The following is a 205,061-nucleotide window of genomic DNA, read 5'->3' as shown; positions in this document are numbered from 1 at the left end:
CGGCATCGGCGCAGCCGCACTCTGCGGCGGCGGCGGACAAGGCGACGCACTCATCATCCGCGTCCCCAAGGCCTGATTACTTCCTGCTGACCAGACAGGTCGCCGAGCCCTCATCATGCTCGGCGACCTGTCTGTTTCGTGCCGGAGGTTATTGGTGATCGAGCGTCGTCGAGCGGTTACGCAGCAACGTCTCGATCTCCGATCGCCGGTACCTCCGATGCCCGCCAAGCGTTCTCAGAGTGCCGACTTTGCCCTCCCTCGCCCATCTGGACACCGTGGTCCTGTCGACGTGGAACAGTGCTGCAACCTGTTTGGTCGTCAGCCACTCGTCGACAGGTGCTGTGTGCTCTTCTTCTCGGCTCATTGACAGTCATTCGTAGCTGCCGACTGAAGGGATGGGTCCGACGATGAATTGGCAACCCCTGGCGTGCTGTGAAAGACTCGCTGCAAAACTTTACTATTCCTTGGGGAAATAATGTCGAAGTCGGTAACTCTGATCCGTTCCACGTCACTCTCTTCGGTGGCTGAATATGCCTATGCAGCAACGGCTCCCGCCGAGGCCCGACTGATCTTCCTGGCCGGATCCTGCCCGTTGAACGAGGACGGCTCTACTGCCGCCATCGGTGACTACGCAGGACAGGCAGCCAAGGCCGTCGACAACCTGAGAACAGCTCTCTCGGACGCGGGCGCGTCCATCACCGACGTGATCAACACCCGCGTCCTGGTGGCGTCGAGCAATCAAGCCGACCTCGTTGCGGCGTGGGAGGTAGTCCGCGACGCGTTCGGTGATCACGACGCCCCGAGCACTCTGATGGGTGTGACCGTTCTCGGTTACGACGATCAACTGGTCGAGATCGAGGCAATCGCGGCCGTCGTCGACTGAACTCGAACCGAACCGGGCGTTCCTACCGAGGATCTTCGTGAGCAAGGGCCCGGTAGCCCTTTGCCCCCGCACGATCCACTGCGGCTCGCACAACAGCGAAGATGGCTCCCTGCAGGGCTGCGGCGATCAGGACTTCCTTGCTCGACCTGCTCAAGTCTTTGGGCTCGGGCGCATTCTTGTCGTCACCGATGCGCTTCCACACCTGCTGGAAGACAGCGCCGGCCAAGATGCCGCCCAGGACGCTGGTCGCCAGTGAGAGTGGCTTGTACATCGCTTTCGATACTGCGCTCATTGCGCGGATCCTCCGTGGTTCGATACGTACCGCCTGAGCGGCTGACCGACTCTCACTACCCAGCAGGCGAGGTGTCGAAACATTGCTCCGGCAAGGCACGAAGACGACTGTCGCACGTTGTGTTCCACGGGTTTGCCACTTCTCGAGCCGGGTAGGATCGTCTTAGCGAAAGAAGGTTGTGTAAGTCATGGAAAACTACAGAATCGAACTACCGGACGGTACAACGGTGATGGAAGATTTCGTCTCGGATCGCGCCGCAATCGCATACGCGGTCGATCTGAATCACGGTTGTAGCGAGAAAGTCTCGGTATTCCGTATCACCGCCGAGGGAGAAACCATCCCGACTCGGATGTGCCCCAAGCCGAATCCTGGTTCTCGGCGTCGCGCGCGAAGCGTCCGATAGAAGCCGGTCAAGAAGCGTCGAGGCGCGGAAAGAGCGTCTCCCTTGCAAGCAGCAGCAAGGCCGCAGCGACCGGAATCGCCAGCAACGCACCGACAATACCGAGCAACGCTCCACCCAACAGAACCGCGACAACGGTCACCAACGCCGGGACCGCTACCGTCTTCCCGATGATCTTCGGAACGAGCAGGTAGTCCTCGAGCAGACGTAACGCGATGAAGAATGCAACTGTCGCCAATGCCGTTGGGACAGAGACTGTCAAGGAGACCAGGGCGACGACAACCCCTGCGATCGTGGAACCGACTATCGGGATCAGATCGAGCAGAGCGACCAGCAGCGCCAGGATCAACGGATACGGCACGTCGAAGATCAACAACCACGCGAAGGTGCACACTGCGGTGATCACGGAGATCAGAACATTGCCGAGGACGTATCCACCCACACCTGCCAGTATCTGATCACCGATGGCGATTGCTCGTGGCCGCCGCGAATGTGGCACCAGCCGATACAGATTCGTGCGGATTCGTGGGTAGTCGATCAAGAAGTACGTCGTCAGTACAGCAACGATTCCAGCGTCGGCGACTGCGCTGAACACCGCCCGCCCCGCTCCGAGCAAACCCGTCGCGAGCGCAGACCCCGAACCGTCCAGTTGGGTGGTGAGGTGCTCCTCGAGGTGATACTTCTCGTCGAGGTCGCTGACGATCGGATACCGGTCACGAATGTGTGTCAGAAGTTCGGGAGCGTGTGATGCGAACTGACGTCCCTGCTCGACCAGCGGAGTGATCGCAGCAACGAGAAACAGCGCGAGCATCACCGCAATTCCGAGGAGTACCACGGTGACCGCGATCCAGCGCCGGAAATGTCTCCGCTCCAGCCAGACGATCATCGGTTCGATGCCCACCGCGAGAAACAATGCGACCACGATCAGGATCAACATGCCCCGCGCCGCAAGCAGCACCTCGATCACCGCGTACGTCACGGCAACTCCGGCCGCGGCGCTCAGTCCGATGAAGAACGGTGAACGACGATCGAATCTCGGTCCGGGTTCGCCCAGCGGCCGGACGGGCGTCGCCAATGCTGCGGCTTCACGTTCGGCTTCCGCCATCGGATCTATCGGTTGAACTTCGCTTTCGGAATCCGGTGATGTGTCCGCGGAACTGGGATCCATCCAAGCCACCTCACGATCCGCGCGACTTCCCGGCTCGAGGGTGAGTACCCGTGCCGCAGTCGGATCAACCTCGAGGCTTCTCCGCTCCGCTCCGTGTCAGCGCGAGCCCGGTTCCCACAACACCGATGATCGACACGGCGATGGCGATGCTCGGCCAACCGTCGCTCTGCCAGTAGACGTCGTCGAGAGTGATCAGTAGTGCGGCTTCGTCGACAATGAGTCCGAGCGCAATACCCAAGGCGATGCCCATCCAGGTTCTTGCGCGAGGACTTCGGTCGACGAGTCCGAAGATCGCTACTCCCGCCAACAGGAGAATTCCCCACAGGTAGTGATGCAGATGAGTGCCACCGGCGCTGATGTCGCCGACATCCCTGGTATCGATCTGGATCAACCAGGTCACCAGACGTGCTCCGCCGAACGTCAACGTGAAGGCCACCCACGCCAACACCAAACCGCGGCGCGATTCGTCAACCTGATTCCATCTGCGAGGGAATCTGAATCGCTCGGCAGATTTCTCTTCGTCATGGTCTCGAGAAAGCATCCTTCATGTTTACCCGATGCCGCTCAGATCGATAATTTGGGGTAGAGAGACCGAAAACCAGTTGGAGCACAAAAAGCGGTACCCGATCTCCGAAGAGATCGGGTACCGCCTTCTCAGCTACTCGCGCAGTATTGATCAATACCAGACTTTTCGTCCGCCCACTGCGCGCCCGGTAGCACCGAGGATGGACAAAACTGCACCTACGACGACCAAGATGATGCCGACGGTGGTCAGAATGCTCAACCCCGTGAAAAAGCCGATCAACGCCAGAATAATGCCGAGAACAATCATGTGAGAACCTCATCCGGTATGCGTATCAAAATGATCTACTCAACTGACGCTACTACAGAAACTTCACAATCGATAAATCCGATAAATACATTCATAAATGCGAAACTCGTATTACTACCCAATAGTGTCACCGTTAAAACATCAGCCTTTCTCTTATCTCTACGTCATAGTTCCACGTCCTCGATCTTCGCCTCGACCGCCGGCGTGATGTGGCTCAACACGCAGCACCAACGACCGTCTCGCCGCGCGAACACGTCGGTGGTCCACTCGTCGGCGTCGTATTGTCTGCCGCCGTAGTGCGCGGTATTGACGATCCGCGTGGTGAACAGTGCGACGTCACCGAAGAAACGCACGCGAGCGCTCCCGACGCGGTCCATCGTCGAATGAGTCAGGTCGCCCGAGGCCACGAAACCCAGGAACTCCGCTTTGGTCGACACTCCGGATTCCGAGACGATCACCCAGTCGTCTGCCATGAAATCGCCGATCCGTTCGGCGTCGTTCGAGCACATCGCGACGTTCCACTCGTCTGCGACAGCGACCAATGCCGCACTCTCCTGATCCGACATGTCTTCTCCCTCTACCGTCGTCACCCTCGGCGGGTGATGCCCCGACGGCAGGGTTCCCGCAGGGTGGACTTCGAACCGACGTGCACGACGAGAGGGCAGAGATGACAGACACCAGTCGCACCGAGCTTGCAGCTCAGGCGTATATCTACGGATTTCCCCTCGTTTTCAATCTCGACCAGGTCCATCGGTATGTTCACAACGGTGTCGGAGCGAACCCCGCCGCACCTTTCAACACCTTCAGCCACGCCCGAACACTGGCCGGGCCGGCAGACACTTTCGTCACGATCAACAACGACACCGTGTATTCCATGGCGCAGATCGATCTCTCTGTCGGCCCCGTTGCGCTGCACGTCCCCGATACCGATGGCCGTTACTACGTCCTCCAGTTCGTGGACGCCTGGACAAACAATTTCGCTTACGTCGGGCATCGGGCCACCGGCACGAAGAGCGGAGACTTCCTTCTCGTCCCACCCACCTGGACGGGAACCCCGGCGGACCAGACCACGGTGATCAGATTTCCCACGAACATTGCGTCGATCGTGGGCCGGTGGGCATGCGGTGGCGACGACGACCTCCCTGCGGTGCACGCCTTGCAGGACGCCACCACGCTGACCGTCGTCGACTCCACCGGAAACTCGGCGGGTCTCCCAGTGCCCGAACCCGGGGTAAGCCAGGACCTCCTGTTCCTCGAGAAACTCCGCATCTGGTCACAGGCGTTTCCGCCGGCCCCGCGCGATCGAGAACTCCAGGATTCCTTCTCCCTGATCGGAATCACCGAGCACGGGGCCTCTCCCTACGTATCGCTGTCTGCCGACGAGGCAGCCGCGTTGGCTGACGGATTGACGATCGGTGAGAAGAACCTGCTCGAGGCCCTCACGAAAGGCTCCAGCCCCGAAGTCAACGGATGGAAGCTCACATTCCACGCCTTCGACTACAACCTCGACTACTTCGAGGTCGGCACAATCGACGATTCACAATTCAAGATCGCCGATCCCAAGTTGCGCATCGTCGAACGCGCCGCGGCTGCCAAGGGCGGGCTGTGGGGCAACCACCCTTACGAAGCGGCGTACATCATGACCTACGTCGACGATCAGGGCGAGCAGTTGAACGGAACCCACACCTACACAATAAGACTCGACCCCACTCCGCCGGTGAGCGCCTTCTGGTCGCTGACGATGTACTCGGTGCCGGACTTCTTCCTCGTGGCGAACCCCGTCGACCGATACTCGATCGGCGACCGCACTCCAGGAATCGTCCACGACGCCGACGGTGCGTTGACGATCACGATCAGCCACGAGGAGCCGAAAGATCCCACGGCGAAGGCAAACTGGCTGCCCGCACCGCGCGGGGATTTCCGACCGGTACTGAGAATGTACGAACCTTCGCCCGCCGTGCTCGATAAGTCCTACGTCGTCCCCGCCATCACTCGCTCGCGAGAATGACGGCTCGCGTCTGACGGCCTGCCTGTGCGGGCCGTCAGACGGACGCAGAATCAGGCGTGCGTGCCGCCGTCGATCCGGATCTCCGTACCCGTGATGAAGGCACCATCGTCGGATGCCAACATCGCGATAACTCCCGCAACACTTTCCGGCCCGGCCATGGGGGCACCACCGGACTCCAGATCAGTGCTCAGAATCGGTGACAACTTGCCGAAGAGCGACCAGTCGGTGTCTTCCGGCAAGTACGACGCCGTAGTGTCGGTGATCCCGCTCTTCACACTGCCTGGAGCCACCGCGACGGCACGCAGACCCTGCTTGCCGTATTCGAGAGCCAGTGCGTGAGTGAAGGACTGGATTCCTCCCTTACTTGCGGCATACGCGGCCATGTACGGGTGCGCGAAGGCCGCGGAGGTGGAACTGAAATTCACCACGACTGCGTTGGCGGTGGCGAGGAGAGCCGGCAGTGCCTGGCGGGTGACGAGGAAAGTGCCCGTCAAATTCACGGAGAGCACCTGATTCCACAGGTCCAGCGAGGTCTCGTGGGTGTGCCCACCACGCAGTATCCCGGCGGCGTTGACCAGTACGTCCAATCCCCCGAGAGTCGAAATCGCCTGACCCACAACCTTGATGACGGAACTCTCGTCACCGATATCGACGACGAGGGTGTCGAGGCGATCCTCCGTCGAAGCATGTTCTGCCGATTTCCGGGTGTTCTCCAAACCCTGCTCGGAGATGTCGGCAGCGACCACGCGGCCACCTTCGGCGAGCAACCGCAGCGCGGTGGCCTGCCCGATTCCAGATCCTGCGCCGGTGACGAGAATACGACGACCTTCGAAACGATTCATTGCTGTGTACCTTTCACGAAAACGAGTTGGCTGGCATTCCAGGCTCGGTGGCGCCGACACTCACAACTCACCCGCGAGAAACTTCAGGTACGGGAAATGCGCAGCACTGCAACAGGTGTGGCACTGCGAAATCTCGGCGAGGCAATGCTCGCCGAAGTGGCGAATGTCAGACGGATCCGGCCGGTGCGGCCAAGGCTCTTTCGATCCAGACAAGACCGGACGGGCGGCGGTCGATCGCCTTACGCCCACGTCGGAAAGTCGCTACGCCGAATCGGGCCGTGCGCAGTGCACGGCCGGAAGCGAGAGAACAGCGGCGCATGGACATCACAGGCACGGTAGCAGCGCCGGCACCACTCACTCAACCGCGTCGTTTCGAGACCCGAATCATTCAGGTAATCAAATGTCACTTCTGGACAACTCGCTCGACTTAGGTAGCACTAACCTGGCGGCATCCCGAAAACCCGATCCAGGAGCACAGTCGATGACACATGCAGACGCCTCGCGCACAACAACTCCCCCGACGACCGTCCTACGGACCGCTGACCACAATCGCGGACTCAACGACGTTCTCGCGATCGTCGAAGCACTGGAGCGACCGAGCGATCACCTGCTGCGGATCACGGCTCGTTTGACGGAGTCGACCGACGATCCGACCTGGTCACGCCCGAATGTGACCGTACGCATGAATCTCGGGCCGGCCTTCGACGACGCTTCGCGCGTGTACACGGTGCGTTCCTACGATTCAGCGAGCGGATCGATCGTCGTCGATGTGGTCCTGCACGGACAGACCAGTCCGATGATGAGGTGGGCAGCAGCGTTGGCCGTCGGTGACACCTTCGGCCTCACCGGTCCGCGGCCACACTTCTTGATCCCTGATGTTCCTGGTCGACGTATCGCACTTTTTCTGGACGGCACCGCAATACCCGCATTGCACTCGATCATCGAGCAGTTACCTAACGACGTCGTCGGAATCGGCTGGGTCACAACAGATGACGAGGTCGCCTTCGCCGAACTGCCCGCCCTCCCCGGCCTGGAGCTTCACCGCGTGAGCGCAGATCCGGCCGAGCCCGACGGCCCACTTGTGGTACGAGCACGCGAGCTTGCCAATCCCGCGAGCTACGTCGTGTGGGGCGCCGGTGAACGCAACGAGATGCGCGCAATCCGGAAGCACTTTCGATCGACCGTCGGACTCGACAAAAACGACGTCGCGATATTCGGATACTGGAAGGAGGGCGTCAGCAACACCGAAATCGACCTCCGTCGACGCGAGAACTACGAGCGCATCCTCGCCGACGGCGGAACCCTCACCGACATCGACGACCTGGCCATCGAGATCTGATTGCCTCACACCAGCCGACCTGACCGGCGGTGCACTGCGGTGATAAGTTCCTCTGTGCCAGCGGACCTCCACACAGGGGGTCAGGGAATCCGGTGTGAATCCGGAACTGACGCGCAGCGGTGAGGGTGACCGCCCGGGCTTACGCCACTGGATGAGAATCTGGGAAGGCGCTCGGGTGGGGCGATCTCGAGTCCGAATACCGGCTGGCAGCAGGGGTCAACAGGCGCCTGTTCACACGGTAACGGGCTCCGCGAACGAGCCCCTGCGAGAACGAGATTCCATGCGTCTGTCCAGACTTCACCTACCCGCCGCCGCCGTCGCTGCCCTGTTGTGCGCGTCGTTGGTTGCCTGCTCCTCCGACGACAGTGCTGCCCGACAATCCAACTCTTCCGAACAATCGCGCGTGACAGTCCAGAACTGTGGCCGAGACGTCACGGTGGAGCGACCGATCGAACGGGCAATCGCGGTAAATCAACCTGCAGCAGAGATGCTGTTCGCGCTGGGAGTGCAGGACCGGATGGCCGGGTACGCCATGAGCGATGACGATGTCCTCCCCGAACTGCGCGAGGCGCGTGGTCAGGTCCAGGCGTTCGACACCGAGTTCCCGTCATTCGAAAGTGTCCTCGAACGCGAACCGGACATGGTTTACACGACGTTCAACTACACGTTCACCTCGGAGGGCATCGCCGACCGGATCAAGTTCACCGACCTCGGTGTCGCGACATATCAGTCACCCAGCGAGTGCACCGGTCAGGATGCCGAGCAGAGCAAGGCCCTCACGCTCGACGACTTGTACGACGAAATCGACGACGTGGCAACACTGTTCGATGCCAAGGACAAAGGTGTCGAGCTCACCGAGAGTTTGAAGGATCGCGCGGCCACCGCCACGGCGGCACTGGGAGCTGAGAACGTGACGCTGGCGTGGTGGTACGCAGCCACGAAGACTCCGTACTTCGCCGGGTGCTGCGGTGCACCGGGAATCATGACCGACGCGGTGGGTGCGAAGAACGCCTTCGACGACAACAAGCAGTATTGGCCCGAAATCGGTTGGGAGAGTGTGCTCGATCGAGACCCGACCGTGCTGGTGCTCGCAGATCTCGACCGCGGTGGAGACGGCGACAGTGCCGCAGACAAGATCGCGTTCCTCGAATCGGACCCGGTCGCCAGCAAGCTCACCGCAGTGAAGAACAAGCGTTACATCATCCTCGAAGGAACGACGATGGATCCCTCGATCCGCAATGTCGGTGGCATCGAACAGCTCTCCGACGGGCTGCGCCAGTTGGGTGTGGTCTAGATGTCCGCGCAGATCAGTGAACTGGTGCGTCGGTGGGACGACCAGCAGGCGGCATACATCGCCGACCGTGAGAAGCGCTTCGACGTGATTCTCGACGTTCTCGAATTGCAGCACGCGCACGCCCCGTTCACGGTTGTCGACCTGGCCTGCGGGCCGGGTTCACTGAGCGCCCGGATTCTCGAGAAGTTCGAGCATGCGAGCGTTGTGGGGATCGATTACGACCCGATGCTGCTGGAGCTCGCCCGCCAGTCGTCGACGCGTTTCGGTGACCGACTGCAGCTGATCGACGCAGATCTGGCGGGAGCCGATTGGCCGAATTCGGTGGCTGCGCCGGTTCAGGCGATAGTGTCGACAACCGCGCTGCACTGGTTGCAACCGCAGCAGCTCGTCGAGGTGTACCGGCAGTGCCGCGAACTGCTGAGTCCGGACGGAGTCCTGCTCAATGGTGATCACTTTCGTTTCGACAGCCGCTTCCCTGTCATCGGGCGATGGGCGAAGGCTCACGACGAGCAGACGCAACACTCCGCCTTTGCTGCGGGCGCTCCCGAGTGGGAGAGCTGGTGGGACGAGTTGCGGGCCACTCACGGCATCGGGGCACTGACCGACGAGCGTGAGCGCAGATTCGCCGGACGTGACGCCACCGCGCCCACAGCCGTCGACTTCCAGTTGGCGGCGCTCGCGCAAGCAGGTTTTCGGGAGTCGGGGACGGTCTGGCAACTGTTCGACGACTACGTGGTCTACGGCGTGAGATGACGACAAGAGTTCGGCTGCGTGACAACCCGACGACCGTCACCCTGCTGTGGATGATCGGTGTTGTCACGCTGGCCGGATCAGCCGCCGTGGCGATCACGTTGGGGCCCGCCGGTCTGTCGGTCGGTGAGGTGGCTTCGATTGTCGTCGGCCATCTCGGCGGTACCGCGGCGGACGTCACCCCTATCCGTGACGGCATCGTGTGGGACCTCCGTCTGCCGCGCACCCTGCTCGCCGCGCTCTGCGGTGCCGGTCTCGGGCTGTGCGGTGCGATCATGCAATCGCTGCTTCGCAATCCGCTGGCCGATCCGTTTGTCCTCGGTATCTCGTCCGGCGCCTCGACCGGTGCCGTACTGATCGTGATCCTCGGAGTCGGGTCGGGACTGATCGGCCTGTCGAGCGGCGCCTTCATCGGCGCGGTGATCTCCTTCGCCCTTGTGCTGCTGCTCGCCCATGCGGCCGGCGGCACGCCGGACCGGGTGATCCTGGCCGGTGTCGCCGCGACCCAACTGTTCTCCGCGCTCACCTCGTTCATCGTCATCACCTCGGCCGATCCCGAGCAGACCCGCGGCGTGATGTTCTGGCTCCTGGGCTCACTCGGCGGCGCCGACTGGCTCGACGTCGCACTCTGCGCTGCGGTGGTCGCAGTCGGCCTCGTGGTCTGTCTGACTCACTCCCGCGCACTCGACGCCTTTGCCTTCGGCGAGGACGCGGCGTCGTCGCTGGGGGTGAACGTGTGGCGGGTGCGTGTGACCCTGTTGTTGGCAACAGCCTTGATGACCGCGGTGATCGTGAGCGTCGCAGGTGCCATCGGCTTCGTGGGCCTGGTCCTCCCGCACGCGGCGCGGGCTCTCGTCGGTTCGAACCACCGCCGACTCCTGCCCGCGTCCGCACTGATCGGCTCCATCTTCCTTGTCTGGGTCGACGCTGTGGCACGCACAGCCATTGCGCCGCAGGAACTCCCGGCCGGTGTGGTGACCGCGCTGGTCGGTGTGCCTGCGTTTGCCGTCATCCTCTGGAGACGGAAGGCCAGGCCATGACACTCGAAGCTACCGGCGTCAGTTGGCGGGTCGGCGGGGCGCTCATAGTCGACGACCTCGACGTCTCGCCTACAACCGGAAGTACGGTGGGGCTTCTCGGCCCCAACGGTTCGGGGAAATCGACGCTGCTGAAACTGCTTGCCGGGCACAATCGTCCGACATCCGGTGTCGTGACCCTGGACCGAACCCCGTTGTCCGACTGGAAACGCCGCGACATCGCGCGTCGGATCGCGACCGTTGATCAGCACAGCAACACCGAGATCGATCTGACGGTCGCGGAGGTAGTCGAACTCGGACGCACACCGCACCGCGGACTGTGGGGTGGGCAGTCGGATTCCGATCGCGACGCCGTCCGGGCAGCGATCGAACACACCGATCTCGCCGGCATGCTGGACCGGTCGTGGCACACCCTGTCCGGCGGGGAGCGCCAACGCGTCCAGATCGCGCGCGCCCTCGCTCAGGAACCTCACGAGTTGCTACTCGACGAGCCGACCAATCACCTGGACATCAACCATCAACTCGAATTGCTCGCGCTCGTGCGACGCCTCCCCACCACCACGATCATGGCATTGCACGATCTGAATCTGGCCGCCATGTTCTGCGATTCGATAGTGATGCTGAACCGGGGATCCATCGTTGCCCACGGAAGCCCGACCGAGGTCCTCACCGCTGACCTGATAGCCGAGGTCTACCAGGTCGACGCCGAGGTTCGCCTGGACGGTCCCGGCGGAGTACCCACCGTGCGATACCTTCCGCCTTGCCACATGTAACCGTTCCGAGTGCCAATATGGATACGTGACCCTCGATGATGTCGCCAACGAACTGTACGGGCTCGACCCCGGCGAGTTCGTCGAGGCGCGTACACATCATGTGAAGGCCGCCCGGGAGGACAACGACCGCACATTGGCCGCGGAAATCGGCAAACTTCGGAAGCCGACCACCGTGGGGTGGTTGGTCAATCTCATCTCGCGCGATGCACCAGAGGATCTGGATGCACTTCTCGCGCTTGGCGAATCGCTACGCGACGCTCAACGCCATCTCTCGGGCCCGGACTTGCGACGGCTGACGACACAGAGGCAGCAGGTGGTGCGGAGTCTCGCCCACAAATCCGGTGAGATCGCCGCTTCACGGGGAAAAAGCGTCGGCGAGGATTCGTTGCGCGATGTCGCCCAGACTCTCAATGCCGCCCTGGCCGATGAGGAGACTGCCGCGCAGGTTCGACTCGGACGGGTCGTGACCGCTGCGACTTACAGCGGTTTCGGACCCGCCGGGCTCGCCGCGGTGAATGAGAAATCACCGCAGCACGCCGCGATTGAAGAGCCGACGACTCCGAAGTCGAAAACTCCGGAACTGAAGGCCGAACAAGCCAGAGCAAAAGCAGAATTGAAGGAAGCCACGGCGCAGGCCGACGAGATCCGCCGCCGGGTGAAGTCCGAGACCGCCGAACTCCAGGAAGCCAGAACGACGCTCTCCGACGTCGAACGGCGCGTTGAAGAACTGCGCACCGAACTCGAGCACGCTGAGCAGCAACGGCAGTTCGCACGGAACGCCGAGAAGACCAGTGACGCTGCGGTTCGAGAATCCGAGAAGGAACTCCGTGTTGCTGAGCGTCGCGTCGACAAAGCAGAACAAAACCTCGCCGCAATCAATTCGTAGACATCCTGTTCATTAATCGATAGTCTGCCAATTATCGATCAGGTTGATCATCCTGGGATCCAGCAGTTACGAACAATGCCGTGCCGGTGAGGGTTTGGCGTTATCGGCTACTGCCTCGACAGTCTTCGGAGTGTGAACATGGACAGTGACAACACGTCGGAATGGAGTTTCTTACACGGCAAGCGCGTTCTCGATCTCTCTCGACTTCTGCCCGGCCCGTTTGCGACGACGCTGCTCGCAGATCTGGGCGCCGACGTGGTCAAGGTCGAGAACCCGAAGCGACCTGATCCCACGCGGGCAGCTGGTGAACGGATGGCTTCGTTGAACAGGAACAAGCGATCAATCGCGCTCGATCTCCGTCTCGAATCCGATCGCGAGACGTTCCTTCGACTGGTCGAGACTGCAGATGCAGTGGTCGAGGGGTTCCGGCCACAGGTACTGGCAGGCATGGGACTCGGCTACGACGTACTTCGAAAAGCCAACCCACGCATCGTATTATGTTCGATCACCGGTTACGGGCAGTCCGGACCCTATGCCGACAAGCCGGGGCACGAATTGAACTTCCTCGGTCTTTCCGGCTTTTTCGCAGTTCCCGGGTGCACCGACGGAGTCGTCACCCGCCCTGGTATCCGGGCCGGTGATCTGGTGGGTTCGATGTACGCAGCACTGTCCATCTCGGTTGCTCTCGCCAGCGTGGACAAGCACGGACGCGGACAACACATAGACATTTCCCTCGCCGAGGCTGCAACCGCCTGGTGCGCGCCTTTCGCGCTCATGATCCGCGATATCGAGAACCCTACCGATTCACCGACCGTCCAGGGAGACAACGACATTTTCGAGACTTCCGACGGTTGCTTGCTTTCACTTGCCACTTTCGAAGACAAGTTCTGGATCGAGTTCCGAACAGCATTCAGCGCTGAGTTTCCGACACTGAACACACTGCGCTACGACGATCGATGGACCCGAACACAGCACAAGGCAGAGTTGCGGGAACTCCTGGTCACGACCTTCGGTACGCACACATACGAGTGGTGGGAAAAATCGTTGACTGCGATCAATGCGCCGTGGGCGCCGGTGTTCACCGACGCCGGACAACTGATGAGCGATCCCCATGTCATCGCTCGAAACCTGTTCAGCGAGGTCGCGACCGAAAACGGAGAAAGCTGGCCCCAGATGAGATTCCCGGCGCAATTCAGCTTGGGACTGAACAGTTTTCGACTTCCGACTCCGTACGTGGGCGAGCACACCGAGTCGGTTCTCGACGAAGCCGCCGCGGCAACGGCGAGACGTGACAGCGGCTATTCGGACTTCAATTCGCCGTCGAAACCCGAAGACCAGTAGCGTCCCCGCAACGAAAGTTCGAGCAGCATCTCGGTGACTTCTTCCGGCGTCAGCGGTGGCGGGTCGGACTCGAGCCACCACTGCATGACCGCGATCTGTTCACCCACCCATGCCCGCGAGAGTACTTCGATGTCGATTCGCGGAGTAACCCCGAGCGCTTCTGCCCGTGCGGAAAATATCCGCACAGCGGCGACGCTGCGGTCTTCGACGAACTTTCGCAGCGCCTTGCCATCCCCCTCACCACGCAGGATCACACGGTAGACGTCACGTTCCTCAGCGGCATGCCTGAACATCTCGAGCACAGGCTTGCCGGTGAATCCGATCGAAGAGGCGGGAATGAGTGGACCGAGCCGCTCTTGCAGGTCATCGGCCAGATCGGACACGACTTGACCGAGCAAATCGTCTTTGTCGGTGTAGTGACTGTAGAACGTCGCCCGACCCAAATCTGCACGGTCCGTGATGTCTTCGACGGTGATCCCGGCATATCCCCGTTCCAGAACGAGCGAGACCAAGGCATCCCGCAGCAATCGTCGGGTACGCCGGACACGTCTGTCTTCTGGAGGCATTGGGTTCCCTTCCTTCGCACTGTTGTACGAAGCATAGTTCAACGTTGACAGGACGATCGAATATAGACAGACTGTCCATTAACATTCGTGATGTCGATTTTCTCTGGAGATGTCCATGAACCTCGGTACTTATCTCGCCCGAAGCGCCAGCTACTACCCCGATCTCGAAGCCCTTGTCTGCGGCGAAGGCCGGTGGACCTACAGCGAGCTCGATACGGCCGCAAACCGTCTCGCGTCGGCTCTCGCAGTGATCGGGACACGGCCCGGACACATGATCGGAACCTTTGCCGGAAACTGCGGGGAACTCGTAGTGACCGAAATGGCCTTGTACAAGGGAGGATTCGTCAGGGTACCGATCAACGCACGACTGGGCGCCGACGAACTCGGGCATATCCTCGCCGACGCCGATGTGCGTGTTCTCTTCGTCGACGCCGCACACGCCGGCGTGGCGCTGAAGGTCGTCGCCGACGCAGGGCTGAACTGCAGGGTGATCGACTACAGCACTTCGACTCCCGGCGCGGACAGTTATCACGAACTGACGGCAAGGGGCAGCGAAGACAACGTCGAGGTGGACGTCGACATTGACGCCCCGGCTGTCCTCAACTACACATCCGGGTCCACCGGCAAGCTCAAGGCTGCGGTCCAGAGTCACGGCAACCGCTTGGCGAACATGCGCAAGCGACTGATGAGCCCCGAAGGCGCGCCGACTGTTGGTGATCGCTACCTCGCCCCCGGCCCGATCACACACGCTTCCGGCATGGTGATGCTCGGAATGTTCGCCAGGGGCGCCGCAGTGGTGATCCTGCCGGCATGGGACACGAGGACGTTCCTGCAGACCATCGAACGTGAGCGGATCACCACCACCATGGTGGTCCCGACGATGCTCAACTTGCTGATGGACCATCCGTCGGTTACCGACGTCGACCTGAGCTCTCTGCGCTGCATCGGCGTAGGCGCAGCGCCGGTTTCTCCACAACGGATGCGCGACGCGGTAAAGGTGTTCGGTCCCATCGTCATTCAGGGATACGGGCTCGGCGAAACGACCAGCGTCGTCACTGTCTTGACCGCTGAAGACGTGGTGCGCGGTATCGAATCCGACCCTGAGCTTCTTCTCTCGTGCGGCCGGCCGGCATACGACACCGATGTTCGCGTGGTCGACGACAACGGCGTACAGGTCCCGGCCGGCACGATCGGCGAGATCGTAGCCAGTGGTCCGGACTGTGTCCGCGAATACTTCCACGAACCCGAGCTGTCGGCTGAGACGTTCAGGAACGGCTGGGTCCACACGGGTGATGTCGGCTATTTCCGCGAAGACGGCTACCTGTTCATCGTCGACCGCAAGAAGGACATGATCATCTCGGGCGGATTCAACATCTACTGCAGCGAGGTGGAGGCCGCTTTGTACGAACATCCCGCCGTTTCCGAAGTCTGCGTAGTGGGAGTTCCCGATCCGAAGTGGGGCGAAGCAGTCAAGGCTGTCGTGGTGACCAGAGATGGAACTGACACCACCGCAATGGAATTGATCGCGCACTGCTCGACGCGTCTGGCAAGCATGAAGAAGCCACGTTCGGTCGACTTCGCAGATTCGTTGCCTGTCAACCGAAACGGCAAGATCGATCGCCGCGCGATTCGCGCGACCTACTGGACCACCGCTGACCGTCACGTCAACTGACAGGAAATAGACATGTCATTCGCTCTCACCCCTACCTACGAAGACAATCCAAGACTTCAATCGCTCGTCGAGCGTCTACGCGACTATCTCGACGGCGAACTAGCCGAGTACGAAGCCGAATTGGGTCTCACTCAAGAATCCCACTACATCCGTGAGACGCTCGAGCCAGTGTGGAGACGCAGCCGCGAACTCGGCTTCTACGGAATACACCTCCCCACTGAACTCGGCGGCCAGAACCTCACCTTTACCGAACTCGCCGCACTCAAAGAAGAGGTCGGTGCATCGCCGCGGGTCCTCGCGACGTCCGTGCTCGGAGACATGGGTGGCCCACTCCGCGCGGGATCGATCTTTCAATACGCCACCGAGCACCAGTTGGAAAAGTACTTGATTCCGGTGCTGCGAGGAGAGAAGGCGTGCTGCTTTTCTCTCACCGAGAACGACGCAGGTTCCGATGTTCGCGGCATGCTCACCACAGCTACCCCGGACGGTGCTGGATGGCGCCTCAACGGCCACAAGGTGTTCTCGTCCGCGGGCCCCTTCGCCGACTTTTCGGTACTGATCGCAAAGATGGCATCCGACGGCGACGGACCGGATTCGTACTCGGCCTTCCTGGTCGACTTGGATTCTCCTGGCTGCACAGTGGCGGACGGTGACGTCCCGATGTCCGGTCAGCACATCGAAGCGGACATCATCCTCGACGGCTGCTACGTGGGGCCGGAACAGCTTCTCGGAAATGTGGGCGAAGGCTTGAGAATCGGACTCGGTCGAGTCACAGTCAACCGGTTGTTGCACTGCCCCACCGTCCTCGGGGGAGCCCGCCGAGCACTGGAATTGTCGTTGGAGTACAGCAAGACTCGCCAGGTGCAGGGCGCTCCTCTTGCGATGTTGCAGTCCATCCAACACAAACTCGCCGACATGGCGACCGACTACTACGCTGCGCGCTCGATGACCTACGACGCACTCGCCACACTCGATGCTGGTGGGAGTCCGCGTACCGAAGCATTCATGTGCAAGCTGTTCGTTGCCGAGAAGGCCTTCACCATCGCCGACCACGCAGTTCAGATTCACGGAAAAGCCGGGGTCATCCGTGGTTCGGAGGTCGAATCACTGTTCCAGCGGTTGAGGATGTTCCGAATCCTCACCGGCTCCTCCGAGATTCAGAAGAACGGAATCGCGCGTCAATTACTCACCACCTGAAGATCATTCAAAGACAGTCGTATCCAATTTCGCGCCCGCCAGGTCGTCATACGCTCGACGTGACGGCCTGGCGGGCACTCGACATTTCAGAGGCAATCACCGTGATCGATCACGAACCGGACTACAGATTCAGTCTTGCGAACGAACGAACATTTCTGGCTTGGATACGAACTGCGTTGGGGTTGTTGGCAGGCGGCGTCGCAGTCGGTCAGTTCTACGTATCCGAAAACGACGACAATATGTACAAAATGCTCGGAGTCGTGTGCACCGTCGTGGCGTCGGCTGTAGCGCTCGGCGCGCTCAGACACTGGAAGGCCGTCCAAACCGCGATGAGGCGTGATCTTCCCTTACCCACGTCACCGATGATCGCGCTTCTCGTCGGCGGGGTGTGTGTCGTTGCGGGTCTCGGCGTAGGGATGACCGTGTTGTGACGAAAAACGAGCCGCCCGGACTGCAACCCGAGCGAACCGTGCTCGCCTGGCGACGAACTGCCCTCTCCTCTGTGACTGTGTCAGTGGTCACCGGTCGCGAAATCGCTTTGCATCCGTCCGTTCTACGAATCGCAGTGTTCGCCACGCTCATCATTACGACTGCCGGAGTCATCGTGGGCACGACAATCCGTCATCGTCGACTCAGTCTGGACGACAAGGATTCTCGAGAAATACCGTTCATTGTCATGGCGACTTTGGCCGTAGGCGTCACGGTTGCGGGACTCGGCACCTGCACTGTCATCCAACTTTGAACAAAGAGATAGACAGTATGTCTATTTATGTATATTGTCTCCATTAATGCTCACTGTGACTCAGTGCACAGTCGACCGCCGAGCGCTGCCCACCGCGCCCAAGCAATCATCGGCATTTTTCGAGAGGGAACAATGACCACAGAACTTGCGGCACCTACTCAGTTTCCACGCAGTCGGCGAGGTAAGAACCTCGCACTCCTGACCGGCTCCACGGCAATGGACAACGCCGAAAGCAGCGTGACGTCCGTGCTCTTCCCTCTCATGCGTGAGGCCATGGGATTGTCATCGGCGGCGCTCGGCACGATCGTTGCAGTGGCCAAGGCCGTCGGGGTCTTCACGGCAATCCCCTGGGCGTTCCTTGCCCGACGATATTCTCGCAAGTCGGTACTTGCCATCTGTTCAGGGTTCTGGGGTGCCTGGGTAATCCTGGCCGGATTGTCCGGCAGTTTCACTCAGTTTCTCGTCCTCTATGCGATCGGCGCCGCAGGTTTCGCCGGCGCCGGCTCGATTGCATTGTCCATCCTCGGAGATCTGTACGAGGACGCCCGGAGGGGCCGCGCAACGGGATTGGTATACGGCGGCGTCGCCGTCATCACCGGCGCGACCGCCCCGATATTCGGGCTTTTGTCTCGCTTCGAAGATGGATGGCGCTACGGATACATCATCACCGGTGCAATCTGCATCGCCATCGGTGTGCTTATCATGCTTTTCCTCGACGATCCTGAATCCGGCGATGCGCCTGCACAGACGACCACCGACGATCTCGGCTCCAAAGCAAGATTCTGGCGCGAAGGGATACGAGAGCTACTCGCTATCAAGACATTCCGATACCTACTCGTACAACGCGCATTCTCGGGCCAGAACGTCATCATGAGCTTCAGCATCGTATTTCTCGTCGAGGAGCACGGATTCACGACCGCAACTGCTTCGATCATCGCACCGCCCTTCGCAATCGGGTACCTGCTCGGCACGTTCGTCGGCGGACGAGTCAACGACGCCGTACACGTCAAACGACCCCGAAACGGCCGCATCATCATGCTTCAGGCCAGCCAACTCGGATTCGCGGCCGCAGCACTGATCGCTACGCAGATTTCCTGGAACAGCATCGGCGTCTACGCGGTCTTGTTCGGGATCGTCGGCGTCCTTCAAGGTCAGGTCCCAGTGGTAAATCGGCCGATTATCATGGCCATAGTTCGTCCGGAACTGCGAGCCCTGGCCTTTGCCGTCTCCGTCTCGACAGTCGAAGCGCTGGCCTACGCCGGATACGCTGTCTTGGTCGGAACCCTCGGCGACAGAATCGGATTACAAGGCGCGCTCTTCATCGTCACCGTAGTGCTGACCACCGTCAACGGAGTCGCTTCAGGCGCACTGTATCGCCCCTACGCCCGCGACAGTGCGGCCCTACTCTCCGGGCCATCCGCCAACCCCCTACATGAACAGAATGCGCTTCGGCACTAGGCAATTCAGTTCATCAACTACGAACGCGGCAATCAACACTCCAACTCGGCAATCAAGACGGAAGTAGACCTCAGATGGCACAAAACATCGCAACGGATGACATCCCCTGGGCGCGCGGATTCACCGACCCGGCCGACGTGCGCCAACAAGCCACAACCATACGAGAGATGGTAGCGACTCGCCGTGTGTGGCGCGGCGACGGACCCAAATGGACCCTACCGACCGACTACACGGATCTGTCCGGTGTCACGTTGAACCTTCCGGATCAGCCGAAGCAGACGGTGTCCGAGTTCCTCGCGGGTGCGCACAGTGACGGTATCGCAGTGCTACATCGGGGACGCATCGTGTACGAGAGTTACTTGCACGGTTGCAAACCGCACGAACCGCACCTCAATGCATCGATGGCGAAATCCTACGTCGGTTTGATGGCTGCACTGGTCGAAGCACAAGGATTGTTCGACCGCGACGATCGGGCGTCGAAATTCATTCCCGAGTTGGCAGGAACTGCGTTCGGAGACAATCGGATTCAGGACCTTCTTCACATGGGCACTGATGTAACGTACGGCGGTCGGCCGTTCCATCGCACCATCGAAGCCAGCCGTTTCTGGGCCGTAGTCGCCCCGAAGCTGCGCCCCATGAATTACCGCGGCCCGGAGACCATTCTCGAGCACCTCGCCACGGCACGTACTGCGGGCCCGACCGGCATCGAATTCCGCTACGAGAACGGCAATGTCGAGACTGTCGGAGAAATACTGCGCCGCGTGACCGGAACTTCACTCGCCGAACTACTCAGTGAGCTGGTCTGGTCAAGAATCGGAGCCGAAGAAGATGCGTTCTACATAGTCGACTCCGCTGGAACGGAAATGGCGGCGGGCGGATTCAGTGCGACCCTTCGAGACGTGGCCAGAGTGGGTGAGATGATTCGTTGTGACGGTGCCGTCGAGGATCGTCAGGTGATCCCACCGCACATCGCGCGATCGATGACCGCGGGAGTGCCCGCAGGCTATCCGTCGGAGGTCAGAAGCCCCCGTGCCCCTGTCGATGCCCCCGCGACGATGAGCTACCACGACTACTGGTGGATCCTCAATGATCCGTTCGGATCGTTCATGGCAAGCGGAATCCATGGCCAGAGGCTCTTGATCTCACGCGACCTGGAGTTTGTGGTCGCGCATTTCGGAGCCCACATCCTTTCGCCTGCAATCGACACCCCGAACTTCGTACCCGCGTTCCTTCAGATCGGCACTCACTTGGTATCGAACGCTCGCGGAGCGGTCCCCGTCAGCTGAGGTTTCCTCACGCATTCAACCTGCGGCGGCTTCGAGCTCACTCAAGGATTCCTCGAGATGGCCGAGGAGCCGCTGCAAGTGCGGAACATTGCGGCGGCAGCCGACGAGCCCGAACTGCATGGTGTCCGCGTAGCCGATGACGGTGATGTTCATCGCCTGCCCGTCCAACGGAATCGATGCCGGGTAACAGCTCTCGAGTTTCGCGCCATTCCAATAGCGCGTCGTTGTCGGGCCGGGGACGTTGGAAATCACTAGATTGAAGACTGGACGCCCAGTGATCAGTCGGGATGAACCAGGGATCAGCGGCAGCCCGAGACCCGCGACGTTCAATGCACTGAGCGCCGTGATCTGCAGGGGCGTCAGGCCCGACATCAGGGACTTGGCGCTACTCATCGAGTCGTGAACTCTCTGAAGTCGGGCCGCCGGATCTGCCAATTCGGTTGCCAGATCACACAACACCGCACCTACGGCATTGCCGGAAGCCTCACCCTCTTCGCCTTTGCGAAGGGATACCGGCACCATCGCGATCAACGGTTTGTCCGGCAACTCGTCCAGTTCGATCAGGTATCGCCGTAGCGCACCCGCGCACATTGCCAACACCGCATCGTTGAGCGTCACGTCTGCAACGCAGCTGACCTTGCGCAGGCGCTCGATCGGCCACGACTGCGCGGCGACACGCCTCGCTCCGGTGATCGGGACGTTGAAGATCGATTTCGGAGCAGCAAACGGCAACGGTGCGACGTGGTCCTTCACTGCCGAGGCAGCAGCGTTCACTATCGCAGGGCCGACCCCGACCACATCTTGCACAGTCTCGATCACGGAGCCCACCCGCCTCTGCAGGTCCAGCCCGCGACCGGCACGAACCCGCCCCGAAGAAGGTCGTTGCGCCCATGGAGGCATCGAATGTCGATCGTGCGGATCCGACGAGAGGCTGCGGTACCACGCCTGAACAGCAGACACACCATCCATGAGCGCGTGGTGCGTCTTCATGTACACGGCAACTCGGCCGTCGGCGAGACCTTCGATCACGTACGCCTCCCACAGCGGCCGATGCCGATCGAGCAGCGTGCCGTGGAGCATGGAGGTCAGCTCGAGCAACTCGCGGACTCGACCCGGCTTGGGCAGCGCGAGCAACCGGACGTGATACTCGAGATCGACGTCTGCGTCCTCCGTCCAACGCACCGGCGCGAAGTTCGACAAGAACTGCACCGGCTTGCGACGGAAGAGGGGCCGAATCGAGTCGACGTCGGTGAGCGAACGGTAGAGCGACCTGGCGAATTCGCCGTCGTCCCCTTCCGGCGGAACGAAAAGCGACAGGCCACCGACGTGCATGGGATGCTCCCGTGACTCCATCAGAAGGAACATCGAGTCGAGCGGCAGCATCAGCGTCATGGCGATCCGTTCTCTCGGGCAGCTGCCCGGAGTACCGATCAGCCGCTGTTCGACAAAGTTACTCGCCCTGACTTCCCTCATTGGCGACTCCGACAAAACATTGCCCCCTCGATTTCGACAGGAGTCCGATATTCCCGTCGACGAACGCCTTTTCGGGTCGAAGCACCTCACAGCGATTCGCGGGTGAATGACGAGACACAGAGCACTGCAACAAATTTCAATCCTCACAGCCGCAAGTAGTAGCGGAGGCGATCGCAGTAATACTTTTGTCGGAATTGTTTCAAATTGTCTGTACATCCAAGTCACACGTGACTACCGTCACTCATCATCACAATCCCGACTGGTCGGTTGTACCCAAAGGAGAAATACATGTCCCGACGTTCGACGTCGCGTGGGCTTTTCGGCGCACTCGCCACCGCAACTGTGTTCGCCACCGCCGCTGCGGTGGGAAGCTTGTCAGCAAGCATTGCAGGAGCCGCCCCGGCAGCGGAGATCCCCTTCGGCGGTTGGGATTCATGTCCGATCGACAATCCCGAGACCAGCACCTGTATGGACGTCACGGTCACCGGCGGAAACATGAAGATCGGCAAGCTTTCCGTCAGCATTCCCGCCGGGGCGATGCGCATCGCAGGCGGAGTTGCATACCGGGAGAATCCAGAGGCTGAATTCGGATTCGACCAAGTATTCATCCCACCCAACGACAACAGTCGGGGGATCTACGCCAAACCCATCGACATCCCCGGGGGCGCACTCGGAATCGACCTGCCATTCAACAATCTCTTCGGACTGAACAAGGCTTCGGCCACCGTAGAGTCGACGTCTGCACTCCCCACCGTGGACGCATTTCAGCTTGGTGTGAAGCTACCCGTCAAATTGAAGATCGCGAACCCTCTCCTCGGCGGCAAATGCTACCTGGGCTCGGACAACAACCCCGTCCAACTCAACTTGGATGTGACCGAATACGGTGTCCTCGAAGAGGTTCCAGGTTTCCCGGATACTGCCGTCGTTCGAAACACCGGGCACACCGGACAGCCCTTCGCGGTCCCGACAGCTTCCGGATGTGGCCCGTTCGGCGTTCTGAATCCAATCGTCAACTGGCGCGCCGGGCTTCCCTCGTCCACCACGTCCAACTCCCTCGCCACGACGAGTGACGTCTACAACATCGGTGCCGACAGCCTCAGGCCCCAGCCGGCAGGCTCACCCGAACCCGCTGCCGTCGTTGCCGAACGTAGTGCCAACTAGCAATCCAACCCACTACCACAGAACCGTCATCGACGACAGATTGCCACCTCGAAACGGAGTTCACTTGTCCATGCGCACAATACGATTCAGAGCCGCGCTCGCCGTCGTCGCAGCGGGAGTCCTCACTCTCGGGGCGGTGTCAACCGCGACGGCGGCCCCGCTGCCCAATGCGCCGTTCGGGGGCTGGGGAAAATGCCCGATAGCCAATCCGGAGACAAGCACCTGTGTCGATGTCGTCGTCAAAGGCGGCGAAATGAACATCAACGGGCTCAAAGTACCGATTCCTTCCGGCTCGTTGAATATCGCCGGCGGTGTCGCCTATCGCGAGAACCCCGACGCTGAATTCGGGTTCGACCAGATCTTCATTCCTCCCACTGACGGCACCAAAGGCGTCTATTCCACCCCCATCGAGGTACCAGGAGGAATCTTCGGGCTCGGTATACCGTTCCCCGGCGGCTTGACCACCATCAAGGCAACAGTCGAACCGGTCGCGTTGCCAACAGTCGACGCATTCCAACTCGGTGTCACACTTCCGGCAAGATTGAAGATCTCCAACCCCTTGCTGGGCGGCAACTGCTATCTGGGTTCTGCGAGCAACCCGATCATGTTCAAACTCGGAGTGTCCGAAAATGGTGTCCTGGAGGAAGTTCCAGGATTTCCGGATACCGCCGCCGTCAGAAACGTGACGCACGCCGACCAGACGTTCGCGGTACCGGGCGCATCTGGATGTGGACTGTTCGGCGCATTGAATTGGGCAGTCAATCTTCGCGCCAACGTTCCGTCTTCGAGTGGTCACAACTCGTTGACCACCACAAGCGATGTGTTCAACATCGGCGCCGACAGCCTGCGGACGCAGTAGAGCAAGCACCGGCGACTCACGAAGTATCACCGACAACAAGGAGATATCGATGACCCATGCAGTTCGCCGCACCACCATCGTCACAGCTGCCGCCGCAGCCGCGATTGCGGTCGCAGCCGGCACCGCTCTGGCTTCGACCGTCGTCACTCCAGCGGGTCAAGCCGTGACTGCTTCGAGCAGCAATCTCAGTATCAAGACAGGAACGATCACACTTACCTGCTCCAGTACGACGGGCTCCGGGACCATCCCATCCGCGCCGGGTAATTCCAACACCGGCACCGGCGGAGTCAACGTCAATATCGGCACCCCCAGCCTGACCGGGTGCAAGGCTAACGGCCTACCCGCTGTGGTCACGACCTCCGGCTCCTGGCTATTGAACGTCTCGGCAGACACCGGATCGGCTCAGGGATCCCTGGTCATTCCTGCAGGAGGCGCAGTCGTCACGATGCCCGGATCAACATGCACAGTCACCGTCGGGGCCAGCACTGTCGGACCGCTGCCATTCGATATTCCCAACCAGCGCGTCGTGGCAAGCAACACCGGCACCGTGAACTACACACGCACCGGCACCGGACCCGTCTGCCCCGCCGCAGCCACTGGCACGGCAACAATGTCGGGCACACTGCAGTTCGCATCGGCCACACCGATCAACGTGACACCGTGACGATCGACAGCTAGACAATAGGGCTCGTTGGGGGATCGACGCTTCCGTCGGTCCTCCAACGAACGTCCTGTGGACCGGGTCCGCACACGATCGCCTTCGGTTTCGCCACGAAGCGGACCGGCGCATTATCCATCTGCTGCTTCGGTGGCGTCGAGTAACGCGTCAAGGGCGCGGTGGAGCTCGGCGAGTTCCCGCCCTCCGGTTTTCGTCAGCACTTCCGTATTCTTTGCATCCAATTGGCGGACAATGTCTTTAGCGAGCTCTATGACTCGTTTGCCCTCGTCACTGAGATCGAGGCGAACGGCTCGCGCATCGCGTCTATCGCGTTCACTGACAACAAACCCGCTCTTCTCCAACGCTCGCACGAGCTTGGATATGTAGATTCGCTGCAATCCTGTGTGCGCTGAGAGTTCTCGCTGACTCGGCCTCTCCCCCGCACTCACCAGACCATGCAGAGACGCGAGCACTGAATACTGGGCGTGAGTCAACCCCAGGTGCGCGATCGCTCGGTCAACCCCCGCCCGCCAGCGCAAGCCAAGGTGCCACACCAGCGACCCTGTCGTCCATGTTTCTCGATCTTGCATACAAATAGAATACATGGCTACTATCTCAATTAGAGTATATGGAAACTATTTGAGGAGTCGCAATGTCCACAATTCCCGTGCTCGACTCGACCATGGCCTACCGCTCGCGCGGTGAAGGAACACCCTTCGTACTCATCCACGGAAACCCCACATCCTCGCACTTGTGGCGAAACATCCTGCCGCAGATAGGAAATCTAGGCCGCGCACTTGCCCCTGACCTCATCGGAATGGGGCAGTCAGGCAAACCGCCAATCAACTACGGCTTCCTCGACACCGCCCGCTACCTCGACGCCTGGTTCGACCAGATGGAACTCGACGACGTCGTACTCGTCGGACACGACTGGGGCGGGGCACTTGCACTGGACTGGGCTGCCCGCCACCCCGATCGCGTCCGAGGTGTGGCCTTCTTCGAAACGATCCTTCGTCCGATGACCTGGGACGAACACTTCCCGGGAGAGGCACGGGCACGGGTGGAAGCTCTGAGGGACTCCGACACAGGAGAGACGAAGGTACTCGACGAGAACTTCTTTCTCGAAATAGCGCTTCACAGAACGGTTCTCGGTGAAATGACCGAAACCGATGCCGAGGCCTATCGCTCCCCTTATCCGTCACGAGAGAGTCGCCGACCCCTTCTCGAGTGGCCACGATCCTTCCCCATCGAAGGAACTCCCGGTGACGTGTATGCACGTGTGGCGGCGTACAGCGATTGGCTCGCAAAAAGCACTGACGTACCCAAACTTCTTCTCACCTTCAGCGGCCCCGCAGAACTTCTCATGATCGGACCTGACGAAGTCACGTGGAGCCGATCGAATATCGCAAATCTCGAGGTGGAACAGTGCGGTCCCGCAGGACATCTCGCCCCCGAGGATCAGCCTGCGGCCATCGCGGCGGCGATCACCGAATGGACAGAGCGGCAACACTGTTTCAACCGCGAGTGACGTGGGACCGTCGCCAAGTACTCTGAGCGCCGGTTTCCCCGACCCATGCGGTAGCGATCCAGACGATGCTCCGAAATATGGGACCGACACCACCTCCGCCGGATTTGTCCGATATAACTAACTGGCGAGTACGCCGGTTGGGACAAGGTCGAGAACGAGGGGGCGTGTGTGGTGAACGAGGACGGGTTGGGGCGAACGTCAGGATCGGGGGCTCCACACCGGGTGGGCGGCTTTCTCTATCACCGCAACGGCGACCGGTGGGAGTGGTCGGACGAAGTTGCACGGATTCACGGATACGAACCCGACCAAGTAGCTCCGACGACAGAATTGATGCTCTCGCACAAGCATCCCGACGACCGAAGACACGTTGCCCAGACACTGCACGCCATCCGCACTTCAGGCGGACCGTTCAGCAGCCGCCACCGCATCATCGACACTGCAGGGGATACTCACTCGGTAATCGTCGTCGGCGACAGCGTCGTGGACGAGTCGGGTGCCGTGGTCGGCAGCTCAGGCTTCTACATCGACGTCACCGAAACCCTCGACAGCACGGTGAAAGCGTCTGTCGACGTGCTGGTCAACGAAATCACCGCTTCTCGCGGAGTAATCGAGCAAGCCAAAGGCATGCTCATGGTGATCTACGGCATTTCGGCCGATCGCGCCTTCGACATACTCGTGTGGCGTTCTCAAGAGACCAACGTGAAACTCCGGGATGTTGCCGAGCAGTTGATAGTTCGAACGCTTGACGACTTCCGGGTCCCGACACTACTGCGGACCCGATTCGATCACGTGCTGTTACAGGGTTGAATGACAACAGGGTTGAGGGATCTGCTCAAGGCGGTTCCCGTGGCTGGCTGCTCAACCTCGAGGAACCTCGCCCGCATTGATTCCGGGACGGTCCGATGCGGCCTATCCCCGTTGTTACCCAACGCGGAGTAAAAGGAAACTACTCGTCGTCAGACTTCTCGCCGGAGGTCTCCTCGACCAGTTCAGGCGCCTGTTCTCGCGTTGCCATTCCCCCGTCGCCGCCCTTGTCCACGGGTCCTGGGTGCCCACCCTTGGGCGACTGGTCGTTGTCGTCTTTGTCGGTCATGCGATCGTCCTCATCATCTCGTCGTCTCAGTCCTGGAGCCGGTGCAAAGAGACCGGGACCCAGCTCCATCTCAATCTAACGCGCTCAGGACTTCTCGCAACCCTCACCGATTTTGTTTGCATTTCAGTGCTTTCGGGCAGGTGACTGCGAACAGCATTTCCACGATGAGAGGTCGATCCCAGTGCGCGCAGTGACTTGGCAAGGCAAACGGAAAGTAAGCGTCGATACGGTTCCGGACCCGAAGATCGTCGAACCCACCGACGCGATCATCAAGGTCACCACGACGAATATCTGCGGATCCGATCTGCACCTGTACGAGACTCTGGGTGCGTTCATGAATGCCGGCGACATTCTCGGCCATGAACCGATGGGAATCGTCGAAGAAGTCGGTTCGGAAGTCACGAATCTCGGGATAGGTGACCGCGTCGTGATTCCGTTCCAGATCTCGTGTGGCAACTGTTTCATGTGCGATTCGAGCCTCTACACACAGTGCGAGACGACGCAGGTCCGCGATCAGGGAACGGGCGCAGCATTGTTCGGCTTCTCCGAGCTCTACGGCTCGGTGCCCGGCGGGCAGGCTGAGTACCTCCGAGTACCGCAAGCACATTTCACACACATCAAAGTTCCCGAAGGTCCCGCGGATTCGCGATTCGTCTACCTCTCCGACGTGCTCCCCACCGCTTGGCAGTCGGTCGAATACGCCGACATTCCGCCGGGTGGGTCCGTGACAATCCTCGGCCTCGGACCGATCGGTGACATGGCGGCTCGTATCGCCCACCACAAGGGGTTTCGAGTAATCGGTGTGGACCGTGTACCCGAACGCCTTGCGCGCCTTGCCGAACGCGGCATCGAGACCCTCAACCTGGACGACTACGGCAGCAAGATCGGCGATGCCATCAGAGACGCGACAAACGGCCGCGGAACCGATTCGGTGATCGACGCTGTCGGTATGGAAGCGCACGGGTCTCCGATCGGAAAGCTCGCGCAGCAGTTCGTCGGACTCCTTCCCGATGCTCTTGCCGCGCCTGCGATGCGTAACGCAGGAATCGATCGCCTTGGCGCTGTCTATTCGGCCATCGACATCGTTCGGCGCGGCGGAACCATTTCTTTGATCGGTGTCTACGGCGGAATGGTTGATCCGCTGCCGCTGATGACCATGTTCGACAAGCAGATTCAGCTCAGGATGGGCCAGGCGAACGTCAAGAAGTGGGTAGAGGACATCATGCCCCTGCTCACTGACGACGACCCACTCGGCGTCGACACCTTTTCCACCCATCAGCTGCCGCTCGATCAGGCGCCACACGCCTACGAGATCTTCCAGAAGAAGCAGGAAGGCGCGGTCAAGATCCAACTGAAACCGCACCTGTAGTTCAACGCCGATCAGGTCGACGGTTCATCCGCCACGTCCGCATCTTGTTCGCGAAACCACCGATCGTCATACTCACCTCACACACGCTCGACAGAAAGAACCTGAAACCGAAATGGCTCGCGAACTTACCGTCTCCGACAGCATCGTCGTCAGCTCCGACGCGCTTTCCCTCTACGAGGTCATCAGCGATCCCACTCGTATGGGTGCCTGGAGTCCCGAAAACACAGGCGCAACCTTGCGGGGAGACCGCGAAAGCGCTTTCCTGGGCATGGAGTTCGACGGGCACAACAAGCGTGGGCGCGCGCAGTGGACCACGCGATGCACCGTCACCGCTGCCGAGGCCGGGAAGCTCTTCGAATTCCGTGTTCACAAGATCGGCCTCAGTACTCCCCGGATCCCCGCCTCTATCGCAACCTGGCAGTACCGATTCTCGCCGGTGCCCGACGGAACCCGAGTTACCGAAACGTGGACCGACGACAGGCGCGGCTGGCCGGACTTCGCCGCCGACATGTTCGACAAAATTGCCACCGGAGGAAAAACCTTCGCCGATTTTCAGCGCGGCAACATCCGCAAGACGCTCCTGAACCTCAAGAACGCAGTTGAGCAGGAGGTTTCCGGAATCGAAGATAACGTCGGCTGACCGGCCGACACCATTTGTGGCAGTTTCTGCCACTTTTGGTACAGTGCGGATATGGCAACAGCCCGCCGCACTGCACTACTTCTCCGCGTCTCGCAGAGTTGTGCTGCCGCTTTCGTCGAACGCGGCGACACTTCGACGACCATCGCGGAGCTCGCCGAGCGGGCAGAAATCTCCGAGCGAACGTTCTACCGTTGCTTCGCCACCAAAGAGGAGAGCATCTGGCCGATGCTCGACGAGGGAAACCGCAGTCTGGCCACCGCACTCAGCGCGCAAGCCCGCGAATTCGGGCTCGCAGCGGCTGTGAAGAATGCCTTTATCGCATCGGTCGGCGAGTCCTTCGAGCCGATGACCCGGTCACTGATGCCCATCATCTTCGGTGATGCGGCACTCCGGAGAGTTTGGGAATCAGCAACTTTCGAGACGATGGAACTGATTCGCCCAGAAGTCGCACGCCTGATCGACCGTCCGGAAACCTCGCTCGACACCACAGCGGCTTCGGGCCAGGCAACACTTGCGGTAGTCGCCGCACTGCGTGAGATGGCAGACCTCCGGACGCCCGCACCCGAGGCCATCACCCGCGCGCTCGGGGCGTTCTCGAAGCCATATCTCGCAACACCTACAGGTAAGGAACAATCATGACTCAGGATCTCTCCGGAAAAATCGTTCTCGTCACCGGCGGCGCACGCGGCCTGGGCGAGGCGTTTGCCCGCGGCATCGTCGCGGGCAACGGCCGCGTCGTCATCGGCGACCTACTCGACGACGACGGTCGAGCAGTGGCCGAATCTCTCGGCGACGCAGCGCGTTACGTTCACCTCGACGTCACCGATCCAGCGTCTTGGAAGTCCGCCGCCGAGTACGCAGTATCCGAGTTCGGCGCGATCAACGGTTTGGTCAACAACGCCGGAATCTCGGCGTCCGGCCAGACAGTCGCCGAGGAACCACTCGAGACGTTCCAGCGCATCATCCAGATCAACCTGGTGTCCGTGCACACCGGTATCCACACGGTGGTGCCGTTCATGAAGGCAGCCGGCGGCGGATCCATCGTGAACATCTCCTCGGCCGCCGGCCTGATGGGCATGGCTCTGACCAGCGGTTACGGCGCAGCCAAGTGGGGCGTGCGTGGGCTGAGCAAGATCGCCGCCGTCGAACTCGGCCGCGACAAGATCCGGGTCAACTCGGTTCACCCCGGCATGGTCCTGACGCCCATGACTGCACCGACGGGCATCAGCCTCGAAGAGGGCGCATTCCCCAACAATCCGTATCGCCGTGTCGGTCGCCCGGAGGAGTTGGTCGGAGCGGTCACCTACCTGCTTTCCGACGATGCCTCGTACACAACGGGTTCCGAGATCGCCGTCGACGGCGGTTGGACTGCCGGCCCGTCGATCGAATACATGGCCGGCCAGTAAGGGAGGGATCCGTTCCCGCCCGAATCTGCGCATTCCGAACGCCCTCAGGTGAATACCAAGCTCTCCCTGATTGCATTCGAAGAAGACAACTTTCGCAGTCGCCGCAGCGCCCGATGCAGGTCGAGCGACACCTCGTCTGTCGTACGGGCAAGCGACGTTGCGGTCGCCTTTGTATCGAGCCCGACGATCAGCCGCAACACCAGGACATCGCGTTCGACAATCGGGAGCGTTGTCGGAGGCGGGAGCGATCCACCGCTGAACCCGTCGGATGCCGCCCGAGCAATCGCGATGCTTGTACTCGCGTACAGCACGCGTAGAAAAGGCTGATATGTCTCCGATCCGTCGCACACTGCCGTGAGAACGGCGACGCACGCGGCATCCGCGGCGGAATCGGAAACGGCCTGATCAAGCTCGGCGCGGCACCGCAGCACAACCATCGGACGAAACGCCGCATACAAACTGGCCATGGACTCACGGCTACCGCTCCGCGCCGCGGCGGCCAATACATTCAGCGAGCCTTCCTGCAACATGGGCTCACATCTCTCTTTCTCGACGGGACATTCGTTGTGCGGTCCGAGAGATCAACTGGAACCGAACGGTCCCACGAAGTGGTTCCGGCGGATGGTCATGCCACGATCAATCCCCTGCCCGAAGGATTCTCGAGGCTCTCTCTCAGCCCTGAGGCACACCCCAGTGAAGTCCTGCATCCTTGCCGCTCACTGGCACTGACCTGGCAAATTCCTGGCAGAATGCTGATTCAAACCGAACGCCTTGCACTGCAGAATTTTTCGATCCGGTCAGCGTGTATTTGCTGCTCCAAGTCCGACCGTTCCGTTCCAGGCGACGAGGGGTCACACGGGCGTAGGGTCGAGAGAGTTCGGCTCAGTCGTCAAGAGCGGAAGGACACCCAGACAATGCGGAGCGATGGAGATACGTGGGACATCGTCAGTAGCGTCGGACTTACCGCGCTGGCAGTGGCAACGTTCCGAGCACTGGAGAGCACCCGTCCGGACGCGATCATCGAAGACAAGTTCGCATCGTGGTTCGTAGAAGCTGCAGCCGAGCCGCATTTCACAGCTCTTCTGAAAGATCCCACGCTCCTCGAGGACACCCCCTTCGGCGGTTTCATGGGGTTGCGAACCAGGTACTTCGACGAATTCTTCTCGTCGTCAACCGAATCCGGAGTAAGGCAGGCGGTAATCGTTGCAGCAGGGTTGGATTCGCGTGCGTACCGGCTGGATTGGAGCTCAGGATCGACGGTATTCGAAGTGGATCAGCCAAAGGTGCTGGAGTTCAAAGCCGAAGTGCTCGCTGCGCACGACGCCCAGCCGAAGACCGATAGACGCACTGTGCCTACTGATCTGCGAAACGACTGGCCGGCCGCACTCGAGGAGGCTGGTTTCGACCCGAACGAACCCACAGCCTGGTCGGCGGAAGGCCTGCTCGCCTATCTCCCCGGCCCGGCCCACGACGCCCTGTTCGAGCGGATCGACGAACTCTCGGCCACCGGTAGTCGCTTGGCGGTGAACGACTTTCCGGCCGGAACCGACCCGAGCAAGCTTGCGGCCATCAGATCCAAGTACTTCGCCAAGGACCCGTTCGGCGACCTGGACATTTCGCAACTGTTCTACAGCGACAAGCGATCCGATCCGGGCCAGTGGTTGGCTGAACACAATTGGACTGTCCGACGCTTCAGCTCGGTCGAGTTGGCAGAACTGTACGATCGTCGGATCCCCGAACTCCCCGAAGAAATCGCAGCGCTGTCAACGCAACCGTCCTTTTTGGCCGCGACCAAGAACTAGCTCTCGCAGTCATCACGAAAGTTCTTCGAGTGCAGCCTTTCTCCCCATTTGTCCAGCGGCAAGGCGCGTGTCACCACTACAAGTGGTTGACGGTACTCCAGGATGAAGCGATTCAGTACCTCAGGCTGAGTATGTCTACACCTCAGACGGACGCGCGCCGAAGAAGATGCTGATGAAATAAGTCCATGAATCTCGAACACACACGCAGGAAAGGCCGCCCGCTCGCGCTGGTAGCACTTGCCTCCGCAGCGGTATTCGCCCTCGCCGCATGTACTTCCGGGACTGATTCCGCACAAACCTCTGAAAACAGCACAAAGACCTCCCCCACCGCGGCACCCGCTACGGTCACGATCCCTGACAGCTCCGTCGGCAAGCAGATCACCTGGCTTCTCAGTGCGTTCAACACGAGCACGCCGTTGACCCAGGAAGAAATCGCCGAACACTTCGGGCCCACTGCACCCGTAATCCTGACACCTCCGGACTTCGACTCCATCCGAGCCGGACAGCCTTGGACAACAGTGAATTACAAGGGAGGCGACTCCGACGGCACAGTTTCCATCACCAGCACCACCGGCGGTGCGTTCGACGTCAACGTCGTCGTCGACGTCGACGTCGACGGCAACGGGCTGATCCTCGGAATGGCGATCACACCGACCAAGGACGTTCATGTGCCGGCCGCATCTTGGCAAGAACTCGAGGCAGCTGTCAAAGCGCTTCCCGCGCCGACCAATCTGACCGTCACCGAGGTCACCGAAGGAAAGAACGCCGAAGTCTTCAATGTCGGCGACACCTCACCACAGCCCACAGGGTCAACGATCAAGCTGTACGTTCTCGGCGCGGTCGCGACGGCCGTCCAGAACGGGACACTCTCCTGGGATCAGAAGCTCACCATCACCGACGACCTCAAATCGATGCCCGGCGGGACCATGCAGGACCTGCCATCGGGAACTGGAGTCACGGTCCGAGATACCGCCGGCAAGATGATCTCGATCAGCGACAACACCGCCACCGACATGCTGATCGCTGCTGTCGGGCGCGAGCAGGTAGAAGCCGAATTCGCCCCGATGGGCATGGCAAATCCTTCGCTCAACATCCCGCTCAAGCCGACCCGCGCACTGTTCCAACTCGGCTGGGGTGACCAAGGCGCACAACGTATCGCTTGGCGCGACGGAACTCCGGACGAGCGTCGAGCGATACTCGCGGCACTACCTGGCGGCCTGGTGGACATCCCGGCGTCAGCATTCACCACCCCCGCATGGCCTTTCGACATCGATTGGTTCGCCTCGCCCGCCGACCTGCGTGCCGCGTTGGTCACGTTGCAAGAGAAGGCGAAGACCGAGAGCGGCGCACCGGTTCGAGACATTCTCGCCGAGGATCCGGCGCTCAGCGACGAGTCCGCGAAATGGTTCACTTACGGCGGATTCAAGGGCGGCAGTTCCATCGGGGTCCTCGCGGGTGCCTATTACGTGGAACACGACGATCGTGCCTGGGTTGTCACCATGCAAACTCATGGTGACGACGCTGCACTGGTTGCCGACCCGGCTCTGTACTTCGATCCGGTCGACGACGCGATGCTCTTGATCCAGACGGATGCAACCAGTTAGTGCCCAGTGGCGGGCCGAAACCACGCACGCCGATTCATTGCCTTCGCCGATGAAGGCGCCGGATACAGAGAAGCCGCTGCACATCCAGTGTCATCCGGATGCACAGCGGCTTCGCTAAGTCTTAGCCCGTGGGGGTCTCGGTCTCGTCCGACGAGAATCCGTCGAAGAATGCGATGACCTTCTGAAGAAGTGCCGCGATGTCGAAATCTTCCAAGCTACCCATTGCGTTCGTCCTTTCGTTTAACACTGAGGATGAAACGTGCATCTTGCAATTTCCAATGTAAAGCATGAAAAGCATTATTTCTCGACCGCGCGACACTTCGGTCGCAAATACGCCACTCAGCAAGATATGGGCAAATCACCGGAAATAACAGCTCCCACCCGCAATATTTCGGTCTTCCGCAACCCGCTTATTTCCCCAATTAGCAAGTGGGTAAATCTTGAGAAAAATTTCCCGGCGCGTCGATCACGAAAGATATTCCTGGTGAAACTCTCAATCCAAGAACACAAAGACAGAGGAAGCTCCGACACAGCTGACACGCAGTTTTGCCCGCCTTCAAGAGTCGTCATCCACGCACATAGTGGACATTCGTCTGCGATAACGAACCGGTAGCAACACAATCCCAGGCACTTTCTCCCATCTTCTGACTTTTACCCATGACCACTGAAGATTTGCGCTGGTGAAACGCAATACCAGTTCGAAAGTTCCACAACTTCTCCGGATGCTGTGCACGCGATTAACTGATCAAATATCTGTTGACTCACCGAACCCACACACTCCGCCAGAACGCCACATCCGAATGCTGGACGTTAGTTTAGATGGGTTCGCATTCTCGGAATCTGCTCGATAACGGCGGCCCCACGGATAAAGCCGAGACTGCACCACCGCAGGCCGCCAGGTCATGATCCGCGACTCGGCGAAGGGCGTGCGGACAAGTCCACACGAGGGTGAAATAGGGGGTGAGACATGCCTTGGGGTCTCGTTTTACCGAGTCCGACACAGTACGTTTTCCCAGGCACGCCAGTCCCCAGATTCATACGGTGTGCAAGGACTCGTTGACGCTTCCGAGATGTTGGCAAGGCCGACCACAGGCCCCGTTCTCCCGACGAGAACGGGGCTTCCTCGGGTCGGTTTCCGCCTTCGACCGACCGGGTAGACGCGAGCATGGGCGCCACCTGCTCGACCGAATCCACCGCTGGCCGCCACGAATCGACGACCCCGACTGTCGGCGTCGAAGAAGAATTCATCCTCGTCGACCCGACCTCCTGGTTGCCGTCCACCGACAATGTTGCGGTTGCGGAAACCGCGTCGACACTGGGGTTGGATCTTCAGCTCGAGTTGTCCCGCTGCCAAGTCGAGACCAACTCTCCCGTGTGCCATGGCATCGACGAACTCCGAACCCACTTGATCGACATGCGTCGGCTCGCGGCAAAAGCTGCAGAGTTGAACGGCTGCAGGCTGTTGGCCGTCGGCGCACCGCTTTCGGGGCCTTCGCGTTTCGAGATCAGCGACTCGCCTCGCTACCGCCGGATGGGCGAACGCTTCGGCGCCCTCGCTGCCGAACAAAGCATCTGCGGTTGCCACATACATGTGGGCGTCGCTGATCAAGTACAGGCCGTGCAGGTCTGCAATCACGTGCGCATCTGGTTGCCCGCCTTGTTGGCACTGAGCGCCAATTCCCGTGTCCACCAAGGAGTCGACACCGACTTCGCGAGTTGGCGGGCGATCCAATGGTCCAGGTGGCCAGTCGCCGGGCCGCCGCCGTACTTCGAGACCACCGGGGACTTCGACACCGCGGTTGCGAAGATGGTGGATTGCGGCGTGATGCTCGACAAGCGGATGGCCTACTGGGATATCCGACCTTCCTGCCACCTACCGACCGTCGAGATCCGAGTCTGCGACGTTCAGCCGACAGCAGAGGATGCAGCGCTACTTGCAACCCTTGGACGAGCTCTGGTGGCAACTGCGTTACGCGCGATAGACCGGGGCATCGAGGCTCCGAACATTTCCCTCGAGAGCCTCCGCCTCGCAACCTGGGTGTCCGCGAAGGAAGGCGTCCTGGGAGCGTCGATCGATCCGATTACCTCACAAAGAATTTCAGCCACGGAACTGTTGCACCGGCTCCTGATCCATGTCCGTGACTCCCTCGACGAGGGAGGCGAGTACTCAAGCGTGGAGTCGGCGCTGCAGCTCAAGTCAGTCACAGGCAACGGCAGCGACTGGCAACAGCGAACGCTGCGCCAGGTCTGCCTTCGGGAACTGATTGCGCGTGCCGTTCAGCGCACCGTACCGACCGCGCCGACTGGCACGGATACGCACGACGAGCCGACAACGGATCAGTAGTAATGCCGCCGACCACCGATGGCGTGCCCGGCCGCGCCCAGCGCGTACAGGATGATTCCGATCACCAGCAAGACGACACCAATCGTCCACAGGATCGGAATGTTCACCACGAAACCGATTATCAGCAGGATCACGCCGAGGATGATCATCACAAGCTCCTTCAGTGCGTTCACTCGGGCGGATACGCCCGCCTCGAGCCGCATACACCGCGGATACCCGTCGGCAGAGCGTTTCATACCCACTCTGACCGGGTATTTCGCTGGGCACCATAATATTTGAAGAATCGAGCCCGCCATGATGAGAATTGTGACTCTGATCGTTCTGATCTGGCTGATAGTCGGGGCCGTCGCGGCCGGCCAACGCGGCTACTACAGCAGTTCGCCGACCAACTGCGCCGGCGTCGGGACCATCGCGCTCACGGTCATCGCGGGTCCGCTGAACTACTTCGGCGTCAACCCCAAAGTCACCGACTGCACGCTCCCCCAGCCCACCGAGTGAGCTGCCGGAAATCCACGCTAAACCGACTAGTCGTTACCCTGGAGGTGAGTCGACACACATCGAAGTGAGGGGCCACCATGACCACTGCACCAGATCGCACCCGAATCGAGTTCCCGGACATCAGCTCGCGTGCGTGGGAACATCCAGCCGATCGGGCTGCATTGGTGACGCTCCGGACGCTTCGGGGGTTCGACACTGTCCTGCGGACGCTGTCCGGACTGCTCCAAGAACGTCAGCACCGCCTCATGTACCTGGCCACGTCGGTGCGAGTCGACGAACGCCAGTTCAGCGACCTGAACGACCTGCGCCGTGACTGCGTCGACATCCTGCAGGCCGACGAGACACCCGAGCTGTTCGTACTCCAGACCCCGATGGTCAACGCCTTCACCATCGGCATGGACAAGCCGTTCATGGTGGTCACTACCGGCCTATTGGACGTGATGAACTACGAGGAACAGCGGTTCATCATCGGCCACGAACTTGGCCACGCGCTGTCCGGTCATGCTGTGTATCGGACCATCCTGATGCATTTGATGCGACTGGCCGGAACCATCGGATGGCTGCCCGTCGGCGGGTGGGCATTGCGCGCGATCATCGCCGCCCTCATGGAATGGCAGCGCAAGTCAGAACTGTCCGGTGATCGTGCCGGACTGTTGTGCGGGCAGGACGTACACACCGCGATTCGCGTCCAGATGAAATTGGCGGGCGGATCCCGAGTCAGTGAAATCGACATCGACGCGTTTCTTGCCCAGGCCGCCGAGTACGACGCCAGCGGCGACCTCCGCGACGGTGTACTCAAGCTCCTCAACATCGAACTGCTCTCTCACCCGTTCTCGGTGCTTCGCGCCGCCGAGCTCAAGAAGTGGGTGGACAGCGGAGACTACGCCGCGATTCTGCGCGGAAACTACCCCCGTCGCGGCGATGACGACGGAGCGAAGATCAGCGACGAGTTCAAGAATGCAGCCAAGACCTACAAGCAGAACTTCGACGAGTCGGAGGACCCTTTGATCCGCATGGTGCGCGACATCGGTAGCGGATTGGGCGGTGCGGTGGGCGCCGTGGGGAATGGCGTCGGCGATGTAGCGTCGGACATCAAGGAACGATTCACCCACTGGCGCAAGAGTTCCGACAGGTCGAAGGGCACTGACGACGCCGAGTAAGCAGAATCGGGACCTGCCGCCGAAGGCAGTCGGCGGCAGGTCCCGGGCTCTTGGCGTGAAGGTGATGCAGGCTTCCCTCTGCACCACCCTCACGTTCACAGACAGTACCAGCAGTCGAACAAACGTGCGAACTGAAAGCGGTCGTGTCGAATCACCGGTTGTCGGGTACGCGGCATAGGACCACTACAGAAGGGAGCCGACATGCATGCTGGGCGACTGAAGAAGGTCGGTTCGAGTGACGGCCCGTTTGCCTCCGTGTACTTCGAAGACGTCCGTAACCGGGAAGATGCGCGCGAGCGCTTCGAACTCGAATGGCGCTCGATGCGCAATCAACTCACGAAACAGGGAGCATCGGAATCGCTGATCGCACGACTGGACGAGGTGAAGGACAACCATCACGGCATCTCAGGTCGCGCCGGACGCGCGATCGTCGCCACTTCCGAGGCAGTGCTGATCGACGATATTCTGCTCGAACCTGCCGGCTCCACTATCGCGACCTTGGGCGAACTGCCCTACCTGATTCCACTGATCGCACACGGATACGACACCGAACCGTTCCTCATCGCCAAGGTCGACCACACTGGCGCGGACCTGTGCGTGCGCGATGCTCGCGGGCGTGACGTGTACGGCGAAACGGTAGACGGAGACGGCTTCCCGGTCCACAAGGCACACGTGGGCGGTCAGGAGCGATACACCGACAGCCAAAGCCTCGTGGAGGAGAATATCCGGAAGAACCTGACTCAGGCTGTGGAGCGCGCGGCGGCGCTCGCCCGTGAACACAAGGTCGCGCTGGTGGTTGTCATCGGAGAAGTACAATCCCGCAAAGCTTTTGCACAGCTTTTGCCGTCGACGCTACGGGTGGTGGACGTCGAAAAGGGTTCGCGTTCAGTCGGTTCGACACCCGCCGAGGTGTCCAAGTCGATTCGTGAACTGATCGACACGCAGCGACTGCGCAGAATGGATGTGGAAACCGAACGCTACGTCGCAGAGCAGGGCCGGGACTCCGGCCTCTCCATCGACGGGACCGCACGCGTCCTCGACGCCCTCGAACAGGGCAAGGTCGAGACGCTGCTGCTCACCGATCCTGACGACAAGGAAGTCACCAGTGGAGAGTTGATCGGGCCCGCCGATCGCGTACTCCCCTACATCGCAATCGGGACCGGCACCGAGTTGGTACAGATCGACGAACGCCTCGTTCTCGCCGACGGATACGGCGCGATACTTCGGCACCCTTGAACGCTGGAGCCTGCTGATCAGATTCGGTGGCGAGCACGTTCTATCGAGAAGCGTGCTTGCCCACCGAGTCCGGGAACCCATCGGCAATTGCTGCGACGAGTTCCAGATATGCCCGTGCCGTGCGCTTGTTCAACAACTTCAAGTCGATCGGACCGCCTTCGCCCAGGTGATCGTCGTAGGGCAACGTCTTGACCGCTCGCACTCCACGCTGAGCGAAAACGTCCTCGAGTTGATCGAGGTCGAGCGAAGACGAACCCGGCCGCGTCGAATTGATCGCCACGACCGACCTGCTCACCAGTTCTGCGTATCCGTGCTTGGTCAGCCAACTGAGCGTTGCTGCAGCACTACGGGCACCATCCTGAGCTGTCGGGCTGACGACAACCAAGGCATCTGCTTCGTCGAGAATTCCGTACATGGCCGAGTGCATGATTCCGGTGCCACAGTCGGTGATGACGATGTTGTAGTGCACCTCGAGAATTCGGAGAGTATCGAGGTAGTCCTGCTCGTTGAACGACTCCGAAGTTTCCGGATCTGCCTCACTCGCAAGGATTTCGAGTCGGCTGTCGCCTTGCGAGGTGTAGTAGCGAACATCGCTGTACGTACGAATGTCACCGTCGGCCAACAGATCACGAACGGTCAGGTGATGTTCACGTCGTTCGCGATCAGCCAGAGTCCCCAGGTCGGGATTGGCGTCGATGGCTACGATTCGATCCCCACGGATCGATGCGAACGTCGATCCGACAGTTTTGGCCGCCGTGGTTTTCCCCACTCCACCCTTGAGTGAGATGAAAGCAATCTTGTACACGCCGCGCACCGTTCGGTTGGCACGGCGCACGAGAGCCTGGTGTTCGAGTTCGGCAGCCGACTGCCCAGTGTTGATCCGGCCCCCGGTGAGTTTGAACAACACACTGCCCAAACCGCGTTCGGGTGGACGCTTCGCCCGCTTGATGATGTCCAGGTCGTCGACGGAGGTCATAGGCCTGGGCGTCGAGGTCCGGAAATCGGTCGGCTCTTCACGACGTTGCTGGCGCATCCGCTGACTGGGCAACGGTTTTGCTGCAGGCTCGTCGAATTGTGGTGTGAAGGTGACGGTTCGAATCGACGTTGCATAGCCGTCGTCGGACGCGTCGAAATGGCCGTCGCCCTGAGTCGTTCCGGAGTTGTTCCCCAGGACTCCGTTATTCGAACCGTTGTTATCGCTGCGCACCGTTTTCCTAGGTCGAGTTCGGAATCATTTCGGACATAGCCTCTCGGACGCTATCACTCTGGCGGGCTTGCCGTTCTCTGCTCAATACCGTCGTGGCACAACAGACCGTTACACCCGCACTTCGATGACTTTGGTCCCCAAGCTTGTGCCGATCTCAGCAAATACGAACGTCGTAACGATATGCGGCACATATATCTTCATCTGCCGCTAGAAACAGCCTTCCGCAATGTCAGGGCAAATCCCTTGGTAACAAACGAGAAAAGGGAGGGCGATCGCCTCGGCGATCGCCCTCCCTTCATGGACAAGTGTTCAGCTGCTGCAGAATTCCGAACTACCGAGACTTCCGAAAATCGTCGACAGATCCACACTTCCGAACGAACTGCCCGTATCGCAGCCGTCGGCAGTGAGCGCGAAGTCGACACCGGTGACGTCATTCGTGCTCAGATTCACCGGAATTACTGCTGGATCGGCACCGCATCCGCTGCCGGGAACCACTTCTACGGAATAGCCGTCCTTGGCCGGCTTGTACTGAAAGAAGTAGTCACCGGAATCATCCGTCGTTGTCGTCGCGATTTGCGTGCCGGCATCGAGGAGATTCAACGTCACGTCAGACGCCCCGACCCCGTCGGCACCCGGACACCCAGTGACAGTTCCGACGATGCTGAACACCTTCACCAACTCGAAGTCGATCCCGGTCGCGTCGGACGTCGTCAGATCTACCGCCGTCCTGTCGGGTACGGATCCGCATCCAGCCGGCGAGTATGGACTGACCGTGTAATTGCCCGGAGGAACGTTCGTGATCGTGTATGCGCCACCCACCCCGACAGTGGCCGAGGATATCTGCGTCGAGCCATCCCATACGACCATCCATATCCCGACCGGATCGCCAGTATCGCTACACGAGTTGACAAGGGTGCCCGACACGGAGCGTGTGACCGGGTCCGCCGAGGCCACCGAAGACAGGAAGAGACCGAACGCACCCATCAGGGCGAATATCGCAAAGAATCGACGCCTCATGAAACTCTCCTATGTGTTTGCCCTGCCGTCGACCCGTTGCCGGCGACCAGAGCCAAGTCTGGCACCGGAAAATGACCGTCACGTTTGTTTCACCCGGTCCTCGGCAAAGTTTGGCGAATCGGACAAATCCCCCACCTAACGCGTTCGTCGGTCGGCCACCGAAACGATCCCGACCGATCACCTACTAAGCCCGGTAGTAGGCGCCTGTATCCTTTCGCGTATGACGCCGGGTCCGAAAGATGTCGCGCAGCTGCGCGGTGCTTTCGTGGGCGGCACCTCCGGCGCGGTTTCCGTCGCAGCCCACGCGCTCGGTGGTGGCGGCATGGCCCCGTCCGAAAGCGCTGTCGTGTTGCTGATCCTCGCCTGCGCGAGCGTCGGCGCGGTGGTCACGTCCATCGACACCCGTCGCTCCCCCGCGCTCTTGCTCGCCCTCATGCTCGTTGCGGGTCAGGCCATCGGTCACGCGACGTTGACCATCGCTTCGGATCATCAACACGGCCTGCTCCTGTCCCTTCCGATGCTCGCAGCACACATCGCTGCCGTCGGAGTGTGCGCAGTGCTGATCCGCGGCGCAGAACGCGGATACGTCGTGGCCGCATCGACGGTAGCGGCAATCGTCGCCGTTCTATTGCGCCCGTGGGCAGCTGAACCGTCACCGTTCGCTGCACGTACTCGATACCGCGCCAAAGTTGTTCTGCGTCAACTTCTCACCTCTGGCCTGGGCACTCGCGGCCCACCGGCATTCGTGTAACTCACCTCCCCTTTCCTTTCACGCACGTGATTACGTGCGCCACTTTGCTGTGCGCCTTTATTAACCGCCCGCGGTTAATAAAGGCGCACAGCGGGATCGAGTACACGCATGTCCGCACCCGAATTGGAGCGCGCACAGACGCGCGCGTCCAACGACAGTTCTCCCCCGAAGAAGCAGGTTGGCGGCGCCAGACCACTGATCCTGCGTCTGCACTTCTACGCCGGCGTCCTGATCGGACCGTTCATCCTCATCGCCGCTTTGAGCGGTGGCCTCTACGCGATGGCACCCACCATCGAGAAGTTCGTTTACAGCGACTACCTCCAGACCGACACCACCGGACAGATCGCGTCACTGAACGACCAGATCCGTTCCGCTCAGCAGTACCGCCCCGACTTGACCGTCTCGGCAGTACGTCCGTCCCCTGCTGCCGGCGAAACCACCCGAGTCCTGTTCACCGATCCGTCACTGGGCGAATCGGAGAGGCTCGCCGTCTTCGTCGATCCGGTACTCGCACAGCCGGTCGGCGAGTTGGCGGTCTACGGAAGCAGTGGTTCGCTGCCGCTGCGAACCTGGATCTCCCAACTGCATCGCCACCTTCATCTGGGCGAACCCGGCCGCCTCTACAGCGAATTGGCCGCGTCGTGGATGTGGGTGGTCGCACTCGGCGGTGTCTACCTCTGGTTCCGTCGTTACCGCACCGCCCGGAACGCTCGACTGCTCACGATCGACCGAGCATCCACCGGACGAAGCCGGACCCTGAACTGGCACGGTGTCGTCGGCATCTGGATAGCAGTTGCATTGGTCTTCCTCTCGGCGACCGGCCTCACGTGGTCGACCTACGCCGGAGAGAACGTCAGCAATCTGAGAACCGCGTTGAGTTGGACGACGCCCTCAGTTGTGAAAACTCTCGGCGACGCTCCCCCTCCGGCGACAGGCGGGCACGAGGGTCACGACATGGCCCCCGCCGCCACCGGCACGCTGACGGACACCAACGTCGGACGCGTCGACACCGTCCTCGGTATCGCCAGGTACAACGGGATCACCGGTCCTGTCGAAGTATCGATACCCGCGAACGCCGAGACGGCGTTCACCGTCGCCCAGACACGTCAGCCCTGGGTGTACAGCAACAACACCATCGCAATCGACGGAGCGACGCAAAAGGTCACCGACGAGTTGTGGTTCTCGGATTGGCCACTCGCAGCCAAACTTTCGGCCTGGGGAATCCAACTCCACATGGGCCTGCTGTTCGGTCTTGCCAACCAGATCGCACTCGCCGCACTGGCACTCGCACTGGTCAGCGTGGTCATTCGGGGCTACATCATGTGGTGGCGCCGACGCCCCACTCGTGGCCCCGACTGGGCAGTCGGCCGGGTTCCTGCCCGCGGCGGAATCCGCAACCTCTCCCCGGTCGGCCTCGTTGCTCTCGTCGCGATCACGGCGTTGGTCGGCTGGTTCGTTCCGCTACTCGGCATCAGCCTTCTCGCATCCCTGCTGATCGACCTGTGCATTGCGGCGTTCAAACGCCGTGCCACCACCTGACACTTCACGAATTACGGAGACACACATGACTGTTCGCACAAAGATATTCGCAGCTGTTGCACTGTCCGCAGCTCTCGCCCTGACCGGCTGTTCTTCCAACTCCGACAAGGAAACCGAAGCTGCACAATCCATCACAGTTCAGGATCAATGGGTCAAGGCCGCGCCGGAAGGAATGAGCGCGGCGTTCGCCGAACTCGTCAACTCCAGTGACAAGGACGTACGCGTGGTCTCGGCCACCAGCCCCGCGTCGTCTCGACTCGAACTGCACGAAGTCGTGACCGGCGACGGCGGAACGATGACGATGCGTCCCAAGGACGGCGGTTTCCTGGTCCCTGCCAACGGGTCCGCCTCCCTCACCCCGGGCGGTGACCACCTCATGTTCATGGACCTGTCCGCGCCGCTGCTCCCAGGCGCAGAAACCGACCTCACCTTGATCTACGACGACGGTTCCAGCACCACGTTCACAGCCCAGATTCGCGACTTCTCCGGTAATCAGGAGAACTACGACCCGAATCACGGTGGCTGAGAACACGAACCCGCCCAGCCGAGCACTCAGCCGGCGGCGCCTTCTCGGAGGAGGCGCCGCCGCGCTCGGCGTCGCGGGAATAACTTGGGGCGCAACCACAGTGGTGGAGCGCAGCGAACACGAGCAGCAAGCAGGCAAGCTGGTGGAACCGTTCTACGGCGTCCACCAAGCTGGGATCGCCACCACTCCGCAAGCGCACGGCACGTTCATCGGGTTCGACCTCTTGCCTGGAACCGATCGAGCAGTCGTCGTCGGAATCATGAAGATGTGGTCCGAGGATGCGTCACGGCTCACCGCGGGCAACCCGGCGTTGGCGGACACCGAACGGGAACTGGCTGTGGATCCGGCACGCTTGACAGTGACCGTCGGCTACGGCCCTGGCCTGTTCACCAAGCTGGGATTGCACGCACGTCAACCGGACTGGTTCGAGCCGTTGCCGAGCTACGCGATCGACCGACTTGACGATCGATGGGGCGGATCGGACCTGTTGCTGCAGATTTGTGGCGACGATCCGGTGACCATTGCTCATGCTGTGCGAGTTCTGACCAAGAACGTCCGATCACTGACAACCATCCGGTGGACGCAAAAGGGATTCCGCAACGCTCGCGGCACCACGCCTGAGGGAACCACGATGCGCAATCTCATGGGCCAAGTGGACGGGACCGTCAATCCTGCTCCGGGAACAGTGGATTTCGATTCACTGATCTGGCACGACGGCGCGGGTCAGTCGTGGCTGGCGGGCGGAACCTCGTTGGTACTGCGACGCATTCGCATGGAAATGGATACCTGGGACGAACTCGACCGTTCGGGGCGCGAACTCACGATGGGGCGCACGTTGTCCAATGGCGCTCCGCTCAACGGAACCAACGAATTCGACGAAGCGGATTTCACACTCACGGACAAGTTCGGCATTCCGGTGATCCCGCCAGGATCGCACATCGCGCGAGCGCACCAGACGCATGAGAAGGAGCAGTTCTTCCGTCGGGCATACAACTACGACGACGCACCCGAGAGCGGGCAGACCTCGAATTCGGGATTGATCTTCGCAGCATTCCAACGGGACATCGCCGAGCAATATCTACCGGTCCAACAGCGATTGAGTGACTTCGACGCACTCAACGAGTGGACGACGCCGATCGGTTCTGCGGTGTATCTCATTCCGCCGGGATGCACCGAGAACGACTATCTGGGAAGCGGATTGCTCGGCTGACAACCCCGGGCAACGATATTGTGGGGGCTGGATCCGAACGGATCCCGCCCCCACAATTCCTTCTACCTGAAGTTGTTGCGTTACTTGGACTTACGAGGTCCCGGCATGACCGCACCTGGACGGGCGGTAGTCAACCTCGTGACCCAACCACTGACGGGCCACTTCTTCAGGCCGACGTTGTGCGGGGTGACCTCGGTTCCGACGTACTTGGCAGCAAGCTCGTCGTCGACGGTTCCGTTGAACCGCCACAGTTGGCTTCCGTCGGCGTTGCGCGTGGCCACCTCCCACGACTGAGCACGGAAGGCACCACGAATGATGCTGTCGGCAAACACCAGAACGGGGATTCCGATCTCGGCACGAACGGCCGCACCGGCAGACCACTCGGCGCGCGCGAGTTCGTAGATCTCTTCCGGCGTTGCTCCCGGACGGGCGGAGGCCGGTACGTGGAGGACGATGCTCGGCGTCGGGAGTTCCGGCGCGGGATCAGCCGAGTAGCGCAATGCGAGTTCCTCGACGCGGGTCGCTCGGGCGTCCTTGTCCGAGGTATCGCCTGCGAGATTGGTCAGACCCTCTCCCGCGTCGGTGATCCGCAAGGCTTCCACGATGCCGCGGACGACCTCGTCGGTAGTGGCGGCCGAATCCGTGGCGGCAGAGACCGAGCGGAGGAGTACGAAGTGCTCCACCGCCGAACCTGCGTCGTAGATCTCGCGGATCCGAGCGATCTTGGCTGCCGTCACAGCAGCATTCGACTCGGCCGGAGCGTCCGCTCCTTCGAGGTTCGCGAGTTCACCGAGCGCTTCGAATACCGGCGCGAATACTTGATTTCCCGTGCCGTGCCCGACATGGAACACCTGGTCGTTACGCGGGTCACGCAAAGCAAAGACGTACTGCCCCAGCCTCTTCCCGACCTTCTCGGAGAACGGCTGCGGAGCCGGCTTCCTGACGACGACCTCGGTGGACAGAGTGCGCATCACGGCCAGACGCAGTGTGTCTGGCACGCTGGTGGAACCGGCAGCACCGGAAAAGATTGCCGCCGAAGCAGCGCTGATCGAGGTGAACGTGCGGCCGACTTGCTTCTCGAGAGATGCAGAGACCGTACCGACCGCAGTCAGTTTTGCATCGAGGGTGCCGTCACCCTCGACAAGGAACTCCTTGATCAACGGAGCAACGAGCAAGGTGGAGCCGATAGCGCGAGGAACTGTCCAGACAATAGCCATGCCACGAGCCTAGGCGATCACCTCGAGACGCGAGGCGAACGCGACTCAGCCCGCCGCTGCCGGCCCGGCCAGTCCCTGCACAAGTAGGTTCCAGGCCGAGTGCGCGACTTCTTTTCGCGAGCTCTCGGCGGTCCGTTCCATGATCGCGGCGAACATGGCGATCGCCAGGATCACGTCCTCAGCGGTCACGGACTCGCGTATCTTCCCAGCTCGACGCGCCTCCTCGAGGCGTCCTTCGAGGAGATCGGTCAGGCGGGTGCCTGCCGAATTCAGTCGTGAGTCGCCGAAGGAGACGGGCTTGATGACCTCCACGAACACGATGGAGGTGGTGATCTGGTCTACCAACAATCGAAAAAGATCGTCGAGAGTCGAATCCGGATCGGCAGCCATATCTTGCAGCTCGACGATGTTCTCGTCGAACACCGCGAGTGCGAGGCTTTCGCGAGTGGGAAAGTGCCGGTAGAGGCTGCCCTGACCGACGCCGGCCGTGCGGGCGATCAGGCTGAGCGGAGCAGCAAAACCCTGAGTGGCGAACACCTCACGAGCTGCTGAGACGAGTGCCGCACGATTGCGCGCCGCATCTCTCGGCCCTCTGTTGAGAGATCCGCTATTGACGCGGCCAGACGATGTCACGCACACTACGATACCAACCGGACAGCATTGTCCGGTTGGTTGCGGCCCGACACCGGTTCACACCCCGACCCGATCGTCGTGAGCGCTCGAACACGCGCCTGCCCTCCGTGCTGCCTGTCCGTGAGATACGTCTGCCCGTGAGATACGAAAGGCAATCCCGCACCGGGAGTTGGACTCGATGAAATCGTTCACGACCATCAGAACCAGATCTGCCATCGCACTCGTCGCCTTGATCACCGTCCTTCCCGTGTGCGTCGCGTCGGCTGAGCCCGCCACTGCCCCGGGCTCGATCCACGAGAACCCGGGTGTCGCTTCCACCGCCGCAAGCCGCGCCGAATGCGGCCCGGGATCGATGCCCGAGACCGGGTTGCAGGGTGATGTTCCGGCCGAGGACCGAAACAGCGGACGCAGCCGAGACGGCTACAGCTGCAACATGTCTCAGATCGGCGGCTACTCGGGTCGCGGCGGCGGGATCACGTCCACCAACTTCGAACACTGCTCGTACGTCGGCAGTTTCTTCCCCGGGAACCTCCTGGGCCCCGCCCAGGGCGTCCAAGTTCTCGACGTATCGGATCCTGCCAATCCTGCTCTCACCGCCACGCTGACCGAACCCGCGATGCTGGCCGGAACGTGGGAGAGCCTCAAGGTCAACACCGCGCGAAAGCTGCTGGTGGGCACGGGCGTTCCGCTCTTGACCGGCGTCGGCCTGATGTCGGTCTACGACATCTCCGATTGCGCGCACCCGAAACTACTCAACCCCGGACCAGGAACCGATCTGGGGATGCTGCTGCCCATCACCAATCACGAGGGAGGATTTTCACCGGACGGGAACACCTACTGGTCTTCCGGCACCGCTCCCGGCGTGGTGAGCGCCGTCGATCTCACCGATCCCGCCAACCCACGCGTCGTCTGGCAGGACCTCATCGGGTTGTCGACGCACGGCTTCGGAATCAGTCCCGACGGAAATCGCATGTACTTGTCGAACAATCTCGGCGGAATACATGTCCTCGACATCAGTGAGGTTCAGCGCCGCGTCCCGAATCCTCGGGTGCGCCAACTGTCCCAGCTCTCGTGGACCGACGGGTGGGCCACCCAACACAGCATTCCGGTCACCTACGACGGTTCGCCGTACCTGTTCACCGTCGACGAAGGTGGTTCCGGCGGAGTCAAATTGATCGACGTCTCCGATGACGACGAACCGTCGGTCGTCAATTCAGTGAAGCTCGAAATCAATCTGCCGGAGAATCAAGACGCTGCGCTGGCGTCTGCTGCCGGCGGATCGCTGTTCGCGTACGAATCTCACTACTGTTCGGCAGATCGCCCGGTCGACCCGACGGCGCTGGCATGTGGATGGATCTCGAGCGGGATTCGGGTCTTCGATGTTCGAGATCCCTTCGACGTCCACGAAATTGCGTACTTCAACCCACCTGCTCGGACCGGCGGCAATCTCGAACTCGCCAACTCGCCACACGCTCTCGCGTCGCTCATCGGGGTACCCGTTCTCAGCACCCCGGCAATCGCGCAGTCGATCGCGCAGGGCCAGTTCGACCCCGGCCAAGCACTGAGTTCGCGGTCGGGCATGGTCGCTCTCGGCGACATCTCGACCGATTGGTGCTTCTCCCCGCCCGAATGGCGCGGGACCACGTTGTGGGCGACGTGCGCCGACAACGGCTTTGTTGCCATGCAACTCGAAAACGGTGTCTACACACCACCGGCTGACCAGAAGACGACCGTGGGATCATGACGGCGCCGCGAGCGGTCAAAGCCGTCGCACTCGTGGCTGCAGCACTGATGCTGCTCGTACTCGGCGCAGCACTACGTCCGCTGTTCGCACCCGAGAACCACACGCAGAGAGCTGTTCTGAGCGAAACCGAAATCGGATTCGTGCACGACATGGCGGCCCACCATCAACAGGCCCTCTTCATTCTCGCGCGTCTGAGTCCCGATGTGGACCCGGCGGTGACGAGACTGGCCCAGCAGATCGACGATGTTCAACGAACGGAAATCGGTGTCATGCTCGGTTGGCTGAGGTTGGCCGGTGTCCCGCCGAACAGTAGAACGCCGATGGCGTGGATGGAGGCGTCGCCGAGCGGCGCGGGCGACTCTCGTCATCACCCGGCAACGCTGGACACCGAGACCGACTCCATGCCTGGTATGGCTACGACCGAAGAACTCGAGAAACTGAGCAGCGCTCGCGGGCTCGACGCCGAGGTCCTTTTCCTTCAACTGATGGAACGCCACCACCGTGGCGGGATCGCCATGGCGCAGGCCGCCGACGCCCTACTCGAGAGCGGGCCGGTGAAACAGTCCGCCCGCGACATGATCAACACCCAGAGTCAGGAATCCGGGCTGATGACGCTGATGCTCGAACAACGTGGGGCACAACCACTGCACTGACCCGCATGTGCAGTGACTACCATAGGTGTCGACCTGCGAAGTACAGAAGGAATCGACACTTCATCATGACCCTGCTTGTTCGCGGAATCGATTGGTCGAACCCGACAGCACCGCGGATCCGATGCGTCGACGACACCACTTCCGCTACGACCTTCTTCACTCACGACTCGGTGCTGCGATTCTCCGTCGACGAGACGAAGGGCCGCCGCTGCCTCGGCTGGCGAGATCTCACCGCCGAAGGTCCAGGACACTCGCCGTGCGACCGCGGGGCGACGGTCACCGCAGGACGCCAATGCGACCGATGCCGAAATCGTGAGGGGTTCACCACGGTTCATCAGGCACACGTCAGCGGCGCGCACATTCATCCGAATGTGCGTACCTACCTCGCACAACCACAATGGCTCTACGTCGACGTATTCGCCGGCGGCCAGATGAAGGTGGGGACGGCGTCCGAGTTCCGCAAGCATCCGCGAGTCGCCGAACAAGGGGCAGTCTGCGCATTGTTCGTAGCGCGGTCGACGGACGGTTACAGCATTCGCGCCCTCGAAGCCCGAGTTTCGGAGCACTTCCACTTGAGCCAGGCAATACGTACGTCTCGGAAAATCGAAGCGTTGACAGGGCCCTTGGATCGAGAGAAACTACGAAAGTCGTTGCACCACTTCGTATCGTCGATCAAAGACGAGCTGAATGACATCGGATCGGACATCGACGGAATCGAGATCCTGGAGGCTCCCGAAGAATGGACGGCGCCGGCGTGCGCTGACATGGTCTTCGATGCGGCACCGTTGATCGCGTACCCGCACACTTTCGAGTCCGGCGAACATTCCTTGTATTTGGAGGGCCTTGCCGGTTCGATCGCCTCGCTGCGGATCGACCCCGATCCTGAATCGCCACGCTTTGTCGCGGACGTGTCCGGACTGGTCGGTCGAACCATCACCGTCGGCGAGTTCGAGTCCCCTGGCGTGGCGATTCAGGAATCGTTGTTCTGAAAGTACGTCAGCAACTTCCCGCGGTCGCTGCGGCGAATCCGCGAGTGACCTCGGCCTGCTCGTCGGCAGACAGGCTCGACCATTCGGGATAAGCCTGGATGGAGGTCAGCATGTCGTTTGCCAATGATTCACGCGTCATGCCCATTTCCTCTCCGGACTCGTCGATGGCCGGCTGGTAGGCGTCGAGGTACCGGAGAACGTCGGAGCACGCCTGCGCGTAGGTCCGTGGCAGTGCCGAACTCACATTCGGGTCGGACGGGACCTCAGCCGGAGCACTCGAGTCGACCGAAGGGGTCTCGGTAGGTATTTCCGACGACGTCGCCGGAGCCTCGGATGACGTCGTCGACGTCGCCGTGGTGGTCGCCGAAGCAGAGGAAGTGAGTGTTCCGACCTCGGTCGGCTTGTCTCCGTCAGAACCGCAGGCAACCAGCGCCACCAGCGAGCAGGCACCGATGAACCCGGTGATCGTTTTCTTCATCCCTCAAGGATGCCAGAGGGCCACTGGCGTTCGAACGGACCGGCATCGCCCGTCAGCGCCAATTGCCCGAGCATCCGGCCGAATCCGAGCGCCTCGCCCTCCCGACTGCGGGATTGGACTGTATGCCCCGTTCGCGAACCCATGCTACGGTGACTTAACTGCAAAATAACTACGGTGGGATTGTCCGGTCTGCCGCGTTCATCCGGAACGCTCCGATCGGAAATAGTTCGTCTATAAGGGGCTGGAACGAGTGGGACTTTTTCGTCGACGAGGTTCCCGCGAGGAAGACGACGATCGCGGGCAAAACCTCGATCGCAGCGACCCCGGGTACGCCGCCTGGTTCGCGAACGTCGCCGACGCGGGTGGTCAGCCGATTCCGTACAAGCGACCGCTGACCGCACCGGTGTATCCGCAACTCCAGCCGCCGGCCCCGGACTACGAGACGGATACGAGACGGCCACTCAACGCACCCGCCGGAGACGGCTGGCTACCCGCAGACCGCATCGACGAATTCGAGTCGTCGAATGGCCGCCCATCTGCACCGAACGGAACGAGCCCACAAATCTCACAAACTGAAAAGTTGCCGCCCGACCCACTCCCGACGCCGCAACCAACAATTCCACCTCGAAATGTACCGATGACTTCACCACCGAAGCATCACCTGGAGTCGCCCCGCGCGACTCGGCCCTACCAAGGAGAAGCAATGAGCAACATCGACAAGATCCTCGGCGAATTGATGCGCATCGACGGTGCCAGCGGTGCAGCCGTCGTCGACGCCGACAGCGGAATGGTTCTCGGCATGAGCGGCAACCCGTCATTCAGCCTCGAGTACGCCGGCGCCGGCAACTCCGAGGTTGTGCGAGCAAAGCTCCGCACGATGAGTAACTTGGGGATTACCGACACCCTGGAAGACATCCTGATCACCCTGAGCAACCAGTACCACCTCATTCGCGTCCTCGAGACGCCCGGACTGTCGACGCTGTTCGTGTACCTCGTTTTGGACCGTGCGCGTGCGAACCTGGCGCTGGCCCGCCACAAGCTGGGCGAACAGACCCCCAAGATCGAGATCTGACGCTTCCACTTCCTTCCCGACAATGCCCGGTCCTCGCCAACGGCGAGGGCCGGGCATTGTTCGTTCCGAACACTCGATTGGTGAACCTCGCGCCGGCGCCGATACTGGGACCGTGACTATCGCGGATGCTCCTTGCGTGTGGTTGACCACCCTCCGAAGCGACGGCTCGCCGCACACGACTCCGGTCTGGTTCTTACTGCATCAGAACACATTCTGGATACCGAGCGCTGAGCAGAATCGTAAGGTTCGGAACCTGCTGGATGATCCTCGGGTCTCGTTGGCAGTCGACGGATCCGCTGGCGACCCGTGGGTCGCACAGGGCCTCGCGACAATTCATCACGATGTCGGCGAATTCGTCGACCTCCTGAGACTTTTCGGCGAGAAGTACGACGGCTGGGATGCCGCAGACGAAACTCGTGACGGTCCGCGGGTCCTCGTCTCGGTCCCGGTGACTCGATGGTTCCTTCGACCAGACTGACAGACAGTGCCGGTTAGGCCCGAATTGTCGTGAATGACATACTTGTAGTTCATCTCTCGCAGAAATGGACTCTCACACATGGCACGCACGGCACATCACAGGCGCGGCATCACCGGCGTCACCATCGGCATTGCTGCCGTGATCGTGCTGGGAGGTTGCGCCAATTCCAACGCCGACGCGCCCGAAACATCTTCTCTCGGTTCGGGAATCGGATCCGGTGTCACCACGACGGTCGTGACCGAAGCCTCGGCTCCTTCGTCCGCCGCAATTGAACTGCTGGCACAGATCCCCGTCAAGGGACGCGCACCCAAGACCGGATACGACCGCGCGCTGTTCGGTACCGCCTGGACCGACGACGTCATTGTCGAATTCGGCCACAACGGCTGCGATACTCGCAACGACATCCTGCGGCGTGACCTCACCGACCTGACATTCAAGGACGGCTCCAAAAGCTGCTCGGTCCAAACCGGTACGCTCCGTGACCCGTACACGAACAAGACCATCGCGTTCACCCGCGGCCAGGACACGTCTTCTGCAGTCCAGATCGATCATGTCGTCGCACTCTCGGACGCCTGGCAGAAGGGCGCACAACAGCTCGATACACAGACGCGAACCAATCTGGCCAACGACCCTCGAAACCTGCGCGCTGTCGACGGGCCCACGAACCAGAAGAAGTCGGATTCCGACGCGGCGACCTGGCTGCCACCCAACAAGGCCTACCGCTGCCAGTACGTGACTGCTCAAGTGGAAGTCAAAGCGGCATACGGTTTGTGGGTCACCCAAGCCGAACACGACACCATCGCAGACATTCTCGCGACCTGCTGAACTCTTGCGGTGATCAGCGGCCCTTGATCAGATACCGCACAATCGCCATTCCGAGCGCGAGGCCCACTACGGTGGCGAGCGCTGCAACCAGACCGTGACCGGTCAGTGCGACGAACACACCGGTGATGACTGCGACGACGGCAATGATCCCCGCGTCCACTCTGCTTTGACCACGTTCAGGCATGGCACTCTCTCGTGCCGTCTGGTCCGTCCGCTCCCCTCGTAGCGGACGGACCCAGCGGCAATCTGTCGAAATGCGCGAACTCCGGTGGCCTCACCGGGCTGACTTTGCGGGCGGTCCTGCGAGGCCGGCACGTCCCCCGGAGCCAACTCACATCGGTTCACGAAGTCCGTACCTTCGCAGAATATACCGATTGGTAGGTAATTACCGAGGGCTAAAGTCCCTGGTCATGGACTCATGCGACGAGTGGTCGGAAACTCGAGACGAACGAGCACATCCGCGAGGCGAGCGTTAGCCGAAATAGCAGAGGTCCGTGGCCACGGCCAGAGGCCCATCTGGAATCAGAGCGGAGACGTCTATGACCCGAAAAGTGATCCGAGATCCAACGATCCGACTGACGACACTCGCTTCCAATCAGCGCAATATGCGGTGGTGAAGCGAGAATCCGTCAAGAGAATCGTGACTGTCGCCGGTTCGAGGGTGCTTTCGAACTCGAGTACATTCAATTCACCATCGCCGTCGACTTTTGCTCGGCCGTATATGCACGGCATGTCAGCTGATATGGGCCCAGACGTCGTGTAGGTTCCCGGCAACACCTCCCACGGCACGTCGAACAGTCCGTGACCAGGAATCGTTCCCGGCGCTGCTGAGGCCGCAGACGTCCCGATCATTGCCACACCGACAGCTACTGCTGCAGCGGACGCGAGCAAACTAACCTTGCGCATTTTCCCTACCTTGTTCATACCTGAACCGCAGCGGCGAGTTCGAAGGCTTGTTGATGTAAGAACCCGCGGTTCGCGCAGTTCTTCAACTAACGGTAGTAAAAGGGCACGAGTTTTGGTGAGCTACCTTTTTGTGGTTCTGGCCCGATTTCCGTGACGGAGACTCCCATTGAGAAGATCAGAGAACGCCGGCGTTGCGGCTCTCGGCATGATTCGAACCTGTCATTCCAGTATTCGATCACACACCCGCATTCGAGCCGAAACGTCGACGCTCCCCTGCCGTTTGGGTGACTCAGCCTCCGAGTGAGCCCGTCGGCAGCTTCGAGAAGATGTCCCCGAGGCTTCCGGTTCCACCAGGAGTTTCCGGTTCCGTCGGATCCACCGGCTCGACGACGATGACGCCAGGCACGGTGACGGTCACGGTCTTGTCCGCAGACTCCGAAGAACTGAACTTCTTGGTACCCAGGAACTTTGCGGTGATGCGATGCTCGCCCTGGTCGCGGAACGGCCAGACCAGTTCTGCATGGCCATTGGAATCGACTGTGGCGCTGCCGATCTTCGTATCGCCGTCGAAGAACTCGACCGTTCCCTCACCCGGGTTCGGGTCGATACTCGCCGCAATCTTGACGTCTTCGCCCGTCAGTGCCTCCAGCGCGACAGCGACCGTCGTCTCGGTCTGGTTGGTCGTGAATACCTCGGTAGTCGAGAGGGCGCTGCGTCCCTCGCCCGAAGCAACACAATACCCAGCGGCATTGACCCACCGGGACTCACCGAAACTCATGCTCGTGTCTTTGATCTTGATACTCGGGCTCGTCGCCCCGGCGCGCAGGTGCGTCGTCGCGTTTCCCTCGTCGAACCGAGCTTCAAGTTTCAATTCGACTGCCGGCAAACGAAAGTCCGTGTTGGCCTTGACTTGCAGCCCTTCCTTGGGCTTGTTGTCGCTGGCGCTCGGACCGTCGTTGACTGTCTTGTTGCCGGTACCGGTAATTCGCAGGTACTCACCCGCCGGGTTCGCGTTTCCGTCTGCGCCCACCCGGAGCAGCACCGCAGTCTCGCCGGTCAAGTTCGACGACGAATCACCGACGAGGGAGTACGAAACCAGGGTTGCCCCTTGCGGTAGTGCGATGTCGTACTTGATACGACCGGTGTCCGAATCCGAACTACGCATGGTGCCTGGATGCAATTTCACTGTGAACTGTTCGCCGGGACGCACGGACGTGGGCGCGGTTACCTCCATGTTGTCGGAGAACGACGAATCCCAATCGGTGGCGCCGTCGACCCGGCACTTGTGTTCGAAGGAAACTGTCCGCGTCACGGTATCGGAAGCCGCTGCCACCGGCGCGAACACAGCGAGGAGTCCGGCCGCGAGTGCTGGTACGACAGCGCAAACTGCCAGAGTGCGGGGGTTCATGTGTTGCCTTTCAGAAGAACTCGGCCATTGAAAGTTCAGTGAGGTAGGACCGTGATCACTTGCCACCGAGCGAACCCGTCGGCAGCTGCGGCAGAACGGACTCGAGGCTGCCGAGACCGCCCGGAGTGCCCGGATCGGTCGGGTCGGGATCGACCGGACCTGTGGTGTCACCGGTCACCGTGAGTACGTGTGCCGCCGACGTGTACTTCGCCTCGTCTCCGGTAGCGGTGAATACTGCAGTCACGGACTTGGTACCCGCCTTACCGAAGGTGAGATCCAGGCGCGCAATACCGCGAACCACCGGCCGCGGGTCACCGACGGGTTTGCCGTCGACCATGAACTGTACTGTTCCCGTTGTGTTTTCCGGATCGACGTGAGAAGCAAAAGACACCTTGGTACCGGTCGCGGCGGTAGCCGGTCCTTCGAGCTTAGTCACGATGTCCGCGCTTGGCTCAGGATCAACGGGCCCCAGGTCCCCGTCGATCTTCGTGGATGCCAGGGCGCCGGCACCGGCATTGAGGGGGCCGGCCTCAGCGTCGCGCGGCGAGCAGAATGTGGGCGCCCAGATGGTTCCCGCGAGCCAGTGACTGACCTGAGGGAGGAAGGTCAAAAATGACTCGGGCCCGCCGAAAGTACCTGCAGCACCCGAAGTCCGGACATTGGTTTCGACTGCGCCGGACGGCCCGGCCTTTACGGTGATTCTGATCTTCGGAAAGACGATGTTGGTCTCGACTCCGGACTGAGCATTGATCGCCAGCCCACCGTGCGCACCCGACGACGATGACGGGCTGTTGCCGATCGCTTCGTTTGCGCCGGACAACCGGAGTATCGGACCGTCCGCTGCGGGAGTGCCGTCTTCGTTGACACGAATCACCGAAGCAGGTTTCCCGGCAATAACATTGCCCGGATCGGTGACCGTCGCCGAAACGAACTCCGCGTTGGTCGGAATCGGCAGATCAATCTTCAGACGCGAGATCTTCTTGACGCTTGCGCCGCTCACATCGTTCGGGATCTGGACGCTACCCGGATCCACGTCGATGTCGAAGACCTGACCTGGCGCGACTACCGTCGGAGCCGAAACCCGCACCGTGGCAGGCTTTCCGTCTGACGAAGGACCGGAGAACGCACTCGGAACTGCGCGGCACGTGACCTGGAACGTTGTCGACGTGGTTTCTGCAACGGGCGCCGCGGTTGCCGGAATCACGGCCACAGCGGTTCCACCGGCAAGGAGGCCGGTAAGGAGCGCAGCATTCAGTAGGCGTTTTGACATGATGTCCTCTCGGAACAACCTGATTGACGTTTGCCGCCGAACTGTAACGGAGCCAGCGCCCGAGTTGACCCTTTTTCAATAAACAAAAACCACACAGTAGGTAAATACTTGGTAAGGGTTACTGGTCGTCACATCTGACCGCCACCGCGAGCGTTACCCCTCTCGATCAATCTCGCGATTCGAGATCCATTGCGGGGAAACACAATTCGACAGAAATCCGCGCCGTAGTGAGAACTCCGTTCATACTCTACCCTTACAGGAGGGTAGAGTATGAGAACCTCGTCAGGACGGAATCTCATGGCAGTAACCATCGCTTCATCCACCAACGACAATTCGGTTCGGGCCGCGCTCCGGTCACCTCACCGTCTCAAAACGGAGGTTTTGGCCGGACTGGTCGTGGCGTTGGCACTGATTCCCGAGGCGATCTCGTTCTCGATCATCGCCGGCGTCGATCCGCGGGTAGGACTGTTCGCGTCGTTCACGATGGCAGTGACCATCGCCGTCGTCGGCGGACGACCCGCAATGATCTCCGCAGCTACCGGCGCCGTCGCACTGGTCGTCGCTCCACTGACGCGCGAGTACGGAATCGACTACCTGATTGCGACAGTCCTTCTGGCCGGCCTTCTCCAGATCGTGCTGAGCCTCCTGGGCGTCGCAAGGTTGATGCGCTTCATTCCGCGCAGCGTCATGGTGGGATTCGTCAACGCACTCGCCATCTTGATCTTCATCGCCCAACTCCCCCACCTGATCGATGTTCCGTGGCTCGTCTACCCACTCCTTGCAGTCGCACTTCTGCTACTCGTATTCCTGCCGAAACTGACGAACGCCGTCCCGGCTCCACTGGTGGCAATCGTGCTACTGACAACCGCCACAGTCGTTTTCGCGTTCGATGTCCCCAACGTCGGCGACGAGGGCGAGCTTCCGTCGAGCCTACCGACGCTACTGTTCCCCGATGTCCCCCTGGACATGCACACACTGTCGATCATTGCGCCGTACGCATTGGCCATGGCGCTCGTCGGACTCCTCGAATCGTTGATGACGGCCAAGCTCGTCGACGACGTCACGGATACTCACTCGAACAAGACCCGAGAAGGGTGGGGCCAAGGCGTCGCGAACATCGTCACCGGCTTCTTCGGGGGCATGGGAGGGTGCGCGATGATCGGCCAGACCATGATCAACGTCAAGGTCTCCGGCGCTCGCACTCGAATCTCGACTTTCCTGGCGGGCGTGTTCTTGCTGATACTCGTCGTCGGCCTCGGCGATGTGGTGGCGTTGATTCCCATGGCCGCATTGGTGGCCGTCATGATCATGGTCTCGGTCGGCACTTTCGATTGGCACAGCATCAATCCGAAGACCCTGCGCCGCATGCCGATCGGCGAGACCGTGGTCATGTTGGTCACCGTGGTAGTCACCGTCGCGACCCACAATCTTGCCTACGGCGTGATCGTCGGAGTGATCACCGCGATGGTCATCTTCGCCCGCCGCGTCGCGCATCTCACCGAAGTGATCGACGTCGCGCATCCGGACGAGGACACCCGTGTCTATGCGGTTCGAGGCGAACTGTTCTTCGCATCCAGCAACGATCTGATCTACCAGTTCGACTACGCCGGCGACCCGAAGAACATTGTCATCGATCTGTCCGAGTCGCATGTCTGGGACGCGTCGACCGTCGCGACACTGGACGCCATCACCACCAAGTACGCGGCCAGAGGCAAGAATGTCGAGATCGTGGGGCTCGACGACGCATCGGCCGAGCGCCACCTGCGCCTGTCCGGTCGCCTGGGTGACGGTCACTGAGAGTATGGAGGCCCAGCGCGAGGAAAGTGGGAGTGATGTCTGAGCCGGAACATGCGGGCCAAGGGCCGAACATGCAGATCGGACAGGTTGCCGAACGCACCGAACTGTCGATCAAGACGATTCGTCATTACGACGAGGTCGGTCTGGTTACTCCGTCCGAGCGGAGCGCCGGAGGATTCCGCCTCTATACCGAGGCCGATGTCCAACGGCTACTGGTAATCCGACGAATGAAGCCGCTCGGATTCAGTCTCGAAGAAATGAAACAACTTCTCGATTCTCTGGCAGTGCTCGGCGACGAAGCTTCGGACGCGTCAACGCGCACCGCTGCAACCGAATTCGTCACCGACTGCCACACCCGGGCGGAAGAAAGCTGCACACACTTACGTAAGCAACTCGCCTACGCCGAAGAGCTGACGGGTTTGCTCGCCGACCACAGTCTCAACGGTGAACGGCATTCGTGATCTGCAAGCTGAACTAAGCTGAGTTGATGGCCCGATACTTCGACGTTCACCCGGAAAACCCGCAGCCGCGCGCGATCAGCCAGATCGTCGAAATGCTGCGCAACGACGCGGTCATCGCCTACCCCACCGACTCCTGCTACGCCCTGGGCGCCCGAATGGACAATCACTCGGGCACCGATCGGATCCGCGAGATCCGTCATCTGCGTTCGGACCATCACTTCACGCTGGTCTGTGCCGATTTCGCGCAGCTCGGGCACTTCGTCCACGTCACCAACTCGGCGTTCCGCGCGGTGAAAGCGGCTACGCCTGGGCAGTACACGTTCATCCTTCCCGCCACGAAGGAAGTTCCGCGTCGGCTGGCACACGCCAAGAAGAAGACCGTCGGAGTGCGTATCCCCAGCCACCCGGTAGTGCGGGCACTCTTGCAAGAGTTGGGTGAACCCATCCTCTCCAGCACCCTTCTCCTGCCCGGCGCCGAGGAGCCGATGACGGACGGCTGGCAGATCAAGGAAGAACTCGACCACCAACTCGACGCCGTCATCGACTCGGGTGACTGCGGAACCGAACCCACCACAGTCGTCGACTATTCGTCCGGTGTTCCCGAAATCGTGCGGGTCGGCGCGGGAGATCCTTCTCGTTTCGAATGATCCCCCGCCCGGGCCACATCATGGAGTCGACCAGTCACGGCGTGACGATATCGAACCACAGATCGAAGTCCTCCAGCAGCGAGATGAACGTCTCCAGTTCGGACTGATCTCCCACAGCTTTTGCCGTTCCGGCCTTGATGGATTCGGTGAGCGAGGTCGTTCCCAGATACACCTCGTTGAACACGGCACGGGTCAAGGTCAGAGTCAGGGCGGCCGAAGCATCTGCCTTGTCCATGTCGTAGTTCAGCACGCCGTTGCGCACTGTGACCAGGACGTTGTCCGCGGTGTCCGACAACACGAATCGCAACGACAGGTCTACATCGGCTGCTTTGGGACCGTCGAGGCGAACTGCCCAGAAGTCCAGCATCTGCTCGAGCGGCATCACTGCGACCACGGCCGGGCCAGTGGGGTTGTTGGACGGCATCGGCGCCAGCGGATGCCGCAATTCCATCGCTCCGACCAGGTAGAAGTTGCGCCACGTACCGTTCTCGGCTTGGTAGCCGAGTTGTTCGTACGTGTTCGCCAACAACTCTCGCGCTTTCTGATTGCTCGGATCGGCGAACACCAGATGGTTCACCAGCTCGGCCGCCCAGCGGTAGTCGCCGTCGTCGAACGCCTGCTTGCCCTTGGTCAAAAGTGCGTCCGGTCCGCCGACGGCTTCGACGTAGCGCTTGCCGTTCTCCACCGGCGGATGGGGATTGAGGTGAGCGGGAACGCCGTCGAACCAACCGAGATAGAAGGTGTAGATCGCTTTGACGTTGTGACTGAGCGAGCCGTAGTACCCACGGTTGTACCACTGCTTTCCGATCGCGTCGGGTACCTCGATCTGGTCGGCAATCTCTACCGGTGTCAGTCCCTTGTTGGCAAGGCGCAACGTCTGATCGTGCAGATACTTGTACAGATCTGCCTGATCCGACATCAGCTTCAAGATCTTGTCGTTGCCCCACGTGGGCCAATGATGCTGCGCAAAGATGATTTCGACGTCGGGGAACAGTTCCATTGCCAGACGCACGTAGTGCGACCACGCTTTGGCGTCGCGAGTCTTGGCGCCGCGCAACGTGTATAGATTGTGCATCGTGTGCGTGACGTCCTCAGCTGACCCGAGCGCCTTGAAATCTGGTAAATAGAAGAGCATTTCGGACGGCGCTTCGGTTCCCGGCGCGAGCATGAACGTCACGCGCACACCGTCGATGACCTCTTCGCGCACCGGTTCGGTGATGACGTCGGTAGGCACGGCGAACGTCGAAGTGCCGTGCGAAGTGGACAGGCCGAGACCACCGGATACCTGCCCTTGTGGCCCCGGACGCAGGAACGATCCGTACATGTACATTCCGCGACGTGTCATCGCCGTGCCGGCAAGTACGTTCTCGGAAATCGCTTCCTCCGTGAAACTGTCTGGTGCGTAGACCTTTACGGCACCGGACTCGATCTCTTCGTCGGTGACAAATCCTTTGACACCGCCGAAGTGATCGCCGTGGGAGTGCGTGAAGATGATTGCCTTGACCGGAACCTTCGGGCGGTGCTGGTAGTACAACTCCAGCGCGAGAGCGGCTGTTTCCGCGGACATCAGAGTGTCACCGATGATCAACCCGGTGTCGCCCTCGATGATCGTCGTGTTGGACAAGTCCTGGCCGATCACCTGGTACAGACGATCAGCCAGCTTGAACAGTCCACCGCCCTTTCCCATCAAAGTGGCTTGGCGCCACAGACTCGGGTTGACGGTATCCGGTGCATCGCCGTCGGCGAACCCGTAGGCGTCGTACGAGAAGATGAACTGCCCTTTGTCACCTTTGACCAGTCCGCCATCGATGAGCGGTGCCACGAGACCTCGAGAAATCAGTTCGAAGTCGAAGGTGTCGTCGAAAGGAAGGTCACGGAGAACCTGGGCATTTGCCAGGCGAGTCGCTTCGGTGGCGGGCTTGGGGTCGAGTTCGGACGGTGTAGTCATCTTCTCTTACGCTCCTCGGGAACTCGCGGTGACCTGTGTCGGGATATCGGTTCATCCTCGATTCCCACGCAGCCCTCGCGCATCACCCGGAAGGGATGATCAGGTGGCCCGTCCAGCAATCAACAGCGCAACGACGAACTCACGCACCAACGTCCGCTCGTCGTTCTCGTCCGCCCCCGGCACCATGAGCAGCGAGAGGATCACCCGCACGATCCAGCGTGCCCGCGACGCTGTGCCTGCTCCGAGTTCACCGAACATCGCGACACCAAGTCCGTTGATGACGTCGGACGAATTGGCGAGTTCACCGGCAAGACTCGCATCGCCCGGGGCGAACCATGCAGCCAACGTCGGAGTGCTACGCACCGCGGAGACTGCGGTGAGTATGGCCGTCTCCAGACGCTCACTCGGATCGTCGATGGTCGCTACCGATTCCGCGATCGCAGTTCCCAGCCTGCGAGCTTCGCGGTGAACGAACGCAATGTGAAGAGCCTGCCGATTCTCGAAGTACCGATACAAGGTGGCTCGGGAACATCCTGCAGCAGAGGCTATCTCCGCCATACCGACCGCGTTGACGCCTTTCTCGACGAACAATTGTGCCGCACTGTCGAGGATCTTCTCGGCTGCCGCCAAGGCGCGCCCCTCGCCGAGCCAGTCGTTGCTCATGGCCGAGTCACCGACATCGGAGCCGAGAGCGGACGGCGCACGTAGTTGCCCGGCGCGTATTGCATCGCGTCGATGTCGACATGGAAGTCGGGAATCCGGGAAAGCAACTCTTCCAAAGCAACTCGCGCCTGCATTCGAGCTGCCGACGCGCCCAGACAATGGTGGGCGCCATGGCTGAAGGTGAGGATCTTCTGCGGTCGACGCAAGACGTCCAACTCCGCCGCGTCGGGTCCGTACTTCTCGGGATCACGATTGGCCGCACCGTACATCAGCAGAACCTTACGTCCTGCCGGAATCACTTTGCCACCCAAGGCCACATCTCGCGTCGTGGTGCGTGCCAGTCCTTGGACCGGCGAGGTGAGTCGAAGCAACTCGTCGACCGCGTCGGTGATCAATGCGGGATCGTCCAGCAGGATCTGACGCTGGTCGAGGCGTTCGGTCAGCATCGCCACCGAACCACCCAGCATTCCTGTCGTGGTGTCGTTTCCCCCGGCCACCATGGTGAAGGCGAAGCCCAGAATCGACAGCAGGCCGGACATGTCGCCGTCTTCACCGAGTCCAGCGGCGAGTAGGTGCGAAATCGTGTCGTCATCCGGTTCGACCTTGCGGCGTTCGATCAGCGAAGCGAAGTACATCATCAGCTCACCGGTGGCGGCCTGCGCCGTCGTCGCTGACGCGGCCACACCACCTGCCGAATTGGCAGCGACAATGGCTTCGGTCCAGCCGTCGAACTGGTCACGGTCCGATTCCGGCACACCCAGATAGTGTGCGACAACCATAGACGGCAACGGTTTGAAGAGCTCGACGACGATATCGCCGCTGCCACGCGCTTTCAGCGCCTCGATACGTTCGACGACAAATTCGCGAACCATCGGCTCGACCGCCGATACCTGACGCGGAGTGAAACCCTTCGACACCATGCGCCGGAACTCCGACTGCACTGGCGGATCCTGCATCACGAACGGCGGATTGTCCTGCATCCCGATCTGTTCGAGTTCACCGTAGACAGTGGTCAATCCCTTTGCCGACGAATACGTCTCGTAGTCGCGAGCGGCGTTGTAGACGTCTTCGTGACGGGTGAGCACCCAGTAGTCGTCCTGCGGCGCAGCTTCCGGCACAACGTTGTGCACCGGGTCGTTCTCGCGCAATGCGTCGTACATGGCCCAGGGCGAACGCCAGGACTCCCCGGTGGAAGGTACAAACCGTGGCGAATGTGACACAGAAGTTGTCATGACTCGACTATGAGACAAATTGCCAAATGTGTCAACGTTCTACGATCAACCGTTCCCACGAGCAGCATTGAGTAACTCGCATCCACGCAGAGCACTATCGTGTGTCGGGTGATCACGGATCCGAAGAATCATCCGAACAGCTCTGACGCCGGGCGCCGCGCCGTGGTTGCGGTCCTGCTCCCCCGCGAACATCTCCCCTTCATCAGGGACTGGTGCCTGCACCACATCGAGCAAGGCTGGGAGGTTGTTCTCTACGACAACACCGGTTCCGTCGGGTCCACCCGCAAGACAAGCGCATTCAGTCTAAACCGTTGGCACGGCCGCAGCGAGGACAAGAGAGGCAACTCTTACGGCGCCTTCACCCGATCGATGTCGGACAGTGAAGTTCAGGTCGCATTCCGCAAAGAACTGCACGACCTTCCGGTGACGATCGTCGACTGGCAACCGCGCGACGCGGACGGTCGGATCGTGCACGGACAGGTAGAGGCGTACGTCGATTACGTGAGCCGGTACCGCGACACCGTCGCATGGGCAGCATTCATCGACGCCGACGAATACCTCCAACACGCACCAGGATTGGACTGGGAGGTTCTACTTGCCGGCGTTACTCAAGCGGGTTCGCACCGCGTCGTTCTCGATGCTCTGGTCTACGAATCCAGGTGGACGCGCGACGGGCAATTGCGAGACGTCGAGGAATTGAAATGCCTTGGGCTACAGAGCCATGGTTGCAAGAACATACTGAGGCTGTCGGAGATTTTGCGAGCAGACGTCCACTGGGGATGGAAGACAAGCGAACCGGACAGCCTGGTGCGGCCCGACCGATCCCTCTTCTACTTCCGCCATTACCGCGGTTCGGAGGCGGCACTCGACTTCACTCCGCTGCCGAACTTCGGGCCCCAGGTCCACGAAGAAGGTGTGGATGTGCCGGCAGCAATGGACGTATCACAGAATTGAATGTTCCTGCAAGACACAGATATTCAGGTGCAGATAAACCTCCGGCTCGCATCCACGAAGGCAATATCTTCAGAATGCGAGCCGGAGGAAATCTGACTGCAGAAGCAGATCAGGAAGCGCTGTTGCCACCGAAGAGTGCAGCAATCGTGGCGACGGCTGCGATGCCGCTAACGATGCCGGCGATCGGGCCGAGAACCTTGGCCAGGTCCGTGAGCGGTCCGGTGGTTGCGTTGGCTGCAATGCTGCTGGTGTATGCCATGTCTAGCTCCTCATCATGGAATGTGTACGCGGTCCGCGCGCCCGGTATGTAACGGCGCTCACAATATACGTAAGACGACCGAAATTTGAAGCGGTGCCGCTGAGTGGGACGTAACTCACATCTCATCCAGCGGGAACCCACGAGTAACAATGCGCGATTCGGACAACGCTTCGGGAACCGTTGAATGACGAGCAGGAGAACAGCAGTGGGCAAGTTGGATGGAAAAGTGGCCCTGATCACTGGCGCAGGGCAAGGCGTCGGCCAGGGAGTTGCGTTTGCGCTCGCCAAGGAGGGCGCTTCCGTCGCGGTCGCGGGCCGCACTGAGTCGAAACTCGTCGTCACATGTAACGAGATCGCCGAACGCGGAGGCCGTGCCGAACCGGTGCTCATGGATATCGCCGACGCGGATTCCATCACCGGAGCCGTGGCGCGAACGGTGGAACTGTTCGGCGGCGTCGACATTCTGATCAACAACGCCAGCCTCAACCCGCTCGGCAACGTCCTCGACCTCACTCCGGAGCGCCTTGCCGACGGATTGACGTCCGGCCCCGTCGCGACTCTGCGAACCATGCAAGCCTGTTACCCGTTCATGAAGGAGCGCGGCGGCGGGGCAATCATCAACATGGTCAGCTCCGTGGCCGTCCGCTGGGACGCTGCCGGCTACGGCGGCTACGCGGCCGTGAAGGAATCCGTCCGAGCCCTCAGTCGCGCGGCAGCATGCGAATGGGGCGTCGACGGGATCCGGGTCAACGCGGTTGCTCCCCACGCGTCGTCGCCGGGGCTGCAGCGGTGGGCAGATGCACGCCCGGAAGAGGCTGCCGCCTTTGTTGCCGGGATTCCGCTACGGAGGATCGGCGACTGCGAAACGGACATCGGAACCGCGGTGGCTTTCCTGGTCGGCCCGGATGCCGCGTATCTGACTGGAGCAACAATTCCGCTCGACGGTGGTCAGTCGCGCTGGGGCTGAGAGCTGGCGTCGTCGAAGGCAAGCACCGCCGACTTGGCTTCGGCGATCGGGCGGCGGAAAACGAAACCGACCAGAACGGATGCCAAAACCAGCGCGGCCAGAACAATGAGCCCGACCATCCACCACATGGTTTTCAGTATGCCCGAACCGACCTCCGCCGGACGCGCGCCACGGCCGTCGGAAAGCGGCGACAGCCTCGAAAAGTGCTGAACACCAGTCAAATTCCGTTTTGCCCGTTTCCTGAGCTTCTTGAGAATCCGTGATCGATGACACATATTCGGATCCCGAACCGGAACGCGTGCGTGACTACGACGACACCTCGGTGCATCCTGGCAGGTATGGAATCCGCTGTTTCGGCCCAACTCACCGACGGAAGCACCCTCACAGACCCGTGGGGCGGGACAAGCAACATCACCGATCTCGGCGGTGACGTTCACTGGATCGACTTCGGCGGTCCCAGCGGAGCGCCGCCCATCGTGCTCGTTCACGGTCTGGGCGGCTCGCACCTGAACTGGGTGCGGGTCGCACCGGCGCTGGCGGCGCGCACGCGCGTGTACGCACTTGACCTCGCCGGATTCGGACTCACCTCTGCCCGTGGGCGACACACCGGCGTCGACGCCAACGCAGTACTTCTGAATCGCTTTCTCGACACAGTGGTGGGTGAGCCCGCCGTCCTGTTCGGCAATTCCATGGGCGGAATGGTCTCGGCAATGTCGACCCATGCCAGTCCCGAATCAGTCGCCGGCCTGGTGCTGGTGGATCCGGCGCTCCCCCTGCCCGTCCAACTTCCCGATCTGACCGTCGCCGCCCAATTCGCGCTCTACTCGATGCCGTACGTCGGTGAGCAGGTTCTCGGCTTCGGACGCCGAAAGATGTCAGACCGGCAGTTGGCCGCTCAGATGACCAGATTGTGTTTTGCCGATCCGACGCGAGCCGACCCCGCGGTCCTCGACGCGGGCGCTGCCTTGACGGCGATTCGCCGCAACGAACCTACCCAGGATGCCGAATTCCTTCAGGCAGCACGGTCACTGCTGATGACCCTCGCCCGTCCTGCCTCCTATCGAAAGACATTGCGAGAGATCACGACTCCGACGCTCCTGATGCACGGCGATCGCGATCGGCTTGTCCCGGTCGAGGCCGCACGGGCAGCCGCTGCTGCACATCCACACTGGACCACCATCATTCTCGGCGACACCGGCCACACCCCACAATTGGAGATTCCGGACGAGTTCACCCGTCATGCGCTCGCGTGGCTCGATCGCACGGGGCTGATCAGGAGCTGACACGTACCAACACTCCCCGGTGGAACGCCCTTGCCGATCGAGCAAGTGCCCCATCAACTTCGGAGTATCAAGAACGATTCGGCGGTCGTCTACGTTGGCAGGTCCGGCCCACCGGGGAACGCGAAACGGACACATACCCCAAAGCTCTCGAACCCTGGGAATGTGTCGGGGTACGCGCGTAGCGTGAGATTCAGGCCTTCCTCGGCCAAGCATTTCCGCGTCCCCTGCTTGTGTATCCGTTTCGGTTAAGGAGAGTTTTCAGATGCCCGCACGCACAGCGCTCGACGGAACACCCTGTTGGATCGACCTCACCAGCTCCGACACCGAGGTTGCCAAATCCTTCTACACCAACGTGTTCGGCTGGCAGGCTGACACAAACGACGACCCGCAGTACGGCGGCTACGCGATCTTCAGCAAAGACGGGCAGCCCATCGCCGGGCTCGGACCCCAGCAGGAGGGAAACCCCTACGGCAACGTGTGGACCACCTACATCTCCTCGACTGATGCGGCAGCGTCGGCGTCCAAGGCCCAAGCCTCGGGCGGAACGATCATGATGCCGTCGATGCAGGTCGGTCCTCAGGGCAGCATGGCGATCGTGGGCGATCCGGCCGGTGCCGTCGTCGGCATCTGGCAGGCAGATCAGCACCACGGCTTCGGTTTGGTCGGCGAGGCCGGAGCGCCGGTCTGGCACGAGACCTTGTCCAAGAACTACGCCGTGGTCCTGCCGTTCTACACCGACGTGTTCGGCTGGACTTACGAGTCGATCGGTGACAGCGACGAGTTCCGGTACTCACAGGCCAAGCAGGGCGACACCGTCGTCGCCGGTTTGATGGATGCCAGCTCGTTCCTCCCGGCAGAGGCGCCGTCGTTCTGGCAGGTGTACTTCGGGGCGGACGACACCGATGCGGCCGTCGCCAAGGTCGTCGAATTCGGCGGCAGCGTCTTGCGCGATCCCGAGGACACGCCCTTCGGTCGTCTCGCGTCGGTGGCCGATCCACTAGGTGCCAAGTTCCAGATCTCCACGATCATGGAATGAATCTCCGCGCGGAGGCCGCACCGGTCCGCGGTCTCTGCGCGCTGATCATCTGGAAAGTCCGGATTTGACCGCACAGATTTGAACACTCGCCCAGAAGGTATGCAGTTTTCTGCGTCCAACGCCTAATCTCATGGGATGCCCGCCCCCGCCCCTCTCCTCGATGTGTACTCGCAGCCGACTCTGTCGACGCTTGCGCCGTCGGTACTCGCTTCTCTCGGAGTGAGCGGCGAAGCGAACCGTCTCGATCTACAGCCCAGCAAGAAGACCGTAATTCTGCTGGTAGACGGGATGGGCGCGAACTTGCTCGCCCGCAACGCCGAACACGCACCATTCCTGAATTCACTCGTCGGAACGCCCATACGGGCAGGCTTCCCCACGACGACGGCCACCAGCATCGTCTCACTGGGGACCGGTCTGCCTTCGGGAGCGCACGGCATCACCGGCTACCAGTCCTACGTCGAAGAAGCCGATTCGGTGTTCAACTGGCTGGGTTGGCACAGCGCGGGCAAGAAGGAATCTCAGACCGACTCCATCGTCCCGGAAACCCTGCAGCCGCAGGCCACGACGTTCGATCGCGCCGCCGCAGCCGGCATCACCGTTACAACCGTCGTACCGTCGAAGTTCGACGGCAGCGGCCTCACCCGTGCCGGGATGCGCGGTGCCCAGTTCGCCGGAATCCAGGCATACGGAGACCTCCTCGCTCGCACCGTGGCGGCGTCGAAATCTGCCGACCGCACGTTCACGTACTGCTACATCAGCGAGATCGATGCACTCGGCCACGTCTACGGACCCGAGTCCGAGCCGTGGATCTTCCAACTGATGCTGGTCGATCGACTGGTCGAGCAACTCGCCGCGGCTCTCGGTCCGGACGTGAGATTGCTGGTGACGGCAGACCACGGAATGGTCGACGTGTCGGACGAGAACAAGATCGACTTCGACAACACTCCGATTCTGTCCAAAGATGTACTCGCTCTTGCCGGTGAACCTAGATGTCGTCACATCCACACCCGAGAAGGCGCTGCACAAGATGTTGCGGACCGCTGGCGCGCCGAACTGGGTGACCGCATGTGGATCGGGACGAGGTCCGAGGGCATAGTCGCAGGATTGTTCGGGCCTGCAGTGCATTCCGAGTATCACGGCCGGATCGGTGACGTCATCGCCATTGCGTCCGGGGACGTGGCCGTCGTACGTCGATCTGTCGAATCGGGACTGTCCGGCCTCCGTGGACAGCACGGCGCCCTCACTCCGGACGAACTGCTGGTACCGCTCTTGTCCTCAGGACAGCAGTAGGGTTCGCGCCCGGCGAATCTCGGGAACACCGACGACCTTGCATGCACCCAACAGGACGACGGCACCGACGGCCGCACCCGCCGACAATGAAATAACAGCAGCAAGCCTGGGCTCGGGAACTCGGTTCTGAACCGCCACCACCAAAGCGAGCGCACAACCACCTGCCAGAATTGCCGCCGCCGAAATCCTTCCGACGGTGGCCTGCACGCGACGGAATCCCAACAGCCCGTATCGCTTTCGAAGAAGGATGTGGCCGAGTACCGCTCCACACACGTAGGAGAACGAGCCGGCGGCACAGACGGCCAGGACCAGCCTTTCGTCACTCGCCGACAGTGACGCAAGAAGGACGAGCGCAGTCTTGGCGACCACCATCACCAGGGCGATCACCGCGGGAGTTCGGGTGTTGTTGTCGGCGTAGAACACTCGCAGCTGAAGCATGACCATCGCAAAGGGCACCAGCCCGAATGCACTGACCGCAACGGCCGTCCCGATCAACCGGGCACTGCTGCCGTCGACCCGGCCGAAGAAGATCAAGGTGGTCAACGAGGGACCGAACACCATGAGCGCCACAGTCACCGGGATCAGCGCCACCACAGAATACCGGGCGCCCCGGCCGAGATCGGATACGACGCCGACGTCGTCACCCGCAGCAACCGACCTGGCGATCCGCGGCATCAGCACCGTCAACAACGACACACCGAGAATGCCGTACGCCACTTGAAACAGCAGATCCGCGTGCGTGTACATCGAGTAGACGTGACGGGAGAGAGTGACCTTCATCGTCACCCACACACCGATCTGGCCGGCAACGACGTACACAAGTACCCAGCCGAGCAACGGCGCCCCGACGCGCACCGGGCGCCAGGTGTGCGGTACGACCCGCACGCGAAGGCGCCACCGAAACCCGTTGCGGTGCAGCGCTCGCGCAACGACGGCGGTTTGCGCCACGATCCCGAGCAGAGTGCCGATACCGATCACCAGAACCTGCGCGGTGGTCATCGACTCGGGAGTCAGAGCCACCGGTCCCGGGATACACAGGAAGACCGCGACCGTCACCAGAAGGACGACGTTGTTGATCACCGGTGCCCAGGCCGGCGCGCCGAATACCGATCGAACGCTGAGCACAGCCGTCATCATCGCCGTGACGCCGTAGAAGAAGATCTCCGGAAGAAGCAAGTACGCGAAGAGCGTCGTCAGCTCTCGTTGAGCCGGATCATCGATCACGGCCGAGACCAGAGGCGGCGCGCACACCACGGCCACTACCGTCACGAGCGCAAGAGCCAGCGCTCCGACGGTGAGAACGCGCTGCGTCTGCTCTCGTTCGAGCGTCCGCCCACGGCTCCGTTGCCGCGTCAGATACGGAAGCAGGACGCTGGCGAGAATCCCGCCGAGGAGGAGCTGATAGACCATGTTCGGGAAGCTGTTGGCCGCGTTGTACGCATCACTGACCAGGGCGATGCCCAGGACCGCGGCAAGGGCAAGGGTGCGGACGAAGCCGGTGATCCGACTGACCGTGCTGGCGAGCGCCACTTGCCCGCCCATCTTCGCCAAGCTGCCGCCCGTCACACCATTACGTTCGGACTCCCGTTCGGACTCCCCCACGTTCTCGACCATCTCGCCAGAGTGCCACATCGCAGACGTTCGACGATCCGGACGGAAACGGAAGGGCGCCCCGAACCGTGGGTTCGAGGCGCCCTTCCGTAAGGAACAATCAGGCGGATTCCGCTCCAGCCAACGGCGGCATGACGACAACCTGACCGGCGAAGGACAGACCCGCACCGAAGGCGAGAAGCAATGCCTTGTCGCCCGGCTTGCACTGGCCGTCGCGCAGCATCTGCTCCATGGCGAGCGGGATCGAGGCCGCGGACGTGTTGCCCGTCTCGGCGATGTCGTTGGAGACGGGGAAGCCCTCGGGCAGCTTCATGCTGCGAGCGATGACCTCGTTGATGCGCTGGTTTGCCTGGTGCGGCACAAAAGCGTCGATGTCCTCGATACCCAGCCCCGACTTCTCCAGGGTGCGAGTGGCGACCTTGCCCATCTCGAAGGCAGCCCAGCGGAACACCGCGGTACCGGCCATCTTGATCCACGGACGAGGTCCGGTCGGGTTCTTGGTGTAGTCGAGCCAGCTGGGCTCCTGAACGATGGCGTCGGACTGGCTGCCGTCCGAACCCCACTCGACCGGGCCGATTCCGACGGTGTCGCTCGGGCCGACGACAACTGCGCCTGCGCCGTCACCGAAGATGAAGCGCACGCTGCGATCGGTGGGCTCGGTGGCCTCGCTCATCAACTCGACGCCGACGACGAGTACGTGATCAACCGTGCCACCGCGAACGAGGTCGCTGGCCACTGCAAGAGCGGTACAGAAACCGGCGCAGCCTGCCGCGACGTCGAAAGCAGCCGGACCCTTGATGCCGAGCTCGTGGGCGACGATGGACGCAGCCTGGGGAGTCTGCAGGTCCCACGTCGACGTCGCGATGATCACGGCACCGATCTGCTCGGGAGCAATGCCGCTGACGTCCAGTGCTTTACGGGCCGCGCTGATCGACATCGCGAGGATGCCTTCACCTTCGCCGGAGAACCGGCGCGACTTGATACCCGATCGCGTCTGGATCCACTCGTCGGTGGAATCGATCAGCTCGCAGATCTCGTCGTTGGTCACGACTCGCTCCGGGCGGTGAACGCCGAGCCCGAGAAGGACGGACTGCCGACCTCCGGCCACACTGGCAATCGGCTTACCCATTGATCGATCTCCTCGTTGGTTTCTGGTGATGACGCGCATTCGACATCACACGTTACGTACAGGACATAAGCCCCTGCCTCTCAGGTCACCGTTCGATCACGGCAACAACATGAGGCTGGCTCACATTACGCTTCGGTCAGGTATGTAGTCCAGATCCATGATCAGGCGCGCAAATGAGCTAGAACTGCCAAAACACGACGATGCCCGCTTTCGGAAGCCGACAGGCCGAGTTTTGCGAAGATATTTCCTATGTGCTTGCTCACAGCGGTGTCGCTGACGACCAGTTTCCTGGCGATTTCCTGATTTCCCAACCCCTCCGCCATCAGTCCGAGAACTTCGGACTCGCGTGGAGTCAGCGATCTGATCGGATCGTCGGCGCGTCGACGGCTCATCAGTTGGGATACGACCTCGGGATCCATCACGGTTCCACCGTCGACGACCCGGTTCAATGCGTCGACGAACTCGGCTACCTTCCCGACTCGTTCCTTGAGCAGGTACCCGACCCCGCCGGCGCCTCCTGCCAACAATTCACCGGCGTAGCGATCCTCGACGTAAGCGGAAAGGACCAGGACGGGAAAGCCCGGGCGAAGCTTGCGCACCTCGATCGCCGCTCGAAGTCCCTCGTTGGTGAAAGTAGGAGGCATCCGGACGTCGAGCACCGCGGCGTCGGGGGTTGTCTCCTCGAACACCGTGAGGAACTGTGCGGCGTCGGAGACGGCAGACACCTCGAAGCCCTCTCCACGGAGCAGCAGGGCCAGCCCCTCTCGCAGGAGAGCGTCGTCCTCGGCAATCAGAATCCGCACGGTAGTTCCACCCTCATCGTTGTCGGTCCACCCTCCGGGCTCTCCAATACTGCGGTTCCTTCGAAAGCCTCGACCCGGCGTCGAATACCCGCCACGCCGCCGCCCGGGCGTTCGTTCGCGCCGCCGTGACCGTCGTCGATCACGTCGATGAGCATCGTCTCACCCGACGAGTCGTCCGACGTCTCCGTCCGTGCCGTGACGGTGACCCTGCGGGCTCCGCTGTGTTTTGCGACGTTGGTCAAGGCCTCGGCGACGACGAAGTACGCAGCAGCCTCGACGGCAGCCGGGGCACGGCGGAGCTCGTCGATCTCGAGTACGCAGGGCACGGCGGAGCGCCCGGCGAGCGCCGAGATCGCGCCCTCCAGACCCAACTCGTCGAGGATCGGCGGGTAGATGTCGTGCACCAACGTCCGGAGTTCGCTCAACGCCTCGGTGGCCGCATCCTGGGCCCGATGCAGTTGTGGCAGAGCCTGGTCCGGATTGTTCTGCAACGACCGCTCGGCCATCCCCAACATCATCACCACCGCGACCAGACGGTTCTGCGCTCCGTCGTGCAGATCCCGCTCGATGCGCTTGAGTTCGGCCGAATGCGCGTCGAGCGCCGCAGCGCGGCTGGCCGTCAGGGCGGTGACGCGCTTCGAGAGGTCCGAACGCGTATCCGGCGCAAGCAAAGTCGTGGTCGACCAGCTGATCCATTTCGCCATCGCGGGGATCAACCACCACGCGATCAGGAAGTACAGGATGCCGATCAACGGCATTCCGGCAGCGCCCAGCCACGACGTCACGGGGTACGGGTTGTTGACGGGTTCGCCCGCGGGCATCTGCTGCCAGTACAGCGGGACGGCAATCGCATTGAGCGCACCGAGTGGCAGAGCAATGGTCAGCATCGCCGCGACGAAAGCACCCAGACCATGAATCGACAACCAGGCCGCGTCGCGCCTCGTCGACTGATCGGTGAGGAACCGGCTCCAGTCCCCGAATGTCGGATTGCTGGGCATCGGTGGGTATCGCTGCAGAACAGGGCGTCCGGTGTACGCAGCGGTGCGTTTGCGAGCCAGGCCGGCCCACCACCGGAGCACTCGCACGTACGACGGCAACAGCAACCAGCCGACGATCAGAATCGAGAGCGACAACAGAATGAGACCGACCATCAGCAAGAACAGGGAAACAACAGCTGCCGCACCCTCGACGAGCACGTACACCGCAGCCCTGGTTCTCTTCTTCACTGCCCCAGCATGCCGCACCACACCGCACGATCCACTACAGCTGGCTACACCATTGATTCGGGACTCTGCTGGATGTCGACGAATGCCGAATCTCCATAGCGTTCTTCCCATGAAGAATCGACACTCGGTCCTCGCCTCGCCGGCCCCTGGTGCCACGGGAGCTCGAACATCTGCCGTGCGACTAGAAGGGGTCAGCAAGGTCTACGGCAACGGCCGCGGCGCCGTGACCGCCCTCGACAACGTCAGCCTCACTCTGCCGCGCAGCACCTTCACCGCAGTGATGGGCCCGTCCGGATCAGGTAAGAGCACTTTCCTGCACTGCGCCGCGGGCCTCGACCGACCGAGCAGCGGATCGGTGTGGCTGGGCGACACCGAAATTTCACAACTGAAGCCGAAGGCCCGCAGCATCTTCCGTCGCGATCACATCGGTTTCGTCTTCCAGGCCTACAACCTGCTCGGCGCTCTCGACGTCGAGCAGAACGTCACGCTCCCCCTACTCCTCGCCGGGCGACGAGCCGACAAGCAGTACCTGACCTTCGTCCTGGAATCCGTCGGACTCGGATCACACCGAAAGCGCAAACCCTCCGAACTGTCCGGCGGTCAGCAGCAACGCGTCGCAATCGCGCGCGCCCTCGTCACTCACCCCGACGCACTCTTTGCCGACGAACCGACCGGCGCCCTCGACTCCCGTAGCGCCAAGCAGGTTCTGGAGTTGTTGCGCCGGACAGCCGCCGAGTTCGATCAGACCATCGTCATGGTCACGCACGACCCGGTGGCCGCGTCGTACGCCGATCGTGTGCTGTTCCTCGCCGACGGGAAACTTGTCGGGCACATCGACCGCCCGACCCCGCAGCAGATCGCCGAGCGCATGACGCACCTCGGGGACTGGTGATGATGAAAGCGCACACCTTTGCGCACCTGAAAGCGCATCGCTCCGGTTTCGTCGCCGTGTTCGTCTCCGTATTCTGTGCAGCGCTCCTCACCTGCGGTCTGGGTGTGCTGCTGGAATCGGGAGTGCGGGGCGGTGTCTCACCACATCTCTACGCCGGTGCCGACGCCGTCGTGAGTGCACCACAGGCGCTCGAGGTCAAGGAAGACGCCGATCAGCCTTTTGCCGAGCGAGTTCTCCTCGACGACGATACGGTCCGCAAGCTCGACACACTCGATGTCACGGTGGTTCCCGACATCTCCGTCCCGGTCAGCACGGCCGAGGGCGTCGTACTCGATGCACATCCTTGGAACACAGCACAATTGGCGCCGTACTCGCTCACCGAGGGGCGCGCTCCGCAGAGCCGCGACGAGGTGGTCTCGACCACGGGCGCCGCGCTCGGCGAGCGAATCACGCTGGCTCACGGCGCGGTAACGGACGAGTACACCGTCGTCGGCACAGCTGATTCGGCTTCGGTGCCGTCACCCGACCGTCCGGCACTCGTCTTCCTCGACGACGCAGAGGCCGAACGGTTGTGGCCGCACCAGAACGCTGTCACCGCAGTCGGATTGATCGCTCCCGAAGGCGTGGATGCTGCCGCTCTCGCCCGCGATGCACTCGCCGGAACCGGTGCGGAGGTCTCGACCGGCACTGCACGCGGAGGCATCGAATTCCTCGACGCCGGTGCTGCGCGGACGCAGTTGATCGTGCTCTGCGCGTCGTTTGCCGGTCTCGCGTTGATGGTCAGTATGTTCGTCGTTTCCAGCACGCTGTCGCTCTCGATCAACGCCAGGCGCCGAGAGTTCGCTCTGTTGCGGGCAATCGGGGCCACCACGCGGCAAGTGCACGTCATGATCGGACGTGAAGTGCTGCTCGTTGCTGCTGCGGCGGCAGCTCTCGGCGCGGTGCCCGGATACCTGCTCGCCCGAGTGCTGGGCGCACAGTTCGCCGACGCCGGGGTCATGCCCACCGATTTCGCGCTGGCCTACAGCCCGCTTCCGGCGATCGCAGCTTTCCTGATCTGCGTACTCACTGCCCGCGCGGCAGCGGCGATCGCGGCACGACGACCGGCGAAGCTCGACCCCGTCGAAGCGCTTCGCGAATCCGAAAGCGGCCCGGCGAAACTGAGCCGCGGACGCATCGTCACCGGGCTGATCTTCGGCGCCGCCGGCCTCAGCGCCTGCGTCCTCCCTGCTTTCCTGCCCGGCAGCGTGGCGGCCGCTGGAGCCGGTTCGAGCGCACTGTTGTTGATCTTCTCGGTCGCGCTGCTCGGCCCCTTGTTGGTGCGCGGCATCATCAAGGTGATCGGCGGTCCGCTGCGCCGCAGTGGGTCGGCGTCCAAAGTTCTCGCTGCCGCCAACGCCGAATCCAATTCGAGACGGCTCTCGTCGGCGGTTGTTCCGTTGGCTCTCGCAATCGCGCTCGGCTCGGTGCAGTTCTTCAGCCAGAGCACCGTCGCCGCCGAGGCGACCAACCAGTCGATCAAGGGCGTCACCGCCGACCTGATCGTCGGCGCACCAGCCGGTATCGCTCCCTCGCTCCTCGAGTCGATCGCATCGGTGCCCGGAGTGAGTGCGGCAAACCCGGTGGTCCGCAGTCAAGTCCTCCCGGTACCCAGCGGTGAGGAAGGCGGCTCAGCCGACAGCGCGATCGCGGCCCAGGGCATCGACGCCGCCAGCGCCGACGCGACCCTCGATCTCGCGGTGACCGAGGGCGACCTCAGCGCTCTGACCGGCGATACCGTTGCCGTGAGCGAAGACGGCGCCTTCACCCTCGGAGCCAAGGTAGGCCAGCGCGTCGACCTCTATCTGGGTGACGGAACACTGGTACATCCCATGGTCGTCGCAAAATATGGTCGCGGCCTCGGATTCGGGGACGTGACCATGCCGATCGAGACTTTGCGTCAGCACTCCACCGACGCTCTGATCGACACCGTTCTGGTTGCTGCCGAACCCGGACGGTCGGCCGAAGTCCAGCAGTCGTTGCGCTCGTTCCCCTCGATCGCCGCGATGAACCAGGACCAGTTCGGGGCCGCGGGCGAAGATCAGCGTCGTATGCAGTCGTGGGTCAGCATCCTCGCCGTCCTCGTCCTGCTCGGCTATCTCGCAGTCGCAGTCGTGAACACCCTGGTCGCCGCCACTGCCGAGCGTTCCCGCGAGTTCGCGCTCCTTCAACTGGTGGGCTCGCGGACGAGGCAGGTCCGAGCAATGATGCGCATCGAGTCGTTGATGGTGGTGGGAATCGCCATCGTGGTCGGATCACTGATCGCCCTGCCGCCTCTGATGGGCATTGCCGTAGCGGTGTCCGGGCAGCCGATCCCGGCGATTTCACCGGCGATCTACGGTTCCATCGTCGCGGTGACCGCTGTTCTGGGATTTGTCTCCATCGCGATCCCGACGCGCGCCGCTCTACGCAAGAACCCGATGGACGGAGTGCGTAACCACTGAGTGGCACTACCGTCGTCATCTATGGATGCGGCGGCCTGGGACAAGAAGTACGAAGAAACCGAGCTCGTCTGGGGCGCTCCTCCCAACGAACTGCTGGTGGAATACGCGACGGCCCTCCCCCACGGCCAGGCACTGGACCTGGCGTGCGGCGAGGGCCGTAACGCGTTGTGGCTCGCGACCCGCGGTTGGGAGGTCACCGGGATCGACTACTCGGCCGTCGCGATCGAGAAAGCCCGCACGATCGCGGCCCGCTCGCCCCGATCGGTTCTCGACCGGCTCGACTACCGATGCGGCGACGTCACCGTCGCGGATTACGCCTCGAGGAACGGGCAGGGATACGACTTGGCCCTGCTTCTTTACCTTCATCTGCCCGCACCACAACGCACCCTGGTTGTGAACCGTGCCATAAATTCTCTGAAACCTGACGGAATCCTCATGATTTTGGGTCACGACCGAAGCAACATCGACTACGGCGTCGGCGGGCCGCAAGATCCCGAAATCCTTTACACACCAGAAGAATTGATGCAGGAGTTCCGCGGAAAGCTCGAGTTCGAGATCGCCGGAAATCCCCACAGGCACACCGAAACGGGAATCGCGGTCGACGCGCTTGTCATCGGACGCAAATCCGGTGTTGGCAATGCAAAGAACGGCTAGTAACATGTATTAAGTTACCGACGAGTAATAAACTTCGGGCGGTACTAGGAGTGCTGGACCGCACCACCTCACTGGGAGAAGCAGAAGACATGGGCCATTACAAGAGCAACGTTCGGGACCTGGAGTTCAACCTCTTCGAGGTTCTCGGACTGGAGAAGCCACTGAGCGAAGGCGCTTGGGGCGACCTGGATGCCGACACTGTCCGCAACATGCTGGCAGAGGTCGCACGCCTGGCCGAGGGACCGCTTGGCGAATCTTTCGCCGATGCGGACCGCAACCCCCCTGTCTTCGATCCCGAGACGCACACCGTTGCACTTCCGGAATCCTTCAAGAAGTCGTTCAAGGCTCTGTGGGATGCCGAGTGGTACCGCATGGGATTGAGCGAAGAGGTCGGCGGTGTGCCGGTTCCCCGCTCCGTCGTGTGGGCCATCGGTGAGCTGATCCTGGGCGCACAGCCTGCAGCGCACATGTACCAGGCCGGACCCGCCTTCGCGGACGTGCTGTTCAACAACGGCACCGAAGAGCAGAAGAAGTGGGCCGCCACCATCGTCGAACGAGGATGGGGCGCCACGATGGTCCTCACCGAGCCCGACGCCGGCTCCGACGTCGGTGCCGGACGCACCAAGGCGATCAAGCAGGACGACGGCTCCTGGCACATCGAGGGCGTCAAGCGCTTCATCACCTCGGCCGACTCGGACGACCTGTTCGAGAACATCTTCCACCTCGTTCTCGCTCGCCCCGAAGGCGCCGGACCGGGCACCAAGGGCCTGAGCCTGTTCTTCGTCCCGAAGACGCACTTCAACTTCGAGACCGAAGAGTTCGGCGAGCGTAACGGTGTCTTCGTCACCAACGTCGAGCACAAGATGGGCCTGAAGGTCTCCGCCACGTGTGAGGTCACCTTCGGCGGCCACGGCATCCCCGCACAGGGCTGGCTGGTCGGCGAGGTCCACAACGGCATCGCCCAGATGTTCGACGTCATCGAGCACGCTCGAATGATGGTCGGCACCAAGGCAATCGCCACCCTCTCCACCGGTTACCTCAACGCTCTCGATTACGCCAAGCAGCGCGTGCAGGGCGCAGACCTGACCCAGATGACCAACAAGGCAGCACCGCGCGTGACCATCACGCACCACCCCGACGTGCGTCGTAGCCTGGCAATGCAGAAGGCATACGCCGAAGGCCTGCGCGCGGTGTACCTCTACACCGCAGCTCACCAGGACGAGGTTGTCGCCCAGCTCGTCTCGGGCGCAGACAAGGACACCGCGTTCCGCGTCAACGACCTGCTGCTCCCGATCGTCAAGGGCGTCGGCTCCGAGCGTGCGTACCAGTACCTGACGGACAGCCTGCAGACCCTCGGTGGCTCCGGCTTCCTGCAGGACTACCCGATCGAGCAGTACATCCGCGACTCCAAGATCGACTCGCTGTACGAAGGCACGACGGCCATCCAGGCTCAGGACTTCTTCTTCCGCAAGATCGCTCGTGACCGCGGCGTCGCGCTCGCTCACGTTGCCGGACAGATCAAGACCTTCATCGACAGCGAAGCCGGCAACGGTCGTCTGAAGGCGGAGCGCGCACTGCTCGCCACCGCACTCGAAGACGTCCAGGCCATGGCCGCCACGCTCACCGGCTTCCTCATGGGAGCTCAGGAGCAGCCCACCGAGCTGTACAAGGTCGGCCTCGGCTCCGTCCGCTTCCTGATGTCCGTCGGCGACCTGCTCATCGGCTGGCAGCTGCTCCGCCAGTCCGAGATCGCTCTCGCAGCACTCGACAACGGCGCTTCCGACAAGGACAAGGGCTTCTACGAGGGCAAGGTCGCCATCGCTTCCTTCTTCGCCAAGAACGTCCTGCCCGAGCTCACCGCTTCACGCGAGATCATCGCGAACACCGAGAACGACATCATGGAGATCGACGAAGCAGCATTCTGATTCGTTCCTGATTCATGAAAAGTGCCGGTCCCGAGAACGTTTCGGGGCCGGCATTTTCATGCTCAGCAGTCCATGGAATCCGAGGTCATCTGCGCTCGACGGTCGGGCAACTGATCTGTGCGGACAGTACGGACGTCGTCGGTTGTTCGCCGGGCCGTGCCGCCCTTCCCACCAGGGAAAGCGCCACGCGCCTGCGGTCCGGAGAACTGACGATTTCGATGGACTTGTCGTCACCGCCCCCGAAGGACACGAACTGTCCGCTCTGATCCGAGAACTTCATGATCGCCGACCCGTGCTGACCTGGTTCCGGTTTTTCGTTCACGTAGACCTGCAACTGGAAATCACGTCCCGGATACTCGCCGCCGCCGTCGTACTCGTAAAAGGAACTGGTGTGCACCTCGTAGGCCCACTGGCGGTGACCGGCGGGCAGCGAATCCGCCCAGTTGTGCTCGAAACACGTGACGGATCCGGGGAGCGAGACATTGGCTGCGCCGCTCCACCCACCGGACAGGGTGATGGCTCCGTACGGCGCTGCTTCGGACTCGTGCCGATCGGAAGGCAAGGGCGGAACGGTCACGGGTCCGACATTGCGACCGGTGAACTCGAAAAGCCTCTCGCTCGACACGAACGGGGGCGACTCGCGCTCACCGGCACAGGAGACAACCGACAGGGTGGCCATGACCAGCACCGCGCACATACCGCGCCTACGAACCGGCACCTCGACTCCCCCGTTCCGTTTCCAACAGAATACATACCGTTCGGTCTTCAAGTTGTCGAACGTGTCCGACACATCCCATTCATGGGACCGCTCGCCCGCTACCGATGTGATTGGGTGAGCACGAACGTCCACTGAACCAGCACTCGGTTCTTTCGCAGGCCGAGTAGATCAACAGACAGGTGATCATCGTGGTCGCACCAGAGCACGCACAACCCGATTACGCCCCCGACCTGGCATTGACCGCCACGGACTTGGCGCTCGACGGCCCATGGGGGCCGGTGTTCGGACCCGTCAATCTCGAGATTCGTGCGGGCGGTGTGACCATCCTCGAAGGCTCGGCCGGTTCAGGACGTACGTCCTTACTTCTGACACTCAGCGGACGAATGAAAGCCAGTTCCGGCTCACTGTCCGTCTTCGGTCGAACGCGTCCCCGCGAGATCTTCGAGATCGCCGGGGTCGCCGGGTTCGAGGACATCGACGAGCTTGCCGAATCCGTCACCGTCCGCGATCTGATCACCGAACAAATTCGCTGGGATGCGCCCTGGTACAAGCTCATCGGACGCGCCGGAGACCGCGAACTCGAAGCGGTGTGCGCTCCCGTCTTCGGCGATCATCCGTTACCTGCGCTCGGCCGGTACGTCAGCGATCTCGGGGAACTCGAGGCGATCCTGCTGCGTATCGCCGTCGCGAACACGAAAAAGCCGGCCCTGCTTGTCGTCGACGATCTCGAACAAGTGCGGCGCGACTCCGAACGTGCGTACCTCGTCGAGCGACTCGTCGAGATGGGGAGCTACCAGACCATCATCGCGTCGACCGTCAACCCGCTGCCAGACGGATCACCCATCGATGCCGTCACCCTGCTCCAAGAAGTCACCAATCCCGACCAAGAAGGGGCGAGGTAACCGCGATGCTCGCTGGAATGTCTCTCGGAACCGAACTCAAGCGGTTCTCCCGCGGCGCGATGCCCAGGATCGCACTCGTCACCATCATCTTGATGCCACTGCTGTACGGCGCGATGTACCTGTGGGCGTTCTGGAATCCGTTCGGTGAGGTCAACAAGGTCCCCGTCGCGCTGGTCAACACCGACCGCGGCGCGATGGTGCAGGGTCAGGAGCTCAACGCGGGCGACGAGGTAAGCCAAGCGCTGCTCGATTCCGGTGAGCTCGATCTCCACCTGGTCTCGCAGCAGGAAGCCGCTCAGGGAGTCTCGGACGGCACGTACTACTTCTCTCTCACATTGCCTGAGAATTTCAGCGAGGCCGTCGCCTCCCCGACGACCAAGGACCCCCACAAAGCTCAGTTGCAGTTCACCTTCAACGACGTCAACAACTACCTCGGCACCATCATCGGCCAAAACGCCGCCCAGCAGGTCCTCAGTCAGGTCAGCGACAAGATCGGCGCGCAGTCCGTCGAAACAGTTCTGGTCGGATTGACCGATGCGGGTGCTGGTTTGAAGCAGGCCGCCGACGGAGCGCTCCAGCTCTCGGCCGGAGTGAACACTGCCAACGCCGGAGCCGGCGAATTGGCGTCGGGCTCGAAAACTCTGGCCGACAACATGGTTACCGCACGTGACGGTGCAGCCACTCTTGCCGGCGGTACAGCGCAACTCTCGACCGGTATCAACACCGCCACGGACGGCGTCCTCGCACTGACCGACGGTCTGGGGCAGCTCGATCTCGGAGCCGTCCAACTTGGCGACGGCGCAAGCCAACTCAGTGGTGGCGTCACCCAGGTCGTCGACCAACTGAGTGTCCTCGGGAACACACAAGCAGACGTCGCACAGCTGGTCGGGCAGGCAGTGGCCAGCCTTCGACTGAACCCGGATCCCGTCAGCCAACAGATCGCCAATGCCCTCGCGCCTGCCCAGGACATGCTGCGCACTCAGGGTTTCGGTGAAGCGACCATGGGCCAACTGGGCGAACTCAAGAGCGGTGCACAACAACTCGCCTACCAACTCGACGATCCGTCGAGCACCTTCCGAGCCGGGCTCAGCGCCGCGGCCAACGGCGGTGGTGAACTCCGCAACGGCCTGGTACAGCTGCGTGACGGCGGTCAACAAGTCAACGACGGCGCTCAAACCCTCAGCAGTGGACTGGTTCAACTCACCGACGGAAGCGTTCAACTCTCCGATGGTGCAGCCAAACTCGCAGACGGCACCGAGCAACTCCGTGCCGGGTCTGCCGAACTCGCGACCAAACTCACCGAGGGCGCCGGTCAGGTCCCCAGTTGGAGCGATCAGCAGCGAACCGCAACCGCTCAAACCCTCTCCAGCCCGGTCGAACTACAGGAGACGTACGAGAACCGGGCAAGCACGTTCGGTACCGGTTTTGCACCGTTCTTCCTGCCCCTCGCGCTGTTCGTGGGCGGCATCATCACCTGGATGCTGCTCAAGCCGCTCCAGAACCGGCCCATCGCAAACGGACTCGGCGCGCTGCGAGTGGTCCTCGCCTCGTACTGGCCGGCATTGCTCATCGGCATCTGCCAGGTGATCGTGATGTACCTGGTCGTGCACTTCGCCGTCGGCCTGCACCCCACACACGCCCTCGGCACCGTCGGATTCCTGATGCTCATCACTGCCACGTACATGGCGTTGATCCAGGCATTCAACGCCATCTTCGGAGTCTCCGTCGGACGCGTCATCACCCTGGCGTTCCTGATGCTGCAACTGGTTTCGGCCGGCGGCATCTATCCCGTCGAAACCACCGCGAAACCGTTCCAGATCATCCACCCCTTCGACCCGATGACCTACGCGGTGAACGGGCTACGACAACTCACCGTCGGCGGTATCGACTCGAGACTGTGGGTCTCGATCGCCGTCCTCGGCGGCCTTCTCGTCGCCTCACTCGGCGCCAGTTCACTTGCTGCACGCCGAAATCGGCAATGGACCATGGACAGGCTGCATCCGCCGATCGAAGTCTAGGTCAGGGTCTCCGGCCAAGGCTCCACGGTCAGCGCAGGCCATTCCCTGCGCCACCGTGCTGCCTTGGCCTCGTAAACCTCTCTCGGCGCCAGCACCGGGTTGGGGCGGACGATCATGTCGAAAAGATCGTCGTATCCATGCGGGGCATACACGTCCAAGGTCCCATCCGATCCCTTGGTGATCCCGAAACAGCAAGTTGTGGAAGCGAAGTGGTCGACAGCGTCGCGGCAACTGGTGAACGGAACGCCGGGAATCCCGAAATGCTGCTCGTACCACAGGTGCACGCGGGCTTCGTTGCGTACTTCGACATCGGCATCCACATCGGCGAACAGTTCTGCCGCCGAACGAATCACACGGTCCTCCGCGTCGTAGCTCAGATCGCCGGCGTCGAAGTAGAACAGGTCGTAGTCCTTGATTCCGGCGCCGAGATCACGGCCGTCGATGTGATTCCAGACGGTTTGGAAGAGCCCACCCGCCGTCAGGTACCACTCCGGCAATCCCAGCTTCGGCGCACGATCCACGATCGTTGCGACCACCGGATTGGCCAGGGCGATCTCGAGAAATCGTTCACGCATGCTCTTCAGCCTCTCATATGACAAGCAAACTTGACATCTAGTGACAAGTATTCTTTACTTTTTGCATGACTGGAAAGGCCGGCGACAACAACGTGCGGGAGCACCGACGCCTCGCCGGCCTCACCCAGGCGCAACTGGCCACGGCAGGTCAGGTGAGCAGACAGAGCATCGTCTCCGTCGAACGCGGTGACTATGCACCGAGTGTGTACCTGGCACTTCGTCTGGCCCTGGCGCTGGGGACCACCGTCGAAGCGCTCTTCCCCTTACCCGAATCGGAACTCACCACAGAAATTCCAGAGGAGACGGCATGAGCACCATGATGAAGGCAATGCGGTTCGTCGGAGATCTGGACGACGACTTCTACAAGGACGAGCGTCAGCGCGACGTCTGGAACGAAGCCTCGGCCGTGGGGTTCCAATTCGCCTACTGGATCACGTTGATCGCAGCGGCAATTCTGCCGTGGGTTGCCGGACGCACCGGCGCATGGATTTCATTGGGTCTGGTCATCGGATGGTTTGTCTGTTCGATGGTGGTGCTCCGCTACGCGCAGGCCCATGACGTCGACGTCTACGCAAGCATGAAGGGTCTCCAACCCCGATCTCTCGTGGCTGGGTCCGTCTATCTGATCGCATTGATCGGCGTCGTCGCCCAACTCGTAGCTCATCCGGGCGACGGAATCGCGACTTGGGCCGGCGCTGGAGTCGGCGCACTCCTCGGCGCCACGGCAGCCGCACTAGGCGTAAAGCTTCACCAGCAGCGCGCCAAGCGACGCGACGCGGCCGAAGAACTTCTCTGACTTCCGGAAGTCTGCCCAGCACAACGGAATCCATAGAGTTGGTAAAATCGTGCCAGGTCAACCGATCGCGAGTAACGTCGAAACGGTGAGCACTCGCCTCGGATACCAGATGCCCAACTTCAGCTACGGCGGTCCGGTCAAGGACCTCTTCCCCACCGTCATAGCGCAGGCCCGCGAAGCCGAAGCCGCAGGCTTCGACACTGCATTCGTGATGGATCACTTCTACCAACTCCCCGGAATCGGAGCGCCGGACGCCCCGATGCTCGAGGCCTACTCGGCGCTCTCCGCGCTGGCGACGGCCACCGAGACCATCCAGTTGTCTGCACTGGTCACGGGAAACACCTACCGCAATCCGCCCATGCTCGCCAAGACCGTCACCACCCTCGACGTGGTGAGCGGCGGTCGGGCCATCCTGGGCATCGGCGCCGGTTGGTTCGAACTCGAACACAATTCGTTCGGATACGAGTTCGGAACGTTCACCGAGCGCTTCCAGAAACTCGACGAAGCACTGCAGATCATCGCGCCGATGCTCCGCGGTGATCGCCCCACCTTCGACGGCAAGTGGTACCACGTCAAGGACGCCATCAACGAGCCTCGCGTCCGCGACGACCTGCCGATCCTGCTGGGCGGTGGCGGTGAGAAAAAGACGTTCGGCCTCGCCGCTCGCTTCGCGGATCACCTCAACATCATCTGCGACCCGTCGGAACTGCCGCGCAAGATGGAAGCACTTGCGGCACGCTGCGACGAAGCCGGTCGCGATCCCGCAACCCTCGAGACCAGCTTCCTCACGTTCATGATGATCGACGAGGACGGCGACAAGGCTCGCGCCCATCAGCGAACGTTTCTCGCGGAGCGTGGCCTCGACATCACCACGGCGCCGGAAGACGTGGTCGCCAAGGCCACCGAACGCCATTTCGTCGGCAGCCCGGACGACGTCGCCGAGCAGGTTCAGACGCGCATCCTCGACCACGGCATCGACGGCGTCGTGATCAACCTGATCACCAACGGCGAAGAGCCAGGCATCGTCGACCTCGCGGGCCGCACCCTCGGCCCACTCGTCGGCAAGTAGTTCCCTACTCGCACTTCACGATCGGCACCGGGTCGTACTTGACGGTTCGGGTGTTCGAGGAAATCTCGGCGCCACTCGCGTGGTCGGTGATCACGCGAGTGTCGCTGACCGTGAACCCGGGCGCACCGCTCGAAGCCACACAGCCAGGCCCCTCCGGCAAGGTCACGGTGTTCGGCGACGTCGGCGACGTCCGCGGGCCGGTCGTCGACGTGACATCGACAGTTTTGGTTCCCCAGATCCGAACGGTGATGTTCGACGACGTCGCAATCGTCTCGATCATCACGCCGGTCTTCGCCGGATTACGGAACTGCAGGTCGATCGCACCATCGAAGATGGTCGCCTCACGAGCCTCGGGGTACCGCGAGATGTAGTAACTGTGCTCGGTGTGCGCGACGTCCTCCATACCTGCGAAATACGTCGCGTTGTAGAGCGTCGTCGCGAGCTGGCTGATACCGCCGCCGACAGCCTTGTCCGGGCGACCGTTGTTGATGATCCCCGACTCGATGTATCCCTGCGCCGCACCGCGCGGGCCCGTGTACTCGTTGAGCGAGAACGTGTCACCGGGCTTGATCACGGCCCCGTCGATCTCCGACGCGGCCAGGCCGATGTTCACACCAGACGCGTATTCGAAACCACCGGTAGTGAATTCGCCGATCACCTCGTTGATGCCGAGGGCCTCCGCGGCTTCGGTGGTCAACGCCGGCGGGACCGGTCCGTACACGGCGGGCGTTGCCCGAGAAGCCGTGCTGCCCAACAGAACCGGAAGTTCCTTGACCGTGTCCGGCCAGTTGATCAGATCACCGACGACACCGGGCACAACCGACGGTTTGCCACCGGCGAAGGTGAACGACGCGTCCTTGGGTTGTACTTCCGTCGACGCCAACTGCGGAGTCAGAATCTTGATCGCAGCATCCGTGTTGTACTGCGGAGTCAGCCTACCCGAGCCGTCGGGTGTGAAGGTCAGAACCTCGCCGATCTGATCGACGCCGAGTGTCGCGACCTTGCCGTCACGGCCGTTGACCACTACGTCACCCGAGACAGCTGGAATAGCGATCTCCTGCAGCGCACGATCGACACCGGCCTGAGTGACCGTCACCGGAACCTCGTCGACCGGAAGATCGACGACGCCACCATCGGACCATTCAGCGGCGAAGGTCGAACCCGCCTGCTGCGTTTCGAGCGCCTGACCGGCAGCGGGCGAAACACCAGTCGCCTTCCCGTTCTCGAACACGACTGCACCTTCGACGGGCGCACGATCGCTGTTCGCCGCGAGCTGCGCCATCGACGCATCCAACGCACCCTGGTCGATTGCCGACACCACGGGCACCTCGCGGGAGCCGAAGAACGACGTGATGCGGGTGATCGGGTTGATGGGCTGAGCGTTCACGCCCGACAGCGTCGCCGACCAGTCGACGTCCACACCCGCAGACGCGGGAACGATCTCGGAGTCGACGCCGCCTGCATGTACCGCTACCGGTTCGACGAGCCTCGGGCCGAGTTGGGCGCGCAGCGTGGCTTCCGCGTCGGCGGGCGTGAGATCACCGATGTCCACCCCGGCGACCTGAGTGCCGCGTGGTGTCTTCCCGAACGAGGTGAAGATGTCCACTCCGTAGGCAATCGCTGCGACGGCAAAGATGGCGCCGACTGCTATCGCCGGTTTGACCCACTTGCGGGAAGACTGCGAAGCGGGCGCCACCGGTTGTTGCGGCGCCGGGGGTGCAACTACCTCTGGTTCTCGGACAACAGGCTCGTACTGCTGCTGGATGGGTTCGAGTTGCTGGGTGTCGTACTGCTGCACGAACTCGGGACGCGGCGGCTTCGGGGGAACCACCACTGCCGGGGGCTCGAACTGCTCTGTCTGCTCGTCGATGGCTTCTGTCGCCGGAGCCGAGTCGACTACTTCCGTCGGCGGTGCGTCCTCCGCTGGGACGACAGGGATGACGGTGGTGACCTCGTTTGCCGATTCGTCGACTGTCGCTTCCGTGGAATCGCTTGCTTCTTCGTCGACAGGCCTTGGTGCTTCGGCTGGTTCAGGTTCTACTGATTCAGCCTCGACAACGGCCTCAGTGTCCTCAGGGGCCTCGGGTTCCTCGACCGACTGGGGTTCCTCGACCGACTCGGTCTCTTCGACCGCCTGAGGTTCCTCGACCGACTCGAGTTCCTGTTCCGGGAGGGACGAGTCCTCGCTGTTCGTCTTCTCGACGGACGGACCCTCTTCGTCACTCACCTGTTGGCTCCTCGCTGCATCAACCGTCGCTGCGGCGCTCACCGACAACTCAATACAGGATATCCGGACATACGAGAGCCCCGCGCTGCTGCCAGGTCGGGGGTCAGGCAGCAACACGGGGCTGTCATGAATATCGGTAGCTATTCTGCAGCGTTACACGCCTGCGCGAAAAAGTTTGCAAAGAGTTCGGGGATCCGGCCACCCCTCGTGGCCGGATCCCCGATTACGCATCCCCTCGCGACGATCACTGCAGGTGAGCGCAGTTTTCAGTCGCATGGGGAGATTGTGGAGCGGTTACCGCTCGATGATCGCCGTGACACCCTGGCCACCGGCCGCACAGATCGAGATCAGGCCGCGGCCCGAACCCTTCTCCGCGAGCATCTTTGCGAGGGAAGCCACAATACGTCCGCCGGTCGCCGCGAACGGGTGACCTGCAGCCAAGGACGATCCGTTGACATTGAGCTTGCTTCGGTCGATCGATCCCAATGCGCCGTCGAGGCCGAGGCGTTCCTTGCAGTACTCGTCGGACTCGAAGGCCTGCAGGGTTGCCAGAACCACCGAAGCGAAGGCTTCGTGGATCTCGTAGTAATCGAAGTCCTGCAAGGTCAGACCGTTGCGGGCCAGCAAACGCGGGATCGCGTACGTGGGAGCCATGAGCAACCCGTCTTTGCCGTGGACGTAGTCGACGGCAGCGGTTTCGGAATCGACGAGGTGCGCCAGAACCGGAAGATTGCGCTCGGCTGCCCACTCGTCGGTGGAGAGGAGCACTGCAGAAGCACCGTCGGTGAGCGGCGTCGAGTTGCCTGCCGTCATCGTCGCGTCGCCGAGCTTGGTACCGAAGACGGGCTTGAGCGTCGACAGCTTCTCGACGGTCGAACCGGGACGGAGGTTGTCGTCGCGGGTCAGGCCGAGGAACGGGGTGACGAGGTCGTCGAAGAAGCCGCGGTCGTAGGCAGCTGCCATGTTCTTGTGGCTGGCAGCGGCAAGTTCGTCCTGGTCCTCGCGCTTGATGCCGAATTCCTTGGCAGTGATCGCAGCGTGGTCACCCATCGACTTGCCGGTGCGAGGCTCGCCGTTGCGCGGAATCTCCAGGCCGAGCATGCCCGCACGGACGTTGCCGAGCAGCTTGATGCGGTCGCCCGTGGACTTCGCGCGATTGAGGGAGAGCAGGAACTCGCGTGCCTGATCGTTGACGCCGATCGGAGCGTCGGACGTGGTGTCCGTGCCGCCGCCGATGCCCGAATCGATGCGGCCGGCCGAAATGGCGTCGCCGACGGCGATGATCGACTGCAGTCCCGTGCCGCACGCCTGCTGAAGGTCGTACGCCGACGTGTACGGGCTCAGCGCGCTGCCGAGAACGGACTCGCGAATGAGATTGAAATCACGGCTGTGCTTGAGCACCGCACCACCGACGACCATGCCGAGCTTCTCGCCCTGCAGATTGAATCGGCTCACCAGACCGTCGAGCGTCGCAGTGAACATGTCCTGGTTGGACGCCTGTGCGTACGCCTTGTCCGAGCGTGCGAACGGAATGCGATTTCCGCCGACGATCGCAACCGGACGGCGCTGACCTGCAGAATTTGCAGCGGCTGCGGCCGGTGCAGTGCGCGGTGCGGCGGGCTTTGCATTTGAACGGGCTTTGCTTGTCACTTGCGTCTCCAAGGATGGTGCGATTACCTGTTGAAGACTATTCTTACTCAGTAGTAAGTTACTTGTCTATCGCCGCATTCTTTCGATTGCCCGGTGAGAGACAACCCGAAACACAACAGAAGGTAGGACCGTGGCAGCCAGCAAGGGAGCTCCCGACCTCTATTCACAGTTCCTCTCGTCCGCCCCCGGCGCATTCATCGCGTCGAAGGCCGGCCTGCCCAGGCCCGAGAACCTGCGTCGCTACAAAGCAGGGGAACCCGCACTCGCCGGACCTGTCCTCATCGGCGGCAAGGGTCGACTCGCAGAACCACTTCGCGTACTGCTCTCCGACTACCCGGCGGCTCAGGCACACGACAGCAGCTTCGGTGGACTCGTGTTCGACGCCACCGGAATCACTCAGGTCAGCGAGCTCGAGCAGCTGTTCGAGTTCTTCCAGCCCGTAATCCGCAACCTCGCACCGTCGGCTCGCGTCGTCGTTCTCGGCACGACGCCGGAAGAAACGTCGAGCGTCGACGAGCATGTCGCGCAGCGCGCTCTGGAAGGCTTCACCCGCAGCGTCGGCAAGGAGATCAAGCGCGGCTCCACCGCTCAGCTGGTCTACGTCTCCCCCAAGGCATCCACCGGACTCTCCGGCGTGGAATCGACTCTGCGCTTTCTCCTTTCGGCAAAGTCCGCCTTCGTCGACGGCCAGGTCATCGTCGTCGGCGCTGAAGATTCCGTCGCGCCCGCAAGCTGGGACAAGCCGCTCGAAGGCAAGGTTGCCGTCGTCACCGGCGCAGCCCGCGGTATCGGCGCCACCATCGCCGAGGTCCTGGCCCGCGACGGTGCGCACGTCGTCTGCGCTGACATCCCGGCCGCCGGCGAAGCGCTGTCCGAGACCGCGAACAAGGTCGGCGGCACGTCCCTCGCCCTCGACGTCACGGCAGCCGACGCAGCCGAGGTCCTCGCAGCTCACCTCCTCGAGCGTCACGGCGGAGCGGACATCATCGTCCACAACGCCGGCATCACCCGCGACAAGACCCTCGCCAACATGGACGAGGGCCGTTGGAACATGGTCATGAACGTCAATCTTCTTGCACCGCAGAAGATCACCGAGCACCTCGTCGAGAAGGGCGCCCTCAAGGAAGGCGGCCGCGTCGTCGACGTCTCCTCCATCGCCGGCATCGCGGGCAACCGCGGCCAGACCAACTACGGCACCTCCAAGGCCGGCGTCATCGGTCTCGTACACGCCGAAGCTCCCGTCCTGGCGAAGAAGAACATCACCATCAACGCCGTCGCACCGGGCTTCATCGAGACCGCCATGACCGCAGCCATCCCCTTCGCCACCCGCGAAGCCGGCCGCCGCATGAGCTCGCTCCTGCAGGGCGGCGAGACCGTCGACGTCGCCGAGACCGTCGCATACTTCGCCAGCCCGGCCTCCAATGCCGTTACGGGACAGGTCGTTCGCGTCTGCGGCCAGAGCCTCCTGGGCGCATGATGGCAACAAAGACCGTCGCGCTCACCGAGCAGCCGAAGACCCTCGACATCTACTCCCGCGCGGTACTGGGATTGTTGCCGTGGAACAAGTCCAACTCGCGCTCGGTGCCACAGCAGACCTTCACCCTCACCGGACTGAAGGTCGACACCGACAATCTGGCGGCGTACTGCCGCGTGACCGGACTGCGGTTCGGCGACACTCTGCCGATCACGTACCCCTTCACCTTGGCCTTCCCGACCGTGATGAAGCTGATGGTGTCGAAGGACTTCCCCTTCGCCGCCGTCGGCTCCGTTCACGCCGAGAACGTCATCGAATCACTGCGGCCCATCTCCGTCAGCGAACCGCTTGACCTCTCGGTGCATGCCGAGAACCTGCGTGAGCACCGCAAGGGCCTGCTGATCGACGTGATCACCGAAATTCGGGTGGGACGGGAACTGGTCTGGCGACAGACCTCGAGCTTCCTGAACCAGCAGAAGACCTCCCTGTCCGGCCAGCCCGGTCCGGAGCCCAAGGCCGACGAGGTCCCGCCGATGCCGATGAGCACCATCCGCGTCGACCAGACCACGATCAGCAAGTACGCCGCTGTCTCCGGCGACCGTAATCCGATTCACGTCTCGTCTCTGGGCGCGAAGGCTTTCGGTTTCCCGAAGACCATTGCTCACGGAATGTGGAGTGCCGCGGCAGTTCTGCGGACCGTCGAGGGGTCCGTCGCGGACAAGGTCACCTACAGCGTGCGTTTCGGGAAGCCGATTCTGCTACCGGCGACGCTGAATGCCTACGCTGATCGCACCGACGACGGCTGGGATCTGTCACTGCGCCACCCGAAGAAGGGTTACCCGCACGTCACTGCGACGCTGCGCTGACCTAGGACTGAACTGGGTTGGGCTGGTGCGTTTCCGACCCCGCCCCGACAGTGTGAACGTATCGCTCCCCCTGTTCAACAAGGGGAGCGATACGTTCACGCGATGTGACTGGGTGGCTATTCGGACTTCTTCTTGCCCGACAGACCGCGCCACGCGAGGGATTCGAGTAGATCCGCTGCAGCATCCACTTCGATTTCCCCACCCGCGACCCGGTCCGCTACCGCCTCACCGGCGCCGACGAGCGCGATGGCAATGATCCCGTAATCGTGCGCGGCATCAGGATCCTTGGTGCTGGACTCGAGCAGATGCGCGGTCAACTCGATCAACCGATCGCGACTGGACTGCACGGTGCCCGCAAAAGCCTGCTGCCCGACGGCCTGACGGTAGAGCACCATCCACGACTTGCGGTTTGCGCCCACGAACCCGAGGAAACCCTCAAGAGCGGCGCGCAATTGTTCACGCGGAGTCAGGTTCGGCGCGCCGGCCGGGGCGAGTGCTTCGAGGAAGCGGAGCCCTTCGCGATGGATGCACGCGGCAAACAACTCTTCCTTCGAGCCGTAGTACAGATACAGCATCGGCTTCGAGATCTCGGCCTTGGCCGCGATGGTGTCCATCGAAGTTTCGTGAAATCCCCTGTCGGAGAACACGTCCACAGCCGCGTCGAGCATCTGCTGCTCACGCACTGCGCGTGGCAGTCGCTTGGTACCGCCGGCCATGCTTCCTCCAACCACAGGGTAAATGTCGATCTTACTCTACGGTAAGATTGCGCGTCGAATCCTGACTTCGACTCAGCAGGTCACGGCACCTTTGGCAGCGGCAACTGTGACCACAGCCTGATCGACCCGCGTCTGCGGAAGCTCACCCGACGCGACGGCCTGCTCGAGATGATCGAGAACCCGCGGAACGTCGTCGGTGGTCAGCCACAATGCCTGATCGACTCCAGCCACCAGCGCAGCCTGAACCGCGTCGGCAATATCGTATCGGTCGGTGATCGCCTGCATGCCGCTGAGGTCGTCGGTGAACACCGGGCCGGTGAACGGCGCTGCGCCGTAACCCACTCCGTCGCGAAGCAACGCAACGGCTGCGGGGCTGATGCTGGCAGGGATACCGGGCTCGGTCAGACCGGGAACCTCGAGGTGACCCATCATGACGCCGACTCCGGTTCCCGACAGCTCACGGAAGGGAATCAGGTCCGACGCGATCAGATCCTGTAGCGGCGGCGTTGTCACCTCACCCCGGTGCGAGTCACCCGACGCGCTGCCATGCCCGGGAAAGTGCTTGATCACCGGGAAGATTCCGGCATCGCGCATGCCCTGCGCGTACGCACCGGCGTAGGCAACCACGGTCTGGGGGTCGTCGGAGTACGAGCGGTCCCCGATCACGGAGTCGTCGGGTTGGCTGCTGACGTCGACGTCGGGTGCGTAGTTGACGGTGATCCCGAGATCCTTCAAACCGCGTCCACGCTCGAGTGCCATCTGGTACGTCTGTTCCACTGTCATGGTCTGCGCCGTTTCCCTGGCCGACGGATCGGGCCCGAGGATGTCCGCGACGCGCGAAACCCGTCCACCTTCTTCGTCGATCGTCACCATCAACGGCAACTTCGACGCCGAAGCAACCTGCGGCACTTCGCGATTGGTGAGCATCGACTGATCGGTCCAACTTCCGACGAATATGCCGCCGATCTCCTCGTTCTGCACTATCGACAACGCGTCGTCGGTCCCGGTGACGCCGACGTTGAGCAGCTGGGCAAGTTTCTGACGCAAGGACAGCGAGGCTAGAAGGTCACTACCGCACGACGCGGCGACGGGTGCGGAGCTCGATGCCGCAGGCGTCGACGTGATCTCGGAGGTGGTGCTGGTCGGGGCGCTCGAAACCGGATCGGCGGTCCCGTTTTCGCCCGAGCATCCCGCAACCAACCCTCCGCACAATGCAATGGTCGTTGCAGCCTTCAGAAACTTGATCCGCATACCTCGACCGTAACGGACCCGGTACCCATACACTCCCTCACGGGCACATCGGGACGGTAGCCTGGAAGAGAACCGATTCCCCCGCTGACGAGGAGGTCGTGATGCCACAAGGTCTGATGCTCATCGCGTACGACGGTTCCGACAACGCCAAGCGTGCAGTCGACTATGCGGGGCGTTTCCTCTCCGCCAATCGTGCTGTTCTCGTCACTGCCTGGGAGCCCATGGTTCGCCAGGCCGCTCGCATGTCCGGCTTGTCCGGGGTGATGCAACCGGAGTGGGTTCCCGACGACGACGTCGAGGACATCGCGTACACCGACGCCAAAGTCACCCTCGCCGAGGGCGTCGCACTGGCCGAGGCCGCAGGCCTGACCGTCGAAGGTAGAAGCGCCGAGTGCCGATCCGCGATCTGGTCTGCAATCTGCGAAACCGCAGACGAATTGGACGTCGACATCATCGTGACCGGCACCCGTGGCACCACGGGTTTGCGGTCGCTACTGCAGAGCAGCGTCGCGGATCATGTTCTGCGTCACAGTCATCGGCCGGTGTTGATCGTCCCTCCGGGGAAGTGACCTTCGCGCATTCCTGATCCGTGGCCGACTAGTGTCGAAAGCACCATGGACGGTTTTGTTCTCTCGCGCCCCGATCACAGCGTGGTCACCCGCGGCGTACGACGCAGCTTCGACAGCTCCGACGCGGCCACCCACACTCTGTCGGCAGGTACGACAAAGCTGATCGTCGGAGCGCTCCCCTTCGACCCGGCTGCCGCAACGGCGTTGTACGAACCTGCCGAGGCGACGATCACGTCGCGGCCGTGGCAACCGCGCGATCCCCAGGCCCTGCCCACGACCCGGGTTGACCGGGAGATCCCGTCGTCGTCGGAGCATCTTCGTCGAGTGGAAAAGTTGATCGGACGCCTCCGCAGTGGAGAGATCGACAAGGTTGTCGCGGCTCGCACTGTGGAACTTCGCACGCAGACCCCGATCTCCCCAACCGCGCTCGCCGCACGCATGGCGGCGCTCAATCCCGTCGCCAACACCTTTGCCGTCGACCTCTCTGCTGCGGGAGCCGAATTCGAGGGCCACAGCCTGGTCGGCGCGACGCCCGAAGTATTGGTCAGTCGACGCGGGCGCGTCGTGACGTGTCGCCCGTTGGCCGGGACCACCAAGCGATCCGCCGACGCCGATCAAGACCGCGAGGCAGGCGAAAGCCTTCTGCATTCGACGAAGAATCTGGCCGAGCACGCCTTCGTGACGTCGTGGATCCGCCAGGTCCTGCAACCGATGTGCAGTGATCTGTCGGTGCCGGCAACTCCCGAACTGACCAATACTCACGAGGTCTGGCACTTGGCCAGCCCGATCCGCGGCACGCTGCGAAACGACACTACTGCGCTCGACCTCGCCATCGCGCTGCATCCGACGCCCGCGCTGTGCGGAACACCCACCGACGCGGCACTGAAGGTCATCCGCGAGACCGAGGAGCCTCGGCGTTTCTACGGCGGCGCCGTGGGATGGTGCGACGAGGCCGGTGACGGCGATTGGGTGGTTGCCATCCGCTGCGCCGAGATCAGTGCCGACGGCCGCAACGCCTGGGCCAGCGCGGGTGGTGGAATTGTCGCCGAATCGGATCCGCAGGACGAACTCGACGAGACATCTACGAAACTGCGCACTCTGTTGACCGCGCTTGGCGCCGAAACCCTCGACTGACCAGCACGTCACGAGGGTAATCGTCCGGATTCTCGAGTGCGGGTGATACCTTGACCCGAGCAGTTCGTACGGGCCGGTAAGTCCGTCCGACCGCGAACGACCGACTAACGACCAATTGGGAGATCCGCGATGACGAAGTTCCTTGTCCCCGGTGTGGCCAGCGCTGTCATCGGTGCCGTTCTGGGTGCCGGCGTCATCTTCGGTGTCACGGCCGCCGCGTCGGACAACACTCGTCCCGAGATCGACCGCAGCGGAAACGCAGATTCTTCCGTGCTGAACCAGGTTGAGTACGGCAGCCGCTGAGAGCGCAGGCCTCGCGAGTTCCCGTTCTTCCGCCGACGCAGCGGTGTCTTCGGTAGACACCGCCCCGTCGGCAGAGCCCCTGTCGAAGCGGTGGCTGTTCGGCGCCTCCGTCGTAGCGTTTCTTCTCACTTTTCTGCAATCGCCGGGTCTGATCACCGCTGACACCAAGTACGACCTGACGCAGAATCCGTTCGGTTTTCTCGAACGCGCCTCGCATCAGTGGAGTAGTCAGGCCCCGCTCGGCCAGGTTCAGAACCAGGCCTACGGATATTTCTTTCCGCACGGGCCGTTCTTCGCGCTCGGCGAGTTGGCGAACGTTCCGCCGTGGGTCACCCAGCGCATCTGGTGGGCGCTGCTTCTGATCGCGGGTTTCTGGGGCATCATCCGCGTTGGCGAGGCTCTCGGAATCGGCAGCCGTAGTTCGCGCGTCATCGCAGCGGTTGCCTTTGTTCTTTCTCCCCGCGTGCTGACCACTCTCGGTTCGATTTCCTCGGAAACCCTGCCGATGATGTTGGCGCCGTGGGTGTTGTTGCCGGTGGTTTTAGCCTTCGGCCCTGTGCGTGGAAAAGGAGTCCCTGGACTCCCTGACCACTCACGGGGGTTGAGGCGGTTGGCCGCACAATCCGCACTTGCCGTCGCACTCATGGGTTCGATCAACGCCGTCGCCACCGCCGCGGCCTGCCTGGTCGCGATCATCTGGTGGCTCTCGCACAAACCCAACCGAACATGGCTGACGTTCACCGCGTGGTGGGCGCTGTTCGTCGCTCTCGGCACCCTCTGGTGGATCGTGCCGCTACTTCTGCTCGGCAAGATCAGCCCACCGTTTCTCGACTACATCGAGTCCGCCGGTGTCACCACTCAGTGGGCATCGCTCGCCGAGATACTTCGCGGCACGGACAGTTGGACCCCGTTCGTCTCCCCCGAACGCATTGCCGGCGCCGTCCTGGTCACCCAACCCGCAGCAGTCGTCGCCACCGGCCTGGTTGCCGCCGCCGGCCTCGCCGGGCTCTGCATGCGGTCCATGCCTGCTCGCGGCCGGCTGACGCTCATCCTGTTCGTCGGTATCACCGGCCTGGCCGCGGGTTACGTGGGTGAACTCAGCTCGCCGGTGTCGGAGTCGGTGCGCCTGTTCCTCGACTCGGCAGGCGCGCCGCTGCGCAACGTCCACAAGCTCGAGCCGTTGGTCCGTCTGCCGCTGGTGCTCGGACTCGCACACCTGCTGGCCAAAGTGCCGCTGCCGGGATCGGTTCCACTCGCCCGATGGCGGCGTGCGTTCGCCCATCCCGAGCGCGAACCGATGGTCGCACTGACCAGCCTGATCCTCGTTGCCCTCACCCTCTCGACCGCCTTGGCCTGGACGGGAAAGCTCGCTCCCCGCGGTGCGTATCCGGACGTCCCCTCGTACTGGAACGAAGCAGCGCAGTGGCTCGAGGACAACACCTCCCCCGGATCGGAAGCCGAACGTGCCCTGGTCGTCCCGGGAGCGCCCTTCGGCAGCCAAGTCTGGGGTCTGACGCGCGACGAACCGCTTCAGGCGTTGGCGAGTACGCCGTGGGCAGTACGTGACTCGGTCCCGCTGACCCCTCCCGGCGCCATCCGAGCGCTCGATTCGGTGCAACGTCTCATCGCCGACGGACGTCCGTCGGACGGCCTCGCACAGACCTTGCTGGGGCAGGGCATCCACTACCTGGTGATGCGCAACGACCTCGACGGCGAAACGTCGCGCTCGGCCAGACCGATACTCGTGCACCAGGCGGTCGAAGGCTCGCCGGGGATCAAGCGAGTCGCCCACTTCGGTGAAGACGACAGCCCCGAACCGATCGAAGGGCTGGTCGCGGACAGCGATCTGCGGCCCGGTTACCCAGCCATCGAGATCTTCGAGGTCACCCCGCCCGACGGCACCACGGCGGTCAGCGGCCCGTACTCCGTCGACCTGAACCAGGTTCCGCGTGTACAAGGTGGGCCGGAATCGTCTGTGCGACTTCATGAAAGCGGGCTGGTTCCGGGGACCGGGCCGATGATTCTTGCCGCCGACGCCGAAGCTGCGGGACTGCCCGTCGATTCGGTCACCGTCACCGACACACCGCGCGATCGAGAAACCGATTTCGGTCAGGTCGACAACCACAGTTCCGCCCTGCGCACCCCCGACGACGCTCGTCGTACCTACAATCTGGTGCCCGACTACCCGGTTGCGAACACGCCTCTCGTGGAAGGCCGTTGGAGCGGAGCTTCGATCACCGTCTCCAGCGCCGCCTCGGATGCCACCCAGCTGGGCGGCACTTCACCGTCGAGCAGTCCCGCGTCGACGGTCGACGGCGATCCCGCCACCGGCTGGTTCAGCAACGGCATCGAGCGCGCACTGGGCCAGTGGTTGCAGATCGACTTCGACACACCGATTTCCAGTGGGTTGCTTCATCTGACCACCAGTGCCGCGGCAATCGGAGCTCCCGTCAAATGGCTCGAGGTCTCGACACCGAACGGCAGCACAGCGGTGAAGGTGGAGCGTCCCGGTGAGCCCATCACCGTCTCGATCCCGGGCGGCACCACTCCGTGGGTACGCATCACAGCGACTCACACCGAAAACGGATCGCCTGGAACACAGTTCGGCATCAGCGAACTCTCCGTCGAAGACTTCTCCGATCGCAGCGCACCGAAGACCGTACCGATCCGTTTCGACACGGTCCTGCCGAATACGCCGACGGGCGCATCCGTGAACGCCTGGAATCTGAGCCAGGAGTTCCCCGGTCGCAACGCGTGCGCGGACTCGACCGACCGCGTGCGGTGCAGCAATGCATTCATGGCGATACCCGAAGAGCCGAGCCGTTTCCAGCGCACACTCACGGTGCCCGAAAACACAGTCGTTACACCGACACTGACTGTCCGAGCGCGTCAGGGCAACGCCCTCGAAGATCTGCTTTCCGTCCCAGGCCGAATCACGGCTTCGGGTTCGAGCGACATCGGCGACACACGCGGATCTGCCTTCGCTGCCACCGACGGCGACGCACGCACCACGTGGTCGGCGCCGCAGAGCACCACCGAACCTGGCGGCCCGAAACCGACGCTGACTCTCAATCTTCCCGAGCCCACCCTGGTCACCGGCCTGGACATCACCCGGGGACTTGGCACTCTGCCGTCGCTGCCCACCAGCGTCGCGGTGAATCTCGGCAACGGGCCGCAGGTGCGAGAGCTGCCCGAACCCTCGGACGACACGCCTCGAACCAGTCGAATTACCCTCTCCCCCTTCGTCACCGACAAGATCGTCCTGAGCATCACCGATTGGGAACCGGTCCTCGATCAGACGGCGCTCGGCTTCGCCCAGGCGCAGCCCACCGGCCTCGCCGAGGTCGGCGTCATCGGTGCCGACGGAACCCCGATCGCCGGTTCGGGAGTGCAGGGCTCGGACTCATTCGACAACCGCACCGTCACCGTCACCTGTGGCGACGGTCCGACCATTTCGGTTGCCGGACAGCAATTCCCCACCTCGATCACGGCGACGGCGACGCAACTCCGGACCGGCGCACCCGTCGAGGCACGTGTGTGCGGTCTGGACGCGTCGGCGACGTTGCCGGCGGGCCAGCCCGAAGTGGTCGTCGAACCAGGCCCGGCATTCTCGGTCGACAACCTCGATCTGACGGCGGTCGGTCCTTCAGCCGCGCAACGGAATACACCGCTCGAATCGACCTCGTGGACGGCGAATCACCGGGAACTCACCGTCACGAACTCGTCCACCGATCAGCTGATCGTCAATCCCGAGAGCACCAGCATCGGTTGGATCGCCACGGCGCCGGACGGTTCCGAGCTGACGCCGGTGGTCGTGAACGGTTGGCAGCAGGGCTGGATCGTGCCGGCAGGCACCGCGGGAACCGTCACCATCGACTTCCCCAGCGACCGTTGGTACCGCCTCGGCATATTCGGCGGGCTCGTGTTGCTGATCCCGCTGCTGTTCGCGGCACTTGTCCCTACGCGCCGAGAGCCCAAGTCCCTCACACCACCCCGTCCGTGGCGCAGCGTCGCGGCAGGATGGGTGGGCGTGCTCGCGGCGGCCACCGTCATCGGCGGCGGAGTGGGAGCGGCGATCGCAGTTGTGTGCTCGATCCTCGGACTTGCCGCGCTGCGAATCTTCGGCCCGGCTCGGACCGCACGCATTCTCGTCGGCACCGCCGGCGTGGCCGCGATGATCGGCATCACGCTGCTCTCGACCGGACCGTGGCGAGCACCGGGCGGCTATGTGGGCGACTCGTTCGCGATTCAGTTCTCGATGTTGGTGGCCTTGGTCGTGACCGGGTTGGCCGCGTTGCCCTTTGCCGGTTCACCGATATGGCGGCGCTTCTCCCAGCGCGTCACCGCGACGCGCGCCGGTTCCTCCACCAAGGCGTAACTGGCCGAGGCCACAGCGACGCTCAGGACGACCGTCAGCGCCAGGACGTAGAAGAAGCTGCCCGAGAACGGAACTATGCCGAACACGGGGAACACAGCGTTCAGTACGGCCAGGTGCCAGATGAACAGGCCGTAGGACCAGCGTCCGATTGCCAGCGCCAGCGGGCTCGCCAGGAATCGATGCTGCGATTGATCGCGCAACACCAATGGCGCGATCAACGAAAAACTGATGATCGCGCCGAGTGCAATCTTGATCGCGTACTGCCACGGCTCCGGCCGCACCAGACCTTCGGGCCCGGCCAGATCGGTGCACGAGAGAACGAAGGCCACAAACGCAACAAAAGTCAGGAGCACCCGCCGGTGCGCGAGGCGATGCATCCACGTCGACGGGCCCACGGCCAACTCGGCCAGCACCATGCCTGCGCCGAACCACGGCAGGTAGCCCGGCAGCCAGTTGTCGTGGTGAATGGCGTCCGGAGTCGGGATCGGAATGAAAGCCCACGTCAGCGCCAACACCGACACCCCGAGCAGAAGCGGTAGCCGGAACCGGGCCGAGTTTCCGCGTAGTCGCACCATCAGATACGCGAACAGCGGCAGCAGAACATAGAACGCCACCTCGACCGACAGGCTCCACATCTGCGTGAGGCCCTCGGTGAGTGTCAACGGCACGAAGACCTGCGCCAACCCGAGATTCGCCAACCACACTTGGTAGCCCCCGCCGGCACCGGGCAGGAACAGCAGGATCAGGACCACTGCCACCCAGTACGCCGGCAGAATGCGCGTCGCGCGGGAGATCCAGTACCGGACGGTCGACTGCGGCTGCCCGATTCCGCGAGCCTTTGCCGCGTGGGGGCGCCACAGGAGAAATCCGGACAAGGCAAAGAACACCGCTACGGCGAGATCGAGTCGACCGAACGCGCGCCCGATCGCGCCGGACTGCGCTTCACCGGTTTGGAACGCGACATGGGTGACGAGGACACCGAGCGCCGCCAATCCACGCATACCGTCCAAAGCCGGAACGAAGCCCCGAGCCTGTGGCGGGACCGTCTGAGGGGAATTCGTGGAACTGATCATCACGGATAAGTGTGCACCCCAGGCCGATTGAGGGAAACCACCAGGGACTCACAACAAAATGCCTGGCCAATTCATGCCCTCATGCGACAAACCGGGCCGGTGGACTGTTAGTGTTCTGCCACACATGGTGTCCATCGGGGGCCCCATGCGATCTGCGCAGCTCATATTGTGCCGGTTGGGGAACCTCGAAAGACTTAACGGGTTAGGAGTCACAGCATGGCGGAACGCTCAGGGCCGAGCCGGATACTTCCTTGCATTCTGGTGGGCCTCGGTGCCTTCCTTTTGGCCATCGCCATCCTCATTCCTACCTACACGGTAGGCAAGCTGGAGAAGACGCCACTCGACCTCGAGGTGACCACTGTCGCCACAGGCACCGGTAGCGTCCTCAACTCGGCGGCCCTCCTCGGCGGAAAGGCACAGGTCGACACCAACGTGCCGATCGTCGCTCAGCGCTACGTCACCACGCAGGACCCGTCCGACGCCGACATCATCACCGTCGAAGCCGGCCAGACCGTCCGTCGTACCGACAAGCAGGGTGACACCGGACTGCTGACCGCAACCCTGGACCGCGTCACGCTCGATCGCGTCAGCTCGATGCCGACCAACGATCCGGTCGGAACCGTCCAGACGTCCAGCGACCAGCCCGCCGAAGAAGTTTCCCGCGACGGTCTGCAGTACAAGTTCCCGTTCAACACGGAACAGAAGAGCTACCCCTACTTCGACCTGAACGCTCGCGCCACGAAGGACATCGACTTCGTCGAAGAGACCGAGATCAACGGTCTGAAGGTGTACCACTTCCAGCAGACGATCGATCCCGTCGACCTGTCGAAGGTCGTCAACTCCCCCACCAACAAGCTGAGCCTGCCCGCCGACACCTGGGGCGTTCCCGGTGGCGCTACTCCGATCACGATGACGCGTTGGTACACCAACGTCCGTGACCTGTGGGTCGAGCCCAAGACCGGCGTCGTCGTCAAGGGCCAGGAGCAGTTGCACCAGTACTACGGACGCAACAAGGACTCGGTCGACGTCGAGGTTCTCAAGGTCACGCTGCCCTTCGACGAAGCAACCATCGAGTACCAGGTCCAGCAGGCACGTGACGGCATGGACAAGCTCTCGCTGTTCGGCCGCACAGTCCCGATCGTGGCAGGTGTGCTCGGCGTCATCGCGCTGATCGCCGGTATCTTCCTCGGCATTCGCGGCGGCAAGGGCGGAACTCCGGCCCGCGCTGCACACGGCGGAACGAACCAGAATCCCAGCGGCCAGGGCTCGCCCGAGCCGGCTCCGGGTGAGCACGACTGGACCTCGGACGACACTCAGGTGATTCCGCGTCCGGATCTGCGCAAGGACTGATTCAGACAGTAAGCAGAGCGCCCCTTCCACACGGAAGGGGCGCTCTGCTGCGTTTCGGGGCTTTGTTGCCGGATCGGCGTACGGATTGGCGCAACGGGTCGTTCCCTCCGCGTGGTTGCGGGCTTAGCGTTTTCTGGAAGTCCAGACCACCCCGAACACGAGGAGCCACATGCCCGCATCAACAGTTCTGGGTTCGCACATCTGTGTCAGCGATCTGACGCGACGGAGATTTGTTGTCGGCACGGCTGCATTCTCCGGGCTGTTCGCCGCCGGTTGCGCGAGGTCCGCCGGTACCGAGGGCGATTCGGCCGGGATGCGCACGGTCACGACCTCGCTCGGAACCTATGACATTCCGGTCACCCCGAAGCGCGTCGTCGCCATCGACTCCAGACTCGACCTCGAACCAGCCGTTGCGATGGGCCTGCCGGTCATCGCGTACAGCTTCGACGCCGCCGAGCCGTGGGTTCCGGCCGATCCCACGGCACAGGTGTTCGAGGCACCGGTCAACGTCGAGGCAATTCTCGCGCTGGAACCGGACCTGATCATCTGCACCGACATCGGTGAGGCCTCCGACATGTGGCCGCTACAGCAGTTGAGCCAGACAGCGCCTGTGCTTCCGATGGACTTCACGCGCCCGTGGCGCGAGAACATCGATCAGCTGGCGAGTTGGCTGAATCGCACCGAGAACCCCGACGTCCGTCAGGTCATCGGAGCGTACGAGGACAAGGCAGCCGGATTGAAGGAACGTCACGCCCCGAGCTTGGCGAGCAAGCAGATCGTGCTGCTGAACTACGTGAATCAGAAGGTCAACGGCGTCAACCGCAAGGGCATCTCCACGCAGGTGGCCGAAGACCTCGGCGTCCAGCTCCAGTGGCCGGTCGAGGGACAGAAGGAGATCTCTACCGAAAACCTCGTGACTGCTCTCGACTCGGCCGACGGAATGATCGTCACCACCGCGCCCGGCGTGGATCCCGTCAGCGACGACCGCGCGATGTGGAACCGTATCCGCGCAGTACAAGGCGACAACGTCGTCTACACGGGTGGGAACATCAACTACGGATCCGTCTACACCGCGATGCGTACGCTCGACTACTTCGACGATCTGTTCACGCGTCTGGAGAACTGACGCCGGTGTGAGGTGCCGGCCGGGCGCGGTCGGCACTTCGCACTGCGGCGACGGACACCGCCAACGCCGTCGTCGACGCAACCACCACGGCGACGCCGATCAACTCTCCCGGCGTCTTCGCCCACACCAGCATCACCGTCGCCTCCACGGCCAGTCCTGCCCACGCCAGAAGGGCCACTCGCGTGCGTTCTGACGCGATTGCGGACAGCAAGGCACCCTGGAGTACCGCTAGCGCTGCACCGTGCAGTGCGAAGGCCCACAGCATCGGAGCCACGGCGGCGTACGCGTCGCCCACGAGCATCGGCACCAGCGGGCCGGCAACCGCCGCCCCCAGAACCAACACGGCGCCGATGCCGACGAGCACAGCCAACGCCGAGCGAACCGCTTGCGCCGAGTGCGCCGGATTCGCCATCTTCGGGTACAGCACGACGCCCACTGCCTGTGGCAGCCAGAACGCCACCTTCGTCGCGACGGCGCCGAGTGCGTAGACACCGGCGTCGTATTCGCTGAGAACGACACGGACGATCAGCAGGTCCAGCGAAGACAACGCGATCAGCGCGAGCTGGACTTGTGACGCCGCGAGCACGGAGACGACGCCGATACGCACCGGACGGTCCTCGCTCACCGAGACGGTTCGGTCGACCACTCGAACTATCGCCACCAGCAACGCAGTTCCGGCCGCGCCCGCGACCAATGCCGCGCCTGCCCCGCCACCGAAAGCCAGAACGATCACTGCCGGAAGGACTTTCATCACCCCGGCCCCGGCCAGTACGGCGCTGAGAGTGCCGAATCGACCGTGTCCTTGCAACAACCCCTGCTCCGTGGCCAGCAGAACCAACATGGGCGCAGTCACCAATGCCGAGAACGACGCCACGATTCCGGTGTCGAGCAGCCACGCCATCGCCGGAGTGAGCGCCACCGCGAGGACGGCGACGATCGCGGTGCATCGATACCCCAACGACCGCAACGCATCTGTGCTCTTGCCACGCACCGCCTCGCGGGCGACCACCGTCTGCAACGCCAAAGCCGGAACCGCAAGTACCAACTGGGCGGCAAGCAGACTCGCGAACTCTCCGTAGCCGACCGGACCCAACCATCGGCTGGCCAACCATGCCAACAGGTACGACGCGACATTGGCCGTCATCGATCCCACCAAAACCATGCCGACCCCGGCCGCGGCGGCGCGATCGAGTGGTTGGCGAGGCATGGCAGTAATGATGCACCACGTATCGTGCGCGTCATGACAGTGCAAGCCGGATACCGCCGTTACCTGCCTGCGGCGTACAGCCTGGCGCTGGCACTGTTGATCCTCGGACCGCTGCTCGGCCCCGGCTACCTCCTGCTGCGCGACGCCGTCAGCACGCCGCGCTCGTACTTGACCGACTCCGCCCTCGGACTCACCGACGCCGCAGCCCGCGCCGTTCCCCAGGACGCGCTGATCGCAGCGTTGAGCACCGTGATCGACGGCGGACTGGTGGTCAAGTTCATCCTGCTCGTGGCGCTCTGGCTCGCCGGTTGGGGTGCGGCGCGCATGGTCGCCGTCCTGCTGCCGACGGCCGGTCTCGGTCCACAACTGGTCGCGTCGACGGTGATGCTCTGGAACCCCTACGTGGCCGAGCGCCTGTTGCAAGGACATTGGAGCCTGCTGACCGGTTATGCCGCACTGCCGTGGATCGTGTGTGCCGGAATCGGAGTTCGCCGAGCCACGCCCGGGTCCTGGTGGGCGTTGGCCGCGTCACTGGCATTCGCGGGCCTGACACCTACCGGCGCTCTACTCGCTCTGACGGCCGCACTGGTGGTAGTTGCCACCCCCGGAGGCCGAACCTCGGCCATGCGGCGTGTCTGCGGCGCTATCGGGCTGTTCCTCGTCGCCGCCTCGCCGTGGTTGGTCGCCACCTTCGTATCCGGAGCAGCAGGCGACGGTTCCGATCCGGCGGGAGTCGCCGCCTTTGCCGCCCGAGCAGAACCGGGACTCGCGACGCTCGGCAGCCTCGCCGGTCTCGGCGGTATCTGGAACTCGGCAGCGGTACCGTCCACGCGCACAACACTCTTCGCATTGGTGGGAACAGTTCTTCTGCTTGTCGTGGTGTTCGCCGGTATGCCCGCTCTGTGGCGCCGACGCCGGAATCCTGTTGTCAGTGGACTCGGACTGCTGGCCCTGTTCGCGGTGCTGGGTCCGACCATGGGCGCTACCCCGTGGGGTCTCGACGCCGGCCGATGGTCGGTCGAGGTGTTCACCGGCGCCGGTCTACTGCGTGACGCGCAGAAGTGGGTCGCGCTGGCCGTCCCGTTCTACGCACTTGCTGCGGCCGCCGCGGTGATGTGGGCAGGCAATCGGTTCTCCCTCCCCCGCCCGGCATTCTCGGTCGCCGCCGTCGTGGTGACGATCGTGGCACTGCCGGATCTGGTGTGGGGTGTCGGCGGCGCGTTGAAGCCCGTGCACTACCCCGGGTCCTGGACCGTGGTGACCGAGCAACTGCGAGACGAAACCGGTGACGTTGCAGTGCTTCCCGCCGGAATGTTCCGCGCGTTCCCCTACAGCGGTGATGCGCCGGTACTCGACCCTGCACCACGCTTCCTGCCCCTCGACGTTCTGCAGACCGGCCAACTGGTGGTTGCCGGTGGCGCTGTCGGCGGCGAGGGGACTCGGGCAACTCGGGTCGAGGACCTACTGCTGGCCGGCGGAAGTCCTACGCAGTTGGCCGATCTCGGAGTCGGATGGGTACTGATCGAGCGCGGGACACCAGGTCAACTCGGCAACTCGGCAACCACGCTCGACGGCTTGGAACAGGTCTTCGCCGACAACGATCTCGCGCTATTCCGAGTACCGGGAGACATTGCCACGCAGGAAGCCTCGACCAGTGCCCGAACTGCCGTCGTAGTTGCGCATCTCGCGTGGGTCCTGATGGGTGCGATCGCGCTGATCTCAGTCGGACTGAACCAGAACCGAATTCGACTCGCGCGGCGCGGCCAGTCCTGAGACCCACCGACCGTCCTTGTGCGCGGTCAGCACCTCGAGCACTCCGGTGCCGGTCTGTTCCCAGGAGAACTCACCGGACCACACGCGAGCTTTCTCACCGAGCACCATGCGAAGTTCGTGGTCGCGGAGCAGAGTGCCGGCAGCCTGCGTCAGATCGGCGATGTCGCCCTCGCCGGCGTTCTCGCCCCCGACCAGAAGGCCCGTCACTCCGTCGACGATCGAGTCGGTCAGACCCTTCGAACTGCGGTAACCGATCGTCGGAACACCGTGCTGCGCAGCCTCGATGACCGCCAGGCCCCACCCTTCCTTCCGCGAAGGCATGAGGTGGATCCACGATTGCGCCAGCAGTTCGTGTTTGCGAGCCTCGTCCACGTGGCCGTAGAACGAGACGGCGTCACCGATCCCCAACTCGGCGGCACGATCGCGCAGGTTCTGCTCCCACCAACCACCACCGATGACGTCGAGATGGATGTCCGGAAGCGTAGGCCGCAGGGCTGCGACCGCTTCGAGTGCGTCCTCGATCTGCTTGTGCGGCACCAGCCGTGAGAGAACCGAGATGGTGGGACGCTCGGCCCTGGTGATCGATCCGCCCGCGTCGACGCCGACGGGGAGCCGATCGGCACCGTTACGCACCACGGCAATTCGTTCGCGCTCGACACCGAGGTCCACCAATTCTTCCGCTGAGGGAAGCGACACCGTCAGATACTGACTACGTCGATGGGTGCGCGGTGACAATCGCGATTCGACCCACCAGCCGATCCGGCCGACGAGCTTGCCTGCCACCGGCCACTGTTCGCGATGGCAGTGATGGACCAGAAGCGTGACCGGTGCACCCGCCACGGCCTTCGAGAAGAAGGGGATGCCGTTCTGGGTGTCGATCACCGCGTCGGGGCGGATGCCCTTGAGCGATCCGAAACCCAGACGTCCGGCGGCAATGGCGGCCAGAGCGCGGGGGTACACGCTGAAACGTCCACCGGCCCGGCTGATCGTGATGCCGTCTCGAACCTCCGACGCGGGCGCCCCGGGATACGACGCCGTCCGCAGCGTCACCTTGATACCGCGCTCGGCCAACTGGGATCCGACCTGCTCGAGGTAACGCTCGCTTCCACCGCCCTGGGGATGCCCGGTATCGCGCCAGCAGAGCAACAGAACCTCGCGCACGTGCGTTACTCCCTGAGTTGGTCGGTGGCCACCCCGGTTCGGGCGATCCTGCGGGATGCCCCGCCTGACCGGCCGGTAACCCTGCCGAACACCCTAACTGTTCGAGCGTCCGTATTGCCGCGCTCCTGACGGTGTTCGTGGACCGGGCGACCCAGTGGCTAAAGTTGCTACCCGTGACCAAGCCCGCAGTGACCCGCATTTTCGGCCGACGGGCAACCCTGAAACGCTCGTTCGGCCTGCTCAGCGACTTCCGCCACGAGCAGTCCGCGCCCGACATCTTCTACGGCGCGCTTGCGCGCGACTCCGTCGAATTGATCTCGGACCTGCACGAAGGTCACACCGGACGATCCCTCGACGGTCTCACCGTCCTCGACGTCGGCGGTGGTCCGGGCTATTTCGCGGAGGTCTTTCAAGCCGCAGGTGCCCGCTACATTCCCGTCGAACCCGATCCGTCGGAGATGCATGCTGCGGGTCTGACCGTGGGCGGCGCGGTGCGTGGATCCGGTTTGGCACTGCCGTTCCTGGACTCGTCCGTGGACATCTGCTTCTCCTCCAACGTGGCCGAACACGTCAGCGAGCCCTGGCTGATGGCCGAGGAAATGCTGCGCGTGACCAAGCCCGGCGGCTTGATGGTTCTCTCGTACACCCTGTGGTGGGGTCCGTTCGGCGGCCACGAAACCGGACCGTGGCACGCGCTGGGCGGCGAGTACGCAGCCAAGCGGTACCTACGCAAGACCGGGCGCGAACCGAAGAACAGATTCGGGGTGTCGTTGTTCAAAGTCGGCGCCACAGACGGCTTACGCTGGGCCCGTGGAACCAGCCAGGGCACGTTGCTCGCCGCGATCCCGCGCTACCACCCGTCGTGGGCGTGGTGGATGGTCCGAGTCCCCGGTCTGCGGGAGTTCCTGGTGAGCAACCTCGTCGTGGTTCTCGAAAAGCGATAGCGACATGCGCCTCGCAGTCGACATCGGTGGTACCAAGATGGCTGCCGGGGTCGTGTCCGAGGACGGCCGCGTTCCCGTGTTCGACAGCGTGCCGACGCCGCAGACCGACCCGTGGAGAGCGTGTGCGGCGCTGCTCGAACGAGTCGCAGACGGCCGAGAGGTCGACGGTGTCGGCATCGCGTGCGCCGGGCCGGTGGACACCGTCGCCGGCGTCGTCGCTCCCATCAACATCACCGAGTGGGCACAGGGATTCGAGCTCGTAGCGGGCGTCCGCAGCGTCTTTCCCGATGCCGGAACCGCCCTCGCCATGGACGGAGCCGCAGCGGCATTGGCGGAGTTCCACCACGGCGCCGGACGCGGAACCCCGAACCTCCTGAGCCTGGTCGTCTCGACGGGAATCGGCGGAGGAATCGTTCTCGGCGGTGAGATTGCTCGGGGTCGCACGGGGAACGCCGGTCACATCGGCCACATCGTCGTTCCAGGATCTGCCGAACCGTGCAGCTGCGGGGGCGTCGGCTGCCTCGAGACGGTGGCAAGTGGACCGTCCGCGGTGCGATGGGCTCGTAGCCAGGGCTGGTCGGGGAACACCGGCCGTGAACTAGCCGAGGGTGCACGCAGCGGCGACGCGATCGCCGTGGACGCGCTTCACCGTGCAGGCACGGCGCTCGGTGGTGCCATCGCCTCGGCGGCTGCCCTCCTGGACGTGGACCTCGCGGTGATCGGCGGCGGTTTCGCCCAGTCGGGTACACCGCTGTGGGAACCGATGCTCGACGCGGCTGCCCGACATGCCCGTTTGTCGTTCGTCGCCGGGCTCCGGATCGTTCCCGCCGAGCTGGGTGGCGCCGGAACTCTGACTGGTGCGGGCTTGCTCGCGCTCACCGCCGTTATCTGACACGCGTTCTTCCCCGATAAATCCGCAGGGAGTCCCACTAAACGGGTGCCACCTGTTCCCAATTTCTGTAACGTGTTTTAGTGTTCTGACTCACACCGTTACGGGCATTGCACGTGACGCCTACGGGAAGGAGGTGACCGTGAGCCCAGACGCTTCCTCATCTGACGTTGCCTCGACTGCTTCTTCGACCGATGAAACCGAGCATCACGCCCAGGTCGCCCGACCAAGCGATTCCCTCCGCGACACCGAAGACCTCCGTGAGCGCCTGGAACGGTGGATGGCCGGCAAGGTGCCGAGCGGATCCACTGTGACCGTCGCCGACGTCACCTTGCCCGCAGCCAACGGCATGTCCAGCGAAACCATCCTCTTCGACGCCACCTGGGACGGCGAACATCATCCCTTGGTCGCTCGGGTGGCGCCGACGGAATCGACCATGCCGGTCTTTCCTGCCTACGACCTCGAATCCCAGTTCCGCACCATGGCTCAGGTGCGCGAGCACTCGGCAGTGCCCGTACCCGCGGTGTACTGGTCGGAATCCGACCCGGACGCGTTGGGTGCGCCGTTCTTCGTGATGGAACGCATCTCCGGCGACGTGCCACCGGACGTCATGCCGTACAACTTCGGATCGTGGGTCACCGAAGCGTCTCCCGAGCAGCGAAAGACCCTGCAGCGCAGCTCGGTCGACGTCCTGGCTCAGTTGCATGCCATCGACAAACCTGGTGAGCGTTTCGACTTCCTCCGACTCCCGAATTCGGGAACGACTGCACGAGAAGCATTCACGGCGCACATCGCCGAGCAGCGCGCGTACTACGAGTGGGTGGTCTCCGACGGGATCAGATCACCGCTCATCGAACGTGCCCTCGACTGGATCGAGGAGAACAATCCCGCGGACGATTCGCCGGCAGTGCTCTGTTGGGGCGACTCGCGCATCGGCAACGTCATGTACCAGGACTTCGCGCCGGTAGCCGTACTGGACTGGGAAATGGCAACTCTCGGCCCGCGGGAGATGGATCTGGGCTGGATGGCATTCCTGCACAGGTTCTTCGAGGACATCGCCGGACTGGCGAACCTACCCGGTCTTCCCGACTTCCTTCGACTGCCGGATCTCGCGCAGACCTACGCCGAGATCACCGGCCACACCCCACACGATCTGGAGTTCTACGTTACCTATGCCGCACTGCGTCAGGCGGTCATCATGTGGCGAATCCAGGCTCGCGCCATAGCTTTCGGCCAGTCACAGCGACCCGAAGACCCCGACGACATGATCATGCACCGCGCTTCGCTCGCCGCGATGCTCGACGGTACCTACTGGGAGAGGTTGGCCTGACATGCTCTCACCGATGGACGACTATCCCGTTCACCAGATCGCCGAACCGATCCGTCACGTAGCCACCTCGGATCGAAACTTCTACGACCGCTACTACTTCAACTGCTACCCCACCGAATCCCCCGACGTGTTCCTCATCGTCGGACTCGGCCAGTACCCCAACCTCGGCGTCATGGACGCCTTCGCGGTACTGCGCCGCGGTGACGACCACATCGTTGCTCGTATGTCGAAGGCTCTGGGCGCCGACCGCACCGACACCACCGTCGGACCTTTGCGCATCGAAGTGCTGGAAGGACTGCAGAAGCTCCGCGTCGTCCTCGAACCAGGCAGCGAATACGATCTCTCCTTCGACATCACCTTCGACGCCACCATCCCGGCGGCGCTCGAGCCCAAGCACTTTCGCCGTCAACTCGAACGAGTCACGTTCGACACCTCACGCTTCCTGCAGACCGGAACCTGGACCGGATCGCTCACCGTCGACGGGGAGGACTTCGCGATCGACCCGAAGACGTGGCGAGGTAACCGCGACCGCTCGTGGGGTGTGCGTCCGGTCGGTGAAGCCGAACCGCAAGGCAGACGCGCCGTCGACGGAATCCAGAACTTCTTCTGGATCTACGCGGTCATGCAGTTCGACGAGTTCACGATCTCGGTGATCATGCAGGAAGACGAGCAGGGCAGGCGCATCGTCGAAGAAGCCATGCGAGTGTGGCCGGACGAAGCCAGGGACAACGAATGGCTCGGCCGGCCCGAACACGAGCTGACGTTCTGCCCCGACACCCGCGACGTCACCGGAGCGACCATCACCTTCCACCGGCCAGGCGGTGAAGTCCTCACCGTCGCCTGCGAACTGCTGCTGGCCAACTACATCGGAATCGGCACCGGCTACGGGCTCGAACAGGACTGGCGTCACGGAATGTGGCAGGGCGAACTCGTCGTACAAGGGCTCCGCCACAAGGTCCACGAGATCGAACCGTTCCAACGCATGTTCTCCCCCGTCGACAACCTCGCGTCCTTCACGCTCACCGAAGGCACGAACACCAACACCGGCACCGGTCTTTTCGAGGTAGCCGCCATCGGACCGCACGAGAAATACGGATTCACCAGTTTCACCGACACCGCACAGGCAGACGACGCGTATGCCCTCGCGGCGACCGACAACACCGAGGAATGAATTGATGACTGACTACGACAAGCTCTACATCGGTGGAGCATGGGTGGCCCCGGCCACCGACCAGGTACTCGAAGTGTTCTCTCCCGCAACGGAGGAGCGCGTCGGCAGCTGTCCCATCGCAGCACCGGCAAACATCGACGCGGCCGTGTCCGCAGCCCGCGCGGCGTTCGAGGGACCGTGGTCACGCACCACCCCCGCCGAGCGCGGCGCGATCCTCGCCAAGGCCGCCAAGCTGATCGAAGAGCGCAGCGCGGAGATCAACCAGCTCATCTCCAACGAGATGGGCCAGCCGCCCGCCATGGTCGGCATGATGCAGCAGACCCCGTCGATGGCGACGCTGGGCTACTACGCCGAGCTGGCCGACAAGTTCGCGTGGGAAGAGAAGCGCACCGGCGCTTTCGGGCAGACCAAGGTGACCCGTGAGCCCGTCGGCGTCGTCGCCGCCGTGCTGGCCTGGAACGTCCCGCTGTTCCTGGCGATCAACAAGCTGGCCCCCGCACTGCTCGCCGGCTGCACCGTACTGCTCAAGCCCGCACCCGAATCCCCTCTCTCCGTCCACGTGATCGCCGAGATCTTCACCGAGGCAGGCGTTCCCGAAGGCGTCATCTCCGTGCTCCCCGGCGGAGCCGAGACCGGCGAATACCTGGTCTCTCATGCGGGCATCGACAAGATCACGTTCACCGGATCCAGTGCCGTCGGCCGCAAGATCGGTGCCATCGCCGCACAGAACCTCAAGCGCTGCTCCCTCGAACTGGGTGGCAAGTCCGCCGCGATCATCCTCGAGGACGCCGACATCGCCGCCGGAATGCCGATGCTCGTCATGTCCGGCCTGATGAACACCGGTCAGGCCTGTGTCGCTCAGACCCGAATCCTCGCTCCCCGTTCGCGTTACGACGAGGTCATCGAGGGAATGAAGACCGCCGCAGGCTTCATGACCGTCGGCGATCCGTCCGATCCCGCAGCACAACTCGGCCCGCTGATCTCCGAGAAGCAGCGCGAGCGCGTCGAGGGTTACATCGCCAAGGGTAAGGAAGAAGGCGCGCGCGTCGTACTCGGTGGTGGACGCCCCGCCGGCCTGGACAAGGGCTGGTACGTCGAGCCGACCATCTTCGCCGACGTGGACAACTCGATGACCATCGCACGCGAGGAGATCTTCGGACCCGTTCTCTCGGTGATTCCGTACGACTCCGAGGACGAGGCCATCAAGATCGCCAACGATTCGGATTACGGCCTCGCCGGATCGGTGTGGACCACCGACATCGATCACGGACTCGAAGTTGCTGCGCAGATCCGCACGGGTACCTACGCGATCAACTGGTACGCCTTCGATCCCGGATCGCCGTTCGGTGGTTACAAGAACTCCGGTATCGGGCGCGAGAACGGACCTGAGGGCCTCGAAGCCTTCTGCGAGACCAAGTCCGTACTCATGCCGCCCGGCTACGTGGGCTGACCCACCCGGGAGTTGGCACCCTTTGCTGACAGTTGGCACCCGTTCCGACCTGCCGGAACGGGTGCCAGCCCCATGAAATGGGTGCCAACTCCCAGCGAATCCACAGATCCACCCGGTACCGTCGAAAACGAATCAGTCATCTCACAAAGGACATTCATATGCTCACCAACGCCATCAACGCTTTCCTCGCACTCTGGGGCAGCGCCTCCGTCGGCAGCAGTGGATACCAGATCCCGCCGGGAACCCTTCCCTTCGGTTCCTGAGACAGGACAACAGAACCCGCTGAGCGCACTTCGCGCTCAGCGGGTTCTCTGTTTCGCCGACCTGTATCTACCGGTCCAGAACGTGATCCTCCAATTGATTCTCCTGACCTGCGACCAATGCTTCAGCGTCACCGGCGTCCACGTGCCCGAACCAGGTACCGCCGGGGTTCGCGATCACCAACGGCCCCAGGTTGCACGGGCTCAGACAACCGGTTCCGGTCACCTTCGACGAGGTACCTTTGGCCGCCGCGCTCATCGCCCGGTGCAACGGTCCTGCTCCGTACGCCATACAGCGAGGGCCCTTGCACACCAACAGATGCCTATCGTGCTGCTCGATCACGGACCACGCCGGACTGCGATACGACGCCGGACTCGCGGTGATCGGCTTTCCCGCCGAGTCGAGTTCGTCGATCACCTGCCCGGCCACCGCACCTTCGAGCGTTTCCGTTTCATGGAGCGTCACTTCCAGTTCGGCGTCGATCCGGGTTTCGCGCCAGTTCGCAACCGCCTTGCTGGTCCACGTGAGCAGGTACCGATCCCTCGGCACCGCAACTGGAATCAACACGACCTTGTCGACGTCATCGACATGGGCTCGATCGAGTTCCTCGTGAAGGCTCGGCGAGGAGACATCGAGGTACGCAACGCGAACGTCGGCGTCGGTGCCGGCCCGAACAGCGTCGAGCATCCGTCGCGCAGCCGACTCGTCCAGGCCGCTGACAGTCGGCCGTAAGACGACAATCACCCGACGCGAGCACCGGTTGTTGCTCATGCCGACGGCGCGGTTGTCCAGTCGATGCTGCTCGACGGAGCCAGCCCGAACTCTTCGATCTTCGCGCGCAACTGTTCCGCGCCGTAGATATTGGGGAACCCACTGGTGAACATGGCGAGCGGGAGTACGACGAAACGGTTCTGCTTGACTGCGTCGAGGTCACGCAGGCCTTCTCGGCTCTTGATCGCGTCGATCTTGCCCTGTACTTCGTCGGCACTCTTCTTGTAGTCCATGATCACGATGATGTCGGGTTCTGACTTCGCGACGGTCTCCCAGCTCGCTTTGAACCAGGTGTTGTCGACGTCGGCGAACACATTGGTTCCCCCGGCGACGTCGATGATTCCGTTGGGGGCTCCGTTGCCTCCGCTGGTGTACAGATCTTCTTCACCGCTGTCGTAGATCAGCACCTTCGGCTTGTCGGCGGCATCTGGCGCGGACTCCAGACGTGCCAAACGTGAATCCAATTCGGTCAATGCCTCGGCGGCGGTGTCCTCGGTTCCGAACAGCTTTCCGTAATTGGTCACGTCCGCACGAAGGGCATCCCACGGACCCATCGTGCCGAGCGCGGAATCCGCTGCGGCACTCTGCCGACAACTATCGGAGATCACATATGCATCGATGTTGTTGCTCTGCAGCGATTCCGGCGTCACACCGGAGGCGCCCTTGAACAAGCCACTGTAGGAGCCGACCACCAGGTCCGCCTGCTTACCCAGAATCGTCTCCATCGTGATCGTTCCGTCCAGGTGTGGGACGTCCGCAATTCCAGGGCCGAACATCGACTCCATGACCGCGTCGTTGTTCGTGTTCAACACGACGGCCGCGAGACGATCCAAACCACCGACTCGGAGAATGGTGCCGATATTGGCCGCATTGCTTGTCGCAACGACGTTCTCGATCGGAAGCTGGAAAGTGCTTTCGGTCCCGCAGTTCTCCAATGTCACCGAAGTCTTGTCTGCAGCTTCGTCCACCGGTGCAGTTGCCGAGCAGCCGGCAACTGTCAACAACGCTGTCGCGGCTACAACCGCACCGAACGACGCTCGAGTCTTGACCTGTATCAAAGTGCACTCTCCGAAAATGATTGTTGTAGTTGAGAATTTCGTGATTCGAATACGAGGTGTGAACGGCCTGTCGCGGGGTTCACGAGCTCGAAAGTCTCGACGCCGAAGACAGTTGCCACCACCGAGGTGGTGAGTACGTCGGATGGATGTCCGAACGCCCTGGCCACTCCATCCGCGAGCACGAGCACCCGATCGCACACTGCCGCAGCCAAATCGAGGTCGTGCAGTGCCATGATCACCGTCCGGTCCAACGACCGGACCAGATCGAGCAGTTCGAGTTGATGCCGGATGTCGAGATGATTGGTCGGCTCGTCGAGGATGAGCACACCGGCGTCCTGCGCGAGACCTCGGGCGAGAAACACCCGCCGGCGCTCACCGCCGGAAAGCGTGTCCATCGAAGAGAACCGGTGCTCGATCATTCCGACCTCGCCCAGAGCACGATCGACGACGGCATTCTCGTGCTTTCCACCGACGCTCCAGGGCTTTGCATGTGGCGTGCGGCCCAGACTCACGTACTCGTGAACCAACAAATCGGCGGGACTCTGCTCTTCCTGCGCCACAAAGGAAATGGCTTTGGCCCTCGACCGCGCGGACATCGCGTGCACGGAGTCGCCGCCGACACGAATGTCACCGCCGGCGATCGGCCCGAGACCGGCGAGAGCACGCAAGAACGTCGACTTGCCCGATCCGTTCGGACCGACGACGCCGACTACTGCACCGGCGTCGGCCGCGATGTCGACGCCTTTGACGATGGTTCGACGGTCGATGCGGACAACGACTCCGGACGCGGTCAGCGCCAGGGCTCGGGCGCTCACGAACTGCCACCGAATCGGTAGCGCCGACGGCCGAGAAGCAGGAGAAACAGCGGTGCACCGATCACCCCGGTCACCACGCTCAGCGGGATCTCGGTCGGCCGCAACGAGGTCCGCGCCACGACGTCGACCCACACCAGGAACGACGCGCCGATCAGTGCTGCCGCCGGCAACACCACTCGATGTCTGGCTCCGACAAGCATGCGTGTGACGTGCGGTATGACCAGGCCTACGAAGGCGATCGCGCCGGACACCGCAACCATCGTGCCGACCAACGCTGCCAGCACGCCGAACAGCACGTTTCGCAGGGTTCGGATGGGAATACCGAGCGAAGCCGCGACGTCCGGCCCGGCCGCCAGCGCGTCCAGCCAACCGTGCAGGGCGAACACCGCTGCCGTCAGCAGGAACACAACGATGACCGGCGCCCACAACTTGTCCCAGGATGCCCCGGCCAAACTTCCCAGGAGCCAGAACAATACGGACTGCGCGGCCTGGGAATCATTGGTACGCAGCACCAGAAAACTCGCGATCGCCGACAGGGCGGATGCGGTAACGGTGCCGGTCAGAACCAATCGCAGTGGAGTGATACCGCCTTGCAGCGTCGCGATGGTGAAGACGAGAATCGCAGCTCCCAACGCCCCGATCATCGCGCCGAAACTGAGCGCCCACACTCCCGCGCCGGCGAACAGTCCGGTGGTGATGACGGCGGTGGCACCGACACTCGCGCCGGACGACACTCCCAGCAGGTGGGGATCGGCAAGAGCGTTACGGACGAGGGTTTGCACCACCGCGCCGGCGACGGCAAGACCAGCGCCGACGGCCAGACCGAGCAGTACCCGAGGTGCTCTGATCCCCCACACGATCGCAAGTTCGGAACGCGTGACGGGTGGGCCTCCAAAGCGCGAGTGCACCACGTCCACCACAGTGGACACGGGGAGCATCTCGGATCCGAATGCCAACGCGCACACAGCAGAGAGCACGGCGACGACCAGCAGAGCGGGCAGCACGATACCCGGACTGAGCCGTCCTCGAGGCGCACCAGCCTTCGGCGAAGGCAGGTGGGTAGGTGGAGACAGAGCTCCGCCAACAGCATTCATGGTGTGACCGATCCATCCTCGTGGCATGACACAACGTCAACGAGGGTGGTATCTGGCTACGGTCGACGCATGGACGACCTCACAGTGGCGGGACCGCGCCGGAATTGCACCGACTTCCCATTACCTCGATGATGACGTCAGAACCATAACGGACTGTGGTCACCATTCTCGACACCGGATCAAGGTTGCGACCCGATCATCGATCTCGCGTGCCGTACGACGGCTTCCGTTCGCACTCGAAGTTCTTCGGGTGAATCCGATTCCAGCACAACCCGATGCACCTGACTGTCCACGGCAGTCACGGTCAGCCGCGACGTCAACAACGCATCCTCCGCACTGAAACCGTAGCTCTGCAAGTAATCCGAAAAACCCAGTACCAGTTGACGATTCATTCCTTCGACCTGCTCGATGAGCTCACGCGTACGCGGAACCTGATCGTAGAGCAGGTGAAAGAACTCTCGCGGCTTACTGTTCACTTCGACCGCGCACTCCACCAACATCCGGACGGCCTCCTCCGGGGTGAGCTCACGCTCGACGATGTCGGCAAGGCAGAGCGCAAAACTCTCCCGCGCAGCACTCACGTGACGGTTCGCCAACTCCGAGAGGATCTCGTACTTGTCGCCGAAATACTGGTAGAGCGAGCCCACCGACACCCCTGCTTCGTCAGCGATCCGGTTGGTGGTCGCTGCCATGGCTTCCGAAGCGAAAACGCGAGTAGCTGCCTCCAGGATCGCGTCGTAGGTAGCCCTCGAGCGCTGCTGGGAGGGCCTTTTCCGCCGAGTCGACACGGTCCTCCGATGCGAGTTGTCAGCCGCGACGCCGATACCGAGAATTGTGTAGGTGACCAGCGCCGATTACTCGAAGTTTATGCCCGACCGGTACACCGACCACATGCCGGCGCCGACCCCGACGTGGTGGGAGTGGAACGGCAACACCGTCCACGTCGCACGGGCCGTGGTTCCAGACGCGCCGGTTCGTGTTCTCGGCATCCACGGCGCCGGCGGCTACTCGGGCGCGTTGTGGCCGTTCGCCGGGATCGGCGTGAAACTCGGAGCCGAAGTCCTCTTCCCTGACCTTCCGCTGTACGGCGACACCGTCGTAGCCGATCCCGCCGGCGTCCGGTACGAGCAGTGGGTCGATCTCCTCTGCGATCTCGTCCGGGCCGAGAAGGCAGCCGACGATCGGCCGCTGGTGTTGTTGGGAGCCAGCATCGGCGGTCTGCTGGCCTACGAGGTAGCCGCGCGGACCGGTCTGGCCGACGCCGTCGTCGCTACCTGCCTGCTCGATCCCTCGGATCCATCGGCCAGAGCTGCCGCGGCGCGGTTCGGCCCGATGGGTGTCTACGGCGCTCCCCTGATGCGGCGCACCGAACGACTGGTGGGCCGTATCCGCGTGCCCATCCGTTGGGTCGCCGACGTGGCGAACATGAGCAGCAATCGGGAGCTCGCAACGCTGTGCGCAACCGATCCGCGCGGTGGCGGTGTTCGGGTGCCACTCGGATTCCTCAGCAGCTACTTCTCGTTCGAGCACACCGCACCCGAAGCATTTCGGACGACGCCCGTTCTGCTCACCCACCCGGCCGACGACCGATGGACGCCACCCGAACTGAGCCTGCAGTTCCTCCGCCGCATCAACGCACCCACCGAATTCGTGATGCTGGACGGGTGCGGGCACTTTCCCGTCGAAGAGCCGGGCCTGACGCAGTTCCACGACGCCGTCGCCACACTGCTGCACTCCGTCGCCGAGCGTCACCGCACGAAACCGTCGTCACCCGCCTAGCCTGAGAATCGTGAGCACCGAAACGGAAGCATCGGCCGACGAGAGCACCACGACGGTCGTACTGGCGTTTGCGGCGAACGCGCTGATCGCCGGTGCCAAGACGGCGGCCGCCATCGTCACCGGATCTGCATCGATGGTCGCAGAGGCCACCCACTCCTGGGCCGATACCGGCAACGAAGTGCTGCTGCTGATCGCGAACCGTCGCTCGAAAAGGGTTCCCGACCGAGACCAGCCACTCGGCTACGGCCGGGAGGCATACATCTGGTCGATGTTCGCCGCTCTCGGACTGTTTGCACTCGGCGCGGGTGTCTCGATCACTCATGGCATCCAGGAACTGTTCCATTCCGAACCGGCGTCCGACTTCGGTGTCGCCTACGCCGTCCTCGGCGTCTCGTTCATCCTCGAAGGCATCTCGTTCCGGCAGGCGTACAAACAACTCCGAAACGAAGCGTCCGCCGTGAACCGCGACGTCATGACCCAGGCACTCAACACATCCGACCCGACGACTCGGGCCGTGTTCGCCGAAGATGCTGCGGCACTTATCGGTCTGGTCATCGCGTTCGTCGGTGTTCTGTTGCACCAGGTCACCGGTTCACCCATCCCCGACGCCCTCGGCTCCATCTTCGTCGGCATCCTCCTCGGGGTCATCGCAATCATCCTGATCGATCGGAACCGCCGATTCCTGGTCGGCGAAGAGGCCTCGCCGACGCTGCGGGCAGCAGCCGTCGAAGCTCTCACCCAACTGCCCGAAATCAACCGAATCACGTTCCTACGCATGGAATACCTCGGGCCACGGCAGGTGTACCTGGTGGCCAGCGTCGACCTGGTCGGTGACTACGCGGAATCCCGAGTTGCCCACACGTTGCGCGAACTCGAGCGCTCACTCGAGCAGAGCCCACGTGTCGTGCGGGCGATCCTGACCCTCTCGACGCCCGAAGAACCGTCGATCGCAGTCTGAATTTCCGGCCGGGCGATAGGCTCGTCCGATGCGCGCACTGATCGTGATTCTGGCGGTTCTGGGATTTGCAGTCGGGGGAATTCCCCTGGTGGGCAGTCTGATCGACGTGATGACCAGTCCTGACGAGACCATCGTCTATCAGGGTTCCTACGTACCGTTCCGGGACGTGCAGATGGCTCGGGACTACGAGTCGACGATAGCCACCGCCTACGAACCCCTGGACGGACCGCGCTGGTTCGTCCTGGCCTGCTATCCCTTGATCGGAGCAGCATTGGGCGCTGCGACGGCCGTCGTACTGGGACGTCGCGGGTGGCACTTGACGCGAGCCTGAACAGACGCCGATGGCCACCCGCCGTCTACACGAGGGTGGCCATCGAAGAAGGAGCGCTTCAGATGTACATCGCAGGATCGATGTAGCTGTTCGGGTCCACCAGTTTTTCCTTGGTGGTCCGTGGCCGCGCCACCGCCGGGATACCCGTCGCGATGGATTCGGCCGGAACATCTCTGGTGACAACGGCATTAGCGCCGATAGCGCTACCTTCACCGATGACGACAGGTCCGAGGATCTTGGCACCAGCGCCGACGGTGACCCGGTCTCCCAGCGTCGGGTGACGCTTGACCTGCTCGAGCGAGCGACCACCGAGAGTGACGCCGTGATAGAGCATCACGTCGTTACCGACCTCGGCCGTCTCCCCGATCACGACGCCCATGCCGTGATCGATGAAAAACCGCCGGCCGATGGTGGCACCGGGATGAATCTCGATGCCGGTGACGAAGCGTGTCAGCTGCGAGAGCACTCGCGCCGGGCCGCGTAGCGCAGGGACGGCCCACATGCGATGCGCAACCCGATGTGCCCAAATGGCATGCAGCCCTGAATAAACGAGCGCGTTCTCCACATTGCTGCGCGCGGCAGGATCCTGACCGCGCGCAGCCTGCAGGTCCTCGCGAATTGTCCCGAGGATACTCACAAGTCTCAGTCCCGGATGTGTTCGAACAGCGGGGTGGAGATGTAACGCTCGCCGAAGTCGCACACGACAGCCACGATCAGCTTGCCGGCGTTTTCCGGACGCTTCGCCAACTCGAGTGCTGCCCAGACGATGGCGCCGGACGAGATGCCGCCCAGGATGCCTTCCTTGGTACCGAGTGCGCGAGCGACCTCGATGGAATCGGGGAACGAGACGTCGATGATCTCGTCGTAGATCTCGCGATCGAGGACGTCGGGCACGAAGTTCGCGCCGATTCCCTGGATCTTGTGGGGGCCGGGCTGGCCACCGTTGAGGATCGGCGAGTCGATGGGCTCGACGCCCACGATCTTGACCTCGGGCTTGTACTTGCGAAGGGTGCGTCCGACGCCGGTGATAGTGCCGCCGGTGCCGATGCCGGACACGAAGATGTCGACGGCGCCGTCGGTGTCGGCCCAGACCTCTTCGCCCGTCGTGGCCTCGTGGATGGCCGGGTTGGCCGGGTTCGCGAACTGGCTGGCCGAGACAGCGTTCTCGGTCTGCTCGACGATTTCCTTGGCCTTGGCGACCGCACCGGCCATGCCCTCGGATCCCGGGGTCAGCACGATCTCGGCGCCGTAAGCACGCAGCATCACGCGACGCTCGGTGGACATGGTCTCGGGCATGGTCAGGATGACCTTGTAGCCGCGAGCAGCACCGACCATGGCGAGTGCGATACCCGTGTTACCGCTGGTTCCCTCGACGATGGTGCCACCGGGCTTGAGTGCACCGGACTTCTCGGCGGCGTCGATAATCGCCACGCCGATCCGGTCCTTGACGCTGTTGGCCGGGTTGTAGAACTCGAGCTTGACGGCAACCTGTGCGTCCAGGCCCTCGGTCAGACGGTTGAGCCGCACGATCGGGGTGCGCCCGACCAATTCGGTCACGTTGTTGTAGATCCCGCTCATATCTGGTCCTCCTGAGGATCGAGTGTGTCGACCCGCTCGCTGATCACTGCTTTACGGCTGAACTGCATAACGGCTGAACTGCTTAACGGCTACAGGCAAGGGCATACAGACGACCGATGCCGCATCGGTTCATCAAATTGAACCAATGCGGCATCAGGCCACTACATACGGGGGCGGTTTATCAGGCCAACCGCTGCTTCAGAGCTTCGAACTCGTCGCGAATGCCGGTCGGCAGCTTCTCGCCGACGAAGTCGAACCACTCTTCGATGAGCGGGATCTCGGCCTTCCACTCGTCGATGTTGACCGCGAGAGCCTCGGTGATGTCGGCGTCCGACACGTCCAGGCCTTCGATGTCGAGTGCCGATCCGGTGGGAACGACGCCGATCGGGGTGTCGATACCGGCAGCCTTGTGCTCGATACGCTCGACGATCCACTTCAGGACGCGGGAGTTCTCGCCGAAGCCTGGCCACAGGAAGCGTCCGTCGTCGCCGCGGCGGAACCAGTTGACGTAGAAGACCTTGGGGAGCTTGGACGCGTCCGCGGACTTGCCGAGGTCGATCCAGTGCTGGAAGTAGTCACCGACGTTGTAGCCGAGGAACGGCAGCATTGCCATCGGATCGCGGCGAACCGTACCGACCTGGCCTTCGGCTGCTGCGGTCTGCTCGGAGCCGACCGTTGCACCCATGAAGACGCCGTGCTGCCAGTCGCGAGCCTCGGTGACCAGCGGAACCGTCGTCTTGCGGCGTCCGCCGAACAGGATTGCCGAGATCGGCACGCCCTTCGGGTCGTCCCACTCGGGAGCCATGATCGGGCACTGCGACATCGGGGTGCAGTAACGCGAGTTGGGATGAGCCGCATGGGTGCCCGACTCGGGCGTCCACTCGTTGCCCTTCCAGTCGATCAGGTGCTGCGGGTCGCCTTCGAGGCCTTCCCACCAGACGTCACCGTCGTCAGTCAGAGCGACGTTGGTGAAGACCGTGTTGCCCTGGTCGATGGTGCGCATGGCGTTGGGGTTCGAGGACCAGTTGGTGCCGGGAGCCACGCCGAAGAAACCGAATTCCGGGTTGACGGCGTACAGCTGTCCGTCCTCACCGAAACGCATCCAGGCGATGTCGTCACCGAGGGTCTCGGCGCGCCACCCGGGGATGGTCGGCTGGATCATCGCGAGGTTGGTCTTGCCACAAGCGGAGGGGAATGCCGCCGCGATGTAGTAGGCCTTGTCCTCGGGCGAGATGAGCTTGAGGATGAGCATGTGCTCGGCCAGCCAGCCCTCGTCGTGCGCCATTGCCGAGGCGATACGCAGCGAGTAGCACTTCTTGCCCAGGAGAGCGTTTCCGCCGTAGCCGGAACCGAAGCTCCAGATCTCACGATCCTCGGGGAAGTGGGTGATGTACTTGGTGTCGTTGCACGGCCACGCGACGTCTTCCTGGCCTTCGGCCAGCGGAGCGCCCAGCGAGTGCAGCGCCTTGACGAAGAATCCGTCGGTGCCGAGCTTGTCGAGAACCTTGCTGCCCATGCGGGTCATGACGCGCATGGATACGACGACGTACTCGGAATCGGTGAGCTCGACGCCCAGCTTCGGGTCCTCGGCGTCGAGGGGGCCCATGCAGAACGGCACGACGTACATGGTGCGTCCACGCATGCAACCGCGGTACAGGTCACCCATGAGGGTGCGCATCTCCGCCGGGTCCATCCAGTTGTTGGTGGGACCTGCGTCGATTTCTTCCTTCGAGCAGATGTACGTACGCGATTCGACTCGCGCGACATCGGACGGATCGGAGTTGCCGAGGAAAGAGTTCGGCTTCTTCTCGTCGTTGAGGCGGGTGAAGGTTCCTGCCTCGACCAACTTCGTTGTCAGTCGGTCCCATTCTTCGTCCGAGCCGTCTGCGAAGACGACGCGATCAGGCTGGGTGAGTTCGGCAACCTCTTGCACCCATGCAAGCAGTTCCTTGTGCTGCGTGGGGGGCGTGCCGTCAGTTCCATTGAGACCGGGAATGGTCGCTGAGGTCATCAAACTCTCCTGGGGTGAGCCGGAACCGGGTTCTCGTGACACCGGATGCGAACTGCAGCGCCCCGATACCAGTCGATCCCGGTGTCCCCCTCTCGACGGGGTCCAGCCGCGTCATCCACTCACGTGGATTTCACGGACGCCGGGTGTCCTATGTATTGAGGTTAACGCTGGCTGTTCACCTGCAGGTAATCGGGTGCGGTCAGAAATGTCACAGAAACGATTCAGTTGGTGTGTTCAGGTGCCTACCCGGCGCTCAGAGCACATAAACGGAAGCTTTTCAGAGCGCTCCGGCATCGATTTTCTGCCACACGAGGGCGCCTTCGTCGTCTCGACTGCATTCCCAGGCCGAGTAGTCGCCGTCCGACTCGATCATCGTGAGGCGATCGGCGCTACCGTCGCGATCGAAATCGGACACGATCACGACAGCGTCGTCGGAGTGGACGACACGGCTGTCGACCGTTCCGTCACCGTCCAAGTCGAAGGCGTCGAAGTTCAGGTCGCCGGCATCGACCGGTCCCGACGCGGGCCCGAAGGTCTCGGGCTCGATACGCCCAGGATCGAGCGCTTCGGCTTCGTGCCCGTCGATGTGTCCGGCCGTGATCAGAAATGCGTCCATTACTCCCCCTACTGGATGGTGACCTACTGCTTCGGCAACCCCTACCGAAACCGTCCGCTCAGTATTACCAGACCCCGACGATCAGTCGTGGCCGAAATTGCCGCACTGTGGAGAACTCTGCACTCGCGAAATGATCAGTAGGCGGTGTTCAAAACGGCGAGGTCGCGCTCGCACGACGCGAGCTGACCCGATCTGGCCGCGGCGAGCTCACGAAGTTCACCGTCGATCTCCACGATTCGAGCCTGCGCCGACGCCAACTGCTCGCGACTCTCCGCCATGATCGCCGCTCCCAGATCCGCCTCGGCCTCGAGCAGCACGCTCTGCACTCGCTGCTCCCACTGAGCGCGAACCGCCGACATCGATTCGACGATCCACGACCTGGAGTGGGCACGATCGGCCGTCAGCCCGCGATTTCGCGCCAACCACCACGCCGCGGCGCCACCCAGAATCAACGTCACGGGGATACTTGCGAACTCCAAGGCCGGAATCATTTCCAGCGGAGTCACTGCGATACGGCCGAGGCCGAGACCCGCGGACGCGCCGACAAGAATTGTCACCCGGTCCTCGTTTCCGCGCTGACGGCCCGGCAGGCCCTCCGGAATCTGCGGGGAAGGCATGTATCCGTTCGTCCCCGCAGATTCCACCGCTGCCGCCATCGCGGCGTCGAACACCCGGGTGTGATGGTCGACCTCGTGCTGCAGTCGCGTCGGCACGCTGCCCAATTCGGCTCGCGAGGCCGTGCCGACCCAGGCACGTGCCCCGGCGACCGTCGCCCGGGTTGCCTCGGCGATTTGTTGTGACAGATCCCCGCGCGCTCGTTGCAGTCGGCTTCGCACCTGCACCAGGCGTTCGCCTCGCCGGCCGTCACGGTCTGCGAGCAGCTGCGATCGCTCGGCCCGCAATTCGGCACCAGGAACACTGTCACGTAGATTCCGGATCTCCATCTCGATCATCCGGCGCGTCTGTGCGATGACTCCGGAATCCGAACCACCTGCTTCCCTCTCCCGTGCCGCCCGGCTCACGACCGCAACGAGTGACTGCTCTTGACCGGGCGCAATCGGGACCACCGGGGCCTGAGCAAAAGCGGTGCAGTGCGAAGCGAGAATCTGGGCATCACGCCGGCGCACCGCCTGCCAGTCTCGATAGACGTCGATGCGGGTCAGCGCGACCACCACCGGGGTTCCGCTCGCCGCAGCGTCGCCGAGGAGAAGGAGATCCTCGCGTCCGATCACACTGGCGGCGTCGACGACCAGAAGTACGACGTCGGCGTCCACCTCGCGTGTCACTGTCGAACAGTCATCAGAAGCATTGAACATCCGGGCGACGTCTTCCCGTCCACACCTCGGTGGGCCGACAACGTAAATGCGAGTGCCACTGGATGTTTCGGCGGCGACCCGGCGACCCGGATCGGATGCCGGATTCCATCGCTGCACCACGCGCAGCACCGAATCCGGAAGTACCGAAACGCTATTCATCGGTCACCGCCGGGGCAGAGCGATCGCCTCCGAGCTGCGCCCACCGACGCACATACCCGCGTCGAATCAGTGAGACCCGTTGTTGCGGACACTGTTCCGACTCGTTCACGAGCTCGCTCCACCACCGGCTGCACGTGCCCGCGTCGTCAGCAGTCCGAGGATCGGGAGGTTCGCCTTGACGCAGGGCTCGAATTTCGGGGCTCATCATCGCCGCCGCGGCGCCGAACAACACCGCGGAGTCCGAACTCAGATACAACTCGATCTCGTCCCTGCCCGCAATGCTGCGCGAGGCAGATCGCCTCAGCGCCGGGCCGATCTGCTCGACCCGGCCCCACCACTGCGCCTCCAGAACAGGTCCGAGAGCCGCGAACAACTCTTCGACGCCGCGCCCGGTCAGTGTCTCCACCGGAACCGTGGGCACGCCGACGTTCTCGGAGATATCCGCGGCCCGTCCCAGCGCCTCGTCCCAGCGCGGACCGAACAAGTCAGCCTTGTTCGCAGCGACGACCACACGATCGGAAACTCGAGCAATGGCTCGGCCGTCGACGTCGCGGACCGCGTCGACCACCACGTAGACAACGCAACGACGACCCAGATCGGGGTTCGACGTTCCAGGGACATCGAATGCCCTCGACTCGGTCACCACAACCGGTGCGCCGACAACTCTGCGCGAGAACCGGTCGTCGCGCCCCAGGATCCGCGCCAAAGACGACCGCCCCACCCCGGCTCGCCCGGCGACCACCAATTCGAGCGGCGCTGTCAGCGATCCGAGCACCGAGTGAACCGCCTCGGCGGCTCCCGAATCGATCGATGTCAGCCGATATGCCAGAGCGCGCAACTGATCGATCGGCTCCACGCAGGCGTCGTCGATCGATTCTGCGGGCAACATTCGTGACCAATTACTGCATGCAAATCCTGTGTTCATCCCCACCCCACGTCCCCATCGTGTCGGTGAGATTCTGTCAGGTTCTCGGCAAGGACGGCAGGTGACACCACCCTTTCGCCGACAGTCCGAAGTCGACGGTTTCAGGACTTTCCGTGGAAAGTCTCAACTCAAACTTCAGACCCGTCTGCGCTAAACGGGGGTCATGCGTGACAATGGGTTCGTGAACGAAGCCGATCAGCATGCACCGCAGACCCCTGACACGGGGCAGACGGACCACACCAAGGGGTCCCGTCTCCATCCGAGAGTGACCAGCTTTCGCTCTCGCCGGGGTGCGCTGACCGACGCACAGCAGCAGGCTTGGGACCGTCAGTGGCCGCTCATCGGCGCCGACGTCTCGGACACACCGCTCGACGCGAACGCCTGGTTCGGACGCGAAGCACCCCTGATCATCGAGATCGGTTCGGGTACCGGCACCGCGACGGCCGCCATGGCCAAGGCGGAACCGCACGTGAACCTGATCGCGATCGAGGTGTACCGCCCCGGGCTCGCGCAGCTTCTCCAGCAGGTCGAACGCGAAGAAATTCCCAACGTCCGCGTACTGCGCGGTGACGCGATGGACGTACTCGAGAACATGGTCGCCCCCGAGTCCCTGACAGGCGTCCGGGTGTTCTTCCCGGATCCGTGGCCCAAGGCCCGCCATCACAAGCGTCGCCTCCTGCAGGGGCCGACGTTCTCGCTGATCGCCAACCGCCTCAAGCCCGGCGGAGTCCTGCACGTGGCAACCGATCACGCCGAGTACGCCGAATGGATCGAAGAAGCCGGCAATGCCGAGCCGCTGCTGACCGCACTCGACTGGGAGTCTCCGATGACCCACGAGCGTCCGGTCACCAAGTTCGAGGACAAAGCCCATAAGGTCGGAAGTGCAATCACCGAGCTTATATGGGGGAAGATCAGAGCATGAGCGTCAGCGAACAGCTATCCGACGACGTGACGTCGTCGGAATCTCCTCTCGACTTCGGTCGTGACTCCCGCCACCCCAAGCGGGTGCTTCTGGTCTGGGACGCCCCTAACCTCGACATGGGCCTCGGCGCCATCCTCGGTGGCCGGCCTACCGCCGCCTACCGGCCACGATTCGACGCTTTGGGTCGTTGGCTGCTCTCTCGCACCGCCGAACTGTCCGCACAGAACAGCGGCACGCTCGAGCCTGAAGCGACCGTCTTCACCAACATCGCGTCCGGCAGCGCCGACGTCGTTCGTCCTTGGGTCGAAGCCTTGCGTAACGTGGGTTTCGCGGTGTTCGCCAAGCCGAAGGTCGATGAAGACAGCGATGTCGATTCGGACATGCTCGAGCACATCGCGCTCCGGTACGGCGAGGGCCTCGCCGGAATCATGGTCGCGTCCGCCGACGGCCAAGCGTTCCGCGAACCTCTTGAGGACATCGCAGCAACCGGCATCCCGGTCCAGGTTCTCGGGTTCCGTGAACACGCCAGCTGGGCTGTGTCGTCCGATATCTTGGACTTCGTCGATCTCGAGGACATCCCAGGTGTCTTCCGTGAGCCTCTGCCACGGGTAAGCCTGGACACCCTGCCCGACGAGGGCGCCTGGTTGCAGCCGTTCCGACCGCTTTCTGCCCTGCTCATCGGGCGAAAAAGTGTTGCCGAGTAGGAGTTGATCAGTGTTCGCCAGCTGGGGAAGCATCGTCTATCGAGCCCGCTTCACCGTCATCGCTGTCATGGTGGCGGGGCTCCTCGGGCTCGCTGCGTACGGCCTGAGCCTGCAGGATCATCTCAGCCAGAGCGGCTGGGACGATCCGGGGTCGGAATCGGTAGAGGCTGCCAAACTCGCTGACGGCACGTTCGGACGCAGCACGACGGGTGACGTTCTGGCGCTGTACACGGCGCCGGAGGGCAAGACCGTCGACGACCCCGAGTTCCAAGCGAAGGTCATCGACAATCTGCAGCGACTCGTCGCCGACAACCCCGACCAGATCATGAAGATCAACGGCTCGTACTTCAAGGTCGACAACGGTCTCTCGGTGGCGGCCCTGGCGGACAAGACCAAGCAACACGCGGTCACCAGCATCGCGATCGCCGGAGACAACGACACCGCGGTGTCCAACAACTTCCGCGACGTCGAGTCGCAGTTCTACATCGACGGCGTCGACGTGCAACTCGCCGGCCTGCAACCTGTCGCGAATTCGCTCAACGACACGATGGCCAACGACATCAAGCGCATGGAAATGCTCGCGATTCCTGCTGTCGGTGTCCTGCTGTTCTTCGTCTTCGGTGGCGTCGTCGCTGCTGCCCTCCCGTTGATCGTCGGCGGTCTGACCGTCATCGGCGCCAACGGCATCATTCGACTGATCACCAACTTCACCGAGGTCAACGCGTTTGTTGCGCCCGTGGTCTCTCTGGTCGGCCTGGGTCTCGCGATCGACTACGGACTGTTCATCGTCAGCCGTTTCCGAGAAGAGATAGCCGAGGGGTACGACACCCCGACCGCTGTACGCCGAACGGTCATGACGGCGGGTAGAACGGTCATGTTCTCGGCGACCATGGTTGCCGTCAGCCTCGGCGGTCTGCTGTTGTTCCCGCAGGGCTTCCTCAAATCGGTGGCTTACGGCGCCATTGCTGCCGTCATGCTTGCCGCGATCTCGTCCATCACGATTCTTCCCGCGATTCTCGGCATTCTCGGCAAGCGGATCGACGCGCTGACCTTCAAGAAGCTGCGCCAGACCAAGACCAACGAGGAAATCGAGAACGGTTTCTGGGGCAAGCTCACCCGCTGGGTCATGCAGCATCCGCTCAAGGTCGCGGTCCCGATCGTCGCGGCTCTACTGCTGATGATCATTCCGCTGACGGGCATCAAGTTCGGCGGTATCAACGAGACGTACCTGCCCCCGGACAGCCCCACGCGTGTCGCGCAGGCGCAGTTCGACGAACTCTTCCCCGGCAATCGCACCGAGCCCGTTCGACTCGTCATCGAGGGAGCCGACAACACCACCCTCGGTCAGATTTCCAAGACCGCAAATGCTGCGCCGGGTCTGGTCGAGAAGTTCACCCCGGAGGTTGCGACGAAGGACGGTGTCAACGTCCTCAAGGCCGGTCTGACGGAGCGGAACGAGGCACGTCCCACCATCGACTATCTGCGGTCCGCGGACTGGCCCGAGGGCACAACTGTGCTGGTCGGCGGTACTCCGGCCATCGAGCAGGACAGCGTCGACGCATTGCTCGATCGTCTGCCGCTGATGGTCGTATCCGTCATCCTGCTGACGACCTTGCTGATGTTCTTGACGTTCGGCTCGCTCGTCCTGCCCATCAAGGCCGCATTGATGAGCGCGCTCGGACTGGGTTCGACGCTCGGAATCCTGACCTGGATCTTCATCGACGGGCACGGTTCCGGTCTCTTGAACTTCACGCCGGGACCGATCATGTCTCCCGTCCTGGTGTTGATCATCGCGATCGTCTACGGCCTGTCGACCGACTACGAAGTGTTCCTGCTCTCCCGCATGGTCGAAGCGCGCGCGCAGGGCGCGAGTACTACCGAATCCATCCGTATCGGCACGGCACATACCGGCCGGATCATCACCGCTGCCGCACTGATTCTGATCGTGGTCACCGGCGCATTCGGCCTGTCCGATCTGGTGATGATGAAATACATCTCCTACGGCATGATCTCCGCGCTGATCATCGACGCGACTCTCATCCGAATGTTCCTGGTCCCCGCGACCATGAAACTGCTCGGCGACGACTGCTGGTGGGCTCCGGCCTGGATGAAGCGGATCCAGCAGAAGATCGGGCTGGGCGAGCCGATCCTCGACAACGAGCTGGTACTCGCGAACGTCCCGCAGATCGCGCCTGTCGGTGCGATCGCCGGACCGGGGCAGCCGCGCAAGATCGAAGCGGCCTCGCGGGTCATGCCGCCGCCTGCCCCGGCTGCACAGCCGGAAAGCGGACCTCGCGTTCCCGATCCTCTCACCGAGCCCATTCCGCTCAGCGAAATGGCGATCAAGGCACCCAACACGGAGGCTCCCGCCGCGGAGAAGCCGGCACCGCGACGTCGTCTCGATATCGGGAGTGCAGCCAGCGCCCCCCAGAACCTGATCGAGGCACCGGTACCCAATCCCTCGTACCGGCCGCAACCGAATGCCAGCGACAAGCGCAGAAACCCCACGCCCGCTGCGCCGGCCGAGCGTCCCATCGAGAGTTGGTTGTCGGACCTGCGGGCCCGGGAACAGACTCCCCCGGCCTCACGTCCACTGCCGGTGGTCCGGACGCCTTCGCGGACAAACGGTTCGGCGACCAACGGTGCTGCCAGCAGCAGTTCAGGCTCCAACGGCGCGAGCCGGAACGGCTCCGCAAACGGTGCTACCAACGGCTCTGCAACAAACGGTTCAGCCCCGACCTCGGTGGAGGCGACCCCCCAGTCGCCGCCTCCACCGACCGCTCCGGAGCGTCGTAACGGGGTTTTCACGGATTCGCCTTCGCCTACCAACGAGCCCCGAGTCTCGGACGCCACCCCTGACGGCGACGACAACGCCACCGGCAGGCACCGGCCTGACGACGCAGGCGCCATCAGCGTGAGCGAGCTCATCGCTCGCCAGAAGCGAAGCTGACCTGCTCCTGCTCCTGCTTGGCGAAGGCTCGTGCATAACGTGTCCCGACCAGCAGGAGCAGCAAGCCGACCACCAGGAAGGCAACGCTGCGCACCAGCCCACTGAGTGTGGCCAGGTCGAAGAGGAACAGCTTTGCCACGGCCGCACTGGTGAGAGCAAGCCCGGCTCCGAGCAAGACGCGAGCGTGCTGGCGGTTGTTCAATCCGAGCACCAGCGCTGACGTGGCGGCAAGCATCCACACGATGGTTGCAACGCTGTGCCCGGCAACGAAACCGGTTGCACTGTCGAAAATTTCGACGCCGGATGAGACGAGCGCGCACGTCACCGCGTAGAGGACACCGAACCCTGCGGCCGCCCATAGAACCGCTGCATTCGAATCGGCGATCAACTTCAGTCGGTGAATCGCCCAGACCAGCATCACCAGCGCGCCTATCGCCGTCAGGCTCGAGAGTGCCGTGATCGCACCGAGTTGCCTGGACGCGGCGCGAGCGGTCGTCAACGCTTCCGGCGGAACCGTCGTGAGGTATCCGATCGATCCGATTGCCGCAAAGGCGGTTCCGAGTGCGAAGACGAAGCGCGAACCCGCATACAGCGAGACTCCGAGGAAGATCATTCCGACCGTGAGGATCAGCGGTACGACCAGAGATTCAGTCGCCCCGGAGAAGCAGCAGAGCAACAATGCGAGGGCGCCGGTTGCGCCCAGTCCGAATCGCAGTTGCGTCGGCAAAGGCTTGGCCGCCGCTGCAGCCGAAAGAAGTAGTGCCGCAGCAATTCCGTACAGCACTGCGGATTCGGTGCGCCCGAGCACGGCTCCGACGCTCATCAGCGGAAGGGACGAGACAACAAAGGTAGCGGTGGACCACGCCCCTGCAATGCCGTCACGCGAGGGCGAACCCGTCCACTGCATAACCATCGCGCAGCCGGCCCCCACGATTGCAACCACGCCGGCACTGACCACCAATTGCACTGCACTGTTACCGGATTCGTCAAAGATGGACTCCGACGCTATCGCTGCGAGCAGTGCGAGAACCACCGGTACGGTGCGCGCCATGCCCAGGTACTTCCAGTCACGACCGAGCTGGGCGGAGAATGTCGCCGACTGGATCGCGAAGAGGAAACCGATGAGGGTCAACGATATTCCCGACGTCAACACGGGAGCCAGCAGCGCTGCTCCCAGAACGATCATGAGCGCCAGCGATTCGGAATGCCACTTCACGGCGAGGGCAACGCCGGCGGCGGCGATTCCGAAGGCAATCACCACCGCGAGCGGTGTCGTCACCCAACCGTAGAGAACGGAGGCTGCGACGACATCGAGATACATCCCTGCAAAACCTGTGGCAGCCAGGGCAATTGCCCCCACTTTGCCCCCTGGTCGTCCGTGGACCCGCACCCCGGCAAACACCAAGGCGCCGGAAAGGAGCGCACCGCCGAGCACCCGCAGCGGAGGTCCGAAGAATCCGGCCTGCGCTGCAAGTACCAGCAGCATCACGACGCCGATCAGTGTGACGGCAACACCGGCCGCGGCCAGGAGTCGACTGATGACACCGTCGCGTTGCCACCAGGGCTGGCGAGGTGCGGCAGCCGGATACGTCGGCGGCTGCCACGCGGGCACGCTCTGCTGAGGACGCATTGGCGGCATCTGCGGCACCTGTGGCACCGGAGCTGCGGGTGCCGGAACTACCGGCATGGGCGGGGTCGCAGTAGCCGAGGCCAGCTGAGTCTGCAGGATCGACAGGTTCTGGCCCATGTGACGCAACTGCCGGCCGATGCTGTCGCACTCGGCCGAGAGGGCGGTCACCAGTCGCGGATCGACGGCGGAAGAGCTCGGTGTGGTCATGGCTTCGAGCTTGCTGCGTGGCCGAACCGATCAGATGAGTAGTACTACTCGATCAGCCTGAGGACTTCTCGTACTCAACTGAGGACACCTTCGACTGACTGCATCATCGACTGACAGGGCACTAACGCCGAGGTGCCGCGTTCCGCAATCGTTCGGACAGAAGCCGACCCGAAGTGTGAAGCGGAGCGGGATCCTGACGCGCCCGAGCAAGGACCAGCGCGCCCTCGAGTGCGGACAGAGCGAGAATTGCCTCGGACTCGGCGTCTTCGCGGGACCAACCGTCTGCCTCGAGGCGCTGAGCCAGCAGTGCGAGCCACGAGTTGTACCCGTCCGCACAAGCACCGCGGATGACCTCGGATTCGGTTGCGGCATCCAGTGTTGCCGTAGCCAGGGCGCATCCACGTTCGTAGTCCGAATCCGACAAACGCGCAGCCAATGCGGCGGCGAATGCCGAGATCGCGGTGGCTGCATCGGGTGAGCTCTCCAGCAGGTGCCGGATGAAATCGGCCATTGCCTCGCCACGTCGTCTCAGAGCCTCGCCTGCGAGTTCTTCCTTGCCGCCGGGAAAGTGAAAGTACAAGGAACCTTTGGTAGTCGCACTAGCCGAGAGAACTTCCGACACACCCGTTCCGGCGTAGCCCTTCCGCTGCAACAGATCGGCAGCGGCATCGACCAACAAATCCCTCGTAGACATACGTTCAATATACCGATCAGTACACATATCGACAACAGTTGAAGTGCATAAATTGTCAAAACCTTGCATCACTAGACCGATTGGTACATGATTCGGGAATCAACAAACCGGAGCGCGGCCAACGACGCTCACGACGACGAAGGACTGAATCGATGTCACCGAATTCCCCGAACAACACCACCACGACCGTCCTCGGACCGGACGAAGACCTCGCCGGGACCCTCGCGGCCACCGGCGTCCGGATGATGGTTCGTAACAAACAAACCGAGGGAGGTTTCTCTCTTGTACAACACCGCATCGCTCCGCATTCGATGACCTCACCGGTCCATCGCCACAGCCGGGAAGACGAGTACACGGTGGTTCAAAGTGGCCGCGTCGCAGCGATGGTCGGAGACGAGGTCGTCTACGCGGAGACCGGCGCCATGATCTTCAAACCGCGTGGCCAGTGGCACGCCGTGTGGAATCCCGACGACGCTCCAGCGCGGATTCTCGAAATCATCACGCCCGGAGGAATGGAAGACCTGTTCGAACTGATGCCGAAACTACTGGCCGAAGCAGGTTCCGCCGCGGAATCGGTTGCAGCGCGGGTAGAAGCAGACTTCGGGATCGAATTCGATCTCGTTGCCACCGCCGAGATCGCACAGACACACGGTGTGGGATTCGGCATCGAAAGTCACTGACCGACTGTCAGCACCTACCGATCGAAGGAAGATTCATGCTTGTACTCACCGGAGCAGAAGACCTCAGCGCCAACCTGAACCAAGAGCTGGGCGTCAGCGACTGGCACGATGTCACCCAGGAGTCCATCGACGAGTTCGCCCGGGTCACCGGCGACGATCAGTGGATTCACGTCGATGTGGATCGCGCGAAGGAGTCACCGTTCGGCGGAACCATCGCGCACGGCAACTACACGCTCTCACTCGGCCCCAAGTTCTCGTACGCAATGTTCTCGCTCGAAGGTTTTGCGTTTGCTCTCAACTGCGGATTCGACAAGGTCAGGTTGCCTGCTCCGCTTCCGGTCGGCTCTCGTGTCCGCATGCGCGCGACGTTGAGCAAAGTCGAACCGATCAACGGCGGTGTCCAGATCACGGTGACGCAGACGTTCGAACGAGAACACGGTGACAAGCCCGTGTGCGTCGCCGAGATGTTGACCCGCGCGTATCACTGAAAGGTCAGGAGCCGAACATCTTTCGGATCGTGGTACCGAAGGGATGCTTCGCGGTGACACTGCCGAATCGCACCTTGCCGTGCACCACCAGATGCAGCGGGCCCATCTGTGGGCCGGACCGAACCTTGTTCGACGCGCTTCCCCCGACTGCCTCGACACCGTTCATGTCCACCGTCGCCTCTTCGGGAACGATCAGTGAAATCGAGCTGGCGTAGTCGTCGATCGAGATGTTCACGACCTGCGTCTGCATCACCGCACGCGTGAAATCGATAGTCACACTGGACATTCTGGTGTCGACCACGACAGCTGGTGGAACGATCCAGGCACCGTTCCGCGTCACCGTCGCCATTCGTCCACGGATCACGGCAGCATTTGCCGCTCCGTAAGTACCTACAACCGGAGCCCCGACGGGAGCGCGGTAAGGCGGGCTCGGGTGAACCGGCGGCGGTTGGGGGTGGTACGTCGGCGCCGGGTAGGGCTGGCCTTGGTACATCGGCTGACCCGCATTGGGATACGCGGGTGGGTCGTAGTCGGAGATCAGTGTGATGCCCGGAAGATCGGCGAGAACCGAGTTGAGCTCACCTCGTGTCTTTGCGGCCAAGGCAGTGTCCATGCGCTCGGTGAACTCACCGAGCGAGAGCATCCCTTGACCGACAGCTTTCTGCAGCAGCTCGCCGACATGCTCTCGTTCGGCATCGGATACGCGTAGATTCCTGGCCTCCATGATTTCCAGGATAAACGTTATTCGAGACCTTGTTCTATCGCGTATCGCGTGAGCTCGACGCGATTGGCCAACTGAAGCTTCCGAAGCGTTGCCTGCACATGGTTTTCGACGGTCCGGTGGCTGAGCGAGAGCCTCGTGGCGATCTGTTTTGCGCTCAGCCCCTTGGCGACAAGACGGAGCACTTCGGTCTCACGGTCGGTGAGCCGAGGCAGCTCGGGTGCGCGATCGTCGGCCGGTGCCGTCGACATCCGGCGGTACTCACCGAGCACCAATCCGGCGAGGCCGGGGGTGAAGACGGCTTGTCCGTCGAAAGTCGCTCGCACGGCCTCGAGCAGTTCCGCCACCGAAGCACTCTTGACCAGGTAACCCGACGCTCCGGCTTTGACCGCGTCGAGGACGTCGTCACGTTCGGCAGAGGCCGAAAGCACCAGTACCTTGCTCTTCGGCGAAACCTCGAGAACTGCGGTGGTGGCGTCGGCACCGTTTCCGTCCGGCAGGTTCATGTCCATCAGAACCACCGCCGGTTGCACGGCGGCGGCCCGGCGGCGCGCACTCTCGACACCCTCCGCCGTGGCGCTCACGGTGAAGCCGGCAGCTTCGAGGTCCCGGGAGACACCGTCGCGCCACATCGGGTGATCGTCGACGACCATCACCGTCACCGGATTCTCGCCATGTTCGTCAGCCACGCTCACTTTTCCCCTTCGGAACGTTGATCTCCCATTCGGTGCCCTCCCCCGGCCCGGTTTGCAGGACTGCAGTGCCGCCGAGCACCTGCACTCGGCCGAGAATGGACTTCGATACTCCCATGCGGCCTTCGGCTTCGGCCTGCGCCAAGCGACCCTCGGGGATTCCGACGCCGTCGTCGCGGATGCTGACGATCACCTCGTCCGGCAAATCTTCGAGCAATACGTATGCCTTCGCCGCGGGCCCGGCGTGCAGCCCGACATTGGACAGAGCATTGTCGACGATGGCTGCCAGTTCGATGGCTCGATCACGCTCGATCACGACGGGGTGCGCGGGCGTCGACACCGACACCGACGTGCTTGCCTGCGTGGTCAGCAGCGGACACAGATCCACTGTCTGTCCGCCGACGTCTGCCGCGGCGCCCGAAACCTGCTCGGAGATCAGCATTCTCAAGGCGACCTCCTGCTCACCGGCCAGAGCAGCCAGTTCAGCTGCCTCGCCGCCGAGTGCCGCACCTCGCCTGCGCACCATCGCCAGCACCTGCAGAACGCCGTCGTGTACTTCGCGTGCCAAACGCTCGCGCTCTTCGGTGGCCGCCGCCAGACGGACGGCTTGCTCGAGTTGTCGATGCGAGCGCCGAGCGGTGGTGGTGGCCAAGCCCAACGCCAGGCCGACCGATACGAGCACGGGAGCCGTCGCATCGCGCCAGAGGTCCAGGTTGACCTGGTCGCGGATGATCGCGCTGGCCGCCGAGATGACAACTCCGGACGCCATACCGAGCCACGGCCCGCCGAGAATTGCCGCGGAGATGACCGCGTTGGTGGCCCACAGCGTGGTGGGCAGCGTCTGGTGATTCTGATACCACTCGTGGTCGGAGACCAGCCTCGTCGACGCCATCAGCAAGATGACGACCACCTGATCGGCGATCACCACCTGATACCGCGGCAGCTTCTTCCCGAACAAAGCACCGGATGTCCCGAGCAACAGTGCCGACACCCCGGTCCACACGGCCATCAGAGCGACGAAGAACCAGCTGAGCCGAGAGTTGGTGTAGTCGGAGGCCGAGGCGAACTGGTAGCTGATCGCGTACACCAGCGTGACGAGCCGAAATGCCTGCGCCGCCCGCCACAGCGGGGCATCAGGGTCGGTGTCGACGCCCGACGCCTCGCGAACGGTCGGCTGATAGTGCAGCCGACGACGGCGGGTGGGCTCAGTCATCGGGAGGAGTGGGGTTCACGATGCGAGGCTCGGCGCGCGGCTCGTCGGGTTCGGCGGGGAACAGTGGGGTTTCCGGATCTTCGACGTGCAGTTCGGCGTACGCGATGTCCGGGTCGTCGGCGAGGAGGGAACGAATAGCGGTATTCAGGACCGCGACGATCGGAACAGCCAAGAGCCCGCCGACGATTCCAGCGAGAACGATGCCCGTTGTAATGGCGAGAACGACTGCCAGCGGATGCAGGCGAACAGCGCGACCCAACAACAGCGGTTGCATCACGTGCGCTTCGAGCTGCATGACGCCGATGATGATGCCGAGGACAATCAGCGCCGTCAGGAAACCCTTCGTGACCAGAGCGACAAGCACCGCGAGAAAACCGGTCAGAAATGCACCGACGATCGGAATGAACGCGCCGATGAACACCAACGACGCCAGCGGCAGGGCGAGCGGCACCCCGAGGATCGCCAGGCCGGCACCGATACCGATCGCGTCGGCGGCGGCAACCGCGACCGTGGCGCGCACGTAGCCGATCAGCGACCCGAAACCTGCAGAACCGGCGATCCGTACGCGACGACGCGCGTCGGTGGGAACTATCCGGGTGACGAACTGCCAGATCTGATCGCCGCCGTAGAGGAAGAAGATGAGAGTGAACAGCGTCAGCAATGCCCCGGTGAAGATCTCGCCGATGACTGTCGCCGTGGTCAAAGCGCCGCTGGTCAGGGACTCACGATTGGATTGCACCGACTTGACGACCGAATCACCTGCCTGGCGGATCTGATCCTCGCTGAAGTGCAGCGGACCGCTGGTGAGCCAGTTCTGAATTTGCGTGACGCTGGCCGTGAACTGGTCGGTGAGCTGGGGCAACCCGTCGATGAACTGCTCGACGACAAACGTCATGATTCCCGCGACCAGCCCGATCGAGGCAAGCAGAACGACGATGACGGCTGCCGAGCGGGGAACACCCCACACCTGTAGCCGATCGACAATCGGGATCAGCAGAGCTGATGCCAGCAGAGCCAGCCCCACCGGGATGAGCACGGTTTCGAGGCGGAGTACGACGTACCCGAGAACCAACAGTCCGGCGAAGATCACAATGAGGCGCCACGACCATTCCGCAGCGATGCGCACGCCGGGATGCACCGCCCGAGCGTCGGCGGAGATGGGTTTGTTCATCCTCGATGCTCGCTCCGCACGCCCCCTGTTTGCGTTCACATCGCGAGCCTAACCGGCCCGGCCGACACAGGTGAGCGGACGAATAATCGGACGCGCGTACCAACACTTCGACCTCTGCCAGCTAAATTGAACCCTGTGCGGGCCTCATACAGAGCAATAGCGGTGACCATCCGCAGCCGGTGGCCCCTCTATATGCTCTCCATGCTCGCAGCCAATCTGATCGGCGCGGTACTGGTCTTTGCCTTCGTCCGGTACGGCGTGCCGATCCAGGAGTCCGACGCGATAGTTGCCGACCGGGTCCGCAACTTCGCGATCTTCGGCGTGTACCTGGCATTCGCCGGCGCCGTCAGCCTCACGGCGGCGGCGATGATGTTGAAGTCGGTCATTCGCTGGCGGCTGCGCGGGGGTCCACCCACGAGGTCCGAGCAGATGGCGGCACTGCACGCGCCGCTTCGCCAGGCCATCGTCCACCTGGTGCTGTGGATTCTGGGCGGCATCATCTTCGTGTTCCTGACCATCACCGAGATGCCCGGACTCGCGATCGCCGTGATCGTGACGGTCTGCATGGCCGCGACCACGACCTTCGGGTTCACCTACATGCTCGGTGAGCGCATTTTGCGTCCGGTCGCCGCCCAGGCCTTGAGCGAGGGCGAATTCGATCGGACCATGGCGCCTGGCGTCGGAACCCGGCTGGCGATGACCTGGGGTCTCGGCACGCTGATGCCCGTCGCAGGCATCATCTTGCTGTGCTCGACGCAGCTCACGACCGATCTCGAGTTCTCCCCCGACTCTCTCGCGTGGGCGATCCTGCTCATCTCGATCATGGCGATCGTGCAGGCCTTTGCGCTGTCGATGCTGACGGCTACCCAGATCTCCGATCCGATCCGCCAACTGCGACGCGCCATCGAGCGGGTGCAGCGCGGCGCCACCGACGTACGCGTCGAGGTGTTCGACGGCAGTGAGATCGGCCGGCTGCAGGTCGGCTTCAACCGCATGATGAAAGAGTCCGACGAGCGTCGTCTGCTGCGTGAGCTGTTCGGTCAGCACGTCGGCGAGGATGTGGCCCGGCGCGCGTTGAAGTTCGGTACCGAGCTGGGCGGCGAAACTCGATTCGTGGCAGTTCTGTTCGTCGACATGGTCGGATCCACCGGTGCCGCGGCCGAGCGCCCGCCGGGTGAAGTGGTCGAACTGCTCAACGAGTTCTTCCGTGTGGTCGTCGACGTCATCGATCGTCACCATGGTTTTGTCAACAAGTTCATGGGTGATGCAGCGCTCGCCATCTTCGGTGCACCACTCGATCGACCCGACGCTCCGACGGCAGCCCTCGCTGCGGCTCGCGAGCTGCGGTTCAAGCTCAACGACATCACCGGCCTCGACGTCGGAATCGGTGTGAGCGCGGGGCTCGCGGTCGCCGGCAACATCGGTGCTGCCGAACGTTTCGAGTACACCGTGATCGGTGATCCGGTCAACGAGGCGTCACGGCTCACCGAGCTCGCGAAACTTCGGCCCAGCCGGGTGCTGGCGTCGACGAGCGCGTTGTACTTCGCCGACGAAGAGGAACAGGCCGAGTGGGAACTCGGAGAGCAAGTCCAACTGCGTGGGCGCCGACGACTGACGCATCTGGCGTGGCCGGAAAAGTATCCAGAGGTCGATCCGGATCAAATTGGTTAGGGTGAGTCGATGGCTCAGCCTGGAAACACCCCACGGCGACTGAGACGACCACGCTCGCCCGTGGCCGAGACCAGTCGGGTCAGAGGGCGCTTCTGGTGGCTGAAGTGGCTGCTCGGGGTGGCTCTGATCGCTCTTCTGATCGTCGAAGGTGCAATTCTGTGGTCCAAGCTCAGTGAGTCCTGGCAAGCCTTGACCGAAATCCATTGGGGTTGGGTGGCCGCGTGCGTCGCGGCGCAACTCATTTCGCTCAGCGGATACGCGTCCGTTCAGCAACGTCTTCTCAATGCCGCCGGTGTGATTGCCGGTCACCTCAAGAACCTCTCGGTCATCTACGCCAGCACCGCGATGGCGCTGACGTTGCCAGCCGGCCAGGTCTTCTCGACCGCATTCACCTACAAGCAGACTCGGAAGTGGGGCGCTACACCAGTTGTCGCGTCTTGGCAGTTGGCGGTGTGTGGAGTGATCGCTGCGGCGACTTTGGCGCTGTTGGGTGCCGCGGGCGCGTTTGCCTTCGGCACCAAGGTCAGCCCTATAACGCTCACGATCTCGATCATCGGCATGGCGGCACTGTTCCTGGCGTTGCGATACATAGCCCAGAATCCCGGCAGTATCGAGCGAATCGGGCATCGAGTCCTAGCCCGCTACAACCGAATTCGCAAGAATCCGCTCGGCCACGGGATGCGACGCTGGTCCGAGATCCTGAAGCAACTGGATACGGTCGAGCTCAGCCGCACCGACTCGGTCATCGCATTCGGGTGGTCGGCCATCCATCGTGTCGCCGATGTCGCTTGTTTGGGTTTCGCATGTTGGGCTGTTGGCGCGGAGCCCTCTTTTGCTGGGCTCCTGATCGCTTTCGCCGCCGCAAAAGCAGTCGGCAGCATTCCGCTGGTTCCCGGCGGGCTGGGTTACGTCGACGCTGCTCTGGTCACCGCGCTGACGATCGCAGGGGCCGGCGGAGCGCAGGCAATCGCGTCGGTGTTCGTGTATCGGATGGTCAGCCTCGTCATGGTCGCTGTCGTCGGTTGGATCGTCTTCTTGATCACTTTCCGTGCAACCCACCACGAAGACCTCGAGATGGACCTCGAGTTCGAACGCCGCGAACAGCCGGGCGTCTAGCGTCGCAACGCTGCCGCCATGTCGTCGAGGTGTGCCCGGCTGATCCGAACGGCTGCCTCCGCGTCGCCGGCTTCGATGGCGTCCACCAACATTCGATGTTCGTCCGCGTCGGGCTGGCTGTGGGGATGCAGGTCCAGAACCGCGATCAACTCGATCAACGCAGCCCGCAGACGCGGTACAAAGGTCTCGAAGAGTTCCGACAGCACGGGATTGTGTGCCGCGTCCACCACTGCTCGGTGGACGGCGATGTCGGCGTCGACGAACGCTGCGTCGCCAGAGTGCGCTGCGGCAGTTCTACCGTCGAGCGCTTGCCGCAGAGCCGCGACGTCAACGGCATCGCGCCGCTGCGCAGCGAGGCGAGCTGCTTCGATCTCGACCGCGTTGCGCACCTCGACGACGTGAAGGATCGCCTCGGCTTCGAGCACTCGGGGCCACTGATCCGGAGGCGTCGTACTCCGTAGGAAGACCCCGGCGCCCTGCCGCGATTCGAGCATGCCGAGGCCCGCGAGAGTCCGCACTGCTTCCCTGATAGTGGACCGCCCGATACCCAACTGCGCAGCAAGAGTGGTTTCACCTGGAAGTTTGGCGCCGACTTCCCATTCACCGCTCACGATCCGCGCGCGTAGCAACTCCGCGGCCTGGTCGGTGAGCAGCCGACGCTCGACGATCGGGGACACGTGAACTCCTCAGGTTGTCTGATAAGTAATTTCGTTCTAGTGTAGCCCGCATGGCTACAGGAGCACTCCTTCTCGACTGCCGCGGCGGGGCCTGAAAGACCGGCACCCCTCCGCGGGGTTTCGCCATGCCGGTCTCTCGACTCGACCGCAGGAGAAACCAAAGATGAGTACTACCCGCGCCAACCGCTGGAACAACCAGAAGCCGTCACCCATGCCGTCCGAGCGCTATCGCGCCGCGTGGGATCGCGTCGACATTCCGACTTTCGAGCGGACGTGGCCGTCCAATCGCACGACCGCGGCGCCCCTGTGGGTGCCCGTCGATCTGCGTGACGGCAACCAAGCCCTCGCAGAACCGATGGACCCCGAACGCAAGCGTCGAATGTTCGAACTGATGGTGGCAATCGGCTACAAGGAAATCGAGGTCGGCTACCCCTCCGCGAGTCAGACCGATTTCGATTTCGTTCGCGACCTGGTGCGCTTCGATCTCGTTCCCGACGACGTCACTATCGTCGTATTCACTGCCGCGCGTACGGATTTGATCGAACGGACGTATCAATCGATCGAGGGGCTGCCTGACGCGGTCGTCCACATGTACACGGCGACTGCGCCGACGTGGAGAAACGTCGTTCTCGGCAAGGAGCGAGAAGAGTTGCACGACATGATTTTCCGCGCCGCGCAAGACGTTGCTCGTGGCGGCGAAGGCCACGACGGCTGGCGATTCGAGTTCTCACCCGAGGTCTTCAACCTCACCGAACCCGACTACATCCTGCAGGTCTGCAACAGTCTCACCGAACTCTGGGACGCCAGTCCCGATCGCCCGGTCATCCACAACCTCCCTGCCACAGTCGAAATCGCCACCCCCAACATCTATGCCGATCAGATCGAATACATGCACCAGAATCTGGCCCGACGCGATTCGGTGATCCTCTCGGTCCACCCGCACAACGACCGCGGCACCGGCGTTGCGTGCGCCGAACTGGCAGTGCTGGCCGGCGCACAGCGCGTCGAGGGATGCCTGTTCGGCAACGGCGAGCGGACGGGCAACGTCGACCTGGTCACACTGGGGCTGAATCTGCATGCACAGGGCGTCGATCCGGAAATCAACTTCTCCGACATCGACAAGATCCGTCGAACGGTGGAGTACTGCAACCGAATTCCCGTCCACGAGCGCCACCCGTACGGCGGCGATCTCGTGTACACGGCATTTTCCGGAACCCACCAGGACGCGATCAAGAAGGGCTTCGCGCATCACTACGAGAGCGCGGAGGCTGCCGGCGTCGATCCGGGATCGGCGCCGTGGGCGGTCCCCTACCTGCCGATCGACCCCGCCGACGTCGGCCGCGACTACCAGGCGGTCATTCGTGTGAACAGCCAGTCGGGCAAGGGCGGAATCGCATATCTGCTGCAGACCGAGTACGGGGTCGAACTCCCCCGGCGCCTGCAGATCGACTTCGCCTCGCGGGTGCAGCTCGAAACCGACGACTCGGGCACCGAAATGACTGCCGACAAACTGTGGAGACTGCTGCTGCGCGAGTACGGGTACAACGGAGGAGTGCGTCGGTACTCACTGGAACACACCGCCGACGGTGATCAGTTGTTCGTTGCCATCGATCGCAACGGGCGCGAGGTCACCGCCGCGGCCAGTGCGTCCGGCCCAGTCGAGGCATTGAGCAAAATCCTGACCGAACAGGGCTCGGCTGTCGAGGTCGTCTCGCTCACCCAGCATTCACTGCCCCGCAACCCGAATTCTTCCGGGAGTGCGAATTCGGCAGTCACCATTGCAGAGTGCGTGGTGAACGGTGAAGGACGCTGGGGCATTGCGGTGCATCAGTCGGTGACAGCGTCGGCGCTTCACGCGGTCTATGGCGCAAGCACAAACACTGTGATGCAGCTCACATGATCTTGCGGAAGGATTTCCCGGGGTCCATAGTTGAAGCTACAAGAACTTGAACATTCAACTACTTATTCAGGAGCTTCCATGACCACCGCAACCTTGCCCGCATTGACCGCCGGAACCTGGGTCATCGACACCGTCCACTCCACTGTCGGATTCTCGGTTCGCCACCTCATGGTTTCCAAGGTTCGTGGAACGTTCGACGAGTTCTCCGGAACGATCACCGTTGCCGAAGACGGAACCCCTGCCGTCGAGGCCGAGATCTCCGTGGACTCCATCAACACCAAGAACGAGCAGCGCGACGGCCACATCAAGTCCGCTGACTTCTTCGACGTCGAGAAGTTCCCGAAAGCCACCTTCAAGTCCACCGCAGTGCGATCCAAGGGCAGCGACTTCGTCCTCGCCGGCGACTTCACGCTCCACGGCGTCACCCGCGAGGTCGAGCTGAACCTCGAGTTCAACGGCGTCAACCCGGGCATGGGCCAGGGCCCCGTCGCCGGATTCGAGGCCACCACCGTCATCAACCGCAAGGACTTCGACATCTCCATCGAGATGCCCCTCGAAGGCGGCGGAGCAGTTGTCGGCGACAAGATCACGATCACCCTCGAGATCGAAGCCGGCCTCCAGGCCTAACAGCACTGTGCGCCTTTATTAACCGCCCGCGGTTAATAAAGGCGCACAGTCGTATGGTGTGAGCGTGAAGAAGTACGCACCATTCCTGCTGATCGACGCCATTCTTGTCATAATCTTCTGCGCGATAGGGCGCCGTACCCACGAAGAAGCCAATGCGCTCGCCGGTCTGGCGAAGACATCCTGGCCCTTCCTGACCGGCCTGGTGATCGGATGGGCTGCCACGTTCGCGCTCTACCGCGACAAGTTCAACGCCGTTCTCCTTGTTCCCACCGGCGTTGTCGTTTGGCTCGGCGCCGTCGTCATCGGGATGATCCTGCGAGTGTTGAGTGGCCAGGGCACCCAGTTCAGCTTCATCGTCGTCGCGACGCTGGTCCTCGGCGCGTTCCTTCTCGGTTGGCGCGCACTCGCTCCGCTGGTAGTGAAAATCCGCACCAAGTCGTAACCAAACTCCACGGCTCGGAACCACCCGAAATGCCCGAGCACGTAGGACACTTTTCGGATGAGCAACACTACGGAGCCCGTCGAACGTAGCGAGAAGGAAGACCGGGGGTTCTTCGGCCAACCCTTTGCGCTGGCGAACCTGTTCGGCGTCGAGATGTGGGAGAGGTTCTCCTTCTACGGGATGCAAGGCATCCTCATCTATTACCTGTACTACAGCGTCAGCGACGGCGGCCTCGGCATCAGCCAGGCGGCAGCGACCAGCATCGTCGGCGCGTACGGCGGCACCGTCTACCTGTCGACGATTCTCGGGGCGTGGGTGGCCGACCGACTGCTCGGCTCCGAGCGCACGCTCTTCTACAGTGCTTCGCTGGTGATGGCCGGCCACATCGCACTGTCGGTTCTTCCCGGCATGTGGGGTGTCGGCGTCGGCCTCGTCATGGTCGCCTTCGGCAGCGGCGGCTTGAAGGCCAATGCGACCTCTCTGGTCGGAGATCTCTATTCCGAACAGGATGTTCGCCGCGACGCCGGATTCTCCATCTTCTACATGGGCATCAACATCGGCGGTCTTGTCGGTCCGCTGCTCACCGGAGCCGTCCAGGACGCCTGGGGATTCCACGCCGGTTTTGCTCTCGCTGCCGTCGGCATGGCGCTCGGCCTGATCCAGTACACGCTGGGCCGCAAGCATCTTCACGGAATCGGTGCCGAACCAGGCAACCCGTTGCCCGCGGACAAGCGCGCACTCTACATCGGGATCGGCATTGCCGCGATCGTCGTCGTCGCGGTCGCCTCCGTCACCGGCTTGATCACGGCGGACAACATGTCCGACGTCGTTGTCGGACTCACGATCGTCGCGTCGGTCGGTTACTTCCTCCTCATGCTCACCAGCAAGAAGGTCACCAAGGTCGAACGCAGTCGAGTCTTTGCATTCATCCCGATGTTCATTGCGAGCGCGGCCTTCTGGTCGCTGTTTCAGCAGCAGTTCACCACCGTGCCGGTGATCTCAGACAAGCTCCTGGACCGCAATCTCTTTGGTTGGGACTTCCCGCCGACGTGGGTGCAGTCGATCAATCCGGTGTTCATCATCATCTTTGCCGGTGTGTTCGCAGCGATGTGGACCAAACTCGGTGACCGTCAGCCGTCGTCGCCGATCAAGTTCGCGCTCGGCACCGGCACGATGGGTCTGGCGTTCCTGGCGTTCATCCCGATCACCGGGGGCGGACCGAACAGTGCACCGCTCCTCGGCCTTGCCGGTGTGCTTCTGCTCTTCACCTTCGCCGAACTCTTCCTGTCCCCCGTCGGCCTTTCCCTTGCAACCAAACTCGCGCCCGAGCATTTTCACACTCAGATGGTGGCGTTGTTCTTCTTGTCCGTTGCATTGGGTTCTTCGATGGCGGGAACCTTGGCCGGTTACTTCGACATCGACGACAGTCGCCCGTTCTTCCTGATCATCGGTTTCTCGTCGATCGGAATCGGAGTGATTCTTGCTCTTGCCTCGCCGTGGATCAAGAAGCTGATGCAGGGCGTGAAGTAGACGGGCTCACTTCACCCACAACCACAGAGCCAACACGAATCCCGCTATCGCTACTGCCACACGCAGTACCGATGGCGGGATTTTCTTGACGACGGGCGGGCCACACCAACCTCCGGCCAACGCGCCGAGCGCCATCGCCAACGCGGCCACCCAATGCACCTGTCCAGAGAAGGCGAAGATGAGTGCAGCCACAAGATTGGCGATGCCGAGAAAGAAACTCTTCAGGATCGTTGCACGCCACACCGTTTCGGAAGTGAGGATGAGCGTCGCAGCCAGGAAGATGACGCCGGCACCGGCACCGAAATAGCCCCCGTATACCGCGACGGCGAACAGTGCTGCGGAGTAGATTCCGGGGCGGTCACCGCCGCCGGACAACTCACGAATCTTCGGTTGCAGCAGCAGCGCGAGCGAGGCGAACACGACCATCGCCGGCACAACGGATTCGAACGAGCCTTCCGGTGCCAGCCACAGGATGAGGGCACCGATGATGCCACCGGCCGCCGAATAGAGAGACCAGCGAACAAGTTTCGGACCGGTATCGGCAACTTCACGGGACGAGTTCGCCAACGCTCCGACGCCGACGGCCACCAACGCGACGGTATTGGTCATGTTCGCGCTGACCGGTGAGAGCCCGACGCTCAGCAGCGCCGGATACGAAACGATCGATGCAAGACCGGTGACAAAACCGACTAGACCGCTGAAGAATCCCGCTACGACGAGGAAAAGGAAATCGAGCAGGTTCACGAACCAGGAATCTACTCGCGGTGCCCGGTACTACTTGTCGGCAGGCTTGCCGAGTTCCTGGAAGAGCTTGTCCGTCATCTGCATTGCTCGATCGCCGCCGTCGGCGTCTGCGACGAACACTGCGAATGCGAAGTCTCCGCGTGATCCGTAGAACCAGCGATCGTCACCGCTCGCTGCACCGGCCGCCATCATGTCCGGGTACCCAGCCAGTCCGCCGGCGCCTCGCATGGCGTCACGCAGACGATTGTTGACGTCGCCGGGCAATGCCGTCGGCGTGACGTCGGCGGTAGCCGGTTGTCCGAAGACCATCATCGGCATCGGGGCACTGCCGCGGGCGATCGATGCCGCGAGCATCGCCATTCCGAACGGAGTTACCGTCGGCGCGCTCGCGTCGTTGGACGTCTTGTTGGCCATGACGTTGTTCATCGCCTGGTCCACGCCGGGGCGGTTCGCGGCAAGCACTGCTGTCTGCTGTTCGAGTCCCTGAATGTGGAAGCCGTTGCCGAGTCCGAGTTGCTGCCCGGTGTCGGCCAACTGCTCGGCTGACACGGCGCCGGGGTCGACGCCGTTCTGCATCGACGATGCGAGACGGACCAGATCGAGGGCACCGCCGGCCGGGCGCAACCCGGTGAAGGCGATCGGGCCCTGTTCGATGGCCTGATTGTTCTGTGCGGCAGCCAGAATGGCGCCGTCCGACGGGCGGATCGCGACGATGGCCGCAGGAGTACCTGCACTGACGACAGCTTCGATCGCGGCGAGTTGAGCGTGCGAGTCGAGGGTCGCGGCGACGTCGGGGCCGGGAGGTCCCTGGAAGCCGGCTTGCTTGATCGGGAATCCGTTGGGCTCGACCAGATTGACCGCCCAGCCGGCGGTGGCGTCGCGATTGGCCTGCCACACGGTCCGCAGTGGGTCCAGCAACGGCGAGTTGATGCGACGGTCGGAGGCGATCAGCTTGGGTGTCTTGACCACGACGACACCGGGGATCGCAAAATCGCTTTCCAGGTAGGCGTAGTCGGGATCGCGGAGCAGTACGGCGGTGACGGGCTTGCCGGGGTTTGCGGCGAGGTCGGCCAACATCGACTCCGAAGTGACCAACGGTGCGACAGGTTCGAGCACCGTGGCGAGGCGACGAGTGGTGTCGACGGGGTCCGGCATGGTGGCCGGGTCAAGAGTGATCGCGTTGATGGTCTGCTCGTTCATGAGCAGGGTGCCGGTGCTGTCGACTACCTTCGGCGGCGCTGCGTCCGTGCGGGTGTACGAAACGGTGCGACCGTTGCCGAGGTCGGGGACGAGGACCGACGGGTCCCAGGACACACGCCAGCCGACCGACAGATCACGAACCTCACCCTGCGACTGGTAGCTCCAGTCCTTGCCTTCGCCGAAGTTCCAGGACGCGTCGAGTGTGAAGAGTCCGGAGTCGCTACCCAGATCCATGACCTGAGCGACGTCGAAGTCGGTGGACTTGGCGGCCAGTCCGTCGAACATCTGCTGGATCGACGGCCGCGCCGCGTTGGGGTACGACGTGAGCGCCGCGGCAGCTTCGGCGTCGTGGTTGTTGAGGGCGGTGACGAAGTCCTCCACCACCGAGGCGGCGTCGGATTTCTTCTCCCCACCGATGACACACGACGCGAGCGCCACTGTCAGAACGACAGCAGTTATCGACGCAACGACATATTTTCCACGACGGTTGTGCTGTCCTCCGGGCCCCATGCATGTAACTCTTTACTTCTGTCACACGAGTAACAAGCACGGGATGCCTACGAACGTGTCACGGTTGAGCTACGACGGTGTGATCCAACTGCAACGGAAAACAGGTTTCAGCGCAGAAAAGTGCCCGCTACCTGCACTGCAGGCGAAGAGCTGTCCGCACCCGCGATGAATACCGCAAATGCGAGGTCTCCCTTGATTCCGACAAACCACCCATGTGCCGGGCCACCCTCGGTTTCGGCCGTGCCGGTCTTGCCGAGAAGCCCCGGAATGTCCTGCAACGACGTCGCCGTACCGCCGGTGACGGTCTCGCGCATCATCACCCGCAACTGTTCGGTCACCTCCGCGGGAGCCGGTGCAACGGTCTGATCTGCCACGCCGGGCTGTCCCTTGACCAACATCGGCGCGGGTGTCGTTCCGTTGGCGATCGAGGCCGCCACGAGAGCCATCCCGAAGGGCGTGGCGGTCACCGTGCCCTGTCCGATCGCGGACTCGACGCGTTCGGCGGGGGTGTTCGCGTCAGGGACGTTGCCCGTCACCGTCGTGAGTCCGGGGGTGACGTAGTCGACGCCGAGCCCGAACTGCAGCGCCGCTTTGTGCAAAGCATCGGCGGGCAGACCGACGGCCATCCTCGCCATTGTGGTGTTGCACGACTTCGCGAACGCGGTGTGCAGCGGAACCGATCCGAGGTCGAACTCGTCGTCGTTGGGAATCTGACGGCCCTCGATGTTCTCGGTACCCGGGCACGGCAGAACGGTGTCCGGTGTAGCGACGCCGGCTTGCAGGGCCGCGGACGTCGTCACGGTCTTGAACGTCGAACCCGGTGGGTACAGGCCGGTCAGAGCGATCGGGCCCTGTGCGTCGGCGGGGGCGTTCTGGGCCACCGCCAACACCGCTCCGGTCGACGGCTGCAGCGCAACGATCGCCGCCTGTTGTGTCACCCCGGCGAGCGCATTCTCGGCCGCGAGTTGCATCGGTCGGTCGATCGTTGTCGCGATGTTCGGAGCAACCGGCCCGTCTTGGCCGGCGACGGTGGTGACGGTTCCGTTCTGCTTCACCTGCTGTACCGCCCAGCCCGCGGACTTGTCCTGCCCCTCCTGCCACAGATCGGACAACCCACTGAAAGTCGGCGACGCCAGAGTTTTGTCCACCGAGAGCAACCGAGCCTGCGGCGCCAAGCTCACTCCGGGAATCGCCGCCAACCTCTCCTCGATCGGTGCAAGATCCTCGGCCCGCAAAGTGATTGCGGTGACCGGCTTCCCACTTGCCGACGCAAGATCGCCGCTCAGCGATGCCGCCGTGATCGTCGGTGCGACGGGCGAGAGAAGGGCCGCCACGGCTGCCGTGTCCACCGGGGGCACCGCGGCGGAATCGAGATTGACCAGCGTCACCACCTGCTGCTCCATGATCGGCTGGCCCGCCGCGTCCAGCACCGACGGCGGAGCACCGGTGGTGGGTGTGTAGCGCAAGGTCGTCGAGGAGGTCAGATCCGGAGCCAACAGCGCCGGGTCCCACTGAATCAGCCAGTTGTCCCCGCTTTTCGACGCGTTTCCCTGCGTCGAGTAGTTCCAGTCCTGACCTTCACCGAACTTCCACGCCGCATCGAGTGTGAACTTCCCCGCAGAATCACCGGACTCGGTGGCGTCGGAGACGGTGAATGTTCCCTCGTCCTTGCCCAGCCCGTCGATCAGAGCCGAAATCGCAGTCGACGCCGCCGCCGGATCGGTGGTCAGGGCTGCCGCCGCTTGCACGTCATCGGACGTGAGCGCGGAGGCGAACTCCTCTGCCACTGATTTCGGCTGGTCAGGGCCAGAACTGCAGGCAACTACCGATCCTGCGGCCAATACCCCCAGTGCCACGGCAGCCACGGGACGACGGAAAGTTCGGAAGCTCTGACGAGCGTGTGAAAGGCGCACGACTCCGATCATGCCCGAATTTGTGGCGCCAGTTCGACTATCGGTGTAATCATGTAATCAGTGCAATAAACGCACGACACACTCCACCAACTCTCCGAGGAGAACGCCATGAAGAACTCACAAAACTCCGGCGACCGCAGGTTCGGCCGTCCCGGAGGTTGGCAACAGGCGTCGGTTCCCGACGCGAGTGATGCGTCCGACTGGTTTGCCGGTCGACTTCCAGATGACTGGTTCACCGGGACCGCCGACGTCCAGGTCGACCGCGAAGAAATCGTCGTGATCGGTGAACTCCCGGCAGTCGACGGTGGCGAGGCCGCCGCGGACGGAAGGATCTCACGCTTTCGCGAAACCACGCGCGCCGACCGGATGCGCATCGCCGACGAGGCCGAGGCTCGCTACGGGCGCAAGGTCGCCTGGGGTGTACGTCTGGACGAAAAGACCGTCCTGTTCACACATCTCGCAGTTCCGGTGATGACACGACTACGTCAGCCCGAACGCAAGGTTCTCGACACTCTGGTGGACGCGGGTGTTGCTCGTTCGCGAGCGGACGCCCTCATGTGGACAGTCCGGTTGGCGGGCAAGCACAGCGAACAATGGCTCACCGAACTCCGCGAAGCGATGTCGAAGGTCGACGACCTCCGATCCGAGGGTCCGAAAATCTGACGGCCCGAAAATCTGAGCACCGAACACTGACGAGACCGACAGCACAGAATAATTCGATTGCACGGGACCGTTCGAGTGTTCTAACCTGGAACACGAATCATTCCCGACAGAACAGGAAACGGGCCGTTGCTCCTCTAGAGGTTCATCACGCGAAGGCACTCGCACCCATCAGCACTTGCTGAGCCGGGCGCACAGTCCAAGCACCCTCTGGAGTACTCATGACCCAATCCCATCTTTCTCTGTCGCTCTCGGATCTCACCTTCATCTGGCCGGACGGCGAATCAGTCTTTTCCCACACCAATTTTGTATTCCCCAGTGGCCGTGTCGGTCTCGTGGGACTCAACGGATCGGGAAAGTCGACTCTGCTGCGATTGATCGCAGGAGAGCTCTCACCGGAATCCGGATCCGTGACCGCTTCCGGCGAGGTCGGCTACCTCCGTCAGGACATCACACTCGATCCGAGCGTTCGGGTGGATGACATCCTCGGTATCCACGAACTCCGAAACGCATTGCACCGCATCGAAACCGGCGACGGCTCCGAATCCGACTTTGCGCTCGTGGACAACAACTGGGATATCGAGGAGAGCGCCCTCTCCACCTTGTATCGACTCGGCCTCGAGAAGGTGGTTCCGGATACCGCAGCATTGAGCCGAACTGTCGGCACCCTCTCCGGCGGAGAGACCGTCTTACTCGGCTTGACCGCAACGCTGCTGAAGAATCCACAGGTACTTCTCCTGGACGAGCCGACCAACAACCTGGATCGCGACGCTCGATCACGAGTTCATGCTGCAGTCCAACAGTTTCCGGGAACCGTGCTGATCGTCAGCCACGACCGGGAACTGCTCGACACCGCGGAGTACACGATCGAACTACGTCGGGGGGATCTACGCGTGTTCGGCGGCAACTACTCGCACTACCAGGAGGTCGTGACCGCTGAGCAGGAAAACGCACTCGCCACCGTTCGCGACGCCAAGGCCGATCTGGCAAAGCAGAGCCGCGAGCTGATCGACGCTCGAACGAAACTGGACCGGCGTAAGCGCTATGGGCAGAAGATGTTCGAGAACAAGCGGATGCCGCCGATCATCGCGCAGACACGAAAACGTCAGGCCCAAGTTTCAGCGGGAAAGCTGGCCCTCAACCATATCGGGAAGGTGGACGAGGCCAAGTCTGTCCTGTCGGAGGCAGAGGAACTCCTTCGAGACGATCGCGAGATTCGTCTGGATCTGCCTGCTACAGAGGTTCATCCGGGGCAGCAGGTTGCGCGGCTCGACGAGGTGACGTTGCAGAGCGGCCAAGTGGTATCGCTCCAGATCACCGGACCGGAGCGGATTGCGATAGTGGGACGCAACGGAATCGGCAAGACGACGTTGCTCGATGCACTCGCCGCGTCGACTCCGTTCGTAGCCTCTCGTGCGCTCCCCCAACGTCTCGACGTGTTCGACGAGGACCTCTCGGTGGCGGACAACGTCGCGTTGGCCGCGCCACACGCGACAGCCGAGGAAATTCGCGGGCAGTTGGCACGGTTCCTTTTCCGGGGAACGGATTCCGACGTATCGGCATCCGCACTCTCCGGCGGTGAACGATTGCGTGCGGCGTTAGCCACGATCCTGCTGGCCGAACCCGCGCCCCAGCTGCTTCTTCTCGACGAGCCGACCAACAACCTGGACCTACCGAGTCTCGCCCACCTCACGCAGGCACTTTCCGATTTTCGCGGCGCCATGGTGGTGGTGAGTCACGATCTGCCGTTCCTTCGCGGCATCGGCATAACGCGATGGATCAGCATGGACGAGACTGGTATTCGAGACATCGATCCCGAGTAGGCCGACGGTTGACGCTGTCGGCGCTCGACGGTCTGGCCTACCGTGGGGCGATGTGCCTTCACCTCGACGCAACCGCCGCGCTGTCGCTCGCAGGTTGGGTTCGCGAAGAACCCACTCGATCGGCCTCTGCCCCAGTTCCGCAACCACTGGTCGGCGGTTGTGACCAACTCGTAGTGTGGGCGAGTTCGTTCTCCGTACTTGCCAGTTCCGACGACCAGGTGTGGTTTCTCTCGGCGGAGAACTATGCCGGTGGCGTTGGCGTCAGCGATGAGGCGTTTCCCTGGAATGCGTTCCGGCACGAGAGCCTGGCGGTCGCTTCCGGGCCGGCGGAGCGCGCGGCGATCAACGCCTTCTGGTCCACTCACCTCCCGGTCCTGCTGTCGGTGCGCAATGGGTACGAGTACTTGGCGCTCGCACCCGACGGTCAGGTTGTCCGTGGAGGAGAGCCGGAGTTCGAGGAGGTCACCATCGTCGCCGCTGATTTCGAGGCTCTGATTCGGGGCATAGCCGCAGGCGTCAGCACTGCAGACCCCTCCACCGATGCATTGCTTGGAACAGTGGGTACTGCCCAGCCGGGCAGTGACCAGTAGCTCTGAGGGAGGCCGAGTTGACGGCCCGACTGTTCGTGAGAGCCCACGCCATCCGTCGAATGGGTCCGGACGACTACTCGAGTTCACGTGCGTAGCAACTGGCACCCATACTGGACGGGTGTTGCACGACGTGAGAAATCCGGTGGACGGTGCGCGGATCACCTATCAGATCGTGGGCGATGGCCCACCCCTGTTGATGGTGCACGGCACAGCGTTGTCGCGCTCCATCTGGCGTGGCTTCGGGTACGTCAAGGCACTTCAGGAGCAGTATCGTCTGATCCTCGTCGACATGCGGGGTCACGGACGCAGTGACAAACCACACGACTCCGATTCGTATGCAATGGATCTGGTGGTCGGCGATCTCCTGGAGATCCTCGACACGGAGTCTCCGTTCGAACCGGCACACGTCCTCGGATACTCGTTCGGCGGACGCTCGGTGATGTCGCTGACAGTCGAGCACTCCGAACGGGTGCGATCGCTGACCGTCGGGGGCGGTAGCAGCCGACCGATGACGGGCGCGTTCGACGCATTGTTCTTCCCGGGTTGCATCGACGTACTCGAAAGCGGCGGTATCGAGGGATTTCTGACCGGTTGGGGCGTGAGGCGCGGCAAACCGGTGGATCCTCAGACTGCGACTGCCTTCCGAATCAATGATGCCATCGCGCTCGCTGCCTACATGCGCCGCGCAGAGAAGGAGCACGGCATCGACGACGCCGTGCTGCAACGGATCACCACACCGGCGTTGTTGTTCGTCGGATCGAGAGATCGCGAGCGCCTGCCGGATACCGAGCATCTCGCGTCGCTGATCCCGGACAGTGCCTTGACTGTGATCGAAGGGGCTGACCACGCAAGCGCAGTCGCAGACTCCGATGCTGTACTGCGTGCGCTCATTCCGTTCCTGAGCCGACAGTAGTCCGCCTTCAACCTCTCGCTACTGCGATGTGAGCACTCTCGACTCCAACGCGGTCACCGGTGGTTGCCGCAAGTCCAAGCGCCTCAACAACTGGGCATTCGCGGCAACGACCACAGTGGATACCGACATCAGGATTGCTCCGACCTCCATCGGCAGCACGAACCCGACGGGCGCCAGTACTCCCGCAGCGAGGGGAACCGAGATCGCGTTGTATCCCGCTGCCCACCAAAGGTTCTGAACCATCTTGCGGTAGGTGGCGCGGGAGAGCTCGATGACCGAGCTCACCGAACGCGGATCATCGCTGGCCAGAACAACTCCCGCCGACGCGATCGCCACGTCGGTTCCGGCACCGATCGCGATGCCCACATCCGCCTGGGCGAGTGCCGGCGCATCGTTGACCCCGTCACCGACCATCGCCACGCGGTGGCCCGCAGCCTGAAGCCGAGATACCTGCGCTCCCTTGTCCTGCGGAAGCACTTCGGCGAAAACTTCGTCGATCCCGAGCCTGCGAGCCACCGAATGGGCCACGGCCTCCGCGTCTCCGGTGACCATGGCCACCCGCACACCGCGAGCATGGAGGGCGTCGACGGCCAATGCTGATTCCGGACGAATCTCGTCGGCCAATGCCAATGCGCCGATTACCTTCTCGTCACGCACTACATGCAGGACGGTCGACCCGTCACTGAGCCACTCTTCGGTCCCCGGGATCGCGGTGGCCCCGACCGATCGCAGCATCCCCGGTCCGCCGACACCGACGCGTGCACCGGCGACGTCCGCAGCAACCCCGATCCCGTTGTGCGCCTGAAAGTCGGAACCCGAAGTGAATTCGAGCGACAACTCCCGCGCCGCCGCGACGACGGCGCGCCCGAGTGGATGTTCGCTGTCGAACTCGACGGCAGCCGCTGCGCTGAGAACGTCGTCATCGGAATACCCGTCGACACCGCGTACACCGACCACTGCGGGCTCCCCCTTGGTGAGAGTGCCGGTCTTGTCGAAGAGAACGGTGTCTACGTTACGCATCGCCTCGAGGGCCATGCGGTCGGTGATCAAGATCCCAGCCCGAGCCGCCCGTTCCGTCGCGATCGAGACGACCAGTGGAATCGCCAACCCGAGCGCGTGCGGGCAGGCGATCACCAGAACGGTGATCGTCCGGGTGACTGCGCTCTCCGGGGTGCCCCAGATACTCCAGGCGATCGCGGTCAGCACTGCCGCGCCCAGTGCGTACCAGAACAGCAGAGCAGCGGCCTTGTCCGCCAACACCTGCGCGCGACTCGACGAGTTCTGGGCTTGTTCGACCAGGCGCCGGATACCGGCGAGCGCGGTGTCTTCTCCCACGGCGGTGACTCGAAGCCGAAGTGCCGAGTCGGTGGCTACCGTGCCGGCCACCACCTGATCTCCGACAGTCCGGCGGACGGTCTTCGACTCGCCTGTAATCATGGATTCGTCCATGTCGGCGCTTCCCTCGACCACCGTTCCGTCCGAGGGAACACGGGCCCCGGGACGAACTATCACCAGGTCGCCGGTCGCCAGAGCTGCGGTGGGCACGGTTTCCACCGATTCCCCCACCACCCGTTCTGCCTCGTCGGGCAGCAAAGCGGCAAGTGAATCCAAGGCGCTCGATGTCTGACTGAGCGAACGCATCTCGATCCAGTGGCCCAACAACATGATCACGATCAGAAGCGCGAGCTCCCACCAGAAATCGAGAGTGTGATCCACCCAGTGCAGACTCGCAGACCATGACGCGAAGAAAGCCACGGTGATCGCGAGCGCGATCAACAGCATCATTCCCGGCTGCCGAGAACGGATTTCGGCAACAGCGCCGGCGATGAACGGCTTGCCACCCCAGAAGTACATCACCGTGCCGAGTACCGGTGAGATCCATTCCACCAGAGAGTTTTCCGGCAGTGTGTACCCGACCAGATCAGCGAACATCGCGTCTGCCGCAACGACCGGAACCGCGATGACCAGCATGACTGCAAACAACGTCCGGAACTGTGCGACGTGATCCCCGTGACCACCGTGTGCCCCATGCTCCATCTGGCCATGGCTCATCTCGCTATGGTCCATCTGGCCATGGTCCATCTGACTGTGATCCATGTGGCGGTCATCCCCTCGCGTGTGATTGCAGCACAGCACCGGTCAAGCCATCAGCCTCGAACGTATGCCCAGGTAGCCACCCGAGCAAGGTCACGCGGCCAAGGCCTCCTGTTCAACTCCCCTTCAACATCGCTTCCATCTGAGTGATTTCCGCCTGCTGACCGGCAATGATCGCTTCTGCCATCTTCTCCGCCGACGGGTCGAGCCCGTTGTCGAGTTCGGTCTGGGACATGGTGATGGCACCCTTGTGGTGCTCGATCATCATCGTCAGCCACAACTTGTCGAACTCCGCGCCACTGGCATCGGTGAGGGCGGTCATGTCGTCGGCCGACATCATTCCCGGCATCTCGGCCATCCCGACGCCGTGTCCCGCGTGCGCCGACTCATCCATGCCCTCCATCGAACTCGACGAAGGCTCGGGGCGTCCCCACTCCGTCAACAATTCGGTCATCTGAGCCATCTCCGGGCCTTGCGCTGCCTCTATCTGCGCTGCAAGAGAGAGAAGTTCGGCATTGTCGGTTCGACCGTCGACCATTCTGGCCATGTCCAATGCCTGCGCGTGATGCGGGTACATCCCTTCGAGAAACTCGATGTCGGCAGCATTGACACCCGAAGGAATCTCCGACTGTGCTGCAACACTGGTTGTTTCGGAGGAATGGTTGATGCTCTCCCCGGAGTTGTCCGAGCATCCGGCAATCAACAGTGCTGCCGCTGCCACAACCGGAACGAACCGCGCGGCGCTCTTCCTGACCGTCAAAGACATGTTTTCACTCCCGAGAATTGATTCTGTTCGATATGCACTGCACCACAATTGATTTGACAAGAGTGCTGCACATGCACAGTTGCCACGTTACCGGCGAAAATCCACCGCGAAGCCCGATAACCGGCTCGAACAGGCTTCCTTCATCGAATCTTCACAGTCGAGTGGAAACCACCACGCGCCAGCAATGCAGACACGCAGTCGACTAACCTCGGTCTGATGAGCGCCGAACTACGACCTGGCGAGGAACCGGGGCGCGTTCTTGTCGTCGACGACGAGACTGCCCTCGCCAAGGTTGTCGCCAACTATCTGACACGCGAAGGATTCACCGTGCGCCTCGCCCACGACGGGCCGAGCGCGGTACGTTCGGTGCGCGAATTCGAGCCCGCGCTGATAGTGCTCGATCTAATGCTCCCGGGCTTCGACGGCATGGAAGTCTGCCGACGAATCCGTACCTTCTCCGATGCGTACATCCTGATGCTGTCCGCCCGCGGTGAAGAGTCGGACAAGGTGACGGGTCTGGCGGCCGGCGCAGACGACTACGTGGTCAAACCCTTCGGCCCCCGCGAACTGGTTGCGCGAGTGAAAGCACTGCTCAGACGGCCACGCGCGTCGAGTTTGCTGCCAAAAGTGCTGCCGACGCCTCCCGGTCTCGACATCGACGTCCTCGCCCGCACCGTGCATGTCGACAACCACCCTGTCGATCTCACTCCCACCGAGTTCGCGTTGCTCTCCGCGCTTGCATCCCGACCCGACGCTGCCTGGAGTCGGGCCGAGATCATCGCCTCGGTGTGGGGCTCGTCCTGGTTCGGGGACCAGCACATCGTCGACGTCCATGTGCGTGCATTACGCCGCAAACTCGGCGACGACGCGACCGATCCTCGGTTCATCAGAACCGTCAGGGGCGTCGGATACTCCCTGAGGTCGTCATGAACGAGGTCGTCATGAAGAAACTCGGGCTACGCGGAAAACTGCTGCTGGCGCAGCTTGTCGTCCTGTTCGTCTCCTGCCTCGCCATCGCCGCAGTCGCCATTGCCGTCGCTGCCCCGCTCTTTCACAACCACCTCATGATGGCCGGCATCGAAGACTCGAATGTCCGTACCCACACCGAAGAGGCATTCGCTCAGACCATGACCATTGCACTGTTGTGCGGGATCGCGGTCGCACTGGTGGGCGCAAGCATCGCCGCGGTCTACATCGTCCGACGCATCACGGCCCCGATCACAACGCTCGCGGAGGCGGCGCAAAGCGTCGCAGACGGGAACTTCGACGTGACTATCGACAGGTCTGACGTGGACGCAGATTTCACGCGTCTCGAAACTGCCTTTGCCGACATGGCGGCACGCCTTGATCATTCGGATCGGGTCCGCAAACGCCTGCTTGCCGATCTTGCCCACGAATTACGCACTCCGGTATCGACTTTGGCTGCGTACGTGGACGGCATCGAGGATGGCGTCCTCCCCACGGACAACTCTTCATGGTCGGTCATGCGCGATCAACTCGAAAGACTGCGTCGGCTCTCTTGCGATCTGGCGGACGTCTCCGCGGCCGACGAACACGCTCTCGAACTCGATCGCCGAGACGAGAAGATCGACGACATCGTTTGCAGCGCAACGGCAGCAGCGGCGCCACGTTTCGCCGATCGTGGAGTCGAATTGACGACCGCGCTACCTCCGCAACCGATCACGGCCGAGGTCGATCGCCAACGAATCGAACAGATCCTCGCCAATCTGCTCGAAAACGCATTGCGGCACACTCCGAGCGGAGGTTCGGTGACGGTGACACTCGCACGGGAAGGTGACCACCTCTCGGTGTCCGTCACCGACACCGGTGACGGAATTCCCGCAGACCAACTCGAATCAGTCTTCGACCGTTTCCATCGCGGTGATCGATCCGACGGTTCCGGTTTGGGGCTCACGATTGCGCGCAGCCTCGCGCTCGCACACGGCGGCGATCTGTCGGCGCTCCGAAACGAGCAACCTCTCGGCAGCACGCTGATCCTCACCTTGCCGACAGGTTTCAGGCTGCCGCTTTGAACGGATCGTGCTCGGCGATCAGCTTCTCGAGTCGAGCCTCGTCCACTCGAACCCTGACTGTGGATGCCTCCTGCTGATCACGAATCACCTTGGCCAACGTGAACGTACTGGTGACCAAGAACAGCAAGGACATTCCGAGAAATCCGCGTTGCCACGCATCGATCGGAAGATACGCAATTCCGAGGAGGGTGCCGACAAAACTGACGGCAAAGGCTATTCCGGCCTGAAGATAGAAGGCTGCAGTGGTCTTCGAGGGTGTTGTCGGTGTGCTCATGCTTCGAAGTCTGCTCGCCCATCCCGGCACTCGGATGCGTAGTCCTACTCGAGTGCGCACGGTACTTCCCCGCAAAAATCAGATGCCGTTACCCATCCTGGTGGATAGTCTCGGTCCGGTATCCGGAGTTGTTCCAGAACAGTCAGACGGCAGGAGTGATCGATGACCCGCAGACATATCGCCATGGTGAGCATTCCGGCACCGGGCCACGTCAATCCGAGCCTGGCGATCATCGCGCGTCTCGTCGCCGCCGGTCACCGCGTCACCTATGCCAACGACGAGTCGATGCGTGAGATCATCGAGGCGACCGGGGCCGAATTCGCACCGTACGTCTCCACGCTGCCCAGCCTCGTCCCTTCTCCCGACGGCGCCGAACCGGAGAAGAGTTGGGACGGGGATCTGATCGATCAGTTGACGATTTTCCAGGACGATTACGAGTCGATGCTGCCGCAGCTACGCCGAATCTACGAAGACGATCGCCCTGACCTCTTTCTCTACGACATCGCCGGCATTCCGGCACGAATACTGGCTCAGCAGTGGGGCGTTCCCATCATCCAGTTGTCGCCGACGTACGTTGCCTGGGACGGTTACGAAGCCGACGCCGCACCGATGTACGACGAAATTCGTTCCGATCCGAGAGGCGTCGACCTGCTCGATCGGGAGACCCGGTTCTTCCGCGCCGAAGGCGTCGAGGTCGATCCACGTGAGTTCACCGGACGCCCACCCCGTGCAATCGTGCTGATCGCAGAATCGATGCAGCCCAACGCCGATCGCGTGAACTGCGACGTCTACACGTTCGTCGGCCCCGCACTCGAACCGAGCAGTCAACCTTGGGTGAACCCGGATCCCGAACGCAAGCTCTTGTTGATCTCGCTGGGTTCAGCATTCACCGATCATCCGGATTTCTACCGCACCTGCGTCGAGGCTTTCGGCCAGATGGACGGCTGGCACGTCGTCCTTCAGATCGGAAAGCAGGTGCAGATCTCAGATCTCGGACCATTGCCCGACAACGTCGAAATACACCGTTGGGTACCGCAGTTCGCGATTCTGCAGCAGGCCGACGCGTTCGTGACCCACGCGGGTATGGGCGGATCCAGCGAGGGACTGGTGACCGGGACACCCATGATCGCAGTGCCGCAAGCCGTCGATCAGTTCGGCAACGCCGACTCGCTCGTCGACGCCGGTGTCGCAGTACGCGTCGACAGCGCTACCGTCACGGCAGTAGAGCTTCGTGAGGCGCTGACTCTGGTGAGCGCCGACGAGTTCCGCCGACGCAGCGCGGAGTTGGCAGAAGAACTCGCAGCGGCGGGCGGTGTGTCCCGTGCCGTCGAATTGATCGAAGCCGCTCTACCCGGCAGCGGGCCCAGATAATGTCTGCTACCAGTGCCAGGCGTCGCCGCCCACGTTCTTGATGGTTCGCTGCAGCACAGTGATGGTGGTGACAAACTCCTCTTCGGTGATTCCCTGCATCCGCTCTTCCTGCAGCATCTGCTGTACCCGCGCGGCGCGATCGAACTGCTCGGAGCCCGCATCAGTCGGGCGAAGGACAGACCCGTCTTCGCGCGCCCACCCCAGTTCGAGGGCAGAGTCGACGGCGTCATCGATCACGTCGGTGGATTCGTTCGGACCGATCGTCCGCAAGAGGACAGCGCGCTCCACCCCTTCAGGGTGCAGCGAAAGTTGGTGCAGGACCCACCACCCCGGCTGGGTGACGCCGATCGCTTCGAGTGCTCCGCGCGTGCGCGCGCGAATCGCTTCACCGGCTCGCGCGGTCCAGAATCCGATCGGCTGGTTGGCCGGTGGCTGCATCGCTTGTTTGTTCATGCACACGACGATAAAACCTCAACGGAAGTTAAGGTCAACCACCAGCGAGGTGAAGTTCTACATATGTTGCGTGATTGCTCTGCCGATAATGCGGGCGGCGTCGGGGAACTCACCCGGGTTCGGTCCGGCGTAGTTGAGCCGCAAGAACTTTCCAGTCGGTTCTGCCGGGAACCAATCGTCACCGGCTCCGACGATGACGCCGGCCGACCGGCAGTCCTGCACTACACGTTCGAGGTTCGTGGTGTCCGGGAGCCGAAGCCAGAGGTTGAGTCCGCCTTTCGGTACGGCATCGAGGTGAGCGTCCGGCGCATGCTCGCGCAGACTCGAGACGAGGAGGTCGCGTCTGGCCTCGAGTTGGTGACGAAGCCTGCGCAAGTGCGTTCGCCAGGCCGGTTGGGTCACGACGTCGAGCGCTACCGCTTGCAGCATCCCGCTGACGTACATCGAATCTGCCTGTGTATCAGCCAGAATCCGCTCGTACGCCGGACCCCGAGCGATCAATCCGGCAACTCGCACCGATGGGGACACGCTCTTGGTCAGCGCACGAAGGTAGACGACGTGACCGCTGTCGTCTCGTGCAGCGATGGGGCTGGGATCTGCGGTGATTCCGAAGTCGAGCGCCGAACTGTCCTCGATGAGGAATGCGCCGTGCCGACGGACGGTGTCGAGAACCTTGTCAGCCAACGACGGCGACCACAGCGCTCCGGTCGGACTCGCGAAGCTCGGTTGTGCGTAGAACGCACGGGCACCGGTCTGTTCGAATGCACGCGAAAGCTCTTCAGGATCAGGACCGTTGGCGCCGCTGGAAATCGGAATGACCGTGACTCCAGCCTGCGCGGCGGCCAGGATCGCTCCCCAGTAGGTCGGCGATTCCATGAGCAACGGACGCCCCTCCCCCACCAACGCGCGAAAGGACGTCGCAAGCCCACCCTGACTGCCGGGAAGTACAACCACGTCGTTCGGCCCCGGCGGAGTGATCCCGGCAGGAGTGGCGGAACCCAATTCGGAGGCAAACCAGGACTGCAGTTCCGGAAGCCCGGCAGCGAGGGGCCGATTGAACACGGCGTCGGTTCGCGTCGCCCTGGTGAAGGCTGCACGAACCAGACCTTCCGGCAACAGCTCTCGGGCCGGATAGCCGGAATGCAGCGCGATCACGTCGTTGGAGGTGGACTGCAGCGCCATGGGCAACTGCAGACGATAGTTCGGCGATCCGAGCGCCGCTGTCTGCCACCCGTAGTCGTTGGGTCGCACGACGCGCGCTGCGCGCACGAAGGTCCCCACACCGGGACGAGCCTCCACAACCCCCTGAGATACCAGTGTTCGCAGCGCCTTCTGCACGGTGACCGGACTCGCCCCGTGCAGGCTGACGAGCGACCGAGTGGACGGAAGCTTCGCGCCTGGAGGAGCCGTCGCGATCCACTCACGCAAGGCTGCGACAATCCTCGAACTGCTATCATTGGACATGTCGAATCATAGTAGCGCTACTCTTCTTTCGCCGCCAGCGCTATCGCGAATCAATGTCCGTTTCCAGACCGAACCCTGAGGCGCCCTTCTCATCTGAAACACAACTCACCCACCCGAACCGGAGAGGTACGTAACCGCGTGAACACACCCATCGATCAGGCCCGCAAGCTCGAGAATGTCAGGTACGACATCAGAGGGCGAATTCTCGACAAGACCGAAGAACTCGAGGATCAGGGACACACGATCCTGCGACTCAACGTCGGCAATCCGGCCCCCTTCGGGTTCGAAGCTCCGGACGAAATCATGATGGCCATGATCCGCAATCTCCCTACCGCGCAGGGATATTGCGATTCTCGCGGACTGTATTCGGCGCGCACTGCGGTGGTCCAGTACCACCAGACGCGGGGTATCACCGACGTCACCGTCGACGAGATCTATCTCGGAAACGGTGTGTCCGAACTGATCACCCTGACGATGCAGGCCCTCTGCAATCCAGAGGACGAGATCCTGATTCCCGCTCCCGATTATCCCTTGTGGACGGCTTCGGTTTCACTTGCCGGCGGCACGCCCGTGCACTACCTCACCGATGAAAGCCAAGGCTGGGCACCGGACTTCGACGATCTGGAAGCTCGGATCACGCCGCGCACCCGAGGGATTGTCGTCATCAATCCCAACAATCCGACGGGCGCCGTCTACTCGACGGAGGTGCTGCAACGCTTCGTGGATCTAGCGCGCAAACACGATCTGATGCTCTTCGCCGACGAGATCTACGAAAAGATCGTCTACGACGGCCGATCCATGACAAACCTTGCGACGATGACCGGGCGAGACGTTCTGTGTCTGACGTATTCGGGACTGTCCAAGGCCTACCGCGTGTGCGGATTCCGAGCCGGATGGCTGGCCATCACCGGACCACTCGAGCGGGCGTCGAGCTTCATCGAAGGCATCAAATTGCTGGCCAACATGCGAATGTGTGCCAACGTGCCGGCGCAGCACGCTATCCAGACTGCACTCGGCGGACGCCAGTCCATCGAGGACCTGTTGCTTCCACAAGGTCGGCTGACGGCCCAGCGCGATCTCGCACACACCACGCTCAACAGCATCGACGGGATCAGTTGCCAACAGGCCGACGGGGCGCTGTACCTGTTCCCCAAGCTCGACGTCGACAAGTTCGGCATCGTCGACGACGAGAGGTTCGTTCTCGATCTACTGGAATCGGAGAAGATTCTTGTCAGCCACGGTCGCGCGTTCAATTGGATCGAACCCGATCACTTCCGGTTGGTGACTCTCCCCAACACCGACGATCTCTCGACGGCACTCGAGCGACTCGGCAACTTCCTCAGTTCCTACAGCCAGTAGCCCTGGGTACCGGGCCCACATACGACTGAACGCCGACCGGATTTCCGGTCGGCGTTCAGTGGTGAAAATCAGCAGGCGATCAGGCAGTGACGATCGCGTCGAGGGCCGAGTAGAACAAGCCCAATCCGTCGTCACTGGGACCGGTGAGAGCCTCGGTGGCGTGCTCGGGGTGCGGCATCAAACCGACGACCCGGCCGTTGGCCGAGGAGATGCCGGCGATACGACGCTGCGAGCCGTTGGGGTTCTCCTCCGAGTAACGGAAGACGACGCGGCCTTCGCCCTCGAGTTCGTCGAGAACCTTCTCGGACGCCTGGAAGCGACCTTCACCCGACTTGAGGGGGATGAGGATCTGCGCGCCGGCCTCGTATCGCGAGGACCACGCCGTGTTGTTGGCTTCGACCGTCAACCACTCGTCGCGGCAGATGAAGTGCAGACCCTGGTTACGGGTCAGGGCACCGGGCAGCAAACCTGCTTCGCAGAGGATCTGGAAACCGTTGCAGATGCCCAGGACCGGCATGCCGCCCTTGGCTGCTTCCACAACCTTGCCCATCGCGGGAGCAAAACGTGCGATCGCGCCGCAACGAAGGTAATCGCCGTACGAGAATCCGCCGGGCACGATGACCGCGTCGACACCCTTGAGGTCTGCATCGCCGTGCCAGAGTTCGACAGCTTCACCGCCGGCCAGGTTCACTGCCCGAGCCGCGTCGATGTCGTCGAGCGTGCCGGGGAAAGTGATTACTCCGATACGTGCGCTCATGCCTCGACTCGCCTGACGGTCCAATCCTCGATCACCGTGTTGGCCAGCAGGCCTTCGGCGATCTTCTCGAGTTCGGCGTCTTCGACACTGCCGTCGATCTCCAACTCGAACCGCTTGCCCTGACGGACATCGGATACTCCTGCAAAGCCCAGGCGAGACAGTGCCCCGACAATTGCCTGTCCCTGGGGGTCGAGAATCTCGGCCTTGGGCATGACTTCGACGACGACACGGGCCACGTGCTGCTCCTCGGTACTAGTGCGCGAACCCGGAGTGAAACGCTCGGGTGATGGCCAGTTTACCGGGCGGACCCGAGATGGTTCGCATCGAGTGATCGGGGCGTGACGGCCACCACCTGTGAAACCCGCCTGCGAGTCCCTTCGGGGCGGCGCATACTCGAAATCATGCGACTGACACATTTTGGCCATTCCTGTGTGCTCGTGGAGTTGAACGGCTCGAAGATCCTCTTCGATCCCGGCAACTTCTCGCACGGATTCGAAGGCATCACCGGCCTCGACGCCATCCTCGTGACACATCAACACCCCGATCACGCCGACCCTGCGCGGCTGCCCGAACTGGCCGAAGCGAATCCCGACGCCGTGCTCTACAGCGATCCGCAGACGGCTGAAAAGCTCGGTGGGCGCTGGGCCGGCGTCCGGCCGGGCGACCGGTTCAGCATCGGCGACGTCGAGGTGACCGGAACGGGCGGAGAGCACGCAATCATCCATCCGGACCTACCGATGATCGACAACACCGCGTTCCTCCTCGGTGACGCCACCAACCCGGCACGGTTCATGCATCCCGGCGATTCCCTCTACGTCCCCGAACAAAAGATCGACGTTCTCGCCCTCCCCGCTGCCGCACCGTGGCTCAAGATCTCGGAGGCCATCGACTACCTCCGCGCGGTGGCGCCGCGCGTTGCGGTTCCCATTCATCAAGCGATCATCCGCGACGAGGCCGCAGGCATCTTCTACGGTCGCTACTCGGAAATGGCTGCCGACGGCACCGAGTTCCGAGTTCTCGGCGAGGAGTCGAGCGTCGAAGTCGCCTGATTCGGTTCTCACGCACTCACATCGACGATGATCCAGCCGGTGCTCGTGCCACCGGCTGCGTCGGTGAGTGTGTAGAGAATCCTGTCGGTGCCTGCCTTCGTTCCGGCTTCGAACACCACTTCGCCGTTTTCGAGCTTCACGGTGCCACCGAGAAGTGACGTCGCCCCGACGCCGGTCACTTTGATCGAATCTCCGTTGCTGTCATGATCATTCGCGACGGCGTCGACGGTGACTGTGCCGCCTGAGCGGACCCGCGCGGTGTCGAGTGCGGCGTACGGCGGGATCGGGCTTGCCGTGTACCGACCGACGTCGTCGAGTCGAGCCGAGGCAACCTCCGCCGCATCGACGATGGCAGCGAATTCGGTGCCGTCGAAGCGCGAGAGGTCGTTACCGTTCATGATGGTCGATCCCTCGGCGCCGCCGCCGTGGTAGTCGTCGGCATAGAAGTTGTGGCCCAACTCGTGGCGGAGAACGCGGCTGAAGTTGCCGTCGGACTCGGCACCGACATGCGCGTAGCTGTGGTCGAGTTCGAACTTCGAGTAGTAGGCATTTCCGCCACCGGATGCGCACACGACGGTCGCCTGATCGACGCTCGACCCGACCTGATCGGACCACAGATCTTCCAACTGCTCGAGATTTTCACAACTGCTCGAGTACGGATCACCGGCGGAATCTGCCCGTAGGACAACTCGACCGAGGGCCGGCCGAATCCCGACGTCTCTGATCCAGATGGCAGCGGTGCGGGCCATTGATTCCTCGGCCCGATCCAGAGCGACGGCGGGACTGCCTGCGCCGTGCGCGGAGTACCACTCGCCACTGAGGTCCAGTCCCACCACGAACTGCTTGACCGTCTTGCCGACCCTTGCGGCCGAGGCCGGCGCAATGGCGGCGGTGGGCCACTTGGGTTTTGCGTCGATCGGCGCCGTGCTGCGACCGACCACGTCGGATCCGACGAACTCGAGCGAAGCACCACGATCGAAAATCACCTGCCCTCGCAGTGTTCCGGCGGAGTCGACGATGGCCGAGACTATTGCGTCCGGACGCCCTTCCACGCTGCCGATGTACGAACGGGGCGCCGGGATCACCGCGTCGGTCAGCTCTCCGTCGCTGTCTTGCACAGCCATCGAGAACTCGGATCCCCGCAGGTTCATCTTGTGAAGGCGCAGTGTGAGTTGCTCACCTTCATCGTCGACGGTTGCGGTGCGGACGCCATCGCTCGATCCGCTCGACCCGCCGTCGACACTGCCCGTCGGCAGCGTGTGAACCGCGCCGGTCGGAGCGGCAGACGCGAGCGCCGGAACGAACGCAGCACAGACTACTGCGCCCACAGCCACGGCGAAAAGACCCTCGGCCGACTTGGAGAACACTCTCGTGCGCATGGCGAGATTCCGATCCCATCGACTAGCGGCAGATTAACTGCACGCACTCTAGCAGTGGGAGAGTTGGCTGACCCAGCGCTCTAATTGAACGTCCGTTTTATGCGATTTTGACCCACTCTGCACTACTACCAGCAAGGAAGTGGAGAAACGCGAAGAGTCTGCCCGCTCGGACAACCCGGACAGATGACATAGTCTCGTAGCTATCAAATAGTTGCCAACTGCCGAATTCAGGCAGCGCCGAGCTCCTGAGACGGGGAGTTCCACCGATACACCTGCGAGTCGGCTTCGTGGAAGAGGGCAAGGTCGACGGCGTCGAGGACGGCCTGACGTGGGCCCTCGTTTCCCAACTGCTTGGCCGTGATCGACAATCTGACCAGTCCCCCACGTTTGGCGGCACGCCCGGCTCCGAGAACCAATGCGCGACACCACCACGGCTCGGCCTTGAAGCCTTCGCCGATCCCGAAAACCCTTCCCCGTTGCAAGGTTCCGCGGGTCAGATCATGTACTGCCCCGAGGCCTGCCATCGTGCGAAAGCCCGTCTCCGGCAACACCGACATGGCACCGGGCGACGCCACCCAGCGCGGCGGTGCGAACACCCGGGTCCGAAGGCCTGCATGCTCGAGAACGCGGTCCGCAGCGAGTAGTCGCAGTTTCGCTTCGTGCTTCGACAGAGTGGCGAACTCGGCTCGGCGACGCTTGGTCGCGGCCTGGTCGTAGCCGTGCAGAACGATGGCATCGCCGTGCTCGCGACGCTCACGCAGCCAAGCCGTCGTCACCGCGTCGTCGGCCAGTCGGTATTTGTCCTTCAGTCGCGGCGCCACCAGGAGCGACAAGCGGACACCTCGAGTGTCCATCTCGTCTGCGAATCCGGCAGCGAGATAACATGTCTCGTCTCTGATTCCGGATACCGACACGATCAGTTCTGCGGACATACTCCGATAGTGGCAGCTGTGGGTGAACAGCACACTGCCGCCGGATGATCATCCGGCGGCAGTTTTCAGCGCACCTACTGGTTCTTGGAAACCTCTAGTTCTTGGGAAGCGTAGCTTCGATCGCGGCGACAACCTCGGGTGCGTCAGGCTCGGTCCGCGGACGGAAGCGGTTGACGACGGTGCCGTCCGGTCCGATCAGGAACTTCTCGAAGTTCCACTGAATGTCTCCCGCAGCGCCTTCGGCGTCGGCCGCCTTGGTGAGCTCGGCGTACAGCGGATGCTGGTTTTCGCCGTTCACCTCGATCTTCTCGAGAAGCGGGAACGTGACGCCGTAGGTAGTGGAGCAGAACGTCTCGATCTCTTCGGCGGTACCCGGTTCCTGCCCCATGAACTGGTTGCACGGGATACCGATCACGGTCAGACCGCGATCGGCGTACTCGCTGGCCAGCTTCTCTAGCGCCGAGTACTGCGGGGTCAGTCCACACTTGGACGCGACGTTGACCACGAGGACGGCGCGGCCGTCGTATTCACCCAAAGAGGTGGGCACGCCACCGAGGGTGTTGATCGCGATGTTCTGTACTGGAGTTGTCATAGGCTCCAACTTAGCGACTCTCTCGCGCACTGCTCCTTCGCGCACTGCTAATTCGACGCTCCGAGAATGCGATCGAGGTCGTCCAGAACGGTGAGGCCGCCGAGCGGTCCGACGCCGGTGATCCAGTAGGACATGTCCACCAGATGCGGGTTCGGGAAGAATCCGGCGTTGTCTGCCACGGCCTTCGGCATCGTGCCGGCATCGGCCGGTTTCGCGGAGGTGACCAGGATGAGGTCGGCGTTGGCTCCGGAGACGAATTCCGGGGAGAGGTCGACGGAGATCGAGTTCTCCCAGTCGCGTGCGGGAATCGTGAGTCCAGCACATTCGAGAGTGCTTCCGGCAAACGACGTGGGTCCGTACAGCGTCAGAACGTCGTCGCGTGGGCGGATCAGCTGAGCGGTCTTGCCCTCGGTGCTGTGCTTGCTCGCCACCTCCTCGCAGCGTGCCGTGTAGTCACCGAGCAGTTCACCTGCCTGATCGGTCTTGTTCAACGCCTCTGCGACGAACTGGACGTTGTCCTGCCACGGATCGGTCTGAGTTGCCATGTAGACGGTCGGTGCGATGGCAGCGAGCTGCTCGTACAGATCACCGTGCCGCGATTCCGTTCCGATGATCAGGTCCGGGCTCAGTGCGACGATCTTCTCGAGGTTCGGTGCCGCGACGGTTCCGACCATCTCGATCTCCGCCGCCTTCTCACCGAGGTACGCCGGAACGCCGGTCGTCTCGCTGAGTACCGCGGTGCCCACGGGAATCACGCCCAGCGCTACCGACGTGTCGAGCTGAACCGGCTCGAGCACGACAACTCGCTGCGGATCCGTCGGTACGTCGGTAGTTCCACGGGCGTGGGTGACCGCGTGCACGGTGTCGGGCTGCATCCCCGGGTCATAAAGATCGTCACCGCCACAAGCAGTCGTCGTTGCCACTATGGCGGCGAGGACGAAACCACCCAGCATGTACCTCGTCCGCGAGTTACTGCGTTTCATTCACAAACTCCTGTTACCGACTGCTTCCGACCGTCACAGCCACGTGCATTCACCGCGGCTGAGCAAAGGATTCACCATCCAATAGTCTGGTGAGCCTAACCTACGAGACTGGAGCCTCATCATGTCTTCCCTCCCCTGCCACAGCGACGGTGTCCTGGGGAAAGGATCTATGCAGTGCCTTTCGGAATTTGTCGCCAATCCGCAAACCAGTCGACGCCCTCACGCCTGTACACGGCAGTCGTCGACCGCCGGCGAACCTATGGTCGGTCGCGCCGGAATGACACATCTGTGGGTATTGATCGAGCATCCCGGCCCCTGGCCGGCGTCCGCCCCTGACGACATTCTCCCCGTCGCGCTCACCGAAAAGATCTACGCAGCGCAGGGCCGTATCCGTGTCGTGGTGATCCGGCGGACCCGCAACCGCCGGGTGCTCACCCCGACGTGTGTACTCGCCTGGACGGACGGCACACGCCAATGGATGCGGGAAGGGGCGGTCGACCGATACGAGGACCTGTCGGTACTGCCGTTCGAATCGATGGCCGCCGGAGCGGAACCCGACTTCGGCCGCTCCCGCACGGAACCGCTCTTCGCAGTCTGCACGCATGGAAAGAAGGATGCGTGCTGCGCGGAACTCGGCCGCCCGGTCGTTTCGGCGCTGAACGCGGCACAGATCGCAGATGTGTGGGAATGCAGTCACATCGGCGGAGATCGTTTCGCGGCCAACATGATTGCGTGGCCTGCCGCAGTCTATTTCAGCCGACTGGACGGCAACTCCGCAATCGATACTGCCGAGAAATACCTAGCCGGAGAATTGGAGCTGCTGCACCTGCGCGGCCGGGCGGCACTGTCACAGGCCGCTCAGGCAGCCGAACATGCTGTCCGACGCGCCACCGACATCGTCGCCACGGACGCACTCGAGAGCATCAGCGAGAGTGTCGACGGAGAACACACGACTGTCGATCTTCGGTTGGAGGGGAGAGACTTTCGCGTCGTCGTTCGCTCCGGTCCTCCAGGGCTGCCGTTCCGACATGATTGTGGTGCCGGAGGGACCGTCGAATGGAGCGGATGGACCGTCGAGCACGTTCACGAGCAACCCCACTGACCACTCGATTTCGACAAGAGTGCCCGGCAGGCCATCGAACCGAGATTTGCGCGGACTGACAACACTTCGAATCAGGTCGCGATGAAGGATCGACGCCCCTGGTGTTTACAGCTTGCATTCTTCCCATGACCACCGCACTGACGCCGAATGCCGTACCCCGGTCTGCTGATCCGATCAAAAGTGAGGTCGACTACGAAACACTGGCAGAGAAATTCCGTCCGATCTTCGCGGACATCGCACAAGGCGTCGTCGAACGCGAACGCGATCACGTGCTTCCCTTCCAACAGATCGACGCGCTCAAGAATGCAGGCTTCGGCGCCGTTCGGGTGCCGACAACACACGGTGGATCGGGTGCGAGCATCCCGCAATTGATCCGCTTACTAGTCGAGCTGTCAAGCGCCGATTCCAATATCACCCAGGCCCTGCGCGGACATTTCGCGTTTGTCGAAGACCGACTGGTCGCCGACCCCGGCCCGGAGCGTGACATCTGGCTCCGACGCTTCGCGGAGGGACAGTTGGTCGGCAACGCATGGACCGAAATCGGCGACGTTGCATTGGGCGAAGCCAACACCAAGGTCTCGCCCGCACCCGATGCCGACCATTTCCTGGCGAACGGGGCAAAGTTCTACAGCACGGGTTCCATCTTCGCCGACTGGATCGACCTGTACTCGCAGCGCACCGACACCGGCGCATTCGTGATCGCGGCGGTCGAGGCGAGACAACCCGGTGTCACACACAGTGACGATTGGAACGGGTTCGGCCAGCAGACGACTGGCTCCGGTTCGTCCGTCTACGAGAACGCAATTGTACAGCCGGAGAACATCTTCGACTTCTCGACGCGATTCAAATACCAGACCGCGTTCTACCAATTGTTCCACCTCGCCACTCTCGCCGGCATCGCCAAGGCTGCTACGATCGAGATCTCTCGTCGAGTTGCCTCTCGTACTCGAACCTTCAGTCACGGCAACGCTCCGAGATACGCGCAGGATTCGCAGATCCAGCAAGTTGTCGGCGAGGTGTCCTCTGCTGCCTTTGCAGCCGAGGCCGTTGCACTGCACGCAGCACAGTCGTCCCAATGGGCTTACGAAGCCGCATTCTCCGGCTCGCCGGAGGAAGAGAAGGCCGCCAACATCGCAGCCGAAATCGATTCGGGGCGAGGGCAAGTCGCCTCGATCGGACTCGTCGTGCCGGCCACGGCCAAGATCTTCGACGCACTCGGTGCTTCCGGAGTCAGCCGCGACCTCGATCTCGATCGATTCTGGCGCAACGCCCGCACCGTCGCCAGCCACAATCCGGTCGTCTTCAAATCCAAAGTTGTCGGCGACTACGAAATCAACGGAACCGAACCGATTTACGTGTGGGCCATCGGGACCGCACCGACCGAAAAGGATGAACAGGCATGACCGTGACCAGTGAAACCGAAGTCTTCGTCGGCGTTCCCGACACATCCGAGGGCTGGATCGACCGGGCTCGCGAGGTGAGCAACATCCTTGCCGCCGACGCACTCGCCCGCGACCGAGCCGGCGAACCACCGTTCCGAGAAGTTCAGCTGCTCAAGGACAGTGGTCTTGTGACGCTCCTGGGCCCGGTCGAGTTCGGCGGCGGCGGGCAGCGATGGGAGACCGCCTACAAGGTGGTTCGGGAGATCGCCCGCGCCGACGGCTCCATCGGACAACTGCTCGGATACCACTATCTGTGGGCATGGGCAGCCAGATTGGTCGGAACCGATCCGCAGATCTCCGCTGTCGAGGAGCTGTACACGAGCAACCGATTCTTCTTCGGCGGCGCGGTCAACCCTCGAGACACCGACCTCACCGTCGCGGACCGCGGAGACACCCTGGTGTTCAACGGTGTGAAGTCGTTTTCCACCGGCGGCCGAGTCACCGACCTCACGGTGCTCGAAGGAATCATCGACGGAACTGCGACGCATGTGTTCGCAATCGTGCCGACTGCTCAGGACGGCATAGTCTTCCGCGGTGATTGGGACAATCTCGGGCAGCGCCTCACCGATTCCGGCAGTGTCGAGATCAACGACGTCGAGGTCGACTGGGCAAGTGCGGCAGGCTTTGTCGACAAGGAATTCCAACCTCTGGTCTACAACACCCTGAACTTCCCGGCGATCGAGATCGTGTTCGCCAACTTCTACCTCGGGATCGCTCGTGGCGCACTGGACACTGCCGCCGAGTACACCCGAACCCGTACGCGTCCATGGCCGTACGGCGGTGACAACCGCGAAATCGCAACCGACGAGTGGTACCTCCGTGAGGGCTACGGCGACTTGCAATCCAAGCTGTGGGCAGCGGAGGCCTTCGTGGATCAGGTCAGCCGTGAGGCCGACGCAGTGCTCCACGACGCTCGCGAAAACCTCACCGAGCAGGCTCGCGGCGACCTCGCCGTACGCATCGCGGCCGCAAAACTTCGCGCCGCCGACGTCTCCTTGGAGATCAGCAACAAGATCTTCGAACTGACCGGTGCCCGAGCCACGTCCAACGACGTCGGCCTGGACATCTACTGGCGCAACATCCGGACGCATACCCTTCACGATCCGCTCGCGTACAAGCGCCGTGAAGTCGGTAGTCGTTTTCTGACCGGCGAGATTCCCGAACCGACCTGGTACACCTAGCCACGAACAGAAAGAGACCGTCGCACGGTTGGTGCGGCGGTCTCTTTCATCGTTACGACCAGGATCACTGATCGTAGATCGGGTTCCGCGCCTGCAGCGCAGTCAAACGTTCAGCAGAGCGGACGTTTCTAGTGATGGCTCACGAACGACTGTTTGGTGCCGGTCGGAGCCGTTTCGAGCTTGTGCTGCTCTTCTTCGTCCTCGTCGTCGAGCATCGTGGCTTCGTTGAACGGAATCTTCCCGTCGAGTACCTCGACGACGCGTTCCTTGTCGATCGTCTTGGTCCAGGCGCCGACCAGGAGAGTCGCAACCGCATTGCCCGAGAAGTTGGTGATCGCTCGCGCTTCCGACATGAAGCGGTCGATTCCGACGATGAGTCCGACGCCGTCGAGAAGCTCGGGGCGATGGCTCTGCAGTCCGCCTGCCAGCGTGGCCAGACCGGCGCCGCTGACTCCGGCAGCGCCCTTGGAGGCGATGATCATGAACACCAGCAGCGAGAGCTGTTCACCGAAACCGAGTGGCTGTCCCATGGCGTCGGCGATGAAGATCGAGGCCATCGTCAGGTAGATCGCGGTGCCGTCGAGATTGAACGAGTAGCCCGTGGGAACGACGATGCCCACCGTGGTGCGCTCGACGCCTACGTGCTCCATCTTGGCGATCAGACGCGGCAGTGCCGATTCGGAGGACGACGTGGCGAAGATGAGCAGGTACTCACGGGCCAAGTACTTGACCAGCTTGAAGATGTTGAATCCGGTGACGGCGCGCAGCAGCGTTCCGAGAACACCGAAGACGAAAATCAGGCAGGTCAGGTAGAAGCCGATCATCAGGGTGCCGAGCTGGACGACGGCGTTCAAACCGGTCTGGCCGACGACGCTGGCGATGGCACCGAAAGCACCGATCGGGGCGAGCCAGAGGATCATCGTCAGGATCTTGAACACGAGCTTCTGGATGTATCCGACAGCCTTGAGGATCGGTTCACCCGACTTGCCGAGCGACTGGATCGCGAAGCCGACCAGAAGGGCGACGAACAGAGTCTGCAGCACGCTGCCGGCTGTGAGGGAGGACAGCATCGACGTCGGAATGATGGACGCGATGAAGTCCCAGGTACCGCCCGCGCTGTGGGCCTGATCTGCAAGCTTGGCCACGGAGGCCGCATTGGGCGTGATGTTCAGGCCACTGCCCGGGTTGAGCAGGTTGCCGACGCCCAGGCCGATCGCGAGTGCGATGGTGGACATCCCGATGAAGTAGGCGAGTGCGAGGCCGCCGACCTTGCCGACCTTGGCCGCCGCTCGAACCGAGCCGATGCCGAGCACGATGGTGCAGAAGATGACCGGGCTGATCATCATCTTGATCAGGCTGACGAACAACGTGCCGAGTACACCGACGGACTTACCGAACTCGGGTGCGAGCCAACCGACGAGGATGCCTCCGATGACCGCGACGATGACGCTCATGTAGAGCCAATGCGTCTTGTCGCGCTTTGCCTTGGTGCCCTCGGGCTGTGGGGAACCGTCTACTGTCCCTGTTGCCGTGCTGCTCATGGGGTGTCCTTTGGATCGGATATCTGTGAAGTGATCGGGATCACTTCGAGTCGTGGAGAATTCTTGTTGCAAACAGGTGGGCCCGGAAGTTTGTGTTCATTACGTTCAGGAGGCGCTCGATGGTCGAACGAAAGACCGGCCGACGTATGAGCGTCGCCAGGCAGATCCTGCTCCTGCAATTGGCGTTGTTGGCGCTGGTCATCGGTGTGGGAGCCGCGCTCGCAGTTGTCGACGAACGCCGAGACAGCGACGACGCGATCCGCAGGCAGGTGAGCTCGATAGCGCAGACTCTCGCCCTGTCGGATTCGACGGCGGCAGCCCTGACGAGTCCGGACCCGACCGCGATTCTGCAACCACAGACCGAGAAGATCCGACAGGCAACCGGCGTCGATTTCATCGTGGTGATGGCGCCTGATCGCACTCGGTTCACCCACACGAGCCCGGAGCTGATCGGTCAACTCTTCACCGGGAACATCGACCGCGCACTTGCCGGCGTGACCTTCACAGAGACGTACGCCGGGTCGCTGGGGCCGTCGATCCGCGCAGTCACTCCTGTCTACGATTCCGGCGGAACCTTGGTCGGTCTGGTTTCTGCCGGTGTCACCCGCGAGCAGATCAGCAAGCAGTTCGCCCAAAGTGTTCCGGTCATCCTGTTCGTTGCCGGCGGCGGTCTTCTTGCCGCCCTCCTGAGTTCACTTCTGGTGAGTCGGCGTATCCGGCGACAGACCCTGGGGATGGCGCCGGATGAACTGCGCACCATGTACGAACACCACGACGCCGTCCTGCACAGCATCGGTGAGGGTCTGGTGGTGATCGGGCGAGGCCGAAGCAGAGATGCGCGAGTGGATATCGTCAACGACGAAGCGCGTCGCCTCCTCGATCTACCGGACGGGCCCGTGCCACTTTCGTCCATCCCCGAGACCATGCGAGTCGACGACGCCTCTCCCGCGAAGGATCAAGTGCACCTAACCGACAAGCGTGTGCTGGTGGTCAACCAACACCCGGTTGAGTGGGAGGGCAACAGAATTGGCACCGTGCTGACAATTCGCGATCACACCGAATTGCAGAACGTACTCGGGGAATTGGATTCGGTACGCAGTTTTGCCGAGTCGCTTCGATCGCAAGCCCACGAGAGTGCAAATCGTCTGCACACGATCATCACGATGGTCGAGTTGGGCCGGAACGAAGACGCAGTGGCCTTCGCCACCAATGAATTGCGAGTGTCCCAACAGTTGATAGATCGTCTGATGAATGCGGTCCACGAGCCGGCGCTCGCCGCACTGCTGCTCGGGAAAATGAGTGAAGCGGCCGAACGCGGGGTCGACCTGACCATCACCGAAGACACCGCGCTCGGTCCGGTTCCTTCGCTCAATGCACGCGAGTTGGTCACGCTGGTCGGCAATCTCGTGGACAATGCTATTGACGCATCGCGCGCGAGCGAGTCTCCGTGGGTGGAAGTGACGGTAATGGAAGAGGATTCGATGATGGTTGTTGCCGTCGCCGACAGCGGCCCGGGAATGACACCCGAAGCACTCGAAAAGGCCAAGGGCCGTGGCTACTCCACAAAATCCGGCTCTCGCGGACTCGGTCTCGCACTGGTCTCTCAAGTTGTGAAACGGCACGGCGGCACGCTCACCAGCGAGCCGGCGATGGGCTCCATGCTGGTTGTCCGTATCCCGCTGCGCGAGGCGGAAGCACCGCGATGATCCGTGTGCTGATAGTCGACGACGAACCGTTGATCGCCCAGGCGCACCGTTCGTACGTCGAGCGTGTGCCGGAATTCGTGGTCCACGGCGTGGTTCATTCCGGGAACGCCGCCGTGCGTGCAGTTACGGCGGCCAACGCCACCGACCAGCCCATCGACCTGGTCCTGCTCGACATCGGGTTGCCCGACGCCAGCGGTCTCGACGTGGCTTCCGCCCTGGGCGGTTTGCGGCCCAGTCCGGACATCATCGCGGTTACCTCGGCGCGCGATCTGGAGGTGGTCCGAAGCGCCGTGGCTCGCGGGATCGTCCTCTATCTTCTCAAGCCGTTCACTTTCGCAGCATTCCGCGACAAGCTCGAGCGCTACCTCGAATATCGTGCAGCGCTTCCCGCTGGAGAGTCTGCGGTCAGTCAACACGACATCGACCGCGCGATGTCCGCGCTACGAACGTCCGACGATCGAGCAGCGGCACCGAAAGGCTTTGCGTCTCAAACACTCGGACTCGTCGCAGCGTCCGTCCGGGATTCGGAAGGTCCTGTGACCGCCGCCGAGGTGGCAGCATCGGTCGGCGTGTCCCGGGTGACAGCCTGGCGCTACCTGGAAAAGCTGGCAGACGACGGCATGCTCACCCGGGAGACCGAGTACGGGCGCGCTGGGCGCCCTCAGGTTCGTTACCGCAGAACCTGACAGTCACCGAACCTGATTGACACAGAAGCTAGTTCGCGCCCACGGTGTCCAACACCCAGGCGAACTCGAACGCGACCTCTTTCCACTTCTCGTACCGACCGCTGACACCGCCGTGTCCGGCGCTCATCTCGGTCTTGAGAAGTAGCGGAGCATCACCGGTCTTGGTGGCGCGCAGTTTTGCGACCCACTTGGCCGGCTCCACGTACAGAACACGGGTGTCGTTGATGCTCGTGATCGCAAGAATGGCGGGATAGTCCTTGGCTTCCACGTTCTCGTACGGGCTGTACGAGCGCATGTAGTCGTAGACGTCCTTGTTGTGCAGCGGATCTCCCCATTCGTCCCACTCGATGACCGTCAACGGCAGCGACGGATCGAGAATCGACGTCAACGGGTCGACAAACGGAACATTGGCGAGAATGCCGGCAAACAGTTCCGGAGCAAGGTTGGCGACAGCGCCCATCAGCAATCCACCTGCACTACCGCCGTCGGCAACCATCCGGTCGGCCGACGTGACACCGGTGTCGATCAAATGCTTTGCGCAAGAGACAAAATCGGTGAAGGTGTTCTTCTTGGTGAGCGTCTTGCCGTTTTCGTACCAGTGACGGCCCATCTCGCCGCCGCCGCGCACGTGTGCGACGACGAAGACGACACCGCGATCGAGCAACGACAAGCGGGCAACCGAGAACGACGGGTCGATGCTCGCCTCGTAGGAACCGTAGCCGTACAACAGCAGCGGCGCGGGACCTTCCGGCGCACCTACGCGCCTCACGATCGAGAGCGGAATGCGGGTTCCGTCGTCGGCTACTGCCCAGTCGCGACGCTGCTCGTAGTTACTCGCATCGAAGTCTCCGAGAACGGGCTGCGACTTACGCAGTGCCAGTTCACCACTGGCGACGTAGTAGTCGTACACCTGCCCGGGAGTGATGAATGAGGTGAATCCGAGCCGGATGGTGGGCTGCGCCCATTCCGGGTTGGACCCCATGCCGATGCTGAAGAGTTCTTCGTCGAAGTCGATCTCGTGGCGTTCGCCGTAGCCGTCATCCGTCAACGGCCACACGGCAACCCGAGTGAGCGCCTCGCGGCGGTAGCTCAGGACGAGGTGTCCGGCAAAGGCTTCGGCTTCTTCCAGACGAACGTCTGCGCTGTGCTCGATCAGCGTCGTCATGTTCGTCGGATCCGACACGGGAGCTTCCACCAACACGAAGTTCTCTGCCTTGATGCCGTCGACGACGTCGTTGTGGAGGATCAGGAAGCGGTCCTCTCCCCCGATCACGGCGTGCTCGGCCCCGTACTCGACGCCCTCGCGACGCGGGATGATGACGCGGAAGTCGCCTTCCGGGTTCGCCGATTCCAGCATCCAGCCTTCGCTGGTCACCTTGGAACCGACCCAGATCATCAGGTACTTCTCGCTGCGGGTGGACCCCACCGAAACCCAGTACCGTTCGTCGGGCTCGTGGAACACCGAAACATCTTGACTCTGCGGCGTTCCCAGCTTGTGACGCCACACCGTGTCCGGACGCCAGGAGTCGTCGACCGTCATGTAGAAGACGTGACTGTGGTCGATCGCCCAGGTGGCGCCAGGCGCGGTATCGGGAATCTCGTCGGCGAGCATCTCACCGGTCTCGAGGTTCTTGAACCGCAAGGTGTACCGCTCGTCGCCGACGATGTCCACCGAGTACGCGAGCAACGTGCCGTCCTCGCTGATGGAGAACGCGCCGAGCGAAAAGAACTCGTGCCCTTCGGCTTCGACGTTGCCGTCCATGAGGATCTGCTCGCCCGCCAGCTCGACGCCGGGCGTCAGGTCGGGCGGAGTCCAGTCGTCTTCACCGGCGATGGGGCACCGGCACTGGACGGTGTACGACTTGCCTTCCACGCTGCGCGAGTAGTACCACCACTTACCCATGCGAGTGGGCACCGACATGTCGGTTTCCTGCGTCCGCGACTTGATCTCCTGGAAGATCTTCTCGCGCAATGGCTCGAGCGCGGCCGTCTGCTCGTCGGTGTACGCGTTTTCGGCTTCGAGGTATGCGACTACCTCGGCGTTGTCCTTGTCCCGCAGCCACTCGTAGTCATCGACGAACGTGTGTCCGTGATGGGTACGTTCGGTGGGGACCTTCTTTGCGACCGGCGGGATCAGGCTCATGCGCTGGGACCGACCCAATCGTCGAAGGACAGACCGGAAATGCGCTCGTACGCCTCGATGTAGCGTGCCCGGGTCGCGTCGACGATCTCCTGCGGCAACGGCGGCGGTGTCGTGTCCGAGCTACGGTCCCAGCCGGATTCGGGGCTCGTGAGCCAGTCGCGCACGAACTGCTTGTCGAAACTGGGCTGCACCTTGCCCGCTTCGTAGCCTTCGAGAGGCCAGTAGCGCGACGAGTCGGGGGTGAGCACCTCGTCGGCGAGCACGAGGTTTCCAGCGGAGTCGAGACCGAATTCGAGCTTGGTGTCGGCAAGGATGATTCCGCGATCGGCTGCGAAGTTGGAGGCGCGGGCATAGACGTCGAGAGTGTCCTCGCGAAGCTGCACTGCCAGCTTCTGGCCGACCTTCTCCACTACCTGATCGAAGCTGATGTTCTCGTCGTGATCCCCGAGAGCCGCCTTGGACGCCGGGGTGAAGATCGGGTCGGGCAGACGCGACGCCTCGACGAGGCCCTCGGGCAACGCGACGCCGCACACTGCGCCGGTGTTGTTGTAGTCGACCAGGCCGGAGCCGGTGAGGAAGCCACGAACGACGCATTCGACGGGAACCATGTCGAGGGAGCGCACCACGAGAGCGCGGCCGAGAACCTCTTCCGGGATGCGATCGTCGTCGGGCTCGCCGGCCAGGTGGTTGGTGCCACCGAGGACGTTGAAGAAGAACACGCTCATCGCGGTGAGCACGCGACCCTTGTCCGGGATCGGCGTGCTGAGCACGTGGTCGTAGGCCGAGATCCGATCACTCGCGACAAGCAGCAGATGCTCGTCGTCGATCGTGTAAAGGTCACGGACCTTGCCACCGGCCAGATGAGTGTAGGAATCAAGTGTAGGACGCACCCGGTCACCCTATCGGGCGTTCGCAGTTCGTACAGAACCCCGGTAGCCGGGACAGGTAAGCGTCCTCGCCGATCGGAGAGCTGTCCGCCCTGCTCATCCGGATATGCAGGTGGCCCCTCGCCAGCAGGCGAGAGGCCACCGTCACAGTCGATGAACTACTGGTTTGCGGGCAGCTTCGACAGGCCCTCGTCGATCGAATCCAGCGTCAGAAGAGCCGTCTGATAGGTCGCGGCCAGCGAATGCTGGACCTGGACGACGTTGCCGGCCTTCACTGCGGGCAATTCCTTCCACAGCTCGGAATTGACCAGCTCCTGCAACTGCGGAGACATCGAGCCGTCGGCGTTGAGGCCGTAGACGATCACGTCGACATTTCCGAGATTTTCGCCGATCTTCTCGATGGATACCTGTTCGACGTGGATGTCGGCGGGGTCTGCGGGGGTGCCGGGGAACTGCAGTCCGAGTCCGTCGAAGAGATTGGTCGTGTACGAGGACGCGTACTCGCGTGAGAAGGTGCCGGCTTCCGGCTTGCAGACGTTGCACACGCCGCCGAAGGTCAGCGAGCCGAGCTTGTCCTTGTACTTCGCGGCCAGTTCGGCGGTTTTGGCGTCGTAGTCGTCCTTGAACTCGCCGTAGTTGCCGGAGACATTCGCGGCATCGGCGAACTGCTCGCCCAGCACTCGCCAATCAGCAGGAACCGTCGGTCCCAGGAAGACGACGGGAGCGGCCGCCTCGAGCTGCGCCATGTCCAGCTGGCTTTCGACTCGAGCGGGAACGCCCATGATGATCAGATCGGGCTCGGCAGCGACGATTCCCTCGTAGTTGAGCTGGGAGACGTTGCCGTCGGGCGCGACCTTCGGCAGAGCTTCGTAAGCGGCCTTGGTCTTGTCGTCCATGTTGCCGAGTTCACGGGTCCACTCACATACTGCTGCCAGGTTCGCTCCCGCCTGAATCAGCGGCAGAACTGCGTATCCGCAGGCCACGATCCGTTGCGGGTCGCTCGGGATCTCGATGGATCCGTTCTGTGCCTCGAAGACACGGGTCGGCGAGCTCGCGGCTGTCGTCGACGATTCGGACGACGCCTCCTCGGAGTTGCTGCAGCCGGCGACGCCGACCGCCAGCGCAGCTGCTGCGCCGATCACCACTGCGCGGCGAAACCGCGACAGACCTTGAACCCGCATGTTGAACTCCATCTGAACGCACCGGACTGCTCCGGAATTGATTTGGTGAGGCTAACCAATATCAGGGCACTGGACCTTTACACAAACACAGGTCCCGAGGAATGAACTGCGCCTCCCGAGCCGCCCACGCTCACAGCAGCACGCCTCCCACTGAGAGGGAGCAAAGCAAGATTCCTCTCGAATCGGACACGCGAACTCGCTACCTTGCCTTCGCGATACCTCATCGACTCGCCACTCTCTCCGCTCGACGAAGGGCTCACACATGTCCCGATCCACCCGTACCTGCTCACTACGGTCTGCCGCGGCCATTGCGTTGACCAGTAGCTTTCTCATCACCGGTTTCGGCGCCTCGATCGCGCAGGCCGAACCTGGCCCCTCGGCTCCGCTGTTCGGCTCGCTGGATTTCGGATCCAGCAACCTCGGCAGTTCCGAGCAGACCCCAGATGCGCCGCGGCTGACCGGGATCGACAATTTCCGCGACGTCGCAGGCACCGGCGCCGGATACTCGGGGACTTTCGGCCTGCCCGTGAACAAGGGAGTCTTCTACCGCGCGAACGCGATCACGCCCAAGGGCGATGACATGAGCAATCTCGAAAAGCTGGGACTGACAAAGGTTTACGATCTGCGCACTGAACCCGAGATCGCCAGTAAGCCCGATGTCTTGCCCGGCGGGGTTGCGTACGAGAACATTCCGATCCTGTCCGGGAACATCGCCGAGATGATCGCGAAGATCAAGTCCCCCGAGGACTCACGATCGATGATGCAGGACATGAACCGCGCATTCGTCACCGGAGCGACGGAGCGAGCCGGGTTCGCGCAGTTGCTCACGGGTCTCGCGGAAACCGAAGGTGCACAGGTCTTCCACTGCACCGCAGGCAAAGACCGCACCGGCTGGACGTCGTTTCTGCTGCTGAGTATCGCCGGTGTCGACCGCTCGGTGATCATGAACGACTACTTGCTGACCAACGAGTACACAGCCGAAGGCATGAAGGCCACGCGCGCGGGCATCGCGGCGAGCCTGGGCGAACAGATGGCCGTCAACATGGAGCCTCTGTTGGGTGTCGAGGCAAGCTATCTCGATGCCGGTCTCGCCCAGTTGGACCAGACCTACGGGTCGGTCGATCGGTACCTGACCGAGGGCCTGGGTCTGAGCCCGGCGACTGTCATGACGCTCAAAGCCAAACTGCTGGGCTGAGTGGCACGGATGCCCCGGGTTCGACGAGGGATCGGACCCGGGGCACGTGTACTTCTCTGCCCGTGCCGCGGCGGATGCGCCGCAGCGTCCCGTGCATCAGCGCGATACGGCGATCACGTTGTTTCGGTACGCCCAGATGACGATCTGCACACGGGTACGCACCTGCAGCTTCTTGCAGATGTTGCTGATGTGCGACTTCACCGTGCTCTGTTCGAGGCTGAGGGAATCTGCGATGTCGTTGTTTCCCAAGCCTTGTGACAGCAACTGCACCACATCCATCTCACGCGCACTGAGACCGTGATCCGATCCGGAGCGCGCCGTGGACATCGGTGCCGGCTTGCGCCTCGCGAACTCCACGATCAGTCTCGACGTCAATCTCGGCGAGAGCACCGAACCACCTTCGGCCACGGTCAACACTGCCGACGAGAGCTCTTCGGGATCGGCGTCTTTGAGCAAGAACCCTGCGGCACCGCTGTCGAGCGCCTCGAAAACGTACTCGTCGAGATCGAACGTGGTGATCACGATGACGCGGGTCCCGGGAAACTCGGCAAGGACCTCCCGGGTCGCAGTCAACCCGTCGCCGTGCGGCATTCGGATATCCATCAGCACGACGTCCGGACGCAGTGCACGCACCTGCTCGTACGCCTCGACTCCCGTCTTGGCATGCCCGACGACGTGAATCTCGGGGTGACCGGAGAGAAACAGCTCGAACCCCTGCCGTACCACCTGCTGGTCGTCTGCAATAAGGACATCGATCATGCGTTGATCCTCCCGTTCACCGGCACCAGTGCCTGCACAGCCCACTCACCTTCCGAATTCGGTCCGGCGTCCAGTTGACCACCCATGAGCGTCGCGCGTTCGCGCATTCCCACAATTCCGAGGTTTTGCCCGTCGGAGGCCGGGCGAGCATTCCCGAGAGTATTGACCACCCGTACCCTCACCGCACCGGCTTCTCGACTCAGACACACCTTGGACTCGCTACCCGGCGCATGGCGAAGGACGTTCGACAACGCCTCCTGCACGATGCGGTAACACGTCAACTGGACTCCGCTGTCCAGGTCGTCGAAGCGGCCGACCTTCTCCAACGAGATCGACGAGATGGTGCGCTTGCAGTCGTCCACCAACTCGTCGATGTCGGAGACCATGGGCGTCGGGAAATCGGGGTCTTCCTCACCCAGGCGAAGTATCCCCACGATCTGCCGCAAGCTGTTGAGGGCCCGCTGACCCTGCTCGATGACGCCCCCCAGAAGGGCTTGTGCTTGTTCGGGATTGCTCGAGAAGAACTTGTCGGCGGCACGAGCCTGGATGATCATGCCGGTCATGTGGTGGGCAGCGACATCGTGCAGTTCACGTGCCATGTCCTGCCGTTCGGCAACAACGGCATTCGCAATCTTGCGTTCGCGGTCCCGGTGCAGATCCGCTACTGCCTGACTGTTCTCCACTGCTTGTTTTCGCAGGCGCGCGACGATCTTTCCCATGGCTGCGACGACCAGAAAACTCGTGACGGTGTTTGCCGCCGGTTCGAGGAACAAGTGAGGCAACTCCCCCACCTGAACCTCGGCGACCGTCAGCCCGTCCCGTTCGGTGAGATACATCGCCAAGATCACGTCCATCGCCATTCCGAGGACCAGCAGTCCGACCAGGCGCATGCCTGTCACTCGGATGGACACTGCCATGATCGCGAACCAGAAAAGCGGCGTGGCCCCCAGCGATCGACTGCCGAGGAAGAGCATCAATCCGCCGGATCCTGCCAACGTCAGGAGGTAGTACGCGATCGGGTACCGCCGGCGCGCACACGCCACAACGGTCAACACCGTCAGGAAACCCATGATGCCGACGACGGTTCCCGGATCGCTCAGCACTCGATTGCTCGTCTCGGGTTCAGTCTTGAGACTGGCGAGACCGAACACCCACGGCACACTCAGCAGGCCGACGATCACGGCCGCCGTGGCCGGGTTGTTCAGGTTGAAACGTCCCCACCCTCGCGATGCCAGGGCTTGCCCCGGGGCATTCTGACCAGCCGAGTCGAACATCCACTCCCCATTCCGCATCCGATGATTGACGTTCATGGTGGCATGCGCGCACCACTTGGTCCCACATTCGGCGAACGTGAAGGGAATGTTCGATTCCCGGCTCCAACCAAAGCACTAGTTGAAGGTGAAAGGCCTAGTACTTATGGCTCAGCTGAACTGCTCGACCAACCGGTTCACCATGTTGGTTGCGCTGTAGTAGTCGAGACGGAAGGTGTCCAGACCCACGGCATAGACGTGGTGATCACGAATTGCCGGATGCTGGGCCAACAGTGGAAGTGCCTCGACCGCCTTCACCGCACCGTCGTCGGCGCTGACCAGGATCAGGGTGTTGCCCGAGATACCGTCGTAGAGGTTCTCCGCCGAGACCTGAATGATGTCCTTGCGCTTACCCATGGATTCACTGCTCTTCGCGGACTCGGGAATGTCGGCGACCGTGAAACCCATCGCCGTGAGCAACTTCGCCTGCCCCGACTCGTGCGTCCAGATGTTGGCACCGCTGCCGTCCTCGTAGTAGACCAGCGCAGTGGTCGGCTGTGGGGGAAGTGTGATCTTGGCCTTCGCGGCCTCTACTGCGCTGTCGAACTTCGCGACCGTGGCCGCCGCGTTGTCTTCGAGACCTGTCGCCTTACCCAGCACAGCGGCGACTTCCTGCCAACTACTTCCGCCGTAGTCCACCACGATTGTCGGCGCGATGGCCGTGAACTGTTCGTACAGATCGACGACGGAGTCACCTCCAGTTGCCGAGACGACGATCAGGTCCGGGTTCTGCGCCAGAACGGATTCCGCGTTCGCACCGCCCATCGGCAACACTGCAAGTCCGCGTTCTTCTGCTATGTCGCCCCACTGTGTGAACAACCCCTGCGCATCCGAGACGTCGGTGTTCGGTCCCGTCGATGCGGTAGCCACCACCGGAGCGTCGATCGACAACAGCGTGCCCGTCAGCGTCACACTGGTCGAGACGATCCTCTCCGGCTTCGACGTGATCTCCACCGGCCCCTTCGGCGTTTCCACGGTACGCGGCCAATTACCCTGCGATGCAGCTGAGTCAGCATCGGAATCGGCATCCGCAGAACTACAACCGACGAGGGCGAACCCTGCTACCAAGACTGCGGAGAGCACCTTCAGGGTGCGTGATTTTTTCATTGTGACGCCCACTGGCGGACCACTCCTCGAATTCAAAAGCCCATCAAATTAGGTTAGGCTGTGCTCATGCTAACTCAGGCGGTGACCGAATTGTCCGCTACCCTCGCAGCCTCGCCCGACATCGAGACGTCCTGGAATCGGATAGTGCAACAAGGAACGCCGATCATCGAAAGCATTGATACACAGACTGTTCGAGTTACGTTCCTCTGGCGTCAGCCCGAGGAGACCGAGGTCGAGCGCGTTTACCTGGATGCAAATTCGCTGACCGACCATCACGCAGAACAACTCAGCGTGATGCAGCGACTCGGCGACAGTCCGGTGTGGTTCTACACCGCCGAAGTCTCGAACACCTGGCGTAGTAGTTACAGCATCATCCCGGTACCGAAGTCCGTAGTCGACGAGTTCGACTATCCGGGAGCAGGCAAGGAAGACTCGACCCGCCGCACCCGCTGGTTGGGGTTGCTCGAGCACCGAATTGCCGACCCACTCAATCCGCTTTCCGCAGGTGTGGACACAAGGCGTTCCGTCGCCGAGATGCCCTTGGCGCCGGTCCAGTTCGGTTGGGATGCTCCAGTTTTCAGGAAGTCGGTACAGCTCACCTGGGCTAGTTCGACTTTGGACGTCGAGCGGCCGGTGTGGATCTACGAGACCGTGGACGACGGATTGACACCGCTCGAAGAACGGCCGCTCGTGATACTTCTCGACGGGCGCCACTGGGCCGAGGTCATGCCGGCAGGCGCCGCCTTCGATCGTGCGGTCCAGACCGGCAAACTGAAATCCTGCGTTCTGCTTGCCATCGATTCCGTTGACAATCAACGCCGTTCGCAGGAATTGCCGTGCAACCGCGACTACTGGAGTGCAGTCGTCGACGAACTGCTTCCGCAGGTGCGCGCCGTCACACCTTTCTCGTCTGATCGAACGCGAACGGTGGTCTCGGGGCAGAGCTTCGGCGGCCTGGCTTCGATGTTCGCAGCACTCGAATTCCCCGAACACTTCGCGCTGGTCGCCAGCGGGTCCGGTTCGTTCTGGTGGCCAACCGGCTTGAAGCGCGGGGAAGACGGCCCGCCGGGTGGAGACATAGCCGCACGGATCGAGCGCGACGGCGTACCGGACGGTTTACGCGTTGTCCTCGAAGTAGGTAAGCACGAGTCCGACATGGTCGGGCACAGCGCAGCGGTCGCACAGGCGCTGGAGGCCGCAGGAGCGCAAGTGTCGTGTCGGATCTTCGACGGCGGCCACGACTGGTTGTGCTGGCGCAGTGTCCTTCTGGACTCCGTTGTCGAACTGATCGGCAGTCCGTGAGACAGACCACGCTCTAGGCCGGCTCGATGTCACCAAGCTTCCAAGTCCGATCGAAATACGGTTCGAGCGGTCCGTAGAAGCGGAAGTACGAGAACCAGTGCTGACCCGCAATGGTCTGAACCCAATTGGGTTCCTTCCCTACCGGAGTTGTAGGTCCGTAGTAGAGATCCACCGAACCGTCCTCGTTGACAACAAGATCGGGATCTCGCGAGCCACGGTCGCCTCGGCCCTGCTGGTTGTCGACAAGGCAGCGTGTGTCGACCGAGTAGACCGTCGCGGACCAGAACAACTTTGCCGGGACATCGGCGGGTACGTGGAGTGTGTAACTCTTTCCTCCGTCCAACCAGTGCCCCTCGGCGTCGGCGTAGCTACCCAGATATGCCTGCCCGAGTCCGGGCGTCGTACTCTTCATCGCCTCGGAGAAGGTGACCGCCTCGTAGAACCACGACGCGCGTTCGTAGAACTCGTCGTAGTTGTCCCCTCGCTGAGCTGAGTTGTCCAGGACAATCGCCAAGTCCCACTGGCGATCCGGCCAGTAGCGCGAACCGGGGAAGCGTTTGACGAACGCATTCGCCTGGGCGAACACCTCCCCCACTTCGACGGCCCGTCGCAAGATCTTTCTCACTCGATCATCCGGGGCGAAGGGCTTGCCCTTCTCAATCCCCAGCTGCCGAAGCCACGCCATCGGGAAGCGGTCGCGCTCTTCGACAGGTTCGTCCTGCACGATGTCGTGCAGGAGTTCCCAGTATCGAAGGTCTCGCGGCTGAATTCCGCTCCAGGGCTTGCCGTCCGGTGAGACCAGACGCGTCGGAGTCGGATTCTCACGATCGGAGTACGGGTACACCCGGACGGCGTCGACCAACGCGTCCGAGCGCGCCGGGTCGGGATCGAGCGTGCGGAAGCCGAACATGATGTGCATCATCGGGGAGTGGACAACGGTGTAATCACCTGTGTCCTCGACACTCTGACCTGGGCCGACTACCAGGGTCTTGCCACCCTTGCCTGCATCGGGGCCCATCTCACCGAGCACCGCGAATTCTCGTTGCCAGAAATCTGCGATGCCCCCGGCGGTCGGCCCTGGCGGCAATTCGATCACCAACGGCCCCGTTGCACCGAGATCGAAAAAGTTCAAGATGTACGGAGTCGTCGCGTTGGCGGTGATCAGGCCTAGTCGGTCACGATATGAGCGGTAGACGACGATATCGGAGGCAGTTGCTCCGAAGATGTTGGTATGCACGTCCATCCACTGAGCCCAGGACACGATGGGTATGGCCCACAAGTACGCCTGCACTGCTGTTTGGAAGTCGAGCTCGTCGAAGACCGTTGCGATGGTTTCGCGAGCGGGAAGCTCTCCGTCCCTCGGGACAAGTCCGGAGGAATACGTCAGTTCGATGTCGGCCATACCCAGATGGTGCTGGGAGAAACCTCGGCGCGAATCACCCACACCGGGTGAACCTCTAGTTCAGTGCGCCTCGAATGACGGCAGCCGTGCTGTCGAGGATTGTCCGATTGGGCGTGCGAGGTAGGGCGCGCAGGCCGAAGCCGTCGCCGCGATTTCGCGGAATGACATGCAGATGAACATGGAAGACTTCCTGCCCCGCAACAGCTCCGTCGGAGAGGTGCAGATTCACTCCGTCGACGGGGAGAGATCCGGTACGCATCGCCGCGGCGATCTTCTGCGCGACGGCGAAGATCCTGGCACCGTCGTCGGGATCGAGCGTGGACAATCCACTGGCGTGGCGCTTCGGCACGACCAGGAGATGGCCGGATGTGAACGGCCGAATATCCATGAAGGCAAGGACATTCGCGTCGTCGTAGACGACGCTGGCCTCGGCCTCACCGGCGATGATGGAACAGAAGATGCAGTCCATGGTCTCCGACCCTGTGCGCCTTTTCGGTAGTGGTGACCACCGAAAAGGCGCACGGGGCGTAGCCCTTACAGAATCGGCGACGGCGCGTACGCCGCAGCTTCGGGGTTGGCGTCGACAAGTTTCTGCACCTCGGCGACAACGGCATCGACCTGAGCCGAAGCAGCACCGACAAAAGCAGCCTTGTCGGCCAGGGCCTCGTCGAGTGCAACGCGGTCGAGCGGCAAACGGTCGTCGGCGGCAAGGCGATCGAGCAGGTCGGGCTCCTTGCCCTCTTCACGCATCGCCAGCGCAACTGCGACGGCATTCTCCTTGATCGCCTCGTGTGCGGTCTCGCGTCCGACGCCGGCGCGGACGGCGGCCATGAGCACGCGCGTCGTGGCGAGGAACGGCAGATACCTGGTCAGTTCCTTCTCGATGACGGCCGGGTACGCGCCCATCTCGATCAGCACGGTCAGGAAGGTCTCGAACATGCCGTCGATCGCAAAGAACGCGTCTGGGAGCGCGACGCGGCGCACGACGGAGCAGAAGACGTCGCCCTCGTTCCACTGTGCACCCGCAAGCTCGGCTGCCATGGAGCCGTATCCGCGCAGGATCACCTGAAGTCCGTTGACTCGCTCGCACGAGCGGGTGTTCATCTTGTGCGGCATCGCCGAGCTGCCGACCTGGCCGGGCTGGAAGCCTTCGGTGACCAACTCGTGGCCGGCCATCAGGCGGATCGTGTGTGCAAACGACGACGGGCCCGCGCCGACCTGGACGAGCGCGGAGATGACGTCGTGGTCGAGGGAACGCGGGTACACCTGGCCGACGCTGGTCAACACGTGAGCGAATCCGAGGTGCTCCGCAACCTTCGCTTCGAGCTGCTCGAGCTTGGCCGCATCGCCGTCGAGGAGGTCGAGCATGTCCTGAGCGGTCCCCATCGGGCCCTTGATCCCGCGCAGCGGGTACCGGTCGATCAGCTGGCGCAGACGCGTCAGTGCAACCAGCAGCTCGTCGGCGGCCGAAGCGAAACGCTTGCCCAAGGTGGTGGCCTGAGCTGCGACGTTGTGCGAGCGGCCGGCCATAACGATGGACGAGTACTCGGCAGCGCGCTCACCCAGACGGGCGGCGACGGCGATGCCGTGGTTGTAGACGTGTTCGAGAGAACGCACGATCTGCAGCTGCTCGACGTTCTCGGTGAGGTCGCGGCTGGTCATGCCCTTGTGGACCTGCTCGTGCCCGGCAAGTGCGTTGAATTCCTCGATGCGTGCCTTCACGTCGTGGCGGGTGACCCGCTCGCGGTCCGCGATGGACTCGAGGTCGACGTTGTCGATGACACGCTCGTAGTCGTCGATGGCGTCGGCCGGAATGTCGATGCCCAGCTCTGCCTGCGCACGCAACACCGCCACCCACAATTGACGCTCGAGCACGATCTTGTACTCGGGAGACCACAGAGCAACGAGCTCCGGGCTGGCGTAGCGGTTGGCAAGGACATTCGGGATGCGGCTCACGAGGCCTCAGTCTAACGGGGGCCGAGCAGTGCCGTTACCCCCGATAGAGACCGAGCTAGACCGGCGGCGCCATCACGTCGATCGATTCCAAGAGCATTCCCCTGGCCAACCCCCGTGGGTCCGGGTCGTACTCCCCCAGAGCCGTGATCATCGCACCGTCGACCATCGCGACAAGACGGCGCAATTGCCCCTCGGGAGCCGACCGGCCCGAGCGTCGAAGCGCATCGGTCAACAGGTCGTCGAGCTGGGCTCGTAGGCGCAACTGCACGTCACGAAGTGCGGGATGACGGGCACACGCGACGAATCGTTCGTAGCGCGAGATCAAACGCTCGCGGCTCTCCGGCCGCTTCTCTTCGTCTCCGAGCAGCAGCTCGACCAACAGTTCGACGGTTGATTCCGCGCCCCGCCGACGTTGGGTCACCGCAGCCACTCTGGCGCGCATCGCTTCCATGTCGGCGTTGCCGTTGAGCTCGACGGCACACGCGATCAGATCGTCGAGTGAGTCGAAGTAATAGGTCGTCGAAGCCAGTGGAAGGTCAGCTCTGGTTGCCACCGCTCGGTGACGAACGGCGTCGAACCCGCCCTCCAGCAAAAGTTCAGCAGCGGACGCCACCAGAGCTTGGCGACGTCGTTCGCCCTTGGGCGTAGCTGCAGAAGACACCACGACATCGTGCCAGCAGAGGGCACCTCCGCATGGCGAAACAGCTCGAAGACCCTGCTGTTTGTTACCCGAGCCACTTCTCGAGGCGGGCCAGTGCCTCCTGGATGTCGGCTGTCGCACCTGCGAACGAGAGTCTGACCATCCGGTTTCCGTGGACGGTGTCGAAATCGATTCCAGGTGCCAGCGCGACCCCGGTATCTGTCAGCAACCGGGCACACCACGCGGTGGCGCCCTCGTCGCCACACAGATGGCCGATGTCCGCGTAGACGTAGAACGCACCGTCGGCGGGAGCCAACTCGGTGATGCCCAGTTTCGGCAACCCGGTCAACAACAGTTCACGATTGACGGCGTACCGCTGAACGTGCCCGTCCAACTCGACCTTCGCCTCGTCCGAGAACGCCTCGACGGCGGCGTACTGAGAGATCGCGGGCGGACACACGGTCATGTTCGACGCGAGTCTCTGCAGCGGGCGCCGAAGATAGGTCGGCACCAACATCCACCCGAGTCGCCAACCCGTCATCGAGAAGTACTTGGACACCGAGCCGATCACGACGGATTCGCGTGAGGTCTCCCAGGCGCTCGACGTGTGCTGATCGCCGTATCCGATGCCGTGGTAGATCTCGTCCGAGATCAGAAGAGTTCCGTGCTGCTCGCACCACGTCGCCAATGCAGCGAGCTCCTCGGGCGAGATCACCGTGCCCGTGGGATTTGCCGGGCTCGCGACGATCAGACCGGCAGGCGGCGACGGCAAAGCCTCGAGCATTTCCACTGTCGGCTGGTATCGAGTTGCCGGCCCGCAGTCGAGTTCGACGACGTTGCAGCCGAGAGCGGCAAGGGTATTGCGGTACGCGGGATATCCGGGTCGAGCAACCACCACGGTGTCGCCCTCGTCGAACGCGGCCAGGAAGAGCAAGGTGAACGCCCCGGACGAACCGGTCGTCACCACCACGTCTTCGGCGTCGACGGCGATTCCCGATCGCTCGCTGTGGTAGCGCGCAATAGCCTCGCGTAGCTGCAGGATCCCGAAAGTCTCGGTATACCCGAGTAGTTCGGTGCCCAGAATCTCTCGCGTCGCACGTAGCACCGGTGCCGGCGCGGGCGTCGACGGTTGACCTGCCGCCAAGGTCAGGACGTCACCATGTGTCCGCTGACGTTCGGTCGCGGCCTTCCATACATCCATGACATGGAACGTCTGGATATCTGATCGACGAGATTCTGAGCGCACACTCCGACGGTAGTCGAACCGTGGTGCGGCAAGAAACGACGGCCACCCATTGTGACGATCCGACAGATTCAGGCGCTCAGCATGAGTCGATTCAACGAGACCTGGGCCACGTCCCTCGCGCAACATTGATCAACGACTTCCTTCGATCAAAAGGTGCATCAGATGAAAGCTCGCTCAGTGCCCACTGCGGCTCTGGTCACGATCGGCGTTCTCACGGTTGCCTCGTGCGGAAGCACCTCTGATCCTGGCGGCAATTCTTCCGGCGACTACGCGAAGGACGGCAGTTTCACCACGATCGTGAACACCGATCCCGGCAACCTTCATCCCCTGATCACCAATCTGACTGCCACGCAGGCGATCAACAGCTATACGAACGACTCGTTGTTGGCCATCGACCCCAAAACCCGCGCAGCGGGCTCGTATCTGGCCGAAAAATGGAGCGAGAACGGAACTTCGCTGAACTTCACCCTCAAAAAGGGGATCACGTGTGAAGACGGCACGACCTTCACTGCCCAGACAGCGGCAAACAACATCAACTGGGTCGTCGACACGACCAACGGCTCGCCGTGGTTGGGAGCATCCGTACCCGAAACTGCGGTAGCAACCGCTGATGGTGACGAGCTCACGATCAAGACAACGGAACCCGCGCCCTTCCTCCTCGAGCGCATCGGCGCTCTCAAGATGGCGTGCCAGGCAGCCCTCGACGACCCTGCCAGTGTTCGAGGCAGCAGCAACGGAACCGGACTGTTCAAGATCACCGAAGTAGTGGCCAACGATCACGTCACGCTCGAACGCCGCGACGGATACAACTGGGGGCCGAACGGCGAAACCACGTCGGACACGCTCGGAGTGCCCAAGACGGTCACGATCAAGGTCGTGACCGACGCCGCGACGACGGCGAATCTCGTCCTCACCGGAACGGTCAACGCGGCCCCGGTTGCCGGCGCGGATATCGAACGTGTGGAAGCTTCAGGCCTCGAGTCGATGACGTCCAACACCCTGAGCGGACAGTTCATCTTCAACCACAATGCGGCTCTCCCCACCAAGGACGAAGCCGTACGCACCGCACTCGTGCAAGCGATCGATCTCGACGATTACACGGACATCAACACCGGTGGCAAAGGCTCACGAGCTACGGCACTGGCAGTAGTCGATCCGCGGGCGTGTGACTTCGACAGCGTCACCGGTGTAGTTCCGAAGTTCGACATGGCCGCTGCGAAAAAGACTCTTGCGGACGCCGGTTGGAAACCCGGATCCGACGGTGTCCTGACCAAGGACGGTCAAGCGCTGCAATTGACGGTCATCTTTGCCAACTACCGCGACACCACCTCTGCAGCAGCAGAATACGCGATGAAGCAGTGGCAGGAGCTCGGCGCGAAGGTGGAGCTTCGTGGTGGTGACAACAACTTCATCATTTCCAACACATTCGCAGCGAAAGACCTTACGTCATGGTCGATCTCGATCGGACTGACCGTCCAGAGCGATACCCCCAGCATCTTCGTTCCGTACTTCGCCGGCCCCACCCCACCGTCGGGTGTCAACTTCGCATCGATCGACAATCAAAAGTACGCCGAACTGGCGGCGAAGGCCTCGGTTCTGCCCGGGCAGGAATCCTGCTCGGTGTGGAAGGAAGCGGAACAAGCACTGTTCACCTCGTCCGACGTCATTCCGGTGTCCACGTCGCCGAACTTCATGTTCTTCAACGGCGCAACGGCCCTGTATGCACCAGTTGGCGGCACCCTGGCCGGCCCTGGCATTCGCGTTCTGAAATAAGCCGGAAGACAAAGCTTTACGTCTGCATCTATTTCTCCGATTCGAAGGATCTACATGACTGACCGTCCATTTGTTCTCGACGACCTCCACCGTGTGGTCACACCCACTGAGACCTCAATCTCTCCCGACGGCACCGTGGTCGTCTTCGTTCGCTCGGAAATTGTTGCCGGAAAGGCAACTACATCGCTCTGGGCGGTGTCCCGCGATTCCCAGGCTCACCGCCTCACCGCAGGGCCCGCCGATTCTGCCCCTCGGTTCTCTCCGGACGGAACCTCGATTGCCTTCCTGCGTAAGGTCGGCGACTCCGCGCAGCTGCACCTGATCCCGCTCGCCGGTGGCGAGGCCGAAACTCTCACCACATCAGCATCACTCCCCCTCGGCGCCGGTGCAGCAGCCTGGAGCCCGGACGGAAATGCCATCGCGTTCGCCGCTGTGGTCTCACGCTCGGACTCCGCCGATCCGAATGCTCCCATCGTCACCGACCGACTCGGATACAAGGTGGACGGTGCCGGTTGGCTCGGCACCTTCCGTCGCCACCTTCACACCGTCGATCTGGAGACGAAGGCAGTTCGACGGCTCACCGACGGTGATTGGAATGCCGACGTTCCGTCCTGGTCGCCCGACGGCACGGCCCTTGCCTTCACCGCGAATCTCGAACCGGACAGCGATCTGAACCTCACGTTCAGCGCTTACCGCATCCTCGTCGACGATCTGTCGGTTCCCCCGCAGCGACTCGGTCATGCCACCGGAGTGCAGGGCTCCACACTGTGGCATCCGCAGGGAGATTCGGTCGTCGCCATCGGCACTCCGGAGGTCCGTGTCGGAACTGCAGACCTGATCCGGCTGTCCGTCCCCGGCCCAACCGAGACACCGGTCGACGTCACCCTCACAGCTCATCTCGATCGCAACGTGATGCCCGGTGCACCCGGTTACCCCGGCGGCACACCGGCACTGTCGAATACTCGCGACGAAATCGTGTTCTGCCTACGCGATCGTGGATGGACGCATCTGTACGCGGCCGACATCGAAACCGGCACCTCTCGATCCCTCGTCGCCAATCCCAACGAGGTCGTCTCGGCGCTCTCCGTTGCCCGTGACGCCCGCGTCGCCTCCGTCATCGTCACCACGCAGCAGTCCTTCGGCGAGGTCGCACTCGTCGATCTCGACAGCGGCGCGGTCACCACGCTGACGAAATTCACCGCAGAAGCACTCCCCGAGGTGACACTGTTTGCCGCCGAGGAACGCGAGTTCACCATCTCCGACGGCCGCACCGTGCATGGTTGGTTGCTGTCCGCTCCCGAAACCAGTGGTGCCGCACCCCTTCTGCTCGACATTCACGGCGGACCGCACAACGCGTGGACCGGCGTTGCAGATACCTATCACCCCGCCCACCAGGTTCTCGCCGCCCAGGGTTGGCGCATCCTGACCCTCAATCCACGTGGGTCGGACGGGTACGGCGCAGACTTCATGTACGCCGTCAACGGCGCCTGGGGTACCTCCGACCAAGCCGACTTCCTCGAGCCGATCGACGCGCTTGTCGCCGAGGGACTTGTCGACGGGGACCGTCTGGCGATCACCGGGTACAGCTACGGCGGATACAGTACGTGTCACCTGACGTCCGCGACGGATCGTTTTGCCGCTGCGGTTGCCGGCGGGCTGATCTGCGATTTCAACGCCATGGCCGGAGTCTGCGATTTCGGTCCGCACCTCGCGTCACTCGCCACCGGCACGACTGTTCCCGAGAACTCCGCGGGGCTCCTGGCAGCCTCACCGCTCGCCGCCGTGAAGAACGTGGTGACCCCGACGCTGATCCTGCACGGAAAGTCGGACGAGCGGTGCCCGCTGGGTCAAGCCGAGGCCTGGTTCGCCGCACTGCGCCAGCAGCACGTACCCACCCGTCTGGTGGCGTATCCCGGTGCAAGCCACGGGTTCCTCGTCAACGGCTCGATCTCGCACCGAATCGACTACAGCACACGACTCATCGAATGGGTCAAGCGATACACCTCCGCGAAGCTGCCCAAGACCGGCCTGGCCAACGCGTCTGCCGGAGCCGACGCGTGGAAGCGTTCGCTGGACGTACTGTGTGAGCGTTACGGCGTCACCGGTGCTCAATTCGGTATTCTCACACTCGATTCCAACGGCAAGGAAATCACCCGTACGACGGTGGCTTCCGGCGTGATCAATGCAGACACCGGGGTCGAGGTATCCACCGACTCCCTGTTCCAGATCGGATCCATCACCAAGGTATGGACCGCGATGCTGGTCATGCAGCTTGTCGACGAAGGCTTGCTCGACCTGGACGCGACCGTCCGGTCGATTCTGCCCGATTTCGCACTGCAGGACGAGGAAACAGCTGCCCGCATCACGGTTCGCGCACTTCTGAACCATCGCAACGGAATCGACGGTGACCTGTTCATCGACAAGGGTCGCGGCGACGACGTCGTCGAACGCTACGTCGAGGGCCTGCGTGACTTCCGTCAGGTTCATCCACTCGAGGACGGCTTCGCGTACTCGAACTCCGCGTACGTCCTTGCAGCTCGTATCGTCGAGGTTCTTCGCGGCGGCATCTGGGACGACATCCTCAAGGAGCGGATCATCGATCCGCTCGGCCTCGCGCACACACTCACGTTGACCGGAGATACACCGAGATACTCTGTGGCAGCGGGTCATACGGGGAACTCCGTCGTGATGCCCGTCTGGCCGATCACGCGCTCGATGGGGCCCGCGGGTTGCATCACTGCCAGCATCGGAGATCTACTCACGTTCGCGGAACTCGGTCTTCTCGAAGGACAGAGCGTCGACGGCGTACGGATCGTGTCGGAAAATTCAGCCGCCGCGATGCGCACACCCGAAATCGACATCAGCGAACTGTTCCCGGACAAGTCGGGTTGGGGCTTGGGCTGGTTCCACGAAACCTGGTCGGGCGAAGAGATTTTCGGGCACGACGGCAGCACCATCGGCCAGCACGCGTATCTGCGCATCTTCCCCCGCCACAATGTCGCGATCGCACTGCTGACCAGCGGCGGCAAGGCCGACGGCCTCTACCGTGATCTCTTCACCGAAGCCGCGGCCGCGTTGGTCGGACTCGAACCTCCGCAAGCCCTCGCCCCGAACCCCGCGAGTGTGGAGTCGATTCCGGATTCGGTTCTGGGAAAGTACAGCTCGGGCGGAATAGCAATCGAGTTCCGTCGTGGAGAGTCCGCTGACGAGGCCGTGATCACCGTCATCGGCGACGTAATCCCGAATCCCGAGGAAGACGAGACAGCTCCGAAGAAGCCTGCAACGGTAGCCACTCTCGTACCGTCGCAGATCCCGGGGACCTGGACCACCCGTCAACCCGGGGCCGCGGGTTGGACGACGGTACGGCCGCACCGAGACGGAGTGTACGTCGGATTCCGCTTCCTACCACGGGTTAACGCGTGACGATGACCGATACACATACGATGACGGAAACACAGAACGCCGAAACACAGAACGCCAGCGAACTCGAGGAATCAAAGATGCAAGAACAGCTTCAAGAACTCGTCGATCAGTGGAGGGTCGAGGCAAACATCCCCGGCGTCTCGGTCGGCATCGTTCACGGCGACAAGGACATCGTCGTCACCAGTGGCATCGAGAGCGTCGAAACCCAACTCCCGGTCACCGACAAGACGATGTTCATGATCGGCTCCACCACAAAGGTGTTCGCCGCAACAGCCGCGATGGCACTCGTCGAGGACGGCCTACTCGATCTCGACACCCCGTTGGTCGAGTACGTCCCCGACCTGACCTTCGCCGACGAAACAGCCACGCGCACAGTCACGATGCGTCATCTCCTCACCCACACCGGCGGATTCACCGGCGACGCGGGCCTCTCGGCAGGCTGGGGCGAAGACGCCCTGGGACGCTCGGTTTCACGGCTGAACGAACTGCGACAAGAATTTCCCGTCGGAGAAGTCTTCTCCTACAGCAACTCCGGATTCGTTCTCGCCGGACATGTCGTGGCCAAGATCAGCGGATTGACCTTCGAAGAGCTGGTCAAGCAGCGCGTGCTCGACCCCCTCGACATGAAGAACTCGGCCTTCCTGCCCTGGGACGTGATGACCCACCGGTTCGCACTCGGTCACTACATCCGCGACGGTGTGCCGTTCGTGTCCAACGAAACCGGGCTGGACCGCGGCATGATCCCTTGCGGCGGAATGTGGTCCTCGGTGCGAGACCAACTCGTCTGGGCACGTTACGCACTGTCTGGCGAACACCCCGGCGAAGGACAGCCGCTCGACGAGTCCACCCGGTTGTTGATGCAGAAGCCGCAGCGTCCCGCCGCGATGATGTTCGAGGAAGTCGGCCTGGGATGGCTGTTGACTCGATACGGAACCACACAGGTAGTGCGGCATGGCGGAAACGTGAGCAACCTCCAGGTCTCCGAGTTCATGACAGTGCCCGAGAAGAACTTCGCCGTCACCGTGCTGACCAACGCCCTCGGCGGCGGAATCGGCAAGAAGATCGTCGACTGGTGCATGGCCAACCTCACTGAACTACCCACGCCGGCATCCCTCGACGTAGTCGAGCCCGAACCCGCTGCCGTCGACGCAGTCCTGGGCAAGTATCAGGCCGGCTCACTGACGATGACCGTCGCCCCCGGTGACGAGGGAATCGGCATCCGGATGGGCAGCGCGCAGGATCTCGGTGAATACGAGGACATCGTCTGGCCGCCGGCAATCCCGATCGCCTTCCTCAACGACCGTGACTTCGCTGCGCGCGCCGACACCACCCGGGCGTTGGGACGCTTCGTCACCGACGACACCGGTCGCGCCGTGATGCTCGAATTCGGCGGCCGCACCGCCAAGCGAGTGGCCTGATCCTCTAGACGGGTGACGCGGTCCGATTACGGGACCGCGTCACCCGTCTTCGTAAATGCACAGCCGAGAAGGTACAGACTGGACGCCATGAACTTCATCGGCGAGTCGATTCTGCACCCCTCCCGGTGGAGCGTGCGTGCCCGTTCGACCGTGGCTTCGACACTCGTGATCGCCTTCTGCCTGGTGATCGCCGGGCTTGCACTGGTTTTCGTGCTGGCAAACTCCCTGCATCTGTCCGCGCTGAACAGCTCCGACGCTCGCGCCACGCAATTGGTCCAGCAGCTCAACGGAAAAAACCCGGCCGATCTCGACCCTTCGCTTCTGTCCACAGACAGTCAGATCGGAATCGTGCAGATCGTCGACGCCGATCACCGAATAGTCGCCCAATCACCTGGAACCGACAGCGACCTCCTGTCCGAACGTTTTCTCGGCCCTGACGAGTCGGACGCTCTCGGAAGGGTCAAGAAGTCCGACGACGAGGACTACTGGCTGATCGGGCGAGGCGCTCAGACGGCGACCGGACCAGTCACCGTCTTCGTCGGCGCCGACCGCGAACCGGTTGAAACCGTGGTGACGACCGTTGCCGTTCTGCTGGCCATCGTCGGACCTCTGGTCCTGGGGCTGGCAGCGTTTGCCACCTACCGCCTCGTCGGTTCGGCCCTCGCTCCCGTCGAACGCATCCGCGCTCGGGTAGCATCGATTTCGAGTGGGCGTCAAGGTGAACGAGTGCCTGTCCCGTCAGGGAACGACGAGATAGCCCGACTGGCAACAACAATGAACGACATGCTGGCGCGCCTCGACGAAGGTGCGCTGGCCCAGCAACGATTTGTCAGCGATGCCTCACACGAGTTACGCAGTCCGCTGTCCACGATCACGACGGCCCTCGAACTGGCACACCGACGCCCGGATCTCCTCGACGACGCGCTGATCGAAGACGCACTACTTCCCGAGGCGCGCCGGATGCGGCAGTTGATCGAAGACCTGTTGATTCTCGCGCGCTCTGACGAAAGCGAACTCGAAAAGTTCGGCATCGTCGTCGACGTCGACCTCGATGACATCTTGTTCGCCGAGCAGAAAAGGATCGACGGTATCTCCGCAGTTACGGTCGCCGCTGCCGTGGCTCCGGTTCGGGTCTCCGGAGACCCGAGAGCATTGACGCGGATGGTGCGAAACCTCGTGGACAATGCAGTGCGGCATGCGGAGACCCTCGTGTATCTCGAGTGCTCCGAAGCCGGAAACGAAGCCCACATCGTGATCGAGGACGACGGGCCCGGAATCCCTGCAGCAGAACGCGAACGAATCTTCGGACGCTTCGTCCGCCTGGACCAGCCGCGGTCGAGGCAGGGAGGCGGGTCCGGACTTGGACTCGCCATCGCGTCGGAAATAGTTGCGGCGCACCACGGAACCATTTCCGTCAGCGAGAGGGCGGGCGGTGGAAGTCGATTCGAGGTGACGATTCCGGTACCGAACGACTGACGATCAGGCAGTGCCGACAAAGCGGTACCCGACGCCTCGGACCGTTTCGATGCTCTGAGTTCCGAACGGGAGGTCGAGCTTCTTACGAAGGTAACCGATATACACCTCGACGATGTTCTCGTCACCTTCGTAGTTGGTGTCCCAGACAGAGCGAACGATCTCGGTCTTCGTGACCACCACACCATTGTTGCGCATCAAGAATTCGAGAACGCTGTACTCCCTTGGCGTCAGGGTCAATTCGATTCCCGCTCTGCTCACCTGATGTTTGGCCGGGTCGAGGGACAGGTCTCCAACGGAGAGTATCGCCGGACGTTGTGGAGCGCCGCGACGCACCAGTGCGCGCAGCCGAGCGAGAAGCACGACAAACGAGAATGGCTTGACCAGGTAGTCGTCGGCGCCGAGATCGAATGCATCAGCCAGGTCGTATTCGCCGTCCTTTGCCGAGAGCATGAGGATCGGCGTCCAGATCTCCCGGGCGCGTAGATCCCGCACGATGTCGTACCCGTGTTTGCCCGGCAACATGATGTCGAGAACGATCACGTCGAATTCGTCACTGCACGCAGTCGCGAATCCGTCGTCACCGTTGAGTTCGACGGCGGTCACGAATCCCTCGGCCACCAATCCCCGCCGGATCGTCTCGGCCAGGCGCACTTCGTCTTCGACCACCAGTACTCGCACCACCGGCCCCGTTTCGTCGCCACGCAGTTGTTCGGATGCACCCAGTAGAGCAGACGGTAGACCCAGAGCCGAGTTCCGTTCAGCGTTTCTTCAGCTTCGGCTCGTCACACTGCATTCATGCCTGCAACTGTGTCGACCGTGCGAAACGTGGTCACCGAAGTCCTGACCGAGAGCACCACCGCAGAGATCGCGGTTGCCGCAATCGTGGTGGCCGCAGCTCTGTTCGCGTTCGGTTCGATCTACCGAGCTTCCAGCGTTCGGTCTACAGCCCTTCGCACGTGCGGACTCGTGCTTGCACTGGTGACGCTGTCGATCCAGGTGTATGGAAGCGGGTGGTTGACGAGCTTCGACGGGCCGGTGACCGACTGGATGGTCGATCATCGGAGCGGCGCCCTGAACCAGATCGCGGTCGCCGTCACAGATCTCGGTAGCCCGGTCGCCACCGCGCTACTCGGGATCACCTGCGGAGTGCTCATCTCCTGGCGAGCGCGTTCGGTCGTTCCGGGCTTGATCGTGATCGGAACCGTTGGCGGGGCGGCGGTCGCCAGCACGGTAATCAAAGCGCTCGTCGGTCGCGAACGTCCGCCGACCAACATCCAGGTTCTTCTCGAGACCGGCCACTCGTTCCCCTCCGGTCACGTGACGGGCACAGCAGCGCTGTTCGGCATTGCCGTTCTCGTTGTGAGCGTCGACCGAACAACGGCCGTCAAACGCCTTCTGATGCTCCTCGCCGTGACGGTCACCGTCGTCGTCGCGCTGACTCGCCTCTACTTGGGTGCGCACTGGCTCACCGACGTCATCGCCGGAGCCATTCTCGCGACGCTTGCCGTCACGGTGGGTGGAGCCCTCTTCCGATTCGTCGGCACTCACAACCAAGCTGAATCGACTACTGCTGCAATGCGCTCTGCAGAACCTTCAGCACTTCACGAGCCGCAGTCGGCCCGGTATTGAGGTAGAAGACGTCGTCGTCAACAGCGACGGCGTGGTTGGCGACCACACCACGTAACTGCCCCCACAACGGCGCGTTCGTCAATGTCGCCG

Annotated in this window: 192 protein-coding genes, 2 pseudogenes and 2 riboswitches (1 of these 196 cut by a window edge); of the genes and pseudogenes, 107 read left to right on the top strand and 87 right to left on the bottom strand. The window is 62.5% G+C overall.

Translation table 11 applies throughout. The features are described 5' to 3' along the window. Positions 1-148 precede the first annotated feature (148 nt). Positions 149-364: a BldC family transcriptional regulator gene (locus QM609_RS10890; protein WP_003945782.1), complete on the bottom strand. Its 216-nt coding sequence runs from the start codon at positions 362-364 to the stop codon at positions 149-151. 111 nt (positions 365-475) lie between these two features. Here QM609_RS10890 and QM609_RS10885 point away from each other — a divergent pair, with 111 nt between their 5' ends. Further along, a complete protein-coding gene (locus QM609_RS10885) occupies positions 476-883 on the top strand; it encodes a RidA family protein (protein WP_019747226.1) in 408 nt (135 codons plus the stop codon). Between the two features lie 22 nt (positions 884-905). On the opposite strand, the gene QM609_RS10880 is transcribed toward QM609_RS10885, so the two are convergent. Then, positions 906-1,175: a DUF4235 domain-containing protein gene (locus tag QM609_RS10880; protein WP_003945929.1), complete on the bottom strand. Its 270-nt coding sequence runs from the start codon at positions 1,173-1,175 to the stop codon at positions 906-908. 187 nt (positions 1,176-1,362) lie between these two features. Here QM609_RS10880 and QM609_RS10875 point away from each other — a divergent pair, with 187 nt between their 5' ends. Further along, positions 1,363-1,578, top strand: a complete 216-nt coding sequence (locus QM609_RS10875) for a hypothetical protein (RefSeq protein ID WP_003945874.1) — start codon at positions 1,363-1,365, stop codon at positions 1,576-1,578. 7 nt (positions 1,579-1,585) lie between these two features. Here the strand turns inward: QM609_RS10875 and QM609_RS10870 are convergent, their stop codons facing one another. The 4 genes from QM609_RS10870 to QM609_RS10855 form a co-directional block, all read right to left on the bottom strand. Then, positions 1,586-2,743, bottom strand: a complete 1,158-nt coding sequence (locus tag QM609_RS10870) for an AI-2E family transporter (RefSeq protein ID WP_054827302.1) — start codon at positions 2,741-2,743, stop codon at positions 1,586-1,588. Between the two features lie 64 nt (positions 2,744-2,807). Next, the gene (locus QM609_RS10865) at positions 2,808-3,284 is read right to left on the bottom strand and encodes a hypothetical protein (RefSeq protein WP_003945539.1); all 477 of its coding nucleotides are present in this window, start codon (positions 3,282-3,284) and stop codon (positions 2,808-2,810) included. A gap of 135 nt (positions 3,285-3,419) precedes the next feature. Then, entirely contained in the window at positions 3,420-3,575 is a 156-nt protein-coding gene (locus QM609_RS10860) for a DUF6131 family protein (protein WP_003945564.1), read from the bottom strand. A 164-nt stretch (positions 3,576-3,739) separates the two neighbouring features. Then, the gene (locus QM609_RS10855; protein WP_054827323.1) at positions 3,740-4,141 is read right to left on the bottom strand and encodes a nuclear transport factor 2 family protein; all 402 of its coding nucleotides are present in this window, start codon (positions 4,139-4,141) and stop codon (positions 3,740-3,742) included. Positions 4,142-4,242: 101 nt separating this feature from the next. Between QM609_RS10855 and QM609_RS10850 the strand changes: the two genes are divergently transcribed. Further along, positions 4,243-5,583: a DUF1254 domain-containing protein gene (locus tag QM609_RS10850; RefSeq protein WP_042452423.1), complete on the top strand. Its 1,341-nt coding sequence runs from the start codon at positions 4,243-4,245 to the stop codon at positions 5,581-5,583. 50 nt (positions 5,584-5,633) lie between these two features. Here QM609_RS10850 and QM609_RS10845 read toward each other — a convergent pair whose 3' ends face one another. Together QM609_RS10845 and QM609_RS10840 are read right to left on the bottom strand one after the other, a co-directional pair. Next, entirely contained in the window at positions 5,634-6,425 is a 792-nt protein-coding gene (locus QM609_RS10845; RefSeq protein WP_042452426.1) for an SDR family NAD(P)-dependent oxidoreductase, read from the bottom strand. Positions 6,426-6,591: 166 nt separating this feature from the next. After that, complete coding sequence (locus QM609_RS10840) at positions 6,592-6,750, bottom strand: hypothetical protein (RefSeq protein ID WP_158656571.1); 159 nt, start codon at positions 6,748-6,750, stop codon at positions 6,592-6,594. A gap of 156 nt (positions 6,751-6,906) precedes the next feature. On the opposite strand from QM609_RS10840, the gene QM609_RS10835 reads away from it, so the two are divergent. The 7 genes from QM609_RS10835 to QM609_RS10805 all read left to right on the top strand — a co-directional run bounded on the left by QM609_RS10835 (position 6,907) and on the right by QM609_RS10805 (position 13,845). Continuing rightward, positions 6,907-7,764, top strand: a complete 858-nt coding sequence (locus tag QM609_RS10835) for a siderophore-interacting protein (RefSeq protein WP_042453497.1) — start codon at positions 6,907-6,909, stop codon at positions 7,762-7,764. Positions 7,765-7,805: 41 nt separating this feature from the next. Continuing rightward, positions 7,806-7,986, top strand: a riboswitch (cobalamin riboswitch). A 58-nt stretch (positions 7,987-8,044) separates the two neighbouring features. Next, entirely contained in the window at positions 8,045-9,058 is a 1,014-nt protein-coding gene (locus tag QM609_RS10830) for an ABC transporter substrate-binding protein (RefSeq protein ID WP_073513490.1), read from the top strand. Further along, positions 9,059-9,811 carry a class I SAM-dependent methyltransferase gene (locus QM609_RS10825; protein ID WP_073513489.1) on the top strand — a complete coding sequence of 251 codons (753 nt, stop codon included), beginning with the start codon at positions 9,059-9,061 and terminating at the stop codon, positions 9,809-9,811. It abuts the gene before it with no gap. Then, complete coding sequence (locus tag QM609_RS10820) at positions 9,808-10,848, top strand: FecCD family ABC transporter permease (protein WP_073513488.1); 1,041 nt, start codon at positions 9,808-9,810, stop codon at positions 10,846-10,848. The genes QM609_RS10825 and QM609_RS10820 overlap by 4 nt, the downstream gene beginning before the upstream one ends. Beyond that, positions 10,845-11,618, top strand: coding sequence for an ABC transporter ATP-binding protein (locus tag QM609_RS10815; protein ID WP_064074086.1), 774 nt, complete (start codon positions 10,845-10,847; stop codon positions 11,616-11,618). The genes QM609_RS10820 and QM609_RS10815 overlap by 4 nt, the downstream gene beginning before the upstream one ends. A gap of 25 nt (positions 11,619-11,643) precedes the next feature. Further along, the gene (locus QM609_RS10810) at positions 11,644-12,504 is read left to right on the top strand and encodes a hypothetical protein (protein WP_073513487.1); all 861 of its coding nucleotides are present in this window, start codon (positions 11,644-11,646) and stop codon (positions 12,502-12,504) included. 138 nt (positions 12,505-12,642) lie between these two features. Continuing rightward, positions 12,643-13,845: a CaiB/BaiF CoA transferase family protein gene (locus QM609_RS10805; RefSeq protein WP_073513486.1), complete on the top strand. Its 1,203-nt coding sequence runs from the start codon at positions 12,643-12,645 to the stop codon at positions 13,843-13,845. Here the strand turns inward: QM609_RS10805 and QM609_RS10800 are convergent. Further along, complete coding sequence (locus QM609_RS10800) at positions 13,803-14,411, bottom strand: TetR/AcrR family transcriptional regulator (RefSeq protein WP_007734687.1); 609 nt, start codon at positions 14,409-14,411, stop codon at positions 13,803-13,805. The genes QM609_RS10805 and QM609_RS10800 overlap by 43 nt on opposite strands. Before the next feature lie 115 nt (positions 14,412-14,526). On the opposite strand from QM609_RS10800, the gene QM609_RS10795 reads away from it, so the two are divergent. The 6 genes from QM609_RS10795 (at position 14,527) to QM609_RS10770 (ending at position 20,766) form a co-directional block, all read left to right on the top strand. Beyond that, complete coding sequence (locus tag QM609_RS10795; protein ID WP_076949153.1) at positions 14,527-16,083, top strand: acyl-CoA synthetase; 1,557 nt, start codon at positions 14,527-14,529, stop codon at positions 16,081-16,083. A 12-nt stretch (positions 16,084-16,095) separates the two neighbouring features. Then, positions 16,096-17,280, top strand: a complete 1,185-nt coding sequence (locus QM609_RS10790) for an acyl-CoA dehydrogenase family protein (protein WP_007734683.1) — start codon at positions 16,096-16,098, stop codon at positions 17,278-17,280. Between the two features lie 59 nt (positions 17,281-17,339). Continuing rightward, on the top strand, positions 17,340-17,711 hold the full coding sequence (locus QM609_RS10785; RefSeq protein ID WP_007734681.1) for a YidH family protein: 372 nt from the start codon (positions 17,340-17,342) through the stop codon (positions 17,709-17,711). Further along, positions 17,708-18,022, top strand: coding sequence for a DUF202 domain-containing protein (locus tag QM609_RS10780; RefSeq protein ID WP_052417036.1), 315 nt, complete (start codon positions 17,708-17,710; stop codon positions 18,020-18,022). Before QM609_RS10785 ends, QM609_RS10780 begins: the two co-directional genes overlap by 4 nt. 132 nt (positions 18,023-18,154) lie before the next feature. Further along, the gene (locus tag QM609_RS10775; protein WP_007734679.1) at positions 18,155-19,480 is read left to right on the top strand and encodes an MFS transporter; all 1,326 of its coding nucleotides are present in this window, start codon (positions 18,155-18,157) and stop codon (positions 19,478-19,480) included. A 74-nt stretch (positions 19,481-19,554) separates the two neighbouring features. After that, a complete protein-coding gene (locus tag QM609_RS10770; protein WP_042452453.1) occupies positions 19,555-20,766 on the top strand; it encodes a serine hydrolase domain-containing protein in 1,212 nt (403 codons plus the stop codon). A gap of 15 nt (positions 20,767-20,781) precedes the next feature. Here the strand turns inward: QM609_RS10770 and QM609_RS10765 are convergent, their stop codons facing one another. After that, the gene (locus QM609_RS10765; protein WP_003945789.1) at positions 20,782-22,158 is read right to left on the bottom strand and encodes a WS/DGAT/MGAT family O-acyltransferase; all 1,377 of its coding nucleotides are present in this window, start codon (positions 22,156-22,158) and stop codon (positions 20,782-20,784) included. A 369-nt stretch (positions 22,159-22,527) separates the two neighbouring features. Between QM609_RS10765 and QM609_RS10760 the strand changes: the two genes are divergently transcribed. The 3 genes from QM609_RS10760 (at position 22,528) to QM609_RS10750 (ending at position 24,923) form a co-directional block, all read left to right on the top strand. Then, on the top strand, positions 22,528-23,400 hold the full coding sequence (locus QM609_RS10760) for a hypothetical protein (protein ID WP_007734676.1): 873 nt from the start codon (positions 22,528-22,530) through the stop codon (positions 23,398-23,400). Positions 23,401-23,470: 70 nt separating this feature from the next. Beyond that, a complete protein-coding gene (locus QM609_RS10755) occupies positions 23,471-24,259 on the top strand; it encodes a hypothetical protein (protein WP_003945568.1) in 789 nt (262 codons plus the stop codon). Positions 24,260-24,308: 49 nt separating this feature from the next. Next, on the top strand, positions 24,309-24,923 hold the full coding sequence (locus QM609_RS10750) for a hypothetical protein (RefSeq protein WP_047269291.1): 615 nt from the start codon (positions 24,309-24,311) through the stop codon (positions 24,921-24,923). A 125-nt stretch (positions 24,924-25,048) separates the two neighbouring features. On the opposite strand, the gene QM609_RS29260 is transcribed toward QM609_RS10750, so the two are convergent. Beyond that, a complete protein-coding gene (locus tag QM609_RS29260; RefSeq protein WP_176741993.1) occupies positions 25,049-25,507 on the bottom strand; it encodes a MarR family winged helix-turn-helix transcriptional regulator in 459 nt (152 codons plus the stop codon). Positions 25,508-25,569: 62 nt separating this feature from the next. Between QM609_RS29260 and QM609_RS10745 the strand changes: the two genes are divergently transcribed. Next, positions 25,570-26,445, top strand: coding sequence for a haloalkane dehalogenase (locus QM609_RS10745; protein ID WP_076949142.1), 876 nt, complete (start codon positions 25,570-25,572; stop codon positions 26,443-26,445). Between the two features lie 168 nt (positions 26,446-26,613). After that, positions 26,614-27,252, top strand: a complete 639-nt coding sequence (locus QM609_RS10740; RefSeq protein WP_037132380.1) for a PAS and ANTAR domain-containing protein — start codon at positions 26,614-26,616, stop codon at positions 27,250-27,252. Positions 27,253-27,391: 139 nt separating this feature from the next. On the opposite strand, the gene QM609_RS10735 is transcribed toward QM609_RS10740, so the two are convergent. Then, on the bottom strand, positions 27,392-27,538 hold the full coding sequence (locus QM609_RS10735; RefSeq protein WP_164490549.1) for a hypothetical protein: 147 nt from the start codon (positions 27,536-27,538) through the stop codon (positions 27,392-27,394). 181 nt (positions 27,539-27,719) lie between these two features. Here QM609_RS10735 and QM609_RS10730 point away from each other — a divergent pair, with 181 nt between their 5' ends. The 4 genes from QM609_RS10730 (at position 27,720) to QM609_RS10715 (ending at position 30,953) form a co-directional block, all read left to right on the top strand. After that, on the top strand, positions 27,720-28,907 hold the full coding sequence (locus QM609_RS10730; RefSeq protein ID WP_076949143.1) for a zinc-dependent alcohol dehydrogenase: 1,188 nt from the start codon (positions 27,720-27,722) through the stop codon (positions 28,905-28,907). Positions 28,908-29,019: 112 nt separating this feature from the next. Beyond that, the gene (locus QM609_RS10725; RefSeq protein WP_042452472.1) at positions 29,020-29,547 is read left to right on the top strand and encodes an SRPBCC family protein; all 528 of its coding nucleotides are present in this window, start codon (positions 29,020-29,022) and stop codon (positions 29,545-29,547) included. Between the two features lie 51 nt (positions 29,548-29,598). Further along, the gene (locus QM609_RS10720; protein ID WP_007734655.1) at positions 29,599-30,186 is read left to right on the top strand and encodes a TetR/AcrR family transcriptional regulator; all 588 of its coding nucleotides are present in this window, start codon (positions 29,599-29,601) and stop codon (positions 30,184-30,186) included. Then, positions 30,183-30,953, top strand: coding sequence for a glucose 1-dehydrogenase (locus tag QM609_RS10715; protein ID WP_076949144.1), 771 nt, complete (start codon positions 30,183-30,185; stop codon positions 30,951-30,953). Before QM609_RS10720 ends, QM609_RS10715 begins: the two co-directional genes overlap by 4 nt. 44 nt (positions 30,954-30,997) lie before the next feature. Here QM609_RS10715 and QM609_RS10710 read toward each other — a convergent pair whose 3' ends face one another. Beyond that, positions 30,998-31,483, bottom strand: a complete 486-nt coding sequence (locus QM609_RS10710; RefSeq protein ID WP_076949145.1) for an RNA polymerase subunit sigma — start codon at positions 31,481-31,483, stop codon at positions 30,998-31,000. Positions 31,484-31,867: 384 nt separating this feature from the next. Here QM609_RS10710 and QM609_RS10705 point away from each other — a divergent pair, with 384 nt between their 5' ends. The 3 genes from QM609_RS10705 (at position 31,868) to QM609_RS10695 (ending at position 36,703) form a co-directional block, all read left to right on the top strand. Then, positions 31,868-32,755: a class I SAM-dependent methyltransferase gene (locus QM609_RS10705; protein WP_076949146.1), complete on the top strand. Its 888-nt coding sequence runs from the start codon at positions 31,868-31,870 to the stop codon at positions 32,753-32,755. Between the two features lie 185 nt (positions 32,756-32,940). Next, on the top strand, positions 32,941-34,359 hold the full coding sequence (locus tag QM609_RS10700; RefSeq protein ID WP_076949147.1) for a serine hydrolase: 1,419 nt from the start codon (positions 32,941-32,943) through the stop codon (positions 34,357-34,359). 1,165 nt (positions 34,360-35,524) lie between these two features. Further along, positions 35,525-36,703 (top strand): carboxylate-amine ligase, encoded by a 1,179-nt coding sequence (locus QM609_RS10695; RefSeq protein ID WP_058037545.1) that lies wholly within the window; start codon positions 35,525-35,527, stop codon positions 36,701-36,703. Here the strand turns inward: QM609_RS10695 and QM609_RS10690 are convergent. Further along, the gene (locus QM609_RS10690) at positions 36,697-36,852 is read right to left on the bottom strand and encodes a DUF6131 family protein (RefSeq protein WP_003945912.1); all 156 of its coding nucleotides are present in this window, start codon (positions 36,850-36,852) and stop codon (positions 36,697-36,699) included. The genes QM609_RS10695 and QM609_RS10690 overlap by 7 nt on opposite strands. 145 nt (positions 36,853-36,997) lie before the next feature. Here QM609_RS10690 and QM609_RS10685 point away from each other — a divergent pair, with 145 nt between their 5' ends. The 3 genes from QM609_RS10685 (at position 36,998) to QM609_RS10675 (ending at position 39,597) form a co-directional block, all read left to right on the top strand. Further along, positions 36,998-37,201 (top strand): hypothetical protein, encoded by a 204-nt coding sequence (locus QM609_RS10685; protein ID WP_003945456.1) that lies wholly within the window; start codon positions 36,998-37,000, stop codon positions 37,199-37,201. 77 nt (positions 37,202-37,278) lie between these two features. Continuing rightward, on the top strand, positions 37,279-38,361 hold the full coding sequence (locus QM609_RS10680; RefSeq protein WP_042452503.1) for a M48 family metallopeptidase: 1,083 nt from the start codon (positions 37,279-37,281) through the stop codon (positions 38,359-38,361). Between the two features lie 201 nt (positions 38,362-38,562). Next, a complete protein-coding gene (locus QM609_RS10675) occupies positions 38,563-39,597 on the top strand; it encodes a baeRF2 domain-containing protein (RefSeq protein WP_007734628.1) in 1,035 nt (344 codons plus the stop codon). A 40-nt stretch (positions 39,598-39,637) separates the two neighbouring features. Here the strand turns inward: QM609_RS10675 and QM609_RS10670 are convergent, their stop codons facing one another. After that, the gene (locus QM609_RS10670) at positions 39,638-40,804 is read right to left on the bottom strand and encodes a MinD/ParA family ATP-binding protein (protein ID WP_076949148.1); all 1,167 of its coding nucleotides are present in this window, start codon (positions 40,802-40,804) and stop codon (positions 39,638-39,640) included. A gap of 309 nt (positions 40,805-41,113) precedes the next feature. After that, the gene (locus QM609_RS10665; protein WP_003945876.1) at positions 41,114-41,821 is read right to left on the bottom strand and encodes a hypothetical protein; all 708 of its coding nucleotides are present in this window, start codon (positions 41,819-41,821) and stop codon (positions 41,114-41,116) included. 220 nt (positions 41,822-42,041) lie between these two features. Here QM609_RS10665 and QM609_RS10660 point away from each other — a divergent pair, with 220 nt between their 5' ends. The 4 genes from QM609_RS10660 (at position 42,042) to QM609_RS10645 (ending at position 45,847) form a co-directional block, all read left to right on the top strand. After that, positions 42,042-42,572: a hypothetical protein gene (locus QM609_RS10660; RefSeq protein WP_037132363.1), complete on the top strand. Its 531-nt coding sequence runs from the start codon at positions 42,042-42,044 to the stop codon at positions 42,570-42,572. 108 nt (positions 42,573-42,680) lie between these two features. After that, positions 42,681-44,111: a PepSY-associated TM helix domain-containing protein gene (locus tag QM609_RS10655; RefSeq protein ID WP_076949149.1), complete on the top strand. Its 1,431-nt coding sequence runs from the start codon at positions 42,681-42,683 to the stop codon at positions 44,109-44,111. Between the two features lie 25 nt (positions 44,112-44,136). Continuing rightward, entirely contained in the window at positions 44,137-44,637 is a 501-nt protein-coding gene (locus tag QM609_RS10650) for a copper chaperone PCu(A)C (RefSeq protein WP_003945769.1), read from the top strand. After that, complete coding sequence (locus QM609_RS10645; RefSeq protein ID WP_076949150.1) at positions 44,630-45,847, top strand: Dyp-type peroxidase; 1,218 nt, start codon at positions 44,630-44,632, stop codon at positions 45,845-45,847. Before QM609_RS10650 ends, QM609_RS10645 begins: the two co-directional genes overlap by 8 nt. 80 nt (positions 45,848-45,927) lie before the next feature. Here the strand turns inward: QM609_RS10645 and QM609_RS10640 are convergent, their stop codons facing one another. Further along, on the bottom strand, positions 45,928-47,064 hold the full coding sequence (locus QM609_RS10640) for a GIY-YIG nuclease family protein (RefSeq protein ID WP_283337276.1): 1,137 nt from the start codon (positions 47,062-47,064) through the stop codon (positions 45,928-45,930). A gap of 45 nt (positions 47,065-47,109) precedes the next feature. Further along, complete coding sequence (locus QM609_RS10635) at positions 47,110-47,697, bottom strand: TetR family transcriptional regulator (RefSeq protein WP_223304676.1); 588 nt, start codon at positions 47,695-47,697, stop codon at positions 47,110-47,112. Positions 47,698-47,875: 178 nt separating this feature from the next. On the opposite strand from QM609_RS10635, the gene QM609_RS10630 reads away from it, so the two are divergent. From QM609_RS10630 to QM609_RS10620, 3 genes are all read left to right on the top strand, one after another. Beyond that, positions 47,876-49,441 carry an LVIVD repeat-containing protein gene (locus tag QM609_RS10630; RefSeq protein ID WP_003945495.1) on the top strand — a complete coding sequence of 522 codons (1,566 nt, stop codon included), beginning with the start codon at positions 47,876-47,878 and terminating at the stop codon, positions 49,439-49,441. Beyond that, a complete protein-coding gene (locus QM609_RS10625; protein ID WP_007734614.1) occupies positions 49,438-50,094 on the top strand; it encodes a DUF305 domain-containing protein in 657 nt (218 codons plus the stop codon). The genes QM609_RS10630 and QM609_RS10625 overlap by 4 nt, the downstream gene beginning before the upstream one ends. Positions 50,095-50,159: 65 nt before the next feature. Then, entirely contained in the window at positions 50,160-51,083 is a 924-nt protein-coding gene (locus QM609_RS10620) for a DUF2797 domain-containing protein (protein WP_076949152.1), read from the top strand. A gap of 7 nt (positions 51,084-51,090) precedes the next feature. Here the strand turns inward: QM609_RS10620 and QM609_RS10615 are convergent, their stop codons facing one another. Continuing rightward, the gene (locus QM609_RS10615) at positions 51,091-51,561 is read right to left on the bottom strand and encodes a hypothetical protein (RefSeq protein WP_003945723.1); all 471 of its coding nucleotides are present in this window, start codon (positions 51,559-51,561) and stop codon (positions 51,091-51,093) included. A gap of 703 nt (positions 51,562-52,264) precedes the next feature. Between QM609_RS10615 and QM609_RS10610 the strand changes: the two genes are divergently transcribed. The 3 genes and pseudogenes from QM609_RS10610 to QM609_RS10600 all read left to right on the top strand — a co-directional run. Then, the gene (locus QM609_RS10610; RefSeq protein ID WP_020906454.1) at positions 52,265-52,633 is read left to right on the top strand and encodes a roadblock/LC7 domain-containing protein; all 369 of its coding nucleotides are present in this window, start codon (positions 52,265-52,267) and stop codon (positions 52,631-52,633) included. A 112-nt stretch (positions 52,634-52,745) separates the two neighbouring features. Beyond that, positions 52,746-53,111 carry a pyridoxamine 5'-phosphate oxidase family protein gene (locus tag QM609_RS10605; RefSeq protein WP_047269305.1) on the top strand — a complete coding sequence of 122 codons (366 nt, stop codon included), beginning with the start codon at positions 52,746-52,748 and terminating at the stop codon, positions 53,109-53,111. Positions 53,112-53,189: 78 nt separating this feature from the next. Next, positions 53,190-53,933, top strand: a pseudogene (locus tag QM609_RS10600) (HNH endonuclease family protein); the annotation flags it as partial. Between the two features lie 16 nt (positions 53,934-53,949). Here the strand turns inward: QM609_RS10600 and QM609_RS10595 are convergent. The 4 genes from QM609_RS10595 to QM609_RS10580 all read right to left on the bottom strand — a co-directional run bounded on the left by QM609_RS10595 (position 53,950) and on the right by QM609_RS10580 (position 57,520). Then, positions 53,950-54,120 carry a hypothetical protein gene (locus tag QM609_RS10595; RefSeq protein ID WP_007734610.1) on the bottom strand — a complete coding sequence of 57 codons (171 nt, stop codon included), beginning with the start codon at positions 54,118-54,120 and terminating at the stop codon, positions 53,950-53,952. A 353-nt stretch (positions 54,121-54,473) separates the two neighbouring features. Further along, positions 54,474-54,842 (bottom strand): Rv1352/Rv1906c domain-containing protein, encoded by a 369-nt coding sequence (locus QM609_RS10590; RefSeq protein WP_228232477.1) that lies wholly within the window; start codon positions 54,840-54,842, stop codon positions 54,474-54,476. Positions 54,843-55,131: 289 nt separating this feature from the next. Continuing rightward, positions 55,132-56,250: an Ig-like domain-containing protein gene (locus QM609_RS10585; protein WP_076948607.1), complete on the bottom strand. Its 1,119-nt coding sequence runs from the start codon at positions 56,248-56,250 to the stop codon at positions 55,132-55,134. Between the two features lie 55 nt (positions 56,251-56,305). Then, positions 56,306-57,520 (bottom strand): Ig-like domain-containing protein, encoded by a 1,215-nt coding sequence (locus QM609_RS10580; protein ID WP_076948606.1) that lies wholly within the window; start codon positions 57,518-57,520, stop codon positions 56,306-56,308. A gap of 297 nt (positions 57,521-57,817) precedes the next feature. Between QM609_RS10580 and QM609_RS10575 the strand changes: the two genes are divergently transcribed. From QM609_RS10575 to QM609_RS10565, 3 genes are read left to right on the top strand one after another with little or no spacing between them, the layout of a single operon-like run. After that, a complete protein-coding gene (locus QM609_RS10575) occupies positions 57,818-59,317 on the top strand; it encodes a SulP family inorganic anion transporter (RefSeq protein ID WP_228232475.1) in 1,500 nt (499 codons plus the stop codon). A gap of 35 nt (positions 59,318-59,352) precedes the next feature. After that, on the top strand, positions 59,353-59,778 hold the full coding sequence (locus tag QM609_RS10570) for a MerR family transcriptional regulator (RefSeq protein ID WP_007734605.1): 426 nt from the start codon (positions 59,353-59,355) through the stop codon (positions 59,776-59,778). Positions 59,779-59,804: 26 nt separating this feature from the next. Beyond that, the gene (locus QM609_RS10565; RefSeq protein WP_003945756.1) at positions 59,805-60,425 is read left to right on the top strand and encodes an L-threonylcarbamoyladenylate synthase; all 621 of its coding nucleotides are present in this window, start codon (positions 59,805-59,807) and stop codon (positions 60,423-60,425) included. Between the two features lie 34 nt (positions 60,426-60,459). Here the strand turns inward: QM609_RS10565 and QM609_RS10560 are convergent, their stop codons facing one another. The 3 genes from QM609_RS10560 to QM609_RS10550 form a co-directional block, all read right to left on the bottom strand. Continuing rightward, positions 60,460-62,373, bottom strand: a complete 1,914-nt coding sequence (locus QM609_RS10560) for an alkyl/aryl-sulfatase (RefSeq protein WP_076948605.1) — start codon at positions 62,371-62,373, stop codon at positions 60,460-60,462. Positions 62,374-62,472: 99 nt separating this feature from the next. Continuing rightward, positions 62,473-63,036: a TetR/AcrR family transcriptional regulator gene (locus QM609_RS10555; protein WP_076948604.1), complete on the bottom strand. Its 564-nt coding sequence runs from the start codon at positions 63,034-63,036 to the stop codon at positions 62,473-62,475. After that, complete coding sequence (locus QM609_RS10550; RefSeq protein ID WP_076948603.1) at positions 63,033-64,268, bottom strand: cytochrome P450; 1,236 nt, start codon at positions 64,266-64,268, stop codon at positions 63,033-63,035. The genes QM609_RS10555 and QM609_RS10550 overlap by 4 nt, the downstream gene beginning before the upstream one ends. Before the next feature lie 108 nt (positions 64,269-64,376). Here QM609_RS10550 and QM609_RS10545 point away from each other — a divergent pair, with 108 nt between their 5' ends. Then, positions 64,377-65,222 (top strand): glycosyltransferase family protein, encoded by an 846-nt coding sequence (locus QM609_RS10545; protein WP_064074106.1) that lies wholly within the window; start codon positions 64,377-64,379, stop codon positions 65,220-65,222. 109 nt (positions 65,223-65,331) lie between these two features. Here the strand turns inward: QM609_RS10545 and QM609_RS10540 are convergent, their stop codons facing one another. After that, complete coding sequence (locus QM609_RS10540; protein WP_021343080.1) at positions 65,332-65,481, bottom strand: hypothetical protein; 150 nt, start codon at positions 65,479-65,481, stop codon at positions 65,332-65,334. 205 nt (positions 65,482-65,686) lie between these two features. On the opposite strand from QM609_RS10540, the gene QM609_RS10535 reads away from it, so the two are divergent. Then, the gene (locus QM609_RS10535) at positions 65,687-66,448 is read left to right on the top strand and encodes an SDR family NAD(P)-dependent oxidoreductase (RefSeq protein ID WP_042452547.1); all 762 of its coding nucleotides are present in this window, start codon (positions 65,687-65,689) and stop codon (positions 66,446-66,448) included. Here QM609_RS10535 and QM609_RS10530 read toward each other — a convergent pair. Continuing rightward, positions 66,430-66,567 (bottom strand): hypothetical protein, encoded by a 138-nt coding sequence (locus QM609_RS10530; RefSeq protein ID WP_003945592.1) that lies wholly within the window; start codon positions 66,565-66,567, stop codon positions 66,430-66,432. The genes QM609_RS10535 and QM609_RS10530 overlap by 19 nt on opposite strands. A gap of 219 nt (positions 66,568-66,786) precedes the next feature. Here QM609_RS10530 and QM609_RS10525 point away from each other — a divergent pair, with 219 nt between their 5' ends. The 3 genes from QM609_RS10525 (at position 66,787) to QM609_RS10515 (ending at position 70,057) form a co-directional block, all read left to right on the top strand. Next, on the top strand, positions 66,787-67,731 hold the full coding sequence (locus QM609_RS10525; protein WP_076948602.1) for an alpha/beta fold hydrolase: 945 nt from the start codon (positions 66,787-66,789) through the stop codon (positions 67,729-67,731). Positions 67,732-67,993: 262 nt separating this feature from the next. Then, a complete protein-coding gene (locus tag QM609_RS10520; protein WP_076948601.1) occupies positions 67,994-68,767 on the top strand; it encodes a VOC family protein in 774 nt (257 codons plus the stop codon). A gap of 135 nt (positions 68,768-68,902) precedes the next feature. Beyond that, positions 68,903-70,057, top strand: coding sequence for an alkaline phosphatase family protein (locus tag QM609_RS10515; protein ID WP_007734589.1), 1,155 nt, complete (start codon positions 68,903-68,905; stop codon positions 70,055-70,057). Here QM609_RS10515 and murJ read toward each other — a convergent pair. From murJ to QM609_RS10495, 4 genes are all read right to left on the bottom strand, one after another. Then, positions 70,043-71,671, bottom strand: a complete 1,629-nt coding sequence (gene murJ / locus QM609_RS10510; RefSeq protein WP_228232473.1) for a murein biosynthesis integral membrane protein MurJ — start codon at positions 71,669-71,671, stop codon at positions 70,043-70,045. The two genes, QM609_RS10515 and murJ, sit on opposite strands and share 15 nt — an antisense overlap. A 97-nt stretch (positions 71,672-71,768) precedes the next feature. Beyond that, on the bottom strand, positions 71,769-72,797 hold the full coding sequence (locus tag QM609_RS10505) for a beta-ketoacyl-ACP synthase III (protein WP_003945837.1): 1,029 nt from the start codon (positions 72,795-72,797) through the stop codon (positions 71,769-71,771). A gap of 161 nt (positions 72,798-72,958) precedes the next feature. After that, the gene (locus QM609_RS10500) at positions 72,959-73,600 is read right to left on the bottom strand and encodes a response regulator transcription factor (protein WP_042452561.1); all 642 of its coding nucleotides are present in this window, start codon (positions 73,598-73,600) and stop codon (positions 72,959-72,961) included. Beyond that, a complete protein-coding gene (locus QM609_RS10495) occupies positions 73,588-74,826 on the bottom strand; it encodes a sensor histidine kinase (RefSeq protein ID WP_179090776.1) in 1,239 nt (412 codons plus the stop codon). Before QM609_RS10495 ends, QM609_RS10500 begins: the two co-directional genes overlap by 13 nt. Before the next feature lie 109 nt (positions 74,827-74,935). On the opposite strand from QM609_RS10495, the gene QM609_RS10490 reads away from it, so the two are divergent. From QM609_RS10490 to QM609_RS10475, 4 genes are all read left to right on the top strand, one after another. Next, positions 74,936-75,718: an ABC transporter ATP-binding protein gene (locus QM609_RS10490; protein ID WP_042452563.1), complete on the top strand. Its 783-nt coding sequence runs from the start codon at positions 74,936-74,938 to the stop codon at positions 75,716-75,718. Then, on the top strand, positions 75,718-78,201 hold the full coding sequence (locus QM609_RS10485) for an FtsX-like permease family protein (protein WP_076948600.1): 2,484 nt from the start codon (positions 75,718-75,720) through the stop codon (positions 78,199-78,201). The genes QM609_RS10490 and QM609_RS10485 overlap by 1 nt, the downstream gene beginning before the upstream one ends. Before the next feature lie 21 nt (positions 78,202-78,222). Continuing rightward, entirely contained in the window at positions 78,223-78,855 is a 633-nt protein-coding gene (locus QM609_RS10480; protein ID WP_007734580.1) for a class I SAM-dependent methyltransferase, read from the top strand. 89 nt (positions 78,856-78,944) lie between these two features. After that, positions 78,945-80,780, top strand: coding sequence for an acyl-CoA dehydrogenase (locus QM609_RS10475; RefSeq protein ID WP_007734578.1), 1,836 nt, complete (start codon positions 78,945-78,947; stop codon positions 80,778-80,780). Between the two features lie 85 nt (positions 80,781-80,865). Here the strand turns inward: QM609_RS10475 and QM609_RS10470 are convergent, their stop codons facing one another. Continuing rightward, positions 80,866-81,498: a hypothetical protein gene (locus QM609_RS10470; RefSeq protein ID WP_228232471.1), complete on the bottom strand. Its 633-nt coding sequence runs from the start codon at positions 81,496-81,498 to the stop codon at positions 80,866-80,868. Between the two features lie 179 nt (positions 81,499-81,677). Here QM609_RS10470 and QM609_RS10465 point away from each other — a divergent pair, with 179 nt between their 5' ends. Beyond that, on the top strand, positions 81,678-82,400 hold the full coding sequence (locus QM609_RS10465) for an ATP-binding cassette domain-containing protein (RefSeq protein ID WP_007734574.1): 723 nt from the start codon (positions 81,678-81,680) through the stop codon (positions 82,398-82,400). A 5-nt stretch (positions 82,401-82,405) separates the two neighbouring features. Next, positions 82,406-84,418 (top strand): YhgE/Pip domain-containing protein, encoded by a 2,013-nt coding sequence (locus QM609_RS10460; protein WP_007734572.1) that lies wholly within the window; start codon positions 82,406-82,408, stop codon positions 84,416-84,418. Here QM609_RS10460 and QM609_RS10455 read toward each other — a convergent pair. Continuing rightward, the gene (locus QM609_RS10455; RefSeq protein ID WP_054187985.1) at positions 84,415-84,993 is read right to left on the bottom strand and encodes a nucleotidyltransferase family protein; all 579 of its coding nucleotides are present in this window, start codon (positions 84,991-84,993) and stop codon (positions 84,415-84,417) included. The genes QM609_RS10460 and QM609_RS10455 overlap by 4 nt on opposite strands. Positions 84,994-85,058: 65 nt before the next feature. Here QM609_RS10455 and QM609_RS10450 point away from each other — a divergent pair, with 65 nt between their 5' ends. The 3 genes from QM609_RS10450 (at position 85,059) to QM609_RS10440 (ending at position 86,858) form a co-directional block, all read left to right on the top strand. Next, positions 85,059-85,304, top strand: a complete 246-nt coding sequence (locus tag QM609_RS10450) for a helix-turn-helix transcriptional regulator (RefSeq protein ID WP_007734566.1) — start codon at positions 85,059-85,061, stop codon at positions 85,302-85,304. Next, positions 85,301-85,789: a hypothetical protein gene (locus QM609_RS10445; RefSeq protein WP_054187986.1), complete on the top strand. Its 489-nt coding sequence runs from the start codon at positions 85,301-85,303 to the stop codon at positions 85,787-85,789. Before QM609_RS10450 ends, QM609_RS10445 begins: the two co-directional genes overlap by 4 nt. 85 nt (positions 85,790-85,874) lie before the next feature. Beyond that, the gene (locus tag QM609_RS10440) at positions 85,875-86,858 is read left to right on the top strand and encodes an LLM class F420-dependent oxidoreductase (protein ID WP_007734562.1); all 984 of its coding nucleotides are present in this window, start codon (positions 85,875-85,877) and stop codon (positions 86,856-86,858) included. A 4-nt stretch (positions 86,859-86,862) separates the two neighbouring features. On the opposite strand, the gene QM609_RS10435 is transcribed toward QM609_RS10440, so the two are convergent. Together QM609_RS10435 and QM609_RS10430 are read right to left on the bottom strand one after the other, a co-directional pair. Then, positions 86,863-89,085 (bottom strand): VanW family protein, encoded by a 2,223-nt coding sequence (locus tag QM609_RS10435; protein ID WP_076948598.1) that lies wholly within the window; start codon positions 89,083-89,085, stop codon positions 86,863-86,865. Between the two features lie 294 nt (positions 89,086-89,379). Continuing rightward, positions 89,380-90,735 carry an acetyl-CoA C-acetyltransferase gene (locus QM609_RS10430; protein ID WP_003945465.1) on the bottom strand — a complete coding sequence of 452 codons (1,356 nt, stop codon included), beginning with the start codon at positions 90,733-90,735 and terminating at the stop codon, positions 89,380-89,382. 130 nt (positions 90,736-90,865) lie between these two features. Here QM609_RS10430 and QM609_RS10425 point away from each other — a divergent pair, with 130 nt between their 5' ends. Both QM609_RS10425 and QM609_RS10420 read left to right on the top strand, forming a co-directional pair. Beyond that, the gene (locus tag QM609_RS10425; RefSeq protein WP_003945596.1) at positions 90,866-92,212 is read left to right on the top strand and encodes a 3-oxoacyl-ACP reductase; all 1,347 of its coding nucleotides are present in this window, start codon (positions 90,866-90,868) and stop codon (positions 92,210-92,212) included. After that, positions 92,212-93,075 carry a MaoC/PaaZ C-terminal domain-containing protein gene (locus QM609_RS10420; RefSeq protein ID WP_007734551.1) on the top strand — a complete coding sequence of 288 codons (864 nt, stop codon included), beginning with the start codon at positions 92,212-92,214 and terminating at the stop codon, positions 93,073-93,075. Before QM609_RS10425 ends, QM609_RS10420 begins: the two co-directional genes overlap by 1 nt. 116 nt (positions 93,076-93,191) lie before the next feature. Here the strand turns inward: QM609_RS10420 and QM609_RS10415 are convergent, their stop codons facing one another. Together QM609_RS10415 and QM609_RS10410 are read right to left on the bottom strand one after the other, a co-directional pair. After that, entirely contained in the window at positions 93,192-93,791 is a 600-nt protein-coding gene (locus QM609_RS10415; protein WP_003945885.1) for a TetR/AcrR family transcriptional regulator, read from the bottom strand. A 72-nt stretch (positions 93,792-93,863) separates the two neighbouring features. Beyond that, a complete protein-coding gene (locus QM609_RS10410) occupies positions 93,864-95,042 on the bottom strand; it encodes a glycoside hydrolase family 3 N-terminal domain-containing protein (RefSeq protein WP_047269558.1) in 1,179 nt (392 codons plus the stop codon). Between the two features lie 101 nt (positions 95,043-95,143). Here QM609_RS10410 and QM609_RS10405 point away from each other — a divergent pair, with 101 nt between their 5' ends. From QM609_RS10405 to QM609_RS29205, 4 genes are all read left to right on the top strand, one after another. Next, positions 95,144-95,611: a universal stress protein gene (locus tag QM609_RS10405; RefSeq protein ID WP_003945900.1), complete on the top strand. Its 468-nt coding sequence runs from the start codon at positions 95,144-95,146 to the stop codon at positions 95,609-95,611. A 45-nt stretch (positions 95,612-95,656) separates the two neighbouring features. Further along, positions 95,657-96,745, top strand: a complete 1,089-nt coding sequence (locus tag QM609_RS10400; RefSeq protein WP_076948597.1) for an isochorismate synthase — start codon at positions 95,657-95,659, stop codon at positions 96,743-96,745. 129 nt (positions 96,746-96,874) lie between these two features. Further along, positions 96,875-97,048 carry a DUF2613 domain-containing protein gene (locus tag QM609_RS10395; RefSeq protein ID WP_003945488.1) on the top strand — a complete coding sequence of 58 codons (174 nt, stop codon included), beginning with the start codon at positions 96,875-96,877 and terminating at the stop codon, positions 97,046-97,048. 43 nt (positions 97,049-97,091) lie between these two features. Beyond that, entirely contained in the window at positions 97,092-101,426 is a 4,335-nt protein-coding gene (locus tag QM609_RS29205) for an alpha-(1->3)-arabinofuranosyltransferase (RefSeq protein WP_076948596.1), read from the top strand. 23 nt (positions 101,427-101,449) lie between these two features. Here the strand turns inward: QM609_RS29205 and QM609_RS10385 are convergent. Then, a pseudogene (locus QM609_RS10385) lies at positions 101,450-102,499 on the bottom strand (acyltransferase family protein); the annotation flags it as partial. 216 nt (positions 102,500-102,715) lie between these two features. Between QM609_RS10385 and pgfA the strand changes: the two are divergent. Then, positions 102,716-103,849 carry a cell envelope lipid trafficking protein PgfA gene (gene pgfA, locus QM609_RS10380; protein ID WP_007734539.1) on the top strand — a complete coding sequence of 378 codons (1,134 nt, stop codon included), beginning with the start codon at positions 102,716-102,718 and terminating at the stop codon, positions 103,847-103,849. A gap of 169 nt (positions 103,850-104,018) precedes the next feature. Next, entirely contained in the window at positions 104,019-104,975 is a 957-nt protein-coding gene (locus tag QM609_RS10375; RefSeq protein ID WP_064074119.1) for an ABC transporter substrate-binding protein, read from the top strand. Here QM609_RS10375 and QM609_RS10370 read toward each other — a convergent pair. Then, positions 104,956-106,182 (bottom strand): lipopolysaccharide biosynthesis protein, encoded by a 1,227-nt coding sequence (locus QM609_RS10370; RefSeq protein ID WP_042920247.1) that lies wholly within the window; start codon positions 106,180-106,182, stop codon positions 104,956-104,958. The genes QM609_RS10375 and QM609_RS10370 overlap by 20 nt on opposite strands. Positions 106,183-106,215: 33 nt before the next feature. Between QM609_RS10370 and QM609_RS10365 the strand changes: the two genes are divergently transcribed. Then, positions 106,216-107,955, top strand: coding sequence for an MmpA family trehalose lipid delivery protein (locus QM609_RS10365; RefSeq protein WP_042920250.1), 1,740 nt, complete (start codon positions 106,216-106,218; stop codon positions 107,953-107,955). On the opposite strand, the gene QM609_RS10360 is transcribed toward QM609_RS10365, so the two are convergent. Continuing rightward, a complete protein-coding gene (locus tag QM609_RS10360; protein WP_042920253.1) occupies positions 107,902-109,116 on the bottom strand; it encodes a glycosyltransferase family 4 protein in 1,215 nt (404 codons plus the stop codon). The genes QM609_RS10365 and QM609_RS10360 overlap by 54 nt on opposite strands. 173 nt (positions 109,117-109,289) lie before the next feature. Between QM609_RS10360 and QM609_RS10355 the strand changes: the two genes are divergently transcribed. The 5 genes from QM609_RS10355 to QM609_RS10335 all read left to right on the top strand — a co-directional run bounded on the left by QM609_RS10355 (position 109,290) and on the right by QM609_RS10335 (position 114,900). After that, positions 109,290-110,060: a class I SAM-dependent methyltransferase gene (locus QM609_RS10355; RefSeq protein WP_003945692.1), complete on the top strand. Its 771-nt coding sequence runs from the start codon at positions 109,290-109,292 to the stop codon at positions 110,058-110,060. Positions 110,061-110,064: 4 nt separating this feature from the next. Then, positions 110,065-110,952, top strand: a complete 888-nt coding sequence (locus QM609_RS10350) for an ROK family protein (RefSeq protein ID WP_076948595.1) — start codon at positions 110,065-110,067, stop codon at positions 110,950-110,952. Positions 110,953-111,091: 139 nt separating this feature from the next. After that, positions 111,092-112,279: a phosphotransferase family protein gene (locus QM609_RS10345; RefSeq protein ID WP_007734522.1), complete on the top strand. Its 1,188-nt coding sequence runs from the start codon at positions 111,092-111,094 to the stop codon at positions 112,277-112,279. A gap of 1 nt (position 112,280) precedes the next feature. Further along, a complete protein-coding gene (locus QM609_RS10340; RefSeq protein ID WP_042452600.1) occupies positions 112,281-113,450 on the top strand; it encodes an Rv3169 family protein in 1,170 nt (389 codons plus the stop codon). Positions 113,451-113,454: 4 nt separating this feature from the next. Further along, the gene (locus tag QM609_RS10335) at positions 113,455-114,900 is read left to right on the top strand and encodes an aldehyde dehydrogenase (RefSeq protein WP_076948594.1); all 1,446 of its coding nucleotides are present in this window, start codon (positions 113,455-113,457) and stop codon (positions 114,898-114,900) included. 330 nt (positions 114,901-115,230) lie between these two features. Here the strand turns inward: QM609_RS10335 and QM609_RS10330 are convergent, their stop codons facing one another. The 5 genes from QM609_RS10330 to QM609_RS10310 form a co-directional block, all read right to left on the bottom strand. Then, complete coding sequence (locus QM609_RS10330) at positions 115,231-115,932, bottom strand: (2Fe-2S) ferredoxin domain-containing protein (RefSeq protein WP_064111920.1); 702 nt, start codon at positions 115,930-115,932, stop codon at positions 115,231-115,233. Continuing rightward, positions 115,929-116,900, bottom strand: a complete 972-nt coding sequence (locus QM609_RS10325) for an ABC transporter substrate-binding protein (protein ID WP_228232469.1) — start codon at positions 116,898-116,900, stop codon at positions 115,929-115,931. The genes QM609_RS10330 and QM609_RS10325 overlap by 4 nt, the downstream gene beginning before the upstream one ends. A gap of 86 nt (positions 116,901-116,986) precedes the next feature. Next, the gene (locus QM609_RS10320; RefSeq protein WP_042920263.1) at positions 116,987-117,805 is read right to left on the bottom strand and encodes an ABC transporter ATP-binding protein; all 819 of its coding nucleotides are present in this window, start codon (positions 117,803-117,805) and stop codon (positions 116,987-116,989) included. Next, a complete protein-coding gene (locus tag QM609_RS10315) occupies positions 117,802-118,809 on the bottom strand; it encodes a FecCD family ABC transporter permease (RefSeq protein WP_007734507.1) in 1,008 nt (335 codons plus the stop codon). The genes QM609_RS10320 and QM609_RS10315 overlap by 4 nt, the downstream gene beginning before the upstream one ends. A gap of 117 nt (positions 118,810-118,926) precedes the next feature. Continuing rightward, positions 118,927-119,062, bottom strand: a riboswitch (cobalamin riboswitch). A 16-nt stretch (positions 119,063-119,078) separates the two neighbouring features. Further along, complete coding sequence (locus tag QM609_RS10310; RefSeq protein WP_076948593.1) at positions 119,079-119,687, bottom strand: TetR/AcrR family transcriptional regulator; 609 nt, start codon at positions 119,685-119,687, stop codon at positions 119,079-119,081. Positions 119,688-119,739: 52 nt separating this feature from the next. Between QM609_RS10310 and QM609_RS10305 the strand changes: the two genes are divergently transcribed. The 3 genes from QM609_RS10305 to QM609_RS10295 are packed head-to-tail and all read left to right on the top strand — an operon-like array spanning position 119,740 to position 121,967. Then, the gene (locus QM609_RS10305) at positions 119,740-120,678 is read left to right on the top strand and encodes an alpha/beta hydrolase (protein ID WP_007734503.1); all 939 of its coding nucleotides are present in this window, start codon (positions 119,740-119,742) and stop codon (positions 120,676-120,678) included. A 10-nt stretch (positions 120,679-120,688) separates the two neighbouring features. Beyond that, a complete protein-coding gene (locus QM609_RS10300; RefSeq protein WP_003945700.1) occupies positions 120,689-121,636 on the top strand; it encodes a cation diffusion facilitator family transporter in 948 nt (315 codons plus the stop codon). Positions 121,637-121,664: 28 nt separating this feature from the next. Further along, the gene (locus QM609_RS10295) at positions 121,665-121,967 is read left to right on the top strand and encodes a hypothetical protein (protein ID WP_064111923.1); all 303 of its coding nucleotides are present in this window, start codon (positions 121,665-121,667) and stop codon (positions 121,965-121,967) included. 58 nt (positions 121,968-122,025) lie between these two features. Here QM609_RS10295 and epsC read toward each other — a convergent pair whose 3' ends face one another. The 6 genes from epsC to QM609_RS10265 all read right to left on the bottom strand — a co-directional run bounded on the left by epsC (position 122,026) and on the right by QM609_RS10265 (position 128,536). After that, a complete protein-coding gene (epsC, locus tag QM609_RS10290; protein WP_003945907.1) occupies positions 122,026-122,604 on the bottom strand; it encodes a serine O-acetyltransferase EpsC in 579 nt (192 codons plus the stop codon). Between the two features lie 5 nt (positions 122,605-122,609). After that, entirely contained in the window at positions 122,610-123,545 is a 936-nt protein-coding gene (gene cysK / locus QM609_RS10285) for a cysteine synthase A (protein WP_003945916.1), read from the bottom strand. 181 nt (positions 123,546-123,726) lie between these two features. After that, positions 123,727-125,556 carry a phosphoenolpyruvate carboxykinase (GTP) gene (locus QM609_RS10280; RefSeq protein ID WP_003945806.1) on the bottom strand — a complete coding sequence of 610 codons (1,830 nt, stop codon included), beginning with the start codon at positions 125,554-125,556 and terminating at the stop codon, positions 123,727-123,729. A gap of 277 nt (positions 125,557-125,833) precedes the next feature. Continuing rightward, complete coding sequence (locus tag QM609_RS10275; RefSeq protein ID WP_042920271.1) at positions 125,834-126,172, bottom strand: DUF6802 family protein; 339 nt, start codon at positions 126,170-126,172, stop codon at positions 125,834-125,836. Positions 126,173-126,306: 134 nt separating this feature from the next. Further along, entirely contained in the window at positions 126,307-127,647 is a 1,341-nt protein-coding gene (locus QM609_RS10270; RefSeq protein WP_228232467.1) for a hypothetical protein, read from the bottom strand. Further along, the gene (locus QM609_RS10265; protein ID WP_076948592.1) at positions 127,640-128,536 is read right to left on the bottom strand and encodes a GTPase domain-containing protein; all 897 of its coding nucleotides are present in this window, start codon (positions 128,534-128,536) and stop codon (positions 127,640-127,642) included. Before QM609_RS10265 ends, QM609_RS10270 begins: the two co-directional genes overlap by 8 nt. A 199-nt stretch (positions 128,537-128,735) precedes the next feature. Between QM609_RS10265 and trmB the strand changes: the two genes are divergently transcribed. The 3 genes from trmB to QM609_RS10250 are packed head-to-tail and all read left to right on the top strand — an operon-like array spanning position 128,736 to position 133,148. Continuing rightward, positions 128,736-129,494, top strand: coding sequence for a tRNA (guanosine(46)-N7)-methyltransferase TrmB (gene trmB / locus QM609_RS10260; RefSeq protein WP_007734493.1), 759 nt, complete (start codon positions 128,736-128,738; stop codon positions 129,492-129,494). Further along, positions 129,491-130,198, top strand: coding sequence for an NYN domain-containing protein (locus tag QM609_RS10255; RefSeq protein WP_003945733.1), 708 nt, complete (start codon positions 129,491-129,493; stop codon positions 130,196-130,198). The genes trmB and QM609_RS10255 overlap by 4 nt, the downstream gene beginning before the upstream one ends. Before the next feature lie 10 nt (positions 130,199-130,208). Beyond that, positions 130,209-133,148, top strand: coding sequence for an MMPL family transporter (locus tag QM609_RS10250; protein WP_007734492.1), 2,940 nt, complete (start codon positions 130,209-130,211; stop codon positions 133,146-133,148). Here QM609_RS10250 and QM609_RS10245 read toward each other — a convergent pair. Beyond that, positions 133,123-134,985 (bottom strand): DUF2339 domain-containing protein, encoded by a 1,863-nt coding sequence (locus tag QM609_RS10245; RefSeq protein ID WP_076948591.1) that lies wholly within the window; start codon positions 134,983-134,985, stop codon positions 133,123-133,125. The two genes, QM609_RS10250 and QM609_RS10245, sit on opposite strands and share 26 nt — an antisense overlap. Positions 134,986-135,106: 121 nt before the next feature. Then, on the bottom strand, positions 135,107-135,679 hold the full coding sequence (locus tag QM609_RS10240) for a TetR/AcrR family transcriptional regulator (RefSeq protein WP_042920278.1): 573 nt from the start codon (positions 135,677-135,679) through the stop codon (positions 135,107-135,109). Positions 135,680-135,831: 152 nt separating this feature from the next. Between QM609_RS10240 and QM609_RS10235 the strand changes: the two genes are divergently transcribed. Then, positions 135,832-136,359, top strand: a complete 528-nt coding sequence (locus QM609_RS10235) for a cupin domain-containing protein (protein WP_007734488.1) — start codon at positions 135,832-135,834, stop codon at positions 136,357-136,359. 35 nt (positions 136,360-136,394) lie between these two features. Then, positions 136,395-136,847, top strand: coding sequence for a MaoC family dehydratase (locus QM609_RS10230; RefSeq protein ID WP_003945664.1), 453 nt, complete (start codon positions 136,395-136,397; stop codon positions 136,845-136,847). A 4-nt stretch (positions 136,848-136,851) separates the two neighbouring features. On the opposite strand, the gene QM609_RS10225 is transcribed toward QM609_RS10230, so the two are convergent. The 4 genes from QM609_RS10225 to QM609_RS10210 are packed head-to-tail and all read right to left on the bottom strand — an operon-like array spanning position 136,852 to position 140,644. After that, positions 136,852-137,571 carry a DUF1707 SHOCT-like domain-containing protein gene (locus QM609_RS10225; protein WP_076948590.1) on the bottom strand — a complete coding sequence of 240 codons (720 nt, stop codon included), beginning with the start codon at positions 137,569-137,571 and terminating at the stop codon, positions 136,852-136,854. 17 nt (positions 137,572-137,588) lie between these two features. After that, entirely contained in the window at positions 137,589-138,221 is a 633-nt protein-coding gene (locus QM609_RS10220) for a response regulator (RefSeq protein ID WP_047269712.1), read from the bottom strand. 28 nt (positions 138,222-138,249) lie between these two features. Next, the gene (macS, locus tag QM609_RS10215) at positions 138,250-139,473 is read right to left on the bottom strand and encodes a MacS family sensor histidine kinase (protein ID WP_007734482.1); all 1,224 of its coding nucleotides are present in this window, start codon (positions 139,471-139,473) and stop codon (positions 138,250-138,252) included. Continuing rightward, the gene (locus QM609_RS10210) at positions 139,466-140,644 is read right to left on the bottom strand and encodes an AI-2E family transporter (RefSeq protein WP_007734480.1); all 1,179 of its coding nucleotides are present in this window, start codon (positions 140,642-140,644) and stop codon (positions 139,466-139,468) included. The genes macS and QM609_RS10210 overlap by 8 nt, the downstream gene beginning before the upstream one ends. Positions 140,645-140,836: 192 nt before the next feature. Between QM609_RS10210 and QM609_RS10205 the strand changes: the two genes are divergently transcribed. After that, complete coding sequence (locus QM609_RS10205) at positions 140,837-142,315, top strand: adenylate/guanylate cyclase domain-containing protein (protein WP_003945952.1); 1,479 nt, start codon at positions 140,837-140,839, stop codon at positions 142,313-142,315. A 9-nt stretch (positions 142,316-142,324) separates the two neighbouring features. Further along, positions 142,325-143,431 (top strand): lysylphosphatidylglycerol synthase transmembrane domain-containing protein, encoded by a 1,107-nt coding sequence (locus QM609_RS10200; RefSeq protein ID WP_042452628.1) that lies wholly within the window; start codon positions 142,325-142,327, stop codon positions 143,429-143,431. Here QM609_RS10200 and QM609_RS10195 read toward each other — a convergent pair. After that, the gene (locus QM609_RS10195; RefSeq protein ID WP_007734477.1) at positions 143,428-144,108 is read right to left on the bottom strand and encodes a FadR/GntR family transcriptional regulator; all 681 of its coding nucleotides are present in this window, start codon (positions 144,106-144,108) and stop codon (positions 143,428-143,430) included. The two genes, QM609_RS10200 and QM609_RS10195, sit on opposite strands and share 4 nt — an antisense overlap. A 163-nt stretch (positions 144,109-144,271) precedes the next feature. Here QM609_RS10195 and QM609_RS10190 point away from each other — a divergent pair, with 163 nt between their 5' ends. The 4 genes from QM609_RS10190 (at position 144,272) to QM609_RS10175 (ending at position 148,607) form a co-directional block, all read left to right on the top strand. Further along, entirely contained in the window at positions 144,272-146,008 is a 1,737-nt protein-coding gene (locus QM609_RS10190; RefSeq protein WP_064111939.1) for a 2-isopropylmalate synthase, read from the top strand. 78 nt (positions 146,009-146,086) lie between these two features. Beyond that, positions 146,087-146,635: a YceI family protein gene (locus QM609_RS10185; RefSeq protein WP_003945643.1), complete on the top strand. Its 549-nt coding sequence runs from the start codon at positions 146,087-146,089 to the stop codon at positions 146,633-146,635. 64 nt (positions 146,636-146,699) lie between these two features. Beyond that, the gene (locus tag QM609_RS10180; RefSeq protein WP_003945710.1) at positions 146,700-147,077 is read left to right on the top strand and encodes a DUF3054 domain-containing protein; all 378 of its coding nucleotides are present in this window, start codon (positions 146,700-146,702) and stop codon (positions 147,075-147,077) included. Positions 147,078-147,134: 57 nt separating this feature from the next. After that, on the top strand, positions 147,135-148,607 hold the full coding sequence (locus QM609_RS10175) for a peptide MFS transporter (RefSeq protein WP_003945468.1): 1,473 nt from the start codon (positions 147,135-147,137) through the stop codon (positions 148,605-148,607). A 6-nt stretch (positions 148,608-148,613) separates the two neighbouring features. Here QM609_RS10175 and QM609_RS10170 read toward each other — a convergent pair whose 3' ends face one another. The 3 genes from QM609_RS10170 to QM609_RS10160 all read right to left on the bottom strand — a co-directional run bounded on the left by QM609_RS10170 (position 148,614) and on the right by QM609_RS10160 (position 152,986). After that, positions 148,614-149,351, bottom strand: coding sequence for a sulfite exporter TauE/SafE family protein (locus QM609_RS10170; RefSeq protein WP_003945554.1), 738 nt, complete (start codon positions 149,349-149,351; stop codon positions 148,614-148,616). A 30-nt stretch (positions 149,352-149,381) separates the two neighbouring features. After that, positions 149,382-151,061 carry an NTF2-like N-terminal transpeptidase domain-containing protein gene (locus QM609_RS10165; protein ID WP_003945897.1) on the bottom strand — a complete coding sequence of 560 codons (1,680 nt, stop codon included), beginning with the start codon at positions 151,059-151,061 and terminating at the stop codon, positions 149,382-149,384. Positions 151,062-151,168: 107 nt separating this feature from the next. After that, positions 151,169-152,986, bottom strand: a complete 1,818-nt coding sequence (locus tag QM609_RS10160; protein WP_042452633.1) for a penicillin-binding transpeptidase domain-containing protein — start codon at positions 152,984-152,986, stop codon at positions 151,169-151,171. A gap of 96 nt (positions 152,987-153,082) precedes the next feature. Between QM609_RS10160 and abmR the strand changes: the two genes are divergently transcribed. The 4 genes from abmR to QM609_RS10140 all read left to right on the top strand — a co-directional run bounded on the left by abmR (position 153,083) and on the right by QM609_RS10140 (position 156,960). Continuing rightward, positions 153,083-153,637, top strand: a complete 555-nt coding sequence (gene abmR, locus QM609_RS10155) for an ATP-binding transcription factor AbmR (RefSeq protein WP_003945732.1) — start codon at positions 153,083-153,085, stop codon at positions 153,635-153,637. Positions 153,638-153,855: 218 nt separating this feature from the next. Beyond that, a complete protein-coding gene (locus QM609_RS10150; RefSeq protein WP_054188007.1) occupies positions 153,856-155,457 on the top strand; it encodes an ABC-F family ATP-binding cassette domain-containing protein in 1,602 nt (533 codons plus the stop codon). A gap of 8 nt (positions 155,458-155,465) precedes the next feature. After that, positions 155,466-156,047 carry a hypothetical protein gene (locus QM609_RS10145; protein ID WP_228232461.1) on the top strand — a complete coding sequence of 194 codons (582 nt, stop codon included), beginning with the start codon at positions 155,466-155,468 and terminating at the stop codon, positions 156,045-156,047. Between the two features lie 142 nt (positions 156,048-156,189). Then, positions 156,190-156,960 (top strand): alpha/beta fold hydrolase, encoded by a 771-nt coding sequence (locus QM609_RS10140; RefSeq protein WP_058039300.1) that lies wholly within the window; start codon positions 156,190-156,192, stop codon positions 156,958-156,960. 18 nt (positions 156,961-156,978) lie between these two features. On the opposite strand, the gene QM609_RS10135 is transcribed toward QM609_RS10140, so the two are convergent. Next, positions 156,979-159,027: a heavy metal translocating P-type ATPase gene (locus tag QM609_RS10135; protein WP_228232459.1), complete on the bottom strand. Its 2,049-nt coding sequence runs from the start codon at positions 159,025-159,027 to the stop codon at positions 156,979-156,981. A gap of 142 nt (positions 159,028-159,169) precedes the next feature. Further along, a complete protein-coding gene (locus tag QM609_RS10130; protein WP_007734459.1) occupies positions 159,170-159,820 on the bottom strand; it encodes a DUF305 domain-containing protein in 651 nt (216 codons plus the stop codon). Positions 159,821-160,036: 216 nt separating this feature from the next. Here QM609_RS10130 and QM609_RS10125 point away from each other — a divergent pair, with 216 nt between their 5' ends. Both QM609_RS10125 and QM609_RS10120 read left to right on the top strand, forming a co-directional pair. Further along, entirely contained in the window at positions 160,037-160,750 is a 714-nt protein-coding gene (locus QM609_RS10125; RefSeq protein WP_007734457.1) for a response regulator transcription factor, read from the top strand. An 11-nt stretch (positions 160,751-160,761) separates the two neighbouring features. Then, entirely contained in the window at positions 160,762-161,853 is a 1,092-nt protein-coding gene (locus QM609_RS10120; protein WP_064111951.1) for a sensor histidine kinase, read from the top strand. Here the strand turns inward: QM609_RS10120 and QM609_RS10115 are convergent. After that, complete coding sequence (locus QM609_RS10115) at positions 161,837-162,127, bottom strand: YiaA/YiaB family inner membrane protein (protein WP_003945505.1); 291 nt, start codon at positions 162,125-162,127, stop codon at positions 161,837-161,839. The genes QM609_RS10120 and QM609_RS10115 overlap by 17 nt on opposite strands. Before the next feature lie 162 nt (positions 162,128-162,289). Here QM609_RS10115 and QM609_RS10110 point away from each other — a divergent pair, with 162 nt between their 5' ends. Further along, entirely contained in the window at positions 162,290-163,498 is a 1,209-nt protein-coding gene (locus QM609_RS10110; protein ID WP_042920301.1) for a macrolide family glycosyltransferase, read from the top strand. A gap of 6 nt (positions 163,499-163,504) precedes the next feature. Here QM609_RS10110 and QM609_RS10105 read toward each other — a convergent pair whose 3' ends face one another. Further along, positions 163,505-163,951, bottom strand: coding sequence for a MarR family winged helix-turn-helix transcriptional regulator (locus QM609_RS10105; protein ID WP_037132303.1), 447 nt, complete (start codon positions 163,949-163,951; stop codon positions 163,505-163,507). Positions 163,952-164,008: 57 nt separating this feature from the next. After that, complete coding sequence (locus QM609_RS10100) at positions 164,009-165,415, bottom strand: aminotransferase-like domain-containing protein (RefSeq protein WP_054188010.1); 1,407 nt, start codon at positions 165,413-165,415, stop codon at positions 164,009-164,011. Positions 165,416-165,553: 138 nt separating this feature from the next. Here QM609_RS10100 and QM609_RS10095 point away from each other — a divergent pair, with 138 nt between their 5' ends. Beyond that, a complete protein-coding gene (locus QM609_RS10095) occupies positions 165,554-166,774 on the top strand; it encodes a pyridoxal phosphate-dependent aminotransferase (protein ID WP_054188011.1) in 1,221 nt (406 codons plus the stop codon). 79 nt (positions 166,775-166,853) lie between these two features. Here QM609_RS10095 and purQ read toward each other — a convergent pair whose 3' ends face one another. Both purQ and purS read right to left on the bottom strand, forming a co-directional pair. After that, a complete protein-coding gene (gene purQ / locus QM609_RS10090) occupies positions 166,854-167,531 on the bottom strand; it encodes a phosphoribosylformylglycinamidine synthase subunit PurQ (protein ID WP_003945887.1) in 678 nt (225 codons plus the stop codon). Next, entirely contained in the window at positions 167,528-167,767 is a 240-nt protein-coding gene (gene purS / locus QM609_RS10085; protein ID WP_003945817.1) for a phosphoribosylformylglycinamidine synthase subunit PurS, read from the bottom strand. Before purS ends, purQ begins: the two co-directional genes overlap by 4 nt. 165 nt (positions 167,768-167,932) lie before the next feature. On the opposite strand from purS, the gene QM609_RS10080 reads away from it, so the two are divergent. Then, positions 167,933-168,580 carry an MBL fold metallo-hydrolase gene (locus tag QM609_RS10080; RefSeq protein WP_037132300.1) on the top strand — a complete coding sequence of 216 codons (648 nt, stop codon included), beginning with the start codon at positions 167,933-167,935 and terminating at the stop codon, positions 168,578-168,580. Positions 168,581-168,588: 8 nt separating this feature from the next. On the opposite strand, the gene QM609_RS10075 is transcribed toward QM609_RS10080, so the two are convergent. The 4 genes from QM609_RS10075 to QM609_RS10060 all read right to left on the bottom strand — a co-directional run bounded on the left by QM609_RS10075 (position 168,589) and on the right by QM609_RS10060 (position 172,466). Further along, a complete protein-coding gene (locus QM609_RS10075) occupies positions 168,589-169,959 on the bottom strand; it encodes an Ig-like domain-containing protein (RefSeq protein WP_054188012.1) in 1,371 nt (456 codons plus the stop codon). A gap of 227 nt (positions 169,960-170,186) precedes the next feature. Next, positions 170,187-170,891 carry a DUF2334 domain-containing protein gene (locus tag QM609_RS10070; RefSeq protein WP_007734443.1) on the bottom strand — a complete coding sequence of 235 codons (705 nt, stop codon included), beginning with the start codon at positions 170,889-170,891 and terminating at the stop codon, positions 170,187-170,189. A 94-nt stretch (positions 170,892-170,985) separates the two neighbouring features. Next, a complete protein-coding gene (locus QM609_RS10065; protein WP_054188033.1) occupies positions 170,986-171,483 on the bottom strand; it encodes a glutathione peroxidase in 498 nt (165 codons plus the stop codon). Between the two features lie 47 nt (positions 171,484-171,530). After that, entirely contained in the window at positions 171,531-172,466 is a 936-nt protein-coding gene (locus QM609_RS10060; RefSeq protein WP_054188013.1) for an ABC transporter substrate-binding protein, read from the bottom strand. Positions 172,467-172,743: 277 nt separating this feature from the next. Here QM609_RS10060 and QM609_RS10055 point away from each other — a divergent pair, with 277 nt between their 5' ends. The 3 genes from QM609_RS10055 (at position 172,744) to QM609_RS10045 (ending at position 176,191) form a co-directional block, all read left to right on the top strand. After that, positions 172,744-173,568 carry a sucrase ferredoxin gene (locus QM609_RS10055; protein ID WP_228232457.1) on the top strand — a complete coding sequence of 275 codons (825 nt, stop codon included), beginning with the start codon at positions 172,744-172,746 and terminating at the stop codon, positions 173,566-173,568. Between the two features lie 125 nt (positions 173,569-173,693). Next, positions 173,694-174,971, top strand: a complete 1,278-nt coding sequence (locus tag QM609_RS10050) for an acyl-CoA dehydrogenase family protein (protein ID WP_007734440.1) — start codon at positions 173,694-173,696, stop codon at positions 174,969-174,971. Continuing rightward, positions 174,968-176,191 (top strand): acyl-CoA dehydrogenase family protein, encoded by a 1,224-nt coding sequence (locus tag QM609_RS10045; protein WP_054188015.1) that lies wholly within the window; start codon positions 174,968-174,970, stop codon positions 176,189-176,191. Before QM609_RS10050 ends, QM609_RS10045 begins: the two co-directional genes overlap by 4 nt. A gap of 128 nt (positions 176,192-176,319) precedes the next feature. Here the strand turns inward: QM609_RS10045 and QM609_RS10040 are convergent, their stop codons facing one another. After that, a complete protein-coding gene (locus tag QM609_RS10040) occupies positions 176,320-177,732 on the bottom strand; it encodes a C4-dicarboxylate transporter DctA (RefSeq protein WP_007734438.1) in 1,413 nt (470 codons plus the stop codon). A 119-nt stretch (positions 177,733-177,851) separates the two neighbouring features. Here QM609_RS10040 and QM609_RS10035 point away from each other — a divergent pair, with 119 nt between their 5' ends. Further along, the gene (locus QM609_RS10035; protein ID WP_007734437.1) at positions 177,852-179,438 is read left to right on the top strand and encodes a sensor histidine kinase; all 1,587 of its coding nucleotides are present in this window, start codon (positions 177,852-177,854) and stop codon (positions 179,436-179,438) included. Further along, the gene (locus QM609_RS10030; protein ID WP_003945570.1) at positions 179,435-180,124 is read left to right on the top strand and encodes a response regulator; all 690 of its coding nucleotides are present in this window, start codon (positions 179,435-179,437) and stop codon (positions 180,122-180,124) included. Before QM609_RS10035 ends, QM609_RS10030 begins: the two co-directional genes overlap by 4 nt. A 28-nt stretch (positions 180,125-180,152) precedes the next feature. On the opposite strand, the gene QM609_RS10025 is transcribed toward QM609_RS10030, so the two are convergent. The 3 genes from QM609_RS10025 to QM609_RS10015 all read right to left on the bottom strand — a co-directional run bounded on the left by QM609_RS10025 (position 180,153) and on the right by QM609_RS10015 (position 184,347). Next, positions 180,153-182,267, bottom strand: a complete 2,115-nt coding sequence (locus tag QM609_RS10025; protein ID WP_054188016.1) for a S9 family peptidase — start codon at positions 182,265-182,267, stop codon at positions 180,153-180,155. Further along, a complete protein-coding gene (locus QM609_RS10020) occupies positions 182,264-183,157 on the bottom strand; it encodes a phosphoribosylaminoimidazolesuccinocarboxamide synthase (RefSeq protein ID WP_003945463.1) in 894 nt (297 codons plus the stop codon). The genes QM609_RS10025 and QM609_RS10020 overlap by 4 nt, the downstream gene beginning before the upstream one ends. Before the next feature lie 155 nt (positions 183,158-183,312). Next, positions 183,313-184,347 carry an ABC transporter substrate-binding protein gene (locus QM609_RS10015; protein ID WP_080726727.1) on the bottom strand — a complete coding sequence of 345 codons (1,035 nt, stop codon included), beginning with the start codon at positions 184,345-184,347 and terminating at the stop codon, positions 183,313-183,315. 250 nt (positions 184,348-184,597) lie between these two features. On the opposite strand from QM609_RS10015, the gene QM609_RS10010 reads away from it, so the two are divergent. Continuing rightward, complete coding sequence (locus QM609_RS10010; protein ID WP_054188017.1) at positions 184,598-185,530, top strand: tyrosine-protein phosphatase; 933 nt, start codon at positions 184,598-184,600, stop codon at positions 185,528-185,530. A gap of 96 nt (positions 185,531-185,626) precedes the next feature. Here the strand turns inward: QM609_RS10010 and QM609_RS10005 are convergent, their stop codons facing one another. The 3 genes from QM609_RS10005 to fepB all read right to left on the bottom strand — a co-directional run bounded on the left by QM609_RS10005 (position 185,627) and on the right by fepB (position 188,706). Further along, entirely contained in the window at positions 185,627-186,289 is a 663-nt protein-coding gene (locus tag QM609_RS10005; RefSeq protein WP_054188034.1) for a response regulator transcription factor, read from the bottom strand. Further along, complete coding sequence (locus QM609_RS10000; RefSeq protein ID WP_007734428.1) at positions 186,286-187,563, bottom strand: sensor histidine kinase; 1,278 nt, start codon at positions 187,561-187,563, stop codon at positions 186,286-186,288. Before QM609_RS10000 ends, QM609_RS10005 begins: the two co-directional genes overlap by 4 nt. A 147-nt stretch (positions 187,564-187,710) precedes the next feature. Next, positions 187,711-188,706 (bottom strand): Fe2+-enterobactin ABC transporter substrate-binding protein, encoded by a 996-nt coding sequence (gene fepB / locus QM609_RS09995; protein ID WP_054188018.1) that lies wholly within the window; start codon positions 188,704-188,706, stop codon positions 187,711-187,713. A gap of 66 nt (positions 188,707-188,772) precedes the next feature. Between fepB and fes the strand changes: the two genes are divergently transcribed. Then, on the top strand, positions 188,773-190,008 hold the full coding sequence (gene fes / locus QM609_RS09990; protein ID WP_054188035.1) for an enterochelin esterase: 1,236 nt from the start codon (positions 188,773-188,775) through the stop codon (positions 190,006-190,008). A gap of 13 nt (positions 190,009-190,021) precedes the next feature. Here the strand turns inward: fes and QM609_RS09985 are convergent, their stop codons facing one another. The 5 genes from QM609_RS09985 to QM609_RS09965 all read right to left on the bottom strand — a co-directional run bounded on the left by QM609_RS09985 (position 190,022) and on the right by QM609_RS09965 (position 195,252). Next, positions 190,022-191,410 carry a DUF1254 domain-containing protein gene (locus tag QM609_RS09985; protein WP_076948615.1) on the bottom strand — a complete coding sequence of 463 codons (1,389 nt, stop codon included), beginning with the start codon at positions 191,408-191,410 and terminating at the stop codon, positions 190,022-190,024. 55 nt (positions 191,411-191,465) lie between these two features. Continuing rightward, on the bottom strand, positions 191,466-191,879 hold the full coding sequence (locus QM609_RS09980) for an HIT family protein (protein ID WP_042920316.1): 414 nt from the start codon (positions 191,877-191,879) through the stop codon (positions 191,466-191,468). A 65-nt stretch (positions 191,880-191,944) separates the two neighbouring features. Further along, positions 191,945-193,366 carry an adenylosuccinate lyase gene (gene purB / locus QM609_RS09975; protein WP_003945775.1) on the bottom strand — a complete coding sequence of 474 codons (1,422 nt, stop codon included), beginning with the start codon at positions 193,364-193,366 and terminating at the stop codon, positions 191,945-191,947. A 55-nt stretch (positions 193,367-193,421) separates the two neighbouring features. Continuing rightward, complete coding sequence (locus tag QM609_RS09970) at positions 193,422-194,027, bottom strand: TetR/AcrR family transcriptional regulator (protein ID WP_003945736.1); 606 nt, start codon at positions 194,025-194,027, stop codon at positions 193,422-193,424. Positions 194,028-194,091: 64 nt separating this feature from the next. Next, on the bottom strand, positions 194,092-195,252 hold the full coding sequence (locus QM609_RS09965) for a pyridoxal phosphate-dependent aminotransferase (protein ID WP_037132442.1): 1,161 nt from the start codon (positions 195,250-195,252) through the stop codon (positions 194,092-194,094). A 162-nt stretch (positions 195,253-195,414) separates the two neighbouring features. On the opposite strand from QM609_RS09965, the gene QM609_RS09960 reads away from it, so the two are divergent. From QM609_RS09960 to QM609_RS09945, 4 genes are all read left to right on the top strand, one after another. Beyond that, the gene (locus tag QM609_RS09960; protein WP_042452661.1) at positions 195,415-197,025 is read left to right on the top strand and encodes an ABC transporter substrate-binding protein; all 1,611 of its coding nucleotides are present in this window, start codon (positions 195,415-195,417) and stop codon (positions 197,023-197,025) included. A gap of 54 nt (positions 197,026-197,079) precedes the next feature. Beyond that, on the top strand, positions 197,080-200,448 hold the full coding sequence (locus tag QM609_RS09955) for a serine hydrolase (RefSeq protein ID WP_054188019.1): 3,369 nt from the start codon (positions 197,080-197,082) through the stop codon (positions 200,446-200,448). A 2-nt stretch (positions 200,449-200,450) separates the two neighbouring features. After that, positions 200,451-201,866: a serine hydrolase domain-containing protein gene (locus QM609_RS09950; protein WP_256933397.1), complete on the top strand. Its 1,416-nt coding sequence runs from the start codon at positions 200,451-200,453 to the stop codon at positions 201,864-201,866. 87 nt (positions 201,867-201,953) lie between these two features. Then, complete coding sequence (locus tag QM609_RS09945) at positions 201,954-203,342, top strand: sensor histidine kinase (RefSeq protein WP_054188020.1); 1,389 nt, start codon at positions 201,954-201,956, stop codon at positions 203,340-203,342. Between the two features lie 3 nt (positions 203,343-203,345). Here QM609_RS09945 and QM609_RS09940 read toward each other — a convergent pair whose 3' ends face one another. After that, positions 203,346-204,020 carry a response regulator transcription factor gene (locus QM609_RS09940; protein WP_037132434.1) on the bottom strand — a complete coding sequence of 225 codons (675 nt, stop codon included), beginning with the start codon at positions 204,018-204,020 and terminating at the stop codon, positions 203,346-203,348. 117 nt (positions 204,021-204,137) lie between these two features. Here QM609_RS09940 and QM609_RS09935 point away from each other — a divergent pair, with 117 nt between their 5' ends. Continuing rightward, complete coding sequence (locus QM609_RS09935) at positions 204,138-204,971, top strand: phosphatase PAP2 family protein (protein WP_230793145.1); 834 nt, start codon at positions 204,138-204,140, stop codon at positions 204,969-204,971. On the opposite strand, the gene QM609_RS09930 is transcribed toward QM609_RS09935, so the two are convergent. Continuing rightward, positions 204,907-205,061, bottom strand: the 3' portion of a protein-coding gene (locus QM609_RS09930) for an ABC transporter substrate-binding protein (protein ID WP_283337275.1). 520 nt of this gene lie beyond the right edge of the window; the window shows 155 of its 675 coding nt (coding positions 521-675); its start codon lies off the right edge, out of view; its stop codon occupies positions 204,907-204,909. The genes QM609_RS09935 and QM609_RS09930 overlap by 65 nt on opposite strands.

The organism is Rhodococcus sp. IEGM 1302 (assembly GCF_030056935.1).
GTDB lineage: Bacteria > Actinomycetota > Actinomycetes > Mycobacteriales > Mycobacteriaceae > Rhodococcus_F > Rhodococcus_F qingshengii.
The sequence above is the reverse complement of the archived record's forward strand: the minus strand, read 5'-3'. Positions and strand labels throughout refer to the sequence as shown.

Bases quoted from the DNA above. Each gene is read 5' to 3' on its own strand.
- QM609_RS10045 (WP_054188015.1), top strand. From the start codon at position 174,968: ATGACCGTGACCAGTGAAACCGAAGTCTTCGTCGGCGTTCCCGACACA.
- QM609_RS10840 (WP_158656571.1), bottom strand. From the start codon at position 6,750: ATGTCCATGCGCCGCTGTTCTCTCGCTTCCGGCCGTGCACTGCGCACG.
- QM609_RS10580 (WP_076948606.1), bottom strand. From the start codon at position 57,520: ATGTCAAAACGCCTACTGAATGCTGCGCTCCTTACCGGCCTCCTTGCC.
- QM609_RS10585 (WP_076948607.1), bottom strand. From the start codon at position 56,250: ATGAACCCCCGCACTCTGGCAGTTTGCGCTGTCGTACCAGCACTCGCG.
- QM609_RS10660 (WP_037132363.1), top strand. From the start codon at position 42,042: ATGACGCCGGGTCCGAAAGATGTCGCGCAGCTGCGCGGTGCTTTCGTG.
- QM609_RS10100 (WP_054188010.1), bottom strand. From the start codon at position 165,415: ATGTCCAATGATAGCAGTTCGAGGATTGTCGCAGCCTTGCGTGAGTGG.
- QM609_RS10245 (WP_076948591.1), bottom strand. From the start codon at position 134,985: ATGACCACACCGAGCTCTTCCGCCGTCGATCCGCGACTGGTGACCGCC.
- QM609_RS10070 (WP_007734443.1), bottom strand. From the start codon at position 170,891: ATGTCCGCAGAACTGATCGTGTCGGTATCCGGAATCAGAGACGAGACA.
- QM609_RS10885 (WP_019747226.1), top strand. From the start codon at position 476: ATGTCGAAGTCGGTAACTCTGATCCGTTCCACGTCACTCTCTTCGGTG.
- QM609_RS10620 (WP_076949152.1), top strand. From the start codon at position 50,160: ATGACCCTGCTTGTTCGCGGAATCGATTGGTCGAACCCGACAGCACCG.
- QM609_RS10150 (WP_054188007.1), top strand. From the start codon at position 153,856: ATGACCCAATCCCATCTTTCTCTGTCGCTCTCGGATCTCACCTTCATC.
- QM609_RS10480 (WP_007734580.1), top strand. From the start codon at position 78,223: ATGGATGCGGCGGCCTGGGACAAGAAGTACGAAGAAACCGAGCTCGTC.
- QM609_RS10665 (WP_003945876.1), bottom strand. From the start codon at position 41,821: ATGAGGCGTCGATTCTTTGCGATATTCGCCCTGATGGGTGCGTTCGGT.
- macS (WP_007734482.1), bottom strand. From the start codon at position 139,473: ATGACTGAGCCCACCCGCCGTCGTCGGCTGCACTATCAGCCGACCGTT.
- purQ (WP_003945887.1), bottom strand. From the start codon at position 167,531: ATGAGCGCACGTATCGGAGTAATCACTTTCCCCGGCACGCTCGACGAC.
- QM609_RS10225 (WP_076948590.1), bottom strand. From the start codon at position 137,571: ATGGAGGCCAGGAATCTACGCGTATCCGATGCCGAACGAGAGCATGTC.
- trmB (WP_007734493.1), top strand. From the start codon at position 128,736: ATGCGTGACAATGGGTTCGTGAACGAAGCCGATCAGCATGCACCGCAG.
- murJ (WP_228232473.1), bottom strand. From the start codon at position 71,671: ATGGTCGAGAACGTGGGGGAGTCCGAACGGGAGTCCGAACGTAATGGT.
- QM609_RS10820 (WP_073513488.1), top strand. From the start codon at position 9,808: ATGACGACAAGAGTTCGGCTGCGTGACAACCCGACGACCGTCACCCTG.
- QM609_RS10405 (WP_003945900.1), top strand. From the start codon at position 95,144: ATGCCACAAGGTCTGATGCTCATCGCGTACGACGGTTCCGACAACGCC.
- QM609_RS10035 (WP_007734437.1), top strand. From the start codon at position 177,852: ATGGTCGAACGAAAGACCGGCCGACGTATGAGCGTCGCCAGGCAGATC.
- QM609_RS10235 (WP_007734488.1), top strand. From the start codon at position 135,832: ATGTCACCGAATTCCCCGAACAACACCACCACGACCGTCCTCGGACCG.
- QM609_RS10210 (WP_007734480.1), bottom strand. From the start codon at position 140,644: ATGAACAAACCCATCTCCGCCGACGCTCGGGCGGTGCATCCCGGCGTG.
- QM609_RS10135 (WP_228232459.1), bottom strand. From the start codon at position 159,027: ATGGACCATAGCGAGATGAGCCATGGCCAGATGGAGCATGGGGCACAC.
- QM609_RS10805 (WP_073513486.1), top strand. From the start codon at position 12,643: ATGGACAGTGACAACACGTCGGAATGGAGTTTCTTACACGGCAAGCGC.
- QM609_RS10590 (WP_228232477.1), bottom strand. From the start codon at position 54,842: ATGCGCAAGGTTAGTTTGCTCGCGTCCGCTGCAGCAGTAGCTGTCGGT.
- QM609_RS09960 (WP_042452661.1), top strand. From the start codon at position 195,415: ATGAAAGCTCGCTCAGTGCCCACTGCGGCTCTGGTCACGATCGGCGTT.
- QM609_RS10490 (WP_042452563.1), top strand. From the start codon at position 74,936: ATGAAGAATCGACACTCGGTCCTCGCCTCGCCGGCCCCTGGTGCCACG.
- QM609_RS10750 (WP_047269291.1), top strand. From the start codon at position 24,309: ATGACCCATGCAGTTCGCCGCACCACCATCGTCACAGCTGCCGCCGCA.
- QM609_RS10080 (WP_037132300.1), top strand. From the start codon at position 167,933: ATGCGACTGACACATTTTGGCCATTCCTGTGTGCTCGTGGAGTTGAAC.
- QM609_RS10230 (WP_003945664.1), top strand. From the start codon at position 136,395: ATGCTTGTACTCACCGGAGCAGAAGACCTCAGCGCCAACCTGAACCAA.
- QM609_RS10450 (WP_007734566.1), top strand. From the start codon at position 85,059: ATGACTGGAAAGGCCGGCGACAACAACGTGCGGGAGCACCGACGCCTC.
- QM609_RS10010 (WP_054188017.1), top strand. From the start codon at position 184,598: ATGTCCCGATCCACCCGTACCTGCTCACTACGGTCTGCCGCGGCCATT.
- QM609_RS10445 (WP_054187986.1), top strand. From the start codon at position 85,301: ATGAGCACCATGATGAAGGCAATGCGGTTCGTCGGAGATCTGGACGAC.
- QM609_RS10830 (WP_073513490.1), top strand. From the start codon at position 8,045: ATGCGTCTGTCCAGACTTCACCTACCCGCCGCCGCCGTCGCTGCCCTG.
- QM609_RS10520 (WP_076948601.1), top strand. From the start codon at position 67,994: ATGCCCGCACGCACAGCGCTCGACGGAACACCCTGTTGGATCGACCTC.
- cysK (WP_003945916.1), bottom strand. From the start codon at position 123,545: ATGAGCGGGATCTACAACAACGTGACCGAATTGGTCGGGCGCACCCCG.
- QM609_RS10875 (WP_003945874.1), top strand. From the start codon at position 1,363: ATGGAAAACTACAGAATCGAACTACCGGACGGTACAACGGTGATGGAA.
- QM609_RS10265 (WP_076948592.1), bottom strand. From the start codon at position 128,536: ATGTTGCCCGCAGAATCGATCGACGACGCCTGCGTGGAGCCGATCGAT.
- QM609_RS10375 (WP_064074119.1), top strand. From the start codon at position 104,019: ATGCCCGCATCAACAGTTCTGGGTTCGCACATCTGTGTCAGCGATCTG.
- QM609_RS10800 (WP_007734687.1), bottom strand. From the start codon at position 14,411: ATGCCTCCAGAAGACAGACGTGTCCGGCGTACCCGACGATTGCTGCGG.
- QM609_RS10240 (WP_042920278.1), bottom strand. From the start codon at position 135,679: ATGTCTACGAGGGATTTGTTGGTCGATGCCGCTGCCGATCTGTTGCAG.
- QM609_RS10890 (WP_003945782.1), bottom strand. From the start codon at position 364: ATGAGCCGAGAAGAAGAGCACACAGCACCTGTCGACGAGTGGCTGACG.
- QM609_RS10175 (WP_003945468.1), top strand. From the start codon at position 147,135: ATGAGCAACACTACGGAGCCCGTCGAACGTAGCGAGAAGGAAGACCGG.
- QM609_RS10715 (WP_076949144.1), top strand. From the start codon at position 30,183: ATGACTCAGGATCTCTCCGGAAAAATCGTTCTCGTCACCGGCGGCGCA.
- QM609_RS10760 (WP_007734676.1), top strand. From the start codon at position 22,528: ATGTCCCGACGTTCGACGTCGCGTGGGCTTTTCGGCGCACTCGCCACC.
- QM609_RS10825 (WP_073513489.1), top strand. From the start codon at position 9,059: ATGTCCGCGCAGATCAGTGAACTGGTGCGTCGGTGGGACGACCAGCAG.
- QM609_RS10675 (WP_007734628.1), top strand. From the start codon at position 38,563: ATGCATGCTGGGCGACTGAAGAAGGTCGGTTCGAGTGACGGCCCGTTT.
- QM609_RS10575 (WP_228232475.1), top strand. From the start codon at position 57,818: ATGGCAGTAACCATCGCTTCATCCACCAACGACAATTCGGTTCGGGCC.
- abmR (WP_003945732.1), top strand. From the start codon at position 153,083: ATGAAGAACTCACAAAACTCCGGCGACCGCAGGTTCGGCCGTCCCGGA.
- QM609_RS10040 (WP_007734438.1), bottom strand. From the start codon at position 177,732: ATGAGCAGCACGGCAACAGGGACAGTAGACGGTTCCCCACAGCCCGAG.
- QM609_RS10350 (WP_076948595.1), top strand. From the start codon at position 110,065: ATGCGCCTCGCAGTCGACATCGGTGGTACCAAGATGGCTGCCGGGGTC.
- QM609_RS10185 (WP_003945643.1), top strand. From the start codon at position 146,087: ATGACCACCGCAACCTTGCCCGCATTGACCGCCGGAACCTGGGTCATC.
- QM609_RS10410 (WP_047269558.1), bottom strand. From the start codon at position 95,042: ATGCGGATCAAGTTTCTGAAGGCTGCAACGACCATTGCATTGTGCGGA.
- QM609_RS10420 (WP_007734551.1), top strand. From the start codon at position 92,212: ATGGCAACAAAGACCGTCGCGCTCACCGAGCAGCCGAAGACCCTCGAC.
- QM609_RS10280 (WP_003945806.1), bottom strand. From the start codon at position 125,556: ATGACCTCAGCGACCATTCCCGGTCTCAATGGAACTGACGGCACGCCC.
- QM609_RS10220 (WP_047269712.1), bottom strand. From the start codon at position 138,221: ATGGTCGTCGACGATCACCCGATGTGGCGCGACGGTGTCTCCCGGGAC.
- QM609_RS10460 (WP_007734572.1), top strand. From the start codon at position 82,406: ATGCTCGCTGGAATGTCTCTCGGAACCGAACTCAAGCGGTTCTCCCGC.
- QM609_RS10075 (WP_054188012.1), bottom strand. From the start codon at position 169,959: ATGCGCACGAGAGTGTTCTCCAAGTCGGCCGAGGGTCTTTTCGCCGTG.
- QM609_RS10110 (WP_042920301.1), top strand. From the start codon at position 162,290: ATGACCCGCAGACATATCGCCATGGTGAGCATTCCGGCACCGGGCCAC.
- QM609_RS10790 (WP_007734683.1), top strand. From the start codon at position 16,096: ATGTCATTCGCTCTCACCCCTACCTACGAAGACAATCCAAGACTTCAA.
- QM609_RS10680 (WP_042452503.1), top strand. From the start codon at position 37,279: ATGACCACTGCACCAGATCGCACCCGAATCGAGTTCCCGGACATCAGC.
- QM609_RS10415 (WP_003945885.1), bottom strand. From the start codon at position 93,791: ATGGCCGGCGGTACCAAGCGACTGCCACGCGCAGTGCGTGAGCAGCAG.
- QM609_RS10030 (WP_003945570.1), top strand. From the start codon at position 179,435: ATGATCCGTGTGCTGATAGTCGACGACGAACCGTTGATCGCCCAGGCG.
- QM609_RS10055 (WP_228232457.1), top strand. From the start codon at position 172,744: ATGACACATCTGTGGGTATTGATCGAGCATCCCGGCCCCTGGCCGGCG.
- QM609_RS10725 (WP_042452472.1), top strand. From the start codon at position 29,020: ATGGCTCGCGAACTTACCGTCTCCGACAGCATCGTCGTCAGCTCCGAC.
- QM609_RS10735 (WP_164490549.1), bottom strand. From the start codon at position 27,538: ATGACCGACAAAGACGACAACGACCAGTCGCCCAAGGGTGGGCACCCA.
- QM609_RS10570 (WP_007734605.1), top strand. From the start codon at position 59,353: ATGTCTGAGCCGGAACATGCGGGCCAAGGGCCGAACATGCAGATCGGA.
- QM609_RS10015 (WP_080726727.1), bottom strand. From the start codon at position 184,347: ATGGAGTTCAACATGCGGGTTCAAGGTCTGTCGCGGTTTCGCCGCGCA.
- QM609_RS10835 (WP_042453497.1), top strand. From the start codon at position 6,907: ATGACACATGCAGACGCCTCGCGCACAACAACTCCCCCGACGACCGTC.
- QM609_RS10540 (WP_021343080.1), bottom strand. From the start codon at position 65,481: ATGGCATACACCAGCAGCATTGCAGCCAACGCAACCACCGGACCGCTC.
- QM609_RS10065 (WP_054188033.1), bottom strand. From the start codon at position 171,483: ATGACAACTCCAGTACAGAACATCGCGATCAACACCCTCGGTGGCGTG.
- QM609_RS10710 (WP_076949145.1), bottom strand. From the start codon at position 31,483: ATGTTGCAGGAAGGCTCGCTGAATGTATTGGCCGCCGCGGCGCGGAGC.
- QM609_RS10525 (WP_076948602.1), top strand. From the start codon at position 66,787: ATGGAATCCGCTGTTTCGGCCCAACTCACCGACGGAAGCACCCTCACA.
- QM609_RS10705 (WP_076949146.1), top strand. From the start codon at position 31,868: ATGCGGAGCGATGGAGATACGTGGGACATCGTCAGTAGCGTCGGACTT.
- QM609_RS10475 (WP_007734578.1), top strand. From the start codon at position 78,945: ATGGGCCATTACAAGAGCAACGTTCGGGACCTGGAGTTCAACCTCTTC.
- QM609_RS10400 (WP_076948597.1), top strand. From the start codon at position 95,657: ATGGACGGTTTTGTTCTCTCGCGCCCCGATCACAGCGTGGTCACCCGC.
- QM609_RS10565 (WP_003945756.1), top strand. From the start codon at position 59,805: ATGGCCCGATACTTCGACGTTCACCCGGAAAACCCGCAGCCGCGCGCG.
- QM609_RS10505 (WP_003945837.1), bottom strand. From the start codon at position 72,797: ATGGGTAAGCCGATTGCCAGTGTGGCCGGAGGTCGGCAGTCCGTCCTT.
- QM609_RS10530 (WP_003945592.1), bottom strand. From the start codon at position 66,567: ATGGTCGGGCTCATTGTTCTGGCCGCGCTGGTTTTGGCATCCGTTCTG.
- QM609_RS10165 (WP_003945897.1), bottom strand. From the start codon at position 151,061: ATGGGGCCCGGAGGACAGCACAACCGTCGTGGAAAATATGTCGTTGCG.
- QM609_RS10595 (WP_007734610.1), bottom strand. From the start codon at position 54,120: ATGCCTGAACGTGGTCAAAGCAGAGTGGACGCGGGGATCATTGCCGTC.
- QM609_RS10295 (WP_064111923.1), top strand. From the start codon at position 121,665: ATGCGCGCACTGATCGTGATTCTGGCGGTTCTGGGATTTGCAGTCGGG.
- QM609_RS10615 (WP_003945723.1), bottom strand. From the start codon at position 51,561: ATGAAGAAAACGATCACCGGGTTCATCGGTGCCTGCTCGCTGGTGGCG.
- QM609_RS10255 (WP_003945733.1), top strand. From the start codon at position 129,491: ATGAGCGTCAGCGAACAGCTATCCGACGACGTGACGTCGTCGGAATCT.
- QM609_RS10050 (WP_007734440.1), top strand. From the start codon at position 173,694: ATGACCACCGCACTGACGCCGAATGCCGTACCCCGGTCTGCTGATCCG.
- QM609_RS10365 (WP_042920250.1), top strand. From the start codon at position 106,216: ATGACAGTGCAAGCCGGATACCGCCGTTACCTGCCTGCGGCGTACAGC.
- QM609_RS10395 (WP_003945488.1), top strand. From the start codon at position 96,875: ATGACGAAGTTCCTTGTCCCCGGTGTGGCCAGCGCTGTCATCGGTGCC.
- QM609_RS10105 (WP_037132303.1), bottom strand. From the start codon at position 163,951: ATGAACAAACAAGCGATGCAGCCACCGGCCAACCAGCCGATCGGATTC.
- QM609_RS10120 (WP_064111951.1), top strand. From the start codon at position 160,762: ATGAAGAAACTCGGGCTACGCGGAAAACTGCTGCTGGCGCAGCTTGTC.
- QM609_RS09980 (WP_042920316.1), bottom strand. From the start codon at position 191,879: ATGGACTGCATCTTCTGTTCCATCATCGCCGGTGAGGCCGAGGCCAGC.
- QM609_RS10755 (WP_003945568.1), top strand. From the start codon at position 23,471: ATGCGCACAATACGATTCAGAGCCGCGCTCGCCGTCGTCGCAGCGGGA.
- fepB (WP_054188018.1), bottom strand. From the start codon at position 188,706: ATGAAAAAATCACGCACCCTGAAGGTGCTCTCCGCAGTCTTGGTAGCA.
- QM609_RS10700 (WP_076949147.1), top strand. From the start codon at position 32,941: ATGAATCTCGAACACACACGCAGGAAAGGCCGCCCGCTCGCGCTGGTA.
- QM609_RS29260 (WP_176741993.1), bottom strand. From the start codon at position 25,507: ATGCAAGATCGAGAAACATGGACGACAGGGTCGCTGGTGTGGCACCTT.
- QM609_RS10610 (WP_020906454.1), top strand. From the start codon at position 52,265: ATGAGCAACATCGACAAGATCCTCGGCGAATTGATGCGCATCGACGGT.
- QM609_RS10330 (WP_064111920.1), bottom strand. From the start codon at position 115,932: ATGAGCAACAACCGGTGCTCGCGTCGGGTGATTGTCGTCTTACGGCCG.
- QM609_RS10770 (WP_042452453.1), top strand. From the start codon at position 19,555: ATGGCACAAAACATCGCAACGGATGACATCCCCTGGGCGCGCGGATTC.
- QM609_RS10370 (WP_042920247.1), bottom strand. From the start codon at position 106,182: ATGCCTCGCCAACCACTCGATCGCGCCGCCGCGGCCGGGGTCGGCATG.
- QM609_RS10275 (WP_042920271.1), bottom strand. From the start codon at position 126,172: ATGGACGCATTTCTGATCACGGCCGGACACATCGACGGGCACGAAGCC.
- QM609_RS10685 (WP_003945456.1), top strand. From the start codon at position 36,998: ATGATGAGAATTGTGACTCTGATCGTTCTGATCTGGCTGATAGTCGGG.
- QM609_RS10745 (WP_076949142.1), top strand. From the start codon at position 25,570: ATGTCCACAATTCCCGTGCTCGACTCGACCATGGCCTACCGCTCGCGC.
- pgfA (WP_007734539.1), top strand. From the start codon at position 102,716: ATGGCGGAACGCTCAGGGCCGAGCCGGATACTTCCTTGCATTCTGGTG.
- QM609_RS10125 (WP_007734457.1), top strand. From the start codon at position 160,037: ATGAGCGCCGAACTACGACCTGGCGAGGAACCGGGGCGCGTTCTTGTC.
- fes (WP_054188035.1), top strand. From the start codon at position 188,773: ATGCTAACTCAGGCGGTGACCGAATTGTCCGCTACCCTCGCAGCCTCG.
- QM609_RS10335 (WP_076948594.1), top strand. From the start codon at position 113,455: ATGACTGACTACGACAAGCTCTACATCGGTGGAGCATGGGTGGCCCCG.
- QM609_RS10205 (WP_003945952.1), top strand. From the start codon at position 140,837: ATGCTCTCCATGCTCGCAGCCAATCTGATCGGCGCGGTACTGGTCTTT.
- QM609_RS10655 (WP_076949149.1), top strand. From the start codon at position 42,681: ATGTCCGCACCCGAATTGGAGCGCGCACAGACGCGCGCGTCCAACGAC.
- QM609_RS10000 (WP_007734428.1), bottom strand. From the start codon at position 187,563: ATGTTCGACTCGGCTGGTCAGAATGCCCCGGGGCAAGCCCTGGCATCG.
- QM609_RS10865 (WP_003945539.1), bottom strand. From the start codon at position 3,284: ATGCTTTCTCGAGACCATGACGAAGAGAAATCTGCCGAGCGATTCAGA.
- QM609_RS10695 (WP_058037545.1), top strand. From the start codon at position 35,525: ATGGGCGCCACCTGCTCGACCGAATCCACCGCTGGCCGCCACGAATCG.
- QM609_RS10560 (WP_076948605.1), bottom strand. From the start codon at position 62,373: ATGACTACACCGTCCGAACTCGACCCCAAGCCCGCCACCGAAGCGACT.
- QM609_RS10845 (WP_042452426.1), bottom strand. From the start codon at position 6,425: ATGAATCGTTTCGAAGGTCGTCGTATTCTCGTCACCGGCGCAGGATCT.
- QM609_RS10515 (WP_007734589.1), top strand. From the start codon at position 68,903: ATGCCCGCCCCCGCCCCTCTCCTCGATGTGTACTCGCAGCCGACTCTG.
- QM609_RS10200 (WP_042452628.1), top strand. From the start codon at position 142,325: ATGGCTCAGCCTGGAAACACCCCACGGCGACTGAGACGACCACGCTCG.
- QM609_RS10640 (WP_283337276.1), bottom strand. From the start codon at position 47,064: ATGGCTATTGTCTGGACAGTTCCTCGCGCTATCGGCTCCACCTTGCTC.
- QM609_RS10555 (WP_076948604.1), bottom strand. From the start codon at position 63,036: ATGAGCAACGACTGGCTCGGCGAGGGGCGCGCCTTGGCGGCAGCCGAG.
- QM609_RS10870 (WP_054827302.1), bottom strand. From the start codon at position 2,743: ATGGATCCCAGTTCCGCGGACACATCACCGGATTCCGAAAGCGAAGTT.
- QM609_RS09950 (WP_256933397.1), top strand. From the start codon at position 200,451: ATGACCGATACACATACGATGACGGAAACACAGAACGCCGAAACACAG.
- QM609_RS10270 (WP_228232467.1), bottom strand. From the start codon at position 127,647: ATGAATAGCGTTTCGGTACTTCCGGATTCGGTGCTGCGCGTGGTGCAG.
- QM609_RS10060 (WP_054188013.1), bottom strand. From the start codon at position 172,466: ATGAAACGCAGTAACTCGCGGACGAGGTACATGCTGGGTGGTTTCGTC.
- QM609_RS10795 (WP_076949153.1), top strand. From the start codon at position 14,527: ATGAACCTCGGTACTTATCTCGCCCGAAGCGCCAGCTACTACCCCGAT.
- QM609_RS10160 (WP_042452633.1), bottom strand. From the start codon at position 152,986: ATGATCGGAGTCGTGCGCCTTTCACACGCTCGTCAGAGCTTCCGAACT.
- QM609_RS10340 (WP_042452600.1), top strand. From the start codon at position 112,281: ATGCTCTCACCGATGGACGACTATCCCGTTCACCAGATCGCCGAACCG.
- QM609_RS09955 (WP_054188019.1), top strand. From the start codon at position 197,080: ATGACTGACCGTCCATTTGTTCTCGACGACCTCCACCGTGTGGTCACA.
- QM609_RS09945 (WP_054188020.1), top strand. From the start codon at position 201,954: ATGAACTTCATCGGCGAGTCGATTCTGCACCCCTCCCGGTGGAGCGTG.
- QM609_RS10855 (WP_054827323.1), bottom strand. From the start codon at position 4,141: ATGTCGGATCAGGAGAGTGCGGCATTGGTCGCTGTCGCAGACGAGTGG.
- QM609_RS10860 (WP_003945564.1), bottom strand. From the start codon at position 3,575: ATGATTGTTCTCGGCATTATTCTGGCGTTGATCGGCTTTTTCACGGGG.
- QM609_RS10625 (WP_007734614.1), top strand. From the start codon at position 49,438: ATGACGGCGCCGCGAGCGGTCAAAGCCGTCGCACTCGTGGCTGCAGCA.
- QM609_RS10485 (WP_076948600.1), top strand. From the start codon at position 75,718: ATGATGAAAGCGCACACCTTTGCGCACCTGAAAGCGCATCGCTCCGGT.
- QM609_RS10005 (WP_054188034.1), bottom strand. From the start codon at position 186,289: ATGATCGATGTCCTTATTGCAGACGACCAGCAGGTGGTACGGCAGGGG.
- QM609_RS10650 (WP_003945769.1), top strand. From the start codon at position 44,137: ATGACTGTTCGCACAAAGATATTCGCAGCTGTTGCACTGTCCGCAGCT.
- QM609_RS10190 (WP_064111939.1), top strand. From the start codon at position 144,272: ATGAGTACTACCCGCGCCAACCGCTGGAACAACCAGAAGCCGTCACCC.
- QM609_RS10130 (WP_007734459.1), bottom strand. From the start codon at position 159,820: ATGTCTTTGACGGTCAGGAAGAGCGCCGCGCGGTTCGTTCCGGTTGTG.
- QM609_RS10690 (WP_003945912.1), bottom strand. From the start codon at position 36,852: ATGATCATCCTCGGCGTGATCCTGCTGATAATCGGTTTCGTGGTGAAC.
- QM609_RS10850 (WP_042452423.1), top strand. From the start codon at position 4,243: ATGACAGACACCAGTCGCACCGAGCTTGCAGCTCAGGCGTATATCTAC.
- QM609_RS10550 (WP_076948603.1), bottom strand. From the start codon at position 64,268: ATGACAACTTCTGTGTCACATTCGCCACGGTTTGTACCTTCCACCGGG.
- QM609_RS10720 (WP_007734655.1), top strand. From the start codon at position 29,599: ATGGCAACAGCCCGCCGCACTGCACTACTTCTCCGCGTCTCGCAGAGT.
- QM609_RS10630 (WP_003945495.1), top strand. From the start codon at position 47,876: ATGAAATCGTTCACGACCATCAGAACCAGATCTGCCATCGCACTCGTC.
- QM609_RS09935 (WP_230793145.1), top strand. From the start codon at position 204,138: ATGCCTGCAACTGTGTCGACCGTGCGAAACGTGGTCACCGAAGTCCTG.
- QM609_RS10025 (WP_054188016.1), bottom strand. From the start codon at position 182,267: ATGAGCCTGATCCCGCCGGTCGCAAAGAAGGTCCCCACCGAACGTACC.
- QM609_RS10815 (WP_064074086.1), top strand. From the start codon at position 10,845: ATGACACTCGAAGCTACCGGCGTCAGTTGGCGGGTCGGCGGGGCGCTC.
- QM609_RS10455 (WP_054187985.1), bottom strand. From the start codon at position 84,993: ATGCGTGAACGATTTCTCGAGATCGCCCTGGCCAATCCGGTGGTCGCA.
- QM609_RS10775 (WP_007734679.1), top strand. From the start codon at position 18,155: ATGACCACAGAACTTGCGGCACCTACTCAGTTTCCACGCAGTCGGCGA.
- QM609_RS10115 (WP_003945505.1), bottom strand. From the start codon at position 162,127: ATGAGCACACCGACAACACCCTCGAAGACCACTGCAGCCTTCTATCTT.
- QM609_RS10880 (WP_003945929.1), bottom strand. From the start codon at position 1,175: ATGAGCGCAGTATCGAAAGCGATGTACAAGCCACTCTCACTGGCGACC.
- QM609_RS09985 (WP_076948615.1), bottom strand. From the start codon at position 191,410: ATGGCCGACATCGAACTGACGTATTCCTCCGGACTTGTCCCGAGGGAC.
- QM609_RS10765 (WP_003945789.1), bottom strand. From the start codon at position 22,158: ATGACGCTGATGCTGCCGCTCGACTCGATGTTCCTTCTGATGGAGTCA.